The 230686-nt window shown below is 72.1% G+C and carries 171 protein-coding genes and 3 pseudogenes (2 of these 174 running past the window's edge); 93 read left to right on the forward strand and 81 right to left on the reverse strand.

All coding sequences use genetic code 11. From position 1 onward, the window contains the following. Both AB0412_RS05210 and AB0412_RS05215 read left to right on the forward strand, forming a co-directional pair. A protein-coding gene (locus AB0412_RS05210) for a SpoIIE family protein phosphatase (RefSeq protein WP_366401107.1) crosses the window boundary here: on the forward strand, nt 1-1619 show its 3' portion. Its footprint begins 1162 nt before the window's first position; the window shows 1619 of its 2781 coding nt (coding positions 1163-2781); its start codon lies beyond the left edge, outside the window; it ends in the stop codon at nt 1617-1619. A 71-nt stretch (nt 1620-1690) separates the two neighbouring features. After that, nucleotides 1691-2500, forward strand: a complete 810-nt coding sequence (locus tag AB0412_RS05215; RefSeq protein ID WP_366401108.1) for an alpha/beta hydrolase — start codon at nt 1691-1693, stop codon at nt 2498-2500. Nucleotides 2501-2549: 49 nt separating this feature from the next. On the opposite strand, the gene AB0412_RS05220 is transcribed toward AB0412_RS05215, so the two are convergent. The 4 genes from AB0412_RS05220 to AB0412_RS05235 form a co-directional block, all read right to left on the reverse strand. Further along, the gene (locus AB0412_RS05220) at nt 2550-4076 is read right to left on the reverse strand and encodes an FAD-dependent oxidoreductase (RefSeq protein ID WP_366401109.1); all 1527 of its coding nucleotides are present in this window, start codon (nt 4074-4076) and stop codon (nt 2550-2552) included. Nucleotides 4077-4126: 50 nt separating this feature from the next. Further along, the gene (locus AB0412_RS05225; RefSeq protein ID WP_366401110.1) at nt 4127-5041 is read right to left on the reverse strand and encodes a diiron oxygenase; all 915 of its coding nucleotides are present in this window, start codon (nt 5039-5041) and stop codon (nt 4127-4129) included. A 122-nt stretch (nt 5042-5163) separates the two neighbouring features. Beyond that, nucleotides 5164-5991: an ABC transporter permease gene (locus tag AB0412_RS05230; RefSeq protein WP_366401111.1), complete on the reverse strand. Its 828-nt coding sequence runs from the start codon at nt 5989-5991 to the stop codon at nt 5164-5166. Between the two features lie 25 nt (nt 5992-6016). Beyond that, nucleotides 6017-7408 (reverse strand): lysine N(6)-hydroxylase/L-ornithine N(5)-oxygenase family protein, encoded by a 1392-nt coding sequence (locus tag AB0412_RS05235; protein WP_366401496.1) that lies wholly within the window; start codon nt 7406-7408, stop codon nt 6017-6019. A gap of 127 nt (nt 7409-7535) precedes the next feature. Between AB0412_RS05235 and AB0412_RS05240 the strand changes: the two genes are divergently transcribed. Further along, entirely contained in the window at nt 7536-8483 is a 948-nt protein-coding gene (locus AB0412_RS05240) for a methionyl-tRNA formyltransferase (protein WP_366401112.1), read from the forward strand. 73 nt (nt 8484-8556) lie between these two features. Here the strand turns inward: AB0412_RS05240 and AB0412_RS05245 are convergent, their stop codons facing one another. Genes AB0412_RS05245 through AB0412_RS05260 form a run of 4 tightly spaced genes read right to left on the reverse strand, consistent with a single transcriptional unit; the run spans nt 8557 to nt 12032 of the window. Next, nucleotides 8557-9417, reverse strand: coding sequence for an ABC transporter ATP-binding protein (locus AB0412_RS05245; RefSeq protein ID WP_366401113.1), 861 nt, complete (start codon nt 9415-9417; stop codon nt 8557-8559). Nucleotides 9418-9421: 4 nt separating this feature from the next. Beyond that, nucleotides 9422-10522, reverse strand: a complete 1101-nt coding sequence (locus AB0412_RS05250) for an iron ABC transporter permease (RefSeq protein WP_366401114.1) — start codon at nt 10520-10522, stop codon at nt 9422-9424. 4 nt (nt 10523-10526) lie between these two features. After that, a complete protein-coding gene (locus AB0412_RS05255; RefSeq protein WP_366401115.1) occupies nt 10527-10988 on the reverse strand; it encodes a hypothetical protein in 462 nt (153 codons plus the stop codon). 3 nt (nt 10989-10991) lie between these two features. Then, the gene (locus AB0412_RS05260; protein ID WP_366401116.1) at nt 10992-12032 is read right to left on the reverse strand and encodes an iron ABC transporter permease; all 1041 of its coding nucleotides are present in this window, start codon (nt 12030-12032) and stop codon (nt 10992-10994) included. 187 nt (nt 12033-12219) lie between these two features. Between AB0412_RS05260 and AB0412_RS05265 the strand changes: the two genes are divergently transcribed. Together AB0412_RS05265 and AB0412_RS05270 are read left to right on the forward strand one after the other, a co-directional pair. Continuing rightward, complete coding sequence (locus AB0412_RS05265) at nt 12220-31287, forward strand: amino acid adenylation domain-containing protein (protein ID WP_366401117.1); 19068 nt, start codon at nt 12220-12222, stop codon at nt 31285-31287. Nucleotides 31288-31313: 26 nt separating this feature from the next. Further along, entirely contained in the window at nt 31314-31523 is a 210-nt protein-coding gene (locus AB0412_RS05270; protein ID WP_366401118.1) for an MbtH family protein, read from the forward strand. Between the two features lie 50 nt (nt 31524-31573). Here AB0412_RS05270 and AB0412_RS05275 read toward each other — a convergent pair whose 3' ends face one another. Genes AB0412_RS05275 through AB0412_RS05285 form a run of 3 tightly spaced genes read right to left on the reverse strand, consistent with a single transcriptional unit; the run spans nt 31574 to nt 36223 of the window. After that, on the reverse strand, nt 31574-32644 hold the full coding sequence (locus AB0412_RS05275; RefSeq protein ID WP_366401119.1) for an iron-siderophore ABC transporter substrate-binding protein: 1071 nt from the start codon (nt 32642-32644) through the stop codon (nt 31574-31576). A 58-nt stretch (nt 32645-32702) separates the two neighbouring features. Further along, a complete protein-coding gene (locus AB0412_RS05280; protein WP_366401120.1) occupies nt 32703-34520 on the reverse strand; it encodes an ABC transporter ATP-binding protein in 1818 nt (605 codons plus the stop codon). Beyond that, nucleotides 34517-36223, reverse strand: coding sequence for an ABC transporter ATP-binding protein (locus AB0412_RS05285; RefSeq protein WP_366401121.1), 1707 nt, complete (start codon nt 36221-36223; stop codon nt 34517-34519). The genes AB0412_RS05280 and AB0412_RS05285 overlap by 4 nt, the downstream gene beginning before the upstream one ends. 216 nt (nt 36224-36439) lie before the next feature. On the opposite strand from AB0412_RS05285, the gene AB0412_RS05290 reads away from it, so the two are divergent. Both AB0412_RS05290 and AB0412_RS05295 read left to right on the forward strand, forming a co-directional pair. After that, nucleotides 36440-37501, forward strand: a complete 1062-nt coding sequence (locus AB0412_RS05290) for a right-handed parallel beta-helix repeat-containing protein (RefSeq protein ID WP_366401122.1) — start codon at nt 36440-36442, stop codon at nt 37499-37501. A gap of 54 nt (nt 37502-37555) precedes the next feature. Continuing rightward, nucleotides 37556-38584 (forward strand): methyltransferase, encoded by a 1029-nt coding sequence (locus tag AB0412_RS05295; protein ID WP_366401123.1) that lies wholly within the window; start codon nt 37556-37558, stop codon nt 38582-38584. A gap of 83 nt (nt 38585-38667) precedes the next feature. Here AB0412_RS05295 and AB0412_RS05300 read toward each other — a convergent pair whose 3' ends face one another. The 7 genes from AB0412_RS05300 to AB0412_RS05330 all read right to left on the reverse strand — a co-directional run bounded on the left by AB0412_RS05300 (nt 38668) and on the right by AB0412_RS05330 (nt 43975). Further along, nucleotides 38668-39003, reverse strand: a complete 336-nt coding sequence (locus AB0412_RS05300; RefSeq protein ID WP_366401124.1) for a TcmI family type II polyketide cyclase — start codon at nt 39001-39003, stop codon at nt 38668-38670. 29 nt (nt 39004-39032) lie between these two features. Then, nucleotides 39033-39515: an SRPBCC family protein gene (locus tag AB0412_RS05305; RefSeq protein ID WP_366401125.1), complete on the reverse strand. Its 483-nt coding sequence runs from the start codon at nt 39513-39515 to the stop codon at nt 39033-39035. Between the two features lie 2 nt (nt 39516-39517). Then, the gene (locus AB0412_RS05310; RefSeq protein WP_366401126.1) at nt 39518-39778 is read right to left on the reverse strand and encodes an acyl carrier protein; all 261 of its coding nucleotides are present in this window, start codon (nt 39776-39778) and stop codon (nt 39518-39520) included. A 26-nt stretch (nt 39779-39804) separates the two neighbouring features. Further along, nucleotides 39805-41052, reverse strand: a complete 1248-nt coding sequence (locus AB0412_RS05315; protein WP_366401127.1) for a ketosynthase chain-length factor — start codon at nt 41050-41052, stop codon at nt 39805-39807. After that, a complete protein-coding gene (locus tag AB0412_RS05320; protein WP_366401128.1) occupies nt 41049-42317 on the reverse strand; it encodes a beta-ketoacyl-[acyl-carrier-protein] synthase family protein in 1269 nt (422 codons plus the stop codon). The genes AB0412_RS05315 and AB0412_RS05320 overlap by 4 nt, the downstream gene beginning before the upstream one ends. Beyond that, the gene (locus AB0412_RS05325) at nt 42314-42781 is read right to left on the reverse strand and encodes a cupin domain-containing protein (RefSeq protein WP_366401129.1); all 468 of its coding nucleotides are present in this window, start codon (nt 42779-42781) and stop codon (nt 42314-42316) included. Before AB0412_RS05325 ends, AB0412_RS05320 begins: the two co-directional genes overlap by 4 nt. 69 nt (nt 42782-42850) lie before the next feature. Beyond that, the gene (locus AB0412_RS05330) at nt 42851-43975 is read right to left on the reverse strand and encodes a SchA/CurD-like domain-containing protein (RefSeq protein WP_366401130.1); all 1125 of its coding nucleotides are present in this window, start codon (nt 43973-43975) and stop codon (nt 42851-42853) included. Between the two features lie 268 nt (nt 43976-44243). Between AB0412_RS05330 and AB0412_RS05335 the strand changes: the two genes are divergently transcribed. Continuing rightward, complete coding sequence (locus AB0412_RS05335) at nt 44244-45899, forward strand: FAD-dependent monooxygenase (protein WP_366401131.1); 1656 nt, start codon at nt 44244-44246, stop codon at nt 45897-45899. 43 nt (nt 45900-45942) lie between these two features. Here the strand turns inward: AB0412_RS05335 and AB0412_RS05340 are convergent, their stop codons facing one another. Then, nucleotides 45943-46908 (reverse strand): hypothetical protein, encoded by a 966-nt coding sequence (locus tag AB0412_RS05340; protein WP_366401132.1) that lies wholly within the window; start codon nt 46906-46908, stop codon nt 45943-45945. Between the two features lie 88 nt (nt 46909-46996). Further along, on the reverse strand, nt 46997-48442 hold the full coding sequence (locus AB0412_RS05345; protein ID WP_366401133.1) for a glyceraldehyde-3-phosphate dehydrogenase: 1446 nt from the start codon (nt 48440-48442) through the stop codon (nt 46997-46999). A gap of 212 nt (nt 48443-48654) precedes the next feature. Between AB0412_RS05345 and AB0412_RS05350 the strand changes: the two genes are divergently transcribed. After that, nucleotides 48655-49065: an SseB family protein gene (locus AB0412_RS05350; RefSeq protein ID WP_366401134.1), complete on the forward strand. Its 411-nt coding sequence runs from the start codon at nt 48655-48657 to the stop codon at nt 49063-49065. Nucleotides 49066-49078: 13 nt separating this feature from the next. Here the strand turns inward: AB0412_RS05350 and AB0412_RS05355 are convergent, their stop codons facing one another. From AB0412_RS05355 to AB0412_RS05375, 5 genes are all read right to left on the reverse strand, one after another. Beyond that, the gene (locus AB0412_RS05355; protein WP_366401135.1) at nt 49079-49474 is read right to left on the reverse strand and encodes a MarR family transcriptional regulator; all 396 of its coding nucleotides are present in this window, start codon (nt 49472-49474) and stop codon (nt 49079-49081) included. Nucleotides 49475-49546: 72 nt separating this feature from the next. Then, a complete protein-coding gene (locus AB0412_RS05360) occupies nt 49547-50578 on the reverse strand; it encodes a LacI family DNA-binding transcriptional regulator (RefSeq protein ID WP_366401136.1) in 1032 nt (343 codons plus the stop codon). Then, a complete protein-coding gene (locus AB0412_RS05365) occupies nt 50575-51471 on the reverse strand; it encodes a carbohydrate ABC transporter permease (protein WP_366401137.1) in 897 nt (298 codons plus the stop codon). Before AB0412_RS05365 ends, AB0412_RS05360 begins: the two co-directional genes overlap by 4 nt. Continuing rightward, nucleotides 51468-52445, reverse strand: a complete 978-nt coding sequence (locus AB0412_RS05370; protein ID WP_366401138.1) for a sugar ABC transporter permease — start codon at nt 52443-52445, stop codon at nt 51468-51470. The genes AB0412_RS05365 and AB0412_RS05370 overlap by 4 nt, the downstream gene beginning before the upstream one ends. Then, on the reverse strand, nt 52442-53764 hold the full coding sequence (locus AB0412_RS05375; protein WP_366401139.1) for an extracellular solute-binding protein: 1323 nt from the start codon (nt 53762-53764) through the stop codon (nt 52442-52444). The genes AB0412_RS05370 and AB0412_RS05375 overlap by 4 nt, the downstream gene beginning before the upstream one ends. Before the next feature lie 219 nt (nt 53765-53983). Here AB0412_RS05375 and AB0412_RS05380 point away from each other — a divergent pair, with 219 nt between their 5' ends. The 9 genes from AB0412_RS05380 (at nt 53984) to AB0412_RS05420 (ending at nt 62218) form a co-directional block, all read left to right on the forward strand. Then, nucleotides 53984-56005, forward strand: coding sequence for a beta-galactosidase (locus AB0412_RS05380; protein ID WP_366401140.1), 2022 nt, complete (start codon nt 53984-53986; stop codon nt 56003-56005). 39 nt (nt 56006-56044) lie between these two features. Beyond that, the gene (locus tag AB0412_RS05385) at nt 56045-57604 is read left to right on the forward strand and encodes an arabinogalactan endo-1,4-beta-galactosidase (RefSeq protein ID WP_366401141.1); all 1560 of its coding nucleotides are present in this window, start codon (nt 56045-56047) and stop codon (nt 57602-57604) included. A gap of 161 nt (nt 57605-57765) precedes the next feature. Beyond that, nucleotides 57766-58023, forward strand: coding sequence for a helix-turn-helix domain-containing protein (locus AB0412_RS05390; RefSeq protein WP_366401497.1), 258 nt, complete (start codon nt 57766-57768; stop codon nt 58021-58023). 184 nt (nt 58024-58207) lie between these two features. Further along, on the forward strand, nt 58208-58663 hold the full coding sequence (gene crcB / locus AB0412_RS05395; protein WP_366401142.1) for a fluoride efflux transporter CrcB: 456 nt from the start codon (nt 58208-58210) through the stop codon (nt 58661-58663). Continuing rightward, entirely contained in the window at nt 58660-59019 is a 360-nt protein-coding gene (locus AB0412_RS05400; protein ID WP_366401143.1) for a DUF190 domain-containing protein, read from the forward strand. Before crcB (AB0412_RS05395) ends, AB0412_RS05400 begins: the two co-directional genes overlap by 4 nt. After that, entirely contained in the window at nt 59016-59390 is a 375-nt protein-coding gene (gene crcB, locus AB0412_RS05405; RefSeq protein WP_366401144.1) for a fluoride efflux transporter CrcB, read from the forward strand. The genes AB0412_RS05400 and crcB (AB0412_RS05405) overlap by 4 nt, the downstream gene beginning before the upstream one ends. 151 nt (nt 59391-59541) lie before the next feature. Further along, nucleotides 59542-60219 (forward strand): FadR/GntR family transcriptional regulator, encoded by a 678-nt coding sequence (locus AB0412_RS05410; RefSeq protein WP_366401498.1) that lies wholly within the window; start codon nt 59542-59544, stop codon nt 60217-60219. Continuing rightward, nucleotides 60219-61232 carry an asparaginase gene (locus tag AB0412_RS05415; RefSeq protein ID WP_366401145.1) on the forward strand — a complete coding sequence of 338 codons (1014 nt, stop codon included), beginning with the start codon at nt 60219-60221 and terminating at the stop codon, nt 61230-61232. The genes AB0412_RS05410 and AB0412_RS05415 overlap by 1 nt, the downstream gene beginning before the upstream one ends. 53 nt (nt 61233-61285) lie before the next feature. After that, on the forward strand, nt 61286-62218 hold the full coding sequence (locus AB0412_RS05420; RefSeq protein WP_366401146.1) for a glutaminase: 933 nt from the start codon (nt 61286-61288) through the stop codon (nt 62216-62218). A gap of 14 nt (nt 62219-62232) precedes the next feature. Here AB0412_RS05420 and AB0412_RS05425 read toward each other — a convergent pair whose 3' ends face one another. The 3 genes and pseudogenes from AB0412_RS05425 to AB0412_RS05435 all read right to left on the reverse strand — a co-directional run bounded on the left by AB0412_RS05425 (nt 62233) and on the right by AB0412_RS05435 (nt 65493). Next, on the reverse strand, nt 62233-63414 hold the full coding sequence (locus AB0412_RS05425) for a serine hydrolase (protein ID WP_366401147.1): 1182 nt from the start codon (nt 63412-63414) through the stop codon (nt 62233-62235). Nucleotides 63415-63575: 161 nt separating this feature from the next. After that, nucleotides 63576-64876 (reverse strand): annotated as a pseudogene (gene rho / locus AB0412_RS05430) (transcription termination factor Rho). A 218-nt stretch (nt 64877-65094) separates the two neighbouring features. Further along, nucleotides 65095-65493 carry a nuclear transport factor 2 family protein gene (locus tag AB0412_RS05435; RefSeq protein ID WP_366401148.1) on the reverse strand — a complete coding sequence of 133 codons (399 nt, stop codon included), beginning with the start codon at nt 65491-65493 and terminating at the stop codon, nt 65095-65097. Between the two features lie 69 nt (nt 65494-65562). On the opposite strand from AB0412_RS05435, the gene AB0412_RS05440 reads away from it, so the two are divergent. Together AB0412_RS05440 and AB0412_RS05445 are read left to right on the forward strand one after the other, a co-directional pair. Continuing rightward, entirely contained in the window at nt 65563-66126 is a 564-nt protein-coding gene (locus tag AB0412_RS05440; RefSeq protein ID WP_366401149.1) for a PadR family transcriptional regulator, read from the forward strand. Nucleotides 66127-66130: 4 nt separating this feature from the next. Next, nucleotides 66131-66853: a class I SAM-dependent methyltransferase gene (locus tag AB0412_RS05445; RefSeq protein WP_366401150.1), complete on the forward strand. Its 723-nt coding sequence runs from the start codon at nt 66131-66133 to the stop codon at nt 66851-66853. Nucleotides 66854-66861: 8 nt separating this feature from the next. Here AB0412_RS05445 and AB0412_RS05450 read toward each other — a convergent pair whose 3' ends face one another. The 6 genes and pseudogenes from AB0412_RS05450 to AB0412_RS05475 form a co-directional block, all read right to left on the reverse strand. Continuing rightward, nucleotides 66862-67605 carry a GntR family transcriptional regulator gene (locus tag AB0412_RS05450; protein WP_366401151.1) on the reverse strand — a complete coding sequence of 248 codons (744 nt, stop codon included), beginning with the start codon at nt 67603-67605 and terminating at the stop codon, nt 66862-66864. A 174-nt stretch (nt 67606-67779) separates the two neighbouring features. Beyond that, a pseudogene (locus tag AB0412_RS05455) lies at nt 67780-68946 on the reverse strand (serine hydrolase domain-containing protein). A 141-nt stretch (nt 68947-69087) separates the two neighbouring features. After that, a complete protein-coding gene (locus AB0412_RS05460; protein ID WP_366401152.1) occupies nt 69088-70056 on the reverse strand; it encodes an acetylxylan esterase in 969 nt (322 codons plus the stop codon). 189 nt (nt 70057-70245) lie between these two features. Further along, nucleotides 70246-70827 carry a hypothetical protein gene (locus AB0412_RS05465; RefSeq protein WP_366401153.1) on the reverse strand — a complete coding sequence of 194 codons (582 nt, stop codon included), beginning with the start codon at nt 70825-70827 and terminating at the stop codon, nt 70246-70248. A gap of 108 nt (nt 70828-70935) precedes the next feature. Next, a complete protein-coding gene (locus AB0412_RS05470) occupies nt 70936-71679 on the reverse strand; it encodes a ferredoxin reductase (RefSeq protein ID WP_366401499.1) in 744 nt (247 codons plus the stop codon). A gap of 55 nt (nt 71680-71734) precedes the next feature. Further along, complete coding sequence (locus AB0412_RS05475; protein WP_366401154.1) at nt 71735-72340, reverse strand: sulfite oxidase-like oxidoreductase; 606 nt, start codon at nt 72338-72340, stop codon at nt 71735-71737. A gap of 292 nt (nt 72341-72632) precedes the next feature. On the opposite strand from AB0412_RS05475, the gene AB0412_RS05480 reads away from it, so the two are divergent. Beyond that, on the forward strand, nt 72633-73424 hold the full coding sequence (locus AB0412_RS05480) for a putative protein N(5)-glutamine methyltransferase (RefSeq protein ID WP_366401155.1): 792 nt from the start codon (nt 72633-72635) through the stop codon (nt 73422-73424). A gap of 19 nt (nt 73425-73443) precedes the next feature. Here the strand turns inward: AB0412_RS05480 and AB0412_RS05485 are convergent, their stop codons facing one another. Beyond that, complete coding sequence (locus AB0412_RS05485) at nt 73444-75522, reverse strand: SpoIIE family protein phosphatase (RefSeq protein WP_366401156.1); 2079 nt, start codon at nt 75520-75522, stop codon at nt 73444-73446. Nucleotides 75523-75797: 275 nt separating this feature from the next. On the opposite strand from AB0412_RS05485, the gene AB0412_RS05490 reads away from it, so the two are divergent. The 3 genes from AB0412_RS05490 to AB0412_RS05500 all read left to right on the forward strand — a co-directional run bounded on the left by AB0412_RS05490 (nt 75798) and on the right by AB0412_RS05500 (nt 78924). Then, complete coding sequence (locus AB0412_RS05490; protein WP_366401157.1) at nt 75798-76169, forward strand: hypothetical protein; 372 nt, start codon at nt 75798-75800, stop codon at nt 76167-76169. 117 nt (nt 76170-76286) lie between these two features. After that, nucleotides 76287-78302 carry an NADPH-dependent 2,4-dienoyl-CoA reductase gene (locus AB0412_RS05495; RefSeq protein ID WP_366401158.1) on the forward strand — a complete coding sequence of 672 codons (2016 nt, stop codon included), beginning with the start codon at nt 76287-76289 and terminating at the stop codon, nt 78300-78302. Nucleotides 78303-78351: 49 nt separating this feature from the next. After that, nucleotides 78352-78924 (forward strand): PadR family transcriptional regulator, encoded by a 573-nt coding sequence (locus tag AB0412_RS05500; protein ID WP_366401159.1) that lies wholly within the window; start codon nt 78352-78354, stop codon nt 78922-78924. A 51-nt stretch (nt 78925-78975) separates the two neighbouring features. Here the strand turns inward: AB0412_RS05500 and AB0412_RS05505 are convergent, their stop codons facing one another. Both AB0412_RS05505 and AB0412_RS05510 read right to left on the reverse strand, forming a co-directional pair. Next, a complete protein-coding gene (locus AB0412_RS05505; RefSeq protein WP_366401160.1) occupies nt 78976-79503 on the reverse strand; it encodes a hypothetical protein in 528 nt (175 codons plus the stop codon). A gap of 170 nt (nt 79504-79673) precedes the next feature. Continuing rightward, on the reverse strand, nt 79674-80672 hold the full coding sequence (locus tag AB0412_RS05510) for a fibronectin type III domain-containing protein (protein ID WP_366401161.1): 999 nt from the start codon (nt 80670-80672) through the stop codon (nt 79674-79676). A 375-nt stretch (nt 80673-81047) separates the two neighbouring features. On the opposite strand from AB0412_RS05510, the gene AB0412_RS05515 reads away from it, so the two are divergent. Continuing rightward, nucleotides 81048-81746, forward strand: a complete 699-nt coding sequence (locus tag AB0412_RS05515; protein ID WP_366401162.1) for a glycoside hydrolase family 75 protein — start codon at nt 81048-81050, stop codon at nt 81744-81746. Nucleotides 81747-82038: 292 nt separating this feature from the next. Here the strand turns inward: AB0412_RS05515 and AB0412_RS05520 are convergent, their stop codons facing one another. The 3 genes from AB0412_RS05520 to dhaK are packed head-to-tail and all read right to left on the reverse strand — an operon-like array spanning nt 82039 to nt 84102. Further along, nucleotides 82039-82449, reverse strand: coding sequence for a PTS fructose transporter subunit IIA (locus AB0412_RS05520; RefSeq protein ID WP_366401163.1), 411 nt, complete (start codon nt 82447-82449; stop codon nt 82039-82041). Next, nucleotides 82442-83050 (reverse strand): dihydroxyacetone kinase subunit DhaL, encoded by a 609-nt coding sequence (dhaL, locus tag AB0412_RS05525; protein WP_366401164.1) that lies wholly within the window; start codon nt 83048-83050, stop codon nt 82442-82444. The genes AB0412_RS05520 and dhaL overlap by 8 nt, the downstream gene beginning before the upstream one ends. A gap of 59 nt (nt 83051-83109) precedes the next feature. Continuing rightward, complete coding sequence (dhaK, locus tag AB0412_RS05530; protein WP_366401165.1) at nt 83110-84102, reverse strand: dihydroxyacetone kinase subunit DhaK; 993 nt, start codon at nt 84100-84102, stop codon at nt 83110-83112. A gap of 225 nt (nt 84103-84327) precedes the next feature. On the opposite strand from dhaK, the gene AB0412_RS05535 reads away from it, so the two are divergent. The 3 genes from AB0412_RS05535 (at nt 84328) to putP (ending at nt 90532) form a co-directional block, all read left to right on the forward strand. Continuing rightward, nucleotides 84328-85035, forward strand: coding sequence for a TetR family transcriptional regulator (locus tag AB0412_RS05535; RefSeq protein WP_366401500.1), 708 nt, complete (start codon nt 84328-84330; stop codon nt 85033-85035). 116 nt (nt 85036-85151) lie between these two features. Continuing rightward, complete coding sequence (locus AB0412_RS05540; protein ID WP_366401501.1) at nt 85152-86708, forward strand: MDR family MFS transporter; 1557 nt, start codon at nt 85152-85154, stop codon at nt 86706-86708. 215 nt (nt 86709-86923) lie between these two features. Continuing rightward, nucleotides 86924-90532 (forward strand): sodium/proline symporter PutP, encoded by a 3609-nt coding sequence (gene putP, locus AB0412_RS05545; protein WP_366401166.1) that lies wholly within the window; start codon nt 86924-86926, stop codon nt 90530-90532. Between the two features lie 10 nt (nt 90533-90542). Here the strand turns inward: putP and AB0412_RS05550 are convergent, their stop codons facing one another. After that, on the reverse strand, nt 90543-91145 hold the full coding sequence (locus tag AB0412_RS05550) for a TetR/AcrR family transcriptional regulator (protein WP_366401167.1): 603 nt from the start codon (nt 91143-91145) through the stop codon (nt 90543-90545). Nucleotides 91146-91294: 149 nt separating this feature from the next. On the opposite strand from AB0412_RS05550, the gene AB0412_RS05555 reads away from it, so the two are divergent. Together AB0412_RS05555 and AB0412_RS05560 are read left to right on the forward strand one after the other, a co-directional pair. Then, the gene (locus AB0412_RS05555) at nt 91295-92314 is read left to right on the forward strand and encodes an aldo/keto reductase (RefSeq protein ID WP_366401168.1); all 1020 of its coding nucleotides are present in this window, start codon (nt 91295-91297) and stop codon (nt 92312-92314) included. 129 nt (nt 92315-92443) lie between these two features. Further along, a complete protein-coding gene (locus tag AB0412_RS05560) occupies nt 92444-94369 on the forward strand; it encodes an ABC transporter ATP-binding protein (protein ID WP_366401169.1) in 1926 nt (641 codons plus the stop codon). 92 nt (nt 94370-94461) lie between these two features. Here AB0412_RS05560 and AB0412_RS05565 read toward each other — a convergent pair whose 3' ends face one another. Continuing rightward, nucleotides 94462-95661, reverse strand: a complete 1200-nt coding sequence (locus AB0412_RS05565; protein ID WP_366401170.1) for a hypothetical protein — start codon at nt 95659-95661, stop codon at nt 94462-94464. Between the two features lie 88 nt (nt 95662-95749). On the opposite strand from AB0412_RS05565, the gene AB0412_RS05570 reads away from it, so the two are divergent. The 11 genes and pseudogenes from AB0412_RS05570 to AB0412_RS05620 all read left to right on the forward strand — a co-directional run bounded on the left by AB0412_RS05570 (nt 95750) and on the right by AB0412_RS05620 (nt 108694). Next, complete coding sequence (locus AB0412_RS05570) at nt 95750-96727, forward strand: ABC transporter substrate-binding protein (protein ID WP_366401171.1); 978 nt, start codon at nt 95750-95752, stop codon at nt 96725-96727. 104 nt (nt 96728-96831) lie between these two features. Next, nucleotides 96832-97770: pseudogene (locus AB0412_RS05575) on the forward strand (iron ABC transporter permease); the annotation flags it as partial. 386 nt (nt 97771-98156) lie between these two features. Next, nucleotides 98157-99164: an iron ABC transporter permease gene (locus AB0412_RS05580; RefSeq protein ID WP_366401172.1), complete on the forward strand. Its 1008-nt coding sequence runs from the start codon at nt 98157-98159 to the stop codon at nt 99162-99164. A 20-nt stretch (nt 99165-99184) separates the two neighbouring features. Continuing rightward, nucleotides 99185-100006 (forward strand): ABC transporter ATP-binding protein, encoded by an 822-nt coding sequence (locus tag AB0412_RS05585; RefSeq protein ID WP_366401173.1) that lies wholly within the window; start codon nt 99185-99187, stop codon nt 100004-100006. Nucleotides 100007-100062: 56 nt separating this feature from the next. Next, nucleotides 100063-100176: a streptamidine family RiPP gene (gene amiA / locus AB0412_RS05590; RefSeq protein ID WP_240661371.1), complete on the forward strand. Its 114-nt coding sequence runs from the start codon at nt 100063-100065 to the stop codon at nt 100174-100176. 93 nt (nt 100177-100269) lie between these two features. Continuing rightward, a complete protein-coding gene (locus AB0412_RS05595; RefSeq protein ID WP_366401174.1) occupies nt 100270-101130 on the forward strand; it encodes a hypothetical protein in 861 nt (286 codons plus the stop codon). Then, complete coding sequence (locus AB0412_RS05600; RefSeq protein ID WP_366401175.1) at nt 101127-102608, forward strand: CocE/NonD family hydrolase; 1482 nt, start codon at nt 101127-101129, stop codon at nt 102606-102608. Before AB0412_RS05595 ends, AB0412_RS05600 begins: the two co-directional genes overlap by 4 nt. Beyond that, complete coding sequence (locus tag AB0412_RS05605; protein WP_366401176.1) at nt 102605-103984, forward strand: YcaO-like family protein; 1380 nt, start codon at nt 102605-102607, stop codon at nt 103982-103984. The genes AB0412_RS05600 and AB0412_RS05605 overlap by 4 nt, the downstream gene beginning before the upstream one ends. A gap of 8 nt (nt 103985-103992) precedes the next feature. Beyond that, nucleotides 103993-105135, forward strand: coding sequence for a SagB/ThcOx family dehydrogenase (locus AB0412_RS05610; RefSeq protein WP_366401177.1), 1143 nt, complete (start codon nt 103993-103995; stop codon nt 105133-105135). Continuing rightward, the gene (locus tag AB0412_RS05615) at nt 105132-106871 is read left to right on the forward strand and encodes an ATP-binding cassette domain-containing protein (RefSeq protein WP_366401178.1); all 1740 of its coding nucleotides are present in this window, start codon (nt 105132-105134) and stop codon (nt 106869-106871) included. Before AB0412_RS05610 ends, AB0412_RS05615 begins: the two co-directional genes overlap by 4 nt. Beyond that, nucleotides 106868-108694 carry an ABC transporter ATP-binding protein gene (locus AB0412_RS05620; RefSeq protein ID WP_366401179.1) on the forward strand — a complete coding sequence of 609 codons (1827 nt, stop codon included), beginning with the start codon at nt 106868-106870 and terminating at the stop codon, nt 108692-108694. The genes AB0412_RS05615 and AB0412_RS05620 overlap by 4 nt, the downstream gene beginning before the upstream one ends. Before the next feature lie 77 nt (nt 108695-108771). On the opposite strand, the gene AB0412_RS05625 is transcribed toward AB0412_RS05620, so the two are convergent. The 7 genes from AB0412_RS05625 to benA all read right to left on the reverse strand — a co-directional run bounded on the left by AB0412_RS05625 (nt 108772) and on the right by benA (nt 116962). Then, nucleotides 108772-109959, reverse strand: coding sequence for a GTP-binding protein (locus AB0412_RS05625; protein ID WP_366401180.1), 1188 nt, complete (start codon nt 109957-109959; stop codon nt 108772-108774). Nucleotides 109960-109965: 6 nt separating this feature from the next. Continuing rightward, a complete protein-coding gene (rpmF, locus tag AB0412_RS05630) occupies nt 109966-110136 on the reverse strand; it encodes a 50S ribosomal protein L32 (protein WP_027733907.1) in 171 nt (56 codons plus the stop codon). A gap of 83 nt (nt 110137-110219) precedes the next feature. Further along, a complete protein-coding gene (locus AB0412_RS05635; protein WP_366401181.1) occupies nt 110220-113039 on the reverse strand; it encodes an AAA family ATPase in 2820 nt (939 codons plus the stop codon). A gap of 246 nt (nt 113040-113285) precedes the next feature. Next, nucleotides 113286-114071: a benzoate diol dehydrogenase BenD gene (benD, locus tag AB0412_RS05640; RefSeq protein WP_366401182.1), complete on the reverse strand. Its 786-nt coding sequence runs from the start codon at nt 114069-114071 to the stop codon at nt 113286-113288. Beyond that, the gene (benC, locus tag AB0412_RS05645; protein WP_366401183.1) at nt 114068-115099 is read right to left on the reverse strand and encodes a benzoate 1,2-dioxygenase electron transfer component BenC; all 1032 of its coding nucleotides are present in this window, start codon (nt 115097-115099) and stop codon (nt 114068-114070) included. The genes benD and benC overlap by 4 nt, the downstream gene beginning before the upstream one ends. 13 nt (nt 115100-115112) lie before the next feature. Continuing rightward, on the reverse strand, nt 115113-115619 hold the full coding sequence (gene benB, locus AB0412_RS05650; protein ID WP_366401184.1) for a benzoate 1,2-dioxygenase small subunit: 507 nt from the start codon (nt 115617-115619) through the stop codon (nt 115113-115115). Continuing rightward, entirely contained in the window at nt 115616-116962 is a 1347-nt protein-coding gene (gene benA, locus AB0412_RS05655; protein ID WP_366401185.1) for a benzoate 1,2-dioxygenase large subunit, read from the reverse strand. The genes benB and benA overlap by 4 nt, the downstream gene beginning before the upstream one ends. Before the next feature lie 239 nt (nt 116963-117201). On the opposite strand from benA, the gene AB0412_RS05660 reads away from it, so the two are divergent. From AB0412_RS05660 to AB0412_RS05695, 8 genes are read left to right on the forward strand one after another with little or no spacing between them, the layout of a single operon-like run. Continuing rightward, nucleotides 117202-118110, forward strand: a complete 909-nt coding sequence (locus AB0412_RS05660; protein ID WP_366401186.1) for a LysR substrate-binding domain-containing protein — start codon at nt 117202-117204, stop codon at nt 118108-118110. Beyond that, entirely contained in the window at nt 118107-119210 is a 1104-nt protein-coding gene (locus AB0412_RS05665; protein ID WP_366401187.1) for an enolase C-terminal domain-like protein, read from the forward strand. The genes AB0412_RS05660 and AB0412_RS05665 overlap by 4 nt, the downstream gene beginning before the upstream one ends. A 44-nt stretch (nt 119211-119254) precedes the next feature. Then, entirely contained in the window at nt 119255-120109 is an 855-nt protein-coding gene (gene catA, locus AB0412_RS05670; protein WP_366401188.1) for a catechol 1,2-dioxygenase, read from the forward strand. A 6-nt stretch (nt 120110-120115) separates the two neighbouring features. Then, nucleotides 120116-120412 (forward strand): muconolactone Delta-isomerase, encoded by a 297-nt coding sequence (catC, locus tag AB0412_RS05675; protein ID WP_366401189.1) that lies wholly within the window; start codon nt 120116-120118, stop codon nt 120410-120412. Continuing rightward, complete coding sequence (locus AB0412_RS05680; protein ID WP_366401190.1) at nt 120412-121167, forward strand: CoA transferase subunit A; 756 nt, start codon at nt 120412-120414, stop codon at nt 121165-121167. Before catC ends, AB0412_RS05680 begins: the two co-directional genes overlap by 1 nt. Then, complete coding sequence (locus AB0412_RS05685; RefSeq protein ID WP_366401191.1) at nt 121167-121814, forward strand: CoA transferase subunit B; 648 nt, start codon at nt 121167-121169, stop codon at nt 121812-121814. Before AB0412_RS05680 ends, AB0412_RS05685 begins: the two co-directional genes overlap by 1 nt. Nucleotides 121815-121816: 2 nt before the next feature. Further along, complete coding sequence (locus AB0412_RS05690; protein ID WP_366401502.1) at nt 121817-123022, forward strand: thiolase family protein; 1206 nt, start codon at nt 121817-121819, stop codon at nt 123020-123022. 17 nt (nt 123023-123039) lie between these two features. Then, nucleotides 123040-123858: an alpha/beta fold hydrolase gene (locus tag AB0412_RS05695; RefSeq protein WP_366401192.1), complete on the forward strand. Its 819-nt coding sequence runs from the start codon at nt 123040-123042 to the stop codon at nt 123856-123858. Nucleotides 123859-123978: 120 nt separating this feature from the next. Here AB0412_RS05695 and AB0412_RS05700 read toward each other — a convergent pair whose 3' ends face one another. Continuing rightward, a complete protein-coding gene (locus AB0412_RS05700; protein ID WP_366401193.1) occupies nt 123979-125199 on the reverse strand; it encodes a metallophosphoesterase in 1221 nt (406 codons plus the stop codon). A gap of 661 nt (nt 125200-125860) precedes the next feature. Beyond that, on the reverse strand, nt 125861-127846 hold the full coding sequence (locus tag AB0412_RS05705; RefSeq protein ID WP_366401194.1) for an N-6 DNA methylase: 1986 nt from the start codon (nt 127844-127846) through the stop codon (nt 125861-125863). A 141-nt stretch (nt 127847-127987) separates the two neighbouring features. Here AB0412_RS05705 and AB0412_RS05710 point away from each other — a divergent pair, with 141 nt between their 5' ends. The 4 genes from AB0412_RS05710 to AB0412_RS05725 all read left to right on the forward strand — a co-directional run bounded on the left by AB0412_RS05710 (nt 127988) and on the right by AB0412_RS05725 (nt 138066). After that, nucleotides 127988-128929, forward strand: a complete 942-nt coding sequence (locus AB0412_RS05710; RefSeq protein ID WP_366401195.1) for a serine/threonine-protein kinase — start codon at nt 127988-127990, stop codon at nt 128927-128929. Between the two features lie 178 nt (nt 128930-129107). Further along, nucleotides 129108-130370 carry a serine/threonine-protein kinase gene (locus AB0412_RS05715; protein WP_366401196.1) on the forward strand — a complete coding sequence of 421 codons (1263 nt, stop codon included), beginning with the start codon at nt 129108-129110 and terminating at the stop codon, nt 130368-130370. A 137-nt stretch (nt 130371-130507) separates the two neighbouring features. After that, on the forward strand, nt 130508-133750 hold the full coding sequence (gene drmD / locus AB0412_RS05720; protein WP_366401197.1) for a DISARM system SNF2-like helicase DrmD: 3243 nt from the start codon (nt 130508-130510) through the stop codon (nt 133748-133750). Next, entirely contained in the window at nt 133747-138066 is a 4320-nt protein-coding gene (locus AB0412_RS05725; RefSeq protein ID WP_366401198.1) for a DNA methyltransferase, read from the forward strand. The genes drmD and AB0412_RS05725 overlap by 4 nt, the downstream gene beginning before the upstream one ends. 86 nt (nt 138067-138152) lie before the next feature. Here the strand turns inward: AB0412_RS05725 and AB0412_RS05730 are convergent, their stop codons facing one another. Continuing rightward, nucleotides 138153-138359: a DUF397 domain-containing protein gene (locus AB0412_RS05730; protein WP_366401199.1), complete on the reverse strand. Its 207-nt coding sequence runs from the start codon at nt 138357-138359 to the stop codon at nt 138153-138155. Continuing rightward, nucleotides 138356-139177, reverse strand: coding sequence for a helix-turn-helix transcriptional regulator (locus AB0412_RS05735; protein WP_366401200.1), 822 nt, complete (start codon nt 139175-139177; stop codon nt 138356-138358). The genes AB0412_RS05730 and AB0412_RS05735 overlap by 4 nt, the downstream gene beginning before the upstream one ends. A gap of 248 nt (nt 139178-139425) precedes the next feature. Between AB0412_RS05735 and AB0412_RS05740 the strand changes: the two genes are divergently transcribed. Continuing rightward, the gene (locus AB0412_RS05740; RefSeq protein WP_366401201.1) at nt 139426-139896 is read left to right on the forward strand and encodes an ATP-binding protein; all 471 of its coding nucleotides are present in this window, start codon (nt 139426-139428) and stop codon (nt 139894-139896) included. Nucleotides 139897-139905: 9 nt separating this feature from the next. On the opposite strand, the gene AB0412_RS05745 is transcribed toward AB0412_RS05740, so the two are convergent. Continuing rightward, nucleotides 139906-140274 (reverse strand): hypothetical protein, encoded by a 369-nt coding sequence (locus AB0412_RS05745; protein WP_366401202.1) that lies wholly within the window; start codon nt 140272-140274, stop codon nt 139906-139908. 190 nt (nt 140275-140464) lie between these two features. Here AB0412_RS05745 and AB0412_RS05750 point away from each other — a divergent pair, with 190 nt between their 5' ends. Then, entirely contained in the window at nt 140465-142114 is a 1650-nt protein-coding gene (locus AB0412_RS05750) for a hypothetical protein (protein ID WP_366401203.1), read from the forward strand. Between the two features lie 179 nt (nt 142115-142293). Further along, a complete protein-coding gene (locus AB0412_RS05755) occupies nt 142294-143349 on the forward strand; it encodes an EcsC family protein (protein ID WP_366401204.1) in 1056 nt (351 codons plus the stop codon). Between the two features lie 36 nt (nt 143350-143385). Here the strand turns inward: AB0412_RS05755 and AB0412_RS05760 are convergent, their stop codons facing one another. Further along, nucleotides 143386-144075 (reverse strand): hypothetical protein, encoded by a 690-nt coding sequence (locus tag AB0412_RS05760; RefSeq protein WP_366401205.1) that lies wholly within the window; start codon nt 144073-144075, stop codon nt 143386-143388. A 79-nt stretch (nt 144076-144154) separates the two neighbouring features. Here AB0412_RS05760 and AB0412_RS05765 point away from each other — a divergent pair, with 79 nt between their 5' ends. Continuing rightward, nucleotides 144155-144577, forward strand: coding sequence for a hypothetical protein (locus AB0412_RS05765; RefSeq protein ID WP_366401206.1), 423 nt, complete (start codon nt 144155-144157; stop codon nt 144575-144577). Here the strand turns inward: AB0412_RS05765 and AB0412_RS05770 are convergent. From AB0412_RS05770 to AB0412_RS05790, 5 genes are all read right to left on the reverse strand, one after another. Next, a complete protein-coding gene (locus AB0412_RS05770; protein ID WP_366401207.1) occupies nt 144572-147739 on the reverse strand; it encodes a type ISP restriction/modification enzyme in 3168 nt (1055 codons plus the stop codon). The genes AB0412_RS05765 and AB0412_RS05770 overlap by 6 nt on opposite strands. Before the next feature lie 1026 nt (nt 147740-148765). Then, a complete protein-coding gene (locus tag AB0412_RS05775; protein WP_366401208.1) occupies nt 148766-149605 on the reverse strand; it encodes a hypothetical protein in 840 nt (279 codons plus the stop codon). Nucleotides 149606-149619: 14 nt separating this feature from the next. Further along, nucleotides 149620-150228: a hypothetical protein gene (locus AB0412_RS05780; RefSeq protein WP_366401209.1), complete on the reverse strand. Its 609-nt coding sequence runs from the start codon at nt 150226-150228 to the stop codon at nt 149620-149622. A gap of 38 nt (nt 150229-150266) precedes the next feature. Next, entirely contained in the window at nt 150267-152813 is a 2547-nt protein-coding gene (locus tag AB0412_RS05785; protein ID WP_366401210.1) for a DUF262 domain-containing protein, read from the reverse strand. Between the two features lie 45 nt (nt 152814-152858). Further along, complete coding sequence (locus AB0412_RS05790; RefSeq protein ID WP_366401211.1) at nt 152859-153698, reverse strand: hypothetical protein; 840 nt, start codon at nt 153696-153698, stop codon at nt 152859-152861. A 350-nt stretch (nt 153699-154048) separates the two neighbouring features. Between AB0412_RS05790 and AB0412_RS05795 the strand changes: the two genes are divergently transcribed. Then, the gene (locus AB0412_RS05795) at nt 154049-159841 is read left to right on the forward strand and encodes an AAA domain-containing protein (RefSeq protein ID WP_366401212.1); all 5793 of its coding nucleotides are present in this window, start codon (nt 154049-154051) and stop codon (nt 159839-159841) included. A gap of 63 nt (nt 159842-159904) precedes the next feature. Here the strand turns inward: AB0412_RS05795 and AB0412_RS05800 are convergent, their stop codons facing one another. After that, nucleotides 159905-162076, reverse strand: coding sequence for a UvrD-helicase domain-containing protein (locus AB0412_RS05800; RefSeq protein WP_366401213.1), 2172 nt, complete (start codon nt 162074-162076; stop codon nt 159905-159907). A gap of 182 nt (nt 162077-162258) precedes the next feature. On the opposite strand from AB0412_RS05800, the gene drmA reads away from it, so the two are divergent. The 6 genes from drmA (at nt 162259) to AB0412_RS05830 (ending at nt 170576) form a co-directional block, all read left to right on the forward strand. Beyond that, on the forward strand, nt 162259-166083 hold the full coding sequence (drmA, locus tag AB0412_RS05805; protein ID WP_366401214.1) for a DISARM system helicase DrmA: 3825 nt from the start codon (nt 162259-162261) through the stop codon (nt 166081-166083). Then, on the forward strand, nt 166080-167975 hold the full coding sequence (locus AB0412_RS05810) for a DUF1998 domain-containing protein (RefSeq protein ID WP_366401215.1): 1896 nt from the start codon (nt 166080-166082) through the stop codon (nt 167973-167975). Before drmA ends, AB0412_RS05810 begins: the two co-directional genes overlap by 4 nt. Beyond that, the gene (drmC, locus tag AB0412_RS05815) at nt 167972-168763 is read left to right on the forward strand and encodes a DISARM system phospholipase D-like protein DrmC (protein WP_366401216.1); all 792 of its coding nucleotides are present in this window, start codon (nt 167972-167974) and stop codon (nt 168761-168763) included. The genes AB0412_RS05810 and drmC overlap by 4 nt, the downstream gene beginning before the upstream one ends. 315 nt (nt 168764-169078) lie before the next feature. Then, nucleotides 169079-169498, forward strand: coding sequence for an aspartate 1-decarboxylase (panD, locus tag AB0412_RS05820; RefSeq protein ID WP_366401217.1), 420 nt, complete (start codon nt 169079-169081; stop codon nt 169496-169498). Between the two features lie 33 nt (nt 169499-169531). Next, nucleotides 169532-169879 carry a GNAT family N-acetyltransferase gene (locus tag AB0412_RS05825; RefSeq protein WP_366401218.1) on the forward strand — a complete coding sequence of 116 codons (348 nt, stop codon included), beginning with the start codon at nt 169532-169534 and terminating at the stop codon, nt 169877-169879. A gap of 16 nt (nt 169880-169895) precedes the next feature. Further along, the gene (locus AB0412_RS05830; protein ID WP_366401219.1) at nt 169896-170576 is read left to right on the forward strand and encodes an aspartate/glutamate racemase family protein; all 681 of its coding nucleotides are present in this window, start codon (nt 169896-169898) and stop codon (nt 170574-170576) included. 464 nt (nt 170577-171040) lie between these two features. On the opposite strand, the gene gndA is transcribed toward AB0412_RS05830, so the two are convergent. Then, nucleotides 171041-172480 carry an NADP-dependent phosphogluconate dehydrogenase gene (gene gndA / locus AB0412_RS05835; protein ID WP_366401220.1) on the reverse strand — a complete coding sequence of 480 codons (1440 nt, stop codon included), beginning with the start codon at nt 172478-172480 and terminating at the stop codon, nt 171041-171043. 384 nt (nt 172481-172864) lie between these two features. On the opposite strand from gndA, the gene AB0412_RS05840 reads away from it, so the two are divergent. Next, on the forward strand, nt 172865-174130 hold the full coding sequence (locus tag AB0412_RS05840; RefSeq protein ID WP_366401503.1) for a transglycosylase family protein: 1266 nt from the start codon (nt 172865-172867) through the stop codon (nt 174128-174130). Here the strand turns inward: AB0412_RS05840 and AB0412_RS05845 are convergent. After that, a complete protein-coding gene (locus tag AB0412_RS05845; protein WP_366401221.1) occupies nt 174120-175205 on the reverse strand; it encodes a DMT family transporter in 1086 nt (361 codons plus the stop codon). The genes AB0412_RS05840 and AB0412_RS05845 overlap by 11 nt on opposite strands. A gap of 272 nt (nt 175206-175477) precedes the next feature. Here AB0412_RS05845 and glgA point away from each other — a divergent pair, with 272 nt between their 5' ends. From glgA to AB0412_RS05870, 5 genes are all read left to right on the forward strand, one after another. Beyond that, nucleotides 175478-176629 carry a glycogen synthase gene (gene glgA, locus AB0412_RS05850; protein WP_366401222.1) on the forward strand — a complete coding sequence of 384 codons (1152 nt, stop codon included), beginning with the start codon at nt 175478-175480 and terminating at the stop codon, nt 176627-176629. 51 nt (nt 176630-176680) lie between these two features. After that, a complete protein-coding gene (gene glgC, locus AB0412_RS05855) occupies nt 176681-177901 on the forward strand; it encodes a glucose-1-phosphate adenylyltransferase (RefSeq protein ID WP_366401223.1) in 1221 nt (406 codons plus the stop codon). A 198-nt stretch (nt 177902-178099) separates the two neighbouring features. Further along, nucleotides 178100-180715, forward strand: a complete 2616-nt coding sequence (locus AB0412_RS05860; RefSeq protein ID WP_366401224.1) for a PA14 domain-containing protein — start codon at nt 178100-178102, stop codon at nt 180713-180715. Nucleotides 180716-180962: 247 nt separating this feature from the next. Continuing rightward, nucleotides 180963-182393 carry a wax ester/triacylglycerol synthase family O-acyltransferase gene (locus tag AB0412_RS05865; RefSeq protein ID WP_366401225.1) on the forward strand — a complete coding sequence of 477 codons (1431 nt, stop codon included), beginning with the start codon at nt 180963-180965 and terminating at the stop codon, nt 182391-182393. A gap of 413 nt (nt 182394-182806) precedes the next feature. Next, nucleotides 182807-184300, forward strand: a complete 1494-nt coding sequence (locus tag AB0412_RS05870) for an SDR family NAD(P)-dependent oxidoreductase (protein WP_366401226.1) — start codon at nt 182807-182809, stop codon at nt 184298-184300. A gap of 24 nt (nt 184301-184324) precedes the next feature. Here AB0412_RS05870 and AB0412_RS05875 read toward each other — a convergent pair whose 3' ends face one another. Then, the gene (locus AB0412_RS05875) at nt 184325-184774 is read right to left on the reverse strand and encodes a hypothetical protein (RefSeq protein WP_366401227.1); all 450 of its coding nucleotides are present in this window, start codon (nt 184772-184774) and stop codon (nt 184325-184327) included. A 473-nt stretch (nt 184775-185247) separates the two neighbouring features. Between AB0412_RS05875 and AB0412_RS05880 the strand changes: the two genes are divergently transcribed. Together AB0412_RS05880 and AB0412_RS05885 are read left to right on the forward strand one after the other, a co-directional pair. Continuing rightward, nucleotides 185248-185421, forward strand: a complete 174-nt coding sequence (locus AB0412_RS05880) for a hypothetical protein (protein WP_366401228.1) — start codon at nt 185248-185250, stop codon at nt 185419-185421. A gap of 51 nt (nt 185422-185472) precedes the next feature. Then, nucleotides 185473-185955: a GNAT family N-acetyltransferase gene (locus tag AB0412_RS05885; RefSeq protein ID WP_366401229.1), complete on the forward strand. Its 483-nt coding sequence runs from the start codon at nt 185473-185475 to the stop codon at nt 185953-185955. Nucleotides 185956-185971: 16 nt separating this feature from the next. Here the strand turns inward: AB0412_RS05885 and AB0412_RS05890 are convergent, their stop codons facing one another. The 4 genes from AB0412_RS05890 to AB0412_RS05905 form a co-directional block, all read right to left on the reverse strand. Beyond that, nucleotides 185972-186397 carry a VOC family protein gene (locus tag AB0412_RS05890; protein WP_366401230.1) on the reverse strand — a complete coding sequence of 142 codons (426 nt, stop codon included), beginning with the start codon at nt 186395-186397 and terminating at the stop codon, nt 185972-185974. Between the two features lie 209 nt (nt 186398-186606). Next, nucleotides 186607-187971: an amidase gene (locus AB0412_RS05895; RefSeq protein ID WP_366401231.1), complete on the reverse strand. Its 1365-nt coding sequence runs from the start codon at nt 187969-187971 to the stop codon at nt 186607-186609. A 121-nt stretch (nt 187972-188092) separates the two neighbouring features. After that, nucleotides 188093-189118 (reverse strand): alpha/beta fold hydrolase, encoded by a 1026-nt coding sequence (locus AB0412_RS05900; protein ID WP_366401232.1) that lies wholly within the window; start codon nt 189116-189118, stop codon nt 188093-188095. A 48-nt stretch (nt 189119-189166) separates the two neighbouring features. Beyond that, nucleotides 189167-190213: a LacI family DNA-binding transcriptional regulator gene (locus AB0412_RS05905; RefSeq protein ID WP_366401233.1), complete on the reverse strand. Its 1047-nt coding sequence runs from the start codon at nt 190211-190213 to the stop codon at nt 189167-189169. 214 nt (nt 190214-190427) lie between these two features. Here AB0412_RS05905 and AB0412_RS05910 point away from each other — a divergent pair, with 214 nt between their 5' ends. The 6 genes from AB0412_RS05910 to AB0412_RS05935 are packed head-to-tail and all read left to right on the forward strand — an operon-like array spanning nt 190428 to nt 199873. Next, complete coding sequence (locus tag AB0412_RS05910) at nt 190428-191720, forward strand: sugar ABC transporter substrate-binding protein (RefSeq protein ID WP_366401234.1); 1293 nt, start codon at nt 190428-190430, stop codon at nt 191718-191720. 6 nt (nt 191721-191726) lie between these two features. After that, entirely contained in the window at nt 191727-192620 is an 894-nt protein-coding gene (locus tag AB0412_RS05915) for a sugar ABC transporter permease (protein WP_366401235.1), read from the forward strand. After that, nucleotides 192617-193528, forward strand: coding sequence for a carbohydrate ABC transporter permease (locus AB0412_RS05920; protein ID WP_366401236.1), 912 nt, complete (start codon nt 192617-192619; stop codon nt 193526-193528). Before AB0412_RS05915 ends, AB0412_RS05920 begins: the two co-directional genes overlap by 4 nt. A 28-nt stretch (nt 193529-193556) precedes the next feature. Beyond that, nucleotides 193557-194825 (forward strand): glycosyl hydrolase, encoded by a 1269-nt coding sequence (locus AB0412_RS05925; protein WP_366401237.1) that lies wholly within the window; start codon nt 193557-193559, stop codon nt 194823-194825. Continuing rightward, a complete protein-coding gene (locus AB0412_RS05930) occupies nt 194822-196828 on the forward strand; it encodes an endo-beta-N-acetylglucosaminidase (protein ID WP_366401238.1) in 2007 nt (668 codons plus the stop codon). Before AB0412_RS05925 ends, AB0412_RS05930 begins: the two co-directional genes overlap by 4 nt. Before the next feature lie 30 nt (nt 196829-196858). Then, nucleotides 196859-199873, forward strand: coding sequence for a glycoside hydrolase family 38 C-terminal domain-containing protein (locus tag AB0412_RS05935; protein ID WP_366401239.1), 3015 nt, complete (start codon nt 196859-196861; stop codon nt 199871-199873). Nucleotides 199874-199894: 21 nt separating this feature from the next. On the opposite strand, the gene AB0412_RS05940 is transcribed toward AB0412_RS05935, so the two are convergent. Continuing rightward, on the reverse strand, nt 199895-201316 hold the full coding sequence (locus AB0412_RS05940) for a lipase maturation factor family protein (protein ID WP_366401240.1): 1422 nt from the start codon (nt 201314-201316) through the stop codon (nt 199895-199897). A 140-nt stretch (nt 201317-201456) separates the two neighbouring features. Here AB0412_RS05940 and AB0412_RS05945 point away from each other — a divergent pair, with 140 nt between their 5' ends. Together AB0412_RS05945 and AB0412_RS05950 are read left to right on the forward strand one after the other, a co-directional pair. After that, entirely contained in the window at nt 201457-203547 is a 2091-nt protein-coding gene (locus AB0412_RS05945; protein ID WP_366401241.1) for a SpoIIE family protein phosphatase, read from the forward strand. Between the two features lie 31 nt (nt 203548-203578). After that, on the forward strand, nt 203579-204442 hold the full coding sequence (locus AB0412_RS05950) for a DNA-formamidopyrimidine glycosylase family protein (RefSeq protein WP_366401242.1): 864 nt from the start codon (nt 203579-203581) through the stop codon (nt 204440-204442). Between the two features lie 213 nt (nt 204443-204655). Here the strand turns inward: AB0412_RS05950 and AB0412_RS05955 are convergent, their stop codons facing one another. The 3 genes from AB0412_RS05955 to AB0412_RS05965 form a co-directional block, all read right to left on the reverse strand. Further along, nucleotides 204656-205306 (reverse strand): zf-HC2 domain-containing protein, encoded by a 651-nt coding sequence (locus AB0412_RS05955; RefSeq protein ID WP_366401243.1) that lies wholly within the window; start codon nt 205304-205306, stop codon nt 204656-204658. Between the two features lie 182 nt (nt 205307-205488). Further along, nucleotides 205489-206010 (reverse strand): hypothetical protein, encoded by a 522-nt coding sequence (locus AB0412_RS05960; RefSeq protein WP_366401244.1) that lies wholly within the window; start codon nt 206008-206010, stop codon nt 205489-205491. A 136-nt stretch (nt 206011-206146) separates the two neighbouring features. Further along, nucleotides 206147-206692, reverse strand: coding sequence for a sigma-70 family RNA polymerase sigma factor (locus AB0412_RS05965; RefSeq protein ID WP_366401245.1), 546 nt, complete (start codon nt 206690-206692; stop codon nt 206147-206149). Nucleotides 206693-206903: 211 nt separating this feature from the next. On the opposite strand from AB0412_RS05965, the gene AB0412_RS05970 reads away from it, so the two are divergent. Beyond that, nucleotides 206904-208052: a CapA family protein gene (locus AB0412_RS05970; protein ID WP_366401504.1), complete on the forward strand. Its 1149-nt coding sequence runs from the start codon at nt 206904-206906 to the stop codon at nt 208050-208052. A 1-nt stretch (nt 208053) separates the two neighbouring features. Here AB0412_RS05970 and AB0412_RS05975 read toward each other — a convergent pair whose 3' ends face one another. Continuing rightward, entirely contained in the window at nt 208054-208527 is a 474-nt protein-coding gene (locus AB0412_RS05975; protein WP_366401246.1) for a MarR family transcriptional regulator, read from the reverse strand. A gap of 57 nt (nt 208528-208584) precedes the next feature. Here AB0412_RS05975 and AB0412_RS05980 point away from each other — a divergent pair, with 57 nt between their 5' ends. Continuing rightward, the gene (locus tag AB0412_RS05980; RefSeq protein WP_366401247.1) at nt 208585-209400 is read left to right on the forward strand and encodes an alpha/beta hydrolase; all 816 of its coding nucleotides are present in this window, start codon (nt 208585-208587) and stop codon (nt 209398-209400) included. On the opposite strand, the gene AB0412_RS05985 is transcribed toward AB0412_RS05980, so the two are convergent. Both AB0412_RS05985 and AB0412_RS05990 read right to left on the reverse strand, forming a co-directional pair. Further along, nucleotides 209397-210833, reverse strand: coding sequence for an amino acid permease (locus tag AB0412_RS05985; protein WP_366401248.1), 1437 nt, complete (start codon nt 210831-210833; stop codon nt 209397-209399). The genes AB0412_RS05980 and AB0412_RS05985 overlap by 4 nt on opposite strands. A gap of 106 nt (nt 210834-210939) precedes the next feature. Then, entirely contained in the window at nt 210940-211401 is a 462-nt protein-coding gene (locus tag AB0412_RS05990; RefSeq protein ID WP_366401249.1) for a universal stress protein, read from the reverse strand. A gap of 96 nt (nt 211402-211497) precedes the next feature. Between AB0412_RS05990 and lysX the strand changes: the two genes are divergently transcribed. Beyond that, a complete protein-coding gene (gene lysX / locus AB0412_RS05995) occupies nt 211498-214776 on the forward strand; it encodes a bifunctional lysylphosphatidylglycerol synthetase/lysine--tRNA ligase LysX (RefSeq protein WP_366401250.1) in 3279 nt (1092 codons plus the stop codon). Nucleotides 214777-214863: 87 nt separating this feature from the next. After that, complete coding sequence (locus AB0412_RS06000; RefSeq protein ID WP_366401251.1) at nt 214864-215706, forward strand: polysaccharide deacetylase family protein; 843 nt, start codon at nt 214864-214866, stop codon at nt 215704-215706. A 45-nt stretch (nt 215707-215751) separates the two neighbouring features. Here AB0412_RS06000 and AB0412_RS06005 read toward each other — a convergent pair whose 3' ends face one another. Then, nucleotides 215752-216420, reverse strand: coding sequence for a class F sortase (locus AB0412_RS06005; protein ID WP_366401252.1), 669 nt, complete (start codon nt 216418-216420; stop codon nt 215752-215754). 332 nt (nt 216421-216752) lie between these two features. Here AB0412_RS06005 and AB0412_RS06010 point away from each other — a divergent pair, with 332 nt between their 5' ends. Further along, nucleotides 216753-217250: a hypothetical protein gene (locus tag AB0412_RS06010; RefSeq protein ID WP_366401253.1), complete on the forward strand. Its 498-nt coding sequence runs from the start codon at nt 216753-216755 to the stop codon at nt 217248-217250. 85 nt (nt 217251-217335) lie between these two features. On the opposite strand, the gene AB0412_RS06015 is transcribed toward AB0412_RS06010, so the two are convergent. The 3 genes from AB0412_RS06015 to AB0412_RS06025 all read right to left on the reverse strand — a co-directional run bounded on the left by AB0412_RS06015 (nt 217336) and on the right by AB0412_RS06025 (nt 219508). After that, nucleotides 217336-217935 carry a hypothetical protein gene (locus AB0412_RS06015; protein WP_366401254.1) on the reverse strand — a complete coding sequence of 200 codons (600 nt, stop codon included), beginning with the start codon at nt 217933-217935 and terminating at the stop codon, nt 217336-217338. 196 nt (nt 217936-218131) lie between these two features. Next, nucleotides 218132-218890, reverse strand: a complete 759-nt coding sequence (locus tag AB0412_RS06020) for a DUF4239 domain-containing protein (protein ID WP_366401255.1) — start codon at nt 218888-218890, stop codon at nt 218132-218134. A 24-nt stretch (nt 218891-218914) separates the two neighbouring features. Continuing rightward, nucleotides 218915-219508: a hypothetical protein gene (locus AB0412_RS06025; protein ID WP_366401256.1), complete on the reverse strand. Its 594-nt coding sequence runs from the start codon at nt 219506-219508 to the stop codon at nt 218915-218917. 278 nt (nt 219509-219786) lie between these two features. Here AB0412_RS06025 and AB0412_RS06030 point away from each other — a divergent pair, with 278 nt between their 5' ends. From AB0412_RS06030 to AB0412_RS06040, 3 genes are all read left to right on the forward strand, one after another. Continuing rightward, nucleotides 219787-220722: an SCO0930 family lipoprotein gene (locus AB0412_RS06030; protein WP_366401257.1), complete on the forward strand. Its 936-nt coding sequence runs from the start codon at nt 219787-219789 to the stop codon at nt 220720-220722. Between the two features lie 256 nt (nt 220723-220978). Beyond that, a complete protein-coding gene (locus AB0412_RS06035) occupies nt 220979-221791 on the forward strand; it encodes an SAM-dependent methyltransferase (protein ID WP_366401258.1) in 813 nt (270 codons plus the stop codon). After that, nucleotides 221788-223932, forward strand: a complete 2145-nt coding sequence (locus AB0412_RS06040) for an EAL domain-containing protein (RefSeq protein WP_366401259.1) — start codon at nt 221788-221790, stop codon at nt 223930-223932. Before AB0412_RS06035 ends, AB0412_RS06040 begins: the two co-directional genes overlap by 4 nt. An 84-nt stretch (nt 223933-224016) precedes the next feature. Here the strand turns inward: AB0412_RS06040 and AB0412_RS06045 are convergent, their stop codons facing one another. After that, nucleotides 224017-224901 carry a LysR substrate-binding domain-containing protein gene (locus tag AB0412_RS06045; protein WP_366401260.1) on the reverse strand — a complete coding sequence of 295 codons (885 nt, stop codon included), beginning with the start codon at nt 224899-224901 and terminating at the stop codon, nt 224017-224019. Between the two features lie 131 nt (nt 224902-225032). Between AB0412_RS06045 and AB0412_RS06050 the strand changes: the two genes are divergently transcribed. From AB0412_RS06050 to AB0412_RS06070, 5 genes are all read left to right on the forward strand, one after another. After that, nucleotides 225033-225704, forward strand: coding sequence for a succinate dehydrogenase (locus tag AB0412_RS06050; protein WP_366401261.1), 672 nt, complete (start codon nt 225033-225035; stop codon nt 225702-225704). Between the two features lies 1 nt (nt 225705). Continuing rightward, a complete protein-coding gene (locus AB0412_RS06055) occupies nt 225706-227655 on the forward strand; it encodes a fumarate reductase/succinate dehydrogenase flavoprotein subunit (protein WP_366401262.1) in 1950 nt (649 codons plus the stop codon). After that, a complete protein-coding gene (locus AB0412_RS06060) occupies nt 227652-228401 on the forward strand; it encodes a succinate dehydrogenase/fumarate reductase iron-sulfur subunit (RefSeq protein ID WP_366401263.1) in 750 nt (249 codons plus the stop codon). Before AB0412_RS06055 ends, AB0412_RS06060 begins: the two co-directional genes overlap by 4 nt. Before the next feature lie 188 nt (nt 228402-228589). Beyond that, nucleotides 228590-229342 (forward strand): GNAT family N-acyltransferase, encoded by a 753-nt coding sequence (locus AB0412_RS06065; RefSeq protein ID WP_366401264.1) that lies wholly within the window; start codon nt 228590-228592, stop codon nt 229340-229342. Beyond that, nucleotides 229339-230142 carry a lysophospholipid acyltransferase family protein gene (locus tag AB0412_RS06070; protein ID WP_366401265.1) on the forward strand — a complete coding sequence of 268 codons (804 nt, stop codon included), beginning with the start codon at nt 229339-229341 and terminating at the stop codon, nt 230140-230142. The genes AB0412_RS06065 and AB0412_RS06070 overlap by 4 nt, the downstream gene beginning before the upstream one ends. Here AB0412_RS06070 and AB0412_RS06075 read toward each other — a convergent pair. Beyond that, nucleotides 230108-230686, reverse strand: the 3' portion of a protein-coding gene (locus AB0412_RS06075; RefSeq protein ID WP_366401266.1) for an LLM class flavin-dependent oxidoreductase. 441 nt of this gene lie beyond the right edge of the window; 579 of the gene's 1020 nt are visible here — the last part of the coding sequence; the start codon falls outside the window, past its right edge — the gene reads right to left on this strand; the stop codon is at nt 230108-230110. The two genes, AB0412_RS06070 and AB0412_RS06075, sit on opposite strands and share 35 nt — an antisense overlap.

The following is a 230686-nucleotide window of genomic DNA, read 5'->3' on the forward strand; positions in this document are numbered from 1 at the left end:
ACGGCAGGCTGATCCCCGTCCGGCTCTTCATCCAGACCCAGGAGACGGCCGACGGCCGCACCGTCTTCGTCGCGCAGCTCGTGCCCAGGGCCGCCGAACCCCGCTCCTCGTTCGTCCCTCCCGGCCGCAGGCGGTGGGCCGGACCGCAGGAGCCGGGCAGCGCCTCCCCAGCCGTGCGGGAGGGCGAGGGCAGCCCGGAGGATGCCTGGGACGGTGTGCGGACAGGTGCCATGGACGGTGCGTCGGCAGGTGGTCCCGAGGGTGTGGCGGACGGGGCCCCTGACGGGGTGCCGGCAGGTGCAGGTGCCCTGGAAGGCGCTCCGAGGGCGGGCCGGGGCCACGCGGGGCTGTCCGCGCTGGAACGGCTCTCGCTGCTGGCCGACACCGCCGCCGCCCTGAGCAACACCCCCGACCTCGACAAGGGCCTGCGGCGCGCGGGCAGGATCCTGACCGAACGGCTGGCCGACTGGTGCGCCGTGGACCTCTTCACCGAGGACGCCCGGGTGGAACGGATCTGCGTCGTCCACCGCACCCCCGAGGGGCTGTGTCCCGGCGACTACGAGGGCAGGCTCCCGCCCGTGACCGAGTCCTCCCGGGGCCCGCTGGCCCGTGCGCTGCGCGGGGCCGGACCCCTGCTGCTCACCGAGGCTCCGCCGCCCAGCCAGTCGTCGAGTCCCCTGGACGCGCACTACCTCGACCTGTTCGGGCATCTGGGCGCGCACAGCGCGATCGTCGCCCCGCTGCGGGCACGACGGCAGATCATCGGCGCCCTGACCGTGGCCCGCGGCGGCTGGGAACAGCCGTTCACGGAAGAGGACCTGCCCCTGGTCGACGACCTGTGCCGCGGCCTCGCCCTGGGCGTGGACAACGCCCGGCTGTACCAGGAGACCCGGAACATCGCCGAGCGGCTCCAGCGCTCGCTGCTGCCGGTGCTGCCGCAGGTCGAGCCGCTCCAGCTGGCCGCCCGCTACGCCGCCTCCTCCACGACCGCCCAGGTCGGCGGCGACTGGTACGACAGCTTCGTCGTCCCGAGCGGGGACACGGCGCTGGTCATCGGGGACGTCACCGGGCACAACCTGGACGCGGCCGTCGCCATGAGCCAGCTGCGCAGCATGCTGCGCGGTATCGCCGTGGACCGCCAGGAGCCCCCGGACACGGTCCTGCGCCGCCTGGACATGGCGAACCACACCCTGTACCGCGAGGCCACCGCCACCTGCATCTACGGTCTGATCAAGGGCGGCCCGACCGGCCCGTGGGATCTGGTGCACTCCTCCGCCGGGCATCTGCCGCCGCTGCTGACCGCCTCCGACGGCCGGACCCGCTACCTTGAGGAGGGTTCGGGGGTGCTGCTGGGCATGGACCCCGACATGCCGCGCCCCCGGGCGATCGACGCGATCCCGGCCCACTCCACGGTGCTGCTGTACACCGACGGGCTCATCGAACGGCGCGGCGAGTCCCTGGACGACGCGATGGAACGCCTGCGCCGGTACACCTCCGCCCTGGCCCGCGAGCCCCTCGACGTGTTCTGCGACGAGCTGCTCATCGGGCTCGGGGCCGACAGCGACGACGACATCGCCATCCTCGCCGTCCGGCCGGCGCCGCCGTCCCAGGGCGACTGAGCGCGATTGCGGGCCCGAGGGGCACGGCGGAGACTGGCCGGGACGGCGGCAGTCCGAGAAGGGCCTGGGCGATGGGCGACTACGCGGACCTTCCTGGTGTGAGGACGTGGTACGAGACGGACGGCACCGGTGACCCGCTGGTCCTGCTGCACGGCGGCTTCTGCACCAACGACACGTGGGGCGCGATGCGCGCCGACCTCGCTGCCGAGTACCGGGTCCTCCTGCCCGAACGGCGCGCCCACGGACACACCCCTGACGTCGAAGGACCGCTGACGTACCAGGACATGGCCGAGGACACGGTGGCCTTCGTCGAGACGGTCGTGGGGGGAGCGGCGCATCTGGTCGGCTGGAGCGACGGGGGTGTCGTCGCGCTGCTCGTCGCCCTCGCACGGCCCGAGCTGGTCCACAAGCTCGTCGTCATCGGCGCCACCTTCCGGCCCGCTCCCGAGTGTTTCGTCGAGCCCGCCATGCTCGACGCGATGACGCCCGAAGGCGCCGAACTCGCGTTCTTCCGCGAGCTGTACGAGGCCGTCACACCGGACGGCGCGGACCACTGGCCGGTGGTGGCGGCGAAGGTGCTCGACATGTGGCGCACCCAGCCGACGCTCACCCCCGAGGACCTGGCCCGGGTCCGGGCGCCCACCCTCGTCCTCGTCGGGGACGACGACCTGATGACGCTGGAGCACACGACCGCCCTGTACCGCGCGGTCCCGGGCGCCCAGCTGGCCGTGGTCCCCGGAGCTTCCCACGTGGTCCCGCTGGAGAAGCCGGCCCTGGTCGGCCGGCTGATCCTGGACCACCTCGCGCAGGACTCGGTCGACACGATGATGCCCGTCCTGCGGGCGCCGGCCCCCGGGCCCGCCGGAGACACCGCCGCCTGAGCTCCACGGGGCCCGGACCTGAGCCATGCCCTGCGGCCGGCCCACTGCCTCAGCGGCGTCGCCGGCGCACGAGGCGGCGGAAGGCCCTGGCGCTGCCGGCCGGTGCGGGCAGGGCACCCGCGACGGCGTCGGCGAGCAGCGTGCCGACCGTCTCCGCCGCACACGCGCGGTTGGCGCCGATGCCCCCCGACGGGCCGCGCTTGATCCAGCCGACGACGTAGGTGCCGGGCATCCCGGTCACCCTGCCCCGCTCGTGCGGCACGGTCCCCGTGCTCTCGTCGAACGGCAGCCCCGCCTGCGGCACTCCCCGGTAGCCGATCGCCCGCAGCACCGTCCCGGCCGGGATGTCCAGCTCACCGGCGCCGCCGGTGACCCGCACCGCACGGGTGGCGTCGTCGCCGAGGACCTCCAGCGGGGCGGAGTGGAAGCGGAACACGATGCGGCGCCGCCCGTCCGCCGTCTCGGGCGGCACGGACCAGTCGACGGCCTCGCGGGCCACGCCCCGCAGGACCGCCGCCTTGTCCCCGGGCCCGGCGGTGTCGACGGCCGCGGAGATCCGCGGATCGTGGTCGTCGATCAGCAGGTCCACCCCGGACAGATGCTTCAGGGCGAGCAGTTCTGGCCGGGTGTACGCGGCGTGCTCGGGGCCCCGGCGGGCGAGCAGGACCACCTCGCGCACCTTGCTGCGGCGCAGTCCGTCGAGCGCGTGCCCGGCGATCTCGGTGCCGGCCAGCGTCTCCGGGTCCGAGACCAGGATGCGGGCGGCGTCGAGGGCGACGTTGCCGTTGCCGACCACGACGACGCGTTCGGCGGAGAGGTCCACGGCGTCCGCCGCGACCTCGGGATGCCCGTTGTACCAGGCGACGAAGGTGGTCGCGGAGACGCTGCCCGGCCGGTCCTCGCCCGGGATGCCGAGCCGCCGGTCGGTCGCCGCGCCCACGGCGTAGATCACCGCGTCGTGGTGAGCGGCCAGTTCCCCGGGTGTGACATGGGTGCCCACGTCGAGCCCGAGGTGGGTCCGTACGCGCGGGTGGTGGTGCACGTGGGCGAAGGTCTCGCTCACCTTCCTGGTCGCCGGATGGTCCGGCGCCACACCGAACCGTACGAGCCCGCCGGCGACCGGGAGCCGGTCGACGAGCGTCACCTCGGCCGGTGTGTGCAGCAGCAGATCCTTGGCGGCGTACATGCCGGCCGGCCCCGTGCCGACGATCGCGACCCGCAGCGGCCCGAAGTCGGGCGGCAGGACGCGGTCGAACGTCGGCCTGCCCCACGCGTGGAAGATCGGCCCGTGGCCGGCCGCGTCGGGTGCCGGCCGGGCGTCGTCCTGCTCGAAGTACGCGGCGTTGATCTCCGCGTACTCCTGCTGACCACCCGTCAGCCGGTCGACCGGGAGGATCGCGTCCACCGGGCACGCGTCGGCGCAGGCGCCGCAGTCGATGCACGCCTTCGGGTCGATGTACAGCATCTCCGTGCTGCCGAAGGCCCGCTCCTCGGGCGTCGGATGAATGCAGTTGACCGGGCAGACGGACACACATGTGGCGTCGTTGCAGCAGGTCTGAGTGATCGCGAAGGCCATGGTCAGTCAGTCGTCCGCTCGAGAGGGAGGTCGTGAGAGCAGCTGTCTCGTCAGATCAGGTGGGCGCGCTTGTACCAGTAGAGGGCCGGCTTGGTGAGCAGCCCCACCGAGCCCAGGAACTCCATCAGGCCGGCGCAGCTGGAGCGCAGCATCGCCTTGTGGTGCTCGTTGGCGCGGGCCTCGCGCACGGCGCGCTCCTCGTCCAGACCGGCGTTGGCGTACACCTTCGGGTTCACCATGCTGGTGACGATGACGTAGGCCGCGACGGCGATCAGGACGGCGTGGGTCTGGCGGCGCACCCGGCCGGCACGGGCGAGGTGCTTGCGCGTCTCGTCGCGGGCGAACTTCATGTGCCGCGACTCCTCGACGACATGGATGTTGTTGATGGTGCGCACGAAGGGAACGACCCGCTCGTCGCGCATCCAGTCGCGCTGCATGACGTCGAGGACCTCCTCGGCGACCAGGATCGCCGCGTACGCGGCCTCGCCGAAGGCGACGGTCTTGAACAGCCTGCCGAGTTCGACCGCGACCCGGTGCGGGCGGTAGGCGGGGGCGCCGAGCTTCTTCGCACCCCGGGCGAACATGATCGAGTGGCGGCACTCGTCGGCGATCTCGGTGAGCGCCCACTGGAAGGTGTCGTCCGTCGGGTCCTTGGCGTAGATGTCGCGCAGCACCATCTGCTGCAGGATCATCTCGAACCAGATGCCGGTGCTGGCGACGGACGCGGCCTCTTGGCGCGTCAGCGCCTTGCGCTGGTCCTCGGTCATCTCGTTCCAGTACGCCGTCCCGTACAGGGTGCTCCACTCCGGGCTGGCGCCGTGGTAGCCGGTGTCCAGCGGCGTCTCCCAGTCGACCTCGGTGAGCGGGTCGTAGGAGAGCTGCGCGGACGAGTCGAGCAGCCGGCGGGCGACGCCCTCCTCGGCGGGCTGGGTCCGGGTCTCCGGCCGCGAGATGCTCAGTGCCATGTGCGGGGCTCCTCGAGTCGAATCCGTGCGATGCGCTCGTCCTCCGCTGTCCCACCCGTGCCTTACCGGCGGTAACGGCGGCGCGCTTGTTGACGGACTGTATAGCAAGAGGGAGCGGCTGCCTACCCCCCGGTAACGGCCGGTCGGACCTTCGTTCCCCGGCCCCGTGCCGCCTCGCGATGGAGCACGCCGCGGGCCACCAGGTCGACCGTCAGGGCGACCGAGATCGCCTCCACGGCGAGCAGCGCGATGAGCACGAAGACCTGCACGGCGCCGGCCATCAGGGGAGAGGCACCGGCGAGGAGCATGCCGACGAACGCGCCCGGCAGCGTGACCAGGCCGACCGTGCGGGTCTGGTCGAGGGCGGGCAGCAGGGCGTCCGAGGCGGCGCCGCGGGCCACCTCCAGCCGGGCCTCGCGCGGCGTGAACCCCAGGGCGAGGGCGGCCTCCACCTCGCCGTGCCGCTGGGAGACCACGTCCAGCGCGCGGCGCCCCGCCAGCACGGTCGCGGTCAGCGCCCCGCCGATCAGGATTCCGCTGACCGGCACGACGGCGACACCGGGCACGGTCAGCAGCCCGGCCGCGACCAGTGCGGCCACGACCGGCAGCACGGGCGCCGCGATCGGCAGGGCCGCCCACCACCAGGTGCCGTTGGCGGTGATGCGCCGCCCGGCGGTCCGGGTCGCCACGGCCAGCATGAGCAGCAGGAACGCGAGCAGGCCGGCGGTGTGGTGCACCGCCCAGCCGATCACCGCGGACACGGCGGCCAGCTGGGCGGCGGCCCGGACGCCCGCCGTGACGATCTCACGCGCCCGGCGGTGGGAGGCGTCGGGGGAGAGCCGGAACAGCGCGGCCACCCCGGTCGCCACGAGCAGCAGCACGACGAGCGTGACGGCGAGCGCGGTGCCGACGGGGAGCAGCGTCTCGGCCGCGAGGATCGGTGCGCTCATCGCGGCCCGGGGTTGTCCGGTGCGCTCATCGCAGTGCGGGCTGTCCGTGCGCGCAGTCCGCCGTCACCCGGGAGCCGGCTGCCGAGTGCCGCCGGGCCAGCAGGGACGCGCAGATCTCCCCGGAGCGTACGGCCGTGGTGGACAGCAGGGTCGAGGTGAGGCCGTGGGTGTGTTCCGTGCCGCCCTGGAGGTAGAGGTCCGCGGTGACGTTCGCATTGGTCTCCACACGGTGGTCGCGGCCGACGCGCAGCTCGTCCTCCTCGTCGCGCAGGCAGAGCTTGGCGATCTCACCGAGGCTGTCGGCGATCCCCTGCGGCTGGTAACCGGTCGCGTAGACGAGCAGATCGCAGGCGAGCACCTCGCGTTCACCGGTCGGCAGGAACTCCACCGTCACCTCGATGCCGTCCTCGTCGGCGGCGACCTCGCGGATGCGGGAGACGTTCATCATCCGCAGCCGCTGCCTGCCTTGGACCTTCTCCTGGTACATCGTCCGGGACAGCGACTCGATCAGCTCCAGGTCGACCACCGAGTAGTTGGTGCTGCGGTGGTAGTCGTACAGCGACCGTTTCACCTCGGCCGGAGCGCCGTAGTACACGTCCACCGCCTCGGGATCGAAGATCCGGTTGGCGAACGGGCTGTCGTCGGCGGGCGTGTAGCCGTACTTGCCGAACACCGAGCAGATCTCCGCGTCCGGGAAGGTGCGGTGGAGGTAGTCGACGGCCTCGGCGGCGCTCTGGCCGGCCCCGAGGACGACGGCCCGGCGCACGGGGGTGCCGGAGCGCACCAGTCGGTCGACGCGGGTGAGTAATTCGCTGGTGTGCCAGACGCGTTCGGACAGCGCGGCGCCCGGCGGCAGATGCGGCTCCAGACCGGTGGCCACGCACAGCGCGCGGGTACGGCGCACGACGGGCCGCTCGGGCGCGGCGGGATCGCGGCTGACGACGTCGAAGAAGCGCACCTCGCCGTCCTCGGTCACCGGCCGTACGGAGACCACCTCGGCGGAGTACTCGACGAGGTGACCGACCCGGGCGGCGGCCCACTCGAAGTAGTCGTGGAACTCGATGCGCAGCGGGAAGAGCGTCTTCTGGTTCAGGAAGTCGACCAGGCGCCCGCGTTCGCGCAGATAGCACAGGAAGCTGAAGTCGCTGGTCGGGTCACGCATCGTCACCAGGTCCTTCAGGAAGGACACTTGCATGGTGGCGTCGTCGATGAGCATGCCGCGGTGCCAGCCGAACCTCGGCTGCCGTTCGAGGAATCCGACCCGCAGGCCGCTTGCCGCCCCCGCTGCGTCGGAGGTGTCGTCCGAGGCGTCGTGAGAGGTCGCGCCGTGTTCGTGCAGTGCGATCGCGAGGGCGAGGTTGGACGGCCCGAAGCCGATGCCCAGTACGTCATAGATGGAGTCCGGCCCAGTGTGCAGCGTCACCGCGTCATCGCCTCCTGTAGAGGGGGGCACTTGGTGTTCCCCAAGAAGGAACGCGGGCTCCCCCAAGCAGGCACATGCTAGATAAGGTAAGCCTTACCTAGCAATGGCTGAGGAGGCTTATATGCGGGTCGTCATGTTCGGCTACCAGACCTGGGGACACCGGACGCTGCGGGCTCTGCTGGACTCCGAGCACGAAGTGGTGCTGGTCGTCACCCACCCCAAGAGCGACCACGTCTACGAGCGGATCTGGAACGACTCGGTCGCCGACCTCGCCGAACAGCACGGTGTGCCGGTGCTGTTGCGCAACCGGCCGGACGACGACGAACTGCTGCGCACGCTCAAGGAGAGCGAGCCGGACCTCATCGTCGCCAACAACTGGCGTACGTGGCTGCCGCCGGAGATCTTCGGCCTGCCGCCGCACGGCACGCTCAACATCCACGACTCGCTGCTGCCCGCGTACGCCGGTTTCTCGCCGCTGATCTGGGCGCTGATCAACGGTGAGACGCAGGTCGGGGTCACCGCCCACCGCATGGACGCGGAGCTCGACATGGGCGACATCCTGATGCAGCGCGCGGTGCCGGTCGGCCCCTCCGACACCGCGACGGACCTCTTCCACCGCACCGTCGACCTCATCGGCCCCATCGTCCGGGAGTCCCTCGACCTCATCGCCTCCGGCCGGGCCGTGTGGACGCCGCAGGACCGCTCCCGGTCGAGCTTCTTCCACAAGCGGTCCCTGGAGGACAGCCGGATCGACTGGACATGGCCCGCCGAGGACCTCGAACGACTGGTGCGCGCCCAGTCCGACCCGTATCCGAACGCCTTCACGCACCATCGCGGGGAGCGCATCCGGATCGTCTCCGCGGCCGTGTCCGAGGGCCGCTACGGAGGCACACCGGGCCGCATCTTCATCCGCGAGGGGGACGGGGTGGTGATCGTGGCCGGTGCCGAGGCGCGCACCGGACGGCTGCCCGGTCTCGTGGTCAAGCGGGTGCGCACGGAGGACGGCAGGGAACACGCGGCGACGGACTACTTCCGTACGATGGGCGGCTATCTGACGCCCCGTCCGTGAAGCGGGGCCCACACCGCCGGCCCGCTGCGGCCGGCCGGCGATGTGGGCCGAGGGCCGGCGGGCCCGCCCCGCCTCAGCCGGCCTTCTCCGTCACGGCCACCGCCGCCGGTCCCGTCCCCTCGTGGTGGCGGCCCATCGGGACGACCATCGGGGTTCCGCTCACCGGGTCCTCGCCGACGACGCAGCGCAGTCCGAAGACCTCCTCCACCGTCTGTGCCGTGACGACCTTCGCCGGCGCGCCCTCCGCCACGATGCGTCCCGCCTTCATCGCCACGATGTGATCGGCGTACCGGCAGGCCTGGTTGAGGTCGTGCAGCACCATGACGACCGTGCGGCCCTGATGGCGGTTCAGGTCGGTGATCAGGTCCAGGACGTCGATCTGGTGCGCGAGGTCGAGATACGTCGTCGGCTCGTCCAGGAGCATCACCGGGGTGCCCTGCGCGACGGCCATGGCGATCCAGGCCCGCTGCCGCTGCCCGCCGGACAGTTCGTCCACGGACCGGTGCGCGAGGCCGGTCATCGCGGTGGCCCGCAGTGCCTCGTGCACGGCCTGTTCGTCCGCCGACGACCACTGCCGCCACCACGTCTGGTGCGGTGAACGTCCGCGCCCCACCAGGTCGATGACGGTCAGCCCCTCGGGCGCGACCGGCGACTGCGGCAGGATGCCGAGGCGCTGGGCCAGCGCCCGCGTCGGCATCGAGTGCACCGAGCGCCCGTCGAGGTGCACGGCCCCGGCCTTCGGGGTCAGCAGCCGGGCCAGCGCGCGCAGCAGCGTGGACTTGCCGCACGCGTTCGCGCCGACGATCACCGTGACCCGGCCGGCGGGTATCTCCAGATCGAGGTTCTCGACGACGATCCGGTCGTCGTACGCCAGGCGCAGGCCCTCGGCCCGCAAGGTCGGGCCCTCGAGGGGCACTTGGTGCTTGCGTGACACGTTCTCAGCCTCCAGAACCGGCGCGGTTGGCGCGGACGAGCAGCCACAGCAGGACGGGGGCGCCGAGGACGCCCGTGACGATCCCGACCGGAAGCTCGGTGCCGGGAATGAGCTTGCGCGCGGCCAGATCGGCACCGAGCACCATCGCGGCGCCGGTCAGACCCGCGGTGACGGGCGGCGGGGAGGCGGTGCCGGCCAGCCGCTGCGCGACCTGCGGGGCGGCGAGCGCCACGAACGCGACCGGTCCGGCGGTCGCCGTGCCGAAGGCCACCAGCCCCACGGCGGCCAGCAGCACGGCCACCCGTACGGTCTGCACCCGGGTCCCGAGCCCCCGGGCCACGTCGTCGCCGAGCTCCAGGGTGCGCATCTGCCGGCCGAGCAGCACGGCGAGCGGCACGAGCAGGGCCATGACGGCGGCGAGCGGCGTGATCTGGTCCCAGCTACGGCCGTTGAGGTTGCCGACCAGCCAGCCGAGCGCCGCCTGGGCCTGGAAGCGCTGTCCGTGGGCCATCAGGTAGTCGGTGGCACTGGTGCAGATCCAGGCGACGCCGACGCCGACCAGCACGATGCGGTAGCCGGTGGTGCCCCGCTTCCAGGCGAGCACGTACACCGCCAGGGCCGCGGTGAGCGCGCCGAGCAGTCCGAGCGCCTGGGTGCCGAGGCCGCCGTCCCAGCCGAGGACGATGCCGGCGACCACGGCGGTGCCGGCGCCCTGGGTGATGCCGATCATGTCGGGGCTGGCGAGCGGGTTGCGGGTCATGGTCTGCAGCAGGGCGCCGGAGACGCCGAACGCGACGCCGACGAGCAGGCCCGCGAGGGCGCGCGGCAGGCGCAGCTCGTGGACGATGAGTTCGGTCGCCGGGTCGCTCGCGCCCACCAGGGCCCGCAGGACGTCGGTGAGCGGCAGGGCGACGTCCCCCACCGAGGTCTCCACGCAGAACAGCACGAATGCCGTGGCCGCGAGCAGCAGGGACACGGCAAGGAGGCGGGGGCGCAGCACGCCGGAGACGGGCGGCACGGGAAGCCGGAAGGCGAACCGGCCTGCGGCCGTGGGGTGTTCGGCGGGATCCTCGCGGCTGGGGCGTGGCGCGATCTCGGTGGTCATGGGCTCACCGCTCCCGCGGGGTCGGTCGTTGGGCGCGCCGGCTCTGTGGGGCTCCGGTCCGCATCGGGACGGGCTCACGCTCCGCGGGATCGGCGGTGGTCACGGGGCTGGGCGGCACGGGATCGGTGGTCGTGGTGGGGCTGGGCGGCACGGGATCGGTGGTCGTGGTGGGGCTGGGCGGCACGGGATCGGTGGTCGTGGTGGGGCTGGGCGGCGCGGGATCGGTGGTCGTGGTGGGGCTGGGCGGCGCGGGATCGGTGGTCGTGGTGGGGCTGGGCGGCACCGGATCGGTGGTCGTCGTGGCGCTCGGCGGCACCGGATCGGTGAGCGTCGCGGGCGCCGTCGTGACGCGAACGGAGGTTGTCGGGTTCTCCGGCTTCACGGGATGGGTGGCGGTCGCGGTCCCCGGCCCTACAGGACCGCTGGACATCGCGGGCCTCGCCCCCACGGCATCGGTCGTCGTCATCTCTCACAGCTCCGCGAGTCGGCGGCGTCGGACCAGTGCGATGAAGAACGGGCCGCCGATGAAGGCGACCAAGATCCCCGCCTGGATCTCGACCGGACGGGCGAGCAGCCGGCCCGCAATGTCCGCGGCCAGCAGCAGACAGGGGGCGAGGACGGCCGACAGCGGCAGCAGCCAGCGGTGGTCCGGGCCGATCCCGGCCGCCTGGGTGAGCACCCGCGCGATGTGCGGGACGACCAGACCGACGAAGACGACGGGGCCGATCACGGCGACGGCACCGCCGGTGAGCAGGGTGACCGCGACCACCCCCTGCACCCGCACGAGTCCGAGCCTCAGCCCGAGCGACCTCGCCACGTCGTCACCGAGCGCGAGGCTGTTCAGGGCCGGAGCGCAGGCCAGCGCCAGCACGGCCCCGACGGCGAGGAACGGCAGGACACGCACCAGAACCTGCTCGTTCTGGTTGGCCAGGGAGCCCGCCGACCAGAACCGGTACCGGTTGAGGGCGTCCGGGTCGGTGAGGGCGACCGCGCTGGTCAGGGAGAACAGCAGGGAGGTCACGGCGACACCGGCCAGCGCCAGTTTGACCGGCGTGGTGCCCGACCGGCCGAGCCCGCCCAGCAGGTACACCAGGACACTCGCGCCCAGCGCCCCGGCGAACGCGAACCAGATGTAGCCGTAGGCGGAGCCGATGCCGAGGACGCCGACCGACACGACGACGGCGAAGGCGGCGCCCGCGCTGACGCCGAGGATGCCGGGGTCCGCCAGCGGATTGCGGGTCAGCGCCTGCATCAGCGCACCCGACAGGCCGAGCGCGGCGCCGGTGGCGAGGCCGAGGGCGGTGCGGGGGAGGCGCACGGACCAGATCACGTTGTCCACACGGGAGTCCGGCGCCTCGCCGAGCAGCGTGTGCCACACCTGGTCGAGCGGCACGGCGAGCGCGCCGAACGCCATGGACAGCGTGCACAGCACGACCAGCGCGGCGCCCGACAGCGCCAGCAGGAGGAGTGCGCGGGGGCCTTTCGCCGCCCGGACCACCGAGGTCCCCACGGATACGTCCTTCGGTCAGGCTTGCCTCAACTGTGACGGACTGTAGTGGAGTTGGGGCGCCGTCCCCGCCCCTTCGACCAATTCGGCCAATCCGAGCGCGATCTAGGAATTAGGTAACCCTTACCTTACTATGGCGCCGATCCCCAGCCCAGAGCCGGGGACCGACCTACTGGGGAGGCACGCTGCAGTGTGCGGTTCCGAGGAAGCCCTGGCCCATTGGCAGCGGTTGCTCCTGCCACTCCCGCTCGAGATCTCCCTGCCCGCCGACCGGCCGCACCCGCCGGAACCCACGCCCCACCGCGACACCCGCACCCTGCCCGGCGTCCCCGAGGCCCCCGACCTCGTGCTGCTCGCGGCCTTCGCCGCCCTGCTGCACCGCTACAGCGGCGCCACCGACCTCACCGTCGGACACGACGGCCTGCCCGTGCGGGTGTCCCTCGCCCACCAGCCGACGTTCCGTGACCTCACCCGCCGGGCGACCGAGGCGTGGCAGGAGGCCGAGACCCATCGGGTGCCCCTCGACCTGCTCATCGACGAACTCCACCCCCGGGCCATGCGCGGCGGCGGCCTCTTCTTCAACACGGCCCTCGCCACACCCGCCCGCCCCGCCGGTGAACTGCCGGGCCCGCTCGACCTGTTGATCCACGTGGACGGCGACGAGGCCCGCATCACCTACGACCCGGCCCTCTTCGACACCGCCACCGCCGACCGGCTGCTCGCTCACTACCGGACGCTGCTCACCGACGCCCTCGCCCGCCCCGACACCCCCGTCGACCGGCTGGCGCTCATGGGGGAACGGGAACTCCGGCAGGTCGTCCTCGACTGGAACGCCACCGAGCACACGGTCCCCGCCGGCACCTGGCCGGCGATGTTCGCCGAACAGGTCCGCCGGCGCCCCGACTCCGTCGCCCTGGTCCTCGAGGACGAACGCCTCACCTACGCCGAGCTGGACGAGCGGGCCAACCGGCTCGCCCACGCCCTGATCGCCCGCGGCGCCGGACCCGAGCGGATCGTCGCGCTCGCCCTGCCCCGCTCCACCGAACTGATCGTCGCCGAGGTCGCCGTCCTCAAGTCCGGCGCCGCCTATCTGCCGATCGACCACGACTACCCGGCCGACCGCATCGCCTACATGCTCGGTGACGCCGCTCCCGTCTGCATGGTCACCACCCGGGACACCGCACGCGAACTCCCCGACCACGACGGCAGCATGGCGTTACTGGAGCTGGACGCTCCCGCCACCACGGCCGAGCTGGCTGAGCGCCCGGCCCACGACCCGACCGACACCGATCGCGGCGCGCCGCTCACCGTCCACAGCGCCGCCTACGTCATCTACACCTCCGGCTCCACCGGCCGGCCCAAGGGTGTCGTCCTCGCCCACAGCGGCGTGGCCAAGCTGGTCGCCACCCAGAGCGAACGCTTCGGCATCGGACCGCACTCCAGGGTGCTGCAGTTCGCCTCGCCCAGCTTCGACGTCGCCTTCTGGGACCTGTGCCTCGGCCTGCTCTCCGGCGGACGCCTCGTCGTCGTCCCGGCGGAGCGCCGGGTGCCCGCCGCCCCGCTCGCCGACTATGCCCGCGCCCACGGCATCACCTTCATGATCCTCCCGCCCGCGCTGCTCGCCGCCCTGCCGGACGACGTGACGCTGCCGCCGACCGCGACCCTGCTGGCCGGCACCGAGCGGGTCTCCCCGGAGCTGGTGGGCCGCTACGCACGCGGCCGGATGATGTTCAACGCCTACGGCCCCACCGAGGCCACCACCAACTCGACCCTCGGCCTGTGCGACCCCGACATCCCGGCCGGCTCCATCGTCCCGATCGGCGTCCCCGACCCCGGCACGCGCGCCTATGTCCTCGACGCCTACCTCCAGCCGGTCCCGGCAGGTGTCACCGGCGAGCTGTACCTGGGCGGCGCGGGCCTGGCCCGCGGCTATCTCGGACGGCCCGACCTGACCGCCGAACGCTTCGTCGCCGACCCCTTCGGCGCACCCGGTGAGCGGCTGTACCGCACCGGCGACCTCGTCCGCTGGAGGTCCGACGGGCGCCTGGAGTTCCTCGGCCGGGCCGACACCCAGGTCAAGATCCGCGGCTTCCGGATCGAGCCGGGGGAGATCGAGTCCGTGCTGCGCGGCCACCCGGCCGTCGACCAGGTGACGGTGGTCGCCCGCGAGGACCGCCCGGGTGACCGCCGCCTCGCCGCCTATGTCGTACCCGCCCTCGGCACACCGCGCGCCGACGACCCGGCAGCGCAGGTCGATCAGTGGCGGCAGGTGCACGACCTCCTCTACCGGGCCGCCGGATCGGAGGGGACGCACGAGGACGCCCACGGCGTCCGGGAGAACTTCGCCGGCTGGAACAGCATGTACGACGGGCGGCCCATCCCGGTGGCGGAGATGCGCGAATGGCGCGAGGCCACCGTCGACCGGCTGTGCGAACTCGGGCCGCTGCGCAGGGTGCTGGAGATCGGCGTGGGCAGCGGACTGATCCTGTCCCGTATCGCACCCGACTGCGAGACGTATTGGGGCACCGACCTCTCGCACCAGGCGATCGCGGCGCTGCGCGCCCAGGTGGAGACCGACCCGCGGCTCGCCGCCACGGTGCGGTTGAGCGCCTGGCCCGCCCACGACACCGAGGGGCTGCCCACCGGCTTCTTCGACACGATCGTCCTCAACTCCGTCGCCCAGTACTTCCCCAGCGCCGAGTACCTCGGCGACGTCCTGCGCCGGGCGGCGGGACTGCTCGCACCCGGCGGCCGCATCTTCGTCGGCGACGTGCGCAACCTGCGCCTGCTGCGCACCCTGCGCGCGGCCGTCGAGACCCGCCGCGCGGCGGACGGCCTCCAGGAGAGCGGGGGCACGGACAAGAGCGCCCTGCGCGAGGCGGTGGAGCGCTCGGTGCGCTGGGAGGGCGAACTGCTCCTCGACCCCGACTACTTCGCCGCCCTCGCCGGGTTCGACGCCGACATCCGTCTCAAGCGGGCGGCCCACCACAACGAGCTGAGCCGGTACCGCTACGACGTCGTCCTGCGCCCGGCCACCGCCGACGACACCGGCTCCGTGCCGGGCGAGCGGGAGCTGTCCTGGTCCGAGGCGCGGGGCCTGACCGGCCTGCGGGACCTGCTCGCCGACCGGCCGGCGCGGCTGCGGGTCACCGGCGTGCCCAACGCGCGGCTCACCGACGACCTGGCGGACCTGCGCGCCCTGGACGGCAGCAGCCGCGCGCCGGCACCCGGCGCCGACCCCGAGGACCTGCACGCCCTGGCCGCCGAGCACGGCTACCGGGCCGCACTCACCTGGAACGGGGCGGCCGACGACGGGGCCTTCGACGCGCTCCTCGTCCTCGGCGGACCGCCCACCGCGCCCGGTTCCGGGACGTCCGGCGGGCCCGGTTCCGGGGTGTCCTTCGCGCCCCGCTCCCGACCCCTCACCGCGCCCTACCGCCCCACCGGCGCCTTCCCGCACGCCAACCGCCCGGCCCCCTTCCGGGACGTCACCGCGCTGATGCGGGAGCTGCGCGCCCACGCCGCCGAACGGCTGCCGGACTACATGGTCCCCTCGGCGTTCGTGCCGCTGCACGTCCTGCCGGTCACCCCCAGCGGCAAGATCGACGCAAGGGCCCTGCCGGCCCCGGACTACGCGGCCCTGAGTTCCGGCCGGCCACCGCGCACCCCGCGCGAGACGCTGCTGTGCCGCCTGTACGCGCAGGTACTCGGCCTGGACTCGGTGACCGCCGAGGACGACTTCCTCGCCCTCGGCGGCGACAGCATCACCGCCATCCAGCTGCTGATCAAGGCGCGGGAGGCGGGCCTGCGCCTCACCACCCGCGAGGTGTTCCGGCACCGTACCGTCGAGGCCCTCGCCCGGGCCGCCGTGGCCCGCGCGGCCGAGGAGGGCACCCCCGCGGGCACCCCGCTGCTGCACCTCGACGACCGCGAACTCGCCGAGATCCAGGGCACGAATCCGCTCCCCGTCGAGGAACTGCTCCCCCTCAGCCCCCTCCAGCAGGGCTTCTACTTCCACTCCCTGACCGGCACGGACGGCGACACCTACGTCGTGCAGCAGGTGCTCGACCTGGCCGGCCCCGTCGACGGCCCCACGCTGCACCGGGCGGCGCAGCGACTGCTGGACCGGCATGCCCCGCTGCGGGCCGCCTTCCGCCGGCGCGCCGACGGCACACCGGTGCAGATCATCACCCGGCACTGCGAACTGCCGTGGCGGGAGGTCGATCTCTCCGCCCAGGACGGCACGTCGCCGGAGAACCCGGTCGATGCGGTGGCCGCGGACGAGCGGGCCGCCGGCTTCGACCTGGCGGCACCGCCACTGCTGCGCTGCGCCCTCGTCCGGCTCGGCGAGCACCGCAGCCGCCTGCTCCTGACCTTCCATCACATCGTGGCCGACGGCTGGTCCCTGCCCGTCCTGCACCGCGAACTGATGGCGTACTACGGCACCGACGCGCCGCCGCTCGCCGAGGTCACCCCGTATCGCGCCTTCCTGCGCCGTCTCGCCGGCCAGGACCGCGACGCGGCCCGGGAGGCATGGCGCCTCGCCCTCGCCGGGCTCGACGAGCCGACCCGGCTGGTGGACACCCCTCCCACGGGGGCGCCGGTGCGGCCCGCGCACGTGCGGATCGAACTGCCCGAGACGGTCACCGCGCGCCTCGTCGAACGGGCCCGGGAGCGGGGCGTCACGCTCGGCACCCTCGTGCAGGCGGCCTGGGGACTGCTGCTCGGCAGGCTGACCGGCCGCGACGACGTGGTGTTCGGCACGACCGTCTCCGGCCGGGACAGCGAGGTCGACGGCATCGACTCGATGGTGGGCCTGTTCATCAACACCCTCCCGACGCGCCTGCGGTGGAGCCCGGGGGAGGGGCTCGGGGAACTGCTGGTCCGCCTCCAGGAGGAACAGGCCTCGCTGCTCGACCACCAGCACCTCTCCCTGGCGGAGATCCAGCGTGTCGCGGGCCACGCGGGCCGCGGGGAACTCTTCGACACCCTGGTGGTCTTCGAGAACTACCCGGCCGAGGCAGGCACGAGCGACGCGTCCGGCAGCATCCGCATCACCGGCGACACCTTCCACGACGCCGTCCACTATCCGCTCGCCCTCGTGATCAAGCCAGGGGCACGCCTGGACATACGGCTCAAGCACCACGCCGAACGGCTGGACGAGACGACCGTCCGGGCGCTCGGCGACCGGCTGACCCGGATCCTGGCGGCGATCGCCGAGCACCCGGACCGCCCGGTGGCCGCCATCGACCTGCTGTCGCCCGACGAGGGGCTGCGTGCCCACGTCGTCGGCGATCAGCGGTCCGTCCCGGACACCACACTCGCCGCGGCCTTCACGACCCAGGCGGCCCGGACACCCGACGCGACGGCCGTCGTCTTCCAGGACGAGCGGCTCACCTACGCCGAACTCGACGGCCGGGCACGGGCGTTGGCGGCGCGGCTGCGGCGCCGGGGCGCGCGGCCGGGGACCTTCGTCGCGGTCGCCGTGCCCCGCTCGGCGGAGCTGATGGTGGCCCTGCTCGGCGTACTGAAGGCGGGCGCCGCGTATCTGCCGGTGGACCTGGACTACCCGGCGGACCGCGTGGCGCACATGCTGACCGACTCGGGCGCCACGACGGTGATCACCCTGTCCGGTACCGCCGACCGGCTGCCGCAGGGCAGCACTCCGTCTCTCGTGCTGCTCGACCAGGACGAGCCGGAAGGCGAGCGGGAAGGCGAGACGGAAAGGGAGCCGGAAGGCGAGACGGACAGGGAGAGGGAAGGCGGGACGAGCGCGGCGTCACGTACGGCAACCCACGCCCGCCCCGACGACCCCGCCTACCTCATCTACACCTCCGGCTCCACCGGCCGCCCGAAGGGTGTGATCGTCACCCACCGCGCCATCGTCAACCGGCTCGCCTGGATGCAGCACACCTATGGCCTCACCCCGCACGACCGGGTGCTGCAGAAGACGCCGTCCAGCTTCGACGTGTCCGTGTGGGAGTTCTTCTGGCCGCTCCTCGAAGGAGCCGCCGTGGTCCTCGCCCGGCCGGACGGCCACCGCGACCCCGCCTATCTGGCCGCGCTCGTGCGCGAACAGCGCATCACGACCCTGCACTTCGTGCCGTCCATGCTGGAGGCGTTCCTCCAGTCGGAGGAGGTCACCGCCGACCCGTCCTGGGCGGCCTCGCTGCGCCGCGTCCTCAGCAGCGGGGAGGCACTCCCGGTCGCCGCCGCGAGCCGCTGGCACGCCCTGACCGGGGTGCCGCTGCACAACCTGTACGGCCCCACCGAGGCCGCCGTCGACGTCACCCACCACCCGTACGACCCCGGCGAGCGGGGCACGACCGTGCCGATCGGGCGGCCCGTGTGGAACACCGGCCTGCGGGTCCTGGACACCTGCCTGCGGCCGGTCCCCGACGGGGTGCCCGGCGAGCTGTACCTGACCGGTGTGCAGCTGGCCCGCGGCTACCACGCCCGCCCGGCGCTGACCGCCGCACGCTTCCCCGCCGACCCCTACGGCCCGCCCGGCAGCCGCATGTACCGCACCGGTGACCTGGTGCGGCGCCGCGCCGACGGAGTGATCGAGTACCTGGGCCGCACCGACCGCCAGGTCAAGCTGCGCGGCAACCGCATCGAACCCGGCGAGGTCGAGGCCGCGCTGACCGCCCTGCCCGAGGTGGCGCAGGCCGCCGTGACCGTACGGGACGACACCCTCGTCGCCCACGTCGTACCGGCCGCCGGGGCGGACGCCGCACCGGCCGCACTGCGCGAGGCCCTGTCCGCCGGCCTGCCCGCCCCGATGGTCCCCGGCGCCTGGGTCCTGCTCGACGCGCTGCCGCTGACCCCCAGCGGCAAGCTCGACCGGGCCGCACTGCCCGCACCCCGGGCCGTCCACGCCGAGCCGCGCGCCCCGCGCAACCCCCGGGAACAGCTGCTCACCGAGATCTTCGCCGCCGTACTGAGGCTGCCGGAAGCCGGAGTCGACGACGACTTCTTCCTGCTCGGCGGCGACAGCATCAGCTCCATCGCCGTCGCCGGCCGCGCCCGCCGCGCCGGCCTCGCGATCGGCCCCCGGGACGTCTTCGAGCACCGCACCCCCGCCGCCCTCGCCGCGGCGGCCACCGCCACCGGGACGTCCCGGCCCGCCGACGCCACCGGCGCCTTCACCCTCACCGCCGAGGAGCGGGAACGCGTCGAACGCCTGGCCCCCGGCCGCATCGAGGACGTGTGGCCGCTCGCCCCGCTCCAGGAAGGCCTGTTCTTCCACTCCACCTACGACGACAGCGCCCTGGACGTCTACACCGTCCACGAGTCCTTCGACCTCGCCGAACGCGTCGACACCGAACGGCTGCGCGCCGCGGTGCGCACCCTGCTGGCCCGCCACCCGAGTCTGCGCGCCGGGTTCACCAGTGAAGGGCTGCGCAGGCCGGTGCAGTTCATCGTGCGCGAGGCGCAGATCCCGCTCACCGAGACCGACCTGTCCGGACTGCCGCGCGCCGAACAGGACGCGCGCCTGCGGGAACTGATGGACGAGGAGCGCACCCGGCGCTTCGACCTGACCCGCCCGCTGCTGTTCCGGATGCTGCTGGTGCGCCTCGGGGAAGGGCGCGGGGACCGCCTCGTCGTCGGCCGGCATCTGATCCTGTGGGACGGCTGGTCCGCCTGGCTGTTCCTGGACCAGCTGTTCGCACTGTACGAGAACGGCGGCGATCCGGCGCCGCTCGCCCGCCCCGGCTCGTACCGCGACTACCTGACCTGGCTGGGACACCAGGACGACAGCGAGGCCACCCGCGCCTGGCGCGACGCGCTGACCGGTCTGGAGGAGCCCACCCTGCTGGCGCCCACGGCCGCGGACCGGGGCCCGGAGCCGGTGATCCCGGAGCACCTGCACACCACCCTCGCCCCGCACACCGCCGAGCGGCTGCGCGACACCGCACGCCGGCACGGTCTGACCCTCAACACGGTCCTCAACGCCGCCTGGGGACTGACCCTGGCCTCCGCCACCGGCAGGACCGACGTCGTCTTCGGCACCACCGTCGCCGGACGCCCGAGCGAGGTCCCCGACGTCGAGCACATCGTCGGCATGTTCCTCAACACCGTGCCCGCCCGCATCGCCCTCGACCCGCGCGAAGCGGTCCTGGACCTGCTGCGCCGGATCCAGGGTGAGCGGCTGGCGCTGATGCCGTACGAGTACCTGGGCCTCGGCGTCCTCCAGGCGGAGACGGGCCACCGGCGGCTGTTCGACACGCTGTTCGTGCTGCGCAACGCCGACACCGACGAACGCCTCGCCGCGCTGCGCGACCGGCACGGCGCGACGGCGGTCGCCAACGTGGACGCGACGCACTACCCGGCCAACCTCGTCGTCACGCCCGGCGAACGGATCCGGGTCACCCTCGCCTACCGCCCCGACCTGCTGGACGACACCCGCGCACACCGCCTCCTGGACCGGTTCGTGCTGCTGGTGGACCGGCTGGTCGCCGACCCGTCCGCCGCCGTCGGCTCCCTCGACCCGCTGCTGCCCGCCGAGGCGGCCGTACTGGAGCGCGAGGAGGCCGGCGGGCGGCAGCCCGTGCCGCACGAGACGATCGCCGACCTGCTCGCCGCTCAGGCCCGCCGCACCCCCGACGCCACCGCCCTCGTCTTCGGCGCCCGGACGATGACGTACGCCGAACTCGACGCGCGCTGCAACCGCCTGGCGCGCCTGCTGATCGCCCGCGGCGCCGGGCCCGAGAAGGTGATCGCACTCGGCCTGCCCCGGTCGATCGACATGGTGGTGGCGCTGTTCGCCGTGCTGCGCACGGGTGCCGCCTACCTGCCCCTCGAACTGGACCACCCGGCCGAGCGCCTTTCGCTGATGCTGGCCGACGCCCGCCCGCTGCTCCTGCTGTCCACGCGGGCGGTGGCACGGACCCTGACGGCAGACACCCCGCGGGTGCTGCTCGACGACCCGGAGACGGCCGCCGAGCTGGACCGGACCTCCGCCGCCCCGGTCGAGGTCTCCTTCAGCCTCGACCACCCGGCGTACGTGATCTACACGTCCGGCTCCACGGGCCGCCCCAAGGGTGTGGTCACGCCCTATGTGGGCCTGACCAACATGCAGCTCAACCACCAGAAGGAGATCTTCGCCCCGGCGATCGCCTCGGCCGGCGGGCGACGGCTGCGCATCGCGCACACCGTGTCGTTCGCCTTCGACATGTCCTGGGAGGAGCTGCTGTGGCTCGTCGAGGGACACGAGGTGCACATCTGTGACGAGGAGCTGCGGCGGGACGCCACCGCCCTCGTGGCGTACTGCGAGGAGCACCGCGTCGACGTGGTGAACGTGACGCCCACGTACGCCCATCTCCTCGTCGAGGAGGGACTGCTGGACGGTCACCGTCCACCGCTGGTGCTGCTCGGCGGCGAGGCCGTCACCGAGACGCTGTGGAACACCCTGCGGGACACCGAGGGCACCTACGGCTACAACCTGTACGGGCCCACCGAGTACACCATCAACACCCTCGGCGGCGGCACCCACGACAGCGCCACGCCGACCGTCGGCCGCCCCATCCGCGCCACCCGCGCCCGCATCCTCGACACCTGGCTGCGTCCCGTCCCGCAGGGCGTGGCGGGCGAGCTGTACATCGCCGGGGCGGGCCTGGCCCGCGGCTACCTCGACCGGCCGGGGCTGACCGCCGAGCGGTTCGTGGCCGACCCGTACGGCCGGCCCGGCGAGCGCATGTACCGCACCGGCGACCTGGTGCGCCGCCGCCCCGACGGCAACCTCGACTTCCTCGGCCGCACCGACGACCAGGTCAAGATCCGCGGGCACCGGGTGGAGCTCGGCGAGATCGAGACCGTCCTCGCCCAGCACCCCGGCGTCTCCCAGGCCGCCGTGCTCGCCCGCGACGACACGAGCGCCCCGGGCACCAAACGCCTGGTGGGCTATGTCGTCCCGGCCGACCCCGGCGAGGAGGCGCGCGGCCGGGCCGAACGGGAGCAGATCGGCGAGTGGCGGGAGATCTACTCGGCCGAGTACAGCGAGATCGGCACCGCCCTGTTCACCGAGGACTTCGCCGGCTGGGACAGCTCCTACGACGGCCGGCCGATCCCCGTCGAGCACATGCGCGAGTGGCGCGAGGCCACCGTCGAACGCATCCGGGAGCTGCGGCCCCGGCGCGTCCTGGAGATCGGCGTCGGCTCCGGACTGCTGCTGTCGCGGCTCGCCCCGGACGCGGAGGCGTACTGGGCGACGGACTTCGCAGCGCCCGTCATCCGCAAGCTCGGCGAGGACCTGCGGGCCGACCCCGCACTGGCCCGGAAGGTCGAACTGCGGTGCCAGTCCGCCGAGGTGACCGACGGACTGCCGACGGGCTTCTTCGACACGGTGGTCATCAACTCCGTCGTGCAGTACTTCCCCAGCCTGGACCACCTGCGCACGGTCGTCCGCAAGGTGATGGGCCTGCTCGCGCCGGGCGGCGCCCTGTTCCTCGGCGACGTGCGCGACCTGCGGCAGGCCCGGATCTTCCAGACCGGCATCCAGCGGGCCCGCGGCGAGACCGACCCGCACGCCCTGCGCCGGGCCGTGGACCGCGGCCTCGCCCTGGAGAAGGAACTCCTCGTCGACCCCGACTGGTTCACCACCCTCGGCCTCGGCGTCGACCTGCGCACCAAGGCGGGCCGGCACCACAACGAGCTGACGCGGTACCGGTACGACGTCGTCCTCCACGACCCCTCGGCCACCGACCCGCTCCGGCTGGACGAGGCGCCGGAGACCGACTGGCCGGGCCCGGACGCGCTCCGTACCCGCCTCGACGGCACGGACCTGCTCCGCGTCCGCCGCATCCCGGACGCCCGCACGGCCGCCGACCTGGCCGCGACCCACGCCCTGGACGCCGGGCGCCCGCCGGGGGAGACGGCGGCCGGGGGCGAGGAGCCGGAGGACGTCCGCGCACTGGGCGCCGCCCACGGCTACCGGGTCCTCACCACCTGGTCGGACGAACCCGGCTTCTTCGACGCGGTGTTCGTACGGACGTCGCCGCCGAGCACGGCAAGCCGCACGGACGCACCCCGGCGCATCACGGGCCTGTACCGCCCCCGCACCGACCGCGGCACCGCCCCCTACGCCAACACCCCCACCGCGACCCGCGGCAGCGGCGCCCTCGTGCGCCGGCTGCGCGAGGACCTGGGGCAACGGCTGCCCGGCTACATGGTCCCGGCCGCCTTCGTCGTCCTGCCCCGGCTGCCGATGAACGACAACGGCAAACTCGACGTACGGGCGCTGCCCGAGGCCGAGCCGGCGGCCGCCCTGTCGGAAGGGCGCGGGCCCCGCACCCCCGTCGAGGAGGTGCTGTGCCGCCTGTTCGCCGAGGTGCTGGGCCTGGACCGGACGGGCGCGGAGGACAACTTCTTCGACCTGGGCGGCCACTCGCTGCTCGCGACCCGGCTGATCAGCCGGGCCCGCAGCGAACTGGGCGCCGAACTGGCGATCCGTGACCTGTTCGAGGCCCCGACCCCGGAGGCGCTCGCGGAGCGCGCCGGCACCGGACGGCCCGCCCGGCCCGCTCTGCGGCCCGTGCCCGAGGCCGAACGGCCCGCGCGCATGCCCCTGTCGGCCGCCCAGCGGCGGCTGTGGCTGGTGGAGCGCATCACCGGTGGCGGGGCGGCCTACAACTTCCCGCTGGTCTTCCGTCCGCGCGGCTCCCTGGACCTCGACGCGCTGAAGGAGGCCCTCACCGACGTGACGTCACGTCACGAGGCCCTGCGCACCCGGTTCCTGGAGGACGACGGCGAGCCGTACCAGTGGATCGTGCCGCCCGGAGCGGCCGAACCGGACTTCCAGGTGACCGACATCGCCGAGTCGGACCTCGCCGCACGCATCGAGTCCGCCCAGCGCCGCCCCTTCGACCTCGGCCGCGAACTCCCCCTGCGGGCCGAGGTGCTGCGACTGGCACCGGACGACCACGTGGTGGCTCTCGTCCTGCACCACATCACCACCGACGAGTGGTCGGACCGGCCGTTCCTCACCGACCTCACCACCGCCTACGCGGCCCGCCGCGACGGGCGGGCACCCGAGTGGACGCCGCTGCCCGTCCAGTACGCGGACTACACCCTCTGGCAGGACACGCTGCTCGAACAGGTCGGTGCGGCACAGCTCGCCCACTGGACCGAGGCACTGCGCGACCTCCCGGAGGAGCTGCCCCTGCCACTGGACCGGCCCCGGCCGGAGCGGCCCACCGGGCGCGGCGGCAAGGTCCGCGTCGAGCTGCCCACGGACACCGCCCAAGCGCTGCGAGAGCTGTCCGGCACCACCGGCACCAGCATGTTCATGCTCTTCCAGGCCGCCACGGCAGCCCTGCTGCACCGGCTCGGTGCCGGGGAGGACATCCCGCTGGGGGCGCCCATCGCGGGCCGCACGGACGACGCGCTGAACGACCTGGTGGGCTTCTTCGTCAACACGCTCGTGCTGCGCACCGACCTCTCGGGCGACGCCCTGACCTTCCGCGAACTCCTGGCTCGCGTCAGGGAGTCGGCGCTGGAGGCGTTCGAGCACCAGGACCTGCCGTTCGATCACGTCGTGGAGGCGGTCAACCCGCCCCGGGCCGCCGGCCGCAACCCCCTCTTCCAGGTCATGCTCGGCTACCACTACCGGCCCGACGGCGACCCGGACGTGCTGGGCCTGCCGACCGAGTGGTCCGAGATGGACACCGGCACGGCCAAGTTCGACCTGCACTTCACCTTCGTGGACGAGCCGGGCCCGAACCGTCTGGTGCTGCTGCTGGAGTACGCGGTCGACCTGTGCGACACCTCCACGGCCGAGCAACTGGCCGCCCGGCTGGTGCGCCTGCTGGAGCAGGTGTCCGCCGCCCCCGACCTGCCCGTGCGGGACCTGGACGTCACCGACGACGCCGAGCGGCGCGCGGTCCTCGGCCACTGGAACGACACGGCGCACGAGGTACCCGCGGCGACCCTGGGTGAGCTGTTCGCCGCGCAGGCCGCCCGCACCCCCGACGCACCGGCGCTGGTCTTCGGCGAACAGTGCCTGACCTACGCCGAGTTGAACGCCCGGGTCGACCGGACGGCACGTGTCCTCGCCGGGACGGGCGTCGGCCCCGAGCGCACCGTGGCGGTGGCGCTCCCGCGCTCGGCCGACCTCGTGGTCGCCCTGCTGGCCGTCCATCGGGCGGGTGGCGCCTATCTGCCGCTCGACCCCGACCTGCCGCCGGAGCGACGGGCGTTCATGCTGGCCGAGGCCCGCCCGGTGTGTGTCGTCGAGGGCGCCCTGCCCGAGGGCCCGGAGGGCGAGCTGCCCTCCGCGCACCATCCCTCGCACCCGGCCTACGTGATCTACACCTCCGGGTCGACGGGCCGCCCGAAGGGCGTGGTCGTCCCCCACGAGGGCATCGTCAACCGGCTGCTGTGGATGCAGCACACCTACGGCCTCACCCCGCACGACCGGGTGCTGCAGAAGACCCCGGCCGGCTTCGACGTGTCCGTGTGGGAGTTCTTCTGGCCCCTGATCACCGGGGCCACGCTCGTGGTCGCACGCCCCGAGGGGCACCGGGACCCGGCGTATCTGGCCCGGCTGATCCGGGAGCAGAACATCACCACCGTGCACTTCGTGCCGTCGATGCTCCAGATGTTCCTGGAGGAGCCCGCCGCCGGGCGGTGCACCGGACTGCGCCGGGTGCTGTGCAGCGGCGAGGCGCTGCCGCTCGCCGCGGCCGAACGCTGTCATCGGGTCCTGCCGGCCGCCGAGCTGCACAACCTGTACGGGCCGACCGAGGCGTCCGTCGACGTCACGGCCGCCGAGGTGCCCCCGGGCGCCGAACGCGTCGGGATCGGCCGTCCCGTCTGGAACACCCGGGCGTACGTGCTGGACGCCGCGCTGCGGCCGGTGCCGCCCGGTGTCGCGGGGGAGCTGTACCTGGCGGGCGTCCAGCTGGCCCGCGGCTATCTCGACCGCCCGGCACTCACCTCCGAGCGCTTCGTCGCCGACCCCTACGGGCCGCCCGGCGCCCGCATGTACCGCACCGGTGACCTCGCCCGATGGCGGACCGACGGCACCCTCGACTTCCTCGGCCGCACCGACCACCAGGTCAAGATCCGCGGGGTGCGCATCGAACCCGGGGAGATCGAGACCGTCCTCGCCCGGCACGCGTCCGTGGGGCGGGCGGCCGTCGTCCCGCACGACGAGCGGCTCGTCGCCTACGTCGTCCCGGCCGCCGGTGCGGACGCCGACGAGACGGACCTGCGCCGCCACGCCGCCGCCGCGCTGCCCGAGCACATGCTGCCGGCCGTCTTCGTCACCCTGGACGCGCTGCCGCTCACTGACAACGGCAAGCTCGACCGGCGGGCGCTGCCCGCCCCCGACCTCGCCGCGCGCGGCGGCACCGGCGGGGGGGCCCGCGACGCCCGCGAGGAGATCCTGTGCGGCCTGTTCGCGCGGGTGCTGGGCGTGGGACGCGTCGGTGTCGACGACGACTTCTTCGCCCTCGGCGGCCACTCGCTGCTGGCCATGCGGCTGGTCGCCGGCATCCGTGCGGCCCTCGGCGCCGAGGTGTCGGTCCGCACCGTCTTCGACGCGCCCACGGTCGCCCGGCTCGCGGGCCGGCTGGCGCGGACCGGCCCTCCGCAGGGCGTGGCCGCCCGTCCCGCACTCACCGTCAGGGCGCGTCCGAAGCGGCTGCCGCTGTCGTCCGCTCAGCGGCGGCTGTGGGTGCTGTATCAGGTGCAGGGCCCCAGCGCCACCTACAACATCCCGTTGGTCCGGCGGCTGACCGGCGCGCTGGACGCCGAGGCGCTGCGGGCCGCCGTGCACGACCTGGTGGTACGGCACGAGAGCCTGCGCACGGTCTTCCCGGACGAGGCGGGCGTGCCCTTCCAGCGCGTCCTGGACCCATCCGAGGTCCGCGTCCCCTTCGAGGTGGCGGACACCGACGCGGAACGGCTTCCCGGGCGACTGGCCCGCGCGGGGGCGTACGGCTTCGCGCTCGATCGCGAGATCCCCCTGCGCGTCCACGTGTTCCGCACCGGCCCCGAGGAGTGGACGCTGCTGCTCCTGCTGCACCACATCGCCGGTGACGAGTGGTCGGAGGGGCCGCTGAACCGTGACCTCGCGGTGGCCTACGCGGCCCGCGCGCAGGGGCGGGCACCCGAGTGGGAGCCGCTGCCCGTCCAGTACGCGGACTACACACTGTGGCAGCGGGACCTACTCGGCGACGAGAATGACCCGGCGAGCCCGGCCGCACGTCAGCTCGCGTACTGGCAGCAGACGTTGGCCGGGCTGCCCGAGGAGCTGGCGCTGCCGGCCGACCGCCCGCGCCCGCTGGAGGCGACCTACCGGGGCGGCTCGGCCGACCTGTGTCTCGACGCCGGACTCGCCGCTGGGCTGCACCGGTTGGCCCGCGACAACGGCGTCAGCGTGTTCATGGTGCTCCAGGCCGCCGTCGCCGCGCTGCTCAGCAGGCTGGGAGCGGGCCATGACATCCCCATCGGCAGCCCCGTCTCCGGACGCTCCGACGCCGCCCTCGACGGCCTGGTCGGCTTCTTCCTCAACACGCTGGTGCTGCGCACCGACACCTCCGGCGACTCGTCCTTCCGGGACCTGCTGACCCGGGTGCGGGAGACCGACCTGGCCGCCTTCGACCACCAGGACGTGCCGTTCGAACGGCTCGTGGAGGTGCTCAACCCGGCCCGGTCGCTGGCCCGGCATCCGCTGTTCCAGGTGATGGTCGTGTATCTGCCGGCGAGCGGGGGAGAGGCCGGGCTGCCCGGTCTGCGGTCCCAGCGCGACGACATGGCGGTCACCACCGCCAAGTTCGACCTGTCCTTCGACTTCGTGGAGCGCGCCGACGGCGGCGGTGTCGACGGCGTACTGGAATACAGTGCCGACCTGTTCGACCACGTAACCGCGCAGTCCCTCGCCGACCGCCTGCGGCGCCTGCTGCGGGCCGTCACCGCGGACCCGGATGTGCCGGTTCGACGCGTCGACCTGCTCGACGCGCAGGAGCGGCGCGTGCTGACCGGCGGCTGGCACAGCCGGCCACCACTGGCGCCGCCCACCACCGTGCCCGCGCTGTTCGAGGAGCGGGTCCGGCACTGCCCACAGGCGCCCGCTGTCGCGTCCGACGGCGTCGAGCTGACGTTCGCCGAGCTCAACGCACAGGCCAACAGCCTGGCCCGGCTGCTCGTCGAACGCGGCGCAGGCCCCGAGAGGGTGGTGGCCCTGTCGCTCCCGCGCACCGCACACTTCCTGGTGGCCGTCCTCGCGGTGCACAAGGCCGGCGCGGCCTATCTGCCGCTCGACCCCGAGGCCCCGCACGACCGCACCGCCGACGTCCTGGACGACGCGCGGCCGGTGCTGACGCTGACCACCCGGGACCTGGCGCACACGCTGCCCGCGGGCACCGGCCCGCTGATCCTCGACGACCCCGCCACGGCCGTGCGGGTCAGCGCCCGGGACACCTCCGACCTCACCGACACCGAGCGGCGCTCGCCCCTCACCCCCCGGCACCCCGCCTACGTCATCTACACCTCCGGCTCCACGGGCCGCCCCAAGGGCGTCGTGGTCACCCACGAGACCCTCGGCAACCTCTTCCACAGCCACCGCGAGACCCTCTACGCACCCGCGATCGAAGCGGCCGGGCGCCGGCATCTGCGGGCCGGGCACGCCTGGTCCTTCTTCTTCGACGCGTCCTGGCAGCCCCAGTTGTGGCTGCTCGACGGGCACTGCGTGCACATCGTGCCGGACGAGGTGCGCCGGGACCCCGACCTGCTGGCCGCGGCCGTCGTCCGGCACCGCTTCGACTTCCTGGAGGTCACCCCGTCGGTCTTCGCGCAGCTGGCCGACAGCGGGCTGCTGCGCGGCGACGACTGCCCCCTCCGGGTCGTCGGCGTCGGCGGCGAGGCCGTACCCGCCGCCCAGTGGCGGCGCCTCGGCGAGCTGCCCGGCACCGAGGCGTTCAACCTCTACGGCCCCACCGAGTCGACCGTGGACGCCCTGGTGGCCCGGGTGCGCGACAGCGAACGCCCCCTGGTGGGGCGGCCGGTGGCCGGCACCCGGGCGTATGTGCTCGACGGACTGCTCCAGCCGGTGCCGCCCGGTGTCACCGGCGAGCTGTACCTCGCCGGCGGGGGACTCGCCCGGGGCTATCTGGGCGCCCCCGCGCTGACCGCCGAGCGGTTCGTGGCCGACCCGTTCGGCCCGCCCGGCTCGCGGCTGTACCGCACCGGCGACCTCGCCCGCTGGACGGCCGACGGACGCCTGGACTTCCTCGGCCGCGCCGACGACCAGGTCAAGATCCGCGGCTTCCGCATCGAACCGGCCGAGATCGAGTCGGTGCTCGCCTCCCACCCGTCCCTGAGCCAGGCACTGGTGACGGTGGGGCGGCAGGACGCGCGCAGGCTGCTCGTCGCCTACGTCGTCCCCGCGCCCGGCGCCACGCCGGACCCCGCCGACCTGCGCGGCCGGGTCGCCGCCCGGCTGCCGGACCACATGGTCCCGGCGGCCGTGGTCGCCCTGGACCGCTTCCCGCAGCTCGCGAACGGCAAGCTGGACCGGGCCGCGCTCCCGGCCCCCGACTTCTCCGCGCTGTCCTCCGGCCGAGCACCCCGAACGGAGACCGAGAAGGCCCTGTGCGCGGTCTTCGCCGACGTCCTCGGCCTGGAACGGGCCGGCGTCGACGACGACTTCTTCACTCTCGGCGGTGACAGCATCGTCGCCATGCAGCTGGTCGGCCGGGCCCGCGCGGCCGGCATCCGGATCACGCCCCGGCTGGTGTTCCGCCACCGCACGGTCGCCGCCCTGAGCGCCGTCGCCGAGGCCACCGGCGGGGACACCGCCGCCCGCCGCGAGGACGACGGCACCGGCACCGTGCCCCTGACGCCGGTCATGCACTGGTTGCGTGAACTCGGCGGCTCCTTCGCCACCTACCACCAGTCGGCGCTCGTCCGCACTCCCGCGGACCTGGACCTGCCCGGCCTGACCGCCGTGCTCCAGGCCCTCGCCGACCGGCACGACCTGCTGCGGGCCGCCCTGGTCCGTCCGTCCCGCGACGACACGGCCGACTGGTCGCTGCACGTCCCGCCCGCCGGGACGCTCGACGCCGCCGACTGGATCGACCGCGTGGACGTGACCGGCCTCGACGCGACGGCGCTCGCCCGGACCGTCCGGGAACACGCGCACACGGCCCGGGCCCGGCTCGACCCCGATGCGGGCGCCATGGTGCGCGCCGTGTGGTTCGACGCCGGTGCCGCGCCCGGACGGCTGCTGCTCATGGCCCACCACCTCGTCGTGGACGGCGTGTCCTGGCGGGTGCTGCTGCCGGACCTCGCGGCGGCCTGGCAGGACGTGCGAGCCGGACGCCCCGCCCGGCTCGCTCCCGTCGAGACGTCCTTCGCCCGCTGGTCACGGCGGCTGGCCGTCCTGGCCCGGGACCCGGCCCGCGAAGCCGAACTGGCCACCTGGACGGCCGTCCTGGACGGCGGCACCGAGCCACTCGCGCTCACCCGCCGTCCGGATCCGGACCGCGACACGGCCGCCACCCAGCGGGAGGTCGTCCTGCGCCTGCCCGCCGCACACACCGGGCCCCTGCTGTCCACGGTCCCCGCCGCGTTCGGCGCCACGGTCAACGACGTGCTGCTGGCCGGGCTCGCCCTCGCCTTCGCCGACCGCCACCGGCGCCACGGCGGTACCGGCACCTCCGTCCTCGTCGACCTCGAGGGGCACGGCCGTGAGGAGGAGACGGCCGGGGACGACATCGACCTGTCCCGCACGGTCGGCTGGTTCACCAGCGTCTACCCGGTCCGCCTCGACCCGGGCCCGGCCGACCCGGCCGACGCCCTCGCCGGCGGACCGGCGGCCGAGGAGGCCGTCCGCCGGGTGCGCGGCCACCTGGCCTCGCTGCCCGCGAACGGCCTCGGCTACGGCCTGCTGCGGCACCTCAACCCCCGTACGCGAGCGGCCCTGTCGAGCCGTGAACCCGCCCGGATCGAGTTCAACTACCTCGGCCGGTTCGGCATCCCGGAGGAGACGGACTGGTCGTACGCGCCCGAGGAGGACGCCGCCGACATCGGTCCCGAGGGTGCCATGCGGGTGGGGCACGCCCTGACGATCAACGTCGTGACCGAGGACCGGGCGGACGGTCCGGTGCTGGCCGCCCACTGGTCCTACCTGGAAGGACTGCTGCCGCGAGAGACGGTCCGGGACCTCGCCGAGACGTGGTTCAAGGCCCTGGAGGGCCTCGTCGCGCGGGCCCGCGCCCAAAGCGAAGGCGCCCGGGACGAAGGACGGCCGTGAGGAACGACCCCGAGGAGAGGAAGACCATGACCAACCCGTTCGAGGACCCCGACGGCACCTACCTGGTGCTCGTCAACGACGAGAACCAGCACAGCCTGTGGCCGGACTTCGTGGACGTCCCCGCCGGCTGGCGGCAGGTCCACGGACCGGCCGGGCGGCAGTCCTGCCTGGAGTACGTCGAGACCCACTGGACCGACATGCGGCCCCGGAGCCTCGCCGAGGCCATGGACGGCTGAAGCGGAAGGGGCCGGCCGCCCGGCCGGCCCCCTCCTTCGTCCGGGCCGCGTCAGGACGCGGGCTGCTCCACCTTCGTCGCGGGCTTGCCGTCGACGGCCGCCGCCAGCTGCGGCACCAGCCGCTCGATCACATACGGCAGGCTCAGGACCGTGCCCATGGACAGCGCGTTGCCGTAGTCGCTGGTCTCGTCGACGAAGACCTCCCGGCCCTCCTTCACCACCGTCAGATCCTTGTAGGAGGCGTCCTCGTGCAGCTTGGCGGCGTCCTTGGTGACGTCACCGACCTGCCACACGACCGCGTCCTGGTCGAGCAGGTCGGTGCGCTCCTTGCTGATGTTCGCGCCGAACTGGTCACCGATCACCTTGTCCAGGTCCGCGGGCAGGGTGAACCCGAGGTTCGTCAGCAGCCGCGAGCGCGGGTCCTGGCTGCCGAAGACGAACATGCCCTCGTACGGCGTGGCCATCACCGCGCTCGCGCCCTTGAACTCGGGGTGCTCGCCGGCCGCGGCCCTGATCCTGTCCTCGGTCTCCGCGACGGCCTTCTCGGCCTCGTCGGCCTTGCCGAGCGCCTTGCCGATCGTCTCGGTCTGCTCCTGCCACGGCACGCCGTAGTCGTTGTACTGCTTCGGCTGGGCCACCACCGGCGCGAACTTCGACAGGGACGCGTACTGCTCCTTGGTGAGCCCGCCGTACACCGCGAGGATCAGATCCGGCTCGAGCGCGGCGATCTTCTCCACCTGGGGGCCGGTGCCGGTGTCCTTCAGCACGGTCGGCGCCTTCGCCCCGCCCAGCTTGTCCTCGGCCCACGGGCCGACGGCACCCTTGTAGCCGCCCAGCCACTCCGTGGTGCCGACCGGGACCTCGCCGAGCGCCAGGACCGAGTCCTGGTCGGTGAGGCCGACGGTGACGATCCGCCGCGGCTCGGACTTGATGGTCGTACTGCCGTACTTGTGGGCGATGGTGACCGGGAACGCGGAGCCGTCGGAGGCGCCGGCCCGCGCGTCGGCGCCCGCCGCGTCGGATCCCGGGTCGTCGTCACCGCAGGAGGTGGCGGTGGCGAGCAGCATGACGGTGGTGGCGAATGTGGCGGCGAGCCGTGGTGCTCTGCGGGAGCGGAACATCGGTGGTCCTTCGTTTCGGTTTCCGGTGGAGCAGGGCAGTGCGGGGGGGGTGGGGGGGTCAGGCGGTCCGGGAGCCGGTGTCGCGGATGTCCGACCACGCCTCCCAGAGAGCTGCGTAGCGTCCCCCGGCCGCCCGCAGCTCGTCGTGGGTGCCCGTCTCGACGATCCGGCCGGCGTCCATGACGACGATGCGGTCGCCGGCCGCCGCCTGGCTGAGGCGATGGGCCACGATCAGGGCGGTACGGCCGTCCACGGCGCGGGCGACCGCCTTCTCCAGGGCACGCGCGCCGGCGCTGCCGGCCTCGGCGGTGGCCTCGTCGAGGATCACCAGCGGCGGATCGGCGAGGATCAGCCGGGCCAGCGCCAGCGCCTGCGTCTGCGCGCCGCTGAGCCGGTGGCCGCCGTCGCCGACCACGGTGCCGAGCCCGTCGGGCAGCGCCTCGACCCAGTCCAGCGCGTCGACGCGGTCGAGAGCGGCGCGCAGTTCGTCGTCGCCCGCCTCCGGCCGGGCCAGCCGGAGATCGTCGGCGAGCGGGCCGGCGAACACATGGGTCTCCTGGGTGATCAGGGCGAGCGTGCGCCGCGCGGCGGCCGGGTCCAGCTCGGTCGGCGGGACGCCGGCCACCAGGACGGTGCCGGTGGTGGGCGGCTGGATCCCGGCGACCAGCCGGGCCAGGGTCGTCTTCCCGGCCCCGCTCGCGCCGACCAGGGCCACCCGCTCGCCATGACGGATCGTCAGGTCGATGTCGTGCAGCACCGGATGGCCGGGCCGGTAGGCGTGGGTGACCCCGCGGACGGTGACATCGACCCGGCCGGCGGGGCCGGACCGCCCGGTACCGCGCGGTCCGGCGGCCGGCACGGCGGCCGGCGCAAGGTCGGTGACGCCGACCAGCCGGGCGAGGCCGGCCAGGGCCGCCTGGGCGTCGTCGAGCAGCACGAGCGCCGCGTTGACCGGGGTGAACAGACTGTGGAAGTACAGGGCGGCGGCGGTCGCCGTGCCGACGGACGCCGTGCCCTGGCGCACCAGCCAGTAGCCGGTGCCGAGGACCGCGGCAAGCCCGATGTACTCGGCGATGTGCAGCCGGCTGTAGAAGCCCAGCACCAGCCGGACCCCGCGCAGAGTCAGGGCCACCAGCGACCGGGACCGCTCCGTGACCCGCTCGGTGTGTTCCCGCTCCATGCGGAACGCGCGGATGGTGGAGCTGCCCGCCATGGTGTCGAGCAGTTGCTGCTGCTGCGCGCCCGCGGCCACGCGCTGCTCGGCGTAGAGCGGCACGGCACGCGCCACGTACCAGCGGGCCGTGGCCGCCTGCACCGGCACCGCCAGCAGGGCCGCCAGCAGGAAACGCCAGTCGAGCAGCGCCATCGCCCCGAGCGTGAGCACGATGGTCAGCAACGAACGCGCGAGCTCTGGCAGCGCGTTGCGCACGGCCTCCGCGATGAGCGACACATCGGCGGTGACCCGGGCGGTCAGATCGCCGGCGCCCGCCCGCTCCACCCGCTCCAGCGGCAGCCCCAGCGCCCGCTCGACGAACCTCTCCCGCAGCACGGCCAGCGTCGACTCGCCGAGCCGGGAGATCAGCGACAGACCGAACCCGGCGGTGACCCCCTGCGCGACGGCGACGGCCGCGAGCAGCGCCGCCGTGGTGGTGATCGCGTCGACGGACGCCCGGTCGGCGGCCAGGTCCACGATCCGGCCCAGCAGCGGCTGCATGAGCAGACCGACCGCGGTGGAACCGACCATCACCGCGAACGCGCTCAGCGCCAGCGCCCGCCTCGGGCGCACCAGTGCGGCGACGGCCGCCCGGGTCCGGGCGGGGGACGCGACGGGCAGCAGCGGGGACTCGGACCGGGCGCCGGCCGGGGATTCGCTCATGCCAGGACCGCCGTACGGTAGGCGACATTCTCGTGGGCCAGCCGCTCGTGCCGGCCGGTGGCGGTGATCCGGCCCCGGTCGAGGAGGACGACCCGGTCGGTCACCGCGAGCAGCGCGGGGCTGCCGGTGACCAGCACGGTGGTGCGCCCGGCGCGCAGCCGCCCGATGCCCGCCGCCATCCGTGCCTCCGTCACGGCGTCGACCGCCGTGGCCGGTTCGTGCAGCACGAGGACGGGCGCGTCGGCGGCCAACGCCCGGGCCAGCGCGACCCGTTGGCGCTGCCCCCCGGACAGGGAGCGTCCGCGGGCGCTGACGGCGGTGGCCTCGCCCTCGGGCAGGGCGCGCACCACCTCGTCCGTGCCCGACGCGGCGATCGCCGCCGCCACGGGAGCCTCGGCACCGGCGGCGACGGCCGTGACGTTGCCGAGGAGGCTGCCCTCGAACAGGTCGGCGTCGTGCTCGGCGACGAGGAGCGCGGCGCGCAGCGCGGTCAGGTCCAGCGTGGTGAGGCCGGCGCCGTCCAGCTCGACGGCTCCCTCCTCCGGGTCGGCGCGGCGGCCCAGCAGACGCAGCAGCGCGGACGCGTCACCCGGGTCGGTGGTGACCACGCCGACCGTCTCACCCGGGGGCACCTCCAGGTCGACGCCCCGCAGCGTCCCGTACGACACCCCGCGCAGCCGCAGCCGCCCCTCGACCCGCTCCGGCAGGGCGCGGCCCGGCGCCGGTCCCCGTGGCACGGCGGGCGGTGCGTCGAGCACACCGGCGATGCGGGCGGCCGACGCCCGGCCCTGCGCCAGCTCCGCGTTGACCCAGGAGAACTCGGAGAGCGGCCCGATGAGGAACAGCGCGAGCGCCACCGACGACACCAGCTCGCCGAGGCCGATGTCGCCGCGTGCGGCCAGCCGCCCGCCGACCAGCGCCACGAGGGCCAGGAACACGCCCGTCAGCAGGGTCACGACCCCGCTCTGCCAGGCTTCGGCGCGTGCGGCGCGCAGGGTCGCGGTGAGCGAGTCCTGGCTGATGCGCCGGTAGCGGGCGACGGCGGCCGGTTCGGCGCCGATGCCCTTGAGCACCCGCAGTCCCGCCACCAGGTCCGCGGCGACGCCCGACGCCCGCGCCGCGCGCTCCTGCTCCGTCTCGCTGCGCCGTTCGAGCGGCTTGCTCAGCACATGGCCCAGCCCCAGCAGCACGGGAGTGCCGAGCAGCACGAGGAGTCCGAGGGGAAGGGACACGCTCAGCAGGACGACCGCGCTGACGGCGACGCCGGTGGCGGCCGCGATGCCGACGACCAGAGCCATGTTCACGGCGCCGACCCGCTTGGCGTCCTCGGTGGCGATGGTCGCCAGCTCGCCGGGCAACCGGCCGTCGTCCGCGCCGCCTTCGGGCGCCAGCACCCGCTCGGCCAGCGCCGCCCGCAGTTCGTGGGCCGCGGCCACGGAGGCGCGCTCCCCGGCCCGGGCGCCGTGGCGGAAACTGAAGGACAGTCCGACGTAGACGACGGCGAGGACACCCAGCCAGCGCAGCAGGCCCCAGGCGTCGCCGTCCACCACACCGCGTTCCACGGCCAGTCCGATGAGCACCGGCACCAGGGCCTCGCCCGCCTGATGCCCCATGCCCAGTAACGCGCCGAGAGCGACGGCGCGCCGCTGGCCGCCCACCGCGCGGCGCAGAACGGTCCGTCCCGGCAGGTCCGCTCTACTCACCCATCCTCCGGAAGCGGAAGTCACAGCGCCAGCAGTCCCGCACTCGAACTTAGGTAAGGCTAACCACAACCCGCCTGTCGCGGCTACCCCTTTGACGGACCGTCGTCCAGCACCTCTGACGGTCCGTCGCCTCCCACCCGCCGGACGGCCTACGCGGCGCTGCCGCCCGGGTGATCAGCGGTGGCGGGCCGGAACACCCGCTCATAGCTTCGGCACATGACCAAACGACACCTCGCGTATCTCGCCTGCACCGCGGCCGTCGTCGCCGGAGGCCTCGGGGCCACCCCGTCGGCCGCCGACCACCGGACCGTGCACCGCGTCCAGCCCGGCCAGTCCATCCAGAAGGCCGTGAACGCCGCCAAGCCCGGAGACACCGTCCTCGTCGCGCCCGGCACCTACAAGGAGAGCGTCCGCATCACCGTGTCGGACCTGACCCTGCGCGGCTACGGCGCCCACCGCACCGTGCTGGTCCCCGACACCACCGAGAAGGACGCCTGTGCCAAGGCGGGCAGCGGCATCTGCGTCACCGGAACCGACAAGAAGGCCGTCAAGGACGTCGCCGTACGCTCGTTGACGCTGCGCGGCTACAAGAAGAACGGCCTGTGGGCCACCCGCACGGACCGGCTGAAGGTCCAGGGCGTGCTCGCCGAGAAGAACGGCACGTGGGGCGTCGCCCTGGAGCGCTCCGTGCGCAGCGTGCTCAACCACAACGTCGCCCGCAACAACGGCGACGCCGGCCTGTTCGTGTCCAACACCGTCGACACCGAGGAAGGCGCCCGCGACACCCAGGGCACCGTCGTCCGCCACAACCGCATGGTCGGCAACCGTGTCGGCGTCACCGTGCGCCGGCTGCGCAACCTCAGTGTCGACCACAACGAGGCCACCGGGAACTGCGCCGCCGTGTTCGTCGTCGGCGACGAGCGCAAGCCGCGCGCCGGTGACCTGAGCGTCAGTCACAACCACATCCACGGCAACAACAAGTACTGCGCCAAGACCGCGCGGCTGCCCTTCCTGCAGGGCTCGGGCATCGTCCTCACCGGCGCCGAGAAGACCCGCGTGGCCTACAACCGGGTGGAGAACAACAAGGGCACCTCCCCGCTGTCCGGCGGCATCGTGCTGTTCAAGAGCCTCGTCGGCACCCCCAACGAGAACAACGACATCCGCGACAACCTGGTGACCGGCAACAGCCCGGCCGACCTGGCCAACCGGGACACCGCCAAGACCAACACGTTCAGCCGCAACACCTGCACGCTCTCCGAGCCCGCCGGCATGTGCTGACGCCCGCACCACCCCCAACCCCCCACAGACAGCACTGCAGAAGCGAGGCAACGGATGACGACCGTTGATCAGGTTCCCCCGCCGCCCATGCGGCTGAGGGAGCTCGTTTTCGGGGCGGCCTGCGCCGCCGCCGTCCGCGCGGCCGTCCGCCTGGGTGTGGCGGACGCGCTGGACGACACCCCCATGACGGTGGACGACCTGGCGGCGGCGGTGAAGACCCAGCCGCACACCCTGCGCCGGCTGCTGCGGGCGCTGTCCTGCCAGGGCGTCTTCACCGAACACCCCGACGGCACCTTCGCCCACACCGAGATGTCCCGGCTGCTGCGCGAGGACGACCCGCACAGCCTGCGCTACATCGCGCTGTGGTGCACCGAGCCGTGGACCTGGAACGTCTGGCCGCTGCTCGACGAGGCGGTGCGCTCGGGCCGCAACGTCTTCGAGGACGTGTACGACCGGGAGTTCTTCGAGTACCTCAATGAGGCGGCCCCCGAGTCCGCGCACGTGTTCAACCGGGCCATGACCACCTCCAGCGAGCAGTCGGCACGCGACGTCGCCCGGCTGCTCGACCTCGGCGACGTGTCCTCGGTGGTGGACATCGGCGGCGGCCAGGGCCACGTCCTGGCCAGCCTCCTGGAGAAGCACCCCCACCTGCACGGCACCCTGCTCGACCTGCCGGGCGTCGTGGAGAACGCCGACCCGAGGCTGCGCCAGGGCGGCGCGCTCGCCGACCGGGTCCAGGTCGTCGCCGGGGACTGCCGCGAGACCATCCCCGTCACGGCCGATGTGTACATCATCAAGAACGTCCTGGAATGGGACGACGACAGCACCCGCCGGGCCCTGGCCAACGTCCGTGCGGCGGCGCGGCCCGGAGCCCGCGTCGTCGTCATCGAGAACCTCGTCGACGACACCCCGTCGATGCGGTTCACCACGGCGATGGACCTGCTGCTGCTCCTCAACGTCGGCGGTGCCAAGCACACTCGGCAGAGCATGACCGACCGGCTCACCGACGCCGGCCTGGTCATCGGCGACATCAGCCCGGTCAACGCCTATCTGCACGCCTTCGAGTGCACCGTCCCCGGCTGATCCCGGGCGACCCGCACAACCCGAGGCCGCCGGCTCCGCGTCTGACGCGGGACCGGCGGCCTCGGATGTGTCCGCTCACTGGCTCAGGAGCGGGCGGCGCGCTCCCAGTGGTAGAAGCACTGGGCCATGGCGTCCTTGGGGGAGCGCCAGGTCGCCGGGTCGTACGGGCTGACGTACGCCTCCAGCTGCTCGCTGATGCTGCGGAACTCGGGGTGCCCGGCCACCTTCGCGATGGCCGGCGCCGGGTCCTGCTCCGCCTCGATGAGGTGCAGGTACACGTCGTCCCCGAACTGGAAGAGCTTGCGCCGCGTCACCCCGACCAGATGGGGGAGCTCACCCCGGTCGGAGGCGGCGAACACGTCGGCGATCTGCGGCGCCGAACCCGGCTTCATACGGGCGACGATCAGGGCGTGGTGCATGGGCTTCAGTCCTTCCCTGGGGCCCGCGGTCAGCGGGAGGACGCGACGGAGGCGCTCTCGCGCTCCCGGGCGGCCTGCTCGATGCGGTCCCGGATGAGGGCCAGCTGGACCCGGGAGTTGCGGTTGATGTTGTCCGTCATCCAGTCGTCGTCGACCGGCGCGTCGGGCTTCATCGCGAAGTCCTGCGTCCACTTCATCTGGGTGCCGCCGGGCAGCTCCGCGTACTCCCACAGGATGTCCATGTGGGCGAACGGACCCGTCTCCACCCGGCGGGCCCGCACCGTGCGTCCGGCGCGGTCCGGGGTGCGCTCGGAGACCCAGCTCCACACCGTGCCGTTCTCGTCGGGGTGCATGGTGAGCCGGAACCTGGTCGTGTCGCCCTCGCGCGCGAGCACCTCGACCGAGGCGTACTCGCTGAACAGGTTCGGCCAGTTCTCGAGGTCGTTGGTCATCTCCCAGACCAGGTCGAAGGGAGCGTCGATGGTGATGCTGTTCTCGGTGTGTCCTGCCACTTTCAGGCTCCAGCCTTGAGGGTGCTGTTGACGAGGTCGAGGAACTCCTGGGGCGTCTTGCAGCGCTCCGAGTCGGGGGGAAGCGACCGGCCGTAACGGTTCTCCAGCTCGCCGACGATGCCGAGCAGGCCGAGCGAGTCGAGACCGAAGGAGTCGAACGGCGCCGCGGCCGACTGCTTCAGCTCCTGCGGGTCGACGGTGATGCCGGCCGCCTTCTTCATCAGGGCGGCCAGCTCGTCGAAGGTCACTTCGGTGGTGATCATGGGATCTGCTCCTTCCCCGCCCGGTCCTACCGGGCGGAATCGCCACCGCGGCGCACGACCAGCGCCGCGTTGGAGCCCATCAGTCCCCGGCTGAGGACGAGGGCCGTGCGCAGCTCGGCGGGGCGAGCGCGCTCCATCACCAGATCGAGGTCGTGGCAGGTGTCGAACACGTTCGGCGTGGGCGGCACCTGCCCGTGCTCCATGGCGAGCACCGCGGCCACCGTGTCCAGCACGGGCGCCGCGCAGTAGGCGCGGCCGATACCGGTCTTCGGCGCGGTGACGGGCACCCGCCGGCCGTGCGCGCCCAGCGCGTCGCTGATCGCCAGCGCCTCGGCGCGGTCCGCCTCGGGCACGCCCATCGCATCGGCGAACACCACGTCGACCTCTTCGGGGGCGCAGCCCGCCTCGTCGAGGGCGCCGCGGATCGCGCGGGCCAGACCCTCCCGGGACTCCCCCCAGCGGGAGGCGCCGGTGAACGTGGCGGCGTGCCCGGCCAGCGTGGCCCGTACCGAGGCGCCGCGGGCACGGGCGGTGTCCTCGTCCTCCACGACGAGCAGCGCACCGCCCTCCGCGGGCACGAACCCGCAGGCCGACGCCGTGAACGGACGGTAGGCACGGTCGGGTTCGGCGACGGTGCTCAGCTCGGGGTAGCCGAGCTGGCACACCATCGAGTACGGGGCGAGGGGTGCCTCCGCCGCTCCGACGACCATCGCGTCGGTGCCGCGTCGCACCGCCCGGGCCGCGTGGGCGAGGGAGTCCAGACCGCCGGCCTCGTCGCTGGCGACCACCCCGCACGGCCCCTTGAAGCCGCCCCGGATGGATATCTGGCCGGTGCTCGCCGCGTAGAACCAGGCGATCGACTGGTACGGCCCGACGAACTTCGACCCCTGGCCCCACAGCTTCTGCAGCTCCCGCTGCCCGAACTCGCCGCCTCCGGAACCGGCGGCGGTGACCACACCGACGGAGAACGGCTCAGCGGGGTCACCGCTGCCGAGCCCGGCGTCGTCGAGCGCGAGGGCGGCGGCCGCCATCGCGAAGTGGCTGAATCGGTCGGTCTGCACCAGGAACTTGTCCTCGATGAGGGCCGCCGCTTCGAAGGCCCGTACCTCGCCCGCCACTTGAAGCGGCATGTGCTCGCAGCCCTCGCGGCTGATGCGGTCCAGCACGCTGAGACCTTCGCTCACGGACTTCCAGTAGGCGTCCGTGCGCAGTCCGTTGGGCGCGATCACCCCGATACCGGTGACGGCGGCGCGCCCGGGGCGCTGAGTGCTCATGGTGTCCTCCCGCCCGGCCCGCTGAGCAGCACCGCGGACTGGAAGCCGCCGAACCCGCTGCCGACGGAGAGCACGTTCCTGAGCTTCCGCGGGCGGGCGGTGCGCGGCACGTAGTCCAGGTCGCACTCCGGGTCGGGGGTCTCGTAGTTCGCCGTCGGCGGCACCACCTGGTGCTTCAGGGCGAGCACGCACGCGACCACCTCGATCGCGCCGATCGCGCCCAGTGAGTGCCCCACCATGGACTTGATGGAGCTCATGGGCGTGTCGTGGGCGTGCGCGCCCAGCGACCGCTTCACCGCGGCCGTCTCGTGCCGGTCGTTCTGGCGGGTGCCGGAGCCGTGCGCGTTGACGTAGTCGATCAGCGTGGGGTCGATGCGGGCCTGGTCGAGTGTGGTGTCGATCGCCCGGGCCATCTCCAGCCCCTCACTGGTCAGACCGGTCATGTGGTAGGCGTTGCCGTAGGTGGCGTAGCCGCTGAGCTCGCAGTAGATCTCGGCCCCGCGGGCCCGCGCGTGCTCGTACTCCTCGAGGACCAGCACCGCCGCGCCCTCGCCCATCACGAAGCCGTCGCGGTGGGCGTCGAACGGCCGCGAGGCGTGTTCGGGGTCGTCGTTGTTCGGCGACGTCGCCTTGATGGCGTCGAAGCACGCCATGGTGATCGGTGAGATCGGGGAGTCGGAGGCGCCCGCGATGCACACGTCGGCCCGGCCCTCCGTGATGGTGTGGAAGGCGTACCCGACCGCGTCCAGACCCGAGGTGCAGCCGGTGGACACGGTCTGCACCGGGCCCTTGGCGCCGAACTGCTCGGCGACGACCGAGGCCAGGGTGCTCGGCGAGAACGCCAGATGCAGCTTCTCCTCGGCCTTCTCGTGGTCCACGTCCCAGCGCTGCCCCCGCTCGCTGACCAGCACGTAGTCGTGCTCCAGCCGGGTCGTGCCGCCGACCGCGCTGCCCAGCGACACCGCGGTGCGCCACGGGTCCTCGGCGTCGGTGTCGAGACCGGAGTCGCGCACCGCCTCCCGGGCCGCCACCACGGCGAACTGGATGTACCGGTCCGCGTGCTGGCACAGGTCCGCGTCGAGGCCGTGCTCGAAGGGGTCGAAGTCGCACTCGGCGGCTATGCGCGAGCGCAGTCCCGCCGGGTCGAACAGGGTGATGCCGCGGGTGGCGGTGCGTCCCGCCGCGAGCAGGTCCCAGAAGGCCGTGGCCCCGATGCCGCCGGGAGCGACCACACCGACACCGGTGACGGCCACTCGGCGGGTCATTTTATGGCCCCACTGGGCTCGGACGGCCGGCCGTTCTCCGGCCCGCCGACCGTCAACTGCGGTCCCGCCTCGGCGCCTTCGTTCTCCTCCGTGTCCACGTGCCCGAGACTCGGATGCGGGGCGAGCGGACCGAGGTGGAACACCATGCGGGCCTCGGCGTCACCGACGTTGCGGAAGCGGTGCCGCATGTCGACGGGGATCATCAGGCCCTGGTCGGCGCGGAGCGCGAACGGCTCACCGTCCAGGTCGACCTCGAGCGCGCCGCTGACGACGTACACGAACTCCTCGGAGTACGGGTGGTAGTGCTCGGCGATGCGCTCACCGGGCTGGATGATCGCCAGGCCCATGAAGCCACTGGTGGAGCCCACCGTGGCCGGGGTGAGCAGGGTCCTGAGGTCACCTCCGCGCCGTCGGTTGGGTTCCGTCTCGCTCAGGTCCACGATGCGTGGATGCTGCTTGGACATGGTTGATACCTCCGGGTGTGCCGGTGACGTCCGGGCGCTGCGGGCCGCGGACGTCACCGCGGTTGACCGTCAGGAGTCCGCCGAGCTGCGGTCGGTGACGGGCATCATGTCGGCGTGCGACAGGAGCCGGTTGAGGGTGCGCTCCGCGTCGAGGGAGCCCTCGACGCCGATCGCGGCGCCGTCCAGCAGCCGTTCCAGCTCGGCCGCCTTGCCGGGGCCCTTGATGCCGAGGGCGGCCGGGATGTCGAGGTCGAGGTCGCGGGTGACGTCGATCAGGCGGACGACGATGTCGTCGCGCTGGAAGACGGTGCTCGCGTACACCGGGCTGTCCGGGTCGTCGGCCGCCGCCTCGTCCTGGTGGGCGAGGAACCGGGCCAGATCCATGCCGCGGCCGGTCACGGCCGGGTAGTACAGCATGTGCCGGCGCAGACCGGCGGGCTCCGGGCCGCCCTGCACCACGTGGTGCACGGCCGGGAGCGCGGCACGGGTGAAGAACACCCGCGCGGAGTCCGGGTCGGTCAGGTCCCGGTCCTGTTCCAGATAGGGGTTGATGGCCTCCTCGACGGCCCGCACCTCCGGCTGACGGGCGACGTGGCGCAGTGCCGCGAGCAGGTCGCCCTCCACCTCCACGGCCCGCACGACGCGGTTGCCGTGCATGAACAGGGAGGTGCGGCGCAGCCGGGTGGTGTCGTCGACCTGTGCCTTGGGGGACCGGTAGCCGGCCAGCAGCTCGGCGACCTTGGACTCGGAGCCGGGCTTGACGGTGAAGGTGAGCGCGTGGCGCGCCACTCCGTCGCCGACCCGGACCGCCGCCTGCAGGCCCGCCTGCGCCCGCTCGGGGGTCAGGGGCCGCTCGGGGAGGGTCTCGCGCAGGATGCTGTACCGCATGGAGCGGGTGTCCCGGACGCAGTTGTGCATCGGCCGGACGGTCTCCACGTGCTCCTCGCTGTTCACCCAGGCGAGGAACGGCGGGGCGCTCTCCCATTCGCTGGTGATCAGCCACTGCGAGGGGTTCTCGATCGACTGGCAGAGCTGGTCACTGATGTGACCGGGGACGGACGCGACCTTGTTGCGCATGTGCTCGTACGCGTCGAGGAACTGCTCCTGGGCTCCCTCGTACAGGTCGAGCAGCAGGATCACCCGCAGCCTGGAACCGTCGAAGGCCGACTGCGCTATGCGTCCCGACATGGTCATCCGGCGCACCTCTCCTCTTCTCACAGAAGTCCGTGCGGAAGTCCTTGCGGATGTTCGTCACGGAAGGTCAGGAACGACCGCGGTGTCCGAAGGGCCGGGGTCGCCATGAGTCGATGGTCGGCGGGCCCCGCGGGCTGCGCGAGCGCCACGGGGCAGGTGGGTGAACCGTGCGTCAACCGGGTGCCGCCAGGACGCGAACGGGCCCGCACCGGGGATGCAATGTGAGTCCCTTCCCAAGCCCGTCGCACGCGACGCTGGAGGCGTTTCAATGAACCGAGTGGAAGAGGCCGGCGAGAACGGTCACCGTACGCCCGTGCTCATCGTCGGCGGCTCACTGGTGGGCCTGTCCATGTCCCTTTTCCTGGGGCGTCTGGGGGTGCCGCACACCCTCGTGGAACGGCACGCCGGCACCTCGATCCATCCCCGCGGACGCGGCAACAACGTGCGCACCATGGAGGTGTTCCGGACGGCCGGCGTCGAGGGGCGCATCCGGCAGGCCGCGTCCGTGCTGGCGGACAACCACGGCATCCTGCAGACGCCGACCCTGGTGGGCGACGCCGGAGAGTGGCTGTTCCGCGAGATCGACCCCGGTGGCGGGCTCGCCCGGTTCAGCCCCAGCAGCTGGTGCCTGTGCAGCCAGAACGACCTCGAACCGGTGCTGCTGGACAGCGCCCGGGAACTCGGCGGCGACCTGCGGTTCGCCACCGAGATGATGTCGTTCGACCAGGACCCCGACGGGGTGACGGCCCTGGTCAAGAGCCGGGAGACGGGCGAGCACACCACCATCAGGGCCGACTACCTGGTGGCCGCGGACGGCCCGCGCAGCCCCGTCCGGGAACGGCTCGGCATCGGTCAGAGCGGCCCCGGCGACCTGTTCCACAACGTGAGCGTCACCTTCACCTCCCGCGACCTGGCCGCTGTCGTCGGCGACCGGCGGTTCATCGTCTGCTACCTGACCAGCCCGGACGCCGACGGCGCGCTGCTGCCGGTGGACAACGAGGAGCACTGGGTGTTCCACGCGCCCTGGCATCCCGAACGCGGCGAGCTGCTCGAGGAGTTCACCGACGAGCGGTGCGCCGAGCACATCCGGCGGGCCGTCGGGGTGCCCGATCTGGACGTCACGATCACCGGCCGGGCCGCCTGGCACGCCGCCGAGCGGGTCGCCGAACGCTACGCCGACGGCAGGGTCTTCCTGGCCGGCGACTCGGCCCACGAGATGTCACCCACGGGGGCGTTCGGCTCCAACACCGGCATCCAGGACGCGCACAACCTCGCCTGGAAGCTGTCCGCCGTGCTGGGCGGCTGGGCCGGGCCCGGCCTGCTCGCCTCCTACGACGCCGAACGCCGGCCGGTCGCCGAGGCCACCAGCGCCCGTGCCTCGACCCGCTCGGTCGAGCACAGCCACCCCGGCTACACCCCGGCCGAGGGAGCGGGCGGACCGGGCAAGCGGGGCGGCATCCTCAACGTGGCCCTCGGGTACCGCTACCCGCGCGGCGCGGTGCTGGGCGCCGACCCGGCGACCCCCGTCGTCCCGGACGCGCTGGCCCTGAAGGGTGAGCCGGGCAGCCGGGCGCCGCACCTGTGGCTGGACCGCGCCGGCACCCGGATCTCCACCCTCGACCTGTACGAACGGCACCTGGTGCTGCTCAGCTCCGCGGACGCGGGCTTCGCCTGGCACACCGCGGCCAAGCAGGTCGCCAAGGAGCTGGGCGCGCCGCTGGACTCCTATCGCATCGGGCGCGGCCCGGAGGCGGAACTGGCCCCCGAGGGCGACCAGGACTGGGCGCAGGCGCACGGCGTGGGCGCGGACGGCGCGGTCCTGGTGCGCCCCGACGGCTTTGTCGCCTGGCGTTGCGAGCACCGCACACCGGACACGCTGCGCACCCTGCGCGAGGCCGTGCAGACGATCCTGTCCCGCGCCTGACCCGGACCGCGGCGACCGGCGGGACCCGGCAGGGCGGTGTCGCTCACATCCCGACCCCGCCCTGCCGTCCGCGTTCCGCCTTGGCGCGGTACTGCTCGAACACCTGGACGGCGTCCCCCTCGGTGTGCCACGGCCACGGCGTCACCGTGCCCTGGAGCACCTGGAACACGGGGTGCGCGTCGGCGGCGCGCCCGGCCGCGCACAGGGCGTACGCCAGCATGTTGAGGTCGGCCTGGATCGCCGCGTGCTGGAAGAAGCCCGGCTTCGGCCACAGCGCGGCGGCCTGTTCCAGCGCGGTGGCGAGCTGCCCGCCGTCCCACAGCTGGCCCGCCGTCATGGCCCGCACCCCGCCCTGCGCCAGCAGCCCCTGGTACTGCCGCACGGCGGCCGTCAGTTCGACGGCCGCGCAGGGCGCGTTGGCCGGTATGTACGCGCGCACCACGTCGAGGAAGTCGAGGACGGCCGCGCTCGATCCGCCCTCCTCGGGCGAGAGATAGGCGAGCATCTGCAGATACGCCTCGCGGTGCCAGCGGTCGCGGGCGGTGGCCTCCCGCCAGATCGCGTTGACGTCGTTCTGCCCGTACCGCTCGATCCGCGCCACGCCGAGCAGCGTCACCCAGGGCAGCGGATCCGCCGGGCTCAGCTCGCTCGCCCGGCGGCAGTCCTGCACCACCTGCCGCACGTCCCTCAGACGCCGCTCGTGCAGCCCCCGCGCCAGGGCGACCCGGCCGTGGAACACCAGCGCGTCCGCGCTGTCCGGCTCCCGGTCCACCCAGGCCGAGGAGATCCCCGTGCCGGCGGTCGCCTCGGCCAGGACGGACACCCGGTGGTTGCGGCGGTCCCAGTCGTCCCCGGTCTCCTCCAGCACCGAGGACAACAGCGCGATGTCCAGCGCCCTGCTCTCCCCTCCGCGCTTGCTCAACTGCCGCAGGACGCGTGCCAGGACGGCGTCGTCGAGCGCGGGGGCGATACGGGGACGTCTGGTCGTGCGACTGCTGAAGAGGGGCATGCCCGCAGACTAGGAACCCTTCGGCACCGGGCAACCCGGAGCGGACGATCGTTACCGATCTGCCCCTCTCAGCTTCTTCCGGGGTGCGTCAGACCGCCGGCGCCGGGTAGGTCGGGTACTCCACCCCGGAGACGTACTGCACGACCCGGACGACCTGGCAGGAGTAGCCGAACTCGTTGTCGTACCACAGGTAGAGGATCGCGTTGTCGCCGTCGACCTTCAGCGCGCCGGCGTCGACGATCGAGGCGTGGCGCGAGCCGATGAAGTCGCTGGAGACCGCGTCGGGGGCGCTGATGAAGTCGATCTGGCGGCGCAGCGGCGAGGTCAGCGACACGTCGCGCAGGTAGTCGAGGACCTCCTGGCGGTCGGTCTCGCGGGCGAGCTGGAGGTTGAGGATGGCGATCGAGACGTCCGGCACCGGCACGCGGATCGAGCTGCCCGTGATCTTCGCCTTGAGGTCGGGCAGCGCCTTGGCGACGGCCGAGGCGGCACCGGTCTCGGTGATGACCATGTTCAGCGGCGCGCTGCGGCCGCGGCGCTCGGACTTGTGGTAGTTGTCCAGCAGGTTCTGGTCGTTGGTGAACGAGTGGACGGTCTCCACGTGGCCGCGCAGCACACCGAACTCGTCGTCCATCGCCTTCAGCGGCGGGACGATGGCGTTGGTGGTGCACGACGCGCAGGACAGGATCTGCTCGTCCGGCTTGATCGTGTCGTGGTTGACGCCGTGCACGATGTTGGGGACGTCGCCCTTGCCCGGCGCGGTCAGCACGACCTTGTCGATGCCGGGGCGCAGGTGCTTGGACAGGCCCTCGCGGTCGCGCCACTTGCCGGTGTTGTCGATGAGGATGGCGTTCTTGATGCCGTACGCCGTGTAGTCGACCTTCGTCGGGTCGTCGGCGTAGATCACCTTGATCTCGTTGCCGTTGGCGACGATGGTGCTGTTCGCCTCGTCGACGGTGATGGTGCCCTGGAACTGGCCGTGGATCGAGTCCCGGCGCAGCAGCGAGGCACGCTTGACGATGTCCTGATCGCCACCGCCCCGGACGACGATGGCGCGCAGCCGCAGCCCGTTGCCGGAGCCGGACTTCTCGATCAGCAGCCGGGCCACGAGCCGGCCGATGCGGCCGAAGCCGTAGAGGACGACGTCACGGCCCTCGCCGCGCTCGATCTTGTTGGCGCCGGTGGCACCGGCGACGGCCTCGGCGGTGAACGCCTCCACGGACAGCCCGCGGTCGTCGGCCTTGTAGGTCGCGGCCAGCATGCCGATGTCGATCTGGGACGGACCGAGGTCGAGCGTGGTGAGCGCCTGGAGGAACGGCAGCGTCTCGGTGACCGAGAGCTCCTTTCCGGCGATCTGCCGGGCGAAGCGGTGGGCCTTGAGGATGCTGACCACCGACTTGTTCACCAAGGAGCGGCTGTGCAGCAGGACGGTGACGTCCCGCTCGCGGTGCAGCTTCCCGATGATCGGGATCATCGACTCCGCGATCTCCTCGCGGTGCTTCCAGTTGGTGAACGAGTCTTCGTTGACAGTCACAGGATCATCTTTCGAGCTAGACGGCGCTCATATGATAGCCATGCGCGCGCACGGCTTCTGAGGGGGTCCCTCTCCGGCCGCGGGGGAGACGGGGGCTGCTCGGTGAACCCGCATGATTGCGCGCGGGGCGATCGGGTACGCGTGCAGCACTGCGCCCGGGGCGGATCTTGTCCCGGGTGGGCCGCACGACCGCCGCTACCTGGGAAAACGCCATGGAAACTCCCGCGCACGAGAACAATGCCCCGACGCCCGCCCAGCAGGCTCTGGACGCCCTCGCCGAGAACACCGAGAACGCGGCGGCGCTGGACGCCCTGGCCAACAGCGACGTCCTGATCCCCGTGCCCGACGACGCGGCCGACGAGGAGGCCGCCGACCCCGGCGCGGTGGCGCTGCCGGTGCTGGAGCAGCCCGGCGGCACCCATGTGGTGCCCGTGTTCACCTCGGAGCTGGAGATGGCCGGGCTGCTGCCCTTCGTCTCCCGCTACCGTCTGGTGCCGCTCGGCGCACTGGCCGCACAGTGGCCGGCCGAGGACCTGTTCCTCACCATCGACGGCAGTTCCGAGCACCGGCTGACTCTCACCTCGGAGGGGGTGCGCACGCTGCTGGCCCGGCCGCAGGGCTGACGGACCGACGCCGCTACGCCCACTCGCCCAGCGCGCGGGCCAGGGCCGCGCGCTGCAGGGGGAGCACCTCCGCGTGCAGCGCGCGGCCCTTCGGTGTGAGCGCCACATACACCCCGCGCCGGTCCTCCGCGCAGATGCTGCGCGTGACCAGGCCGTCCTTCTCCAGCCGGGCGATGAGCCGGGACAGCGCGCTCTGGCTGAGATGCACGCGGCCCACCAGGTTCTGCACCCGGCACTGCTCGCCCTCCCCGGGCGTGGCGGCCACGAGCAGATCGAGCACCTCGAAGTCCGAGGCGCCGAGCCCGTGCGGATGCAGCGCGCGGTCGATCTCGCCCAGGGTGCGGGCATGGACCGCGAGGATCTCCCGCCACCGTTCCTCGAGCCGTGTGCCGGTGGTGTGCGCTGCCATACTCGAACGGTAACACTTGTTCGACATTGAATGAACGCGCATCGAATCGGGCTCCGGGTCTGTCCCCGGGCCCTACGTCGACTCCCGCCGTACCAGCTCCGTCGGCAGGATCACCGCCGCAGGATCCTCGCCGCCGATCTGGGCCAGCAGCACGCGCACCATCTCGCTGCTGATGCGGTCCCACGGCTGACGGATCGTGGTCAGCTCGGGACGGGCGGCGACGGCGGCGGGGGAGTCGTCGAAGCCGCCGACCGCGACGTCCTCCGGCACGCGCCGCCCCGCCCGGTGCAGGGCCGTCAGCACACCCTGCGCCATCAGGTCGGAGGCGACGAACACCGCGTCCATGTCCGGGGCCTGCGCCAGCAGCCGCTCGGCGCCCGACTCACCGCTGGCGCGGCTGTAGTCCCCGGAGACGATCAGCCGCTGGTCGATCTCCACCCCGGCCTCGCTCAGCACCTCCTTGTAGCCGGCCAGGCGCTCGACACCGCCCGGGGTGTCCAGCGGGCCGGTCACCACACCGATCCGCCGCCGGCCCAGCGCCAGCAGATGGCGCACCATGTCCCGCGCACCGTCCCGGTCGTCCGCGGCCACGTAACTCACCTTCGAGCCCAGCCCGATCGGCTTGCCGCAGGCGACCAGCGGCACCCCCGCCGCGCGCAGCTCCTCGGCCACCGGGTCGCCCGAGTGGCTGGAGACCAGCAGCACCCCGTCGACGTGCCCGGCGGTGATGTACCGGGTGATGCGCCGCCGCTCGTCCTGCGTGCCGGCCAGCATCAGCAGCAGCGGAATGTCGTGCGCCGCGAGCGCCTGCGTGCAGCCGCGGAGCAGGACGTTGAAGTTGGGGTCCTCGAAGAACCGCTCCTGAGGCTCCGTCAGCAGGAAGCCCACCGAGTCCGACCGGCCGGTGATCAGCGAACGGGCGTGCCGGTTGACGACGTAACCGGTCTTGCGGATCGCGGCGTTGACCGCCTCCGCCGCGGCCGGACTGACGTAGTGGCCGCCGTTGAGCACGCGCGAGACCGTGCCGCGCGAGACCCCTGCCTCGCGCGCCACGTCGTGGATCGTCGGCGGCCTGCGCCTGCCCCCCGTGTTGCTCATGGTCATGACTTTACGGCCCCGGACAGCAGATCCAGGCTCCAGAAGCGCTGCACGACCAGGAACAGCGCCACCAGCGGGAGCACCGCGAGCAGTGCGCCCGTGATCACCAGCGTGTACAGCGCGGGGGTGTTGGCACCCTGTTCGAGCAGCGTGTGCAGACCGAGCGTGATCGGGAACTTCTCGTCGTCGCTGAGCATGATGTACGGCAGCAGGAAGTTGTTCCAGATCGCCACGAACTGGAACAGGAACACCGTCACCAGCCCGGGGACCATCATCGGCAGCGCGACCCGGGTGAAGATCCGCCACTCGCCCGCCCCGTCCATCCGCCCGGCCTCCACCACGTCCGACGGCACAGCCGCGGCGGCGTAGATCCGCGCGAGGTAGACGCCGTACGGGGAGAGGATCTGCGGCAGCAGCACCGACAGGTACGAGTCGGTCAGATCGGCCTCCGCGAGCAGCAGGTACTGCGGGATCGCGAGGATCACCGGCGGCATCAGCACGCCCGCGAGCAGCACGTTGAACAGCGTCTCGCGGCCCCGGAAGCGGTAGACCGCCAGCGCGTAGCCGCTGACCGCCGACACGCACGTCGACAGCAGCGCGCCGAGCCCGGCGTAGAGGGCGGAGTTGCCCATCCACTGCCAGTAGACGCCGTCGCGGTAGGCGCTGAGGTCGGAGAGGTTGCCGGCGAAGCCGGTGCCCGGCCAGAACGTGAAGGTGGAGAACAGCTCGCTGCCGGACTTGGTGGACGCGATGATCACCCAGGCGACCGGCAGCAGACAGTACAGCGCGCCGAGCAGCAGGGTGAGGGTGGGGACCAGGGCGATCCGGCGGCGCCGCCGCGGTCCCTGGGCGGTCTGCGTGGCGCGGGCCTCCGGCCCGGCCAGGGCAACGGTGCTCATCGGGTCGCCTCCTGCCGGTTGCGTCGGTTGGCGGCCCGCAGGAAGCCGAAGGACAGCAGCAGCGTGGCGAGCGCGATGAGCGTCGCCTGCGCGGCGGCCGCGTGGATGTCGCCGTTGCCGAAGGCGTCCTGGTAGACCTTCATCAGCGGACTCCAGGTGGTGGACACGGAGTTGGTGAGCGGCTTGAGGGTCGTCGGCTCGCTGAACACCTGCAATGTCGCGATGATCGAGAAGAAGAAGGTGAGCACCAGTGACGGCGCCACCATCGGGATCTTGATGCGCAGGGCGATCTGCAGCGGGGTGGCGCCGTCCAGCTTCGCCGCCTCGTACACCTCGGCCGGAATGGCCCGCAGCGCGGTGTAGATGACGATCATGTTGAAGCCGGTGCCGCCCCACACCGCGATGTTCGACAGGGCCAGATACAGCGGGCCGCCGTCCAGCAGGTCGGGCTGCGGCAGGCCGAGCCGGTCGAGGACGAAGTAGAAGGGGCTGACGTCCGGAAGATACAGAAAGCCCCACAGCAGTGCCGCCACCACGCCCGGGATGGCGTACGGCAGGAAGATCGCGAGCCGGGTGAAGGGCGCCAGACGCACCTTCTCGGAGTCCAGCATCAGCGCGAACAGCAGGGCCAGACCCAGCATCACCGGCACCACGATGCAGCCGTAGCCGAGCACGCGCAGCGCACCGTCCAGCAGCTCGCTGTCGGAGAGGGCGTCGGTGTAGTTCTGCATTCCGGCCCACACCTCGGTACGGGCGCCCGCCCCCAGCCCGAGCCCGGAGACCTCCACCTTGCGGAAGCTGAGCCAGACCGCGTACCCGATGGGCAGCGCGAAGAACAGGAGGAACAGGACCGTCGCGGGGAGGAGGAAGAAGTAGGGGGCGCGAAGCGCTCGTTCCAGGGTGGTGGTGGGAGACGGGTGGGCGTACGGGGCCTTCCCGGCCCCGTGCGACCCCCGGCGTGCCGCGGATTTCACTGCGCGACCCCGAAGCCCTGCTTCTTGAGGTCCGCCACCGTCGCCTCCTGCACGGTGTTCAGCGCGGCGACGAAGTCCGACTTGTTCTTCGCGGCCTTGCCGAAGGCGTCCTTGTACGCGGTGTAGGCGACGTTGACGTTCGGCCCCCAGGCGGACGGGGCCGTGGTCGCGGCGATCTCGGCCGCCTTCTCGTAGAAGTCGGGCTGGTTGGAGAAGTAGGCCGGCGGCTCGCTGAAGGCACCGGAGGTCTGCGCCGCCGTGGAGGCGGGGTAGATGCCGCTCTCCTTGGCCAGCGCGGTCAGCGCGTCGCCGTCGGTGTTCAGCCAGGCGGCGAACTTCGCGGCGGCGTCCTGGTGCTCGGAATCGGTGGTGACGGCCGTGGAGGAGCCGCCCCAGCTGCCGGTGCGCTGCTCGCCCGCCGTCCACTGGGGGAGCGGGGCCATCGCCCACTTGCCCTTGGTGTCGGGGGCGGCCGTGGTCAGCGTGCCCGGCGCCCACACCGCGCTGACCCAGGCGATCTGCTGGCCGGTGTTGAGCGCCTTGTTCCAGGCCGGGGTGTACATCGGCTGGTCGTCGATCGCGCCCTCCTTCACCAGCCCGCCCCAGAAGCCGGCGACCTTCTTGGTGGCGTCGTCGTCGATCGCGACCTTCCACTTGTCGCCGGAGGCGGTCCACCACTGTGCGCCGGCCTGCTGGGCGAGGCCCGCGAACTGCCCGGCCTCGCTGGCGGCGAAGGTGGTCAGATCCTTGTCGGGGGCGGCCTTCTTCAGCTTCCGCGCGGTCTCGGCGAAGTCCTCCCAGGTCTTGGGGACGGTCAGGCCGTACTTCTTGAACAGGTCCTCGCGGTAGTAGAACATCATCGGCCCGATGTCCTGCGGGACCGCGTAGACCGCGTCCGTGCCGAGCGTGGTCTGCTGCCAGACGCCCCCGGCGAACTTGCTCTTCGCGTCCCCCACCTCGCCGGATATGTCGGCCAGGGCGTCATTGCTGACGAGGGTGGGCAGCGCCTGGTACTCCGCCTGCACCAGGTCGGGCGCCTTGCCGGCCTTGTGCGCGGTGAGGATCTTGGTGACCAGAGTGTCGCCGGAGGCCTGCTTCTTCACCGTGACGGTGATCTGCTGCTCCTTGCCCGGCCCCTTGTTCCACAGGTCGACGACCTTGTCCATGCCGGGCGCCCACGTCCAGTACGTCAACGAGACCGGGCCGGACCGTGCCCCGCCGTCGTCGTCCGACGACGAGCCGCAGGCGGCGAGTGCGGAGGCGCCGAGCGCGACGGCGACGGCGGAACTCACGAGGCGACGACGCTTCGTGTACGGCATGGATGACTCCCCTGACCTGGGGTCCCCGCCTGCTGCGGAGACCTGCTGCCCTGCTGTGCGCGGCTCGCCTCCGGGGCGCTCGCGCTGCTTCTGTGAGCGTTCACAGTAGAGAAACATCCCGGACACTTGTCAATGGTTGTTGCTGTGCGGTTATGTTGGGCTCACAGCACCGCAGCGGTGTGTGTACGTTCACAATCGATCGACTAAGCGGGAGCATCCATGCCGGAGACCACCCCCAGGGGCCTCACCGGGCTCGCCTTCGGTGGGGACTACAACCCCGAGCAGTGGCCGGAGGCCGTCTGGCACGAGGACGTCCGGCTGATGCGGGAGGCCGGGGTGACGATGGTCAGCGTCGGCATCTTCTCCTGGGCCCTGCTGGAGCCCGCACCCGGCGTATACGACTTCGGCTGGCTCGACCGCGTCCTGGACCTGCTGCACGAGCACGGCATCCGCGTCGACCTCGGCACGCCCACCGTGGCACCGCCGGCCTGGTTCTACCGCGCCCACCCCGAGGCGCTGCCCGTCACCGCGCAGGGCGTGCGCCTCGCGTTCGGCTCCCGCGGCGCGATCTGCCACAGCAACGCCGACTACCGCGCCGCCGCCGCGACCATCACCACCAGGCTCGCCGAACGCTACGGCGACCACCCCGCGCTGGCGATGTGGCACGTCCACAACGAGTACGGCGTCCCCGTCTCGGCCTGCTACTGCGACTCCTGCGCCGCCCACTTCCGCCGCTGGCTCCAGGACACCTACGGCACGGTCGACGCCGTCAACGAGGCCTGGGGCACGGCCTTCTGGGGCCAGCGCTACGCCTCCCTGGAGGAGATCGACCCGCCGCGCGTCACCCCGACCGCCGGCAACCCCGCCCAGGCGCTGGACTACAAGCGGTTCGCCGACGCCACCATGCGCGAGAACTTCCGTGCCGAGCGGGACATCCTGCACCGCCTGTCACCCGGCGTCCCGGTCACCACCAACTTCATGACCGCCCTCAGCCAGTGCGACTCCGTCGACTACTGGGCCTGGGGCCGCGAGGTCGACCTCGTCACCAACGACCACTACCTGATCACCGACGGCCGCCGTACCCACGTCAATCTCGCCATGGCCGCCGACCTCACCCGCTCCGTCGCGGGCGGCGCGCCCTGGCTGCTGCTCGAACACTCCACCTCGGGCGTCAACTGGCAGCCCCGCAACCCCGCCAAGGCCCCGGGCCAGATGGCCCGCAACTCCCTCGCGCACGTGGCCCGCGGGTCCGACGGCGCGATGTTCTTCCAGTGGCGCCAGTCCCGGCGCGGCGCCGAGAAGTTCCACTCCGCGATGCTGCCGCACGGCGGCACCGGGACCCGCGTCTGGCGTGAGGTCGTCGAACTCGGCGCCGCCGTCGATGCGTTGGCCCCTCTGCGCGGCACCCGCACCCAGGCCGACGTGGCCGTGCTGTGGGACTGGCAGTCCTGGTGGGCGCAGAACCTCGACTGGCGGCCCAGCCGGGACCACGACGCGCGCGAACGCGCCGACGCCTTCTACGAGGCCCTCTACGACCGCCACCTCACCGTCGACTTCGCCCACCCGGAAGCCGACCTGTCGCCCTATCCCCTGGTCGTCGTGCCCGCGCTGTACCTGATGACCGAGGCGGCCGGGGACAACCTCCGCCGTTACGTCGACAACGGCGGCACGCTCGTCGTGTCGTACTTCTCCGGCATCGTCGACGAGCACGACGCCGTGCACGAGGGCCCCTACCCGGGCGCCCTGCGCGAGGTCCTCGGCCTGACCGTCGAGGAGTTCTCCCCGCTCCTCGCGGGCGAGCGGGTCCGGCTGACCGGTCCCGACGGCTCCGAGCTGGACGCCGACGTGTGGACGGAGTTCGTCGTCCCGCGCGGTGCCGAGACCGTCTGGACGTACGCCGACGGGCTCACCGCCGGCCGTCCGGCCGTCACCCGGCACCGCCTCGGCGACGGCACCGCCTGGTACGTCTCCACCCGCCTCGGCGCCGAGGGCCTGGGCACCCTCCTCGGCTGGGCGATCGAGGACTCCCGGACCGCCCCGCGCGCCGACCTGCCCCGCGACGTCGAGGTGGTCCGCCGCACCGGCGAGTCGGGCACCTTCCTGTTCGCGATCAACCACACCGCCACCGACGCCAAGGTGCCGCTGGACACCCCCGGCACCGAGCTGCTGACCGGTGAAAGCGTCGCGGGCCGCCTCGCGGTCCCCGCCGGAGCCGTCCGGGTCGTCCGGCTCGACGGCTGAGCATCCCCCTCCACCACGTCGAAGGGACGACGGACGACGATGTTCCATCCCAGACGCACCATCACGGCCCTGCTCCCGCCGCTCCTCGCGGGCCTCGCCCTCACCGCCCTGCCCGCACAGAACGCGGCCGCCGCGAGCACGCTGACCAACGGCGGCTTCGAGGCGGACGGGTCGGGCGCCGCGACCCCGAGCGGTTGGTCCGAGGACGGCGACACCGGCGCCTCGTACACGGAGGCGGGCGGACGCAGCGGCAGTCACAGGCTGTCCCATTGGGCGTCCGCTGCCTACAAGGTGGAGACGTACCAGTACCTGTCCGGACTGGCCAACGGCGACTACCGGCTCACAGCCTGGGTCCGCTCGGGCGGCGGCCAGAAGGCCGCCTACATCGCGCTCAGGAACTGCGGCGGTCCCGAACAGCGCACCGATCTGCCCGTGTCCGCCAGCGGGTGGATCCGTGTCGTCGTGCCGGTCCAGGTCGCGAAGAACGAGTGCACCATCAGCGTCAACAGCGACGCGAACGCCGGCAACTGGATCAATGTCGACGATCTGACCCTGACGCGCGGTACGTCCGGTCTGCCGGTCAAGGGCGCCGACATCTCCTCCCTGCCCAAGAGCGAGGCCATGGGCGGCGTGTACCGGACCGCCTCGGGCGGCAGGGGCGACGCGGTGGCCGTCCTGAGGTCCGCCGGCATGAACTACGCCCGCCTGAAGGTCTGGGTGAACCCGGCCGACGGCTACAACGACAAGGCCCGCGTCCTGGCGATGGCCGAGCGGATCAAGGCGCAGGGCATGAAGCTGCTGGTCGACTTCCACTACTCCGACTCCTGGGCCGACCCCGGCAAGCAGACCAAGCCCGCCGCCTGGTCGGGCCACGGCTACGAGCAGCTGAAGAAGGACGTCCACCGCCACACCCACGACGTCCTCGCCGCCCTCGAGGCGCAGGGCACCACCGCCGACATGGTCCAGATCGGCAACGAGATCAACGGCGGCATGCTGTGGGACGAGGGCCGCACCGAGAACTGGGCGCAACTCGCCGGTCTGCTCAACTCCGGCTACGACGCGGTCAAGGCGGTCGACCCGTCCACCGTCGTCGCGCTGCACCTCGCCGAGGGGGGCGACCTCGACGGCACCCGCTGGTGGTTCGACAACGCGGTGGCCCACGGTGTGCGGTTCGACGCCATCGGCCTGTCGTACTACGGCTACTGGCACGGCACCCTCGCCGACTTCCAGACCACGCTGGACGACGCGGCCGGCCGCTACGGCAGGCCCGTCTTCGTCGCAGAGACGGCCTACCCGTTCCGTCTGGACAGCGAGGACGGGCTCGAGAACATCATCGACGTCACCGGGGAGCTGGTGCCGGGCTACCCGGCGACCCCGGCCGGGCAGGCCCGCTGGATGAACGACGTGGCGAGCATCGTCGAGGCGGTGCCGAACGGGCGCGGGCTCGGCGTCTTCTACTGGGAGGCCACCTGGACGGCCCGCACCGGCAACGGCTGGGACCCGGCCGACCCCTCCTCCGGCAACGGCTGGGAGAACCAGGCGCTGTTCGGCTACGACGATCGGGCGCTCGCCGCGATGGCGTGGTTCCGGCACCGGTGAGCTGAGCGGTTCGCGGCCTCAACCTCCTTCACCGCCAGGGAGGTCGAGGCCACGGATGCTTCCGTCCCGGACAAGCTGCCCGACTTACGGGACGCGGAGGGCGAGGGTGCGGGACAGTGGAGGGGCCCGGAGGCAAGGACGCCCGGGCGGAGGTGGACGACATGCTCAGGACACCCGTCGACGGAACCCGCATGCACATCCTGACGTGGCTCAAGGAGCCCTGCCGCGCCCAGGCCGGCGCCACCGCGGAGGCCGTCGCCACCCGGTTCGGCCTGCCCCACCCGGTCGCCCTCACCCACCTCCGGCTCCTCACGGCGATCGGCCTGCTGCACACCACCCGGATCGGCGACCGCCTGCACTACCGCCGGGACGAGGTCCGCGTCGCCGAGGTGGCCCGCCGCTTCGAGAAGGGCTGGTAGGCAGCCCGGCGGTACTCCGGTCCGGCGCGTTACCCTGGTCGCGGCCGCGGGCACGTTCCCGCGGCGCGGCGGTGGGGCCCGCCGTACCCGAACCGCGGCAGCACGCCGCCGACGGTCCCTGCTTGTGACGACGCGCGCCCGCAGCCCGGGACGCCCGGCGAGTACGAGTAGGAGACGTACGCCCATGACAGCCCCGCCCACCGCACCCCACCGCACCCGCCCCGCACGCGGTGCCCGGGCACCGGTCGTCGCCGCGGTCGCCGCCGGCGGGGGAGCGGGGGCCGCCGCACGCTACGCCGCCGCCCTGTGGTGGCCCACCGAGGCCACGGGATTCCCCTGGACCACCCTGGGGGTCAATGTCACCGGCTGCGCCGTGATCGGTGTGTTCATGGTGCTCATCACCGAGCTCCGCGCGGCGCATCCCCTGCTGCGGCCCTTCTTCGGCACCGGCGTGCTCGGCGGCTTCACCACGTTCTCGACCTACGCCGTGGACGTCCAGCGCCTGCTGGACGCCGGGCAGGTCCGCCCCGCCGTGCTGTATCTCGCAGCGACCCCGCTCGCCGCGCTCGCCGCGGTGGCGTCGGCCGCCGCGGCCACCCGGCGCGCGCTCGGCAGGGCCGTCGCAAGGAGCACGTCATGACGCGACTCACCGGGCGCGCACTGCGCCTGACCGTCCTCGTCGGCGAGAACGACACCTGGCACCACCGGCCGCTGTACTCCGAGATCGTCCACCGGGCGCATGCGGCGGGCCTCGCCGGAGCCAGCGTGTTCCGCGGGATCGAGGGCTTCGGCGCCTCCTCCCTCGTCCACACGGCCCGGCTGCTGTCCCTGAGCGAGGACCTTCCCGTCGCGATCGTGGTCGTCGACACCGAGGAGCGGGTGCGCGCCTTCCTGCCGCAGCTCGACCCGCTCGTCACCGAGGGCCTGGTGCTCCTCGACGAGTGCGAGGTCGTCCGGTACCTCGGCCGGGACGCCGCGGGGGAGGAGTCCCCGTGAACTGGGTGCTGGTCGTGGCGGGCGCCGTGATCGGCGCTCCGCTGCGCTATCTCACCGACCGGGCCGTGCAGTCCCGGCACGACTCGGTGTTCCCGTGGGGGACCTTCACCGTCAACGTCGCCGGCAGCGCGGTCCTCGGCCTGCTCACCGGCGCCGTGGCCGCGGGAGCCGCCGGGCCCGGTCTCCAGCTGCTGATCGGCACGGGCCTGTGCGGGGCACTGACGACGTACTCCACCTTCTCCTACGAGACCCTCCGCCTGGCCGAGACCGGCGCCCGGCTCTACGCCGCCGCCAACGTCGCCGGGAGCGTCGCGGCCGGCCTGGGCGCCGCCTTCGCCGGCGTGGCGCTCGGCCGCGCGATCTGGGGCTGAGGCGCCCCCGGGTGCGAGGTCCCGGTCCCGGCGGCCGGCGCCTGCCGACAGTCCGTCTTGACAGCTCCCGCCCGTCGCCCGCACCATCGCTCCCGTGAACCTGTCAGACAGCCAGACAGGTGGGATGCCGGGCCCGCGCCGCGTCAGTGCGATGGAGGCCGTGCTCGCCCACCTGCGCGGCGCCATCGAGCGCGGCGACTACGCGATCGGCGACAAGCTCCCCTCCGAGGCGGAGCTGTGCCGCACCCTCGAGGTCTCCCGGCCCGTGCTGCGCGAGGCGCTGCGGGCGCTGCAGACCATGGGCCTGACCGTGTCCCGGACCGGCAAGGGCACCTTCGTCGTCGCGCACACCGCAGGGGAGCCCACCTTCGGCGACTACACGGCCGGCGACCTGCTGGAGGTGCGCCGCCACGTGGAGATCCCGGTCGCCGGATACGCCGCCCTGCGCCGCACGCCGGAGAACCTGGAGAGTCTGACCCTCCTGCTGGACCGCATGGAGCGGGAGACCGACACCACCGCGTGGGTCGCGATGGACACCTTGTTCCACCTGACCGTGGCCGAGGCCGCCCAGAACCCGGTGTTCCGCCGGGTCATCGAGGAGCTCAGGGACGCGCTGGCCCGCCAGTCCGCCTTCCTCGACGAACTGGGCGGCCGGCGCGCACAGTCCGACCGCGAGCACCGCGCGATCGTCGAGGCCCTGATCGCCGGCTCGGAACACGACGCCACCGAGGCCATGACCCACCACCTCGACCGCGTCGAGAGCACCCTCACCGACATCGTCCGCGCCGCGCGCCCGGCGCGGCCCCGACCCACGACCAGCAGGCAGTGATGTACAGCACCCTCCCCGCGGACGCACCCCCGATCCGCGAGCCCCTCCACGCCCCCGTCGCCCACCTCGTCCGCGGCGGGGTGGTGGAAGGCGTCCACTACGGTTCCGTCGTCGTCCTCGGCCCCGACGGCGACGCCGAACTCACGCTGGGCGATGCCGAGGCCGCCTTCCACCCGCGGTCCGCGGTCAAGCCGCTCCAGGCCGTGGCGATGGTGCGGGCCGGACTCCCGCTGGACGGGGAGCTGCTGTCCCTCGCCGCGGCCAGCCACTCCGGCGAGGAGCGCCACCTGGCGGGCACCCGGAGCATCCTCGCGGCCGCCGGGCTCACCGAGGAGCGCCTGCGCAACGTCCCGGACCTGCCGTTCGGCGCGGCCGTCCGGGACACCTGGGTGCGCGAGGGCCGGCCGCCGTCCCGGCTCGCCCAGAACTGCTCCGGCAAGCACGCCGCCATGCTGTACACCTGCGCGCTGAACGGCTGGTCCCTGGACGACTACCTCGACCCCGCGCACCCCCTCCAGCAGGCGATCGCCGAGATCGTCGAGGACCTCACCGGGCAGCGCATCGCCCAGGTGACGGTCGACGGCTGCGGAGCGCCCCTGTTCTCCGTCTCCCTGCACGGCCTCGCCCGCGCCGCCGCACGGATCGTCACCGCCGCGCCCGGCACGCCCGAGGCCCGGGTCGCCGACGCGATGCGGCAGCACCCCGAGATGGCCTCCGGCTCCGGCCGGGACGTCTCCGCGCTGATGCGGGCCGTGCCGGGGCTGCTCGCCAAGGACGGCTTCGAGGGCGTCCAGGTCGCCGCCCTGCCCGACGGCCGGGCCGTCGCCGTGAAGATAGCCGACGGCGCCGACCGTGCCCGCGTCCCGGTCGCCGCAGCGGCCCTGGCCCGTGCGGGTGTGGACCCGGCCGCGCTCGCCGCGTTCGCGGGGCGGCCGCTGCTCGGTGGCGGCCGGCCGGTGGGCGCGATACGTCCGGTGCCCGCGCTCGCCCCGCCCGCCGCCGTTCACGTCTGAGGGCGCCGGCTCCTGGCCCGCCGGTACCCGGGCCCGGCCGGGCCCGGGGGACAATGGCGATCATGACGTCGTCGATGACCTTCCAGCCGGTACTGGAGCGCATCGCCGAGGAGATCGCGCGGACCCCCGGCCGTGGCCGTCCCGCCGACTACATCCCGGCGCTCGCGGCCCGCGATCCCCGAAGTTTCGGCATGGCCGTCGCCGAGCTGGACGGCACCGTCTACGGGGTGGGGGACTGGCGGCAGCCGTTCTCGGCGCAGTCCGTCACCAAGGTGTTCACCCTCGCCCTGGACCTGGCCCGCGAGGGCGACGCCCTGTGGGAGCACGTGGGCCGCGAGCCCTCCGGCAACCCGTTCAACTCCCTGGTGCAGCTGGAGTACGAGGACGGCATCCCGCGCAACCCGTTCATCAACGCGGGCGCCCTCGTCGTCACCGACCGGCTGCACACCCGCAGCGGCGACGCGGCCGGCGAACTGCTGGCCTTCCTGCGCGCCGAGAGCGGCAACCCGGACCTCGCCTTCGACGAGGAGGTCGCCGCCTCCGAGTCCGCCCACGGCGCCCGCAACGCCGCCCTCGCCCACTTCATGGCGTCCTACGGCAACATCGACAACCCGGTGCCGGTCCTGCTCGACCAGTACTTCCGGCAGTGCTCCGTCGCCGCGTCCTGCGCCGACCTGGCGCTTGCCACCTCCTTCCTCGCCCGGCACGGCATCCGCGCCGACGGCACCCGGCTGCTCACCCGCAGCCAGGCCAAGCAGGTCAACGCCGTGATGCTGACCTGCGGGACCTACGACGCGGCCGGGGACTTCGCCTACCGGGTGGGCCTGCCCGGCAAGAGCGGGGTGGGCGGCGGGATCATCGCCGTCGTCCCCGGACGCTGCACGCTGTGCGTGTGGAGCCCGGGCCTGGACGAGCGAGGCAACTCCGTGGCGGGGGTGACGGCACTGGACCGCTTCACGACCCTGACAGGGCTGTCGGTGTTCTGAGCGCCGGTGAGTGGTCAGCGCGGCGGCACGGGACCCCACGCGAGCCGCAGGAAGACTCCCACGCCCGCGCCGCCCAGCAGCGCCGCACCCGCGATCGCCCATGCCGCCCTGTTGCCCCGGCCGTCGCCGCGGTCGCGAACCGTCGTCGGGCCGGCCCCCGCCTCGGGTCCCGTCAGCGGCCTGGCCCGCAGGGCGTCCAGCGAGCCCACCGGATCGACCCGGCCGGCCGCCGCGAAGCCCCAGTCCAGCAACTCCCTCGCCTCCTCGTACACGGCGTGCCCGCCGCCCTCCCGGGGATTCATCACGCTCACCACGAGGGTGCGCCCCTCCCGGCGTGCCGCCGCCACGAGCGTGTGACCGGCGTGGCTGGTGTAGCCGTTCTTGACGCCGATCAGGCCCCGGTAGGGCTCCACGTCGTCCGCGCCGGTGAGCAGCCGGTTGGTGTTGCGGATGGGGTACGTGCCGCCGTCGCGGGCCGGGAAGCGCGCGGAGAGCCTGGCGCAGTACCGGGCGAAGTCGGGGCTTCGCAGCCCGGCCCGGCCGAACACCGCGAGGTCGAAGGCCGAGGACACCTGGCCGGGCGCGTCGTAGCCGTCCGGCGACTTCACGCGGGTGTCGCGGGCGCCCAGTGCGCGGGCCTTTGCCTGCATCCGCTCGGCGGTGGCGCGCCATCCGCCGTTGAGCGCGGCCAGGACGTGCACGGCGTCGTTGCCGGAGTTGAGGAAGACCCCGTTCCACAGGTCGGCCACCCGGTAGGTGCGGTCCTCGGCGACACCGACCAGGCTGCTGCCGGGGCCGACGCCGCGCAGTTCCTTCTCGCTGACGGTGTGCCGGATGCCGGCCGGCAGGGAGGGCAGCACGGTGAGGGCGAACAGGGTCTTGAGCGTGCTGGCGGGCGGCAGTCTGCGGTGGGCGTTGTGCGCCGCGAGCACATCGCCGCTGCGGGCGTCGGCCACCAGCCAGGACCTGGCCGACAGATCGGGTACGTCGGGCGCCTTGCCGCGCGGGCGCACATGGGTCCCGGCGCGGTACAGCAGGGACGCGGGCGCGGCCGCAGCCCGTGGGCCGGAGCCGGGCGACGGCCCGGGTTCCGCGCCCGGTCCGGTGGTCGCCGCGGCCGGCGCCAGCACCAGCAGGCCCGCCGCGCACACGACACAGGTGGACACGGCAGCCCGCGAAGCAAATCCGATCGTCATACCGCAAACGTAGGAACGGCCCGCCGGGACGGCGCGCTGCCCGGGCCGAATGCCGCCCGCGAGCACCCGGATGCCGCACGCGCCGCGCGGGCGGCCACCTCGCGCGGCCGCACCGCCGGCTGCGAGCCGAGGCGGCGTCAGGCCACCGCCCACGGCTCGTGTCAGGCGCCCGGCAGCGTGGGCTGGATCCGCCGCAGGAACGTCGCGTTGTCCGGGGTCTCCCGCATCCGCTCCAGCAGGGTCTCCAGAGCGGCGTGTCCGTCGCGCGACTGCAGCACCCGCCGCAGACCGCGTACGGCGGTCAACTCGGCCGGGGTCAGGAGGAGTTCCTCGCGGCGGGTGCCGGAACCGGTGATGTCCACCGCGGGGAACAGCCGCCGGGCCGCGGTCTCCCGGCTCAGCCGGAGCTCCATGTTGCCGGTGCTCTTGAGCTCCTCGAAGTAGAACTCGTCGGCACGCGAACCGGTCTCCACCAGCGCCGAGGCGAGGACGGTGAGCGAGCCGCCCTCCTCGGCCTGCCGGGCGGCGCCGAAGAACCGCTTCGGACCGGTCAGCGCGGACGCGTCGACCCCGCCGCTCAGCGTCCGGCCGCCGGAGGACGCCGCGGTGTTGTACGCCCGGCACAGACGGGTGAGCGAGTCGAGCAGGACGACGACGTCCTCGCCGTCCTCGACCAGCCGCTTGGCCCGCTCGATCACCAGCTCGGCCAGGGCGATGTGCTGCCGCGCCGGCCGGTCGAAGGTCGAGGCGTACACCTCGCCGCGCACGGAGCGCCGCATGTCGGTGACCTCCTCGGGCCGCTCGTCGAGCAGGACCACCATCAGCCGGCACTCGGGGTGGTTGCCGGCCACGGCCGCCGCGAGCTGCTGCAGCAGGACGGTCTTGCCGGTCTTGGGCGGGGCCACGAGCAGCCCGCGCTGGCCCTTGCCGACGGGCGCGAGCAGATCGACGACCCGTCCGGCCGTCCCGGCCGCGGGGTGTTCCAGGCGCAGCCGCTCGTGCGGGTGAAGGGGCGTCAGCTCGCGGAAGTGCCGCCGGCCGTCCGGCGCCCCGGGCGTACGGCCGTTGATCCGGGCGATGCCGGTCAGGCCGCGCCGGTCGCCGAGGACGCCCTCGACGTGGTCGCCCCTGCGCAGGCCGTACCGGCGCAGCAGGGCGGGGGAGACGGCGGGGTCGGACGGTGTGGGCAGGCAGCTGACGGGACGCAGATGCCCCTTCCCGGCCGCGTCGATGTCGAGGACACCGGTGACGAGCTGCGGCTGCTGCCGTACGGGAGGGTGGTCGAGCGTGGTGGTGGTCATGGAGGTCGGTCCTTTCTCGGACGACGGTCACCGGGACATGCGGTGGGAAAGGGGGAGGGGGATGAACCGCTGGGGAGGGCGGATACGCGCCTCCGGGCGGCGAGGAACACCACCTCGGGCCGTGGGGCGAAGGCCCCGGGGGCGGAGAAGCCCCTGCTCACGAGGTTGATGTACAAGAGCCGACGGCCCCGGTCGAAGACGACGGGCGGATCGGCGAACCGAAGAGGAACTGGCACCTGTGGCGCCCGGGAAAGGGCGCGCGAAAATAGAGTGCTGCATGCACTGTAGCACCGGGTGCGGCGGCGCGGAGAGCATCGAGGGCCCGCCGGTGGAGACCGGCGGGCCCTGGACGGTGCGGGCGGGAGCGGTGCGCGCGAGGTCAGGCCGAGCGTTCCCGTGCTTCGCTCGCGATGCGCTCGAACTGCGCACCCATGGCCGCCGCGAGCGCCTGCGCACCCGACAACGGGCGCACCATCACGGTGAATTGGTCGATACGGCCGCTGTCGTCGGCGTGGATGAAGTCGCAGCCCTCGACCGTCCGGTCGCCTACCCGTGCGGTGAAGACGAGCGCGTGATCACGGCCTGACACGTCGTTGATCTCGCGCACGTAGCGGAAGTCCTCGAACACCCCGGCCACCGCGCGCAGGATCGCCGCGGTGATCGGCTTGCCGGTGTACGGCTTGAACACGACGGGGCTGGTGAAGACGACGTCCTCGGCCAGCAGCGCCTCGGCGGCGTCGAGGTCGCCCGCCTCGATGGCCTCACGGAATGCCCGCATCGCGGCTCCTATAGTCAACTAATTGAATAGGTGCGGATGAGATTAGTCGCCCGCTGTTACCGTGTCCACATGTCCCTCAAGTACGCCGTCCTCGCCGCCCTTCTGGAGGGCGAGGCCTCGGGCTACGAGCTGTCCAAGATCTTCGACGTGTCGTTCGCCAACTTCTGGGCCTCCACCCCGCAGCAGCTCTACCGCGAGCTGGAGCGGCTCGCGCGGGACGGGCTCGTCGAGGCCCGCGTCGTCCGGCAGGAACGCCGGCCGGACAAGCGGATGTTCTCGCTCACCGAGGCGGGCCGCAGGGACCTGGACGGCTTCGCCGCCGAGCCGCCGAGGAGGCCCACCGCCATCCGCGACGAACTCCTGATCAAGATCCAGGCCATGGACGGCGTCGACCCCGAGGCGACCCGGGCCCTCGTCGAGGAGCGCATGACCTGGGCGCGCGGCAAACTCGACCGCTACGCCCGCGTACGCGACCGCCTGCTGGACGGGCGCACCGAGGAGGAGTACCTGCGCGAGGCCGACCGGATCGGGCCCTATCTCACGCTGATGGGCGGCATCGCCTTCGAGGAGCAGAATCTGCGCTGGTGCGAGCGGGTCCTCACGGTGCTGCGCCGACGCACCCCTCTAAGCTGAGCCGATGTTCAGCCCCGAAGGCCCCAGCCTGCGTGAACTCGCCGTCCAGGCGCTGTCCTCCGTCGAGCGCGGCTACGACCTCCTCGCCCCGAAGTTCGACGTCACCCCCTTCCGCACGCCCGACTCCGTGCTGGAGGCGACCGCCTCCGCGCTGCACCGGATGGGCCCCGTCGAGGCCGGCCTCGACCTGTGCTGCGGCACCGGTGCGGGCATCGGGGTGCTGACGCGGGTGTGCCGGGAGCGGGTCACCGGGGTCGACTTCAGCGCGGGCATGCTCGACGTCGCGCGGCGGCGCACCTGGCCCGAGGGGCCGCCGGTCGGCTGGGTGCGGGCGGACGCGCGGGCGCTGCCGTTCGGCCCGGTCTTCGATCTCGTGGTCAGCTTCGGGGCGTTCGGCCACTTCCTGCCGCGTGAGCGGCCGGAGCTGTTCGCCCAGGTCCGCTCGGTGCTGCGGCCCGGCGGCCGGTTCGTCTTCCCCGTGGTCGCCCCGGCCCGGCCGGGCTCGCTGGAGTACTGGATGCTGCTGGGCTTCGACACGGCGATGCGGGTCCGCAACGCCGTCCGGCGCCCGCCGTTCGTCATGTACTACCGAGCGCTCCGCTTCAGCGCCCTGGGCCGGGAACTGACCGCGGCCGGCTTCCGCGTCGAGCTCCAGCCACTCCCGGAGTTCGGCCACCGCGAGGACGGCAGCCCAAGGGTCCGCCTGGTCGTGGCTGTCCGGACCTAGCTGCGGGCTCAGACCGCCGCCGGCAACGTGAACTCATAGACCAACGCGTCCTGCTGTGCATCGACGATCAGCTCGGTGATCTCCAACGGCCGCTCGTACTGATCGTGCACGCGCCGAGTGACCCGCACCGAAGGCGTCTCCGCGATGCGCGTGATCGTGTCACGGTGATGCAGCGTCAGCCCCGCCCGCCGCATCCAGTCGTAGGCACGCCGCAGCTCCGCCGCGGACGTACCGTCGGCCCGGTCACGGTAGCGTGCCAGCTCCTCCACCTCCGCGAGGGCCACGGCGGAGAACGACGACACGGCTGTGCGCACCTCGCGTCCGTCGGCCGACGCCGACCAGTAGCGGTGCACGAGCGTCGGCCGGCCCGGTGCCAGTCTCAGCCGTTCGGCGTGACCGGGCGGCGGGGGCTCCCACGCGACGGTCGTCCGTGCCGTCGCGCCCCGGTCGGCGCTGCGGGCGCCGACCGGGAACGTGAGCGAGACCGGCGTCTCCACGGGCAGACCGGGCAGGGTGGCGTGGCTGCCCCGCCGGTCCGTGGCGACCAGCCCGTCGCGGCGCAGCACCTCCAGGGCCTGCCGGACCGTCTCCCGGCTGACCCCGAAGTGCTCGGCCAACTGCCGTTCGCCCGGCAGCCGTTCACCGGGCGGAATCGTGCCGTCGCGCAGTTCGCCGAGCAACTTGGTCGCGATTCCCCGGTAGAGGGGCTCTCCTTCGGTGAGCGGATGGGCGTGCGGGGTGGAGCGGGCCATGCCGCGCCTCCTGTTGGTGACGTACCGTAGCCGTGCGGGCTCATTGCGCCACCACATCTACCAGTGGTCTAAACCAGCAGGGAAGGGTGGTCCGGCAGTTCGGCCGAAACAGATCCGGCGGCCCTCGGCGTCACAGGAGCCCGGCAGGGCGGCACGAGCGCGACGGGACTGCTCTCACAGAGCGCTGTACAGAGCGTCGATCAGCGCCATCTTGCGCGGGTCGTCGGCGATATGAGGCCCCATCCGGTTCATCGTGTACCCCAGTGACACCCCCGCCTCCGGGTCGGCGAGACCGCAGGAACCGCCGAAGCCGTCGTGACCGAAAGCCCGCGGGTTCGGGCCGTACGACCCGTTCTCACCGCTCAGCCAGAGGCCGAGCCCGACCTCCGTCTCGTGCGGGAAACCGACCCCCAGCACCAGGTCCCGGCAGCTGCCCTGCCCCTCGCGCACCCGCTCGGCCGCCTCCGGGGACAGGAAACGGTGCCCGTCGTACGTGCCGCGCCCGGCGAAGATCCCGTACAGCGCGGCGACGGCCCGCGCCGTGCCGTGCCCGTTGGCCGCCGGTATCTCGGCCGCCCGTCACTCCGGGGTGTTGGCCCCCGCCGCCCCCACGCCCGGATTCGTCAGCGCCGCGACCGCGGCGGGCGCCAACTGGGCGAACACGCGGGCCTGTTCGTCGCTGCTGCGGACGGGCGGCTGGTCCAGCTCGGCCACCCGGCCGGCCTCCTGCTCCGGCAGGCCGATCGCGAAGTCGACCCCCAGCGGGCCGGTCACCTCCCGCTTCAGGAACTCCCCGGGCAGCAGTCCCGACACCCGGCGCACCACCTCGCCGACCAGGTGGCCGTAGGTCAGCGCGTGATACCCGGACTGCGTACCCGGCTCCCACCACGGCTCCGTCGCCGCGAGCCGCTGCGTGGTCAACTCCCAGTCGCAGAGCTGTGCGAGAGAGTGCGGCTCGCGCAGCCCGGCCAGACCGGCGCGGTGCGACAGCAGATGGCGCACCAGCACCTTCTCCTTGCCCGCGGCGGCGAACTCCGGCCAGTACGCGGCCACCGGCGCGTCGAGGTCGAGCAGCCCCCGGTCGGCGAGCATGTGCGCGCACAGCGCCACCGGGCCCTTGGTCGTCGACCACACGTTGACCAGGGTGTCGCGCTCCCAGCGCCGGGTGCGGGCCCGGTCGGCCCAGCCGCCCCACAGATCGACCACGGTCGTGCCGTCCACGGTGACCGCCACCGCGGCACCCAGTTCGTCCCGCTCCCGGAAATTCTCCTCGAACGCCACCCGCACCGCGGCGAAGCGCGGGTCGCAGTGACCGTGGACGTCTGTCTCGTGCTGGGACATGGGGGCCCTCCGTCGGCCGTCGGAAAGCCCGGGCCGCGCCGCCGCGGCCCGGGCAGCCAAGAACGTACCGACTGGTCGGACAGGGCGGAAGCCCGCGGATGCGCGCCCGGCCTCCGTGGCCGGAAGGACGCCACCGCCCGCTCAGGCGTACGCGCGCATCCAGCGCAGCTTGGCCGCCTCCTGGAACGGGCCGCCCCCCTCGTGGTCGTTGAAGTCGTACACCTCGATCGACTTGTCGTCGTGCGCCCAGGCGTTGAAGGCCGCGAAGACCGTCGACGGCGGGCAGGTCTGGTCCTCCAGGGCGGCCGAGAACAGGGCGGGTGCCCGGCCGCGGGCGGCGAAGTGCACGCCGTCGAAGTAGGACAGCGTGCGCAGGGCCTCCTCGGTGCGGCCGCGGTGCGTCTTGAGATAGAGGCCGATCTCCCGGTACGGGTGACGGTCCGTCACAGTCGCGGCGCGCGGGAAGTCGCACAGGAACGGCACGTCCGGCGCGATACCCGCCAGGTCGGGGACGAGTCCGCCCACCGCCAGCGTGATGCCGCCGCCCTGGCTGCCGCCGATGGCCACGGTGCGCGACGCGTCGGCCAGCGGATGCGAACGCGCCGCCTCCACCGCCCGCACCGCGTCCGTGAACACCCGGCGGTAGTAGTAGTTCTCCGGGGCGTCGATGCCGCGCGTCATGAAGCCCGGGTACGCGGGTGCCCCGCCCACCGGGTCCGCGGTGCCGCCGCCCGCGCCCCAGGCGCTGCCCTGCCCACGGGTGTCCATCACGAAGTGCGCCCGGCCCGTGGAAGCCCACAGCAGATGCTCGTGGGGCAGCCCGCGGCCACCGCCGTAGCCGATGAACTCCACCACCAGCGGCAGTGGGGCGTCCGCCCCGGCGGGCAGCGTCAGCCAGCCCTTGACGGGGTGACCGCCGAACCCGGCGAACGTCGCGTCGAAGACCTCCACCGTGGACAGGCCGGTGTCGACCGGCTCGAAACGGGCGTCCAGGTCGTGCTCGCGTGCCTCCGTCAGCGTCTTGGACCAGAACGCGTCGAAGTCCTCCGGCGCCGTGGACGCGCTGCGGTACTCGCGCAGTTCGTCGAGGGGCAGGTCGAACAGGGCCATACGGGACCGCCTTGGTGAGGAGACAGAGGAGACAGTGTTCGGCGCCCTCACCGTACGTGAGTCCTCGGCGGAATCGCCAGAGTTCGCGCGTTCTTCGCTTCATGAGCGAGAGGGGAGTTCTCACAGGTGAGAGTCACAGAAAGCACTTCCTCTCAGGGGGGCGGGTGGCGGCCGGGGGACGGCGTCCGTTCAGACCCCGCGATGCGTCCACTGCGGTTCCGTACGGGCCCATGCCCGCTCCCACTCCGCGAGCCGGCGACGCAGCGCGACGCCGCGCACGCCCCGGTGCACGAGGAGGACGACGGCCGCCGTGCCGCCCGCCGCCCAGATGCCGATGCCGACGCTGTGCTGCCACACGGAGGCGCTGTCGGCCGGGGGCGGCACGGTACGCCCCCGGGAGTCCACCCACACGTGGATCGTGTCGCCCTGCCGTACGTCGACCGGGAGCCGGGCGACGGCGGTGCGCTGCGCCTGCTGCCCCGGCTCCGTCCAGCGCACCGTGGCCCGGAGCGCCTGCTGTCCGCCGGCCTGAGGCCGGGCCGCCGCGGGCAGGCCCACGACCTCGGCGCGGACACGGTGCCGCTCGGCGCGCTGCTGCGACACGGTCGTCCGCGCCTCGTCATGGGCCCACCATGCCGCGGCCAGTCCCACCAGGGGCGCGCCCACACTGAGCAGGACGGTCACGATCAGCACCGTCCACGCCTCCACGACATCCGACCGGCGCCGCAATGGACTGTGCCGCCACGGCCGGCCGCACACCGGGGTTCGCATGTCGCCCTCCCTCACCGTCACGGTCCCCCGTCCGGGGTGCCCGGAGTCGCAGGGGCGAAACGGAGGGGTCGCGCGGGGGCGTTGTGGTCGCGCGGTTCGGCGCGCGGGTCAGCCGAAACGCTCGATGCGGATGCGGTCCACGGGCTGTCCGGCCGCCACGAGCAGCCTGGAGGCATGCTCGGCGAAGGAGTTGGACCCGCACACATAGGCCTCCCACCCACCAGGAGGCTGTTCGGCCAGGAGCGGCGCCACATGTGCGGCCGCCATACGGCCGACCGGCACACCCTGTGGTGCGCTCCGGGTGAAGACGGGCACCGTCTCCTCGCCCAACTCCTGGGCGTAGATGAGGTCCTCGGGACTGCGCGCCGACACCAGCATCCGCAGCGGGTGGGACAGGCCACGGGCCCGGTGGTGCCGCACCATCGACATCAGCGGGACCACTCCGGAGCCCGCGCCGAGCAGCAGGGCGGGCCGGTCGCCCGGCCAGGCGAAGAAGCCGCTGAGCGGGCCCCGCACCTCGATCCGGTCACCGACCCGGGCCACCGTGTGGAACCAGCCCGAGACCTCACCGCCCGCCACATGGTCCAGGGTCAGTTCGATGTGCCCCGACTCGTCCGGCGCGGAGGCGATCGAATAGTGGCGCTGGGCCACATAGCCGTCCGCGGCGGTCAGCCGCAGCATCAGATGCTGGCCGGGTACATGCCCCGGCCAGCCGGGCACCGCGAACCGGAACGTCGCCACGCGCGGCGTCTCACGCCGGATCTCGGTCAGGGTGGCCGTCCGCCAGACCGAGGCGGCCTGTTCGCTCACCCCGATCCGCCCGGGCACGGCGAACCGCACGGGCGGCGGCACGAAACCCCCCTGCCGCGGCGCCCCCGCCGTCTCGCTCACCGTTTCCGTCAGGCTCTCAGTCACCGGAGTACCGCTGCTCCTCCCAGGGGTTGCCGCGCTCGTGGTAGCCGTTGCCCTCCCAGAAGCCCGGCTCGTCGTGGTCCAGGAGGCGCAGACCCGCGATCCACTTGGCGCTCTTCCAGAAGTACAGATGCGGCACCAGCAGCCGCGCCGGCCCGCCGTGCTCCGGGGGCAGCGGCTCGCCGTCGTACTCCCAGGCGATCCAGGCCCGCCCGCCGGTGACGTCCGCGAGCGGGAGATTCGTGGTGTAGCCGGTGTGCGAGTAGGCGACGACATGGGTGGCCGAGCCATGGGGCCGGACCACATCCAGGAAGGCGTCCAGGGAGACCCCGCCGAACCGCACGCCGAACTTCGACCAGCTCGTCACACAGTGGATCGCGCCCTCGTAGTGCGAGGCCGGCAGCCGGTGTGCCTGCTCCCAGTCCCAGGTGCGCGGCTCGGCCACCAGTCCGTCGATGCGGAAGGTCCAGTCGGCGGGCGCGATGTCGGGGGTGACCTCGGCGGACAGCACCGGCCATGCGTCGCCGGCGTCGTACTGGCCGGGCGGCAGGCCGGGATTCTCCACGCGGGGGCGGCCGGTGAAGCCTCGGGTGGTGTTCACGTGATCGGTGTTCCGTTACGACGACGACTGGAGCAGGAGTGATTCCGCGTTCAACCGTACGGGGTGACCGCCCGTACCCGCCAATGATCATGCTCGACCCCGCGGGAGATCGTCGGGTAGTGTGCCGTCCGGCTGCGGACGGACCCAGCCGTGGACCTTCAAAGGAGGTGAGACCCATTACCGCTGTACCGCTGTGTCAGCTCGGGTGCTCCCTCCTCGACAGCGACGCGGATCGCCGGCCGTAGGCGACCGCGGGGAGCGCCCCTCGGCTCCCGAAAGGCTTCCGCCGCACATGCCGTCTCCCTCACCCTCACCCGCCCTCCGCGATTCCGTCGTGGCCGCGCTGCGCGCCGCCGGCTGCGTCTTCGCCGAGGACGAGGCCGAGTTGATCCTCACCGCCGCCTCCGACCCGCATCACGTGGCCTCGATGGTGGAGCGCCGGGTGACCGGCCTGCCCCTCGAACTCGTCGTCGGCTGGGCGGAGTTCCGCGGCCTGCGCATCGCCGTGGCACCCGGCGTCTTCGTCCCCCGGCGCCGCACCGAGTTCCTGGTGGCGCAGGCGCTCGCCCAGGCCCCGGACGCGGCCGTGGTGGTCGACCTGTGCTGCGGTTCGGGAGCCGTGGGCGCCGCCCTGGCCGCCGGACTCGGCCCGGTCGAACTGCACGCCGCCGACATCGACCCCGCCGCCGTGCGCTGCGCCCGCCGCAATGTCGCCGGCCTCGGCGGACTGGTGCACCGAGGCGACCTCTTCGAGGCGCTGCCCGGCGCGCTGCGCGGCCGGGTCGACATCCTGGCCGCGAACGTCCCGTACGTGCCCAGCGGCGAGATCGGCCTGCTGCCCCCGGAGGCCCGCGACCACGAACCCCTGGTCGCCCTCGACGGCGGCGCCGACGGCCTCGACGTGCTCCGCAGGGTGGCCGAGGGCGCCCCCGACTGGCTCGCCCCCGGCGGCTGCCTCCTGACGGAGACCGGCCACCACCAGGCCCCCGCAGCGGTCGCCGCGTTCACCTCCGCCGGCCTGCGCACCCGGCTCGCCGTCTCGGAGGAGCAGCACGCGCACGTGGTGATCGGCGTCCGGCCGTGACGCCGTTGCGCCGGGTGGCTCAGCCGTCTGTCCTCGCGCGGGCGATCAGGAGGGCCACGTCGTCGAAGTTGTCGGGCTCGTGCAGGGTGCGCAGGAGGAGGTCGCAGACCTCCTCCAGGGGGCGGTCGGGGCCGTCCAGCAGGGTGAGGAGGCGGTCGAGACGTTCGTCGAGCGTGTGGCGCCTGGTCTCCACCAGACCGTCGGTGTAGAGGACCAGACGGTCGCCCGGTTCGAGGTCCACGGTGGTCGTGGAGAAGCCGACGCCGCCCACACCGAGTGGCACCCCGGTCGGCAGGTCCAGCAGCTCGGGGTCGCGGCCGGCCCGCACCCGCACCGGCGGCAGATGGCCGGCGTTGGCGATCAGGCAGCAGCCCTCACGGGGGTCGTGGACGACGTACACACAGGTGGCGATGGCCTGGTCGAGCCCGCCGGTGATGCGGTCGAGGTGCTCCAGCAGCACGGCCGGATCCAGGTCCAGGGCGGCCAGCGTGTTCGTCGCCGTGCGCAGCCGCCCCATCGTGGCCGCCGCCGTGATGCCGCTGCCCATGACGTCCCCCACCACCAGGGCCGTCTTGCCGTCGTCCAGCGGGATGACGTCGAACCAGTCCCCGCCGACCTCGCTGGTGGCGCCCGCCGGCTGGTAGCGGGAGGCGACCTCGAGACCGCCGGTGACCGGCGGATGGCTGGGCAGCAGGCTGCGCTGCAGGGTCAGCGCGGCGTCACGGGCGTTCTGGTACCAGCGGGCGTTGTCGATCTGTACGGCCGCCCGGGACGCCAGCTCCCGGGCCAGCAGCAGATCGTCCTCGTCGAACGGCAGCGGATTGCGGGTGCGCTTGAGATCGAGGGCGCCCAGCACCTCACCGCGCGCGATCAGCGGTACGGCCAGATACGAGTGCACCCCGGCCCGCCCCAGCAGTTCGGCCGCCTCCGGTGAGCGGGCGATCCGGGGCAGGTCCTCGTCCTTGACCTGCGGCACCATCACCGGCCGGGCGGTGCGCACGCACTCGGTGACCAGCCGGTCCGGGCCGTACCGGGCCACCTGACCGGGCGGGTCGGCCGCCCGCAGCGCGTCCGGCGCCTCGTCGGCCTGCACCGCCAGCGCCCGGATCACCGCCGACTCGGCGGGGCCCAGCGTGCTGCGCCGGCCCCGGACCACCGCGTCCAGCAGATCCACCGCCGCCACGTCGGCCAGCTCGGGCACCGCCACGTCGGCGAGCTCACGGGCCGTACGGTCCAGGTCGAGCGTGGTGCCGATCCGGGCGGTGGCGTCGGCGATCAGGCCGAGGCGGCGCCGCGCGGCCTCTGCCTCGATGCCCGCCCGGTACTGCTCGGTGACGTCGACCACCGACACGGCCACGCCCAGGACCGTGCCGAGCGCGTTCTCCAGCCGGTACAGCGACACCGACCAGGCGTGGTCCTCGTCCGGGTCGGCCGGCGTACGGCCGATCGCGGGCTGGTCGACGACCGGCTTCCCGGAGTCCAGGACCCGGCGCGCGGCGGTCTCGATGGCGTCGGCGTCCAGCAGCGGCAGCACCTCACGGACCGTACGGCCCAGATGCTCCTCCGCCGGGACCCCGTTGATCTGCTCCAGAGCCGGGTTGACCGAGGCGTAGCGCAGATTCGTGTCCAGCACGGCGAGCCCGATCGGGGACTGGGCGACGATCCGGGTGGACAGCGCCACGTCCCGCTCCAGTCGGCGCACGGTCGACTGGTCGACGGCGAGACCGAGTGCGTACACGTCCCCCCGGTCGTCCAGCAGCCGCATGTTGCGGAACTCCACCAGCCGGGTGGTGCCGTCCTTGCGCCGTATGGGGAAGGCCCCGGCCCAGCTCTGGCCGGTGCGCATCACGTCCGCGAACAGCTTCACGACGAGGTCCAGGTGCTGCTCGTGCACCATGATCCGGGCGGCGTACTGGCCCAGCGCCTCCTGGGCGCTGTACCCGAACAGCTCCTCGGCCTGCGGGCTCCACAGGACGACCCGTCCCTCGGTGTCCAGGACCACCGAGGCCACGCCCAGCACGTCGAGCAGCCCGCTGGGGCGCACCGGCCCGCGCGCCGGTCCGTCGCCCTCGACCAGGGGTGACCCGGCTGCACTCATCCCACGCCCCGCCTTCGCCGATCCTCACGGCCCGCTGTCACGGTGCCGACTCCCCTTGTTCTACCGCGCGCGGGGGCGAATTTCCGCCGCTCCTGCCGTCTGTTTCCACCTTCTCCCAACATGGCGGCGGGCGCCCCGCCGAAGCGGCACCGACCTCGGCACCCGCACGGTCCCACGCCCTCTCGTGCCCGGGGAAGGACCTGCCCGCGGGTAGTGCCGTCCGGCCGGTGGTGCTTTGCTGGGGGAGGGGCGGGGACACGAGAGGAGCGGTCACGATGGGCAGCGAGCAGACGCACCCGGAGACGGTCTCGGTCGAGATCAGCGGATGCAGCAAGCACGACGCTCGGATCGTGTTCGACACGCTGTGCGCGTGCTTCACGTCCGACCGGTGCGCCGACGACATCCCCGAGGAGTTCCACGAGACCCGGCCCACGGTGTGGCTGGGAACGTTCGACGTGGCCGACGCCCTCGAGGGCACCGCGCGGCCCGTCAAGCTGTCGGCCACGGTCGACGCCGATGTGCAGGGCGGCTACTGGGCGATCGACCGGTTCCGCACGACCCTGGACTCCCTGTTCACCGTGCACGACCTGAGCAAGGTCCCCGGTGACCAGGAGGAGGAGCTGCATCTGAGGCTCGAGAGCCGCTGACGGGCACCGCTGGAGGCATCTGTCCCTGTGCCCTCCGTCACCCTTTATGCAACTCGTTGCATAAAGGCGGGGGAGTCCTCTACAACAGAGGCACCACACCCGCGCACGGAGGGCCCGATGACCCGATACCCGCACCTGCTGTCGCCCCTCGACCTGGGCTTCACCACCCTGCCCAACCGGGTCCTCATGGGCTCCATGCACGTGGGTCTGGAGGAGGCCGAGGGCGGCTTCTCCCGCATGGCCGAGTTCTACGCGGCCCGCGCCCGCGGCGGCGTGGGCCTCATCGTCACCGGCGGCATCGCCCCCAACGACGAGGGCCGGCCCTACGAGGGCGGCGCCAGGCTCACCACCGAGGCGGAGGCCGAGCAGCACCGGGTCGTCACCGCCGCCGTCCACCGCGAGGGCGGACGCATCGCCCTGCAGATCCTGCACTTCGGCCGGTACGCCTACCACCGCGACCTGGTCGCCCCCAGCCCCCTCCAGGCGCCCATCAGCCCCTTCGAGCCCCGCGAGCTGACCGACGCCGAGGTCGAGCGCACCATCGACGACTACGCCCGCACCGCCCGCCTCGCCCGCGCGGCCGGCTACGACGGCGTGGAGATCATGGGCTCCGAGGGCTATCTGATCAACGAGTTCATCGCCCGGCAGACCAACCACCGCACCGACCGCTGGGGCGGCTCCTACGAGAACCGGATGCGCTTCCCCGTCGAGATCGTCCGCCGGGTGCGCGAGGCGGTCGGCGAGGACTTCATCGTCGTCTACCGGCTGTCCATGCTGGACCTCGTGCCCGGCGGCTCCACCCTCGACGAGGTGATCACGCTCGCCAAGGCCGTCGAGACCGCCGGCGCCACCATCATCAACACCGGCATCGGCTGGCACGAGGCCCGGATCCCCACGATCGCCACCTCCGTGCCGCGCGGCGCCTACACCTGGGTGACCAAGCGCCTCATGGGCGAGGTGTCGGTCCCGCTCGTCACCACCAACCGCATCAACACCCCCGAACTGGCCGAGCAGCTGCTCGCCGAGGGCTGCGCGGACATGGTGTCGATGGCCCGCCCGATGCTCGCCGACCCCGACTTCGTGGCCAAGGCCGCCGACGGCCGGCCCGAGGCGATCAACACCTGCATCGGCTGCAACCAGGCCTGCCTCGACCACACCTTCAGCGGGCAGATCACCTCCTGCCTGGTCAACCCGCGCGCCTGTCACGAGACCGAGCTGGTGCTCGCCCCGACCCGCCGCCGCAAGCGCGTCGCGGTCGTCGGCGCCGGACCGGCCGGGCTCGCCTGCGCGGTGAGCGCCGCCGAACGCGGCCACGACGTCACGCTGTTCGACGCGGCGAGCGAGATCGGCGGCCAGCTCAACGTCGCCCGCAAGGTCCCTGGCAAGCAGGAGTTCGACGAGACCCTGCGCTACTTCCGCACCCGGCTCGCCGAACTCGCCGTCGACGTACGCCTCGACACCCGCGTCACGCCCGCCGACGTCGCCGAGCACGACGAGATCGTCGTCGCCACCGGCGTCACCCCGCGGGTCCCCGACATCCCCGGCGTCGACCACCCGAGCGTCCTCGGTTACCTCGACGTGCTGCGGGACGGCGCCCCCGTCGGCGACCGCGTCGCGATCCTCGGCGCGGGCGGCATCGGCTTCGACGTCGCCGAGTTCCTCACCGACTCCGGCGACAAGGCCCACGAGAACCCCGAGACGTACTTCCGCCAGTGGGGCGTCGACCTCGACTACCGCGGCCCCGGCGGTCTCGCCGCACCCGAGCGGCCCGCCCCGCCGCGCACCGTGCACCTGCTCCAGCGCAAGACCTCCAAGGTCGGCGCCGGACTCGGCAAGACCACCGGCTGGATCCACCGCACCGAGCTCAAGCACCGCGGCGTCACCATGGTCCCGGGCGTGCGCTACGACCGGATCGACGACGCCGGACTGCACATCACCCTTGACGGCGAGAGCACCGTCCTGGAGGTCGACACCGTCGTCCTGTGCACCGGCCAGGAGCCGCGCCGCGACCTGTACGAGGAGCTGGTCGCCGCCGGCCGCCCGGTCCATCTGATCGGCGGGGCCGACGTCGCCGCCGAACTGGACGCCAAGCGCGCCATCAAGCAGGGCACCGAACTGGCGGCGGCGCTGTAGGGACCGGCGGCGGGAGGGGGCTGCGCGGCCCGTCCCTAGGATGAGCCTCATGTCACTCCCGCACGCGATCCTCACCGCCCTGCTCGAGAAGCCGTCGTCGGGGCTGGAGCTGACCCGCCGGTTCGACAAGTCGATCGGCTACTTCTGGTCGGCGACGCACCAGCAGATCTATCGCGAGCTGGGAAAACTGGAGGCCGAGGGCCTGATCCGGGCGCTGCCCGCCGAGCAGCCGGCCCGTGGGCAGAAGAAGTCCTACGAGGTGCTGCCGGCGGGCCGGGCCGAACTGGCCCGCTGGACCGCCGCGTCCCAGCCGCCGAGGCCGCACCGCGACCCGCTGCTGCTCCGGCTCAGGGCCGCGGCCGTGGTCGGCACGGACGGCCTCGCGGCCGATCTGCGCCGCCACCGCGAACTGCACGCACGGCAGTTGGCGGAATACCGGGAGATCGAGCAGCGCGACTTCCCGCCCGGCAGGGACGAGGCCGAGGACCGGCTGCGGCACCTGGTGCTCCGGGCCGGCATCGACCTGGAGACCTTCTGGACCCGGTGGCTCGACCACGCGCTCGCGGAGTTCGAGCGGCTGCCGGGCAGGACCACCGACGCTCACGCTGCCGAGGCGGAATGACGACGCCGGCCGCCCGACTGGAGCGCGTCGGAGCGGGCGGCCGGCGCCGGGTCACAGGCGGTGCGGCCGGCTGCGCCGGCGCAGGTACCAGGCCGTGCCGACGACTCCGGTGGCGACCAGCGCGCCGCCCGCCACGAGCGTCACCGTGCCGTAGTCGGTGGAGCTGCCGCCCACGCCGCCCATCACCCCGAGGGACGGTGAGGCGGTCGGGGTGGGGCTGGGCGCGGAGGAGACGACGACCGACTGGGTGCCCGCCGTGTTGCCGTTGGAGCACATGACGATCACCGTGTACGTGCCCGGGCTGACGTTGGACCAGGCCGCGGACTGTCCCGCGGAGGTCCCCGACAGCGCGACCTGGCGGCCCTGCGAGAAGGTCGCCTGACTGCTGGTGAGCAGCGAGGCGGTGCCCCAACTGCCGCCGACCTGGGTGCACGCCGTCGTGGTGACCGAGACGGTCGACCCGGCCGTGCTGACGGAGACGCCCGGACCCGCGGCGGCGGGCGGGGCGAGGGCGAGGGCCAGCGCGGCGGCGGCTGCCGCGGTCGGACCGGAGCGGATCACAGGCTTCGCGTAGCGCATGTCGACTGCCTTCCGGCGGCACGGCTGGCGGTACATCCCTTGCGCCGCCGAGGATCGGGGAACGCCCGTGCTGCCACGGGGCCAGCCAATGCGCACCCCGCGCGGCATGCACTCCGGCCGCCGCCGGGAAGGTGACACTGTCCGTCCTCCGGCCGATGCCCGGGCCGACGTCAGCGCGGCGTGCCGGTCCGCACGGTGCGCTCCGCCGAGAAGCCGCCCCAGGTGCCGTCCGGCAGCATCGCCCGGATCCGCACCCGGTGGCTCGCCCCCGGCTCCCGCCCCACGTAGAAGCTGTACCTCGCCCGGTCGCGCGGAGCCTCGCCGCCGAAGACGAGCGAGGTCACGGTGCGGCCGTCCAGCTGGATCTCGTACTCGGTGATCATCCCGTCCACCCGCGGCGGCACCCAGCTCAGATCGATGTAGTACGCCCCGTCCGAACGGTGCGTCCCGGCGCGGAACCCGGTGGGCGCGCTCGAGGTGCCGTCGTCGCGGCCCGGCGTGGTGACCCGGACCGCGGGGCCGGCGGGGGAGAGGTTGTCGGCGGCGTCCCGGGCCCGGACGGTGAAGGCGTAGCGGGTGCCCGGCCGCAGCCCCGTGACGACGGCGGCCGTCTGGCTCCCGCCGACGCTGTGGATCTTCGTGCCGCCCTGGTAGACGTCGTACGACACCACGCCGCGGTCGTCGGTCGCGGCGGACCAGGACAGCTGGACGGCTCGGCCGCCGGCCGGTTCGCCGCGCAGCCGTGCGGGCCGGGTGGGGGCGGAGCGGTCGGCCGCCGCGGCCGCGGGCGTCGTCGCCCGGACCTCGCGGCTGCGCGGGCCGAGCCGCCCGTCGGCGTCGCGCGCCCGCACGGTGAAGACATACGTGGTGGACGGCCGGAGCCTGGTGACATCAACCATGTGCTCGGAACCGGGGACCTCCTTGACCTTTGTGGTGCCCCGATACACCTCGTACCGGCTCACCTCGGCGTCAGCGGCGGCGATCGCGTTCCACATCACATGCACGCTGGTGGCGCTGCCGGCCTCGGCGGTGACGCCCGTCGGCGCAGCGGGCGGGCGACCGCCGTCCCCGCTCCCGGACCCGCCCCAGCCGCAGGAGGCGACCAGCAGGAGCAGGCCGCAGAGCGCGAGCCGACGGCACCGGGGCAGGGCAGGGGGAACGCCTCGCACGATTCAGCCTCCCGGGGCAGCACACGGGAACGGTCCGAGCAATGGTCCGGACCAATATGACGTGGGTGACGCGATCACATCAAGAGGCGGGTCGTGGGGGGCTGCGCCGCGATTACGTATGCTGGCGTCGTCACGGCTGAACTGCTCCTGTGCGCTGGGGAGTTCATGCCCGCGGCGCGGACACCGCTGTCGTCGCAGATCCCGCGCCGACGGGGTGGCCGGGCGGCCGGATCCGGCACGGACTCCAGGCCCCCGGCCGCCATCCGCGCCCGGTTCTCGCTGCCTCGTCCGGCCGTGTTGCGGTGGCCCCGGCCCGACTCCGGGATGAGATTGGCCCTGAAGTGCCGTCCTGTCCCCCAGTGAGAGGCCCCCTACGTGTCCCGTGTCCAGTCGATCGCTCTGGCCGTGGCCGGCGTCGCCCTGCTCGCCCCCACCGCACTGCACACCACCGCGTCCGGCCCGCACATCGAGCCCGTCGCGCTGTCCGAGGACGCGGTGACCGCCGCCGACCTGCTGGCCGAGGTGCGTGACTGCACCCGCGTCTCCGACGGCCGGTACCGCACCGACCAGGGCAAGCCCGCCACCGTCCCCGTGTGCGGAACCTCCGAGGCGGTCTTCTGGAAGGCCGACATGGACATCGACTGCGACGGGCGCCCCGGTACCCACTGCAACGCCCGCACCGATCCGTACTTCTCCGCCTCCACCGCCTTCGCGCAGTCCGACGGCCGCCCGCTGAGCTCGGAGAAGCTGCCCTTCGTCGTGGTGCCCGCGCCCAGCGCCCTGTGGGACTACCGGGCGCACGGCGTACGCGGCGGCTCCGTCGCGGCGGTCGTGTACGGCGACCGCGTGCAGTACGCGGTCGTCGGTGACACCGGCCCCACCGGCATCATCGGCGAGGCGTCCTACGCGACGGCGAAGGCACTCGGCATCGACCCGGACCCCCAGGGCGGCGGCACACCCGCAGGAGTCACCTACATCGTGTTCAAGAACAGCCGGGTGACCCCCATCGAGGACCGCGGTGCCGCGGAGGCGACCGGCGAGCGCCTGGCCCGCGCCTTCGTGAACGCCGACTGAGCCGAACGCCCACACCGCGACTCCCCGCACCTGTGGCCGTCCGGCACTCGACGCCGCACACCGTTCGGCACCCGGCCGCCGCGCAGGGTCTCGGTGCAGCGCGGGTCTGGGCGTGACGCCGGCCCAGACCGTCGGCGCCCGGCCGCCCAGCAGGTCTCCGGGCTGCCCGGGTCTCGGCATGACGCCTGCGGCGGCCCTCGGCGCCCGGCCGCCGCGCACGGTCCGGCGCGCTGTCGCCCCAGAGCCCCTGCCCGGCGCTCCTCGCCGCCCCTCACACCACCGATCGCCGCCCCTACACCTTCCGATACGAGTACGCCTCCGCAGCAGCCGCCTCCACCGCCGCCAGGTCCGCTCCCGTCGCCGCCGTCACCACCGCGGCGACCGCGCCCTCCACGAAGGGCGCGTCCACCAGGCGGGTGCGGTCGGGGAGTTCGTCGCCCTCGGCGAGCAGGGCCTTCACGGTGAGGACCGCGCTGCCCAGATCGGTCAGTACGGCCACTCCCGCCCCGCGGTCGACGGACGCGGCCGCCGCGGCGATCAGCTCGGCGCTCGTGCCCAGTTCACCGGCCTCGGTGCCGCCCGCCGGTGCCACCGGCACGGCCGTACCGGCACCCGAGAGCCCCTTCGCGAGCTCCGCCACCGACGCGGCCACCTGTGCGCTGTGCGACACCAGTACGATCCCCACCAGCTTCTCGTCACTCACCGCCGGCCTCCGACGCGTCGACCAGGGCGGCGATCAGCAGCGCCGCCGAGGTGGCCCCGGGATCCTGATGTCCGATGCTGCGCTCGCCCAGATAACTCGCCCTGCCCTTGCGCGCCTGCAACGGCGTCGTGCCGACGGCACCCTCCTCCGCGGCCTCGCGCGCCGCCGTGAAGGAGTCGCCGAGCGCGTCCACCGCGGGCACCAGCGCGTCGATCATCGTCTTGTCCCCCGGCGCCGCACCCCCGAGCTGCATCACCGCGTCCACCCCGGCGCGCAGCGCCTCGGCCAGCTGCTCCTCGCCGACCTCTCCGGCGTCCCCGAGCGCCTTGCCGGTACGGCGCAGCAGCGTCCCGTACAGCGGGCCGGACGCGCCGCCCACGGTCGAGATCAGCAGCCGCCCGGCCTGGGTCAGCACCGCACCGGGCGTGGCGGGCGGCTCCTTCTCCAGCGCCTGACGGACCGCGCTGAACCCGCGCTGGAGATTGGTGCCGTGATCGGCGTCGCCGATGGGCGAGTCGAGGGCGGTGAGCCGTTCCGCCTCGCGGTCCACGGATGCGGCGGTGATCGCCATCCAGCGGCGGAAGAAATGGACGTCGAGCACGGGAACTCCTCGCGTGGTAGATGGGCCGGCTACGTGTGATCCGATGATCCCGGCCCCGTTCACATGCCCCAGCGCAGCCCCGGCGTGCGCACCGGCGCGTCCCACAGCCGCAGCAGCTCCTCGTCGATCTCGCACAGGGTGACCGACGCCCCCGCCATGTCCAGGGACGTGACGTAGTTGCCGACCAGGACCCGCGCGACCGGGACGCCCCGCTCGGAGAGCACCCGCTGCACCTCGGCGTTGAAGCCGTACAGCTCCAGCAGTGGCGTCGCGCCCATGCCGTTGACGAGGACCAGCACCGGGTTGCGCGGGGTGACATCGTCCAGGATGGCCGCGACGGCCACGTCGGCGATCTCGCCCGACGTCATCATCGGCCGCCGTTCCCGGCCGGGCTCACCGTGGATGCCGATGCCCAACTCCAGCTCGCCGGCAGGCAGATCGAAGGTGGGGGTGCCCTTGGCGGGGGTGGTGCAGGCGCTGAGCGCCACACCGAAGCTGCGGGAGCTCTCGTTCACCTGCCGGGCGATCGCCTCCACCCGCTCCAGCGACTGCCCCTCCTCCGCCGCGGCACCCGCGATCTTCTCCACGAACAGCGTCGCGCCGGTGCCGCGCCGGCCCGCCGTGTACAGGCTGTCGGTCACCGCCACGTCGTCGTTGACCAGTACCTTCGCCACCTGGATGCCCTCGTCCTCGGCGAGCTCGGCGGCCATGTCGAAGTTCAGCACGTCACCGGTGTAGTTCTTCACGATGAACAGCACCCCGGCCCCGCTGTTCACGGCCGCCGCCGCCCGCACCATCTGGTCGGGCACGGGGGAGGTGAACACCTCGCCGGGACAGGCAGCCGAGAGCATCCCCGGCCCGACGAAGCCGCCGTGCAGCGGTTCGTGCCCGGAGCCTCCGCCGGAGACCAGGCCCACCTTCCCGGCCACGGGCGCGTCGCGTCGTACGACCACCCGGTTCTCCACGTCGACCGCCAGCTCCGGGTGGGCCGCCGCCATCCCGCGCAGCGCGTCCGCGACCACGGTCTCCGGGACGTTGATGAGCATCCTCATGGGTACCTCCGAGTTACGTCAGCAGGCAGTGCCCTGGCCTGTGTCTTCTTCGCCGGACTGGTTGACGGGTCATCAGGCGGGCGGGAGCTGCGGCAGCCCGTCCCACGCCAAGTATCGGTGGGCGGCCCGCGTCGGGCACCCCTTGGGGAGCGCGAGTCCGGGGCGCGGGTACACGGTCGGCCGTGCGGGACCGGCAAGATTGCAGACTCTGCATTTTTGCGTACTATGCAATACGTGAAGGAGAGGGTGGCCGCGGAAGGCGGCTGGCGAGAGCGCAAGAAGCGCGCCACGCGTGCGGCGCTCGTCGAGGCGGCGGTGCGGATGGCCGCACAGCACGGGGTCGAGCACGTCACCGTCGACGCGATCAGCGAGGCGGCGGGTGTCTCGGCACGCACCTTCTTCAACTACTTCGACTCCCGCGACGACGTCTTCGTGATGGTCGGCGCGGAGTCGAGTGCCCGGGTCCGCGGCGCCGTGCTCGACGCGCCGGGCGAGCTGTCGCCGCTCGAGGCGCTGCGCGACGCCATCGCGCTGGAGCTGCAGGAGATCGAGCAGCAACACGAGCTGTGGCGCCTGCACGCCGAGGTGCTGCGCCGGTCCCCGGACCTCCTGGCGCGCAGCATCGGCGCCCACATGGCGGACGAGCTCCATCTGGCCGAGGCGGTCGCCGAGCGGATCGGCGCCGGCTCGCCCCTGTTCTCCGGCGATCGTGCCGAGTGCACGGCGGCCGAGGCCGAGCAGCGACGGCGGGCGCTCGGGCTGTACCCGCGGCTGGTCGCCGCCGTCGCCGTCTCGGCCGTCCGGGTCGCGGTCGAGCACTGGTGCGTCCGCCAGGACGAGGCCGCCTTCGACGACGTGTTCCGAGAGGTGTTCGACCACCTGGCGGCCGGACTGTCCGAGCCGCCGCGGCCCGCCGACTCCGGGCGCCGCTGACCGACTCCCCAGCCGCCCGTACCCCTTCCCACCGGTACGCCGGGTCGTGCCCCGTGCCGCATTTCGAAAGAGACGATGTGACTCCACCCGTGGCGCAAGAGGCGCCCCCGACCTCCATGTCCAACCGGCAGATACTCCAGGCCATGTCCGGGCTGATGGCGGGCATGTTCGTCGCCATCCTCGCCGGGACCGTGGTCTCCAACGCACTGCCCCGGATCATCGCCGACCTCGAGGCCAGTCAGTCCTCCTACACCTGGGTCGTCACCGCCGAACTGCTGGCCATGACGGCCACCGTGCCCCTGTGGGGCAAGCTCGCCGACCTCTACAACCAGAAGCTGCTGCTCCAGCTCTCCCTCGGCATGTTCGTGGTCGGCTCACTGCTCGCGGGCTTCTCCCACGACGTGGGTCTGCTGATCTTCAGCCGGGTCGCCCAGGGCATCGGCGCGGGCGGCCTCACGGCCCTGGCGCAGGTGGTGATGGCGGCCATCATCCCGCCGCGCAGGCTCGGCAAGTACGCCGGGATCTTCGGCGCCGTCTTCGCCGTCGGCACCGTGGCCGGGCCGCTCATCGGCGGGGTCCTGGTGGACACCTCCTGGCTGGGCTGGCGCTGGTGCTTCTTCATCGGCGTACCGTTCGCGCTGCTGGCCATCGTGCTGCTGCAGCGCACGCTGAAGCTGCCCACGGTCCGCCGCGAAGCGAAGATCGACTTCCTGGGCGCCTTCCTCATCGTCGCGGGCGTCTGCGCGCTGCTCATCTGGGTCTCCCTGGCCGGCAACCAGTTCGACTGGGCGTCCTGGCAGACCGCCGTCCTGGTCGCCGGCGGCGTGCTGCTCCTGGCGGCCGCGGTCTACGTCGAGTCGCGGGTCGCCGAGCCGATCATTCCGCTGGGCATCTTCCGCAACCGCACCGTGTCGCTGACCACGCTCGCCAGCCTGCTGGTCGGTGTGGCCATGTTCGGCGGCACCGTGTTCCTCTCCCAGTACTTCCAGGTGTCCCTGGGCAAGTCCCCCACGGTCGCGGGCCTGATGAGCCTGCCCATGATCCTGGGCCTGCTCGTCTCCTCCACGATCGCCGGCCAGCTCATCAGCGTCACCGGCCGCTGGAAGATCTACCTCGGCATCGGCGCCGTCGCCATGACGGTCGGCCTCGGCCTGCTCTCCACCATCGGCGCCGACACGCACTTCGGCCTGCTCAGCCTCTACATGGCGGTCATGGGGATCGGCGTCGGCATGCTGATGCAGAACCTGGTGCTCGCCGCGCAGAACGACGTGCCGGCCTCCGAACTCGGCGCCGCGACCTCGGTGTTGTCCTTCTTCCGCAGTATGGGCGGCACCATCGGCACCAGCGTGCTCGGCGCGATCCTGGCCAATCGGGTCGCCACCGAGATGGCCGAGGGGCTGCGGCAGGCAGGTGTGCCCGCCGGTTCCGGCCAGGCCGCGGGTCACGGCGTGCCGGACATGACCACGCTGCCGGCACCGATGCGGGACGTCGTGGAGCACGCGTACGGCGTCGCCACCGCGGAGCTGTTCCTGGTCGCCACGCCGTTCGCGCTGCTCGCCCTCGTCGCGGTCCTGTTCATCAAGGAGAAGCCGCTGAAGGACACGAGCGGCATGGAGCGCCTGGCCCAGGAGTCCGACGCCGCCGCACAGGCGCCGGCGGCGCCGGTCGGCTGATCCGAGGCGCACCTCCCGGGGGACGGCCGGCCTCCGTCCCCCGGGAGCCGACCGGCCCGCCCGTCCGTCGTCCGCCGCGGCCGGGACACCCGGCCCGGTGCCCGCGAGCCCCGCCGCGGACCGGGCCCCTCTCGGTGCCTGAGCCGTCAGGCCGGGAAACACCTGCCCGTAATCTGTACATTTGTCGCCAAGGCGGGAAGCTGTCGGCCGGGCCGATGGCCACCACGCTGAACGCGAACCTCGCGGGCGAGGACCATATGTTCGACTTGAGCGCGCCGATCGTGACCACGTTCGTCCTGTACGCGGTCGCCATGGTCGCAACAGGCGTCTGGGCCTACACCCGCACGCGTCGCTTCACCGACTTCGCGCTCGGCGGGCGCAGGCTCCGCCCGCTCGTCGCCGGTCTGTCCGCCGGGGCCAGCGACATGTCCGGCTGGCTGTTCCTGGCTCTTCCCGGGGCGGTCTACGCGGCAGGCACGGGCTACGTCTGGATCGCCGTCGGCCTGGCGGTCGGCACCTATCTGAACTGGCTGTTCGTCGCGCCGAGGCTGCGCACCTACACCGAGCACGCCGAGAACGCCGTGAGCCTGTCGGCGTATCTGGAGGAGCGGTTCGAGGACCGCACCCGGATGCTCAGGCTGGTCTCGGCGGCGGTCACCCTGGTCTTCTTCACCGTCTACGTCGGCAGTGGCCTGGTGGCGGGCGGGGTGCTGTTCGAGACGATCTTCGACCTGCCCTTCGAGGTGGGCGCCACCCTGACCGCCCTGCTGATCGTCGTCTACTCGGGCCTGGGCGGCTTCCTCGCGGTCAGCATGACCCACGTCATGCAGGCCTCGCTCATGCTCCTCGCGCTCGTCGTGCTCCCCGCGACGGCCATCGCCTCCCTCGGCGGCTTCGGCCCCATGGGCGACGCCCTCGACCGCAGGGAGCCGGGCCTGCGCGAGCCGGGCAGCCGGGTGATCTACGGGGGCGGGGAGTGGACGGCCGGCGGGAGTCTCGGCGCCGTGGCGATCGTCTCGCTGCTCGCCTGGGGCCTCGGCTACTTCGGCCAGCCGCACATCCTGGCCCGCTTCATGGGCATCCGCAGCAGCCAGGACGTACCCGCCGCCCGCCGTATCGGGACCGGCTGGGTCGTCGTCGTCCTCACCGGCGCCACGCTCGTGGGCCTCGCGGGCATCGGGGAGCTCGGTGCACCGCTCACCGACCCCGAGACGGTGTTCATCGCACTGTGCCGGACCCTGCTCGACCCCTGGGTGGCCGGGGTGCTGCTGGTCGCCGTACTGGCCGCCGTCATCTCCACCGCGGACAGCCAGCTGCTGGTGTCGTCCATCGCCCTGACGGAGGACTTCTACCGCGCATTCCTCAACCGGCGCGCCTCCGACGCCGCCCTGGTGTGGATCGGGCGCGCCGCCGTCGTCGCGGTGATCCTGGTGGCCCTGGTGATCGCGCTGCGCGGCGACGGAGTGCTGAGCATCGTCGCCTACGCCTGGGCGGGCTTCGGTGCCGCCTTCGGACCGGTCGTCGTGCTGTCCCTCTACTGGCCGCGCATGACCTGGGCGGGCGCGATGGCCGGGATCGTGTCGGGGGCCGGCACCGTACTGGCGTGGGAGTGGATCAACCCGCTGCTCGGACCGCTCGAGTCCGGCATCTACGAGATGGTGCCGGGCGTGCTCGTGGCCACGGCCGCCGCCCTGCTGTTCGGCCGGTACGTGGGACGGCCGCCGAAGCGGGCGTTCTGGCGGATGCCGGGAGGCGGCCAGCTGATGGTCGCCCCCTTCCTCACGCACGCCCCGGTCGGCATGGCCGTCCTCGACACCGACCTGCGGTACGTCTGGGTGAACGAGCCGCTGGACCGCATGATCCCCCGTGAGGAGCGGCTCGGCCGGCTGGTGAGGGAGGTGCTGCCGCCGGAGGAGTCCGAGCCCTTCGAGGACAGGATGCGCGCGGTCCTGCGCACCGGCGAACCCGTGATGGACTTCGAGTTCCGCGGCACCGAGACCAGCCCCGCCCCCGGGCGTGCGCTCTCCGTCTCCTTCTTCGGGATGAAGGACCGCCACGACCGCAACGTCGGCATCCTCTACATGGTCCTCGACGTCACCGAGCGCCGCCGCGCCCAGGAACGCCTGGCCCTGCTCAACGACGCCGGCGCGCGTATCGGCAGCACGCTGAACGTGACCCGGACCGCGCAGGAACTGGCCGAGGTCGCCGTGCCGTCCATCGCCGACTTCGTCGCCGTCGACCTGCTGGAGTCCGTCATGCGGGGCGAGGAACCGGCCCCCGGACCGGTCGGCCTGGCTCCGGTCATCCGCCGGGCGGGCCAGCACTCGGCGCGTGAGGGCTGCCCGGAGGCCAGCCTGGCCGTGGGGGAGGCGGTCCGGCGGGCCCCCTCCTCACCGGTGACCCGGTGCCTGCTCGACAGCAAGACGCTCGTGGAGCGCACCCTGGACCGTGCCGCCAGCCCCTGGGTGACCGAGGACGAGACACTCGGGGCGTCCATCCTGCGGTCCGACTTCCGCTCGTTGATGGTGGTCCCCGTGCGAGCGCGCGGCGTCACCCTGGGCGTGGCGACCTTCGCCCGGTCGAGGCGCCTGGGTCCCTTCGAGGAGGACGACGTGCGGCTCGCCGAGGAGATCGTCTCCCGCGCGGCGCTGTGCGTCGACAACGCCCGCCGCTTCACCCGCGAGCGCACCGCCGCCCGCGCCATGCAGCGCGCCCTGCTGCCGCAGGCGCTGGCGGGCGGGTCAGCCCTGGAGGTGGCGTCCTGGTACCAGCCGGCCGACGCGCCCAGCGGGGTGGGCGGCGACTGGTTCGACGTGATCCCGCTGTCCGGGGCCCGGGTCGCCCTGGTCGTCGGGGACGTCGTCGGACACGGCATGAACGCGGCGGCGACGATGGGACGACTGCGCACCGCGGTGCGCACCCTCGCCAACCTGGACCTCTCCCCGGACGAACTCCTCGCCCACCTCGACGACCTCGTCATCGGCCTCATGGACCCGCACGGCGACCGGGAGCCGACCTCCGCCGAGGACATCGCCACGGGCACCGCCTTCCTCGGCGCCACCTGTCTGTACGCCGTGTACGACCCGGTCAGCGGGCGGTGCACGCTGGCGCGGGCCGGCCACCTGCCGCCGGTGGTCGTCGACGCGGGCGGCATCCCCGAGGTCCTGGACCTGCCCGCCGGCCCGCCCCTCGGCCTCGGCTACCTCCCCTTCGAGTCCGCCGAGGTGGAGCTGGGCGAGGGCAGCCTCATCGCCTTCTACACCGACGGGCTCGTCGAGACGTTCGACCGCGACATCGACGCGGGGATCGCCCGGCTCGGGGCGGCACTCGCCGTGCCCGGGCCCTCCCTGGAGGAGATCGGCCGGGGGGTGGTCGACGCGCTGCTCACGGGCCCGCCGCCGGACGACGCCGCCCTGCTCCTTGCCCGCACCCGGATCCTGACCCCGGACCAGGTGGTCTCCTGGGACCTGCCCAGCGACCCGGCCGCGGTCGCCGACGCCCGCAACGCCGCCGGCCGGCACCTGGCGGACTGGGGCCTGGACCATCTGGCCTTCACCACGGAGCTCATCGTCAGCGAACTGGTCACCAACGCCATCCGCCATGCCGCGGGACCGGTCTCCCTGCGCCTGATCCGCGACCGCAGCCTCATCGTCGAGGTCTCCGACGCCAGCAGCACCTCGCCCCGCCTGCGCCACGCCCGTACCACCGACGAGGGTGGCCGCGGCCTGCTGATCGTCGCCCAGCTGGCCCGCCGCTGGGGCACCCGTTACACCCCGACCGGCAAGATCATCTGGGCGGAGCAGGGGCTGACGGCCGAGGTGTAGCGCGGTGCGGTCACGCAGGTCCGTCGTGCGGCCGGCGCAGCCCTGCGATCAGCAGGTCCACGAGGCGGCGTGCGTCGTAGCGGGGGTCGCTGTCCGCCCCGACGCAGAGGTTGCCGACGCCGCGCAGAAGCTCGTACGCGTCGATGCCGGGGCGGATCTCGCCGGCGGCGGATGCGGCGTCGAGCAGCTCGGCGCACACGGGCACGAGGCGGTCGAGGAAGTAGGAGTGCAGCGTCTCGAAGCCCGTGCTGTCGGCCTGGAGCACGGCGGCGAGGCCGTGCTTGGTGACCAGGAAGTCCACGAAGAGGTCGATCCACCGCCCCAGTGCGGCGTGCGGGGAAGGGCTGGTGGCCAGCAGGTCCGGCCCGGCCTCGGCGCAGGCGTCGACCTGGTGCCGGTAGACGGCGATGATGAGGTCCGCTCGCGTCGGGAAGTGACGGTAGATCGTGCCCAGCCCGACGCCGGCCTCGGCCGCGATGTCGCGCACCGGCGCGTGGACACCTGAGGTGACGAAGACCGCGGCGGCCGCGTCGAGCAGCGCCTCCTTGTTGCGGCGGGCGTCCTTCCTCCTGGACGGGGCCGACTTCCCCGGACTCTCGTCGCTGTCCTTCACCGTGCTCCCTTCACACGTCCCTTGCCAAAGCGGAACAGTGTTCCGTATTGTTCCGGAACACGGTTCCGTTTGCTCATGATGTCAGAGCCGGGACCCGGTACCAAGCCATGCCGTGCACCACGCTTCGCTCGCCATGAGGAGACGCAGCCATGCAGTACCGCACCCTGGGCCGCACCGGCGTACAGGTCAGCACCCTCGCGCTCGGCGCGATGAACTTCGGGAGGATCGGCCGCACCACGCAGGAGGAGGCCACCGCCATCGTCGACGCCGCCCTGGAGGCGGGGATCAACCTGATCGACACCGCCGACATGTACGGCGAGGGCGAGTCGGAGGAGATGGTCGGCAAGGCCGTCGCGGGCCGCCGCGACGACCTCGTCCTGGCCACGAAGGCGACCATGCCGATGGGCGAGGAGCGCAATCACCGGGGCAGCTCGCGCCGCTGGCTGGTCACCGCGCTGGACGACAGCCTGCGCCGGCTCGGCGTCGACCACGTCGACCTCTACCAGATCCACCGCTGGGACCCGGACACCAGCGACGAGGAGACCCTGTCGGCCCTGACGGACCTTCAGCGCGCCGGAAAGATCCGCTACTTCGGCTCCTCCACCTTCCCGGCCTACCGCATCGTGCAGGCCCAGTGGGCCGCCCGCGAGCATCACCTGAGCCGTTACGTCACCGAACAGCCCAGCTATTCCATACTGCAGCGCGGCATCGAGGCCCATGTCCTGCCCGTGGCCGAGGAGTACGGGCTCGGAGTGCTGGCGTGGAGCCCGCTGGCGTCGGGCTGGCTGTCGGGCGCCGTCCGCAAGGGCCGGGAGATCAGCACCAACCGCTCGACGTTCATGCCGGAACGCTTCGACACCACCATCCCCGCCAACCGGGCCCGGCTGGAGGCCGTCGAGCAACTGGCCACGGTCGCCGATGAGTCCGGCCTGACCATGGTCCAGCTCGCACTCGGCTTCGTGACCGCGCACCCCGGCGTGACCAGCGCGCTCATCGGCCCGCGCACCCTGGACCACCTGCACGCGCAGCTCGCCGCCGCGGACCTCACGCTGTCCGCGGACGTCCTCGACGCGATCGACGCCGTCGTCACGCCCGGCACCGACCTAGCGGCGCACGAGAAGTACGACACCCCGCCCGCGCTCCTCGACCCCTCACTGCGCCGCCGCTGACCGTCCGTGTGGCGGGGGTCGCGGCGGGCGCACACCACCGATGTCCGGTTATCGCCGGTCCACGGTAAATGCCTGGACTGTGGGTATCCAGTGACGGGACACTTCCGGTTTCCGACCTCCGGGAGTGTGATGGGGACTTCAGACACGCGAGAGCCGGCGCCGGCCAGGGGCGCGGTCGTCCTGGCGCTGCGCCGCTACGGCCGGGAGCTGCTGCGCCTGCGGCGCTGGGCCCTGCCCGCGCTGCTGCTGCCGGCCGTGGGCAACATCGGCATCCGTTACGTCGCCCCCCTGCTGATCGCCAAACTCGCAGGCCAGGCCGCCGGCGACGGTGGTCTCACCCTCGCCTCGGCACTGCCGTACGTCCTGGGCTTCGGCGCGACGCTGCTCCTCGCCGAGGGCGTGTGGCGGATCGGGCAGCACTGCCTGAATCGCGTGGACGCCCTCGGCATGGAGCACCTGTACGTCAACGGCATGGACGAACTGCTCGCCAAGGACGCGGCGTTCTTCCACGACAACTTCGCCGGATCGCTGACCAAACGGGTCCTCAGCTTCGGCAGGCGCTTCGAGGACTTCGTCGACACGATGACCTACCGGATCGTGGGCAGCCTCGTCCCTCTGGTGTTCGGTGCCGTGGTGCTGTGGCGCTACGAACCGATGCTCGTCGTCGGCCTGCTGGTGATGATCGCGCTGACCGTGGTGGCCGCGACCCCTGTGATCCGCCGCCGTCAGCGGCTCGTCAACGAGCGCGAGGCGGCGATCGCCCGGGTCTCCGGGCACGTCGCCGACAGCCTCATGAACATGGAGACCATCCGGGCGTTCGCGGCCGAGCGGCGGGAGGCCGACGAGCACCGCCGCCGCGTCGCGGACTCCCGGCGCCTGACGCTGAGGTCGTGGGACTACGGCAACCTGCGCGTCGACACCCTGATCGCCCCCATGTCCGTGCTGACCAATGTGCTGGGCCTGATGGTCGCCATCGCCTTCGGCGGTCCGGGTCAGGGAGTGGAGCAGATCGTGGTCGCCTTCACCTACTACTCCAACGCGACCCAGATCATGTTCGAGTTCAACCAGATCTACCGGCGGCTGGAGAGCTCGATGACCGAGGCCGCGCAGTTCACGGAGCTGCTGCTGGACCCGCCCACCGTGCTCGACCCGGCGGAACCCGAACCGCTCGCCCCACGGGACACCGGCGTCCGCTTCGAGGCGGTGACCTTCGCCCACGCGGGCGCGAAGCCGATCTTCCAGGGGCTCGACCTGGACGTGCCCGCAGGCGCACGGGTCGGCCTGGTCGGCAGGTCCGGCGGCGGCAAGACCACCCTCACCCGGCTCCTGCTGCGGATGTCGGACATCGACGCCGGACGCATCCTGATCGGCGGTCAGGACATCAGCAGGCTGCGCCAGAGGGACCTGCGCTCACTGATCGCCTACGTCCCGCAGGAACCCGCGATGTTCCACCGCAGCCTGCGGGACAACATCGCCTTCGCCCGGCCCGGCGCCACCGACGAGGAGATCCGCGCGGCGGCAGCCGCCGCGCACGTCACGGAGTTCGCCGAACAACTCCCCGACGGCTTCGCCACCCTGGTGGGGGAGCGGGGCGTGAAACTGTCCGGCGGCCAGCGCCAACGCGTCGCCCTCGCCCGGGCGGTGCTGCGTGACGCCCCGATCCTGCTGCTCGACGAGGCGACCAGCGCGCTGGACTCGGAGAGCGAGATCCTCGTCCAGGACGCCCTGTGGCGGCTGATGGACGGACGTACGGCCCTCGTCGTCGCCCACCGGCTGAGCACCGTCGCCGGCATGGACCAGCTCGTCGTCCTGGACCGCGGAAACGTCGTCGAACAGGGCACGCACGGCGAACTGCTCGCCGCGGACGGTGCCTACGCCCGGCTGTGGCAGCACCAGTCCGGCGGCTTCCTCGGCGAGAACCCCGAGCCGGCTCCCGCACCCGCCCCGCCGGCAGCCGGGCTCACCGGGCTGCCCGAACCGGCTGAACGAGTACCGGACGGGGCGGCGCATCCGTCGTCGCCCCACACTCCGACGCGCACCGGGTCCACGCCATGACCTCCGGCTGCGGCCGCATCGGGGCGGCGGCTGTTTCCTGAGGCCCGGAGCCGGCCGGCCCGCACGCGCCGCGGCGGCGGTCCGGCCGGGGCTCACCGCCCCACCGGATCACCGTCGGCACCGTCGCCGCGGACGCGCAGGGTCAGGTGGCCGCCGTGATGCAGCGGCGTGCTCAGCCGGGGACGCGCCGCCTCGTGGCCGGTCTCCGCGTCGACGATGTGCACCTCGCCGTGGCCGCCCCGGGTGACGGCTACCCAGTCCGAGCCCGGTGAGGCGGCCACCGCCCGGCGTTGGACGCCCTCCCACGGGGTGCCGCCGCGACGCGGAGCGCCGTCCATGGCGGGCAGGGGGAAGCGGCGGACGACGCCGTCCGCGCCCAGCAGGATCAGCTCGTCGCCGTCGGGATGGACACGGGTGAAGGCGGTGTGGCGCCGGGCGAGGGCCAGCCGGAAGACGAGTCCGGGACCGAGGTCGGTGAGCAGCGTGCGGCCTGTTCCCAGATCGTGGTGCCACGCCTGGTTGGTCCACTCCGGCCAGCGCAGCGGGTCGGGGTCACCGCCGCGCAGCGTGCTCCACAGCGCCTGCCGCCGGGGGTCGAGCCGGAGGTACCAGCCCCGGGCGGGCGATCCCCACGGTACGACCGCCTCGGCGGCGAGTGCGTCGCCCTTCCGCCGGGCCCGGTGCACTCCCTCGCCCGTGGCCGCGAACACGTGGCCGATGCCGGGTGCCTGTGCGTCCCCGTGTCCGTCGTCGGGCAGCGGCAGGACCGCGTGAGGGGTGACCGGAGGGCAGCCGGGCGGAGCCGCGAGGAGGTCCGCGAACCGGTGGACGGCCAGCGCACCGGGCTCCCGGTGCCGCAGCACGACCAGCGGGTCACCGCCGCCCAGCACGGTCACCCCCGGTTCGCCGACGCGGGTGCGGACCCGCGCGGCCTCCCCGGTGGCCAGGTCGACGACCGTCAGCAGGTCCGACCACGGTTCGCCGTTCTTGCCGAGGCCGGTGGTCACGGCCAGTCGGCGGCCGGACGGGTCGCAGGCGAGATGCTCGGCCGGCACGGCGACCGGGATCGCACGTTCCACGAGCTTCTCCGCGAAGGGATCGAGCACCAGCAGTTCCCCGCGACGGTCGTCGACACAGGCCACCCGCCCTCCCGGCAGCGCCAGGGACCCTGCGTGCTCGGAGAGATGACGCCCGGTGAGGCGTCCCACGACGGCGCCGTCCGGCACGGCCAGCACGTGTACGGATCCGGCCACGTGGTCGGAGACGAGCAGAACGGGGGTGGCAGCGGGCATGGGTTCCTCCGGCAGGGGTCAACTGAAAACGATTATCATGTATCTTCAGGGCGTTCCCGTACCTGAGAAGAGAAGAAGCGAGGGCATCGTGCTGCGCTCACCGTCGAGACTCGCCCGCATTTGGATCACCGCAGCGGCGGTCGGCTCCGTCCTGGTCGGCTGCGGCTCGTCCTCCGAGGAACCCGCGAGCGACAAGGCCAGGCCCGCGGCGAAGACGGACGTGACCGTCGAACCCATCAAGGCGTCCACCGAGTTGACCGACACGAACGGCGTCAAGGTCTCCCTGAAGAAGCAACCCGAGCGGATCGTCTGCCTGTTCGCCCTGTGCGACGACATCCTCACGGAACTGGGCATCGCGCCGACGGCCACCAACAGCGCGCTGCTGGCCCACCCCGACTTCCTGGGGGAGAAGAAGGCCGAGGAGGTCGACGTGATCCCCGGTGGCTTCATCGCCCCGGAAGTGGAGGCGATCCTCTCCCACAAGCCCGATCTCGTCATCGGCCTGGGGGACACCCACGGCAAGCTCGCCCCGGCGCTCAAGGGCGCCACCACGTTCTGGGCCATGCAGCCCGAGACGTGGGAGGACAGCGTGGGCTACCTGCGCGACGTCGCCGCGCTCACCGGGCGCACCGCCGAGGGGGAGAAGGCCGAGAGGGCCTTCCGGACGAAGCTCGCCGCGGCCGAGAAGTCCCGCAGCGAGAAGACCGCGCTCATCATCTACGGCAGTGACGAGAACTTCGGCGTCGCGACGCCGGAGGGCGACGTGGCCGCCAGCCTGTTCCCCAAGATCGCCGACTATCCGTGGAAGTCCCGTGGCGTGGAAGGCAGTTACAGCCTCGAAGAGATCCTCGCCCAGGACGTCGACGTGCTGTTCGTCGAGACCATGAGCTTCGGCGACGCGGACGGCAAGCTGTCGGAGAAGCTGGCCGAGAACCCCCTGTGGGGCAAGATCCCGGCGGTGAAGAACGGTGACGTCCACGAGGTGAACTCAGAGGTGTGGGCCAAGGGGCGCGGCACTCGTTCGCTGGGCCTCGTCCTCGACGAGGCCACGGCCGCGCTGCGGTGAGGACGTCCCTCTCGGGGCCCGCCGCGGCCGATCGCGCCGCGGCGGGCGGACAGCGGCCGTCGCGCGGTCCGCGGAGGGGGCAACCGCTCCTGGTGGTCGTCCTGCTGGCGGCCTCCGCGGTCTGCACCCTCAGTCTCGGCACCCCCTACGTCCCCCCGCACCGGCTGGTCGCGGCGGTGCTGGACGGGGACACCACACTCGCCGGGATCGTCGTGACCGAACTCCGCGTGCCCCGCCTGCTGCTGGCGCTGGTCGCCGGCGCCTGTCTGGGCGCGGCCGGACTGGTGCTCCAGGAGGCGCTGCGCAATCCCCTGGCGGTGCCGGAGATGCTGGGGGTGTCGTCCGGGGCCGCGCTCGGGGTGGCCACGCCGCTGGTGCTGACCCTCGCCCTGCCGGCCGCCGTGCAGCCGCTGCTGGCCATCGGCGGCGCCGCGCTCGGCGGTGGGCTCACGCTGCTCGTCGCCGGGCTCGGCCGCAGTCCCTCCGCGGTGCTGCTGACCGGCGCGGCGGTGGCTGCGGCGTTGCAGGCCGCGCTGCTCGTGCTGATGGTCATGGCCGATCAGCTCGACCTCCAGCTGATCTACCGCTACCTGCTCGGCTCACTCTCCGCCCGCACCTGGGACGACGTGACGGGCCTGTGGCCGTGGCTGTTGGTCGCGGTGCCCGCCCTCGTGCTGTGCGCGCCGGTGCTGTCGGTGCTGCGGCTGGGCGACGAGGACGCCGAGGCGCTGGGCGTGCGCGCCCAGCGGGCACGGCTGGCGGCGCTGGCCATCGCCGTGGTGCTGATCGCCCCGGTGACGGCGGTGTGCGGGCCCGTGGCGTGGGTGGGTTTCCTCGCCCCGCACCTCGCCCGGTGGTTCGATCCCGCGGCGGGGGCGGTGCGCTGGCTCCCGTGGTCCGCGGCCTGGGGCGCCGTCGTCGTGCTGGTGGCCGATGTCCCGGCCAGGCTGGCGCTGGCGCCTGTGGAGACGCCCGCCGGTGCCTGGACGGCCCTGCTGGGGGTGCCGGCCGGTGTCGCGCTGATGCGCTCGGGCGGCCGCCGCCGGACGCCCCGGCGCGGGACGGCTGCTTCGGTCGTGCCGGGTGAGCGGGTGTCCGAGTCGGCTGCTTCGGTCGTGTCGGGTGAGCGGGTGTCCGAGTCGGCTGCTTCGGTTGCGTCGGGTGAGCGGGTGTCCGAGTCGGCTGCTTCGGTCGCGTCGGGCGAGCAGGTGCCCGGATCTGCCGCTTCCGCCACGCGGGCCGATCAGGTGCCCGGACCGGCTGCTTCGGCCGCGCCGCGCGGGCCGTTGCCCGGACCGCGGAGGGCGGCTTCCGGTGCGACGGACGAAGCCCCTCGGACCGGGGCGTCGGACCACGCTCACCGTGGCGACCCCGGGCGCGACGGTACCCCCTCGCCCCCTCTCAGGACGATCAGAGCGGAGGACGCACGGTGACCCGGCGTTTCACGGCGCTCGCGGCACTGGCCGTGGTGTGCGCCGGGGTGGAAGTGGTGGCCGGGCGCGGCATGTCCCCGGCCGTGGTCTGGGACGTCGTCAACGGGGGCGGTGACGCGGCGGAACGCCACATCCTGTTTCAACTGCGCCTGCCCAGACTGCTGGTGGCCCTGTGCGCGGGAGCCTGCCTGGCCGTGGCGGGGCTGGTCCTGCAGTCCGCCCTGCGCAACCCCCTGGCCGGGCCGGAGGTGACGGGCGTGACCCCGGGGGCGGTGCTCGGCGCCGTCACCGCGACCGCCCTGGGACTCGCCGGGTGGGATTCGCCCCTGGCCGTGGTCCTCGCCGCGTGCGCGGGCGGGTGCGCCGGAGCGGCGCTGCTGTGGCTGCTCGCCGGACGCGGGCGCGGTGACCCCGCGCAGACCGCCGTGCACGGGGTGCTGGTGTCGGCGGTGCTCGGCGGGCTCACCGCCATGGTGCTGCTGGTGGAGCCGGGCGAACTCGGCAGCGTCGTGCAGTGGTTGGTGGGCACCACGGAGGGCCGCGTGTGGGAGCACTGGCACCTGCTGTGGCCCTGGGCGCTCGTCTGCGGAGCCGTGGCCTGGCTGCTGGCCGGGCCGTTGACGCTGCTGCGCTGCGGGGACGACATCGCCCTCGCCGCCGGCCTCTCCGCCCGGCGGGCCCGGACCCTGGCCCTGCTGTGCGCGGTGGCCCTGACCGCGGGCGCCGTGGCCGCCGTGGGTGCGCTGGGCTTCGTGGGGCTGCTCGTTCCGCACCTGGCCGTGGCCGTCTTCGGGGCGGATCTGCGCAGGACCCTTCCCGGTGCCGCCCTGACGGGCGCGGTGGTGGTGTGCGGGGCGGACGCGGCCGCGCAGCTGTCCTCACGGCTGCTGGCGGCGGCGTTCGACTCCGGGCGGCTCACGTTGCCGGTCGGCGCGCTCACCGCCTGCCTCGGTGCCGCGTTGCTGCTGGTCGTCGTGCGCCGCTCGCCGAGCCGCACGTTCTGAAGTCGATCTAAGGACAGAGCATGACCGTATCCGTGGGGATCCACGTCGAGAAGGTCCACTTCGGCTACCCCGGACGGCCTGTGCTGCGGGGCGTCGACCTGACCGTCCGGCCGGGCGAACTGACCGCCCTCATCGGCCTGAACGGCTGCGGCAAGTCGACCCTGCTGCGGCTGGCCGCCGGGCTGCTGCAGCCCGACGAAGGGCGCGTGCTGCTCGGCGGGGACGACCTCGCCCGGCTCTCCAGACGCGCCACGGCACGGAAGGTGGCGCTGCTGCACCAGTCCGCACCGGCGGTGCCGGGCATGACGGTGCGTCACCTCGTCCGTCAGGGACGGTACGCGGCGCGGGGCCCGCTGGGCATGCTGCGCGAGGGCGACGACCCCGTCGTGCACCGGGCGCTGCGGGACGTCGGAGTGGAGGACTGGGCCGATCGTGACGTCGACGCGCTGTCCGGGGGCGAGCGGCAGCGGGTGCGGCTCGCGATGGCGCTCGCCCAGGACACCCGGGTCCTGCTGCTCGACGAACCGACCACCTACCTGGACCTGCACCACCAGCTCGACGTGCTGCAGACCGTGGTGCGCCTGCGCGAGGAACGCGGACTCACCGTGGTGATGGTGCTGCACGACCTGGCCCATGCGGCGCGGTTCGCCGAACGCGTCGTCGCCCTGCGCGACGGCCGGGTGGTGGCCGACGGCACACCGAAGGAGGTCGTGACACCGCAGTTGCTGGCGGACGTGCTGAAGGTGGCCGGCCGGGTCGGTCAGGACCCCGAGGGCGGCTGGCCGGTGTGTTACCCAGATCACCCCCTCCCCGCTCTAGAATATGAAAATCATATTCATTAGATTGGGGCGCGGCGCTCATCCGAACGCCGTAACTCCCCGCTGATGAAGGAGAGTCCATGGACAACGAGCAGGTCTTCGCACCGATCGCCGACCCGGGCCAGCTGGCTCACGACTCGGCCTCCCACTCCAACGCGCTCGTCGAGAACCCCTTCGACGACACCGAGGAGTAAGCGAGGGCCCAGCCACCCTCGACCGTGGGCCCGCCCGATGCCTTCCGGGCGGGCCCACACCCGTCCCAGGTCCCGTCCCCAGGAGGAACCCCCGTGTCCAGCAGCCGACTAGTCCCCGGTGCCGAGGTCGTCGCCGTGCCCGGGCGAGGGCTCGCCGTCCGTACCCCGGAAGGGGAGTTCCTCAGCGTCAGGACACAGGACGCGGACGAGGAAGCCCTGCTCTCCCTGCTCACGGGAGGCACCCCGGCCCCGGTGGACGAGCGACTGGAGCGCGTGGTGCGGGCGTTCGAGGAGGCCGGCTATCTGGCCGAAGGGCCGCGGAACGTGCCGTGGCCCGCCGCTCGCCGTGACGTCCGGATCCTCGGCGACCCCGTACTCACCGAACCACTCGCCGACCACCTGCTCGCCCTGGGCGCACGGCCCCGCACGACCTCGGCCGTGACCGACACCGACACCGGCAGATCGACGGTGGGCATCGAGGACCTGCTCGACGGGAACCCCGCCGCGGTCGTGTGGTGCCTGGACGGACCCGTGCCGCACGGACTGTGGGACGCCGCGGACCGGTTGCCCGAGCACGGCGTCGCATGGCTGCGCTGCCACCGCGAGGGCTGGCAGGCGTACGTCGAGCCGGTGGCCGCCGCTCCGGGAGACGTCACCTCGGCACACATCCGGTCCCGCCGGCTCGCCGCCACCCCCGCCCACCGCGAACTGGCTGCGTACTGGAGCGGACCCCGTACCTCCGGCGCACCGGTCAGGCTCACCCTGCCCGCCGCCACCCTGCTCGCGGCCCTGCTCGCGGACGATCTCAACCGGTGGGCCACCGACGCCCCCGCTCCGGCCGGCCTCCCGGCGCGGCGCCGCCTGCGACGGGTGGACCTGCGCACGCTGACCGTCACCGAGCACCCCGCCCTCCCGGTGCCCCCCGTCGCACCGATGCCGGAGGAGCACCGATGACGGCGTTCAGCACGGCCGTCGGGGACCTCGCCACCGATGTCCGGCTCCCGGCCGGCGACGGCCCCTTCCCGGCCGTCCTGGTGCGCACCCCCTACGACCGGACCCGGCACCGGGCCGAGGCGCACGCCTGGGCCCGCCGCGGGTTCGCCGCCGTCGTCCAGGACGTGCGGGGCCGGTTCGCGTCACCGGGGCAGTGGCACCCGTACCAGAACGAGGCCGCCGACGGAGCGGCGACCGTCCGCTGGATCCGGCGGCAGACGTGGAGCGACGGCCGGCTGGTGGCCGCCGGCGCCTCCTACGCGGCCCACTGCGCCCTCGTCCTCGCCGTCGACGTGCCCGAGGACGCCCGGCCCGACGCCGTCATCGCCGCCGTACCCGCCCTCGGCCCCGCGGAGACGGCGCGTGAGGCGTCCGGCGTGGAACGGCTGCTGTCCCGCGCCGGATGGTGGGCCGCCCACGGCGACCGGCGGGACTCCGACGAGAGCACCCTGGACAAGGCCCTCGCCGCCGACCCCGGACTGCTCACCCACCTGCCGCTCGCCACCCTCCCCGAACGGCTCGGCCGCACCATGCCCTCCTGGGCGGACCTGTGGCGGCACCGCGACCGCGGCCGCCTGGTGGCGAAGGCGGCACACGCCGGTACGCCCCTGCTCGCGGTGGGCGGCCACCACGACCACTTCACCGAGGACACGGTCGCCCTGTGGCGCGCCTGGGGCGGACCCTCGGCCCGGCTGCTGCTGGGCCCCTGGGGACACTCCCTCGTCACCGCGCCCGGCCCCGACGCCGGCCCCGCCCACCGGCTGAACCTCGGCGAGCTGTACGTGCGTTGGGCCCGCCGGGCCCTCGCCGGTGAACTCGCCCCCGGCCGGCAGGGCGCCCAAGGGCTGGGCGGAGCCGGCCTGTGGCTGCCCGCCGGCACCGAGGGCGAACCGCGCACACCCCGCATGCGACTGCTGCACGGCTCCGCCTTCACCGCCGACCCCGGCCGGCCCGTCCGCTCCGACGACCTCACCGTCCCCACCGACGGCCCGCCCGACCGCTGCCTCCTGGTCACGCCGCCGCTGCCGCGCCCGCTCGACGTGGTCGGCCCCGTGCGCGTGCACCTGCGGGCCACCGCCGGCACCCCGTCCGCGGACTGGGCCGCCCGGCTCGTCGCGCTCACACCGGCGGGGACCGCCGAGCGGCTCGCCGTCGGCGTCGTCCGGTGCGCCGAACCGCCCGGTCGCCAGGCCGCGTTCACCCTCGGCCTCGGCCGGCTCGCACGCCGGCTGCCGGCCGGCACCCGGCTGCGCCTGGAGATCGCCGGCCACCACTTCCCGGCCCACGCCCGCAACCCCCACACCGGAGAGGACCCCGTGACGGCCGACCGGCTGCTCGTCTCCCGGCGGGAGGTCGACCCGGACGGCGTGGTGCTCACCCTGCCCGTGCTCCCGTCCCGCCCCACCCCCGCCGACCCCGCCGAGGAGATCCTGCGATGACGACGCTGCCGCTGGAAGCACTCGTCGACCCCGTCTGCGGCATCGTCCGCAAGGTCAAGCCCGTCGAACACCCCGCGGGCGCCCCACCCCGCTACACCGCGCTCACGGCCGAGATCTCCGACGCCCGCAGACATGGCCTGTGGCCCGCGGACCGTGTCTCCCTCGGCACCACCTTCGGCGACCCCGAGCAAGCCCGCGTCGCCGCCATAGCCGAGGGGATAGAACGGTACTGCGGCAACCGCGTACCGCCCCCCGGCCATCCCGACGCCCCCGTCCGCGCCACCGCCGCCGAACTGGCCGAGAAGGGCCTGCGGCTGTACGGCCCGGGCGACCTGCCCACGTACGCCGACTGGCAGTACGCCCGGGAGAGGTTCCCCTACCGCCCCCTCCTGCCCGACACCCCGGCCCTGTGGACGCGCGGCACCGAGTCGCTGCCCGGCGGGCGGACGACGGAGGTCTGGGCGCCCGTCGCCCTCACCCACCTCAACTGGCGCCAAGGCGCACTGCGCGCGCTGCCCCGCACCCACCACCTCAACTACGCGGGCATCGCCACCGGACAGGGCCTCGACGACGCCGCCGAACGCGGCCTGCTGGAGATCGTCGAACGCGACGCCCTGGAACTGTGGTGGCATCTGGACGGCCCGGCCCGGGGCATCGACCCGGCGAGCGTGCCCGGCCTCGCCGACGACCTCGCCGGTTGCGCCCTCGACGTCCACATCGTCGAGATGCACTCGGAGTTCGCCCCCTGCATGGCCGCGCTCGTCCACGACCCGCGCCTCGGCCTGTACGCCGCCGGGTTCGCCTGCAAGTACGACCCGGCCGAGGCCGCCCGCAAGGCCGTCCTCGAAGCCGTCCACACCTGGGTCTTCACCCAGGGCCTGACCGACCCCGGCGGCTGGGTGTTCCAGGCCGTCGAGGCCGGGCTGCTCGCCCGCGGGCTCTATCTGGAGCACCGCGCCGACGGCCGCTATCTCGACGTGTGCGGCGAACAGTTCGAGCACGTGCGGGACCTGGGGGCGCACGTACAGGTGTGGCTGGACGAGCGCATGGCGGCCGAGGCCCGGCGGTTCACCGAGCCCGCGCTCGGCACCGTGCCCGTCGACGCGGTCGAGCCCGGCAGCCGGCAGCGGCTGGAGAGCGCGCTGCGCGCGGGCGGCCACCGGGTCATGACCTTCGACCTCACCACCGAGGACGTGGCCGAGACCTCGCTGCGCGTCGCCCGGGTCCTCGTCTCCGGGCTCCTGCCCAACGCCCCGGCCGCCTTCGGGTACTTCGGCTGCCCGCGCCTCGCCGAGGCCGCCGTCGCCCGCGGCTGGCGCGCCACCCCGCCGAGCGCGCCGGAGGACTTCACGCTGGCGCCTCCGCCGCACATGTGAGGGCCGCCGTGGAAGATCTCCGCGACGTCCGTCAGGTGGACCTCGCCGCCGCCCTCGCCCGCGCCCGCTCCGCGGAGCGTCCCGGCCCCGACACGCCCGCCGGGACGGCCGTTCGGACCTGGCCGGGCCCGCCGCTCCCGATTCCGCAGGCCGGCCCGGCGGACCTCGACCTGTGTGCCCTGCTGCGTCTGTCCCTGGCGGCCTCGGACGCCTCCGGACGACTCAGGCCCGCGCCCTCCGCGGGCGCGCTGCACCCCGTGGACGCCGAACTGGTCGTGGGCGCCGGCTGCTCCCTGCCGCCCGGCCGTTACGGGTACGACCCGCTGCGCCACCGCGTCCACCACGTCGGCCTGCCCGCCGACGGCACACCGCCGGGCGTGACGGCCGAACTCTCCGTCACCGCACGGCGCACGCTGTCCCACTACGGCCACCGAGCCTGGCCCCTTCTGCTGCTGGACACCGGGCACGCCGCCGCGGCACTGTTCCTCGCGGCCCGCGCCCTGGGCACGGGCGAGCCCGAGGCACGGCTGGACGGACTCACCGAGAGCCCCTCGGCCGTCGTGCGCATCCCGCCGCCCGCGCCGCACCCGGCTGAGAGCCTCCGCCTCGTGGAACCGTCCGGAGGGACGCCCACCCCGGCGGAAATACTCGCGCGCCGCAGTACCCCGCCGCCGTTGCCGGGCGCCCCTTCCCACGACGCACTGCGGGCCGTCCTCGCCACCGCCGAACGGGCCGGCACCGGCGGCCCGTTGCGCTGGTGCGCCGCGGTCGGCCCGCCACGACCCGGCCTCCTGCACCTGGCGCCCGACGGCACAACCCTGCGGCGGTACGCGGCGGGGGAGGCCCGCCCGACGCTCGCGGCCTGGGCCGCCGGCCAGGGGTGGATCGCGGACGCGGGCGCCGTCCTGCTCGCGGTCGGCTGCCCCGCCGACGCCGACGCACAGCACATCCGCCGCACCCACCTGCGGGCCGGCTTCGCCGTCCACCTGGCCCATGTCACCGCCCGGCGCCACGGGCTGGCGGCCCGGCCCGTCGGCTCCTGGCAGCAGGCGGACCTCGGCGCCGCCCTCGGAGCCACACCGGGCCGGGACTGGGTCGTCCACGCACTGGCCCTCGGCACCCGCCCCGCCGACGAGGAGAACCCCACGTGATCGTCCACCCCGAGCTGCGCCGCGCCGCAGGACGCGCCCGGCGCCCCCTGCTGGCGGCCACCCTCCTGCAGGGCGCCGTCACCCTCACCCACCTGGCACAGGCCGCACTGCTGGCCCTAGCCCTCGCCGGCGTGGCCCGCGGCGACACCGGCCGGCTCCCGTGGCTGCTGGCCGCGGTGCTCGCCGTCGTCGGCGTCCGCGCCGGGCTCGCCGTCCGGCAGCGGCGCACCGCCACCCGTGCCGGGGCCCGGGTCAGGGTGGCCCTGCGGGACGAACTCCTCGCCCACCTGGGCCGGCTGGGGCCCGCACACCTGACCACCGCGCGGGCCGGCGCGGTCCGCACCACTCTCGTCGACGGAGTGGAGGGCGTCGACGCGTACGTCTCCCGCTACCTGCCCCAGCTCCTGATCACCCTCACCGTGCCGCCCCTGGTCCTGGCGGCCCTGGCCGCGGTCGAACCGTGGGCCCTCCTCGGCCTCGTCCCCGCCCTGCTCCTCGCCCTGGCCGGGCCGCGCGCCTGGGACCGGCTCCTCGCAGCCCGCGGCAAGGAGCACTGGGACACCTACGAAGGGCTGGGCGCCGACTACCTCGAGGCCCTCCAGGGCATGCCGGCCCTGCGCGCGGCCGGCGCGGTCGGACGCACCCGCGCACGTCTGGAGGAGCGGTCCGCGGCGCTGCACCGGGCCACCGTCGCCAAGCTGCGGGTGTCCCTCGTGGACACCGGCATCACCGACCTCGCCATCCAGGGCGGCACCGCCGCCGCCGCGCTCCTGGCCTGCTGGTCCGCCGTCACCGGATCCACCACGGCGACCGGCACCTATCTCGTGCTGCTGCTGGCCTCCGAGTCCTTCCGGCCGGTCCGCGACCTGGCCCGTGAGTGGCACGCCGGGTACCTGGGGGTGTCGGCCGCCGACGGTCTCGCGGCCCTGCGCACCGCCCAGCCCGCCGTCCCCGACACCGGAACGGCACCCGCGCACTGGCAGGAACCCCCCGAACTGCGCTTCCACGACGTCCGGTTCACCTACGACGGCGCCCCGGCGCCCGCTCTGGACGGCGTGTCCTTCACCGCGCAGCCCGGACGGACGACAGCGATCGTCGGCCCGTCCGGTGCGGGCAAGTCCACACTGCTGGCCCTGCTCCTGCGCCACCACGACCCGCAGGAGGGCGGCATCACCCTCGACGGGCGGCCCACGACCGAGTACGCGCTCGACTCGCTGCGGCAGGGCATCGCCGTCGTCTCGCAGGAGACGTACCTCTTCCACGCCACCATCGCCGACAACCTGCGTCTGGCCCGGCCGGACGCCACGGACGACGACCTGACCCGGGCGGCGCGCGTCGCCGGTGTCCACGACGAGATCGCGGCCCTGCCCGACGGCTACGCCACCGTCCTCGGTGAACGCGGTGCCACCCTCTCCGGCGGCCAGCGTCAGAGGCTCGCCCTCGCGCGGGCTCTGCTGGCCGACGCCCCGGTCCTCGTCCTCGACGAGGCCACGAGCGCGGTCGACGAACGCCGCGAGGCGGACATCGTCAGGGAACTGCTGGACGCCGCGAGCGGCCGGACCGTGCTGGTGGTCGCCCACCGGCTGGCCGCCGTCCGGCACGCCGACCGCATCGTCGTCCTCGACCGGGGACGGGTCGACGCCGTGGGCGAACACGCCGGTCTGGTCGAGGCCGGCGGCGTCTACACACGGCTCGTCGAGGCCGGCCACGCCCACCGAGGAGAACACGCCGCATGAGCACCACCGCCACCACCGACACGGCCACCACCGACACCACCGACACCACCGGCACCGGTACGACCGGCATCACCGGCACCGCCACCACGGACACCGGCGCGGACATACCCGCGCGAGGCGCGCTGCGTGCCCTCCTCCCCGCCCTCGCTGCGCAACGCGTCATGACGGCCCGCACCTGCGCCGCCGCGCTGCTCGAACAGGCCTCCCTCGTCGCGCTGCTGACCCTCGCCGCACACACCGTGGGCACCGCCGTCATCGAGGGGCGGGCCCCTTCGGCCGCCACCGTCACCGCGCTCGTCGCCCTCGTCCTCGTACGCGCCCTGATGACCTGGCGGGAGATGGACCTCTCGCACGATCTGGCCTACCGGGTGCTGGCCGCACTGCGGGTACGGGTCTTCGACGGACTCGCCCGCAGCGCGCCCGCCCGGGTCGCCGGCCGGCGCAGCGGCGACCTCGCCGCCACCGCCATGGCCGACGTGGAGGCGCTGGAGTTCTTCTACGCCCACACCACCGCCCAACTCCTGGCGTCCGGCACGGTCCTCACCGGCGGTTCCGTCGTCCTCGCCACGGTCGAGCCGTGGCTGCTGGCGGCCGTGCTGCCGGTCGCGGCCCTGCTCGCCGTGGCGCCCTTCGCCGAGGCACGCGCCCGCGCAGCGCGCGGCTCCCGCACCCGCACGGCCATGGCGGCGCTGTCGGCCGACACGGTGGAGGCCGTCGACGGGCTGCGCGAACTGCTCGCCTTCGGCGCTCTGCGGGAGCAGCGCCGCAAGCTCGCCGAGCGGGGACGCCAGGTGGGCGACGCCCAACGCGCCGAGGCCACCTGGGAGGCCGTCGCGGCCGCGGCCCGCGACCTCCTCATCGTGGCGGCGGTCCTCGGCGTGGTCGCGGCGGCGGCACAGTCGGTGACCTCCGGGCGGCTGCACGGCGCGTGGGCCCCGGCGGCGATGGCCCTGGCCCTGTCCGTCCTCGGCCCCGTCGCGGAATCGGCCCGCGCCGTGAGTCAGGCCGTGGCGCTGCGCGCCGCCGCCTCCCGCGTCGGCGCGGCCGTCAAGGCCCCCGCTCTCGCCCCGCCGCCCGCCGCACCCCGCGCGCTGCCGCCCGGACCGCTGGGCGTCCGGCTGCACCGGCTGCGCTTCGACTACGGAGGACGGCCCGTGCTGGACGGCGTCGAGCTGACCGTCCCTCCGGGCCGGACACTCGCCCTGGTCGGTGCCTCAGGCGCCGGCAAATCGACCTGCGCCCACCTGCTGGCCCGGTTCTGGGACCCTTCCGCGGGCGCGGTGCAACTGATACCCGCCCATGGCGAACCCGTGGACGTGCGGGAGGTGAGCGACGCGGAACTGCGGCGCGCGGTGGTGCTGGTGGGACAGGACACGCCGCTCTTCCACGGCACCCTCGCCGAGAACCTGCGGCTTGCCGCACCCGAGGCCGACGACCAGGCGCTGGCCGAGGCGGCACGGCGGTGCGGCGTCGACCGGACAGCCCCGATGGACACCCTCGTCGGAGAACGCGGCGCCACGCTCTCCGGTGGTCAGAGGGCACGTATCGCCCTGGCCCGGGCGTTGCTGGTCCGGCCGCGAGTCCTGGTACTCGACGAGTCGACCGCCCACCTGGACAACACCGGCGACGCCGAACTCGCCGCCGCGCTGCAGGAGGAGGGGCGCACGACGATCGTCATCGCACACCGCCCGGCCACCATCCGCCGCGCCGACCGCATCGCCGTCCTCGAGAACGGCCGCATCACGGAAGAGGGAACCTGGGAGGAACTCACGAGCAGCCCCGGCAGTGCACTCAACCGCGTCCTCGCCACCACCCCGTCCTGAGGTCCGGAAAGGGAAATGCACCCCTTCTGGAAGGGGTGCATTTCCTTGCGTGCGGTAAGCAGCGGAGCTGTGCTGGATCACGGCCCCGTCGTGGCGGTGAGGGGCTCGTGCTCGTGCGCGCAGACCTCGTCGAAGCCGTAGGTGTCCCAGGCGGGGAAGGGGTCGGAGCGGGGAAGCCGCTCGTCCTCCCGCATGAGGCAGTCGGCCAGGGCCGCTCCCAAGGACACGGCGTTCAGCTGGGTGCCGATGAACACGAGTTCCTGGGCGTACGGACTGTCGGCGTCACGCGCGAAAGACGGCTCGAAGCGTGCTACCGAGCCGGCCTGGGACCACAGCCCCGTCACCCGAGGGCGACTGGCGAGCGTGAAGAAGCCCTTGGACCTGAGCACCTGTCCGTGGGCACCGCTGTCGAGCGACTCCGTCACGAACGTCCACAGCCGCCCCGGGTGGAAGGGCGTTGCGGACCGGAAGACGGTCGAGGAGATGCCGTACTCCTCGGTCTCGGGGACGTGGTCGCCGTTGAGTTCCCTGACCCAGCCAGGAGCCTGCTGCGCCCGCTCCAGATCGAAGAGGCCGGTACCGAGGACCTCGCCGACCGGGACGCGGCCCCGTACCGCCGGAACCACGCGGGCGGCGGGGTTGAGCCGGGAGAGGGTGGCCCGCAGCCGGTCGGCGGACGCGGCGTCGACGAGGTCGAGCTTGTTGAGGACGATGACATCGGCGAACTCGATCTGGTCCATCAGCAGGTCGCTGACCGTGCGTTCGTCGTCCTCGTACTGATCCAGACCCCGTTCGACCAGTTCGTCACCGCCGGCCAGCTCGGGCAGGAAGTCGGCGGCGTCCACGACCGTGACCATCGTGTCCAGGCGCGCCAGTTCGCCGAGGGCGGCGCCGTCGTCGCGGGTGAAGGCGAACGTGGCGGCCACCGGCATGGGCTCCGAGATCCCGGAGGACTCGATGAGGAGGTAGTCGAAACGTCCCTCGCGCGCCAGCCGGTCCACCTCCACCAGCAGATCGTCGCGCAGGGTGCAGCAGATGCACCCGTTGGTCATCTCGACCAGGCGTTCCTCGGTGCGCGACAGGGCTGCCTCGCCGCCGCGCACCAGGGCGGCGTCGATGTTGATCTCGCTCATGTCGTTGACGATGACGGCGACGCGCAAGCCCTCACGGTTTCGGAGGACATGGTTGAGCAGAGTGGTCTTGCCGGCTCCGAGGAACCCCGACAGAACGGTGACGGGCAGGCGCGCAGAGGGGGCGTGGGTCATGCGGGGTCAGCCCTCGGGCCGGAGCAGGCCACGCTCGTACGCCTTGGCCAGCCGCTGGGGGACGCGGTACGGCACCCCGTCCACCGTGACGGTGACCAACTGCGGCGTGACCGCCTTCCACTGCGCGCGACGGTGACGGGTGTTGCTGCGCGACATCTTGCGCTTGGGCACGGCCATGGGGACCTCCGGTGTGAAGCGTGCGGGAACCGGAGCCAGACTGTACATGAAAATGGATGTCATTACGATCGCGGCCGAGCCCCTCAGCCTTGTGTCGCTGTCTCCCGGAAACGGGCCGCCAGTTCGCTGCGTGAGCGGATGCCGAGCTTGGAGTAGATGTTGGTGAGGTGGTACTGGACGGTCTTGACGGAGATGAACAGCTCCACGGCTGCCTGCTGGTTGGTCGCGCCGTCCGCCACCAGGCGGGCGACGGCTTGTTCCTGCGGGGTGAGCCGGGAGATCCCAGGGGTGAGGCGGGCGGCGTGCAGGCCGCCCGCCTTGAGTTCGCGGTCGCAGCGCTCGACGTAGGTGCGGGCGCCCAGCGCGGCGTAGGTGTCGCGCGCGTTCCTCAGGACGGTGTCGGCGTCGCGGCGCTTGCCGGCGCGGCGCAAGGTCTGTCCGTAGGCGAAGTTGACCCCCGCGCGGTCGTAGGCGAGGGGCAGGCGTTCGAGGTGGGTGAGGGCCTGCTCGAATACCCGGCGTGCGCCGTCGATGTCGCCCTGGGCGGCGGTGAGCCGGCCGCGGGCGATGCCGAGGCGGGCCATGGCGGAACGGCGGGCGCGACGGGCGGCCAGGTCCTCGTGCGGGGCGAGGAAGGCGTCGGCCTCGTCGAGGCGGCCGGTCATTACGAGGGCGTTGGCGTACACGTCGGGCCAGGGCCAGTAACCGGGTTCGTCGATCGACCGCCGCTGCGGCAGGTGGACGACCGGTGACAGGGCTTCCACCACGCGTTCGTAGTCGCCCCGGGCCTCGGCGACCTGGGCGCGGGCCAGGCAGGACGGGATCAGCATGACCTCGTAGTGGTGCGGGGCGGCGACGGCCTGGCTCACATGGTCCTCGGCCGCGTCCCAGTCGCCCCGCAGGGCGTGGAGCTGGGCGCCGGTCCAGTGCACCAGCGGGCGCACCAGCTCGATGCGGACCTCCGTGAGGCGGACGGCGGCTCGCTGCACGGTCTCCAGAGCGTCCGGCCAGGACCCGAGCGCGAACTGGGTACGCGCCAGCCACGCCTGGGCCCACAGGGAGATACGCGTCGAGCCCATCCGGTAGACGGCCGGTACGGCCGCCTCCAGTCTCCGGCGGGCGGCTTCCGGCGCGTCGTGCGCGAGGTCGACCCAGCCGCGGCCCAGCTGGAAGCGCTGGGGCTGGGCGCCGCCGGGAAGCTTGGACGCGGCAGCCTCGTAGGCGACCAGGGCTTCGTCGGGTCGGCCCGTCATGGCCAGGCCGAGGCCGAGTACGGCTTCCGACTCGACGGCCGAGGGGTGGTCCGGGTCCGCCAGCTCGATGGCACGGCGCGCCCAGTGGACGAGGTCGTGTCCGTCGAACCGGCCGAGCGCGTGCAGGACGCGCCGCTGGCAGATCCGGGCCATCAGGTCGGCGTGGCGCTCCGGGTCGCAGCGCTCCCATGCCTGGGCCAGGAAGGTGTCGGCCTCGGCCGGACGGCCGCGCATGATGGCCAGATAACCGAGGACCACGTCCCGCAGGATGTCCGCGGGGAAGCTCTCCAGTTCCGGCGCGAACGCGGTGGCCTGCGGCACGTCGCCGGCACCGATCATCGCGTCGACGGCACGAAGCAGCCGGTCCTCGCGTGTGGCTCGTCCGGTGCTCAGACGGCCGGCCCGCACCAGGACATCGGCCACGGCGGACCACTCACCGGCCGAGGCCCGTTCGGCGGCGTACGCCTCGAGTTCGTCGGCGAGCGCGTCGTCCCCCGTCCCGGCGGCGGCCACCCGGTGGGCCAGCCGGCTGCCGCGGTCCGTGGTGACCTCGGCGGCGCGGTGGTGCAACTCGGCGCGGCGGGCGAGCGGGACACCGGTGAGGACGGCGGCCCGGACCAGGGGATGGGTGAACGACAGTTTGGTGCGTCCTGGGTCGACGGTTGCGGTGAGCAGCCCCGCTCTCCGTGCCTCGTCGACCGCGGGCAGCGATTCGCCGACGCCGGCCAGTTCCGAGGCTTCAGCGAGTGAGGCGTCGTCGCCCAGGACGGAGCACGCCTCCACCAGACGGCGGGCGGCATCACCGCACCGGTCGAGCCGGTGGCGGACGGCCGCCGCATAGCGGGCCGGCGCGGGCAGTTCGGGCCGCCAGTCGTGCCAGGTCTCGCGGGGCAGCTCACGGAGAAGCTGCGTGACGTGCCCGGGGTTGCCCAGCGTGTGGCGGCACAGATGGCGGGCCGCCGGCAGATCCAGGGTGAGGCCGTGGACCTCGCGCGCGATGGTCCGGACATCCTCGGCGGTGAGGGGCCCGGGACTCACGGAGACGTCCCGGCAGGCGTCGAGGAACTCCAGGGTGCGGAGCGCCGGCAGTGGCAGCTCCTCGGACGTGCCGCGCGTGTCGTACAGCTCGTACGGTTCGTCCCGCGCCACCAACAGGACCAGCACCCGCTCGTCCGACATCCGGCGCACCGCCGACCGGATGGCACGCAGGCTCTCCGCGTCGGCCCACTGGGCGTCCTCGACGATCACGGCCAGCGGTGCGGCCGCCTGCGCCGCCGCCCACTGGCGGTGCAGGATCCGGGAGGTGTCGAGCACGGCGTCCGGTGCGGTCGGCTCGGGCAGGGCGGCGCCGGGGGCGTTTCCGCCGCCGTGGGCGCCGAGGCGGACGAGTTGGTCGGCCACGCCGAGCGGCAGGTCCGACTCCCACGAGACGCCGGTGACCCGCAGCACGTGGAGCGCGGGCTCCTCGGAGCGGAGACGCTGCGCCTCCAGGGCCGTATCCACCAGGGCCGTCTTGCCGATGCCGGCCGGTCCCTCGACCAGCACCAGCGCGGGATGCCCCGCGCACGCGGAACCGATCGAGCGGGACAGCGCGGCGATCTCACCGGCCCGCCCGATCAGGCTTCGCTGCAGCTCAGGACGGTCACTCATGTGCCAGCACGCTAGCACCGCCGACGGTCGGGGCCCCGGGGGCGAAGGCCGGCAGAACGCCGAGCGACAGGCCGAGCGGGAGCAGGCACAGGGTGGCCGCGTCGGGGACGCCGGATCGGTCTGAGCGGACGGGGGTTGCTCCGCTGCCCGGCCGTGGAGTGGCGTGAAGGGGGGAGGCCGGGCGGCGCTGTGTGAGGAGATCTGCATCGACAAGGCGGGGACAGCAGGCGGGGACGGGAGCGGAGGTCAGCCGAGGTCGCCTCCGGCCACGGGGAGCACCGTGCCGGTGATGTAGGACGCCTCGTCTGAGGCGAGGAAACAGATCGCCGCCGCCTGCTCCTCGAGCGTGCCGTACCGCTTGAGCAGGGAGGAGGCGAGCGTCTGGTCGATGTGGGCCTGGAACCATTCCTTCTCCCGCGCCGTCCGCGGTGCCGGGGTGCCCCGGGAGATCCGGCGCGGGGGTGCCTCGGTGCCGCCTGGAGCCGTCGCGACCACGCGGATCCCGGCGTCCGCGCACTCGAAGGCGAGGGACGCGGTGAGGGCGTTGATGCCGCCCTTGGCCGCCGAGTACGGGATGCGGTGGATGCCGCGGGTCGCGCACGAGGACACGTTGACGATCACCCCGTGCTCCTGCCGCGTCATCGACGGCAGCACCGCGCGGCAGGACCACAGCGTCGTCAGCAGCGAGCGGGTGATCTCCGCCTGGATCTCCTCGGCGGTGAACTCGGTGAACGGCTTGAAGTTGATCGCCCCGCCGACGTTGTTGACCAGGACGTCGATCCGGCCGTGGTGCTCCAGGGCGGACGCCGTGGCCGCCTCCGCCTCCGTGTAGGACTCGAGGTCGGCGGTGACGGAGTGCGCGCCCAGTCCCGCGGCGGCCTCGTGCACCAGCTCGGACCGGTCGACGAGGGTCAGCTCGGCAGACTCGGCGGACAGGCGGCGGGCGACCGCGAGGCCGATGCCCTGGGCAGCGCCGGTGACCACCACCTTCTTCCCGGCGAAGCGGTCCGCGTGGACGATGGTCGCGCTCATGCCGCCTCCGCCGTCGCCCGCGCTGCGGCCGGGGTGAACTTCTCGTAGTGGAAGCTCGCCGGGGTCACGCCGAGGGAGGTGATGTGGCCGCGTACGGCCTCGACCATGGCGGGCGGGCCGCACAGGTAGACGTCCACGTCGCCCTCGTGGAGGGTGCCGGCGTCCATGAGCCCGGTCACGAACCCCTTGTTGCGGGCGGTGCTGGACGGGTCGGCGACGCAGTGGTCGAAGGTGAGGCCGGGGACGACCTCCGCGTAGTCCTCCAGGGTGTCCAGGTGGACGAGGTCCTGGTCGGTGGTGACGCCGTAGAGCAGGTGGACCGGATGGGCGGGCGGCTGCTGGGTCATCCGCTCCAGCATCGACAGCAGGGGCGCCAGACCGGTTCCGCCGGCCAGCAGCAGGCTGGGGCGGGTGAGTTCGCGCAGGTAGAAGCTGCCCATCGGGCCGGTGAACTCCAGGCGGTCGCCGGTCCGGGCGCGCTCGGTGAGGTAGCCGGACATCGCCCCGCCCGGCACGATCCGCACCAGGAAGGAGACCTGCCGCTGGTTCGGGCCGGAGCTGAAGGAGTACGAGCGGGACTGATCGGTGCCCGGCACGGCGATGTTGACGTACTGGCCCGGAAGGAAGTCCAGTGCCTCCCGGTCGTCGACGTCGAGGGTGAACTCGACGGTGGTCGCGGAGTCGTGCTTGATGTCGACGACCGTGGCGGTGTGGGTCGCGGCTCCCGTCTTCGCGGCGAGGGAGGAGGACGGGATGCGCAGCACGAGGTCGCTCTGCGGGGTCATCTGGCAGGGCAGGCAGTAGCCGGCCGCGGCCTCGTCGTCGGACAGCGCCTCCTCGATGTAGTCGCCGCCGTCGTAACTGCCGGACTCGCACAGCGACTTGCAGGTCCCGCAGGCGCCGTCGCGGCAGTCGAGGGGGATGTTGATGCGGGCCTTGTAGGAGGCTTCGGCGACGGTCTCGTCCGGGCGGCACTCGACGAAGCGGGTGATGCCGTCCTCGAAGTTCAGGGCAACGTGGAAGGACATACGGGAGCTCATTTCAGACGTGGTAGACGTCGACCACGTGGTGCACGTAGTCGTTCTTCAGGACGACCTTCTTGCTCGTGATCAGCGGCTGCGGGCCGGAGAGGTCGAGCCGGTAGAAGGAGGTGCCGAAGTACGTGTCGGTCGTCTGGTAGCGGTAGTAGAGCGTGAACCAGTTGAACCGCACGTCAACCAGGTCGCCGTCGCGGCCGGTGATCTCGACGTCGGTGATGTTGTGACCGGTGCGCGGCTCGGGCAGGCTCGTCGCGCTGGAGCGGTCGGTGCGGATGCGGAAGACGCGGTCCTCGAGGCCGGCCCGGGTCGGGTAGTAGACGAGTGAGATCTCGCTCTGCGGGTCGCGGGTGAGTTCGTCGTCGTCCGCCCAGGCGGGCATCCAGAACTCGGCGTCCGGGTGGTAGCACTCCAGCCACTTCTCGAACTCGCGGTCGTCGAGGTACCGGGCCTCGCGGTAGAGGAACTGGCGGATCCCCTCCAGGGTGATCTCTTCGGATGCCGTGGTCACTTGGCCACCTCCAGGGCCTTGCGCAGGGTGTCGAGCCAGTAGGCGTGCTGGATGGGGTACAGCCCCTCGTCCTCGGTGCGCACACCGCTGGCGATCGGGTTGATGCCGATCTTCTTGGCGTCCTCGTCCGGGCCGTCGATCCGGTGCACGGCGCCGCGGCTGAGGTCGTTCCACGGCATGGACTCGGCCAGGTAGGTCTTCTGGCAGGAGCGGAACTCCTCCAGGTCGTCCGGGGTGGCCATGCCGGTGGCGTTGAAGAAGTCCTCGTACTGCCGGATGCGGCGGGCACGGTCCTCGGCCGGCTCGCCCTTGGGGGCGACGCAGTAGATGGTGACCTCGGTCCGGTCGACGGAGACGGGCCGGAAGTGGCGGATCTGCGAGCTGAACTGGTCCATCAGGTAGACGTTCGGGTACAGGCACAGATTGCGCGAGACACCGATCATCCAGTCGGCCTTCTCCGCCCCGACCCGCTCGGCCAGCTCGTCGCGCTTGCCGTACAGCGGGCGGTTGGCGGGGTCGAGCCACTTGGTCCACAGCAGCAGGTGGCCGTGGTCGAAGGAGTAGAAGCCGCCCTGCTGCTTGGACCAGCCGCCCGCGTCCATCGTCTTCGTGTCGTTCTTGGACTCGCCGGAGGTGCGGCGGGACTGGGTGGCGGCGTAGTTCCAGTGGGTGGCAGAGACGTGATAGCCGTCGGCGCCGTTCTCCGCCTGGAGCTTCCAGTTGCCGTCGTAGTAGTACGTCGAGGAGCCCCGCAGCACCTCCAGGCCGTCCGGGGACTGGTCGACGATCATGTCGATCACGACCGCGGCGTCGCCGAGGTGCTCGCGCAGCGGCTTGACGTCCGGATTGAGGCTGCCGAAGAGGAAGCCGCGGTAGCTCTCGAAGCGGGCGACCTTCTTCAGGTCGTGGGAGCCGTCGGTGTCGAACTGCTCCGGGTAGCCGGCTTCGCGCGGGTCCTTCACCTTCAGGAGCCTGCCGCTGTTGCTGAACGTCCATCCGTGGAACGGGCACGTGAAGGTGGTGCGGTTGTCGGTCTTCCTGCGGCACACCATCGCGCCGCGGTGGCTGCACGCGTTGATCAGGCAGTGCAGCTCACCCTGCTTGTCGCGGGAGATCACCACGGGCTGGCGGCCGATGTACGTCGTGAAATAGTCGCCCACCTCGGGGATCTGGCTCTCGTGGGCGAGATAGACCCAGTTCCCCTCGAAGATGTGCTTCATCTCCAGTTCGAAGATTTCCTCGTCGGTGAAGATGTTCCGCCGTACCCGGTACACACCGTTCTCGGGGTCTTCCACGAGGGCGTCTTCGAGGATGGTCCGCGCCCGGCTGAAGTCCTCCGCCATGATCCCGTCCCTTCGCCTCGACGCAGGCCGCACGCGGCGGCCTCGTTGCCATTGCTTTTCAGCACCATGACAGCGCGGTGAAGAGTCGGCCCCGGACATTCCCCCAGGTTTGACCCAGGGGGGTATTGATATCGCCACCGTCTCAATAAGCTGCGACCAGGTATTTGTGCGGTATGGGATCCGCTCTCTACGCTGGGCTCTGTTCGAGGGCCCCGAAACACGAAAAGGGGCAGCCCGGCATGGAACTCAGGCACCTTCGGTATTTCGTCGCCGTCGCCGAGACACGTCATTTCGGAAAGGCCGCGGAAAACCTGCACATGGCCCAGCCGCCGCTTTCCCAGGCGATTCGCCGCCTGGAATCGGAACTGGGCGTGGAACTGTTCACCCGCACCACCCGCCAGGTCGCCCTCACCGGCGCCGGCGAGGTGTTCCGCACCGACGCGGAGCGCATCCTCACGGCCGTCGACGAGGCGGTCGCCCGGGTCGCACGCTTCGCCGCGGGGGCGGAAGGGGTGCTCAGGATCGGCCTGACGGGCGCGGCCTCGTACCGCCAACTGCCCGCACTCGCGCGGCTGATGAAGCGCGCGATGCCCCAAGTGATGCTGGAGGTGCACACCGAGATGCTCACGCCCGCCCAGGAAACGGGGCTGATCGAGCGCCGCCTCGACGTCGGCCTGCTGCGCCCGCCCGTCCGCCAGGACGGCATCGCCCACCGCACCGTCGCCACCGAGCCCCTGGTCGTCGCCGTGCCCGAGCGGCACCGGCTCGCCGAGGCGGACGTGGTCCGCGTCGAGCAGCTGCGGCACGAGGACTTCGTCCTGTACGGCGCCACGTCGGGCTCCGTCGTGTACGACGCCGTGGTCCGCAGCTGCCTGGCCTCCGGCTTCTACCCGCACCGCGCCTACGAGGTCACCGAGACCTCCGCCGCACTCGCGCTGGTCGCCGCCGGACTCGGCGTCGCGGTCCTCCCGGACTCGATCCGTGCCGCGCCGCGCGAGGGCGTGGTGTGCAAGGACATCGAGGACGCGCTGACCGTACGCCTCGACCTGGCCTGGCGCGAGGACGACACATCGCCGCTGCTGCGGAGCCTGCTCACGGTGCTGGAGCAGAACCACATGTTCACCGACGAGCCCGAGGGAGCGGCATGAAGATCGTCAAGGTGGAGGCCATCCCCTTCGCCATTCCGTACGCCAAGCCGCTGAGGTTCGCGAGCGGCGAGGTGCACACCGCCGACCACGTCCTGGTCCGGATCCACACCGACGAGGGCCTGACCGGCACCGCCGAGGCGCCCCCGCGGCCGTACACCTACGGCGAGACCCAGGAGTCCATCGTCGCGGTGATCGACAAGATCTTCGCGCCCCAGCTCCTGGGGCTGACCGCTCTGGAGCGGGAAGCCGTCCACGAGCGGCTGGACCGCACCGTCGGCAACCCGACCGCCAAGGCGGCGATCGACATGGCGCTGTGGGACATCCTCGGCCAGGCCGCCGGCATGCCGGTCTCCGGCCTCCTCGGCGGCTACACGGACCGCATGCGGGTCAGCCACATGGTCGGGTTCGCGCCCACCGAGGCGATGGTCGCCGAGGCGCAGCGCATCCGGGACACGTACGGCATCACCACCTTCAAGGTGAAGGTCGGCCGCCGCCCCTGCACACAGGACGTCGAGGCATGCCGGGCGCTGCGCGAGGCCCTGGGCCCGGACGTCGAGCTGTACATCGACGGCAACCGGGGGTGGACCGCCGCCGAGTCCGCCCGCGTCCTGCGGGAGACGGCCGACCTCGGCCTGACGTTCGCCGAGGAGCTCTGCCCCGCCGACGACGTGCTGGGCCGGCGCTGGCTGGTCGCGCAGAGCCCCATTCCCTTCATCGCCGACGAGAGCGCGACCAGGGCCGCCGACGTCACCCGTGAGCTGCTGGGCGGTTCCGCCACCGCCATCAGCATCAAGACCGCCCGCACCGGCTTCACCGCCTCCCAGCGGGTGCTGCACGAGTGCGAGGGGCTGGGCGTCGAGGTGGTGATGGGCAATCAGATCGACGGCCAGATCGGCACCTTGTGCTCGGTCGCCTTCGGCGCCGCCCACCGCACGTCCGCACGGTACGCGGGCGAGCTGTCCAACTTCCTCGACATGACCGACGACCTTCTCACCGAGCCGCTGACCATCGAGAACGGCACCCTGCGCATCCGCGAGGGCGCCGGCCTCGGCATCGACATCGACCCGGAGAAGCTGGCGCGTTACCGCCAGGACCGCTGACCCACCTGACCGCAGGCACATCCGATTCAAGGGACGGGATCATCATGACCGACACCACGCTCGAACAGGCCACCGCGGCCGCCTCCGGAGCCGCCGCCACCGAGCAGTTCCGCAGCAAGCAGCGCTCGGCGGGGATCGACGCCGACACCAAGCGCGTCGACACCCTCGTCACCGAACTCCTCACCGCCGCCCACGACATCATCCGCCGCCACAAGGTGACGTACGCCGAGTACGACGTCCTGAAGTCCTGGCTCATCCAGGTCGGCGAGGACGGTGAGTGGCCGCTCTTCCTCGACGTGTGGCTGGAGCACGTGGTCGAGGAGGTCGCGAACGAGAACCGCGAGGGCAGCAAGGGCACCATCGAGGGGCCCTACTACGTTCCGGGCTCCCCGGTCCTGCCCGCCGAGGCGACCCTCCCCATGCGCGAGGACGAGAAGGGCACGCCCCTGCTGTTCCAGGGGCAGGTGACCAGCGTCGACGGCACCCCGCTGGCCGGTACGAAGGTCGAGATGTGGCACGCCGACAGCGACGGCCTCTACTCGCAGTTCGCACCGAACCTGCCGGAGTGGAACCTGAGGGGCACGGTCGTCGCCGACGACACCGGACACTTCTGGATCCACACCATCGAGCCGGCCCCGTACCAGATCCCCACCGACGGCTCGTGCGGCAAGCTGATCGCCGCGGCCGGCTGGCACGCCTGGCGCCCGGCCCACCTGCACCTGAAGGTGTCGGCACCCGGCCACCGGCTCATCACCACCCAGCTGTACTTCAAGGGCGGCAGCCATGTCTCCGACGACATCGCCTCCGCCGTGAAGCCCGAGCTGATCCTCGACCCCGGTCCCGCCGCGAGCGGCGACGGCCGTGAGGTCACGTACGACTTCGTCCTCGACAAGGCGTGATGCACGGTGCTCTTCGCGGTGCGCATGGATGTCGACCTTCCGCGGGACCTCGACCCCGGGGTCCGCGCGGATCTGCTGGCCCGGGAGAAGGCCTACTGCCAGGAGCTGCAGAAGTCCGGTGAGTGGGTGCACATCTGGCGCTGTGTCGGCCAGTACGCCAACATCAGCGTCTTCGACGTCGCCGACAACGAGGCGCTGCACCGGATCCTGTGGCAGCTGCCGCTGTTCCCCTACATGACGATCGAGGTCACCCCGCTGGCCCAGCACCCGTCCGACCTGGCGGCCCGTGAGGTCCAGGCGTGATGGACAAGGTGATCGCGACAGCCGCCGAGGCGGTGGCCGACGTGCCCGAGGGTGCGTCGCTCGCCGTCGGCGGCTTCGGACTCAGCGGTGTGCCGAACGTGCTGATCCAGGCCCTGTACGAGCGGGGTGTGGGCGGCCTGTCGGTGGTGTCGAACAACTGCGGGGCGATGGACTCCGGCCTCGCGGTGCTGCTGGCGGCCGGCCGGATCGCCCGGGTGACCGGCTCGTACATCGGCGCCAACAAGGAGTTCGCCCGGCAGTACCTGGCCGGGGAGCTGGAAGTCGAGCTGATCCCGCAGGGCACGCTCGCCGAGCGGCTGCGTGCCGGGGGCGCGGGCATCCCGGCCTTCTTCACCCCGGCCGGTGTGGGTACGCAGGTCGCCGAGGGCGGGCTGCCGTGGCGTTACGACGGCACCGGTGGCGTTGCGCTCGCATCGCCCCCGAAGGAGGTCCGGGAGTTCGACGGCACCGAGTACGTGCTGGAGCGCGGCATCCGCACCGATTTCGCGCTGGTGCGGGCCCGGCGGGGCGACCGGCACGGGAATCTCGTGTTCAACAAGTCCTCCCGGAACTTCAACCCGCTTGCCGCCATGGCCGGCCGGATCACGATCGCCGAGGTCGAGGAGCTCGTGGAACCCGGCGAGATCGAGCCGGACGCCGTGCACCTGCCGGGGATCTTCGTGCAGCGCGTGGTCGCCCTCACCGCCGAGCAGGCGGCGGACAAGAAGATCGAGCAGCGGACGGTGAGCGGCTGATGGCCTGGACACGCGAGCAGATGGCCGCCCGTGCCGCCCGCGAGCTGGAGGACGGGCAGTACGTCAACCTCGGCATCGGGCTTCCCACGCTGATCCCGAACCACCTCCCGCCCGGCGTCGAAGTGGTCCTGGAGTCGGAGAACGGCATCCTCGGCACCGGTCCGTACCCGACCGAGGACCAGGTCGACCCGGACCTGATCAACGCCGGCAAGGAGACCGTCACCGTCCTGCCCGGTGCCTCCTTCTTCGACTCGGCGCTGTCGTTCTCGATGATCCGGGGCGGGCACATCGACGTCGCCGTCCTGGGCGCCATGCAGGTGTCGGCCACCGGCGACCTGGCGAACTGGGCTGTCCCGGGAAAGCTGGTCACCGGGATCGGCGGTGCGATGGACCTGGTCCACGGGGCACGCACGGTCATCGTGGTGATGACCCACACCGCCAAGGACGGCTCGCCCAAGATCCTCACCGAGTGCACGCTGCCGCTGACCGGCCGGGCGTGCGTGAACCGGATCATCACCGACCTCGGTGTCCTCGACGTCACCGACAACGGGCTCGTCCTCGTCGAGACCGCGCCCGGCGTGAGCGCCGACGACATCCTGGCCAGGACCGACGCGAAGGTCCGCATCACCGAGGAGATCTCGTCATGACACTGCGGGACGTCTACATCGTCGACGCGGTCCGCACGCCGTTCGGCCGCTACGACGGAAGCCTCGCCGGCGTGCGCCCGGACGACCTGGCCGCCCACGTGATCCGCGAACTCCTCGGCCGTACCCCGGAGCTGGACCCGGCGCGGATCGACGACGTGTACTTCGGCAACGCCAACGGCGCGGGTGAGGAGAACCGTGATGTCGCCCGGATGGCCGTCCTGCTGGCGGGCCTGCCCACCACCGTGCCCGGCGTGACCGTCAACCGGCTGTGCGCCTCCGGCCTGGAGGCGGTGATCCAGGCGGCCCGCGCCGTCGCGGCCGGGGACGCCTCCGTCGCCGTGGCCGGCGGCGTCGAGTCGATGACCCGCGCCCCGTACGTGCTGCCCAAGAGCGACCGGGCCTTCCCTGCCGGGCACACCGAGCTGTACTCGACCACCCTGGGCTGGCGCATGGTCAACCCGAGGATGGACCCGCAGTGGACCGTGCCGCTGGGCGAGTCGGCCGAGCTGATCGCCGAGAAGCACAAGATCAGCCGGGAGCAGCAGGACGAGTTCGCGCTCGCCTCGCACCAGAAGGCGGCGAAGGCGCAGCAGGCCGGGCTCTTCGACGCCGAACTGACGCCGGTGACCATTCCGCGGCGCAAGGGCGATCCGGTCGTCTTCGGCGCGGACGAGTGTGTGCGTCCGGACGCCTCACTGGCCGCCATGGCCGAGCTGAAGCCGTCCTTCCGCAAGGAGAACGGCACGGTCACCGCGGGCAACGCGTCCCCGCTGAACGACGGGGCCGCGGCGTTGCTGCTGGTCGACGAGGAGGGCCTGAAGGCCACCGGCCGCGCGCCCCTCGCCCGCGTCCGCGCATCCGGGGTCTCGGCGATCGACCCGCACTACTTCGGGCTCGGGCCCGTGGAGGCGGTCAACCGCGCGCTCGCCAAAGCGGGCAAGGGATTCGACGACCTGTCGGTGCTGGAGCTGAACGAGGCGTTCGCCGCCCAGGTGCTGGGCTGTGTGGCCGAGTGGCCCGAGTTCGACCCGGCGATCCTCAACCCCCAGGGCGGCGCCATCGCCCTCGGACACCCGCTCGGCGCCTCCGGCGCGCGTCTGGCCGGCACCGTCGCGCACCAGCTGGCCCGCAAGGGCTCCGGCGTCGGCGTCGCGACCCTCTGCGTCGGCGTCGGACAGGGCCTCGCCCTCGTCCTGGAACGCCAGTGAACCCTTCAGGAGCCGCCGTGCCCGCACCCCCTCTGCTGCACCACCACGTCACCGGACCTGCGGACGCGCCGCCCGTGGTGCTCGGCCCGTCCCTGGGCACCTCCACGGCGGTCTGGGAACCGCAGCTGCCCTCCCTGACCCGCCGCTTCCGGGTCCTGCGCTTCGACCTGCCCGGACACGGCGGTTCCCCCTCCGCCGTCCTGCCCGACCCCGCCCCCGGCCGGACGACGGTCGCACACCTCGCGTCGCTGGTGCTCGCCCTCGCCGACCACCATGGCTGGGACCGGTTCCACTACGCGGGCATCTCCCTGGGCGGAGCCATCGGGGCCCACCTCGCCGCCCGCAGCCCGGACCGGGTCGCCTCCCTGGCCCTGGTCTGCTCCTCGGCGCACTTCGGTCCCGCGGACCCCTGGCACGAGCGGGCCGGCCTGGTGCGGAGCGAGGGCACGGCTCCGCTGCTGGAGACCAGCCCGGGCCGGTGGTTCGCCACGGCCGACATGGCCGGTACCGCCCTCGGGCGCAGACTGCTCGGCGACCTCGCCGGCACCGACCCCGCCGGATACGCGGCCTGCTGCGACGCCCTGGCCGGCTACGACCTGCGCCCCGAACTCTCGGCGATCAGCGCCCCCGCTCTCGTCGTCGGCGGCACCCTCGACACAGCCACACCTCTGGAGCACGCGCGGGAACTGGCCGACGGCATCCCGCACGCCGTACTCAGCACCATGGCCTGCGGCCACCTCGCCGCCGAGCGCCCCGCAACCCTGCGGGACACCCTCACGGCACACCTGTCCGCGGCCCAGGAGAAACAACGTCCGAGGGTCCCCCGGACCGGTTGACCCCGGCCTGGTCTCCGTACCCGTGGCGTTCCTCCTCGGACGGCTCGGCAGCAGGACCCCTGGCCGGCGTCCGGCTCCCGCCAGCAGACGGGTGGATGCGGATGTGCGGGGCGGCCGGGGTTACGACGAGGCGGGCAGGTGCGGGCTGCGGAGCACGAGCAGGGTGATCTCGCTGGGGGCGAAGACGCGGAACGGCGGGCCCCAGAAGCCGGTGCCGCGGCTGGTGTAGAGGAGGGTGCGGGTGCCGTGGCGGCTGAGGCCGGCGAGGGCGGGCTGGTCGAGGCGGACCAGGTGGTGGAAGGGCCAGATCTGGCCGCCGTGGGTGTGGCCGGAGAGCTGGAGGTCGATACCCTCGGCTGCCGCCCGGTCGACGAACTTGGGCTGGTGCGCCAGGAGCAGGACGGGCAGGTCGGGGTCGGCGCCCTTCAGGGCGCCGGCGAGGTGGGCGCGGTGGCCTGTCAGGCCGGAGGACTCGGCGGTGACGTCGTCCACGCCGGCGACCACGAGGGTGTCGCCGCCGCGTTCGAGCAGCAGATGGCGGTTGCGCAGCGGCTCCCAGCCCAGCTCGTCCATCAGGTCGACCCAGCCCTGGGCCTCGCTGTAGTACTCGTGGTTGCCGGTGACGTAGACACGGGCCCGGGTGGCCCGCACGGTCGCGAGCGGGGCGGCCTGGGCGCGGCGGCGTTCGGCCGTGCCGTCCGCGATGTCCCCGGTGTGGCACACCAGGTCGGCTTCCAGGGTGTTCACGGTCTCGCACACTCGCGCCGACCAGCGGGCGCGATCGAGCGGGCCGTAGTGGGTGTCGGTGATGAGAACGACACGCAGGCCGTCCAACCCGGCGCCCAGCCGCGGCAGTTGCACGTCGAGTCGGCGCACGCGTGGCACGCGGCGAGCCTCGGCGTATCCCCAGCCGAGCAGTACGGCGGTGACACCGAGGACGGCCCAGGTGACGATCCGGGCCCGGTCCTGGCTCTCGCCGACGCCGGCCACGGTCAGGGCGAGCCGCAGGAACACGCCGAGCAGAACGGACCAGGTGAACAGGACCCAGCTGGTGCCCAGCAGGGTGTCACCGACGATCGCCGCCCGGTCCTGCTGGCGCCGACCGTGGCCGCGCACCATCGCGAGCGGCATACCGGCGAGGCCGAGGGCGAACAGCGCGGTGCAGGTCAGCGTGACGGGCAGCGGCCAGTGCTGGCCCGTGTACAGGAGCACCCAGCACGGCACGGCCCACAGCAGGACGGGGGCGATCAGAGGGATGTAGCGCATCAGGCGGTGCAGTCGGCTCGGCCGCGGCGCTTGCGCTTCACCCTCGGCGGGCCGGGTGCTGCTGGTGTCGGTCACGCTTCCCCTCCCTGACCGGGCTGCCGTCTCGCGCACTGTATCCGGTGGACTTGGGGCCGGCCGGACCGGCGTTCCAGGCTCCTGGCAGCCGTCACACAAGTCAGCGTTGCGTCAGCGTCGCTCCGCAGCGAAGCGACGTTCCTCACACTCTTCGGGCCAGGCGCGTGCCGGTTGTACAGTGATACCGCCCTTGACCTGCCCAAAGCAGGCAGGGAGCCGTCCTCCAGGAGTTCGACATGCTGCGCACCATGTTCAAGTCCGAGATCTAGCGTTTGGGTGATTCCCCAGGTCAGATCCCTGATCATCGGACTTGGGCCAGCAATGCGTCAGCATGGGGCCGCACGGTCTCCGGCTTGCTGACCTGCACCCATGGCAGAACCAGCGCCGCCCGGCGTCCTGCTCGGAAGGTTTGACACTCGGCTCGACAGCTCGCCTGTGGAGGGTCGCCCCGCCGACGCCGAGGACCGCGCGGGCGGCGATCGGATCGCCCAAGTGCGGGGGGCTGCCTGCGGAACGGCGCGGAACTGATCAGACTCATCAGGGTGTGTGCTGACCCTTGCATGGGAAGAGGGGCATGGCGGCCCGGACCTCGGGAGGTGGAACACAAAGCAAGTCTGGGATGCGCTGCAGCATTGTTCGGCGGCTGGACACCGCGGGCACGTCAGGTGGTCAGCCCTCCTGCTGCCACATGGTCGTTCATGTCGCCCGCCAGCCCCTTACCCAGACCGTCAGCCATGGTGAGCAGTGTCTCGAAGGCTTTGAGGCGGCGGAACGTCTCGGCATACGCCACCTGCTTCTCCAGGGGAAGCTGGAGCACCTGGAGACGCCGGATGTCGACCCGGGACGAGCTGGAGGCGTGGGTGCCTGCCTGGCGCCCGTTGGCCGGCGCGCGCAGACAACCAGCGAGGAAGTGGGCGTCCAGCTTCTCGGAGTCCACCCGCAGGACGTAGAGCTGCGGACCGACGGCCATCGGCGGCCCTTGGTGGACCCAGGCTTGGAAGGCCCGGATCACTCCGGCGACCACGACGTCACCCTCCTCGGCGATGGCGTGCGCCGAGTCGGTGGACAGGACCTGGCCCGGCCTGCCGTCGTGCAGGAGGTCGGCGATGGTGAGGAGCGGCACGGTGGCCCCACGGGTCGGTGCCGTCGCTTCCGGGGGCTGTTGGCCGGCGCGCAGCGTCAGGGCGCCCGCCTTGACCAGGTCTCCGAGGGTCGTCATGGCCTGCTGGTTGCCGGCCTCGACCTCGAGAACGGACAGATGCCGCGCCTGATCGGCCAGATCGGTCAGCAGCGACCCGAACTCACCCCACCTCGCGGCGAGTTCCTTCGGGCGGGGCTCCGACATGGAGGCGGTATAGCGGCCCGGGGTGACATCCACCTCGTCGTCCAGGAGGTCGAGAAGGGGTACGCGAACGGCTCCTCCCGGTGATTCCTTGTCGGGATGGTCGAGGGTCGCCAGCGCGGTGAGGACGAACGAGCCGAGAGCATCCCAGTCCGGGCTCGGCTCGCGCGTTCCCGGCCGTGCGAAGCGTGTGGCGTCCACCAGAAGGGCATCCTGGCTCGGGGGAGCGGCGGTCGGGCTGTCCGCCGCCGCTCTGAGGATCCACAACTGCAGGGACACGCTGTGCGGCTGCGCGCTGCCCGGGGGCAGGGACACGACCGCCCGAAGCGCCCCGGTTCGCAGCAGGGAGCCACGAATGCGGCGGCCCGCCTTGCGTGACGCGACCGCCGGGGGAAGAACGACCACGGCGGCACCGCCGGGCTTGAGGTGGGCGAGGAGGTGCTGCACCCAGGCCAGCTCGGGCTCGGTCCGCGGCGGCAGCCCATGGGTCCAGCGCTGGTCGGTGGCGAGCTCCTCGTATCCCCAATCCCGTTCGTTGAAGGGCGGGTTGCACACCGCGATGTCGACTCGCGTGCCGCCGAAGGGGTCCTCCCGCAATGCGTCGGCCACGGTGATCCGCGTACGGATGTCACGGTCCTCCGCGACGAAGTCGAGCCGGGCGGACGCCAACGCGGCCAGCGCCTTGTCCCGCTCGCACGCGAGCAGTTCGAGCCCCGTACCGTCGTACTCCTGCGCGGCTGCAGCGGCCAGGTGCCCCGTGCCACAGGCCGGATCGAGGAATGTCAGTCCTCCGTCCTGGGAGCCGAGACGGACTGCGAGAGCGATCCGGATCATCAGTGCGGCGAGTGGCGGTGGCGTGGTACTGAGCTGCCGGACATGGGTTTCCAGCCATCGTTGCAGCAAGAACTCGAAGGTCTCGCGCGGTCCCTCCTCCCGCCCCAGCCTCGCCGCCTCGGCCACCAGGTCACGAGCCTGCGCGGACAGTTCGGGATGCGCGACCCGGGCCCTGGGGGAACGCATCCGGCGGGCGGCCTCGGCCACGGCCAGACCCGACTCGTTCCGGCTGCCGAGTACCTCGAAACGTGGCCAGAGGAGCTCCTTGCGCCCGATGTCGTTGAGCTTGCCGTTGTCTCGCAACCACTGTTCGACCTCTGCGAGCGAGAACTGCGGGCTGACGTCGGTGCCCCCGATCCGGGTGGGGAAGGAGTCGTGGCGGCGCCGCCAGTTGCTCACCGCGGCTCGCCCGACGCCGGCGATCCGGGCGATCTCGGCAAGGCTGACGGGTACGACGTCCGGGCTACTCATCGATCAGTCTCCGAGGTACTTGGCGGCTGGGCTGGTCGGCGTCCCAGCTGCCGTAGTGCTGAGAGGCTACTACGCTTATTGACTTTGTTCACAGAGTCCTCGTTCCACCATGATGTGCAGAGAATGTGGAGGTCAAGGAATATGCCGAGTCCGGTGCCGGGGATGGTGCTCTGTGACCGCTATCGGCTGGAATCGGTCCTTGGTCGCGGCGTGATGGGCCAGGTGTGGCGGGGGCGCGACCTGCCCCTCGACCGGCCCGTCGCGGTGAAGACCGTCGCCACGGACCTGCTGGCCGTGGCGAGCGGCCGCGATGCGACCCTGGCGCGGTTCAACCGCGAGACGAAGGCGGCCGCGCGCCTGAACCACGCCAACGTCGCCACCGTTTTCGACGCGTCGCTCACGGACGACACCTGTTGCCTCGTGATGGAACTGATCGAGGGCACTACCCTCGAGTACCTCTTCGACCAGCACGACAGCGGGCGGTTCGACGTCCCTTCCGCAGCCGCCGTCGGCGCACAGATCTGCGCGGGACTGTCCGCGGTCCATGCGGCCGGCCTCGTCCACCGTGATCTGAAGACGCAGAACATCATGATCCGGCGCGACGGGATCGTGAAGATCCTGGACTTCGGGCTCGTCAAGCTGCTCAGTGACGTGGATCCGCGGCTGACGACGACCGGCGAGGGCGTCGGCAACCTCGTCTGCGCCTCTCCCGAGCTCCTGGCCGGCCGGGACCGGCTCGACGGCCGCAGCGACCTGTACGCCGTGGGCTGCCTGCTGCACCACATGCTCACGGGTGCGCCCCCCTTCCCGACCCACCAGCCGGCGCTCCTCGCTTCCCACCATCTCGCCACACCCCCGCCCCTCGTCGCCGACGCGGGGGTCGACGTGCCCGGCGACCTCCAGGACCTGATCACGGCCCTGCTCGCCAAGCGGCCGGACGACCGTCCCTCCTCGGCGGCAGAGGTGTACGCGGCCCTCGCACCCCACCTGCCGGATCCGCGCCCTGAGCTGGCCGTCCGGCGTACCGTGCCCGAGGACCCCCGACGTCCCTTCCTCCTCCCGCAGGGCCCACTGCCCCTGTGAACTTCTCCCGCGCGACCTGGCGGAGACGGAGGTGGTTGCAACGCCCACCTTTTTGGTCACATGGGGCGCAGGCGTGCCGTGACCAGTGACAGAATGGTCTCGTCGGCTGGGTGCCGTGCGTTCCCGGCCGTCGGGAGGTGGCGGGCGCGGCAGGCGCCGGAACTGGGGACGGGGCGCGATGCGGCGAAGCCTTGGACGGTACCAGCTCACGCACGAACTGGGCCGGGGCGGCATGGGGGTCGTCTGGGCGGCCCACGACCGCGACCACCATCGCGACGTGGCCGTCAAGGTGCTCGCGATCCGCGGTCGCGGTGCCGAACTCACCACACTGGAACGCCGTTTCCTGCGCGAGACGCGCCTGACCAGCCGCCTGCGACACCCCGGTGTCCCCGCCGTCCACGACCACGGCAACCACGAGGGCGAGCTGTACCTGGTCATGGACCTCGTCCCGGGCCGCGCACTGGACGCCGTCCTCAAGAACGACGGACCGCTCGCCATCGAGCAGGCCGCGGACGTCGCCCGCCGGACGGCCGAGGTGCTGTCCTACGCCCACGCTCAGGGCGTGGTGCACCGCGACCTCAAGCCGTCCAACCTGATGATCACCCCGGACGGTGAGATCAAGGTCCTCGACTTCGGGGTCGCCGCCGCGCTCGAGCCCCAGCCCGGCGAAACCCGCTTCACCGCCTCCAACGCCACTCCCGGCACCGTCGTCTACATGGCGCCTGAACAGGCCGTCGGCCAGACCGTGCCCGCCAGCGACCTCTACTCGCTGGGCTGCGTCCTGTACGAACTGCTCACCGGAGCACCGCCCTTCACTGACGGCAGCCCCTTCATGCTGTACCACCGGCACGCCACCGAACCCGTCCCGCCGCTTGCCGACCGCCGCCCCGATGTACCGGACGGCCTGCGGACGCTGGTCGAGCGGCTGCTGGAGAAGAAGCCCGAGGACCGGCCCGCCTCCGCCGCGGAGGTCGCCGCCCTGCTCGCCGCATGGGCGCCCAGGCCCGCTCCCGTCACCGAGGAGATGCCCGCTCATCCCCGCCTGGCCGAGATCGAGGCCCTGCGTCGAGCGGGCCGTCCAGCCCGCGCCCTGGAGGAGTATCAGGAGCTGATGGCCGTCGGCGGCCTCGACCGCGCGAGTGCCCTCACCGCCAGGGCCGGAGCCGCCCTGTGTATCGCCGCGCTCGGGCGCACCCGTGAGGCCCTGGACGAACTGAGGTCGGTCCTCGCCGAACAGCGCAGCCTGCTCGGGCCGGGTCACCCAGCCGTGCTGGACACCCGCTACGAGATCGCCGTCCTGCTGATCCGCACCGGCGAGCGGCATGCTGCCGAGGAGCTGTTGCGTCGCCTCGCCGACGAAGAGGACCGCATCCTGCCCATGAGGGACGCCGGGCTAGGGCGCAGCCGGGCACTGCTGGAGCGGCTGCGCCGGATGGGCTGAGGCAGCGCCCTCAGCTAAGTTTTGTAATCTCTGTTCACAGTCAATGGGTCGTGCTAGCCTGCGATCACGTCGTTTCGGAGGGGAGACAGGGAACTGTCTACGGACGGCGGCAGAGAACAGCGAGGGGAACAGCGCCCATGACGCCAGCAGCTCAGCGCGAGACCGAGCGGACCGGGGCGGAGGCGCTCCCCGAAGAGGGCAACCTGGTCGAGGTACGCGGCCAGTCCTGGGTGGTCGCCCGTGTAGAGCCGACTCCGCCGTCCCCCAACGGCCACGAGAACCGCCGCCCGGCCACCCTGGTCCACCTGCAGTCGGTCGCCGACGGCCGCTTCGGCGACACCCTCTCCGTGATCTGGGAGGTCGAGCCCGGCCGCCGTGTGCTGCCCGCCGGCTCCCTCCCCGACGCCTCCACCGGCACCTACGACTCCCCGAACCGCCTCGCCGCGTTCCTCGACGCCGTCCGCTGGTCCGCCGTCGCCTCCGCCGACGCCAAGACCCTCCAGGCCCCCTTCCGCTCCGGCGTCGCCGTCGAGCCGTACCAGCTGGAGCCGGTGTCCCGCGCCGTCGGCGCGCCCCGCGTCAACCTGCTCCTCGCCGACGACGTCGGCCTCGGCAAGACCATCGAGGCCGGTCTCGTGGTGCAGGAACTGCTGCTGCGCGGCCGGGCCCGCCGCACCATGGTGGTCTGCCCGGCCGGTCTCACCCTCAAGTGGCGCGACGAGATGGCCGAGAAGTTCGGCCTGGAGTTCACCATCGTCGACTCCGAGCACTGCGCCCGCCTGCGCCGCACCCACGGCACGGCGGCGAACCCCTTCCGCGTCCACCCGCTCACGATCGTCTCCCTGCCCTGGCTGCGCGGCCAGAAGGCCCAGCGCCTCCTCGACGAGGTCATCGGCGCCCCCGAGGAGAGCCCCGACGGCGAGCACAAGCGCTTCTTCGACCTGCTCGTCCTCGACGAGGCCCACCACGTGGCGCCCGCCGCGCCCAAGCAGGTGTACGCCGTCGACTCCCAGCAGACCAAGCTGATCCGGCGCCTCGTCCCGCACTTCGAGCACCGGCTCTTCCTCTCCGCCACCCCGCACAACGGCTACCCGGAGTCGTACACGGCGCTCCTGGAACTCATCGACGACCAGCGTTTCGCGCGCGGAGTCGACCCCGACAAGGAAGCGCTCAAGGACACCGTCGTACGGCGCCTGAAGTCGACGGTGACCAACGCGGACGGCACACCCCGCTTCCGTACCCGCAAGACCCTCGAACTCCCCGTCGACTACACCCCGCAGGAGCGCGAGATCCACGGTCTGCTCGGTGAGTTCGCCGAGCTGCGCCGCAAGAAGCTGACGCCGAAGGCCCGGGGCGGACGCCGCGCCGCCGACCTGGTGACCCTGCTGCTGAAGAAGCGCCTGTTCTCCTCCCCGGCGGCCTTCCTGCACACCGTCCAGGTCTACCTGTCCCACCTGGAGGACACCGGCCCCGCACGGGGTCGCTCCGCGGCCGCCGAAGTCCCCGAGTGGCTGGAAGAGTTCGCCGACCTGGTCGCCGACCTCGACGACACCGGGCTGGTCGACGCCGAGGACGACGCGCTGACCCGCTCCACCTCGCTCACCCCGGCGGAGGACGGCAGGGAACTGGACCTCCTCCAGGAGATGGAGCGCTGGGCCCTCACGCACGAGGCGGCACCGGACTCCAAGGCGGAGGCGCTGATCCGCACTCTCAAAGCCATCTGCCGCCCCGACGGCAAGAAGTGGACCAACGAACGGGTCGTGGTGTTCACCGAGTACCGCGACACACAGGAGTGGCTGTACGACCTCCTCCAGCAGGAGGAACTCACCGACGGCGGCCGCGTCGAGCGCCTGCACGGGGGCCTGTCGGCGGAGGAGCGCGAGCGCATCCGCCTCGGCTTCCAGACCGACCCGTCCCGCGAGGAGGGCAAGGTCCGCATTCTCCTGGCCACCGACGCCGCCGGCGAGGGCATCGACCTCCAGAACCACTGCCACCGCCTGATCAACTACGACATCCCCTTCAACCCCAACAAGCTCGAACAGCGCATCGGCCGCATCGACCGCTGGGGCCAGAAGCACGACCCCGAGATCACCCACTTCATCGGTGCCGGCTGGCAGCAGGCCCAGGCCGGCTCCTACGAGGCCGACCTGGAGTTCCTCTCCCGTGTGGCCAAGAAGGTCGCGCGCATGGAGCACGACCTCGGCTCCGTCAACGCCGTCCTCGCCGACGCCGTACAGCGCCGCATGACGGGCGACACCGCACCGGTCGACATCGAGAACGCCAGGCCCAAGCCGATCAAGGGCCGCCGCACCGGTGGCGAGGTGGCGCCGGAGCAGAACGTCACCGCGCAGACGAAGCGGCTCGCCGACCAGTACGACGAGACGGTGACCGCGCTGGGTCTGACGCCGGCGAACGTCAAGCGGGTCGTCGACACGGCCCTGGCACTGGACAACCAGCCGCCGCTCCTGCCGTCGACGTTCATGGCCGAGGACTTCGAGCCGGGCGACCTGTTCGAGGTCCAGCCCCTGTCCGGGAGCTGGGAGCGCGCGACCCGAGGCCTCGCGCACAAGCTCCGCGAGGGCGAGCAGCGCCCGCTCACGTTCTCCCCGGTGGTGGCGGCACAGGCCAAGGACGACGTGGTCCTCGCCCACCTGAAGCATCCGCTGGTGGCGTTGTCGACGCGTCTGCTGACGGCGGCCGTCTGGAACGCGGACTCGATCGGCCTGAGCCGCGTCACGGCGGTCGTCTCCGACGACCCGGCGGTGACGACGACCCTGGTCTCCGCGTACGCGCGCTACGTCCTCGTCGGCACCGACGGCACCCGCCTGCACGAGGAAGTCCTGTACGCGGGCGGCTGGTTCGGCGACACGGGCCGCTTCCGCCGCTGGGAGTCGGTGGGTGAACAGGGCAGGGTCCTCTCCCAGGCGCTCACCGAGGGCATCGAGGCGGCCCCGCACCTCCGCAAGGAGCTGACGGAGGCCTGGCCGAGGCTCCGAGACTCTCTCTACCGCTCCCTGGAGGCCCGGGCCGGTGAACTCGGCCGCCAGCTGGAGAGCAGGCTCGCCGACCGCCGGGCGGAGGAGGAGCGCCGGATCACGGCCACCCTGGACCGCTTCGAGGCCACCCTGCGCGCCAAGCTCAAGGAAGAGGGTGAGGGGGAGGGCGAGCAGCTGGCCCTGCTGTCGACCCACGAGCTGACCGGCCACGAGCGCCGCCAGTTCGAGGACGACCGCCGCCGCTGGCAGGAGCGCCTCGACGGCCTCCCCGCCGAACGCGAGCGCGAACTCGCCGCCATCGCCGCCCGCTATCGCGAGCCCCGCTCCCACCTCTTCCCCGCCGCCGTCGTCTTCGTGATCCCCGCAAAGGAAGCCCGCCGATGAGCCCCCGCCGCACCATGAGCCGTGGAGCAGCCGCCGCCAAGGCCCAGGCCACCGACGGCCGCCGGCAGCACCAGGAGTGGCTGGACCTGACCGAGGTCTCGGGCCCGTTCCTGACCATGCCGGTCCTGCTGCGCGCTTGGCCCCAGCTGGACGCCCTGGAGAAGGAGGAGCGGCCGAGGCTGCGCGCCCGCCATGCCGACTGGCAGACGGACACGACGGCGGGCCGCGACGAGTGGGTGGCGTATGTGCTGGGCCGCCTGCTGGAGTGGGGCGACGCACTGGCATTCCGCCACGGCGAGTCGGAGCACGACGGCCTGGACCGCCTGACCCTGCGGGTCGCGGAGCACAACACCGAGGTGCGCCCCGACTTCGCGCTGGTTGAGCCGGGTGCGGATGTTGCGGCCGAGCCGGACGTGGAGTCGGCGGCGAAGCGGGTACGGCTGCTGGGCATGACGATCCCGGCCGGTACGGCGCCCACGGCTCGTGTCGGCGGTGGCGGCGACTGGTCCGCGGCCCCCGCTGACCGCCTCGCCCGCCTCTTGCGCCACCACGGCGTACCGCTCGGCCTGGTGACCGACGGCCGCTGGTGGTGCCTGGTCTGGGCGCCTGTGGGCGGTGTCACGACCACGGCCGTCTTCGATGCGATCGGTTGGAACGAGGCGGCGGAGCGGAACGTCGTGCGCGCGTTCGTCTCGCTGCTGCGTCGCCGCCGGTTCTTCGAGTACGACGACGCCGAGACGCTGGTCGGTCTGCTGAAGGCCAGCCTGGCGGCGGGCGAGGACGTCACCGAGGCGCTGGGCATCCAGGTCCGACAGGCGGTCGAGCTGCTGGTGGACGCCATAGGGCGGGCGGACGTGCGTGCGGTCGAGCACGGGGCGCCGGGGCTGCACGCGTCGGGCGTGAGCGCGGGCGAGGTCTACCGGGGCGCCGTGGCGGTGATGATGCGCGTCGTCTTCCTGCTGTTCGCGGAGGAACGGGGCCTGCTGCCGGCGGACAACGAGGTGTATGCGCGCTCGTACTCGGCCCGCTTCCTCCGTGACGAGCTTAAGGCGCGGGCGGACGAGGAGGGCGAGACGTCGCTGGAGCACACGACGTCGGCGTGGCACCGCCTGATCGCCCTGTTCCACGCGGTGCACGGGGGAGTGGACCACCCGGGTTCGGGCTTCCACCTCCCGGCGTACGACGGTTCGATCTTCGACCCGGACAAGTACCCGTGGCTGGAGCGCACCACCCCGCTCCTCCCGATCGACGACCGCACGGTCCTGCACATGCTCCAGGCGGTGCAGGAGGTCCGGGTCGGCAAGGGCAAGGACCGAGAGGTCCGCACGCTCAGCTTCCGGGCGCTGGATGTTGAGCAGATCGGTTACGTGTACGAGGGCCTGCTGTCGTACGACGGGCGCCGCGCGACTGAGCACATGGTGGGGTTGATCGGCCCCGAGGGCCTGGAACATGAGGTCCCGCTGCGGGAGTTGGAGTCGCTGGCGGCGAAGTCGGGCGCGTCGGTGAAGACGCTGGCGAAGTCGATCCACGACAAGTGGAGGGACCCGAAGCCCCCGGCGACGGCGGGGCAGCTGGAGAAGAAGTTGGCTCCGCTGGGTGCGGAGGACGCGGCCGAGGCACGGCGCCGACTGAACGCGGTGACGAAGGACCCGGGGCTCACGGAGCGGCTGCTGCCGTTCGTCGGCATCCTGCGTGATGACTTGCGTGGCCTGCCGACGGTCATCCCGAACGGTGCGCTGTACGTGACCGAGTCGTCCCTGAGGAAGAACACGGGCACGCACTACACGCCCCGCTTCCTGGCGGAGGAGGTCGTGTTGCATGCGCTGGAGCCGCTGGTGTACGAGCCGGGCCCGTTGCAGACGGCGGACACGGGGGAGTGGCGGCTGAAGTCCTCCGAGCAGATCCTCAACCTGAAGGTCGCGGACATCGCCATGGGTTCGGCGGCGTTCCTGGTGGCGGCGTGCCGTTACCTGGCGGACCGCCTGATCGAGGCGTGGGAGTCCGAGGGCCGTGCCGATGCCATGACCTATCGCGCGGGGCGGGCTGTGGACGCGGTGACTGCGGCGGACGCGGAGCAGGACCCGGTGGTGGTCGAGGCGCGGCGCCAGGTGATTGAGCATTGTTTGTATGGGGTCGACATCAACCCCATGGCCGTGGAGATGGCGAAGCTGTCGCTGTGGCTGGTGTCGATGGACCCGGGGCGGCCGTTCACGTTCCTGGACGACCGGTTGGTGTGTGGGGACTCGCTGCTGGGTGTACACAGCATGGAGCAGATTCAGTCCGTCCACATGAAGCCGAGCGGGCAGACCGATGTCCTGGCTGAGCAGGCGCGGGAGTTGGTGGACCAGCTTACGCGCGAGCGGTTGGCGATCACTGCGATCAAGGGTGTGGATCTGCGGGCGCTGCAGGAGAAACGGAAGCGTCTGGGGGAGGTCAACCGGCATTCGGGGCGGCTGCGGTTGGTGGGGGACCTGATCGCGGGGGCGGCGCTTGCCAGTTGTGCCTCGGGGCGGATGCCGTGGTATGCGGAAGACGGCGGAGAGCGGGTTCGGGAGCTGCACCCGCAGGCGGCGTGGATGGTCCAACGGATCATGGAGGAAGGCGTCGAGGACGACTCGGAAATCGTGCATGAGGCGCGCGGGAGGGCGAAAGCGTGGCTAGCGGCGGAGTTGCCGGAAGGCGCGCTGGAGCGGCGGCCGGTGCATTGGCCGTTGGTTTTTCCGGAGGTCTTTGCGCTGAGAGGCGGGTTCGACGCGGTGGTGGGAAACCCTCCGTTCCTGGGCGGAAAAAAGATCACGGGTGCGACTGGTGAAGCGTACCGGGAGTACTTGGTGAGTTTTCTGGCCGACGAGTGCCGCGGCAGCGCGGACCTCGTCGCCTACTTCGAGCTGCGTGCTCACGCCGTCCTCAACCGGGCTGGGCAGACCGGCCTAGTCGCCACAAACACGCTGGCCCAGGGCGACACCCGTGAAGTGGCACTGGATCGACTCGTGAACAGGGGCGCAACTATCCGACGGGCTGTCAAGAGCGAGCCCTGGCCTTCCAAGTCTGCCACCCTGGAATACTGTGCGGTCTGGACCTCTCAGACCCAGCCCGCCGAGTCTGTGCCCTTCGTGTTGGACGGCAAGGAGATTCGAAGTGGGATCTCCGCAGGTCTTGCGCCGGCAACGCGTGTCGCGCCCTGGGCTGAGCCTCTGGCGCGGAACATCGGACTGTCGCACATTGGCTCGCTGGTTCTCGGTACAGGCTTCACGCTCCCGGAGCCCATGGCGCAAGAGTGGATCGCCCAGGACGAGAGCTACCGGGAGGTGCTCTTTCCATACGTAAACGGGCGAGACGTCAATCAGAGCCCGAGTCACGGGGCTAGCCGCTGGATCATCAACTTCAGAGATCTCCCCCGCTCGGCCTGTGAGCGATGGCCTTACGCCTACGAGAAGGTGGTGCGTGAGGTGAAGCCGGAGCGGGACCAGAACAAGCGGAAGGTGTATCGCGAGCGCTGGTGGCAGTACGCAGAGAAGCAGAGTTCGATGGTGCGCGCGATCGAGAACCTCGATCGATGCATTGTGATGGCACGTATCAGCAAGTCCGTCATGCCGGTCATGGTGCCGACGGGCCCGGTATTCAACGAAAAGGTGGTCGTCTTCGCATCCGAAGACCCAGCTCTTCTCGCCTTCCTCAGCAGCGCTCCCCACTATTGGTGGGCGCTGGCGCGGAGTTCAACGATGAAAGCAGACCTCAACTACGCGCCCACCGATGTCGTCGAGAGCCTTGTCCGCCCCGTGCTTACCGAGCGGCTCCGCGCCCTCGGAACCCACCTCGACAGCTACCGCCGAAATCTGATGGAGGCCCGCAGCATGGGGCTAACCACCACCTACAACCTGGTCCATGCAGCCGACTGCCACGATGAGGACATCATTGAACTCCGGCGTATCCATGAGGAGATCGACAGAGCCACCATCGATGCATACGGCTGGCGAGACCTCCTGGACGATTCCGGAAAGACCCGAGCCGACGAGCCGACGCACGAGACATATTCATTGGACCACGGCTTTCAGGACACCGACCAAGGCACCCGCTACACCATCGGCATCCACGCCCGAACCGAGATCATTGACCGCCTTCGCCAGCTGAATCACCAGGCCTACGCAGATGAGGTTCACCTTGGGCTGCACAAGGGTGTGACCGAAGAGAAGGCGAGGGAGAAGCACCCGGACCTTCCCCCGCCGTCTCCCGAAGCCATCCGGAAGCGCAAGGAGCAGCATGCCGCGCGAGGTGGGTCGGATTTCGGGGAGGGCGCTGAGGGCGCCCTGTTCTGAGCCGACGGCATGACGACGGGCTCGCTCGCGTCACTCAAAGGTGCCGCGAGCGAGCCCACTGTTTCCCCAAGAAGCTCCCCTCGGCCCTACCCCACCGTGAGCGCCACGAACGCCGCCCACTCGCGCTGGCCAATCCGCAGCACAGGCCCGCCGCCTACGACCTTCGAGTCACGCACGTACATGGCGTCCAAGCCGGCAGCCACCTCCACGCAGTTGCCGCCGTCCGATCCGCTGTAGCTGCTCTTGAACCAGCGCAGCCCGTCCACGTGCTCGGCCATCCGCTCCACGCTCATGTTTCTCCCACCATCCGTTCGAGGAGTCGCGCAGACTCCTCGACGTTCAAGGCCTGCGATCGCAGCTTGCCATACCGCAAGGCGAACGTACTGACCTCGGAGGGCTCTGTGACGACGCACCCGACACCTTGGGACTCGAAGTATCCGAGGTGCTTGTGCTCGTGTGTCTCCACCACTACGAACGGACCATTCTTGCCCGGATGGAACCCCCTCCGGGCAGGCATGACCTGGATCTCCACGTTGCGCAGCGAGCCGATCTCGAGAAGTCGTTCCCACTGCTCGCGCATGACCTCAGATCCGCCGACCGGATCGCGCAGCGCCTCCTCACTCACGATGAACGACAATTCGGCGAGCGGCACCCGCGTAAGCAACTTCTGTCGGCTCAGCCGCGCTTCCGTGTGCTGGTCGATGATCTCCTCGCTGAACGGCGGACAGTGTCCAGCGAACACCGCCCGCGCGTACGCCTCCGTCTGCAACAGCCCCGGCACAAGCAGCGGCTCGTAGTCGAACCGGCTGACCACCTGCGCCTCGATCAGCGCGAAGTTACGGAAGAACCTCGGCAACTTCGCCCGGTCCACCTCATCCTGGAGCACCTGCAGCACCCCACCCGCCCCCAGTACCCGGTCCGCCGCCACTGTGAACGCCGCCTTCGCCGGCCGCCGCCCCTGCTCGACCGAGGCGACCTGCTCCAGCGAGTAGCCGATGGCGTCCCCGAGCTGCTGCTGGTTCAACCCGGCCCGCTTCCGCAGATGCTGGAGGAGGACGCCGTACGCCGACCACACGCCAGGCAGATCCGGCGCCTCCTCCTTGGCCTTCAACGCCCGCCCGCTCCGCCCGTCCCATACCGCCTTCACACGCCCATACCCTTCCGTCCCCGAAGCGCACCCCGCTCCACGTCAACCCACTGGGCCATGTTCAACGCGGCCCGTCGCAAAGGGGACACGAGCAGAACCCGTACAAGGCCCGTACAACGGAGCCGACCGCCAGCCACCCACCCCGTACGACGACACCGACGTACGGCCGTCGTACCTGGTCAGCGGACCACTCGCGGCCTCAGCCTGGCACCGTGACACAGCATCAGCTCACCGACGAGGCGCAGCCGCCCCACACTCCCACCCCCGACCCCACCCACCACCTGACCCTGCGCTTCAGCAGCACAAGACGCGGCGCCCGCCTGGCCCGCCAACTTGCCGTCCAGCAGTTCACCGAGTGGACGGGCCTCCCGCACGACTCGGACCCCGCCCGAACTGTCGCCCTCGTCACCGCCGAACTCGCGGCCAACGCCATCCGCCACGGCAGCCTCCCCGGCCGAGACTTCCGACTCGCGCTGCTCCTGCTGCCGCACACCCTCCGCATCGAGGTAACCGACACCCGCCCCGAGCGCCTGCCATCGCGCACGACACCACAGCCCGCCGACGAAACGTCGGGCCGCGGACTGCTTCTCGTCGAGGCCTACGCCGACCGCTGGGGATGCACGGTCCGCGACGCGTACACGAAGACCGTCTGGGCGGAGGTGCGGCACCACACCACCGGCTGAAGGAGACGGTCAACGAGTGGCGTAGTGCTCCGCCAGCTTCTCGATCTCCCGGGTCCACAGCAGTACGTCGTCGCCCGGCCGTTTGTAGGGTGCGCGCCGGGCGAGTTTGAAGAACCCGCTGGACGGCCAGCCGGTGTCCTTCAGCACCACGAGGGCCGACAGCAGGGGGAGCGATCCGTCTGGGCTTTCCCGAACCGAGGCGTCCTCCAGGAGGTAGGGCATGGGGCCCTCGTGGGCCGGGACGTGATGACCGCGGCGCGCGAGTTCGCTGCTGAGGTCGCCGTACGAAATTGGCGCCGCGCCTTTGAGCGCTCGTGAACGCAGGATCTCGATCACGGCCGCCAGAGCCTCTTCGTACTCCAGTGTGCCCTTCTGCATGTGACCTCCCGTTCCCGGACACCGACGACCGCTGAACCTATGCCACCGGCGGCGCGGCTGTGGCCGAAATTCCGGAGATGACCTCAACCTCTTGTGAACTCAGCGCACGGACAACATACTGGGCCAATCAATCGCCGCCCGCCCGCTCTTCGGCAGGCAGGCACACGTGGCCCGGGGGCGGGGGGAATTCGTGAACGGTTCAGACGGCCGTCTCGTGCAGACGGCGGTGATAGGGGGCCCGAACTCCGGACGCGCGATCATCCTGCCGACGGACGCGGACGAATTGACCCGCTGGCGCCGGCGTCACCCCGCCTACACCTACTGGTGCGGCACCCAGCTCGGTGGTTGCGGCAATGAGCTGTCGGACCGTCTGTACCGCGACAAGGTCTGCCACTTCGCTCACCGGCCCCACACCTCCTGCCACCGCACGGCCAACGGTGCGGCCAGCGCGGACCACCTCTTCATCAAGGATGACCTCGCCGCATGGGCGGGACGCAACAGGCTGAAGGGGCGGGCCACTGCACGCAACCTCGGATCCGGCCCCGGCGACGCCGTCGACTTCAGGGTCGGCACCGCCAGACAGCAGCACGTGCGTTTCCAGTTCAGCAGGCTCGCGCATGCCGAGTGGCAGCAGGCCCGCCGGCGGCTCTTCAGTGAATCGGCCACCCTCGACTGGGTCTTCGGGCCCGGCACGGCCCAACCGGAGACCATGGAGGAGCTGTACGACGAGTACGGATACCTGCTCCGCTTCCGCTTCGAGACGCACGGCGCGGTACGGCGCATCCGACTCAGGGCGGAGGACCCCCGGCACAGCACCGACTGGGTGCCCCTGGACGCCTGTGCGATGACCCCCGCGGGGCTCCGGGTCCCGGGAGTGGAGCCGCGCCGCCGTTCGGGTAGCGGCCCGGCCGCCGAGGCGGGAGCCGGACGCAGGGCGGTGCCGGTGCGGCGGTCCCGAGAGGAGCAGGTGCTCGCGCTGAGGGAGGCGCTGGTGAGCGCCGCGAGGTTCCGGACCCGGCCCACCTGGGAGGCGCTGGCCCGGACCGCCGGAAGCGACCTGCTCGGGCTGTCCGTCCCGGACCGTGTCGGTCTGCTGGTCGCCGTGGAGCGTGCCGGGGGCGGTGAGGGGAGTCCGCTGCTGTCGGCGCTGATCAAGACCGGGGAGAGTGACCCGCCAGCCTACGTGGGGAACGTGGTCACCGCTGTCGGTTGCGGGGTTCCTGCGACGTCGGCGGTACTCAAGCGGTGGTGCCAGCGTGAGGCGGACCGGGCGTTCGCCGCGTACGGGGTGCCGTCCCGCACGGCTCCGCCGCGGCTGCCGCTCACCGCGGACGGTCAGCTCGCCCCACAGCACAGTGCCGAGCCCGCTCAGCACCAGACCATCGTGCATGTCCAGGGCGGCCCGGTCCGACAGTCCACGGCCCGGCCGAAGCCGAAGTCGAAAGGGCACGTCGGTGTCCCCCTCCTCCGTGACACGGAGATTCGGCACGCACTGCGCAGCGCACGGCAGCGACGTGGCCCCAGGCCCAGGTATGCCGCGGCTCTCATGGCACGGGCGGAGGAGGCGCTGACGAGACTGCCGGAACCGCAACGCACCGAGCTGGTCGCCGAGATGGCCACCACCCGCCGCTGGCTGGACAGCCGACCGGACACACCGGCGCGGAAGCCGAGGAAGAGCCGACGCGCCAAGGAGGCGGGCGACGGGAAGAGGACCGCGGCCGCGAAGAAGTCGGAGCGGGCGAAGAAGACGCAGCGGGGGAAGAAGGCGAAGAACCCTTTGCAGGGTGCACGTCCCCTCCCCGGATTCGGCGACGCCCGACCGAAGACGAGGCCGAAGTGAGCGCCGTGCCCACCGCGAACTGCCGCCCTCGGAGCCTCTTCCGGAGCCGTGCAGGCCTGGGCGAATCCGGCTGAGGTCACGGCGGGAAGCTGCAACAACTTCCTCGTCCAGCGGCGCGGACTCATGGCCGCGATCATGCGGGACTGCTGACAAACACTTCGATACCGGGGGGCGATGACATGACTCTCTCTGCTTACGAACAACAGGAGTGGGACAAACTCCAGAAGCGAAAGGCGGCTTCCCTCAGCAAGGAGGCGAAGAAGATCCTTCCGCAGTCGGCCCGGGACCGACTCGCTTCGCTCGGCCAGAAGGTGAAGAGCGCCCCGGGCGCCGACAAAGTGGCTGCCGCCTACGGCGGAGCCGCAAGGGGCCTCGGGAAGGCTGTGGGAGACACCGCAAGCCGGACCGTGAGCAAGAAACGTGTCGTCGAACAGTATCGACGTGCCGGACACGACGTCGCCGGGTTGGACGAGATCCGTGAGCTCGACCTGCGTGTCGTCGATGAGGTCACCAGGCACAACCTGCTTCGGTACGGCCACGCGCTCTCGGCAGCTGCGTCCGGCCTTGGCTCCGCCGCGGCCGTGACAGGCGGCGAGGTGCTCGCCGGCGCCGGAACGATCGCCGGGGCGGGCGCGGGTGCCGCACCCGGATTCGGAACCGTGGCCGGGGCGATGGCCGCCGACACCGCGATGATGCTAGCCCTCTCCACCCGAACGGTCGCCGCCACAGCTCTCTACTACGGCTACGACCCAAGCGATCCCGAAGAGGAAATCTTCGTGATGTCCGTGATCGCTCTCGGAATGTCCACGGGCACATCGGCGAAGACGGCCGCTTACGCCGAACTGTCTCAACTCACCCAGTTGCTGGTGAGGAACGCTCCTTGGGCCAAGTTGAACGAGAAGGTTCTCACGAAGATCGCCCAGGCCTTCGCGGCGAAGTTCACGCAGCAGCTACCGAAGAAGAAGCTCGGGCAGTTCGTGCCCATCGCCGGCATGGCTGTCGGCGCGGGGCTGAGCTACCTGCTCATCGATCGGATCGCTGTTTCGGCGCGCGACGCGTATCGCGAACGTTTCCTGATCGAGAAATCTTGCGGCGACCTGACCGGTGACCTTGACTACGGCGACGCCGACCTCGCGCAGGACGATGACACGATCGGCGTGGTCGAACTGCTCCGGGAGGAGGATGCGCTGCCGAGGTCCACCCCGTCCGACTCCGTGGACCAGCCCGACAACTGAGCTCGGAGCACTACCGCAGGGGGCACTTCCTGGAGATCACGCAAGTTGCTTGCCGCGGGCGAACAACGCGGCTTCGATCTGGTCCGGGAGGACACCCGCTTTCTGCGCGTGCTCGTGCGCGAGGAGCAAGTACCGGCGGTACCACGGCGTCGTCCAACCGCTTGTGGGCCACATCTCTCCGGTGCCGGCGGCCCGCAGCGCCAGGGCGACGAAACGGTCGAGGATCAGCGGACGCCACGCTCCTTCGCACTGCTCGTGACCGGCGAAGTAGAGCACCTTCGTGAAGAACGCCGGGCCCAGGTACTTGATGTGCTGGTCGTTGTTGAAGGCGTAGTACGCCGCGACGGGGCCCTCCTCCCGGAGCGTGCCCAGTCCTGCCTCCAGGCGCGTGTCGATGTCCCCGGCGGAGGCGGCCGCGAAGATGTCTGCGCGACGTGTGACCGAAAGGGCTTTGGTTCCCGTGCCCCACACGAGCGCGGCGGTCAGCAAGTGCCGACGGCCTTCGACGGTGTCCGATCGGCGGGCGACACCGAAGACCGTCTCGCGGTCGACTCTCCGCCGACCGGCCACCGTCGGGCAGTCGTCGAGCTCCGGCGGCCACCAGTCGGCGCTGGGCAGAAGAGGCAGCCAACGGGCCCGGTCGAACGGAATCGCTTGCCCGAGTACTTCGCCACGGTCAGGGACCGTAGTCCCGGTGAGCATCAAGTCCACCTTGGTCGCCGTCATGCTCTGAGTGTTTCGCATCGCCGTATCAACTCCTCTGTGTCGGGGCGCCGGGACGCCCGCGGCGCGCAATACTGGAGGCATGCTCGTTCCCAGCGGTCAGCTGTCGCCGCTCCAGCAACAGTTGTTGCGGGAAATGGACCTGTGTGACCTCCCGGCACCCGAGACGGCGCCGGAGTCCTACGCGGCCCGGGACCTCGACACGGACGAGGTCCGGGACGCCCTGCCGACCTTGCTGTGGTCCGGGCTGGTCGAACAGCGCGGTGGCGACCGGGGCACCCTCCGCCTCACCCCGCTCGGCGCGGCAGTCCTGCGCGCGGCGGAGTGCGACGAGCTGACGGCCCGCCTGAGCGCGGTGGCTTCCTTCGCCGACACCGTGTCCAGGGGCGCGCCGCCCCGTTCCGCCGGGCACGCGCTGAAACGGCTCGCGGAAGGGACGTGGACCCTGGAGCAGGCGGAGTCCTACGTCCGCACGGGGGAGGCGGGTGGCGCCGACCTCTCATGACTCGTCCGACTGGCCGAAGTCCAGGACGACAAGGCGCCGCGCACGCGTTGCCCCGGGCTGCGGAGGGAGAACGCCCGCCGACGTGAGGTCTGCGACGGTGATGACCGGCGAACTCACGATCTTCGCCGTGAGCGCCTGCTGCGTGGGTGCGAGGTCGACCAGCCGCCGGAGGACGGACAACAGGTTGATCAGCTCCTCCGTCCACTCGCGCGGCCATGACGTGACGTGGATGTCGTCGAGCGGGCTGGTCTTCCTGCTGGTGGGGGAGGCTTTCCGGTAGCCGAACCACTTCTTCACGATGCGCATGCCGCCGACTTCGTAGTTCCACACGGCCGGCGGCACCCACGAGAAGGCGCCCCGGCCCACGTGCAGAGTGGTGTTCTCCTCGTCGTACGCCAGGGTGTCGGGCACATCGGTGCCTATCCCGGTCACGTAGCGCACCTGCCGAGGATCGCCCTGGGGAAAACGGACGCCGTCCTCTTCAGGAGTGGATGCTCCGTCGGGCAGGCCGTGCTCTCCGTAGGTCGCCGCCCACAGGAACTCGTGCCCGATGCGGACTGCCTCCTTCCAGAGGTCCGGGTCGCGTGTGAGAGGCAACCGGACTCCCGGGGTGAGCAGGTCCTCGGCGAAGTGCTCCGTGAAGGCGCTGTGCCCGGCGATGGCCACCGCGTAGGCCGCTAGGTCATGCACGGGCACCTCGGACAGACCCAGAACACCGGCCAGATGTCGGAGCAGCCCGCTGGGCACATTCCCAGAGCCGTCCGGATGGAGAACGGGATGCACTCTGCCGCCACGGCCGTTGAAGTGATGCGTGTCGGGCAACAACGCGGTCGCGACCAGCGCGGGACCGCCGCTGATCTCGTGGCTGCTCTGCTGGTTGAGAAACAACTGCCGGGGTTGCAGGGCCTCCCACAGGTCGGGCCGCGGGAAGTCGAGTACACGGTTGTCGGCGACGAGCCAGTGGCGGTCGAAACTGCGCAGCGCGATCCGCAGCAGCCGCGGCTGAGGGTCGGCCTCGTCACGCATGGTCCGGTCAGGGTGTGGGAAGCCCGGTAAGCAGGCAGGGCGGCTGCCGAGTTGACGGTCTCGTGTCTCCTTGAAGAGCAGTGCCTTCATCTCTGGATCGATTTCACCGACCAGCCGCGCCCACCGCCGCCGCAGAACGCCCCCGGACGGAGAAGTCACCCACGACCGGTTGGTCTTGTTGCCGGGGCTTCCCCACGGAAACAAGTCCTCCAGTGCCGGACACTCATCCCAGCCCGACAAGGTCGCCGGTGTAAAAGGCCGCATCCCCTGCGCGTGCGCATCGCGCCAGCCCCCGTCATCCAGCCGCACCCCCCGAAGCTGCTCGAACTTCTCCGCCCGCCTCCCATGCAGCGCCCTGTAATGGATGCGCGCAGGCTCGTCGGAGTCGTGATCCGCACGCCGTACGAACACGCAGATCGACAGCGGCTGGGCGACGTGCGGGAACACCCGTGTGGCCACGTCCGACCGCTGCCCCTCCGGCGACAGGTTGATGACCCATCCCTCGTCGCACGTCCGGCGCAGGTAATCGCGCATGCCCCGCCCGGCGGGCCCGGTGGCGAACGCGGACGGGGTGATGAAGCAGACGACGCCGTGCCGGTCGTCCGCATGGGCGTCGAATACCTTCCAGGTGGCCCAGCGCCAGAAGTAGACGTACATGTTCTTCAGCGCGTGCTCGTAACGGCCGTTGCCCGGATGCCGGAAGTCGTCCAGGGGAGGACGCCCCTGGCCCTTCACCCGCTTCTCGATCCACCCTCCCCGGCTCTCGGCCTTGTCGTCGTACGGCGGGTTCGAAATGACCACGGTGACGGGGACGTTGGCCTTGACGTGGTTGGCGCGGGCGCGTGACACCGACAGGGCCGCGTACGTCGAGGCGAGCTGCTCCTCCTGGACGTACGGGTCGTCGAGCGTGTCCGTGACGTGGAGGTTGAGGCCGCCGGGCGGGAGCTGTGCCCCGTGCTTCTTCAGCAGGTCGGCCGCGCGGAGTTCGGCGACGGCGAACGGGCCCATCTGGAGCTCGAAGCCGTACAGGCGCTCGGCGAGCCGGCCGATCGCGTCCGCTGCCATGGCCTCGCCGTGCCGCTCGGCCGCCTGCCGCGCCACCCGCTCGATGACGGTGTGCAGGTAGGTGCCGGTGCCCATCGCGGGGTCGACGATGTGTACGCTCTCGTCTCCGTAGCCGCGCGCCTTGCCCAGACGGCTGCGCAGCACCTCCTCGGCGAGGCGCACCATCTCCTCCACTACCTGGTGCGGGGTGTAGTACGAACCGCTGCGCTGGCGGAGGTTGTCGTCGTAGACGGAGAGGAACGACTCGTACAGGTGGAGGTAGGCGTCCCGGTTGCCCCGGCGGATGGTGTCCCACTCGACGGCTGCGACCGTACGGGCGAGAAGGTTCAAGGTCACCTCGAACCGCTCGTTGACGTTGTCGGTGAGGAGTTGGAGCGCTTTGCCCATCAGAGCGTGGCCGGCGTTGAGGCAACGGCGCCCGATCTCGTGGAAGCTCGTACCGGTGACCGGAATGCCCTCCGTCTGGGCCAGGAGCAGCGCGAAGGTGACCGTTTGGGCGTAACCGTCGGCGAAAGTCGAGTCGTCCGCTGTCGGGAACAGGAGTCGGCGCCAGTCGCTCCTGAGACCGGTGAAGGGGCGGTCGGCCGTCGAGTCGGTCGCGTCCAGCCCGGCCTCGGCTCGTAGTTGCTCCCGTACGGCCTCCCGCAGCAGGCGGCACAGCGGTGCGATGTGCTGGACCAGCACCGAAACGCGCCGGATCTCCGGCGGTTTCCAGCAGAGCACTGCCTGGGCCAGCGCGTCGAAGGCAGCGAGGTTGCCCGCTGTCAGCTTCTCCCCGGCGCTTCTCAGGGCGCCCGACAGGACGACCTCCTCACCGATCTGTGCGCCGTACTGGAAGAGCCGCCAGTGAGTGCCGTTGGTGTAAAGCAGGTTGGGGAGGTCGCGCAGCCGTTCCCACTGCCTCTTGTCGTGGCCTGTGAAGGAGTCGGGGTCGATGCCCTTTCCGGGCCGCTTCACCTCGATGTAGCCGGTCACGTCAGCCTTGACGCGTACGGCGTAGTCGGGTCGTACCCCCAGGTGGGGGATGCGGGTCTCCGGGTGCCAGCTGACCTCGTCCATCGCGTGGTTCACGGCTATGGTCCGGAACAATTGTTCCAGAGGGCCGCGGATCGCTGCCTCGCGGTCACCGGGGCCCGCCAGGTTCCGCTTGCATTCTGCACCGAAAGCGGAAACGGCTTCCTGAAGCCACTGAAGACGTGCGTCAGCCATCCTCGATCCCCCGTTCCCCGGGCCCCGAACGCGTCGGGACCAATCCCCTCTTCGCGCAGTATGAGACAGGACATGCCAAGAGGGGGAGGCGCATGCCTGAGTTCTGCCTGTGCAGCAGTGCGCCCCCCCAGCGCCGCCGTAGCAAAGTGCGTGCCTCAGGCAGGGCAGTCCGCCAGCCTGGTTGCCGTGCCCCAACGGATCATCAGGTAGCCGGAACCGCCTATCTCCGCCACGGCGTAGCGAGAGTACGGCCATGCGTCGCCCGCGATCTTCCGCATCCTGCGTAGTGTCGTCGCAGTCCCGCCCGGTGCCGTCGTCAGCGGCCGACTGGCACTGGGTGTTGGTGACGAAGTCGTCCTGCCACGTCACCTGGGGTTCTCGGCCCTTCTCCTCCTTCACCATCACGTACCTGCGGTACGGAAGATCGGGGTGCAGGCGGAGCACGACATCCCGGGCCGTCAGACACGTGCTTCTGGCGATCTCCGTCTCGGCGCACATCGTCTCCTGCTCGTCGGAGGCCGGCGTGTACGAGAGGTAGACCTCCCGGCGCGACTCATGGAACCGCACGGTCTCCGGAAAGAAGTCGGCGCCGTCGCTCAGGTCCTGGGCGAGGAGACCTTCGCCGTGCAGGACCGCGCGCGCCACGTCGTGCTCGCCCGCCCCCTGAGCCGCTCGCGCCTGGCCCCAGCTCTCCGCAGTCGCCGAAACGGCGCTGGCGGTCTGCTGTCTCGCCACCGTGTCGTCCCTCGCAGTGCTCGCGGAGGGCTGCCCGGAACCGGCCGAGGAGGAGAACGAGGCAGACGCTTTGGACGACGCCGCGTGCCCGCCGTTCCCGGCGTCCCCGGGCCGCAGCGCTGCCACGGCCGGCGCTGCTGCTGCACCGACCGGTCAGATGCCGGGGAACCCGGGGGCCCAGGTGAGTCGCAGGCCGACACTGCCCGCAAGTGCGGCCCAGCGGGCATCCGAGGGGCGTCTCTCCAACACCAGAATCGGACGTATGACGGTGCCGGGGAACGCGGTCCGCAGTTGATGGGCGTAGTCGAGGACCTGTCCGATGCCCAAGCGGATCTGCTGGTCCTCACGTGCCCCGGTCAGGCTCTTGATCTCGGCCACGAACACCTCATCACCGCGTGACCAACCGGCGTCGAACTCCGGAGCGCCGGGAGCGTACGTACATGCCTCGACGTCCTGGTGTGACAGGTACGCGATGAGCGCGCCGATTGTCGCCTCGTGCGCGGTCGTCGCCTTGTCGAGACGACCGAGGTCCAGCGTGAGATCACCGGACAGTCGTCGGCCCGTCCTTCTCACTCGGAGGGGACCGCCGAGAATGCGACCCTCGGTCGTAGCGGCTGCGACGGGACGAACACGTCTGGTGCCTGCCCTTCTCAACTCCAGGCACGGCGCGGGACGCCCCTTGAGCAGCTTCGAGAAGCCGTCTGCGTCCACGACGCAGATGTGCCGCCCCCGGCTGCGCTCGGCCTCGGCGTCCACGAGCGTACTGCTGTAGGCGCGACGGTCGTCGGTCACGACCTTGCTGGCCAGATCGCCGTAAACAACCAGGGTGACTTTCCGTGAGAAATCCGTCTTGGGGATGGCTCCGTGTTGTCCTGCTCTCTTGGCGCAGTCCGTTCTGACCGTCCACGCGCCGTCGACGAGAACACGACCCGTGAAGCAGATCGTCTGGCCCTTGAGCCCGCGAACTGTTCCTGTGCAGGGTCGGCGTGGCAAAGCTGCCCCCTCCCTCAGTCGTCGTCCGGAGACAGCCAGCCGATGTGCCGCAGCACGGGCACGATCCGGAAGCAGACGAAGGCGACCACCGGTGTCTCTTCATCCGCGGCGGGAAAGAACACAGCGTGCTGGAGGGACTTTTCGTTCTGTGGGTCGTCCAGGTCCACCGGAGGTAGATCGGGTCGGTCGAACGCGGCATCCAACCTGACCCCCTCTCGGGCAGTCAGCTCACGGAGATGGCGCAGCCCTACTTGGTCCGCGAGGTCCGCTGTCGTGAGCGCCTTCTTGATCCGTGGCCTGCCCTGCGTGTCGACGTACGTGGGGAACACCATGATGCGCAGTTCTCCATGCTTCGCAGTGGCGGAGATCCCCGAGCGCAGCCTGTTGTGCAGGTTGGAGAGGGCTGCGGGCATTTCCGGGACAACCGTGGGCTTGTAGAGCACCAGATCCCGCTCGCCGTTCACCCTATGGTTGTCGTGCACCGTCAGCGTGGGTTGCCCGGGGAGCCGTAGCTCCCACTCGATGGCGCTCGCTCGGGACATCACGCCGGAACAAGTCGTGCCTGTCTTGTCTCTGCACGTCCCGTCGTTGCGAACCAGCACAAGGTCGGTCAAAAGCTGCACGACTCATCTCCCCCCTTTTTCGACATGGCCAACCGCATTCAGTCCCGCCGCGCCAGATCCAGCGCCGCCACCCCCACGAACCAGTCCAGCACCTCGCAGATCTCGTCGCCGTGCTGGGCGAAGACACTGACAGGGAAAGAAGGACGCAGCTCCAACTTCGCCTCAGGCAGGTCGATGCCGTCGATCTTGTTCAGACGGTTCAGCAGCTCCCGGCGCTGTTCGGTGTCGTCGAAGGGGGTACGTGACTTCAGATACTGGAAGACCACCTCGACCGTGCCGCTCACCGGGTAGATCGCCACTGGCCAGAGCAGGTGCGGGCCACGGCTCGTCCCGGTGTCCAGTACCGGGAAGCAGCTGGTCTCCTCGTAGCGGCCGTAGTTGACGTAACCCCCCTGCCGGCGCCAGAAGTCGAGGGCCGCAATGACTCCCGGGTACGCGTCCGGCCAGTGCTCCTGCAACTGCGATCGGAAGCGCTCGGCCGCCGCCGAGTCCTCCCCCTCGGGGAGCGGGTCGTGCGACACCTGCTGTGCGACGTCCTTGCCCAGCAGCGTCGCCAGCTCAGCGGCGGACAGGCGCTGCGAGCGATGCGCCCGGCCCCAGGAGTCGAAGTGCACTCCTTCGCTCGACAGCAGGTCCTGCGGCGGTGGCCGGTCGTCGCCGTCAGCCCAGCGGAAGGCAGGCGAGATTTTGCCCTCCGCGGTGAGGACCCGGTACGCGCCGATCACCGTCGGGTTGGCGCCCAGGTAGGCGCCGACGGCCACCGGGTGGCTGCCGATCAGTTCGGCGACATCGCCGTAAGTGGTCCACGTCCCGCTCGGCATCGCCACGAGTGCGGCGCGCAGCTCGGCCCAGCCCGGAGACTCCTCACCGGCCGGTTTGACCCCGCCGATGGGACCCGGCCACAGCTCGACCGCTCGCTCGGCCAGACGGTCGGCCCGCTGCAGGATCTCCGCCTTGCCCCAGCGCTGTGCCGAGGAGATCTCGAGGTTCATGCGCAGGGCGCTGGAGTCGAGGATCTGCTGCTTGCGCTCGAAGGGGTGATTGGACAGTTTGGCGTTGTCACCGGTCAGCGTCAGATTGCCGAGTGTGTGCACCAGGAGGTCGTGGAGTTCCTGCGGCGTCTGGTTCGGCTCCGTCTCCTCGGCGAGGAGGTCGAACCACGCCGGAGCGGGGCGCTGCGGCAGGACGTGCTCCACACTGAGGGACGCCCTGGCGAAGTCCACGGGCTCGGATGCGCGGTAACTCTCCTCCAGGCGGCGCAGGATGTAGCTCCGCTGCGGAGGACGGCCGCTCCAGTAGAAGGGCTTGGTGCGGATCGCCTCGCGCAGTTCCTCGTCGCTCGGCCACCGACGGCGCCGACCGGAAAGGAACCGCCGTACCGCCTCGGCGGTAGGCCGGTCGGTCTCCAGCTCCTTCGGAGCCTCCATGAAGATCCGGTTCAGGCCGGTCGTCGGAGTCTGGCAGATCAGGCGCCGCACGAGATAGGACTCGACGTAGCCCAGCGCCTGCGCCGCGTCCTCGGGAGTGGTCCTGCCGGCAGCGAGAAGGTCGAGCAGGTGCAGCGCGAGCGGATAGTGCGTCTGGCCACCCCAGGAGGCAAGGCGCTCCAGGACCGCGCGAAGGGCAGGGGACTGCTCACGGGCTGGGTCGACGATGCGCAGGAACCTCCCGGCCCGCTCGGCCAACTGCTCGATCTCGCGCTGCAGCGCGTCCTCGTCACCGGCCAGCGGTTGCAGCCGTTTCTGCTGCTCGCGGTAGATCTCGCTCTGCTTGGTCTTGTAGTGGCCGCGTACCACCAGGTCCAGCCAGACCAGCAGCTCGAGGTTCTTCGGACCGAGGCTCTGCTGCATGGGCAGCCACAGTTCCTGGTAGATCCGCTCGCCTCGCTTGGGCAGCAGCATGAACACGTAGTTGCGCAAGAGGTCGCTCTGGCTGAGCCCGACCCCGGTGTTGTTGATGGACTCGAAGATCCGGTAGACGTTGTCGCCGGACTCGGCCGTGATCTCCACGATGGACAGCAGATCCTTGAGGACCGTTTCGACCGTGGCCGTCCAGCGCTCGTCGCCCGCCTCGTGGCCCTCGGCGAGTGCACCGCGGAAGAACCGGTAGGCAGCACCGATGTTGTCGCCTCCGCCGGCGTCGGCGCGGGACTGGACACAGGCGGTGAACGCCTCACGGTCCGCCTGTGTGGGCAGCAACCGGTAGTGGTCCGCACCCTCGTGGAACTCATTGACCAGTATCTGGCGGTGCACCCGATCCACACCGCGCGCGTCACCGGTCTCTTTCAGATGGTCACGAAGCGCCGTGAAGGCCAGCATCAGCGTGGTCAGCCGCTGCTGTCCGTCGACCACCAGCCATCGCTGTACCCCGCCCGCCTGGATCTGGCCCGGTGCGAGCACCACGGAACCGAGGAAGTGCGGCGCCGCAGTCTCACCTGCCAAGTGCTGCTCGACGAGTTCCCCGACGTCCTCCCACAGCCGCTGGAGCTGTTCCCTGCCCCAGCTGTAGGTGCGCTGGTAGAGCGGCACCTGAAACTGCTTGTCCCCCTGGACCAGCTTGAGGAAGGTGATTTCCTGGGCGCGCATGCGCCTCCTCTCCTAGGAGCGGCCGTCCGTTGAATCTATGCCTTTTCAGGCAGTGTTGTCCGCCGATGTCAGGGCTGAGCGGCTGGAGATGCGCGGCATCGTCTCGTTGGGGGAGCGGCGTAGCAGCTTGATGCTGCGGCCCTCGATCCAGGCGTTCCACGCCTTGAGGTAGTAGAGGAGATGCTCGCGCGAGTCGTCGCGGCGCCGGTGCGCGTTGCCGAGGGCCAGGTTGAGCATGGTGTTGCGCAGCGTGAGACGGGGGTCGCCCGGCTCCAGGCGCGCGCCGGTGACGACTCCTTCCTCCCACGCGGACTGGTCGACGTCGGGCCGGGCCTCGGTGGTGACGTACCAGCCGATCGTCGCCGCCGTGACGGTGATGCGGCACCCTCGATTCAGTGCGATGCCGTGGTGCAGGGCGTCGCGGATGCCGGGGTGCTTGGCGAGCAGATCCAGGAGCTGGTCGTTGCTGGTGACCGAGGATCCACCGCTCCACGAGGAGTTGGGGGCGTTCCGGTAGAGGTGCAGTCCTCGAAGAGCTGCCGCCAGGTGGGTCGCGTTGGTCTCACCCGCGAGGGCGAGCGCGTCGCGGCCGGTGCGCTTGCGGCCCGTGTCCATCACGGTGAACGCCGTGCGCGGCACACCGTGCGTGACGGTCAGCTGCACGGTGACGCCCGCCTTGACGACGGCCGCCAGGCGGTGCTGCCCGTCGATGAGAACACCGTCCTCGTCGAAGGCGATGCCTTGGTGGGTCAACTGCCATTCCCCACGCTGGATCTGGCCAGCCAGATACTGCACCGTGCTCTTGCTGAGCGGCCGGTTGTTGGTGTTGCGGGTGAGCCACTCTGCCGCCAACTGGGGCGAGACGTCGACCACTTGCATGTGCATGGCGCGAGTACCTTCCTCCGGGAGCGGCGTCACGAGATGCACGGTGACGCGTTGAGTATCCTGCCGTGCGACTGTGAACTTAGTCAACGTGCTTCTCGTGGCAGCGGCTTCATGATGACGTCCGCGGCGGATTGGAGGCGCTTCTGAATCACTCATCAGAGGCGATATGTGTCGGCGGGGTCTCCCGAGCCGGGTGAAGGTGTCGGCTTTGCTGATACGCTCGCCGCGTGTGCTCAGTTCACACTCAAGTTCACGCGCCGGGGGGCGCCTTGTGTCCGGCTTGAGGTGGCCGGGCGCGATGTCACTGAAACGGGCCACCAGATGGTCCTCAGCAGCAGTGGGGGTGGCGTGTGAGTCAGCATGAGAGCGGGCCGGGCGACGGTCTGCGGCCTGTCGGTTCTGTCTACCAGTACGACGACGGCCTGTACGTGCGCGTGGACGACGTCCTGCCGTACGAACTGGCCGACGCCGACGACAGCCACGGTTACCGGCCCGGCGACGACTTGGTGCGCTGCACCCTGCACCTGAGCAACGGCACCGGACGGCCCGTCGACCTCGACGGCATCACCCTGCTGGTGCGCGGCGGACCGTACGGCAAGACGGGCCGTCAGGTGCAGGACTACCGCAGTGACGTGCTCGACGAGGAGCTGGAGGGCACCCTGGGCGCGGGACGCAGGGTCTCCGCCACGTGGGCCTACAGCATACCGGCCGGCACCGCCGGCGATCTCGACATCGAGGTCCGTTTCCGGCACGCGCACGACCGGGAGAGTGTCACCTTCACCACGGCCCTGGCCGCCGCGTCCGCCGCACTCGGCACGAGCAGCGGCACCGGCACCCGCGTCGCGTCCTTGTCCGTGGCCGGGGGCTCGGAAGCCGAGCCTGTGAGCGACCTCGGCGGCACCGCCGGCGGAGCGCTCGACGCCGTCCCCGCCCAGCCGGCCGGTCCCTGGCGGCAGGGCACGCCGAAACCCCTGCCGCAGCTCTCCGCGGACGAGCTCGACGCCGCACGCGTGCGGCAGATCTTCCGCTTCCTCGCCGAGGCGGAGGAGTCCAAGACCCGCCCCGTGCGCACGCTCGACGGCGCGGCCGGCACCGTGTGGTTCGACGAACTGCCGGACGACGACGGCGTAGACGTGATGATCGACGGCGTACTCGCCACCGACGAGCCGGCCTGGCTGACCGTCGCCCGCCCCGAACGCGAGGACGCGCCGCACCCCGAGCCCCTGCTCGCCCCCTGGGTGGACGACACCCGCATCCGCGACTTCAAGCAGACCCGCGCCCCGCACCTGCGCCGGCGCATCGAACCCGAGTTTCCCGACTGGTCGCAGGGCATCCCGCTCGACAAGACCTACCACGAGCTGGACGAGCACCCCCAGCGCGAGAAGATCGAGAAGCTGTACGCCGCCTGGGAACAGGAATGGCTCGCCTGGGCGGAGCGGCGCCGCGCGATCGACCCCGTCGTCAGGCTGTACGACCGGCTGCACAAGATGCACGAGGACGCCGCCAACCTCGGCGAATCCTACGAACTCGTCCTCGGCCTGGGCCGGCTGACCTGGCAGACGACCTCGGGTCAGCGGGTGGAACGGCACCTGGTCACCCACCGGGCCACCCTCCGGCTCGACCCGTCCACCGGCACGCTCACCGCCGCCCCGGACCCGACCGGCGCGGGCCTGGAACTCGAAGAGGGCATGCTCGAAGGGGCCCAGCACGTGCCGGGCCCCGTTCGGGAGGAGATCGTCGAGGTACTGGAAGGCGCCTCGGACGCGACGGACCCCGAACACCTCGACGCCGTCCACACCGCCCTGCGCAGCTGGGTGAACGCCGCACACAGCGCGGGGAGTTACGCGCCATCCGTGGACCGCGCCAAGCCTCGCACCCTCGACGTTCCGCAGGTGGGGCTCACGCCCGCACTCGTGCTGCGTGAGCGCAGCCGCCGCTCGACCATGGACGCCCTCAAGGCCATCGCCCGGCAGATCGACGCGGGCACCCCGCCCACCGAACTGCTCCGCTACATCGCGGGCCGGGACGGCGCGCTCACCGCGGCCGACCTCGCGGCGGCGGAGGACGACGGCACGGCGCACGACAGCGGCGAGATGTACTTCGCGCTGCCCGCCAACGAGGAACAGCGCACCATCGCCGAACGCCTGCGCGCGAACCGGCTCGTCGTCGTCCAGGGGCCGCCCGGCACCGGCAAGACGCACACCATCGCCAACCTGGTCACGGACCTGCTCGCGCAGGGCAAGCGGGTCCTCATCACCAGCCACACCCCGCGCGCCCTGCGCGTGCTGCGGGACAAGCTGCCGGAGTCCATCCGTGACCTTTGCGTGAGTCGCACCGAGGACGGCGCCGCCGCCCAGCGGGAGCTCGAGGCGTCCGTGCACAGGATCCTCAGCGAGTACGCCGGCTATGACGATAAGGCCTCCCGGAAGCAGATCAAGACGCTCCAGTCCCGCCTCGCCAAGGCACGCGCCGCCCAGCAGACCATGCTGCGCGACCTCGCCGTACTGCGGGAGCAGGAGACCCACCGCTTCGACGCGGAAATCGGCGACTACAGTGGCAGCCTCCAGGAGATCGCCGAGCGCCTTACCGCGGAGGCGGCACGACACGACTGGCTCGGCCCGGTCCCGCAGGAACAGCCCGGCCTGAGTGCCGACGAGGCCCTGCGCCTGCTGCACACCACCCGTGCCTACACCCCGCACCACCGGGCCCTGGCCGCCGAGGTGCCCGGACCCGCCGAACTGCCGGGCCCCGGCGACTTCGAGGAGGCCGTGCGGGTCGTACGGTCGGCCGAGGAAGCGCACGCCGCCGCGCGCCGGGATCCCCTGTGCGAAGAGTACGACACGGCCGTGCGGAGCCTCAGCGAGGTCGAACAGCGCCGGCTGTCCTCGGCGCTGGACGCGTTCTCCGCTGCCCGCGCCCGTGCCGCATCCCTCGCCGCCCCGGCCGGTGCCTGGGCCGCGGCACTCCTGAAGGAGGTGACCGAGGGGCAGGACTGGCAGGCACGCAGCCGCCGGGCCGCCGTCACCGAGACCCTGGCAGCCGTCGACGCCTCACTCGCCACGCTGGGCACGGCCATGGTCAGCGGCCTGGAGCAGTACGACCCTGCCGCGGCGCTCGCCCAGGCCACCGCCCTGCACGACGGACTCGGCCAGGGCCAGAAGCTGCGCGGCCCCCTCGGCATGCGCTCGAAGCTGGCGAAGACGGTCGGCGCGTTCGTGGAGACCGTACGGGTCGACGGACGGGCACCGGAGGACACCGCGACGGCGGCCGTCGTCCTCGCCCGCGTCCAGCTCGAACTGCGCCTGGCACAGGTGGAGTCCGAGTGGGGCACCCCCGTCGCAGCCTGGCACGGACACGGACCGCGCCTCGCCCGGCTGCGTCAGGACGCCGAAGTGCTCGACGCGCTGCTCGCCGTCGCCGCCACGTGTACCGACGTCCTGACCGCCGCGGCCACCTCGCCGGCACTCGCCGTCGCCACCTGGCACGACCCGTCCGTCGAGAACGCCGTACGCACCCTGCTGCGCGCGGCGACCACGCTGCGCGCGGCCGAACAGTCCCGCAAGGCCATCGCGGACACCGAGGAACTGCTGCGGGCCTGGAGCGACCGGCCAGGTGTCGCGCCCGCGGTTCTGCGTGCCCTGGACGCTGTACGGAAACGGGACCCCGACGGCTACCGCTCGTTCGGCGACGAGATGGCCGAGGTGCGCGAGGCCGCCCGGCTGCGGGCCGAACAGGACGCGGCACTCACCTGTGTCCGCGAGGCCTTCCCGGATCTCGCCGAGCGCATCATCGGCACGCACGAGGACACCGCCTGGGACACCAGGCTGCCCTCGCTCGCCGAGGCCTGGGCCTGGTCCGCGTGGCGCGAGCGCATGGAGCGGCTGACCGACCCAGAGGCCGAGCGCACCCTGCGCAAGCGGCTGACGGAGGCCGACGACGAAGCCCGCATCATGCTCGCGCGGCTCGCCGCCGCCCGCGCCTGGCACCGCTGCCTCGGTCTGCTCACCGGCGACCAGTCCCGGGCGCTCAGCGCCTACCAGCAGGCCGCCCGGCGCATCAAGGGCAAGTACCAGCACCGTTATCGGCGCGACGCACAGGCCGCCCTGCGCAAGGCGCAGACCGCGGTGCCGGCCTGGATCATGCCGCTGCACCAGGTCGCCGAAACGGTGCCCATGGACCGGTCCGGCATGTTCGATGTCGTCATCGTCGACGAGGCCAGCCAGTCCGGTCTGGAGGCCATGTTGCTCAGCTGGCTCGCCGACCGGATGGTCGTCGTCGGCGACAGCAAGCAGGTCAGCCCGTCCAACGTCGGCCTCAAACAGGACGAGTACTTCCACCTCAGAGACCGGCTGCTCACCGCGCTGGAACCGGACGTGCGCAGCCTGTTCGGCCCCGACTCGAGCTTCTTCGACCTCACCGAAGCGCTCTCGGCGGGCCGTGGCACGCTCATGCTCAAGGAGCACTTCCGGTGCATGCCGGAGATCATCTCCTTCTCCAACGACCTCTGCTACAACCGTGATCTGCTGCCCCTACGGCAGTACGGCGCCGACCGGCTGCCCCCGGTCCGCACCGTCCACGTCGAGCACGGCGAAGCTCTCGGCGCGAACTCCCGGCTGACCAACACCGCCGAGGCCGAGGCCCTCGTCGACGCGATCGTGCGCTGCTGCGCCGACCCCGCCTACGACGGGAAGACCATGGGCGTCATCAGCCTCCGCGCCAGCAAGGGACATCTGACGGAGTTGGAGAACCTGCTCGCCGAGCGTCTCGACTACGAGCAGCGCGAGGAGCGGCGCATCCGGGTCGGTGACGCCGAGGACTTCCAGGGCGACGAGAGGCACGTCATGTTCGTCTCCTGCGTCAACTCGCCGTCCACCGCTGCCGGATCCGTTCCGGGCGGCTTCAACGGCAAGACGTACGAGCAGCGGATCAACGTGGCGGCCTCCCGCGCCCAGGACCAGGTGTGGGTGTTCCACAGCGCGCGCGCCGAGCAATTCCATGAGAACGATCTGCGCCGACGGTGGCTCGACCACCTCACCAGGCCCGTGGAGGAGGACACCGCCGCAGTCGAGGGCGAGGTTCTGCCCGACGTCAGGCACGAAGCGTTCGACAGTCTGTTCCAGCAGAAGGTGTACCTGGAACTGACGGCGCGGGGCTATCGGGTCCGTCCGGGATACAAGGTGGGGCGCCACACCCTCGACCTGGTCGTGGAAGGTGGGACGCGCCGGCTCGCGGTCGCCTGCGACGGTGACGCCTTCGCCGAGGGCGAGGACGCCGCCACCGCGGCGGCCAGACAGCGCGACCTGGAACGGGTCGACTGGACGTTCGTCCGGATCCGGGGCAGCCGGTTCCACCTCGACCGTGAGCAGGCGCTGGCGCCGCTCTGGGCCGAGCTGGATCGCCTGGGCATCGAGCCGGTGAGGGAGGAGGCCGAGCCGCGCAGTGAACACAGGGAGGTAGCGGGCGACCCAGAAGCGGCGACCGACGCTGCCGCCGTTCCTGAAGCGGTGACCGTGCCGCCGCCCTCGGATCCGCGCGAGTCGCTGCGCGGTCCGGCCCGGGAGGCGACGCCCGCCGCGGCTAAACCGCCCTCGGTTCCTCCAAAGCACCGGGCCGTCACCGGAGCATGTGCGGGCACCACACGGTCGTCGGAGCCCGAGGCGGCGCCGGCCTCGGTCGCCCGGGGCTCACTGCCGGTTCGGGAGATCCCTGCCGCCGCCTTCCAGCGGCTGGTCCGCGAGGTGCAGCAACTGCAGGCAGCCCTGGACACTCCCCACGAGATCCCCGACGGGGCGGATGCGGCGCAGCTCGTGTTCCTCAGAAAGACCCATGCCGACCAGCGCGACCGGCGCACGAAGCGCCTCGCCTTCCTGCGGACGTTCCTCGACGCCGTCAGCGTAGGGCGGGAACCGGTCGTGCCGGACGTCGTCGTCCCGGGCGCGTTGCTGGTCCTGGAGTTCGACGGCGAGCTCGAAGAGGACACGCTGTACACCGTCGCCGAACTGCCCACTGAGGAGGCGGACATCGTCTCCCCGTCGTCTCCCCTCGGCCATGCGCTGATGTGGCAGCCCGCCGGACGGGAGATCTCGTACGACGCGTCGCAGGGCAAGGCGCGCTCGGTCGTCGTGCGGGAGATCCGGGTCTGAGCACTCCGGCAGCCGGCCCTGTCACCCCGTACGGCGAGATCCGGGTGACAGGGCCTGTGCGTCTCAGTCGGCCACCGGGTCCAGCAGGCGGCTCCGCTCACCGCTCCAGGAGATCGCCAGTGCGTCACGCGCCCGCGTGCACGCCACGAAGAGCAGACAGTGCTCGGCCAGCAGATCCGATCGGTGCTGCACGGCGTCCTCGTCCGCCGGCGTCACCTGCGGAGCGAAGGGAAGCACGCTCGACGTCACGCCCACGACGGCGACGCAGCGGAACTCCAGACCCTTCATCCCGTGCATCGTCGCCACACGCACACCCGACACCTCCGGCCCCGGGTCGTCCTTGACCGCGACCGCCGGGACGCCCTCCCGGCGCAGACGCGCGATGACGGCGTCGACCAGTGTGTTGAACCGGGCGCACACCGCCACTTCGGACGGCTTGACTCCGTCCTGGTCCACCCAGACCCGGATCTGTTCCACGAGCGCGCGCAGTTCGTCGTCCTGACTGGCGTGGCCCCGGGCCACCGGCACGCGGCCGTGCAGCTCGGACCGGTAGCCCCGCAGCGAGTCCCGGCCGCCGTCATCGTCGTCGTCCTCGCCGAGCCGGCCCACCGGCTGACCGTCCAAAAGCGACGCCGACCAGCGCAGGATCTCCTCCGTGCTCCGGTAGTTGACGCGCAGCCGGGACGTGCGCCCCCGCACGTTGACACCCAGCGAGCGCAGCGAGACCCGGGAGTCGTAGATGCGCTGGTGGGGGTCGCCGACGAGGAACAGGTCGTCGGACTGCTCGGCGACGCAGGCGCGCAGCACCCGCCACTGGGCCGGGTGCAGGTCCTGCGCCTCGTCCACCACGACGTGACGGTAACGCGGCCCCTGCTCCCCAAGGATCCCGGCGGCCTGGTCGCAGAGCATGGTGTACGTCGCCGAGTCGCGCGAGGCCAGATCCGCGGTGAACCGTTCCATGACCCGCCACAGCCGCGCCCGTTGCACTCGCCCGACCTGCGTGCCGCGCCCCCTGCGCACACACCGCAGGTACTCCTCGGGCGTCCGCAGCCCCTGGGCGAGGACGACGCCCCGGAACTCCTGCGAGAGGAAGCGCTCCGACCAGGGCAGGTCCTCGCGTGCGGCGGCACGGGTCCAGGCGCTTTTCTCGGCTGCCGCCGACAACGGCTTCGGTGAGCTGCCCCGCGCCTCCCGTATGACCCGGGCGGCGAGCGAGTCCACCGTCGTGACGTCCACCCGGTCGATCAGGTGGGCGTCGGCGTCGCCGAGCAGGAGGGCCAGGTTGTCGCGCAGGGCGGCCGCCATGGAGTTGGTGAAGGTGGTGAGCAGGATCCGGTCGCCCTCGCGTCCGGTACGCAGCAGATGCCGCACCCGGTGCAGCGCGACGACGGTCTTGCCGGTGCCAGGACCGCCCGTCACCTGGGCCGGCCCGTTGAAGCCCGGGTGGTAGGCGTACCGCCGCTGGGCGGGGTGCAGGAAGACGCGCCAGCGGGTGAAGTCCTCGGTGAGGATCCGCTCCAGCTCACCGGGGCCGGTGACCTCCACGATGCGGTCGGGCGTGTTGAGGATCGCCTCGCTGAGCGTGACGGCCGGCCGGTCCTCAGCCGTGCGCACCGTCTGCCCGCGCGGGGCGATCAGCTGCTCCCAGACATCCTCGGGCGAGTAGTCGGCCGCCAGGTACTCCAGCACCTCGTACTGGTCGGCGGGCATCATGGGCGGCGCCATGACCGTCAGGTCGTCGGTCGTGACGCACACCCGTGCCAGCCGCAGGACCTGCTCGTCGATACCCAGATCCCGCAGCACGGTGTCGGAGTGCCTGGCGAAGAGGCGCGCCGGGGTCTCGACCGCCTTGGTCTCGAAGTAGGTCTCCATCTGCTCGAGCGCCTCGACGTTGCGGACCTCCAGGCCGCCGGTGGCACCGTTGACCGAGTAGGCGCGCTTGCAGGCCCAGTTGATCGCCTCGTCGTGCGGAGCGACCCGCAGCAGTGTGTACAGCTCGCTCCCGTCGTCCGGGGCGAGGAGAACCCCCCGGTAGAACCTGGTGATCCGGATCGTACGGATCCGGGAGTCGCGCGCCCCTTCGAGCTTCTCCAGGTGCATTCCCTTGCTGGCATGCAGCTGAGGCACGGTCAGCCTGCGGAACATCTGGATGGCGTCGTTGACCTCCTTCTGGACCGGTCTCTGCAGGGAGATCAGATCCTCGACGAAGTCGTCGGAGAGGGCGAGACGGGGCATGGGCGTCCTCGGGTCGTGGGCGGGCGGTGGGCGAGCAACAGCCTAGAGTCTGATCGGGACGCCGAGTGACGGATCTCGCCCTAATCATTGTGTGAACTGAGTCAACGATCTATATTTCTGTTGCTCTCACCCCATCGGCGCACGACCGTGCTCCAACGGATCTGTCCGAAAGGACCCACCGCATGCCGGCCCAGCCTGCCCAGGCCGCTGTCCCGCACCCGCTCGACGAGGTTCCCCAGACCTTCCGTGCGGGGGACTCCTACGCGGTCCGGGACGCACTCGTCACCTACATCCGCCGGGATCTGCTGGGTCCCTGGGACGGTGAGACGGAAACCCTGCCGAGCGCCTCCTCCGGGCCACGCGACCGCTACCTCGTCGGGATGCTCGGTCCGCGCCCCGAGGCCGTCACCACGGACCGGATCGCCCGCGCGGCTGCCCAGAGCGCGGACGGTGAGTCGGGTGACGAGCAGGAAGGTGACGACAGCGACCTGCAGGACCGGCTCAGCCCGCAGGCCGCCGGGCACATCTGGGCGTCCTCGATGGGACTGGCCTTCACCGTCCCGGCCTCCGTGGGCACACTCAGCGCCACCGTGCGCTGGGGGCGCTACACGCAGTCGGAGGAAGCCACCGACCGGGGGACGACCCGCAGGGTCTGGTCGCGGGAGCCCGTCGAGCACCTGGTGGACATCGACGTGACCGGCGGGACCGACCGGGCCGTCGACCTCGACGGCGAAGCCGTGGTTCTGGACATACAGGTACGCAGGCACACTGGCCGCGCGGGCACCGAGGACCTCCGCATAGTCGAGCTGGCCCTGGTGAACCGGCAGCCGGACAGCCGGGACGCACGGGACGCCCACTGGCTCTTCCAGACCGAGATCGACGTCACCGCCTTTCCTGACGACCAGGCCGCCGTCTTCCTGCCCGTCGACGATCCTCTCGACGCGGCAAGCCGCGGCAACGCGCCCGAGGACGCCGAGGAGCGGCGGCTGCGCCTGCTCTACCGGGACAGCCTCAGCCATGCCAAGGGACGTAATGTCGCCGTTCACGCACACGTCCGCGACGGCGAACGCAACGCCCACCGCCTGACCACCGTCTGGCTCCCCGAGTACGACGTGCGGGCCACCACCGCGCCGGCGCTCGAGGAGCAGGAGCTGCTCCAGGGCCTGGAGCTGGGTATGGACGACCTGGCAGCACTCGCCGTGCCCGACCGTCGCGCCGAACTCAGCGCCGCCCTGGCTCCGCTGGCCGACGGGTACGGCACCTGGCTGGAACGGCAGCGCAGGGCCGCCCGCTCGCTCCCCGACGACCTGCGCGAATCGGCCGAGGTCGCGATCGAGCAGGCGCTCGAGGTCTGCGACCGCATCACGCTGGGCATCGACCGGCTCGTGGCCGACGACACGGCCCTCACGGCCTTCCGGTTCGCCAACCGGGCCATGGCCCTGCAGCGGCGCAACACCGCCATCGCCGCCGCCCGCGCCGGTCGTGAGAACGACCCCCTCTCCTACCGGGAAGCCAAGGAAGAGGTCCACGGGAAGGGTAAGGCCGGGGCCAGCTGGCGCCCGTTCCAGCTCGCCTTCGTCCTGCTCAACATCGCCTCTCTCACCCAGCCCGGCCACCCGCACCGCGGCACCGGCCGCCAAGCCCTCGTCGACCTGCTGTTCTTCCCGACCGGCGGTGGCAAAACCGAGGCGTACCTGGGCCTTGCCGCCTACACCTTCGCGCTCAGGCGCCTGCAGGGGACGATCGGCTCGGGAACCGAGGCCCGCAGCGGTGAGGCCGGGGTGGGCGTGCTCATGCGCTACACCCTGCGACTGCTGACCGCCCAGCAGTTCCAGCGAGCCGCTGCCCTGGTGAGCGCCTGTGAGGTGCTGCGCCGTGAGGAGTTCGCGCGGGACCGGCGCTGGGGCTCCACTCCGTTCCGCATCGGGCTCTGGGTGGGCACGTCCGTCTCGCCGAACTGGTTCGACGAGGCGAAGGAGCAGATCGCCGAGGCCAAGGAGAGCGCCAGCGACAAGCACGCCCGCGTCCTGCAGGTCCTCACCTGCCCGTGGTGCGGCAGCGGACTGACCGCCCGCTCGAACATGGAGTACGACGAAGGACGACGGCGGATCCTGCTGTACTGCCCGCGTGGGGAGGGGGAGGACCGCTGCCCCTTCTCCCGCCGCGAAGCGCTCGGCGAGGGCATCCCGGTACTCACCGTCGACGAGGAGATCTACCGGCTGGCGCCCTCACTGCTGATCGCCACGGTCGACAAGTTCGCCCAGCTCCCGTGGAACGGCTACGCGGGCCTGCTGTTCGGCAGGGTCACCGAGCTGTGCCCCCGCCACGGCTACCGCCATGATGACCTGGACGCCAAGACCGGCTGCGGGGGACGGCACAACGCCAGAGGCGACCTGCCCGGCGTCACCGCCCAGCCCGTCACCCGCCTGCGGCCCCCGGACCTGATCATCCAGGACGAGCTGCACCTGATCTCCGGAGCGCTCGGCACCACCGTGGGCCTCTTCGAAGCCGCCGTCGACCAGTTGTGCACGTGGAGCTTCACCGACGCCCACGGACGGCGCCAGGAAACCGGCCCCAAGATCGTCGCGTCCACCGCGACCACCAAGCGGGCCGCCGACCAGGTGCGCGGTGTCTTCGGCCGCGAGGTCGCCGTCTTCCCACCCCAGGTGCTGGACGTCGGCGACACCTTCTTCTCCCGACAGGTGGAGCTCAGCCGGGAGAACCCCGGCCGCCGCTACCTGGGCGTGTGCGCGCACGGCACACGGCTGAAGGCCGCGGAGATCCGCGTCGCGGAGATTCTTCTGCTCGCGGGACAGCAGCTCTTCGACGACTACGGCAGGCCTGCGGACCCGTACATGACACTCGTGGGCTACTTCAACGCCACCCGCGAACTCGCCGGTATGCGGCGATACATGGACGACGACATCACCACCCGCGTGCGGGCCAACGGCAGCCGCAAGGGCCAGGACACGCTCTCGGACCGTATCGTGAGCAAGGCGGGGATGCTCAGTATCCAGGAGCTGACCTCCCGTATCTCCTCGGCCGACATCGGCGCGGCCCTGAAACGGCTGGAGATCGAGTTCGACCCCGAGCGCGACACCTCGGTACGACGGCGAGCCCTCCTGCGCGAGTACGCGGCCGCGGTGAAGGAGAAGCGCGAACCCCGCGCCTCCATGACGCCGACCATCCGGCAGGCCGTGGACGTCGTCCTCGCCACCTCCATGCTTCAGGTCGGTGTCGACGTCTCCCGCTTCGGCCTGATGCTGGTCGTCGGTCAGCCCAAGAACACCGCCGAATACATCCAGGCGTCCTCCCGGGTCGGCCGTGACGCCAGGCGTCCCGGTCTGGTGGTGACCCTCTACAACTGGTCGCGCCCCCGCGACCTCGCGCACTACGAGGACTTCGAGCACTATCACGCGACGTTCTACCGCCAGGTGGAGGCCCTCTCCGTCACCCCGTACACCCGCCGCGCACTCGACCGGGGTGTCGCCGCCACCTACGTCGCCGCGCTGCGGCACGCAAGGTACGACACTTCCCGCAACCTCGACGCCCACCACGTCGACCTCGACGGCCCGCTCGCGCAGGACGTCGAACGGCGGTTGCTGGAAAGGGCGGAACGAGTGGGAGGTGACCGGCCCCGCCAGTACCTGAGTGAACGCCTGGACCGGCTGAAGGACGAATGGCGCCGGAAGCGGGACGAGAGCACATCGGCACTCGGTTACCGCAAGGAGAAGCACAAGACGACCGTCGTGAACGGACTGCTCAGGCGGGCGGACGGATCCCGGTGGACCGAGCTCACCGTCGGCATGTCGATGCGTGAGACGGAGAACGAGATCAATCTGCTCCTGCCCGGCGGCGGCGTGTTCCTGGAAGAGCCCTCGGGCAGCGGTCCCGACTGGCACTTCGGCACGCCCGCGACCGACTCCGACCCCGATACGGCGACCACCGTGGACAGTGACGAGTACGGGCCCGTTACGGCCGACACGGTCAGGAAGGCACAGCGATGAGCACCCATGGCAGCAACCGCAGGGTCGGTGCCGTACGGCCGAGCCACCTCATGTTCACCGCCGGTGTCGGTGCCCTTGTCGACCTGCCGAACTTTTCGGTGCTCATCCGGGGCATCGACTCCTGGAGCCACTCCGGTGTCACCGACTACGACATCGACGAGCCCCGCCTTCGCGCCGCCGTCAACCGCTCACTCCAGCGCTATGGACGCGGACAGGTCGAACAACTGCGAGCCGCTCCGTGGCTCGAGGGCGCCGACGCCGACCCGAAGGGCTGGGCAGCCCAGGGAGTCGGTGTGCCCGTCACGCCCTTCCCCCAATGGCTGCGCTGCACCGCCTGCAACGTGCTGGCCGCCATCGACTCCGATGAGTTTGCCTTCGTCAACTCCAACCCCCGGACACCGCACGAGGCGAAATTCGTCCACGACTGCAAGCGGGGCAAGCCGCTCGCCGTGGCCGCCCGCTTCACCCTGGTCTGCACCGCCGGTCATCTCGACGAATTCCCGTACACCGCTTACGTCCACCACGGGCAGAACTGCGCCAAGACGCCACGCCCCAAGCTGCGCATGAAGGACCACGGCGGCAACCAGGCCGCCAACGTCACCATCGAGTGTGTCGCCTGCGGCGTGAAGCGAAACATCCGGGAAGCCATGGGCGAACGGGGCCGCCGGAACCTGCCCGCGTGCCGCGGACGACACCCGCACCTCGGCACCTACGAGGCGAACGGCTGTGCACAGGAGCCGGTCCTGATGGTGGCGGGCGCCTCCAACCAGTGGTTCCCGCTCACCCTCAGCGCCCTGGCCCTGCCGAAGGCGCAGGACGGAGACATCGACAAGCTCCTCGACGACCACTGGCCCGACCTCGAACTCATCGAGGATCGAGGGCAGTTCGACTTCATGGCGCGCATGCCCAAGTTCGCCTTCCTGAAAGAGTTCAACGCCGACGCGGTGGTTGCGGCGATCACAGCGCGCAAGCAGGGGGCGGCCGGCCCGGCTCCCTCCGCGCCTGACGTCCAGGCGGACCTGTTCGGACCGGAATGGGACGCGCTTTCCGGGCCCGTCCCCACCCCCAGCGACGACTTCGCGCTGCGGCAGGTCCCGGTGCCGGCCCGTCTCAGCGAGTTCTTCGGCGACATCAGGCAGGTCGAGCGGCTGCGCGAGGCCCGGGCGCTGATCGGCTTCACCCGGCTCGACGCGCCGGACCCGGAATCGCCGGAGATCGCCACGCGCGTCGAACTGTCCCGCGGGGCCCGCAACTGGGTGCCCGCGAGTGAGGTGCGCGGCGAGGGCGTCTTCCTCCGGGTGCGGGACGGCCTGATGGCCGAGTGGGTCGCCCGTATGGAGAAGTCCGCGCAGATGGAGGCGCACAGAGAGGCGTACGCGCGGTTCCGCGCCAACCGGAAGTCGGACCGCAAGACGAGCGACTTCGACCCCTTTTCCGGCTGGCCCGGAGCCCGCTACATCGCCCTGCACACCCTCTCCCACCTGCTGATCCGCACCATCGCCCTGGAATGCGGCTACAACTCCGCCTCGCTCGCCGAGCGGATCTACGCGGGAGACGAGCAGAACCCGAGGACGGGCATCCTCATCTACACCGCGGTCCCGGACTCGGAGGGCACCCTGGGCGGTCTGGTCTCCCTCGCCGAGGAGCGCGACTTCGACCGGATCGTGCGCCGTGCCCTGGCCGACGCCGGTCACTGCTCGGCCGACCCGCTGTGTGCTGAGCGCCTGCCGCACGACCCGGCCGACTTCCTCCACGGAGCCGCGTGCCATGTCTGCCTGTTCGTGTCCGAGACGACCTGCGAACGCGGCAACCGCTTCCTGGACCGTCGATTCCTCGTCCCGCTGGCCGGGGACAAGGAACCGGTGCTGACACCGGTCGGTCTGCTGCCGTGAGCCGCCCCGCGTTCGAGGCCGCTGTCGGGCCCGCGGTCGCGGCTCTCGGACTCTCCCGAAGCAAGGACCTCGCCGGCCTGCTGGCCCAGGCACGCTCCAGGGAACGGATACTGACCGAACTGGCGACCCCGGGAGTCGGCGAGGCCGTCGCGCGACTCTGCGACGCGATGCAGTCGGAGTCGGTGGCGCCCGCCGAGGCGGCTGCCTATGTGCGCGGCTATGTCGCCGCCCAGCGACAGGCCCGGGACACGGTCCGGGTCCGCACGGTGTGGAGCGGCCCCTCGACACCGGCCGTACCGGTGCGCGCCACAGCCCAGGTGCTCGTCGAGGTCATCGACGGGGCGCAGCACGAACTGCTGGCCATGACGTACGCGGCCCGACCGTATCCGGCGCTGAGCCGAGCGCTGAGGAAGGCCGCGGACAGGGGCGTGGAGATGCACGTCGTGGTGGAGACACTGGCAGGCTCGGGGGGACTTCTCTCGGGCAAGGAGCCCGCCGACGCGTTCGCCTCCGTGCCCGGGCTGCTGCTGTGGGTATGGGCCCGGAACCCGGCCGAACACCCCGGCTCGCGCCAGCACGCCAAGCTGGCGGTCGCCGACCGCCGCACCCTCTTCCTCGGCAGCGCCAACCTGACCGAGTCCGCGGTTCGGCGCAACATCGAGGCCGGTGTGCTGGTGACAGGCGGGGAAGCACCGCGGCGCGTGGCAGAGCACATCGTGGAGCTGCAACGTCTCGGCATACTGAGGCCTTTCCGGCCTGAACGAGCGGCTGAGCCTTCTCGTCGGTGAGGCAGCTGCCCGTCTCAGGTCGTCGAGACGACGGCCTGGGGACAGGCGGGGTCGTTGATCGCCTTCCGGCAGCGCGACCTTTCGCCGCCGCGGTCGACGTCGCTCGGCAACCACCGCCGTCAGCGGCGGCAGGATGTGCGGTAGGCCGCTGGGCCATGTCGATCTGTTGGTGCGCTGGGAAAGTCAGCAATCGTCAGTGTGAGCCCTGAAACACCGGGGGACAGCTGACCGGAGACGGGAGTGGTTGTAGTCTCCGGAGACAGCCCTTGACCTGCACAAAGTGGGCAGGGAGCAGACAAGATCGGGAGTTTGTCCGTGTTTCGTACCATGTTCAAGTCCAAGATCCACCGCGCCACCGTCACCCAGGCCGACCTGCACTACGTGGGATCCGTGACGATCGACGCCGATCTGCTCGACGCCGCCGATCTGCTGCCGGGCGAGCTCGTGCACATCGTGGACATCACCAACGGCGCCCGGCTGGAGACGTACGTCATCGAGGGCGAGCGGGGTTCCGGGGTCATCGGGATCAACGGTGCCGCCGCCCATCTCGTCCACCCCGGTGATCTGGTGATCATCATCAGCTACGCTCAGGTCACCGACGCCGAGGCGCGGGCGATGGAACCCCGGGTCGTGCACGTGGACGGCGACAACCGGATCGTGGCGCTCGGGGCGGACCCGTCCGAGCCGGTGCCCGGTTCGGACCAGCAGCGCAGCCCCCAGGCCGTGACCGCCTGACCGGGGCGGACCAGGCAGGAGCGTGACGCGCCCATGAGCGACATCGAGATCCGCGACGACCGTGCGGCGGGCCGGCTGGAAGCGGTCGTGGCGGGCGGTGAAGTCGTCGGCCACATCCAGTACTTCACCCTCGACGCCCCCGAGCGCGCGCTCGTGCCGGTCCACACCGTCGTCGAGCCCGCACACGAGGGGCAGGGCATCGCGGGCTCGCTGGCCCGCGAGTTCTACGCCATCGCCGCCCGCGAGGACAGCGCCGTCGCCCCGCTCTGCCCGTACGTCACCAAGTGGGCCGCCCGCCACCCCGACGAGGCCCCGGCGGCGACGCCGGAACTGATGCGGGCGGCGAAGGACTGGCTGACGGCCCACCCCGAGGGCTTCTGACGAGCCGGCCCGCCCCGTGCTCGCCCTCCTGCACACCTCACCCGTCCACGTCCCCGTCTTCGACGCCCTGCGTGACGAGGCGCACCCCGGCCTTGAACTGCGGCACGTGATCGACGAGGAGCTGCTGCGGCGGGCCCGGCTCGACGGCCCCGACTCGGTCGCCGGTGACGTGCGCGCGCGGGTGCGGGACGCCGTCGGCTCCGGCGCCCGAGCGGTGCTGTGCACCTGCTCCACCATCGGCGGCGTCGCCGAGGCCGCGAGCGCCGGCATGGACGTGCCCGTGCTGCGCGTCGACCGGCCGATGGCCGCTGTGGCCGTCGGCACCGGGCGGCGGATCGTCGTCCTCGCCGCACTGGAGAGCACCCTCCGGCCGACGGCCGCGCTGATCGACGAGGAGGCCGGCCGCGCCGGACGCCCAGCCGAGGTGCGCACGCTGCTGGTCGACGAGGCCTGGGACCTCTTCGCGGTGGGCGACAACGCCGGGTACGTCCGCCGGATCGCGGACGCGGCCGACGCCGTCACCGGAGCCGACGTGATCGTCCTCGCCCAGGCATCCATGGCCCCCGCCGAGCACCTCACCACGACCGGGATCCGGATACTGTCCAGCCCGCGCCAGGGTCTCGCGGCGGGAGTGTCGGCGGTGTGCAGCGGCGTAGCGCCACCCGGACCCCTCCCCGTCACGCGGGGGAGTGACTGAGGACGCGGGCGTCGGGTAAGCGGGGGATGAGTCCAGAGCCGATGTCGAGCGACTGGCCGGAGGACATCCGTCATGACCGACCCGTACCCGGACCCCGTTCCTCCGGGACCCACCCCGGGCCCCGACCCCTCGCACCCCCAGCCCCACCCGGTCCCGCCCCCGGAGCCGCCCCCCGGCCCGGACCCGGGCCCGGCCCCCACCCCGCCCCCACCGGGGCCTCCGCCGCCCCACCCGGGACCGCCCGAGCCCCCGCCGTCACCGATCCCCCCGGGCCCCGAGCCCGTACCGAACCCGGAGCCGGGCCCCCCGCTCACCTGAGCTCCCCGGCCCGCCACAACACCCTCGAGGGGCGCGGGGAACTGCGCGACCAGCCCCAGCGGACCCGCACCCGCCGACGCACCATCACCCACCACGGCGAGAGGCGGTGGATCAAGCCACGATCCACCGCCCGTGAGGCACAACCGTTACGCCGAGACCTCCGACCGATCCCCACCCCACAGCGTGTGGAACGACCCCTCCTGGTCCGTACGCCGATACGTGTGCGCCCCGAAGTAGTCCCGCTGCCCCTGCGTGAGCGCCGCAGGCAACCGCTCCGCACGCAACGCGTCGTAGTAGGCGAGCGCCGCGGCGAAACCGGGCGTCGGCACACCCTGGCGCGTCGCGGCGATCAGCACCTCGCGCCAGTCGTCCTGCGCCTCGGCGATCTCCCGCGCGAACGTCTCGTCGGAGAGCAGGCTCGGCAGGTCCGGCCGGGCGTCGTACGCGGCGCGGATCCGGTCCAGGAAGGCCGCGCGGATGATGCAGCCGCCGCGCCAGATCGAGGCCACCGCGCCGAGGTCGATGTCCCAGCCGTACTCCTCACTGCCGGCGGCGATCTCGTGGAAGCCCTGCGTGTACGACACGATCTTCGACGCGTACAGCGCCTGCTCCACCCGGTCCGCGAACGCGGCCGCCTCCGACTCGCCGAGCGGCTTCGCCTTCGGGCCCGCCAGATCCCGCGAGGCCTCGCGCAGCGCCGCGTGGCCCGACAGCGAGCGGGCGAAGACCGCCTCAGCGATTCCAGACACCGGCACACCGAGGTCCAGGGCGATCTGCACCGTCCAGCGGCCGGTGCCCTTCTGCTCCGCCTGGTCCACCACCACGTCCACGAACGGCTTGCCCGTCGCCGCGTCCACGTGCGACAGCACCTCGGCGGTGATCTCGATCAGGTACGAGTCGAGACGGCCCGTGTTCCAGGTCCGGAAGATCTCCGCGATCTGCGCGGGGGAGTACCCGGCGACGTCACGCAGCAGCTGGTACGCCTCACCGATCAGCTGCATGTCGGCGTACTCGATGCCGTTGTGCACCATCTTCACGAAGTGCCCGGCACCGTCCGGACCCACGTGCGTGACACAGGGCGCCCCGTCGGCCGCCTTGGCGGAGATCTTCTCCAGCATCGGGCCGAGGGAGTCGTAGGACTCCTTCGAGCCGCCCGGCATGATGCTCGGGCCGTTGAGCGCGCCCTCCTCACCGCCGGAGATGCCCGTACCGACGAAGTGGATGCCCTGCTCGCGCAGCTCCCGCTCACGGCGCCGGGTGTCCGCGAAGTGCGCGTTGCCGCCGTCGATGATCATGTCGCCGGGCTCCAGGAGCGGGGCGAACTCCTCGATCACCGCGTCCGTCGGCTCACCGGCCTTCACCATGATCACCAGTCGTCGCGGGCGTTCCAGCGCCGCCACGAACTCCTTGGCCGTCTCGGCCGCCACGAACTCGCCCTCGTGGCCGAACTCCTCCACCAGCGCATGCGTCCGGGCCGCCGTCCGGTTGTGCACCGCGACCGTGTAGCCGTTGCGGGCGAAATTGCGCGCGAGGTTGCGGCCCATGACCGCGAGACCCGTGACGCCGATCTGCGCTGAACTGCTCATAGGGTTGGCTCCTAGTGCCCTCGGTATCGGTGCTGCCGGTCGGTGCCCGCCAGTCCTGCCGTCGACCATCCTGACGTGCCGTGCTTGCGTGCGCACGCGCGGGTCGGGGGACATGGTGCGGGCAGGGCCGTGCGACTTCCGCGGGTGCGCTTGCGCAGGTACGTACGGGCGACAGGGCCCGTGCACTCAGCGGGCGCACGCCTGCGTACGCCCGGGGTCCCGTCGCACCCGCCCGCGCAGGCGGCGCGCGGCGGCGGCAGGCGGGCGCAACGGGCGAAAAATCCCGGCCACTTGGCGCGTCCGGGCGGCCGACAGTCGTCTTGTGGCGGCCGGTTCGCAGCGCTTACTTTTGCCCCTCCTGACGCATTGTCGATGGGGGGAACCATGGCCGTGCGCGGCCGGCACCGCCGGTATCAGCCGAAGAGGATCAACCGCGCCTCGCTCACCGTCACCGCGGGCGGTGCCGGGATGGCACTGCCGCTGATGGGGACCGGCACCGCCCAGGCTGCCGACGTGGAGACCTGGGACAAGGTGGCCGCGTGCGAGTCCAGCAACGACTGGGACATCAACACCGGCAACGGCTTCTACGGCGGGCTGCAGTTCACCCAGTCCACGTGGGAGGCGTTCGGCGGCACGCGCTACGCACCGCGCGCCGACCTCGCCACCAAGGACGAGCAGATCGCCGTCGCCGAGAAGGTCCTCGACGGTCAGGGCCCCGGCGCCTGGCCGGTCTGCTCGGTACGGGCCGGTCTCACCCGCGGCGGTGACACGCCCGACATCCGTGTCAAGGGCGGCGACGGCAAGAGCGACCGGAACGAGCGGACCGACCGGAAGAAGAGCGCCCGGACCTCCGTCGAGGACGTGAAGCCGCAGAAGACGCCGCAGTCCCGCGCCGGCCGCACCGAGATGTACACCGTCGTCACCGGCGACACGCTCTCCGGCATCGCCACCGACGAGGGGGTACGGGGCGGCTGGCGAGGTCTGTACGAGGCCAACCGCTCGGCCATCGGCGCCGACCCCGACCTAATCCTCCCCGGCCAGCGGCTCGCCCTGCCCGGCGGGACGGCCACGCCCACGCGTCCGGCGCCCGAGCGGCCGGCCGAGCCCGCTCAGTCGGCCAAGAAGCCGGAGTCGTCGAAGAAGGCCGAGAGGAAGCCTGAGAGAAAGCCGGAGAGGAAGGCCGAGAAGAAGACCTCGCCGCAGCGCACGGAGGACCGCGCCGACCGCGGCACCGGCACCGCCGCCGGCTCCCTCGTCGCCCCGGTCAGCGCCCCCCTCGGCACGCCGTACCACAAGGCCGGTTCCGCCTGGTCGAAGGGCTATCACACCGGCATCGACTTCCCCGTGCCCACCGGTACCTCCGTGAAGTCGGTCGCGGCGGGCAGCGTCGTCAGCGCGGGCTGGGAGGGCTCCTTCGGCTACCAGGTGGTGATCCGGCACGCCGACGGCCGTTACAGCCAGTACGCCCACCTCTCGGCGATCTCCGTGAAGAGCGGCCAGTCGGTCGGCGCGGGACAGCGCATCGGCCGCTCCGGGTCCACGGGCAACAGTTCGGGCCCGCATCTGCACTTCGAAGTGCGGACGGGGCCCGGATTCGGCTCGGACATCGACCCGGTCGCCTACCTGAGGGCGGGCGGCGTCAGGATTTGACGCGCATGCGGTGCCGGTCGGCCGCGGGCACCGGGACGTACGGGCCGCCGTAGAACGGCGCGTACGACACCAGGGGGTAGGCGGGCTCCGCCTCCACCGCCGCGGCGGCGGCCGGTGCGGGCACCGGGACCGGGGCCGTCATGCGCACGTCCTCGGGCACCTCGAGCTCCGCCAGCAGCCGCTCCGCGGGGTCGCCGACCGGCTCGGCGGGCCGCTCGGCCGCGGCCACCGCGGCCTCCTGCTGCTCGCGCGCCAGCCGCTCGGTCGTCAGCAGGATCAGACCGCCGGCCGCCACCACACCGCAGCTCAGCGCGAGCGCCGTGCCCGTGGTGCCGTAGCGGAAGGTCTCGCCGAACATCGTGATGCCGACCGCCGCCGCCACCACCGGGTTCACCACCGTCAAGGTGGCCAGCGGAGCGGCGAGACCGGCGCCCCGGTAGGACGCCTGGGACAGCAGCAGACCGGCCGTGGCCAGCACCCCTATCACCGCCAGGGAGGGCAGGTCGCCCGCCGAGACCCCGTCGGTCCAGTCGACCGCGACGGTCTTGGTGAAGACGGAGGACATACCGAAGGCGACACCGGAGGCGACGGCCAGGAGGATGCTGCGCACCGCCGGATGCCGGTGTACGGCCCGCGCGGCGATCATGAGGGCCGTGACCGCACCGGCCGTGGTCAGTGCCGCCGTGACCCGCTGGGTGGTGTCCAGCGACTGCGCGGAGGAGGCGCCGACCAGGGAGAGCAGACCGGCGAGGCCCACCGTCGCCATGATGGCGCCGCGCCACGCGGTCGCCCCCGCCTTGCGGCCGACGAACAGGGCCGCCATGGGCAGCGCGAAGACGATGGTCAGCGCGCCCAGCGGCTGGACGATGCTGAGGGGACCGTAGGCGAGCGCCACGACGTGCAGCAGTCCGCCGAGGCCGTTGAGCGCGACCGCCGCCCACCAGGCCGGCCGGCGCAGTGGTGCGTACTGCTCGCCGGGCGAGGACACCGCGACCCGCTCCTGCACGATCGCTCCGCCGGCGTAGGCGACAGCGGACACGAACGACAGCAGCACGGACAACGCGAGGGCGCTCATCGGCTGCTCCTCTGCGAGTGGCCGGGGCGCTCTGCCCGGCGCGGCGAAGGGTCGGCTTCCATAACCAACACGATGCCGTCTCAGCTTGTTCCCGTCGTCGTCCCTGAGCACTCAATGAGTCCTACTGCCGATGGAGTACGGCGACGCCCCGGTCATCCCCAGGGTGGGTACCCGCGGACGCAGGGACCCTGAGAGGACCCCCTAGGGGCTTCCCCAGGCGCCCCGTGTGAGTGACCATGAAGGGAACGTCCGCTCAGACAGGGGGTTCGCGGGTGCGAGTGGGACTGCTGACCCGGGAGTACCCCCCGGACGTGTACGGCGGCGCGGGAGTCCATGTCGAGTTCCTCGCCCGGGAGCTGCGGCCCCTGGTGGACCTCGAGGTGCACTGCTGGGGCGAGGGCCGGACCGACGGCGTGCTGCGCCACCGCCCGTGGTCCGCGCTCGACGGGGCCAACGACGCGCTGCGCACCTTCTCGGTGGACCTCGCCATGGCCGCCGCCCTCCAGGACCGTGACCTCGTCCACTCCCACACCTGGTACGCCAACCTCGGCGGCCATCTCGCCAAGATGCTGTACGGCGTCCCGCACGTGGTGACCGCCCACTCCCTGGAGCCGCTGCGCCCCTGGAAGGCCGAGCAGCTCGGCGGCGGCTACGCCCTGTCCGGCTGGGCCGAACGCACCGCCGTGGAGGCCGCCGACGCGGTGATCGCCGTCTCCGGGGCCATGCGTCAGGACATCCTCGACTGCTACCCCGCCCTGGACCCCGCTCGCGTGCACATCGTGCACAACGGCATCGACACGAGCCTGTACCGCCCCGACCCCGGCACCGAGGCCCTGGACCGGATCGGCCTGGACCGCTCCCGCCCGTACGTGTTGTTCGTCGGCCGGATCACCCGCCAGAAGGGCGTGCCGCATCTGCTGCGCGCGGTGCGCGGCATCGACCCGGCCGCGCAGGTCGTCCTGTGCGCGGGCGCGCCGGACACTCCCGAGATCGACCGCGAGTTCCGCGAGTTGTACGAGGAGCTGAGCCGGGTGCGGGAGGGCGTGCACTGGATCCCGCAGATGCTGCCCCGGCCCGAGGTGATCCAGCTGCTCACCCATGCCGCCGTCTTCGTGTGCCCCTCCGTGTACGAGCCGCTCGGCATCGTCAACCTGGAGGCGATGGCCTGCGGCACGCCCGTGGTCGCCTCCCGGGTGGGCGGCATCCCCGAGGTCGTGACGGACGGGGAGACCGGGGTACTGGTGGGGGCGGACGACGACTTCGAGGCGGGTCTGGCACGGGCGCTCGACTCGGTCCTCGGCGACCCGGACGCCGCCCGGCGGATGGGTGAGGCAGGGCGGGAGCGCGCGGTGGGCGAGTTCGGCTGGGACGCGGTGGCCCGCCGTACCGTCCGGCTCTACGAGGAGATCCTCAAACAGGCTTAGTCGGCCCTGCCCGGGGCAGGGATGGGAAAACTCGGCGTGAGGGGAGCGGCCATGCGTCGTGGTGGTCCTTCGGTCCTGGGAATCGTGCTGGCGGGCGGCGAGGGCAAGCGCCTGATGCCCCTCACGGCGGACCGTGCCAAACCTGCGGTCACCTTCGGCGGCACCTACCGCCTGGTGGACTTCGTCCTGTCCAACCTCGTCAACGGCGACATCCTGCGCATCTGCGTGCTCACCCAGTACAAGTCGCACTCGCTGGACCGGCACATCACCACCACCTGGCGCATGTCCAGCCTGCTCGGCAACTACGTCACCCCGGTCCCCGCCCAGCAGCGCCTCGGCCCGCGCTGGTACCTGGGCAGCGCCGACGCCATCCTGCAGTCGCTCAACCTGATCTACGACGAACAGCCGGAGTACGTGGCCGTGTTCGGCGCCGACCACGTCTACCGCATGGACCCGCGCCAGATGCTCGCCCAGCACATCGAGAGCGGCGCCGGAGTCACGGTGGCCGGGATCCGGGTGCCGCGCTCGGAGTCCTCCGCGTTCGGTGTGATCACCCCGGGCTCGGACGGGCAGACGGTGGAGCGGTTCCTGGAGAAGCCCGCCGACCCGCCCGGCCTCGCCGACGACCCGGAGTGCGTGTTCGCCTCCATGGGCAACTACCTCTTCACGACGAAGGCGCTGATCGAGGCGCTCCAGCGGGACGCCGAGGACGAGAACTCGGTGCACGACATGGGCGGTTCGATCCTGCCCCAGCTCACCGACCGCGGCGAGGCGGCGCTGTACGACTTCAGCGCCAATCACGTTCCCGGCGAGACCAGCCGCGACCAGGGCTACTGGCGGGACGTGGGCACCCTGGACGCGTACTACGAGGCGCACATGGACCTGATCGCCGAGCGCCCCGCGTTCAACCTCTACAACCGCCAGTGGCCCATCTACACCCACTCCGGGCAGCTCTCGCCGGCCCGTTTCAACGCGGGTGGCATCGCCAGCGAGTCGATCATCAGTGCCGGCTGCCTGATCCGCGGCCAGGTCACCCGGTCGGTGCTCTCGCCGGGGGTGGTGGTCGACCCGGGGGCCGTCGTGCAGGGCTCGGTGCTGCACGACAACGTGCACATCGGGCGGGGCGCGGTGGTGCGCGGCGCCGTCCTGGACAAGAACGTCGAGGTGCCGCCGGGCGCGACGATCGGCGTCAATCCCGAACGGGACGCGGAGCTGTACACGGTGTCCAAGGGCGGTGTGATCGCCCTCGGGAAGGGGCAGCGGGTGCCGTAGCGGCACCAAGTGCGGGGCCCCGGGCGGTCGTTGGGACCACCGGGGCCTTTGTCATGTCCCTGGACGGGCGACGGAATCCGTGCTGTTATGCCAAGTGTTGTGCATGACAACGTTGTACGAGCATGTGCACCGCACAGAACAGAACACGGAACGAACGTCAGCAGCGAGAGCCGTCACTTCCTCACCCACGGAGGACATGTGCGCACCAGACGACTCAGAGACCGTTTCGCGCTTCTCCTCGCCGCCGCCCTCGGAGTCGCGGGACTCACCGCGACCGGCCCGGCCGCCACAGCGGCGGAGGACGACCCGGCGGACATCCACGGCCTGAAGGGGGAGTACTACACCCAGTCCGCCCCCGGAGCCTTCGACTTCCACGAGCTCAAGGCCACCGCCTTCGACCCGCACCTCGACTTCGACAACCTCGAACCCCGCCTGAACTTCACCACCGGCCGCTCGGACGACGTCAGCGTCCGCTGGACCGGCAAGATCGTGCCGGAGAGGACCGGCCCCCACACCTTCTCGATCATCGGCGACAACGGCTTCCGCCTGTGGATCGACGGCCGGCTCGCCATCGACCACTGGGTCGACGACTGGGACCGCGAACAGACCGCCGACCCGATCGAACTGACCGCGGGCCGCGCCCACGACATCAAGGTCGAGTACTTCGAGCACTACGGCGGCTCCAACCTCCACCTGCGCTGGACCGAGCCCGGCGGCGCCAAGGAACCGGTGCCCCAGTCGGCGTTCCGCCTCCCCGACGGCTTCGACTACGACGGCGCCCTCGCCGCCACCGTCCTCGCCTCCGGCCGCACCCTCAAGCTCGACTTCCCCCAGGCCCTCGCCGCTCCGCCGGCCGGTTTCACCGAGCACCTGCGCGCGGTGATCGGCGGCGCCGAGTGGCCGCTGAAGTCCGCGAAGCCGGACCCCGCCGACCCCAGGGCCCTGCTCGTCACGCTCGCCGAGCCCGTCGTCGGCAACAGGACGGGCACCGCCCGCGGGACCGTCGACATCCGCTACGACGGCGAGGGCGGCCTGACCGCCGCCGGCGGCGACCCGGTGGACGCCTTCCTCAGCAGCGGCCCCAACCGCTCCACCTACGAACTGCGCACCAAGTGGGCGGACGAGGTGGGCCCGGACAACGCGCTCCCCGAGTACCCGCGCCCCCAGCTCACCCGCGACGCGTGGCGGAACCTCAACGGCCGCTGGGAGTTCGCCGCAGCCGAGGAGGGCGAGCAGCCGCCCGTCGGAAAGTCGCTGAAGGAGCGCATCCTCGTGCCGTACCCGGTGGAGTCCCAGCTCTCCGGCATCCAGCGGCACGAGGACCGCATGTGGTACCGCCGCACCTTCACCGTCCCGCGTGACTGGCACATCGGCTCGGGTAAGCGGCTGCGGCTGAACTTCGGTGCCGTGGACTGGCGGGCCGATGTGTACGTCAACGGCACGAAGGTCGCCGCGCACGAGGGCGGCTACGACAAGTTCAGCGCCGACATCACCGACGCGCTGAGGCCCGGCCGCACCCAGGAACTGATCGTCGGCGTCTACGACCCCACCGACGCGGCGAACGGCGAGAACCCGCCGATCGGCAAGCAGCGCCTCGACCCGAGCGGCATCTGGTACACGCCCAGCTCCGGCATCTGGCAGACGGTCTGGATGGAGCCCGTCGCCCGCGACCACATCGACTCGCTCGAGCTGATCCCGGACGTGCCCGGCGAGCGGCTCACCGTGGAGGCGAAGGGCGTCCGCGACGGCCTGCCGATCACGGCGACCGCGTACGCGGGAGACCGCGAGGTCGCCACGGCCTCCGGCCGGACCGGTGAGCCGCTGACCCTCCGTATCGCCGACCCCCGCCTGTGGTCGCCGGACGATCCGTTCCTGTACCGGCTGAAGGTGACCGCCGGCGCCGACCGTGTCGGCAGCTACTTCGGGATGCGCTCCGTCGCCGTCGAACAGATCGACGGCGTACCGCGCACGGTCCTCAACGGCGAACCCGTCTTCCTCATGGCCACCCTCGACCAGGGCTTCTGGCCCGACGGCCTGCACACCGCACCCACCGACGAAGCCCTCGCGTACGACCTGCGCAAGCACAAGGAGCTCGGCTTCAACTCCGTGCGCAAGCACATCAAGGTCGAGCCGGACCGCTGGTTCTACTGGGCCGACCGGCTGGGCCTGCTGGTGTGGCAGGACATGCCGTCCATGACCGCCGGAGTGAACCCGAGCGCCGAGGCCCGCGCCCGCTACGAGCGCGAGATGAAGCAGATGATCGACGAGCACATCAGCAGCCCCTCGATCGTCATGTGGGTCACCTTCAACGAGGGCTGGGGCCAGTACGACGTCGGCCGGGTCGCCGAGCAGGCCAAGGCCTGGGACCCGTCGCGCCTGGTCAACAACCAGTCGGGGCTCAACCTCGGCGCCGACGGCAACGCCGGCGACATCATGGACGAGCACGGCTATCCCAGCCCCGCCCTGCCGCCCCGCCCGGACGGCCGGCGCGCCCTGGTCAGCGGCGAGTACGGCGGCCTCGGCCTCGCGGTGCCCGGACACGCCTGGTCGGTGCAGCAGTCGTACGTGGACGTCGACCCGGCGACCTACACCGACGACTACCTGGCCAAGCTCGACGAGGTCCGCGCTCTGGTCTGCCGGGGCAGCAACGGTGCCGTGTACACCCAGATCACCGATGTGGAGGGCGAGCTCAACGGTCTGCTCACCTACGACCGCCGGGTGATGAAGCCGGACGTCGCACGGGTGAAGGCCGCCCACGAGTCGCTGATCCGGGACGCGTCCCAGGCTCGGCCCGCGGGCTGCCCGGCCGGGTGAGGAGCCCCGCGACGACGGGTCCCCTGGCGGCTGGCGCCCGTCCGAGTGGCGTTGGTCACCGGGAAGGGCGCCCGGCCGCGACCCACTGACCACATCCAGCACATACGTCCCGCCCCTTCCGCCTCGCCGGTGGAGGGGGCGAAGACGTAATGTGCTGTTAACTATGCGTAGCGAGATCGTACTTGACCGTAATCGGCCGGGGGCGATTGACTGCTGATCCATCCCGACGTCGATGCGAGGCAAGCCCTTGAACGCAGACCTGCTCGCTCCACTCGACCTGGCGTTCTGGAACATCGAGTCCGCCGACCATCCCATGCACCTGGCCGCACTCGGCGTCTTCTCCGCCCACTCACCGGCCGCGGGCGCCCACGCGGCCGATCTGCTCGCCTCCCGCGCCGCCGCCGTACCCGGGCTGCGCATGCGCATCCGTGACGTGTGGCAGCCGCTGTCGCTGCGGGAATCGCTCCCGGCTCTGCGGCGCCCCTGGTCCGCCCTCGGCGAGCCGCTCACCTCGGCGCTGCGCCGTCCCCTCACCGCGACCCTGCGCCGTCCGCTCGCCTTCGGCGGCGCCGCGCGGGAGACCGACCCCGGCTTCGACCCCCTCAACCACGTCCGGCTGCACGCCCCGGCCGCCGACTTCCACGCGGCGGCGGGCCGGCTCATGGAACGCCCGCTGGACCGCACCCGGCCGCCGTGGGAGGCCCACGTCCTGCCGGGCGAGGACGGCGTCTCCTTCGCCGTGCTGTTCAAGTTCCACCACGCCCTCGCCGACGGGCTGCGCGCGCTCACCCTCGCCGCCGCGCTGATGGACCCGATGGACCTGCCCACGCCCCGGCCGCGCCCCGCCGACGCCCCGCGCGGGCTGCTGCCGGACGTGCGCAAGGTGCCCGAACTGGTCCGCGGCGCCCTGTCCGACGCCGGCCGGGCCCTGGACATCGGAGCCTCCGTCGCCCGCTCCACCCTCGACGTGCGCACTTCGCCCGCGCTCGCCTGCGAGCCCAGCGGCACCCGCCGCACCGCCGGCGTGGTGATCGACCTCGACGACGTGCACCGGATCCGCAAGAGCGTCGGCGGGACCGTCAACGACGTGCTGATCGCGGTCGTCGCGGGCGCCCTGCGCCGCTGGCTCGACGCACGCGGCGACGGCAGCGAGGGTGTCGCGCCGCGCGCCCTCATCCCCGTCTCCCGGCGCCGGCCGCGCACCGCCCACCCGCAGGGCAACCGGCTCTCCGGCTACCTGATACGGCTTCCCGTCGACCAGCACGACCCGGTCGCCCGCCTCAAGCTGGTGCGCGCCGCCATGGACCGCAACAAGGACGCCGGTCCGGAGCGGGGCGCGGGCGCGGTCGCCCTGCTGGCCGACCATGTGCCACCGCTCGGGCACCGGCTCGGCGGACCGATCGTGGGACAGGCCGCCCGGCTCTGGTTCGACGTGCTGGTCACCAGCGTCCCGCTGCCCGGCTTCGGCCTGAAGCTCGGCGGCAACGCGCTCGGCGCGGTCTTCCCGCTGGCCCCGCTGGCGCCGGGCCACTCGCTCGCGGTCGCGGTCTCCACGTACCGGGGGCGCGTGCACTACGGGCTGGTCGCCGACGGGGAGGCCGTTCCTGACCTCGGTGTCCTGGCCGACGCGGTGTCTGAGGAAGTGGGTGCACTGATCACCGCGTGTGAGCCACGCTGACCGGCGTCTGTGCCGGCCGGGGGTGGGTGCCGCCTGCCCGCGCCGGCGGGGCGCCGCTGCGCCCACCCTCCCCCACTCTCGGCTTCGCTCGAGCGGGGGGACCCCCATCGCCCTGGGGGCACCTCCCAGCCCCTCAAGGCACTGGGGGAGGCACGACTGCCCGCAGCTGCGCAGGTATCCGGGCGGCCCGCAGCCACGCGGGTGCCGGCCGCCCGCGGCGACGCAGGTATCGGCGGTCCGCAGGGCGCAGGTACGTTGCGTAGCTGTCCCGATGCCCGGAGCTGCGTGGCTCCCGCTGTCCGCAGCCAGGCGGGGTCCGGGTTTGGTGCTGTGGCCCGGCGCTCCGTACACTTCCCCGTTCGAAAGCGGGCGCGAACGGAGCGCCGCCAGGGCAGAGCGGGACGGCAGCGGCGATGACGGTGACACAGGACGGCCCCGGGGCCACGGACGACGTGGTGTACGGGCCCGGCATCGACCCGGAGCGGCTCGCCGTCTGCCTCAGCGTGCTCGAGGAACTCGACAAGCTCGATGTCGACCACCCGGACGCCGTCAAGGTCCGCCGGGCCACCTCGCACATCTACCGCACGGTCAAGCAGCGCCGCCGTCAGGAGCGCCGGGCCGCCAAGACCGCCCACGACAGGGCGGTCACCGAGGCCACCGCCACCGGCTCCGCCGAGCGCATCGACGACGAGACGGAAGGCATCCTGCCGTCCTCCCGCGTCGAGCCCGGCAAGATCGCGGGGATACTCCAGCGTCCCCGCTCGTGCTACGTCTGCAAGACCCGCTACGTCGAGGTCGACTACTTCTACCACCAGCTCTGCCAGAAGTGCGCCGCCGAGAACCGCGCACGGCGGGACGCCCGCACCGACCTCACCGGCAAGCGCGCCCTGCTCACCGGCGGCCGGGCCAAGATCGGCATGTACATCGCGCTCAGGCTGCTGCGCGACGGCGCGCACACCACGATCACGACCCGCTTCCCCAAGGACGCCATCCGCCGCTTCAAGGCCATGGACGACTCCGCGGACTGGATCCACCGCCTCGAGGTCGTCGGCATCGACCTGCGCGACCCGGCGCAGGCCGTCGCCCTGGCCGACCAGGTCGCCGAGCAGGGACCGCTCGACATCCTGATCAACAACGCCACCCAGACCGTGCGCCGGCTGCCGTCCGCGTACGCCGCGCTGGTCGAGGGGGAGAGCGCCCCGCTGCCGGCCGGTGAGCTGCCCGCCCACCACGTCATCGGCGCCTTCAACTCCGGCGCGGTCGACGGGCTGACCGCACTGCCCGTCGGCGTCAGCGGACTGGACGCGCAGAAGGTGGCCGACCTCGCCCTGGTCGCCGGCAACGCCAGCGTCGCCCGACACATCGACGGCACCGCCATCGACGCGGGCGGCCTGGTGCCCGACGTGGTCGACAGCAACACCTGGGTGCAGACCATCGAGCAGATCTCCCCGGTGGAGCTGCTGGAGACCCAGCTGTGCAACTACACGGCGCCGTTCATCCTGATCAGCAAGCTGCGCCCGGCGATGGCCGAGGCCGCCCGCAGGGCGTCCGCAGGGCGTGCCTACGTCGTCAACGTCTCCGCGATGGAGGGCGTCTTCGCCCGCGGTTACAAGGGCGCGGGCCACCCCAACACCAACGCGGCCAAGGCGGCCATGAACATGGTGACGCGGACCAGCGCGCAGGAGATGTTCGACACCGACCGCATCCTGATGACCTCGGTCGACACCGGCTGGATCACCGACGAGCGCCCCCACTTCGACAAGCTGCGCCTCGCCGAGGCGGGCTTCCACGCCCCCCTCGACCTGGTCGACGGCGCCGCCCGCGTCTACGACCCGATCGTGCGCGGCGAGGCCGGCGAGGACCTGTACGGCGTCTTCCTGAAGGACTACGCGCCCGGCAAGTGGTGACGGACCCGGTCGGCTGACGTGCCGTCAGTCGACCGCGCCCAGCCGGGAATTGCGGGCCGCCAGCAGCTCCAGCACGGTGCGCCAGTCCTCCAGCACCCCGGCGTCGAAGCAGGCGGTGCGGGCCTCCTCCTCCGCCGTGCGCAGGGTGAGCAGATCGTCGTCGTCGGGAAGCTCGTGCCGGGGATGCCTGCGCACCAGGCCGGCGACGCGCTCGCCGAGCAGCGGCCGTACCGCGTCCGCCGCGCGGTCGGCGCGCTCCGCGGCCTCACCCGGTCCCAGAAGCCGGCCGACGGGCCGCACCAGCCCCGCCACCTGGAGCTCCTTGTCCGCCGGACGGCCGCGACGCAGCAGCGCGGCGGTCCGCAGGGCATAGTCGTGCGCGTCGACCGGGGCGGCGCCGGGGCCCGGATCGTCCCGGGTGCCGCGGCAGGCGTACAACAGGTCCATCAGCTCCTCGACGCTGCGCAGTTCCATGCGCCGGTCCTCCCGCGAGACGGCCGTTGCCTTACGGCAGCAGATCATGACGAGCTTGCGTGTCGGCCAACGGGACTTGAACTACGCCATGACCAGGTGACCTTCTCGAAAGCGTCGACGCCCCTGTCGTCCGATCGAGTGACGAGACATGGAAGCATCAATCAGGAAATAGGAGCATATGGGGGCGGCCCATGTGCGGTCCGACGCGCGATTGTTACCCAGCGTTTTCAGCCCCATCGAGCGGGGGGCCGCTCATTTGGTTAATCTGGAGGCCGACGGACAGCAGCAAAGGGTTCTACCCACACCCACGGTCCGTCATGGGACAAGCCGGTTCACAACGGCCTGCTCTCCCTCGAGTTACCGGCGCCACCGCGTCCGAACGGCTATCGACTCAGGCCCGAGCGGACGGGCGCAGGCGCAGCAGGACCGGCGCAGTCACGTCCCGAGGGTGACCGACACATAAGGAGTGCGCGGTGACACCGGAGAAGACGAATCGCGAACAGCGCCCCAAGGAACGCCCGGAGCGCGCGGGCCGCCGGCCCGGGGAACTCGGCAGCCTCGACGTGTGGGCCCGCTCGGCCCCCATCCGCCTCGCGGGCTACGAGGACGACCTCGCCGAGCCGCACATCCTGCCCAGCATCGACTGACCACGCCCCCTTCGCGATCGCCTTCAGGATGGGCGTGCCAGACTCACGACCATGCTGATCAGGGAAGCCACCCCCGACGACTGGCCGCGCATCTGGCCCTTCTGGCACCGCATCGTCGCCGCGGGCGAGACCTACGCCTGGGACCCGGGCACCTCCGAGGAGGATGCCCGGGCCCTGTGGATGAGCCCCGCGAAGCAGGTCTACGTCGTCGAGGACGACGCCGGAGCGATCGTCGCCTCCGCCTACCTCACCCCCAACTACGGCGGCCCCGCCGCCCGCATCGCCAACGCCGGTTTCATGGTCGACCCCGCCCACGCGGGCCGCGGCTACGGCCGCGCCCTCGCCGAGCACCTGCTGACCGAGGCCGGGGCGGCCGGCTACCGGGGCATGGTGTTCAACGCCGTCGTCGAGACCAACCCGGCCGTGAAGCTGTGGACGTCCCTCGGCTTCGACATCCTCGGCACGGTGCCCGAGGCGTACGAGCACCCCCGGCACGGACTCGTCGGGCTGCACATCATGTACCGGGCACTGTGAGGGCCGGCGTTCCGGCTCAGGGACGGGCGTAGGGCCGGGTCATGATCTCCATGTTGTGGCCGTCCGGGTCGTCGAAGTAGGCACCGCGACCCCCGAAGAGATCGTTGACCCGGCCCGGTTCGGTGTGACCCGGATCGGCGTAGTAGGTGACCCCGGCCGCCTCCAGCCGCGCGATCATCGCGTCGAACTGTTCCTCCGGCACGAGGAACGCGTAGTGCTGGGACTGGATCGGCTCGTCGCGCTTCTCGTAGTAGTCGAGGGTCACGCCGTTGCCCAGGTCCACGGGCAGGAACGGCCCGAACGGGGCGCCGACCTCCAGCCCCAGGACCGTGGCGAGGAAGGCCGCGGAGCGCCGCCGGTCACGGGCGTAGACGGCGGTGTGGTTCAAGTGGGCGACGGCGGTGGGGAGTCCGGGGGCGGGCGGGTGCTGTGCTTCGGGCATGGCTGAGTCCTTCTCCGGTGTGATCGTCGGGGAACGCCGCGTCGAGGCGGCGGGGTGAGGAACGCGGAGAGGAAAGGGCGGGGCGCGTCCCCGCCTCGGGCTCACGCCGGGGCCGGGACCGCTCTCTGTGCGTGGCCCGCATGGGCCGACCCGGCAGTCACGGTCCCGACCCTAGTCCTGCCCCGACGATCACGGCAACGCCGTTTCCGTCACGCGCCGGCGGCCTCGCTCTCCTCCAGCGGCGCGATCCGCTGCCACGGGCGGCGCTGCTCCAGCTGCTCCGCCAGGTCCAGCAGAGCGCCCTCCGACCCCGGCCGGCCCACCAGCTGCACGGCGCACGGTGCGCCGGACGGCAGAGTGCCGAAGGGCACGGACATCGCCGGCCAGCCGGTCAGATTCCACGGCGGGGTGAGCGGCGAGTACGCCGAGTTGGCGACCACGTTGCGCAGCCAGCCCCGCTCGTGCCAGGGCGCGGCCTTGGGGGAGCGGCGGGCCAGTGCCGGGGTGAGCAGGACGTCGTACTCGGCGAAGAACGGCTCCAGCCGGCTGCGCAGCCGGTCCCGCGCGGCACCGGTGACCACGGAGTGCTCCCAGCGCCGGCCGATCGCGGCGTGCACGCGCGTGCGGCGGGTGAGCGAGCGGCGGTCCAGCCCCCGGGCGTCCACGGCCGTCCCCGCCGTCCAGTGGGCCAGCGCGGTCACGCCCAGCGACGCCGGGTACGGCGGATCGGCGCGCCGCACCCGGTGGCCCGCCCTCATCAGCACCCCGGCGGCGTCCCGCGCGGCCGCCGCGTACGGCCGGGCGACGGTGACGCCGGCCAGCGGGCTGCGCAGGGACACCGCGATCCGGCGAGTGGTGGGTCCCTCGCGGCCCGCCGGCTCGCTGCCCGCGAGGACCGTGAACATCAGACGGGCGTCCGCGACCGTGGTGGCCAGCGGCCCGTTCTCCGACATGCCGAACCAGTCGCCGTCGCTCACCCCGGCCGGGATCACACCGTGCCCCGGCTTGATCGTCACCAGACCGCAGTTGGCCGCGGGGATCCGCAGCGAGCCCATGCCGTCGTTGCCGAGGGCGATCGGCACCATCCCCGCGGCCACCGCGGCCGCGCTGCCGCCCGAGGAGCCGCCCGCGGTGCGCGTCGGGTCCCACGGGTTGCGGGCGGTGCCGTGCACCCCCTCCGTGGTGCCGAAGACACACAGCTCCGGCACGTTCGTCAGACCCACGACCACCGCGCCCGCCGCCCGCAGCCGGGCCACCGTCTCGTGGTCCCGCTCGGCGGGCGTGTCCGGGGTCGCGGCCGAGCCGACGCGGGTGCTCTCACCGCGCACGGCGAGGTTGTCCTTCACGGCCACCGGCACGCCGGCCAGCGGCAGTTCGCCGAGGTCGTCACGCGCGGCCACCTCGTCCGCCTCGGCGAGCGCCGCCTCGGCCCGGACCGTGCGGAACGCCCCGACGCGCCCGTCCAGGCGCTCGATGCGCGCGAGATGACCGGCGACCACCTCGCGTGGCGTGACCCGCTTCTCCCGCACGGCGGCGGCGATCTCGACGGCGGTCCGGCCGACCCAACTGGTCAACTTCGGCTCCTCGGAGGGGGAGTGCGGAGGCGGGCAGTGCGTACTGGCGAGTACGTAGGGAGAACTGTGCCCCGGAGGGCGGTCCCGCGTCGAGACCGGTGCGGCCGATATGGCGCGCCGGTCAGCGCAGATGCCGGTCGAAGTGGTCCATCGTGAGCTCCATCGACTCCCGCCAGCGCGGCCCGAAGGTGTGACCCTCGCCCGCGTAGGTGCGCAGTTCGACGTCCGCGCCCGCCGCCTCGAACGCCGCGGCGGCCGCGCGGGACCACCTCAGCGGGCAGGTGTCGTCCGCGGTGCCGTGGTGGATCAGCAGCGGCTCGGTGGCCCGGTCGGCGTAGGTGAGCGGGGAGACCTGGCGCCAGAACTCCGGGTTGTCCTCGGGAGTGCCGTGCTCGGCCTCGATCCGGGCCACCACCGGATCGCCCTCGGGGCGCTGGAACTGGTCGATGTTCTCCTCCGGACGCCCGCTGACCGGGGCGTAGGCGACGGCGGCGTCGAACAGTCCGGGCGCCACCACCAGCGTGTTGTAGACGACCCCGCCGCCCATCGAGCGGCCGAGCAGCCCGATCCGGTCCGTGTCGATCTCCGGGCGGCCGGAGGAGCGCAGCGCCTTGGCCGCGCCGATCACGTCCTCGGTGTAGCCGAGGCGCAGATTCACGTCGTTGTCCGGGTCGTCGTCGGAGCGGGCGTGGTTGCGGTAGTCGACGTGCAGGACCACGTAGCCGCGGCGGGCCAGCAGGTCGTGCTCACGGGGCATGCCCTGGCCGGTGACGTACACGTCCGGGTCGATGTAGCCGTGGGCGAGGACCAGCGCGGGGAAGGGACCCTTGCCCTCGGGGACGTTCATGACCCCGGAGATCGTCAGCCCGTTCGCCTCGTAGGTCACGGCGTACCGCGTATAGGCGGAGGTGCGGGCGAGGACGGTGCCCAGGCGCAGGCCGGAGCCGGTGTGCTCGCGCCGCATGAGGGCGGGCAGGGACACCGGGTCGGCCGGGGTGGGGGCCGGGGAGGAGCGCGGGGTTCGCGTGGTCGTGGGTGCGGAGGCCGGGGTGCGTTCCGGGGCGGCACCGTCCGCGCCGCCGGTGCAGCCGGCCGTCAGGGCCAGCAGCACTCCGGCGGCGGCACAGGCCGTACGAGGAGGCCGCATGGCGCCCATTATCCCGCCGGAGCCGCCGCAGGGCAGTCCGCGTCGGCGTCAGGTCTCCCGGGCCGGGCCCGTGCTGTCCCGTTCGATCAGGCGGGGCACCGGCACCCGGACGGTGCGGGCCGGGCCGCCGTCCAGCAGGGCGGTCAACTCCCGGGCCGCCGTGCGCCCGAACTCCACGCTGTCACGGGACAGCGCCGACAGCCACGGCTTGACCATGCGGCACAGCGCCGAGTCCTCCCAGGCGACCACCGACACGTCCGCCGGTACCGCGAAGCCGAGTTCGGCCGCGGCGGCGACCCCGGCGACGGCCATCACGTCGTTGTCGTAGATCAGGGCGGTCGGGGGAGTGGCGGCTTCCAGGACACGGCGGGTGACCGCCACGGCCGCCGAGTCCGAGTAGTCGGTGGTCACCGACAGCACCTCGGTCAGCCCCCGCCGCTCCGCCTCGGCCCGCAGGGTGCGGATCCGCCGCTCGGTGTGGGCGAGCCCCGACAGGCCCGCGATGTGCACGATCCGGCGGTGCCCGAGCTGGTACAGCCCGCCCACCACCGAGGCCATGGCGCCCGCGTCGTCCGCCCACACGGTCGACATCCCGGGGTGGCGTTCGTCCGGGGCTCCGCCGATCACCACGGCGGGCAGCCCGAGTTCGTCCAGCAGGTGCGGCCGGGGGTCCTCGGTGCGCGGGTCGACCACCAGCACGCCGTCCACCCGGTGCTCGGCCCACCAGCGCCGGTACACCGCGCACTCGTCCTCGACGTCCTCCACCACCTGGAACAGCAGCCCCAGATGACGCTCCGCCAGCACCTCCTGGATGCCCGACACGAGCTGCAGGAAGAAGGAGTCCACACCGAGGGTGTGCGCGGGCCGCGCGAGCACGAAGCCGACCGTCGCCGAGCCCTCCCCGGACAGGGCGCGCGCCGCCGTGCTGGGCCGCCAGCCCAGTTGCTCGGCGACCCGGCGGACCCGGTCCCGCGTCACCTCGGACACGCCCGGTCTGCCGTTGAGCGCGAAGGACACCGCGCTCTCGGAGACCCCGGCCCGCCGGGCGATGTCCTTCATCGTCGGCCGACGCGCGGCCGGCCGCTTGGCAGGCATGATCGCCCCTTTCTCGGGGTGCACTAATGCGCTTGAGCACCAGGAGCCTAAAGCGCATTAGTCAATCCCGTCAACATCCCCGACTGATGCCCTTCGACCTGCACTAATGCTCGGCAGACCACTTTAGTGACGGTGAATCCATTGACTTTCCCGCAATACGCCCGGCATGGTCGGCGGCGTCCATCCCCGACGCTGCCCAGGGAGACGTGTCACCGTGCCCACCTCGCGCAGAACCTTCGCCGCCGTAGCCGTCGCCGCCCTTCTGATGCCGCTCAGTGCCTGCGGTTCCGGGGGTGACGGCGGCGGCTCGACCGACGCCTCCGGCAAGGTCGAGGGCGAGATCACCTTCCAGACCTGGAACCTGAGGGCCAACTTCAAGGACTACTTCGAGGACGTGATCGCCGCCTTCGAGGAGAAGTACCCGGACACCCACGTGAAGTGGGTCGACCAGCCCGCCGAGGGCTACGCCGACAAGATCAGCGCCGACGCGGCCGGCGGCACGCTCCCGGACGTCGTCAACGTCTCCCCGGACCTGGTGGCCCCGCTCGCGAAGGCGGGCCTCGCGCTCGACCTCGACAAGGCCGCGGCGAAGTACGAGAAGGAGTACCTGCCCGGCGCCTGGGCCAGCCACCGGATACCGGGCATGGACGGCACGTACGCCTTCCCCTGGTACCTCAACACCGGACCGCTGTTCTACAACAAGTCCCTCTTCGAGAAGGCCGGGCTCGACCCGGAGAAGCCGCCGAAGACCTACGGCGAACTCTTCGACCAGGCCCTGCGGATGGCCGAGCAGACCGACGGCAAGGTCGCCACCCTCGCCAACGTGCCCACCATCGAGGACTTCGGCCGCTACGGCGTGCCCCTGATGAACAAGGAGGGCACCGCCTTCACCTTCAACGACGCCAAGGGAGTCGAACTCCTCGCCAAGTACAAGGAGCTGTACGACGCCAAGGCGCTCGACCCGCAGGCGCTCACCGCCACCCCGGAGTCCTCCGGGAAGAAGTTCCTCACCGGCGCCGTCGCCATGAACCCCGGCAGCGCGCTCGACCTGGCCAACTTCAAGAAGCAGGCGCCCAGCCTCTACAAGAACATCGGCATCACCGACCAGATCACCAGCACCGGCCACGTCAACATGTACGTGATGGGCGTGATGGTCAACGCGCAGACCAAGCGCACCCCGGCCGCGGTCGCCTTCGCGCACTTCGTCACCGACTCCGCCCGCCAGATGTCGTTCGCCCAGCGGGTCGCCATCTTCCCGTCCACCGCCGGTTCGCTGGACAAGCCGTACTTCACCCGGGAGGACGGCACCGACGAGACCCGGGTCCGGGTGGCCGCCGCCAAGTCGCTGAAGACGGCCGTCAACTACACGCCCGTGCTGTTCAGCGAGCAGATGAAGACCGCGCTGCGCAACGAGGTCGCCAAGGCGCTGCAGGGCAAGCAGAGCCCGAAGGAAGCTCTCGACAACGCTGTCAACGCCTGCAACCGGCTTCTCCAGCAGCAGGGGTAACGGACCATGGCCACCTCCACCGGCTCCCGGGTGCGACGCCAACTGCCCAGCAGCCCCTGGCTGTTCGCCGCACCCGGACTGCTGATCACCGGCGCGTTCATCCTCTACCCGTTCGTCTCCACGCTGATCAACTCCCTCACCGACCGGCGCACCCTGGTCCCCGGCGAGTTCGTGGGCCTCGCCAACTTCCGCGAGCTGCTCCACGACGACATGTTCTGGATCGGGCTGCGCAACAGCACCCTGTACGTCCTCGGCGTGGTGCCCGCGCTGATCGTGCTGCCGCTGCTGCTCGCGCTGCTGGTGCAGAAGAACATCCCCGGCATCACCTTCTTCCGGTCCGCCTTCTACACCCCGGTCGTCGCCTCGATCGTCGTGGTCGGGCTGATCTGGGTGTGGCTGCTGGACGACCGCGGGCTGGTCAACGCAGTGCTGGAGACGGTCGGGGCGGGCCGGATCGGCTTCCTCAGCGACCAGTGGCTGCTCCTGCTGAGCGCCATGGCCGTCACGGTGTGGAAGGGCCTCGGCTACTACATGATCATCTACTTGGCGGCGCTCGGGAACGTGCCGCGCGAACTGCACGAGGCCGCCGCCGTGGACGGAGCGGGCGCGGTCCGCCGCTTCCTCAGTGTCACCGTGCCCGCCGTGCGTTCCACCATGGTGCTGGTCGGCGCGCTCTCCTCGGTCGCCGCGTTCAAGGTGTTCTCCGAGGTGTATCTGCTCGCCGGACCGAGCGGCGGTCCCGCCGGTGAGGACACCACCCTCGTGATGCTGGTGCAGCGCACCGGCACCGGCCTCACCGGGCGGGTCGGCTACGCGTCGGCGATCTCCGTCGTCGTCTTCGTGGTCACCGTCGCCCTGATGCTGCTGGTGCTGCGCGCCGACCGCAGGGAGGAGACATGAGCGTCATCGAGAAGGTGCCCCGGCCGGTCACCGAGACGCCGGCGGCTCCCCGCCGTCCCCGGATCGCCGACGAGCACGGCCGCCGCGTACGGATCTGGGAACTCGCCCTGCGCTACGTCCTGCTGCTCGCCGTCCTCGCCCTGACCATCGGCCCGTTCCTGTGGCAGCTGTCCACGTCCCTCAAGGGACCGACGGAGGACATCTACAGCTCGCCGCCGAGGTTCCTGCCCGGCGACCCCACCCTGCACAACTACGAACGGGTCGCCGACACCATCCCCGTCTGGGACTACGCCCTCAACTCCCTGAAGGTCGCCGTCGCCAACGTCGTCACCAACTGCGTCGGCGCCGCGCTCGCCGGCTACGCGCTCGCCCGGCTGCGCTACCGGGGCCGGCGCGTCGCCACCCTGGTGTTCATCCTGGCGATGCTCGTCCCCGTCGAGGGCATCATCATCGCCCAGTTCACCACCATGCGGGAGCTCGGCCTCAACAACAGCCTGATCGGCGTCGTCCTGCCCGGCTGCGTCAGCGCCCTCAACGTGCTGCTGATGCGCAACGCCTTCCTCAACCTGCCCTACGAGATCGAGGAGGCCGCGTTCGTCGACGGCGCCAACGTCTGGCAGCGCTTCCTGCGCATCGCCCTGCCGTCGGTCAAGGGCACCCTCGCCGTCGTCGCGATCTTCGCCTTCATGGGCGCCTGGGACGACTTCCTGTGGCCGCTCATCGTGCTCAGCGACCCGTCCAAGTTCACGCTCACCATCGGCCTCAACTATCTGCACGGCACCTTCGCCAACGACGAACGCCTCGTCGCCGCGGGCACGATCATCGCCGTCGCCCCGCTGATCGCCCTCTTCGCCTGCCTCCAGCGGTACTTCTTCCGCGGGGTCGGCGAGGGCGCCGTGAAGGGCTGAACCACCACTCGGAACGCAAGGACACCGCATGCCTCCTGCCGTGCGCTTCGGCGTCAACTACACCCCCAGCGAAGGGTGGTTCCACCACTGGCTCGACTTCGACCCGGACTCCGTGCGCGCCGACCTCGACTCCATCGCCGCACTCGGCCTGGACCACATCCGGGTCTTCCCGCTGTGGCCGTACTTCCAGCCCAACCGCACGCTGATCCGGCCCCGGGCCGTCGAACAGCTCCTCGTCCTGGTCGACGCCGCCGCCGAACGCGGGCTCGACGTCAACGTCGACGGGCTGCAAGGGCACCTGAGCAGCTTCGACTTCCTGCCCGCCTGGACCCGCACCTGGCACCGGCGCAACCTCTTCACCGACCCCGACGTCCTCGCCGGCCAGGCCGCCTACCTGCGCACTCTCGCCGCGGCCCTCGCCGACCGGCCCAACTTCCTCGGCATGACCCTCGGCAACGAGGTCAACCAGTTCTCCGCGGGACCGCACCCCGACCCGGACCGGGCGACGCCCGCGCAGATCGACGCCTGGCTGGAACGGATGCTCGCCGCCTGCGAGGAGGGCGCACCCGGCCGGCTGCACCTGCACGCCGAGTACGACGCCACCTGGTACCAGGACGACCAGCCCTTCACCCCGGCCCAGGCCGCCCGCCTGGGTGCCGTGACCGCCGTGCACTCCTGGGTGTTCAACGGCACCGCCCAGCGGCACGGCCGCACGTCCGTCCCCACCGAGCACCACGCCGCCTATCTCATCGAGCTGAGCAAGGCGTGGGCCGATGAACCGCACCGCCCGGTCTGGCTCCAGGAGGTCGGCGCCCCCGCCCCCCTGATCCCGCCCGGCCACGCCGCCCGCTTCACCGAGGCGACCGTCACCAACGCCCTGGACTGCCCCGACCTGTGGGGCATCACCTGGTGGTGCTCCCACGACGTCTCCCGCGACCTCGCCGACTTCCCGCAACTGGAGTACGGGCTCGGTCTGCTGACCAACGACCGCAAGCCCAAGGACCTGGCCCGGGTGCTCGCCGACGCCGCACGGGAACGCGGGCACACCGCACCCCCGCCCCGCACCACGGCACTCGTCGTCCCCGCCGACCCGTCCACCCGCTCCCGCTGCGCCCCCGGCGGCCCCGTCTTCGACGCCTTCTTCCGGCTGGTCGCCGACGGCGCCCGCCCCACCACCGTCCTCGACACCCGCGCCGACGACCGCGACCACCTCGCCGCGCGCTCCATCACCACCGTGCTCACCCCCGACCAGGTACTCCCTCTCCCACAAGGACCCCACGGAGGCACCCGCTCGTGAACCCCACCAGACGCACCGTGCTGCTCGCCGCGACCACGGCCGCCCTGTCACCCGCCCTGCCCGCCGTCGCGGCCCCGGAGAAACAGGCCGCGCCGCTCCAGCCGTACGCCGCCTACTGGTACCCCGACTCCCTGCCCTCCGGCACGCCCGGCGAGGGCATCACCTGGCGCAGCCTGAAGTCCTGGCGCGCCGACCGGGACCCCGACCTCGCCTTCAACGCGGCGTCCGTGCCGCTCGCCCGCCGCTTCACCCCCACACCGGCGAATCCGACGGCCCGCGCCGGCCAGGCCCGCATCCAGTCCCTGGTGTCCTTCGGCACGACCGCGGGCAACCCCTCGCAGGGCTCGCCCACGGCCGACTACTACGCCCTCACCCACTGGGCGTACATCGACGAACTGGTCTTCTGGGGCGGCTCGTCCGGCGAGGGGCTGATCCTCGCCCCCAACGCGCCGATCGTGGACGCCGCCCACCGGCACGGCGTGCCCGTCCTCGGCAACATCTTCCTGCCGCCGGCCGCCTACGGCGGACAGCTCCAGTGGACGCGGGACCTGGTGCAGCGGGACTCCGCCGGACGCCATCCGCTCGCCGAACGGCTCGTGGCCGTGGCGCAGGCGTACGGCTTCGACGGCTGGTTCGTCAACGCCGAGACCGGCGGCGGGGACCCCGCCCTCGGCGCCGCCATGCTCTCCTTCCTGCGCGAGCTGAAGACACGCGCCGCCGCCGAGGGGCAGCGGATCACCTGGTACGACTCGATGACCGTCGACGGGGCGGTCAGCTGGCAGGGCGCCCTCAACGACCGCAACCGGGCGTTCTTCGAGACGGCCGACGACATGTTCGTCGACTTCCGCTGGACCCCCGACCGCCTCGCCTCCTCGGGCGACGAGGCCGAGCGGCTCGGTCGCAGCCGGTACGAGCTGTGGGCGGGCGTGGACGTGGAGGCGAACGGCTGGAACACCGCCGAGAACTGGGACGCGATCGTCCCCGCCGACCGTCCGCACGTCACCTCGGTCGGCCTGTACCGGCCGGAGTGGACCCGCAACCACCTGCCCGCCGACCGGCGGACACCGGCCGATTTCCACGCCGCCGACGACCGGTTCTGGACCGGCGCCTCGCTGGACCCCTCCCGGCCGGACGCCTCCGACCCCTGGCGGGCGCCCGCCGTCTCGGTCGCCGACCGCTCGACGGTCACCTCCGTGCCGTTCGCGACCGTGTTCAACACCGGGCACGGGCTGCGCTGGTACGAGAAGGGCGCCGTGACCTCACCGGCGCCCTGGAACCACCTCGGGCTCCAGGACCGGCTGCCGTCGCGACGGTGGGTGGTGCGCACCGAGGGACGGCGGCCCGCCGTCGGCTTCGACTTCGCCGACGCCTGGCACGGCGGGAGCAGCATCCTCGTCGACGGGGACCTCGACGCGCCGGTGACCGTGGACCTGTACACGACGCGGCTGCCGATCACCGCCGGGACGGTTGTCGAGTTCACGCATCGGACGGATGCTGGGCGCGTGGACGTGGAGCTGGCCGTGGCCACCGCCGACCCCGAGGAGCCGGGGACGGCACCGCCGTACACGTACCTCCCGGTGAGCGGGACCGACAGCTGGCGGACGGCGACCGTCCCGCTCACCGGCCTGTCCGGCACCGTGCACGCGATCGGTGTGCGGCTCACCGCGGCCGGGGGACCGGTGCGCTGGCGGCTCGGGCAGCTCGCCGTCCGTGCCGCCGAAACCGCGCCGCCCGCCGCCCCCACCGCCCTGCGGATCACCGGCGTGCGCGGCGGCGACCTGCGGTTCGCCTGGCGGCCCGCTCGCGGCGCGGTGCGGCACTACACCCTGCACCGCGTCCTGCCCGACGGCACCCGCCGCTTCCTCGGCGGCACCTGCCAGCGCGCGTACTTCGCCGGCGGCCTGCGACCCGAGCAGGGCGAGCGGGCCGCGCGGTTCGAACTGCGTGCGGTGGGGGAGCTGTACTCCTCGTCGGCCCCCGTCACCGTGACCCACCCCTGGTAACCACCCGCACCCACCCACGGAGCATCCCGCATGCATGACGACCGCACCCTGGTCGAAGCCCGCCTCAAGCGCGTCCTCGACGAGCGCATCCGCCCCGCCGTGTACCCCGAGTCCGTCCCGCTCGACGTCGCGGTGTGGCACGCACCCGGAGAACCCGTCCCGGTCGCCGAGGGCCTCGCCGCGCAACCGGAGCCCATCGCGGTGGGCGCCCGCTGGGGCGCTCCGTGGGGGACCAGCTGGTTCCGGGTCACCGGAACCGTCCCCGAGGCGTGGGCCGGCCGGACCGTCGAGGCGATCCTCGACCTCGGCTTCGACGAGAACATGCCCGGCTTCCAGTGCGAGGGCCTGGTCTACCGGCCCGACGGCACCCCGGTGAAGGGACTCAACCCGCGCAACCAGTGGGTGCGCATCGGCGCGCCCGTCGAGGGCGGGGAGGAGGTGCGTCTGCACATCGAGGCCGCCTCCAACCCCGTCATCCTCGACTACCACCCCTTCGTGCCCACGCACCTCGGCGACAAGGACACCGCGGGCAGCGAGCCGCAGTACACCCTCGCCCGCATGGACCTCGCCGTCCTCGACGAGACGGTGTGGCAGCTGGTGATCGACCTGGAGGTGCTCGGCGAGCTGATGGCCGAGCTGCCGGTGGAGTCGCCGCGCCGCTGGGAGATCCTGCGGGCGGTCGACCGCGCCCTGGACGCGATCGACCTCCAGGACGTGGGCGGCACCGCCGGACAGGCGCGTTCCCATCTCACCGACGTGCTGTCCGCGCCCGCCGTGCCCTCCGCGCACCGCATCAGCGCCGTCGGCCACGCGCACATCGACTCGGCGTGGCTGTGGCCGCTGCGCGAGACGGTGCGCAAGGTCGCCCGTACGACGTCCAACATGACGGCGCTGCTCGACGACGAGCCGGAGTTCGTCTTCGCCATGTCCCAGGCCCAGCAGTGGGCGTGGGTGAAGGAGCACCGGCCCGAGGTGTGGGCCCGGGTGAAGAAGGCGGTGGCGGACGGGCGGTTCGTGCCGGCCGGCGGGATGTGGGTGGAATCGGACACCAACATGCCCGGCTCGGAGGCCATGGCCCGTCAGTTCGTGCACGGCAAGCGGTTCTTCCTCGACGAGTTCGGCATCGAGAACGACGAGGCGTGGCTGCCGGACACCTTCGGCTTCGCCGCCGGGCTCCCGCAGATCATCAAGGCGGCCGGATCCAAGTACCTGCTGACGCAGAAGATCTCCTGGTCGCAGACGAACAAGTTCCCCCACCACACGTTCCAGTGGGAGGGCGTCGACGGCACCCGCATCTTCACCCACTTCCCGCCCGTCGACACCTACAACTGCTCCATGAAGGGCAGCGAGATCGCCCACGCCGCCCGCAACTTCAAGGACAAGGGCGTCGCCCGGCACTCCCTCGCACCCACCGGCTGGGGCGACGGAGGCGGCGGCACCACCCGCGAGATGGTCGCGAAGGCGGCCCGGCTCAGGAACCTGGAGGGCTCGGCGACCGTCACCTGGGAGACACCGGCGGAGTTCTTCGCCAAGGCCGCCGCCGAGTACCCCGAGCCGCCCGTCTGGGTCGGCGAGCTGTACCTCGAACTGCACCGCGCCACCCTCACCAGCCAGGCCAGGACCAAGCAGGGCAACCGGCGCAGCGAGCACCTGCTGCGCGAGGCCGAGCTGTGGGCGGCCACGGCCGCCGTCCGCACCGGATTCCCGTACCCGTACGAGGAACTGGACCGGATCTGGAAGACCGTGCTGCTGCACCAGTTCCACGACATCCTGCCCGGCTCGTCCATCGCCTGGGTGCACCGCGAGGCCCGCGCGACCTACGACCGGATCGCCGCCGAACTGAACGGCATCGTCGACGCCGCCCAGCGCGCCCTGGCGGGTGAGGGCGATACCCCGCTCGTCTTCAACGCCGCACCGCACCCCCGCGCGGGCGTCCCGGCGGGCGGCGCCGGCACCGCGGCAGGGCAGGGCGGAACCGAGCCGTCCGCGCGCCCCGGCGGCGGGTACGTCCTGGACAACGGGCTGGTACGGATCGAGATCGACGAGCGCGGGCTGGTCGTCTCCGCCCACGACATCGAGGCCGACCGCGAGACCATCGCCCCCGGAGCGGCCGGCAACCTCCTCCAGCTGCACCCGGACTTCCCGAACATGTGGGACGCCTGGGACGTCGACGAGTTCTACCGCAACACCGTCACCGATCTGACCGATGCCGACGAGGTCACCGCCACCGCGGACGGTGTCCGGGTCGTGCGGTCCTTCGGGGACTCCCGCGTCACCCAGGTGCTGTCCCTGCCGGCGGGGGAGCGCCGGCTGGAGATGGACACGGAGGTCGACTGGCACGAGACGGAGAAGTTCCTCAAGCTGGCCTTCCCGCTCGACCTGCACGCCGAACGGTACGCGTCCGAGACGCAGTTCGGGCACTTCCACCGGCCCACCCACACCAACACCTCGTGGGAGGCGGCCAAGTTCGAGGCGTGCAACCACCGCTTCGTGCACCTGGAGGAACCCGGCTGGGGCGTCGCCGTCGTCAACGACTCGACGTACGGCCACGACGTGACCCGTACCGTCCGCACCGACGGCGACCGCGGCACGACCACCACCGTGCGCGTCTCTCTGCTGCGCGCCCCGCGCTTCCCCGACCCCGAGACCGATCAGGGCGTGCACCGCTTCCGGCACGCGCTGGTCGTGGGCGCCGGGATCGGCGACGCGGTGCGCGAGGGCTGGCGGATCAACCTGCCCGAGCGGCGCCTCACCGGCGCCGGAGAGGTCGCCCCGCTGGTCACGGTCGACCGGGAGGCGGTCGTGGTCACCGCGGTCAAGCTGGCCGACGACGGGAGCGGCGACGTGATCGTCCGTTTCCACGAGGCCCACGGCGGCCGTGTACGCGCGACCCTCACCACCGGCTTCCCCGCCACCGGCGTGCAGGTCACCGACCTGCTGGAGCGGCCGCTGGCCGACGCCGAGCCGCCGGCCCTCGACGGCGACCGGATCTCCGTGCGGCTGCGCCCGTTCGAGCTGATGACCCTGCGTCTGAAGCGGGCCTGAGTCACGGCGGGCGATTGCCCGTCACGGCGTGCGTGCCGCCCCCGCCAACCGCGTGGGCGGCAGGTACTCCCGCACATACGTCCGCTCCCAGCACGCGCCCGTCTCCCGCAGCTCCCGCCATGTGGTGTAGCGGTAGCGGAAGAGACGGGCGCGGATGTACCTCGGCGGGGCGTCCGCCGGGAACGGGGAACGGCGCAGCAGCTTCAGCGTGTCCCGGTCGTTCTCCAGGAGTCGCTCCACGAACGCGCCGAACCACGACCCGGCGTACGCGGGGGAGAGGGCGGCGAACCACATCAGCCAGTCGAGCCGCAGATGGTACGGCGCGAACTGGCGCGGCCAGTACCGCGGATCGCCCGGCTTGCCCTTGAACTCGTACTCCCGCCAGTCGGAGTCCTCCCGGGGCGTGTCGGCCGCGGTGCCCTCGACGACCACCTCGTAGCGGACCCGGCTGACGCTGCCGAACGCGCCGTAGGTGTTGACCAGGTGGAGCGGGTCGAAGGAGCGGTTCATCACCTGGCGCCGGGAGATCATGTTGAGAACCGGGTGATAGCTGAGCCCGACGATCAGCGCCGACACGGCGAGGACGACGACCACGTACCACAGCGGAGCGTCGGCGGTCTCCGGCGGATCGGCCGGGAACCTGACCGCCGACAGCGCCAGCACGATCGTGATCCAGTTCAGCCAGGAGAAGTTGCCCGACAGCACCAGCCACAGCTGGGTGACGATCATCAGCGAGGCGGCCGCCGTGGCGATCGGGTGCGGGGTGAACAGCAGGAACGGCACGACGAGTTGGGTCACGTGGTTCGCGGCCACCTCGACCCGGTGCAGCGGCCGGGGCAGATGGTGGAAGAACCAGCTCAGCGGGCCGGGCATCGGCTGGGTCTCGTGATGGTGGTCCAGACAGGTCAGCTTCCGCCAGCACTCGTCACCGCGCATCTTGATCAGCCCCGCGCCGAACTCGACCCGGAACAGGATCCACCACAGCAGGAACAGCACCACGATCGGCGGGGCCACCTCGTCGTTGCCGAGGAACACCGCGAGGAAACCGACCTCCAGCAGCAGCGACTCCCAGCCGAACGAGTACCAGGTCTGCCCCACGTTGACGATCGACAGGTACAGCGCCCACGGCACCAGCCACAGCAGCATCCCGCCCCACAGCGGAAGCAGCGAGTCCAGCCCCGCCAGCAGCGCCGCCGACACCGCGCAGCCCGACCACGCCACCAGCGCGAAGAACCGGTCGGAGTAGTGCGCGTGGAACAGACTCGGCGCCCTGCGGAACGGCACCAGCTCCAGATGGCGCGGTACCGGCAGCATTCCGCGCTCGCCGATCAGCGCGCGGAACTGGAGCGCCGCGGTGAGGAAGGCGACCAGGTAGACCCCGGCCAGCGCGCGCTGGAAGACCAGCCGGCTCAGCCAGTAGTCCGGTGCGGTGAACCACTCCACGGCCGTCGCGCTCCCTCCTGCCTCGTCCCGCCGAGCCCTGTGTGACTCTCCGTATACCCCTACCACCGTGGGACACAGGTGCAGCCCGCGTACCCGGCGCACCGGTCGAAGAATCGGGTGAATCCTGGCAAGGTGGGCGCATGGCTGATCGGGGAGCGAGCGCTCTGTCACTCCCGGACGACTGGCCGGACCACCCGGATCCGATCCTGGCGCTCAACCGCATGGGCAGCTTCGACTGGGACCTGGACACCGGCCTGATGCAGATGGACGCCCAGGCCCACGAGATCTTCGACGTGCGCCCCGAGGAGTACGACGACCACCCGGAGACCCTGGCGATGCGGGTCCCGCCCGGCGAGTCCAGCCGCCTGGACTCCGCCGTCTCGCAGGCGCTGAAGGACGGCAGCGAGAACTATGGCGCCTACTTCCGCATCCGCCGCCGCGACGGCACCCTGCGCTGGACCCACACCCAGGGCTACATCCGCCGGGACGAGAACGGACTGCCCCGCCGCATCATCGGCATCGTCCGCGACGCCACCGAGGAACTCAGGGACCACGAGGCCCACCGCGAGCAGGCGGCTCAGGAGGACGCCCGCCGCCAGCAGACCAACGTCGTGCAGCTCACCACGGCCGCCCTCGCCCACGCGCGGACCGTGCAGGAGGTCATGGACGCCGTCAAGGACACCCACGGTCTCACCCATCTGGGCGCCACCAGTCTGGTGCTGGGGCTGATCGAGGCGGGCCGCATCCGGCTGATCGCCGAGGGGCCCGCCGGCAGCTTCGTGGAGGGGACCCGGATCACCCGGATCGACGAGCCGTACCCGATGAGCGAGGCCGTACGGACCCTCAGCCCCTGCTACATCGAGTCGCCCGAGGAGTTCGCCGAGCGCTACCCGCTGCTGTGGCCGCACCTCACGGACCTCCACATCACCTCGGCGGCCTACCTCCCGCTCATCGTCCAGGCCCGCCCGATCGGCGCGATGGGCCTGCTCTACAGCGACCGCCACGGCTTCTCCCCGGAGGAGCGCAACATCCTCGTCGCCCTGGGCAGCAGCATCGCCCAGAGCCTGCAGCGCGCCATGTTCTACGAGCAGGAGATGGACCTGGCGCAGGGACTCCAGCAGGCCATGCTGCCGCGCACCATCCCCAGCGTGCGCGGCGCCGAGGTCGCCGTGCGCTATCGCGCGGCCAGCATCGGCGGCTCGTTCGGCCGGGACATCGGCGGCGACTGGTACGACCTGATCCCGCTGCCCGGCGGACGCGTCGGCGCGGTCATCGGCGACGTGCAGGGCCACGACACCCACGCCGCCGCCGTGATGGGCCAGTTGCGGATCGTGCTGCGCGCCTACGCCGCCGAGGGGCATCCGCCGGCCACCGTGATGGCCCGCGCCTCCGGGTTCCTGCACGAGCTCGACACCGACCGCTCGGCGACCTGCCTCTACGCCGAGGCCGATCTGTCCACCGGGGTGCTCCAGATGGTCCGGGCCGGGCACATCGACCCGCTGGTGCGGCGCACCGACGGCACCTGCCGGCGCATCTGCGTCCCCGGTGGGCTGCCGCTCGGCCTGTCCGCCGAGTTCGGGCAGCTGGATTACCCGGTCGGCACCATGGAACTCGACCCCGGCGACACACTGCTGCTGTGCACCGACGGCCTGGTCGAGCAGCCGGGGGCGGACCTCGACGACGGCATGGAGGCCCTCGCCGAGCTGGTGGCGACGGGCCCCGACGACGTCCGGGAGCTCGCCGACCGGCTCAGCGACGTGGCGGCGGATCGCGGCGGCGGTGACGACGTGGCCCTGCTCGTGCTGCGCCGCCGCAGCCTGGACAGCCCGCGGGCGGGCGGCCGGCTCCAGCAGCACGTGGCCCCCGGCGATCCGGAGGCGCTGTCCGAGGCCCGGCGCATGATCCGCGCCGCGGTCGCCGCGTGGGGGGCACGGGACCGCGCCGACGAGATCGAACTCGTGGCCGACGAGCTGATCACCAACGCCCTGATGCACACGGAGGGAGCGGCGGTGGTCACCCTGAGGGTCCTCACCGGGACCGAGCGGCGGCTGCGCGTGGAGGTCGAGGACTCCTCCAGCGCCCTGCCACGCCGCCGGGAGGCCGGGGACTCGGGGGTCTCGGGGCGCGGGCTGCTGCTGGTCGAGATGCTGTCGGACGTGTGGGGCGTCGAGGCGCGCGGCGGCGGCAAGTGCGTGTGGTGCGAGTTCGTGGTGGCAGCCGAGCCGGCCTGACCGCACCGGCACCCGGTGGCACTCTGGACGTATGCCGGAACTCCCCGAGGTCGAGGCGCTCAAGGACTTCCTCACCGAGCACCTCGTCGGCCACGAGATCGTACGGGTGCTGCCCGTGGCGATCAGCGTCCTGAAGACCTACGACCCGCCGCTGAGGGCACTCGAGGGCCACGAGGTCACCGTCGTGCACCGCTACGGCAAGTTCCTGGACCTCGCCACGGGCGGCGGCCCGCATCTGGTCACCCATCTGGCCCGCGCGGGCTGGCTCCAGTGGAAGGACCCCCTGCCGAGCGGTCCGCCCCGCCCCGGCAAGGGGCCGCTCGCCCTGCGCGTGGCCCTGGAGACCGGCGCGGGCTTCGACCTGACGGAGGCGGGAACCCAGAAGCGGCTCGCGGTGTATGTGGTGACGGACCCGCAGCAGGTGCCCGGCGTGGCCCGGCTGGGCCCGGACCCGCTGGCCGCCGACTTCGACGAACGACGCCTGGCCGCACTGCTGTCCGGTGAACGGCGGCAGCTCAAGGGCGCGCTGCGGGACCAGAGCCTGATCGCGGGCGTCGGCAACGCCTACAGCGACGAGATCCTGCACGCGGCCCGCATGTCCCCCTACAAACTGGCGGCGTCCCTGACCCCGGAGGAGACCACCCGGCTCTACGAGGCGCTGCGCGGCACGCTCAGCGAGGCGGTGGAACGCTCCCGCGGGGTCGCGGCGGGCCGGCTGAAGGCCGAGAAGAAGAGCGGTCTCAGGGTCCACGGCCGTACCGGCGAGGCGTGCCCGGTGTGCGGCGACACCATCCGCGAGGTCTCCTTCAGCGACTCGTCCCTGCAGTACTGCCCGACGTGCCAGACGGGAGGCAGACCCTTGGCCGACCGAAGGCTCTCGCGCCTGCTCAAGTGACCTCGGCCGCCGCCCACCGCCTCGAGTCTCGGCCGCCCGGCTCCCGGGCGCGGCCCGCCCGTCGGATCGCCCCGCCTCCGCCCCGGCCGGGCTCCCGGATCACATGACACGCGGCCGCGCCGGGCCGGAGCCTGCCCGAGCCCATGAGACGGCCCGGCCGCGTCTTTCTGCGCATCGGCTGTCGCAGCGCCTTGGCTGTCGTGGACGTACGGGTCAGCTCGGGTTCAGGGTCACCAGGTGTTCGCCGTCCGCCGTGCGGACCTCGTAGCGGGCGATCTCGTCGGGGTGCATGGCCGAGCCGGTCATCATGGTGTTGGGGCGGGCGTCGTGGTGGCGGACGCTCCAGCTGGTGACGGTCTCCTCGGAGCCGTCGTGGCCGACCACGACCAGATGGCAGTCGCGGGGACCCGCACCGTCCTTGACCTTCAGCTCGACCTGGCTGCCCCAGTCCTGGTCCTCCGTCGTGATCTCCGCCCACACCCCGGACCGCTCGTCGGTCGCCGCGATGCTCACGGGCTCGTCACCCCCGCCGGCCATGATCGCGACGGCCGGCGCGGACACCGCGAGCACCACCGAGGCGGCCAGCGTGAACAGCAGCCTGCGCCGTCCCGCCCGGCGCCGGGCGGCCACCTCGGACATCAGCCGGTCCAGCATCCGCGGTCCCGGCTTGGCGAGCGGGTGCACCAGACGCGGCGTCGAGCGCCGGTAGAGCATCAACTGCCGCGTCGTCGGGCCGAATTCGGTCACCTCCGCAGCGCAGCTGGGGCACTCCATGAGGTGGTCCTCGAAGCGGAACGCCTCCGCCTCGTCCAGCACGCCGAGCGCGTAGGCGCCGACGTCGCGATGCCTCTCCAGGGACCTCATGCCGAATCCTCGTGCCGTTGGGTGCGGGTGGGGTTACTCCTTGCTCCCACCGGTACGCACCAGGCAGCCGAATCACTCAAGCCACGCCCCGAATCGTGACCAAAGGATTCGGAGCCGCCCGCCCCGCGGATTGGTCGGATTCCGGGAAACCTGAAAAATCCGGGATCCCGGGCGGCCGGGACCTAGAAGAGGTGGATGGCGAGGTGGCTGAGGGGGAGGCCGAGCTGCCAGGCCGGGGTCCACACCTTCGGCCCCTCGTCCTCGCCGGCGAGCGTGCCCCCGCCCGGCACGGCGTTGAGATCGGGTGCCAGCAGCTCGGTCTCCTGGAGCCAGCGCCACGCCGCCCGGGCCAGGTCCAGATCCGGGTCCCGTCCCGTCCGGCCGGACGCCACCGCGTCCGCGGTCAGATCCGCCAGGCGTTCCTCGACCCACTCCTGCCACGGCTGGTCGTAGGCCGTCAGCGACAGCCAGGTCTCCAGCTGGGTGACCACCCGGATGCCGGAGAGCTCGCCGTCGGTGTCGGACAGGAAGACGGTCAGCGCCAGCGCGTCCCGGCCGGCCCGGAACTCGAAGGACGTCGGCGGCATGAGATCGCCGCTGCGCAGCAGTTCGTCGGCGATGTACTCGGCGTACAACCAGGCCATGGGGACGGTCAGTTCACCGCCGCCGGAACCGTCCGTGCTCTCTTGACCTCTGTGCAGCATCCCTTCCTGCCTTCCTCCGGTGCGTGCGCGTCGCCCGAACCCGGGCCCTCGGTCCGGAACACGGATGAGGACAGCCGATTACTCAACCGGGGTCGTCGGCAAGGCGCTTTACGGAGGTTTGACTCGACCGTCGGTTTCACCGCAGGTCGGCGGCGTATCCCGGAAGCACCCTGCGCAAGGCGCGCAGCGCGTAGTACGCGCGGGACTTCACGGTACCGGGCGGGATCCCCAGGGCCTGCGCCGCTTCCGCCACACTCGCCCCCTGGAAGTACACGAGCACCAGGACTTCACGGTGTTCCGGAGTGAGTGTCTTCACAGCCTCGCGGACATCGAGCGTCGCCGCCGCCCGCTCCGCGTGATCGGAGATCACCCGCGCGTTCTCCAGCACCGCGTCGCCCACCTCGGCGGGCCGGGCCTGCCGGGCGCGCCGCGCGTCGATGGCGAGCCGCCGCGCCACGGTGAGCAGCCACGGGCGTACGGAGTCGAAGGCGTCGGCGCGCAGTGCCTCGGGATGCTGCCAGGCGCGCAGCAGCGTCTCCTGCACCAGATCCTCCGCCCGCTGCCGGTCTCCGTCGCAGAGCCGGAGCAGCAGCGCGAAGAGAGGCCGGCCGTGCTCGCGCTGCAGTGCGGCGAGCTCGTGCTCGGCGGTCGTCTCGTTCGTGAGGGTGATTCCGGCCGTCATGGCCGTATGGCAACGCACGGCGCCCCTCGGGGACAGGGCACGCACAGGGGCGTGCGGCGAACGGCCGATCGAGTCGACGAACGGTTCGACGAACGGTCGTGGCGGCCGTTCGCGCACGCCGGACGGCCTAAAGGGCGTGTCGGAGCCACGGCGAGCCGCAAACGGCTTCTTACCTGTTTATCCGTAAATGTGACTACAGCGGGGTGAGATGATGATCGCACGCAGTAGACAGGTGGCGCTGGCCCTGACCGTCGTCCTCGCCGCGGGCGCCGCCTGCCAGGCGAGGGAGCACCGGCCGCCCGCCACCGGGCATCCCGCGCCGTCCGCCGCCCGCGGCCTCACCCTCGTCGCCTCCGGGGACGTCCTGCCGCACACCTCGATCATCGACCGTGCCCGCTTCGACGCCGGTGGCACCGGTCACGACTTCCGTCCGATGCTCTCCGGCATCCGCTCCGTCGTCGCCCCCGCCGACGTGGCGCTGTGCCACATGGAGACCGTCTACGGCGCGAACGGCGTCTACACCGGCTACCCCGCCTTCCAGTCGCCGCCCGAGATCGCCGCCGGCCTCGCCGCCACCGGCTACGACGGCTGCTCCACCGCCTCCAACCACAGCCTGGACGCGGGCGCCGAGGGCATCCGCCGCACCCTGGACGCCCTCGACCGCGCGGGCGTACGGCACGCCGGCTCCGCCCGCACCGAGCAGGAGGCCCGCACCGTGACCGTGCTGCGTGCGGGCCAGGCGCAGGTCGCCCATCTCGCCTACACCTACGGCACCAACGTCTCCCCGTTCCCGCCCGACCAGTCCTGGTCCGTGAACCTCATCGACGAGACGAGGATCGTCGCCGACGCGCGGGCCGCCCGGACGGCGGGCGCCGACATCGTCGTGGTCTCGCTGCACTGGGGCACCGAGTGGCAGGAGAACCCGGACGGGCAGCAGGTCGCCCTGGCCCGCTCCCTCACCGCCTCCCGCACCGGCGGCCGGCCCGACATCGATCTGATCCTGGGCACCCACGCCCATGTCCCGCAGGCGTACGAGAAGGTCAACGGCACCTGGGTGATCTACGGGATGGGCGACCAGATCGCCGGCGAGATGTTCAACCACGACGGCGCCCGGGACCCGCGTGGCAACCAGTCCACGGTCGGCCGCTTCACGTTCACCCCGCCCGCGCGCCAGGGCGGGCGCTGGGAGGTGACCCGCGCGGAGTTCGTTCCGCAGCTGTTCGACGTGGACGCCGGCCGGGTCGTCAACCTCAACCGGGCGCTCGCCCAGGGCGCCGGACTGCACGCCGTGCGCGACCGCATCCGCGACGTGGTGCTGAGCCGGGGCGCGGCCCAGGACGGGCTGGTGATGGGGGAGTAGATCAGTCGACGTCCACCTGGTCGAGCGCGGTCAGCATGGCGCCGAGCACCCGCAGGCACGCCGTCACATCGCTGCCCGTCAGACCCCCGCCCACCTCCCGGAGCAGCGCGTGCTCCCGCTCGAGAACGGAGGTGATCACCGAGGAGCCGTCCGGGGTGAGCCGGATCAGCGAGGACCGCCGGTGCGCGGGGTTGGGCACGCTCTCCACCAGTCCCCGCGCCGCGGCGTCGTTGACCATGCGCTGCACGAACTGACGGCTGATCGACTGTGCGCGGCCCATCTGCGGCACGGTCATCGGCCCGCCGCGGTGCAGCAGCGTCAGCACGGCCCGCACGCCGACGGAGAGGCCCTCGGCGGCCAGACCCTGCTCCACGCTGCGCTGGGCGCGCCGGTAGAGGGGGCCGACCAGGTCGTACACGTCGGTGAGGCGGCGGGCGAGATCGTCCGGCGGCAGGGGCTGGTCCACGTCGTTCACCCCCTCATCATGACACCTGAGTTGCCAAACTTCCGCCAGGATGACACCTTGGTTGTCATGACGGCTGCTTCCGAACTCCGCTACTTCCCCTCCTCCGACGGCGACCTGGCCTACGTCGACACCGGAGCGGGCGATCCCGTCGTGCTGCTCCACTCCGGATACGTCGACCACCGCCTCTTCGAGGCGCAGATCCCGGTGCTCGCCGAGCACCACCGCGTCATCGCCCCCGACGTACGCGGCCACGGCTTCTCCGCCAACGCCACCGCGCCCTTTCGCTGGGCCGACGATCTCGCCGCCCTGCTGCGTCACCTCGACGCCGGTCCCGCGGTCCTGGTCGGTGTGTCGATGGGCGGCGCCATCGCCACCGACACCGTGCTCGAACACCCGGATCTGGTCCGCGCGGTGGTCCCCTGCGGCGCGTCGACCAGCGAGTTCCAGTACACCGACCCCTGGTACCGGGAGATCCAGGACGAGTACGCCCGCACCCTGGGCGCCGGGGACCTCGACGGCTGGCTGACGGCCTTCCTGCGGGTCGTACCCGGACCGCACCGCACGCCCGACGACATCGACCCGGACATCCTGCGCCGGCTGCGGGAGATGGCGCTGCACACGATGTCCAAGCACCACGCGGGCGAGAAGGACTGGCACGTGCCCGTCACCGGCACCTGGGAGCGCGTGCCGAAGATCGACGTGCCGGTGCTCACCGTCAACGGCTCACTCGAACCCGCGGACCTGACGGGGGAGGCGGAGCGGCTCGCGCGGGCCGTCCGCGACGGCCGCTCCGTGACGATCGAGGGCGCCGGACACTACACCTGCCTGGAACAGCCCGAGACCTTCAACCGCGTCCTCCTGGACTTCCTCGCGGGACTCTAGGGCTGCTTGCCGGTCGGTTCCTCGCGCCGCGCCAGCTCCGAGCGCCGGTAGGAGTACGCGAAGTAGATGACCAGGCCGAGCGCGAACCACACGGCGAACCGCGCCCACGTCTGCCACTGAAGGAACGTGATCAGCCAGATCGAGAACACCACGCCCACCGCCGGCACCACCGGCATCCACGGCGTGCGGAAGCTGCGCGGCAGCTCCGGCTGCCGGTAGCGCAGCACGATCACCGCGGTGCACACCACCACGAAGGCCAGCAGGATGCCGATGTTGGTCAGCTCGGCCGCCTCGCCGATCGGCAGGAACCCGGCGATGGCGGCCGACGCCACCCCCACGATCCACGTCACCCGCGTCGGCACGTGCCGCGTCGGGTGGGTCTTGGCGAACCAGCGGGGCAGCAGCCCGTCCCGCGACATCGCGAACCACACGCGCGTCACACCCAGCATGAACGTGAACATCACCGTGAGGATGCCGATGATGGCGCCCACCGCGATCACGTCCGCGAGCCCGGTCAGCCCCACCGACTTGAACGCGGTCGAGAAGCCGCTCTCCGGATCGATCTCGGTGTAGTTCTGCATGCCGGTCAGCACCAGACAGGCCGCCACGTACAGCACCATCGAGATCACCAGCGAGTAGATGATCGCCTTCGGCATGTGCCGCTGCGCGTCCTTGGACTCCTCGGCCGCCGTCGACATCGCGTCGTAGCCGAACACGGCGAAGAAGACGGTCGCCGCACCCGTGAACGCGCCGCCCACCCCGTACGGGAAGAACGGGTTGTAGTTGGCCGTGTCGATGTGGAAGACCCCGACCGCGATCACCAGCAGCACGACCAGGACCTTCAGGATCACCACCACCGTCTCGAACCGGGCCGCGTTCTTGATGCCCAGGTTCAGCAGGAAGGCGATGAGCAGACACAGCAGCGCCGCGAACAGGTCCACCTTGTGACCGTCACCGGTGCCGGGCGCGCCCAGCATCCAGTTCGGCAGGTCCGCGCCCATCTCGTTGACCAGGAAGCTGAAGTAGCCGGAGATACCGATCGCGACCACCGCCACGATCGCGGTGTACTCCAGCAGCAGGTCCCAGCCGATGAACCAGCCCGCCAGCTCCCCGAGCACCGCGTACCCGTACGTGTACGCCGAGCCCGCCTTCGGGATCAGCCCCGCGAACTCCGCGTACGACAGCGCGGCCGCGGCACTGGCGACACCGGCGATGAGGAAGGAGATCAGCACCGCCGGCCCGGCCGTGCCGTTGGCCACGGTGCCCGCGAGAGTGAAGATGCCCGCGCCGATGATGCCGCCCACGCCGATCGCGGTGAGCTGCCCCAGGCCGAGGGTGCGCTCCAGCCGCGTGCCCTCCCCGACTTCCGTCTCCTCGATGTGTTCGATGGGTTTGCGGCGGAGAATGCCCTCACCCATACGGAGCCCGGCCATGCGCCTCACCTCTTCGCGATCGGCAAACGGCTGACGGCGGATCATGATGCCCTCGTCCCGGCCGAGACGGAAGACGCCACGCACACCTCCGGGCGCCCCCGGTCCCTCAGGGAACCACCGTCACCGGCCAGCGCCCCGCCTTCACCAGCCGGACCGCCACCGATCCGACGAAGCGGTGGCCCGCCTGCTCGGAGGCGCCGACCACCACGGCGTCCGCCTTGAGGTCGTCCGCGGCCCTCACCAGGCCGTTGTAGGGGTCGCCGCGGAAGGTGTGGAACTCCCAGCGCACGTCGAAGATCCCCCGCACCCGCTCGGACGCCTCCCGGATCTGCGCCATCAGATCCTCGGCGATCTCGTCGGTGACCGCGGCCACCGGCGCCCCCAGCGCCGCGCCCGCCGCCAGCACCGGCTGCACGTACACCAGGGCGAGCAGCGCACCCTGGCGCCGGGCCAGCCCGGAGGCGTAGGCCGCCGCCCGCATCGAGGAGTCGGAGCCGTCCACCCCGACCACGATCACCTTGGGCCCGTCGGTGCCCCGCTCGAACTGCTGGGAGTCCTGTTCCCTCACGTCGCGAGGCTATCGAACACCTCCCCCCGTCCCCAGTCCCCGCCCGCACTCCCGCTCGGCGCGCGAGTCCGCGCCGGTGTTCCTACAGTCGGAATCATGAGTGCCACCGTGGACGCGGGCAGAGTCCAGGACACCTCGGGGCCGGTACGACGGCGCGAGCGGGCCGTCCTCGGCCGGGTGCCCCAAGGGTTCGCGGTGTTCTTCGCCCTCCTCGGCGCACTGTCCGCACTGCTCGCACTCGTCCCGTCGCTGCGCACCCTGCTGCGGCCCGTCGTCGACGTGCTGGAGCTGCTGCTCGTCCCGGTCAGCGCCAACCTGGCCTACGCCGTCTTCCTCTTCCTGCTCGCCGCCGCGACCGGCGCCCGCAAGAAGGTCGCCTGGTGGCTGGTCGTCGTCTACCTCGCCCTGCTGCTGCTCGCCGACGTCCTCGGCATGGCCGCCGGCCTGTACGCCGACTCGATCCCGTCGTTCGTCGTGTGCGCCCTCGCCCTCGGCCTGCTCGTCCTCGCCCGGCGCGAGTTCTACGCCGCCTCCCGCCCCGCCGCCGTTCGGCGGGCCCTCGCCGTGCTCGCCGCCGGGCTCGCCCTGGCGGTGCTCGTCGGCTGGGGTCTCGTCGCGCTGTTCCCCGGCAGCCTGCCGGCCGGCCAGCGCCTGCCCTGGGCCGCCAACCGGGTCTTCGGCGGCCTCATATCCGGCGGCACCTTCGACGGCAGCCCGCCCCGCTCACTGTCCTTCCTCCTCGGCCTGTTCGGCGCGCTGGCCCTGCTGAACGCCGCCGCCACCTTGTTCCGCTCCCAGCGCCTCGAGGCCGCCCTGCACGGTGACGAGGAGGCCCGTATCCGCGCCCTGCTGCGGGCCTACGGCGAGCAGGACTCCCTCGGCTACTTCGCGACCCGCCGCGACAAGGCCGTCGTCTTCTCGCCCAGCGGCAAGGCCGCCGTCACCTACCGCGTCGAGGCCGGGGTGTGCCTGGCGAGCGGCGACCCCGTCGGAGACCGGGAGGCCTGGCCGCACGCCGTCGCCGCCTGGCTGGACGTGGCCCGGCGGCACGCCTGGACGCCCGCCGTGATGGGCGCCTCCGAGGAGGGCGCCCGCGCCTTCGTCCGCGCCGGGCTCGGCGCCCTGCAACTCGGCGACGAGGCGGTGCTGCACGTGCCCGACTTCGACCTCGACGGCCGCGACATGCGCGTCACCCGGCAGGCGGTCAACCGGGTGCGGCGCACCGGTGCCCGCTGCCGGGTGCGCCGGCACGCCACCCTCACCGAGGACGAGATGCGGCAGATCGTCGACAAGGCCGACGCGTGGCGCGACACCGAGACCGAACGCGGCTTCTCCATGGCCCTCGACCGGCTCGGCGACCCCGCCGACGGCGACTGCCTCCTCGTCGAGGCGCTCGCCGCCGACGGCCGGCTCCTCGCGCTGCTCTCCTTCGTCCCCTGGGGCCGGGACGGCATCTCCCTGGACCTGATGCGCCGGGACCGCGAGGCCCCCAACGGTGTCACCGAGTTCATGGTCGCCGAACTGTGCGCCGCCGCCCCCAAGCTGGGCGTGCGCCGGATCTCCCTCAACTTCGCCGTGTTCCGCTCGGCGTTCGAGGAGGGCGCCCGCATCGGGGCGGGACCGGTGCTCAGACTGTGGCGGCGCATGCTGCTGTTCTTCTCCCGGTGGTGGCAACTGGAGGCCCTGTACCGCTCCAACGCCAAGTACCGCCCCGACTGGTGTCCGCGCTTCCTGTGCTACGCCGACGCCGCCTCCCTCGCCCGCGTCGGCCTCGCCTCCGCCGTCGCCGAGGGCTTCGTGTCCGTACCGTCCCTGCGCAAACTCCTCGGAAAGGGGCACCCGAAGGGCGGACCGCGGCCCACCGGCACGGAGGGCCTGCCGTCCTCGGCGGCGCCCGGTCTCGCCGGAGGGGACGAGACCGACGCCGCCGACCCCCTCGCCCACCTGCCCGACCAGGTCCGCGTCCGGCACCGCAAGCTGGACCGGCTGCGCGCGGACGGCACCGACCCCTACCCCGTCGGCGTGCCGGCCCGCACCCACACCCTCGCCGAGGTCCGCCCGGGCCAGGACGTCACCGTCGCCGGACGGATCATGCTGGTGCGCGACTTCGGCGGCATCGTCTTCGCCGTCCTGCGCGACTGGTCCGGCGACCACCAACTCGCCCTCACCCGCGCCGAGTCCGGCCCAGCGCTCGCCCGCTTCAGAGCCCACACCGACATCGGCGACCACATCACCGCCACCGGCCGCGCGGGCCTCAGCGACAAGGGCGAGCCCACCGTCTTCGTCAGCTCCTGGCAGCTCACCGGCAAATGCCTGCGCCCCCTGCCCGACAAACGCCGCGGCCTCGCCGACCCGGAGGCGAAGGTCCGCCGCCGCTACCTCGACCTGGTGGCGAGCCCCGAGGCCCGCGAGGTGATCCGGCACCGCTCCACCGCCGTCCAGGCCCTGCGCCAGGGCCTGCTGGAGCGCGGCTTCCTCGAGGTCGAGACGCCGATGCTGCAGCAGATCCACGGCGGCGCCAACGCCCGCCCCTTCACCACCCACATCAACGCCTACGACCTCGACCTGTATCTGCGCATCGCCCCCGAGCTGTATCTGAAAAGGCTGTGTGTGGGCGGCCTGGAGAAGGTCTTCGAGCTGGGCCGCACCTTCCGCAACGAGGGCGTCTCCTACAAGCACAACCCCGAGTTCACCATGCTGGAGGCCTACCAGGCGCACGCCGACTACGACGTGATGCTGCACCTCGTGCGCGAACTGATCCAGGGCGCCGCCACCGCCGCCTTCGGCGCACCCGTCGCCCACAAGGACGGCAAGGAGTACGACATCTCCGGCCCCTGGCCGGTCAAGACGGTCCACGCCGCCATCGGCGAAGCCCTCGGCGAGGAGATCGGCCCCGGCACCGAACTGCCCGAACTGCTCCGCCTGTGCGACCGCGCGGGCGTGCCGTACGTCGAGGACGACGGGCCCGGCGACGTGGTCCTGGAGATGTACGAGCGGCTCGTCGAGGAGAGGACGGAACTGCCCACCTTCTACAAGGACTTCCCGACCGACGTCTCCCCGCTCACCCGGCAGCACCGCACCGACCCCCGGCTCGCCGAACGCTGGGACCTCGTCGCCTTCGGCACCGAACTCGGCACCGCCTACTCGGAACTGACCGACCCGGTGGAACAGCGCCGCCGCCTCACCGCCCAGTCCCTGCTCGCCGCCGGGGGAGACCCCGAGGCGATGGAACTCGACGAGAACTTCCTCGACGCCCTCGAATACGCCATGCCGCCCACCGGTGGCCTCGGCATCGGCGTCGACCGGCTCGTCATGTTCCTCACCGGGCTCACCATCCGCGAGACCCTGCCCTTCCCCCTCGTACGCCGCCGTTGACGGACCGCTGCGCCGAGCGGGTGGATTCGTGCCGCCACACCGGTGTCGCTGAGGTGCGTCGGCCTTCCGCTGGGCGACTGATGTCTCATGCAGAAGGATCACTTCCTCACGCGGCGCCGGGCGTTGCTGGCCGGCGCCGCCGCCATGGGGGCCGCCGGGCTGGCCGGCGCGCTCGCCACCGGTACCGGCAGGGAGGCGGCACGCCCGGCGCCGGCGCCCGCCGCCGGCGCCCAGGCCGCACGCCGCCCGCTCCAGCCGTCCGCGTACCGCCTCCAGCCGCTCACCGGCTACGGCCCGCCGCGTACCGTGCCCGGCCGGACGCCCGTGCGCAGCACACCGCTGCTGCGCATGTCCGGACGCGGCAACACCATGGTGCTGACCTTCGACGACGGCCCCGACCCCCGCTACACCCCGGACATCCTGGACACCCTGGCCGCGTACGACGTGCGCGCGATGTTCTTCGTGTGCGGGGAGATGGCCGTCGAGAACAGGGACCTGCTGGCGCGGATGGCCGACGAGGGCCATGTCGTCGGCAACCACACCTGGTCCCACCCGCTGCTCACCGGTCTGCGCCGCAGCCGCATCCGCTCCGAGATGGAACGCACCTGCGACGTCATCGAGAAGGCCTACGGCGAGCGCCCCGAGTGGTTCCGCGCCCCCTACGGCGCCTGGAACCGCGCCGCCTTCCAGCTCGGCGCGGAACTGGGCATGGAACCCCTCGCCTGGACCGTCGACACCCTCGACTGGACCAGCCCCGGCACCCGCACCATCGTCGAACGGGTCGAGGACGGCGCCGCCCCCGGCGTCGTGGTGCTCTCGCACGACGCCGGGGGCGAACGCTCCCAGAGTGTCCGGGCCCTGCGCGACTACCTGCCTCAACTGCTCGACTCCGGCTACCACATCAGCGTGCCCCGCCGGCAGTACGTCTGATCCCGTCGGACGGGACCGGACCCGCCCGCCCGGGACGAGGCCGCTTCAGCGGACCTCGACCAGGCGGGCGAAGACGACGACGTTGCCGTCGTAACCCTCCTGCGGCGAGAACCCGCCGCCACAGGTGATCACCCGCACCTCCGCGGCCCCCTTGGAGGCGTACACCCGCTCACCGGGGAAGCTGTTCTTCGCGAAGACCTCGACTCCGTAGATCTCGAACACCGCCGTCTTGCCGTCCCGGCGCGCGATCTCGACGCGCTGGCCCTTCTTCAGCGCGCCCAGGCCGTAGAACACGGCCGGGCCCTGCTGATTGTCCACATGGCCGACGACGACCGCCGTGCCCTTCTCGCCGGGGGAGACCGCGCCGCTGAACCAGCCCGCCAGGTTGGGGTCCTCGGGCGGCGGTGCGTCCACCCAGCCCTCGGCGTCCAGACCCACCGGCATCATCGGCGCGTCCACCTGGATCGCCGGGATCCGCACCCGGTCCGGCACGCCGAACGGCAGGGGCGCGGCCGTCCCGGTCGTCAGCCCTGCGGGCGTCCGGCTGTCGGCGGCGGCCGCGCTGGCGGGCTGCGGCGGGCCCACGTCGAACTCCCCGGAGCCGTTGCGGACGAGCGCGAGCCCGGTGAGCAGAACCAGCGCTATCACGCCCCACGGCGCGCGCTTCTTCGGCCGCTGCTCCTCTTCGAGTTCGGCCGCCTCGAAAGCAGACATTCGCCTTCCCCTCTCGACACGGCCGTCGCCGTGTCACTCGCGCATGGCAGAACGCTAAGTGCCGCGTGCGCAACCGGCGACGGGGCAGCGGCGAACGGGTGGCCCGGGCGTTCACCGGTGCGCCATCCGGGGCGACCCGCCGATAAGATTTTCTGACGGTCCGTGACCTGCGGCGATATCCGATCATGCGGTGGGTGCGCGGGGCACGGCCTCACCGGGACGGACCATTCCCGACATGCGGGTCGCGGCACTGCCACCGAATGTCTTTCCGGGAGGCGCTTCTCGCCGATCGACCGGGGACGGGACCCGGGGCGCCTTCCGCGGAGGATCACATGCGCAATCCACGTGCCCTGGCGGCCGCCGGTGCCGCCGTCGCCGTCCTCGGCCTCGCCGCCCCGGCGGCCGTCGCCGACCAAGGCCGGCTCCCCGGCCCGTCGAACATCGTCGCCCTGCCCAGCGTCATCGCCGCCGGCGGCCAGCTGACCATCACCGTCGACGGCTGCCCCAACGGCGGTCACGCGACCTCCCATGCCTTCCCGCGGACGGAGCTCCGGCCGATCAGCGGCGGCAGCAGCACCGCGAAGGGCACCGCCACCGTCAACTCCGACGCGCGGCCCGGCCCGTACGACATCACCGTCCACTGCTCCGGTCGCAGCCTGACCCGTCCGGCCGCCTTCAGCGTCATCGGCGGTGTCCGCGGCGGCATCGGCGGCAGCAGCACCAGCGGGGCGACGCCGACCGACGTCGCCATCGGCGGTGCGCTGGTCGCCGCGGCAGTGGTCGGCGGCGGTGTGTTCTGGATGCGCCGCCGGGCCGAGAAGCGCATCTGAGCCCGCCGCGCCGCTCGGGGCCGTGCCGCGCACGTGGGCCTCGCGCCTCGGAATCCCGTACCGGTTCCGGGGCGCAGTCCTGCGGTCACCCGTCCCGCGGCCGCTCGCGCCGGGACAGCCGGTACGCCACCCCCAGAGCGCCGGCGACGAACACGGCGCCCAGTCCCGTCCTGCCGGGGTCGAGCCCGGTGAGGCTGCCGCCCGCGCCAGCGTGCACGCCCTCGGGGTGACGGCCCGGCTCCGCCTCGGCGGGGGAGGGCAGCGGGACCGGGCTGCCGCCGACCACGGTCACCGTCGTGGTACCGGTGATCCCGTCACAGGTGAACGCCACTCGGTGCTCCGTGCCGGTGCGCGCGTCCCAGTCGACCACGGCCGTCGCCGTCGCGCGTGTCGGCGGGACGACGACCGTGTCGAAGACCGGCGAGGAGATCCTTGCCGGGCCCCTGCAGCGCTCGTCGTCGCGCTCGACGCGCAGGGTCACCGCGTCACCCGGCTCGACGATCGCAGGCTCCACGCCGAAGCCGAACGGCGTGATGTCGCCGTCCCCGGCCGAGACCCCCGAAACGGCCGAGACGGCCGCCGGCGGGGCACCGGCGGCCGTCTCGGCACCGGCGGCCGGTGCGGCGGCGAGGGTGAGGGCGCCGACGCCCAGCAGCGCGGCGGAAGCGGCGCGTATCGCGTGCATGGTGAGTCCTCCGGGTTCCGGGGCACGGCTGCGGTCCTGTTCCGCTCGCGCCGTGAAGGCACCTCGATGACCGAAACGCTAGGAAGGTCCACACGGCCGCGCGATCGCAGTCGCGCGAACGGGTCACTGCCGTGGGCCGGCCGGGGGACGCACACGGCGCGGCGCGCGTCCCCCGGGCCGCTGTCGTGCCCGGCGCTCAGACGTGCGGGAAGAGATACCGGAACGGATCCGCCGACGCGGTGATGCCCCTGCTGTACGGGGCGTCGAAGTCCCAGATGAGGAAGAGCAGGAAGGCGATCAGCGCCGAGAACAGCCCGGCCAGGACCAGTTCGCGCCCGGTGCGCCGGATCTGCAGCGCGAAGATCATGCCGATGGTGACCACCGCGCCGGCAACCAGCCCGAACCACACCACCCCCGGCATCGTCTGACCGGTGGACTCCGCCCGCGCCGAACGCGCCTGGTCGGCGGCGGTCACCTGGTCCACGAGCGGCTGATAGGCCTGCGCCTCGAAGTCCGTGCGCGGCCGGTAGTCGGTGACGTCCCGGCGCACCCGGTCCAGCAACTCGGTGCCGCGCTCGGTGACCTCCCCCTTCTCGGCCATGGTGCGCCACTCCGTGGTGACCACATGTCCGACATAGGCGTTGACATCGTCGCGGATGCGGTCGCGGACCTCGGGCGGGTAGACCCGTACCCGCTCGGTGATCTCGTGCAGCGCGGCCGCCTCCGCACGCACATGTTCCTGCGCGGCGCTGCGCCCTTCCCAGACACCGGCGATGGCCAGGCCCAGGACGATGGCGTAGACCACCCCGATCCACATCGTCATGTACTCGATGACGTCAGGGGTCTCGCTGGTGTCCTCGTCGTCGGCCGCCCTGCGGTGCCGTACGACGGTGATGACGACCACCACGAGACCGGCGGCCAGCATCGCGAGGGTGAGAACAAGCCATTCCGGCAAGGGTTCCTCCAGAGTGAACGGGCATCAGCGCGGACGCAGCGCGGCCACGGCGACCACCGCGGGCGTGGTGATGAGCAGGACGAAGGTCAGCGGCGAGGTGGTACCGCGCGAGGGCCGCGAGGCCCTGGCCGGCCGGTACGGCGGGTAGTGCACGGGCGTCGCGGACGGGCGGGGTGCGGGCTCGGCCGACGGGGTGGGGGCCGGTTCCGGTGCCGGGCGCGGCACCGGGGCGGGACCTGGTGGAGGCGGTGTCGGGCGGGCGGCGGGAGGCGGCGGCTTGGGTGCGGGTGTCGGGCTCGGCTTCGGCGGCGGGGGCGGGGTGGGCTTCGGCGGCGGCGTGGGTTCGGGTGGCGGCGGAGGAGGGGGAGGCGGCGTGGGCGTGGGTGGGGGCGTCGGTGACGGGGTGGGGGTGGGCGACGGCGGCGGGGAGCACGGCGGGACCGGCCAGGTGAGGCTGCCCGCGACCGCCACCGCCTCCGTGCCGTCCGGCCCCGTCGAGGCGTACGCGCAGGCGTCGGCCACCGCAGCGCCCGGCGCGCCGACGAGCGCCCAGGTCAGGGTCGCCGCGGCCAACGCGCGGGCCGCCAGGGCGGATCGGGTCGGTACGAGTCCTTGCACGACGAAGATCATGAGTCGCGAGCGGCCCGACCACGCCCGGGCGCCTGCTCTTTGCCCCGAAGGAGGGAAAACCGGGTGACCTGCGGTTCGATCCGCGGCTGCCGGGCCGCCCGGAGACGAGGACGGGTGTGCGAGGCGTCCCCCCGGAGGCTCTGCGCCCCGGAAAGAAAAGTGCGCACCTGTTGAACACAACAGGTGCTCCCGTGCGTACCCATCGTCGAGCGGCGGCACAGCAGGGCGCTGCAACACAACACCCTTGCGATGATGTGGAGTTGACGATGAAGACCTCCTGGCGGACCGCCTCGCTCGTGGCGAGCGCCGCGGCGGTGCTGGCCCTGACGACGGCCTGCGGTCAGGACGCTCCGCCGGCAAGCAGCCAGAACGTGGGCGCCACGGCCGGAGCCGGGGACTACGCCGGTGCCGGCAGCGGGGCCGGCAAGGCGCCCGGTGGCGACGCCCAGGCCTCGACCGGCCCGGCCGATTCCGGCGGCAAGCTGGCCGTCTCGACCAACGCCGAGCTCGGCAAGGTGGTGACCGACGGCCTCGGCCGCACCCTCTACCGCTTCGACCAGGACGCCGCCGAGCCGCCCAAGTCCAACTGCGACGGCGACTGCGCCACGACCTGGCCGCCGGTGCCCGCCGACGACGCCTCGGCCGGTGAGGGCATCGACGAGTCGCTGCTCGGTGAGGTCACCCGGGCCGACGGCACCAAGCAGCTCACCATCGGCGGCTGGCCCGCCTACCGTTACGTCAAGGACATCAACGCCGGTGACGTCAAGGGCCAGGGCGTGGGCGGCAAGTGGTACGCGCTGAACCCCGAGGGCAAGAAGGCCCAGGCGGCCGAGCAGGCCGGCCTGTCCACCCGCAAGGACCCGAAGCTCGGTGAGATCGTCGTCGACAAGAACGGCATGACCGTCTACCGCTTCATGAAGGACGAGGCCTGGCCGGAGCCCGTCTCCGCCTGCACGGGCGAGTGCCTGCAGAAGTGGCCGGTGGTGGCGCCGGTCGACTTCGAGGACACCAAGGGCATCCAGAAGAAGGGCTACATGACCTTCACCCGCCCGGACGGCGCCGACCAGCAGACGATCAACTGCTGGCCCATCTACACCTTCGCCGGCGACAAGGCGCCCGGCGACACCAACGGTCAGGGCGTCGGCGGCACCTGGTACGCCGTACGGCCCGACGGAAAGCCGGTCGGAGCGCCGGAGAAGTAGCAACCTCCCCAGGGTGTCGTCCACTCCGGCGCCCCGACCCCGGTCCGCCCCTCCGCCTTGCGCGCAGGGGCGGACCGTTTTGCTGTGAACAGCCGGAAGAGCCGGGAATCTTCCTGCTGATCCGAGGTTCAGTACGCGCACGTGCCGCTGGCAGTGACCGGGAACGGATGGTCAATTTCCGTTTCGGGTCGCCGCTTTGGCGGGCGATCAGTAGCCTCTGCTCGAACACCGGATCGCCTGAGCCTCGGAGAGATACATGGAGCGTCCCGCCTGGGCCCCGCGGAGCATCGACATCACGGTGCCCAGCGTCTCCCGGATGTACGACTACTACCTGGGCGGTTCGCACAACTTCGAGGTCGACCGGGAAGCGGCCCGCAGGGCCATGGAGTTCATGCCGGGACTGCCCAAGATCATGCAGGCGAACCGGGCGTTCATGCGGCGGGCGGTGCGGTACGCGGTCGGCGAGGGGATCGGCCAGTTCCTGGACATCGGCTCCGGAATCCCCACCTTCGGAAACGTGCACGAGGTGGCGCAGGAGGCCGACCCCGCGGCGCGGGTGATGTACGTCGACCACGATCCGGTCGCCGTGGCCCACAGCCAGGCGGTTCTGGAGGGTGACGACAACACGGGCATCCTCGCCGCGGATCTCCGCAAGCCCCGGGAGATCCTGGACAGCCCCGAGGTGCACCGACTGATCGACCTGAATCGGCCAGTCGCGCTGCTTCTCGTTGCCATACTTCACTTCGTGGAAGACGCGGACGACCCGTATGCGGCGGTGGCCGAACTGCGCGAGGCCCTCGCGCCCGGCAGCATGCTCGTGCTCACCCATGCCTCCTACGAGGGCATACCGCTGCCGCCGGAGCGGGCCGGGGGAGCGGTGGACGTCTACCGGAACATCCGCAACCCGCTGATCATGCGCTCGCGCGACGAGATCGCGCGGTTCTTCGAGGGGTACGACATGGTGGAACCCGGACTGGTGTCGCCGCCGCGCTGGCGGCCGGACACCGCACCGGAGGACGAGGATCCCTACGCGTTCTCCGGTTTCGCGGGCGTGGGGCGCAAGGCGTGAGCGCACAGCCGGACGGGCCGGAGGACAGACTGCGCCGGTTCGCGACGATCTGGAGCCGGGCGGTCTTCCCGGTGACGTCGACGTCGTCGACCCGGCCCGAGCTGGAGGAGCAACTGCTTCCTGCGGCCCGGCGGTTGAGCGAGGCGCTGCACGCACGGGTCTTCGACGCCGAGGCGGGCCGGGCGGCCGGCGCCGCCCTGGTGGAGGCGCACTGCACCGACCCGGACGCCCTGAGCCGCACCCTCGACTGCGTGGACGCCTACCTGGTGCTGTACTGCGGCGGCGACGGCGACCGCGAGGACCTCCGGGCACGCTGCGCCCGGCTGCAGCACGCCATGGCCGCCGGGTTCGCCGAGGCGCTGCGCCGGCGGACCCTGGCCGAGCAGGAGTCCATCGCCGAGGCCGCGCTCCGCGCCCAGGGCGTCGTGGCGCAGGCCCTGCACGCCACCGAGGCCCGGTTCCGCGCGGTGTTCGAAGGCGCGGCCATAGGGATCGGCATCGCCGACCTCGAGGGCAACGTCCTGCAGGTCAACGGCGCCCTGCGGCGCATGTTCGGGCTGTCCGAGCAGACCCTGCGCGGCCGCAACGTCATCCAGTGGACCCACCCCGACGACGCCCCGCAGGTCTGGAAGCTGTACGAGGAGCTGGTGCGCGGCGAGCGCGAGCACTACCACGTGGAGAAGGCGTTCTACCGGCCTGACGGAACGGTCCTGTGGACCAACCTGACGGTCTCCCTGCTGCGGGACGCCGACGGCAACCCGCAGTACCAGCTGGCCCTCATGGAGGACACCACCGAGCGGCGCCTGCTCAACCTCCGCCTGCGCTACGAGGCCACCCACGACGCGCTGACCGGCCTGCCCAACCGGACGTTCTTCTTCGAGCGCCTGGAGAAGGCGCTGAGCGCCGGCGAGGGCCAGCGGTTCGGCCTGTGCTACCTCGACCTGGACGGCTTCAAGACCGTCAACGACAGCCTCGGCCACGCGGCCGGTGACCGCCTCCTCGTCGAGGTGGCCGACCGGCTCCAGTCCTGCGCCACCGCGCCCGGCGAGATGGTCGCCCGGCTCGGCGGCGACGAGTTCGTGGCCCTGACCACCGGCCCCGACACCCGGCGCACGGTCGACGAGCTCGCCGCCCGCATCATGAACGCGCTGCTCGCCCCCATCAGCATCGACGGCCGCGAACTGACCGTGCGCGGCAGCATCGGCATCGTCGAGGGCCCGGCCGGTGAGCGCAGCGCGGCGGAGGTGCTGCGCAGCGCCGACATCACCATGTACCGGGCCAAGTCGGCGGGCGGCAACCGCTTCGAGCTCGCCGACCCGGAGGCGGACGCCCGCGCCATCACCCGGCACGGGCTGACCACCGCGCTGCCGACGGCCCTGGAACGCGGCGAGTTCTTCATCGAGTACCAGCCGCTGGTGCACCTCGGCGACGGCAGCGTCCGCGGCGCCGAGGCCCTGGTCCGCTGGCTGCACCCGCAGCACGGTGTCCTGTCCCCCGACCGCTTCATCCCGCTCGCCGAGCACACCGGGCTGATCGTCCCCCTCGGCCGGTGGGTCCTGGAGCAGTCGGTACGTCAGGCCCGCGAGTGGCGGGAACGCAACGGCGGCGCCGACGCCCTCGGCCCGCTCCGCATCAACGTGAACCTCTCGCCCTGCCAGCTCACCCACCCCGGACTCGTCCAGGACACCGTCGAGATCCTCGAACGCACCGGCGTCGAACCGAACGCGCTCTGCCTGGAGGTCACCGAGTCCGCACTGATCGGCGCCGACGACGACCTCCTCAAACCCCTGCGCCGCCTCGCCGAGATGGGCGTCGACATCGCCCTGGACGACTTCGGCACCGGCTACTCCAACCTCGCCAACCTGCGCCGCCTGCCGGTGAGCGTGCTCAAACTGGACCGCTCCTTCACCCAGAGCATGCAGCAGTTCCCGGCGGACCCGGTCGACCTCAAGATCGTGGAGGGCATCGTCGCCCTGGCCCACAGCCTCGACCTCGCGGTCACGGTCGAGGGCGTCGAGACAGGCGCCCAGGCCGAACAGCTCCGCATACTCGGCTGCGACACGGCCCAGGGCTGGTACTACGCCCGCCCGGGCCCCCCGGAAAGGCTCCATGATCTGACCCTGGCGGATGCAACCCCCTGAAGGGGCGCGGGCAACCGCGCGATCAACCACCATGCACCCGCACACCCGAACGACACTCAACCCCTACGGCACTCCCGGGAACCGTCACCTCTCCAACAGCATCCTCTGAAGCTCCCGCGCAGCCCGAGGTGGAGCCACATCGCTTCGGTGAGCCAGGGCGATGGTGCGGTGCAAGCCCGGCCGCGCCAGCGGAGTGACCCGTAGCCCGCGCCCCGCCCGTGACGCCACCATCCGCGGCACCACGGCGATCCCCAGCCCTGCCCGCACAAACCCCAGCACCGCATCCATCTCACCCCCCTCCACCGCGAAATCCGGCTCGAATCCAGCGGAGCGACACGCCGCGACGGTCAGCTCCCGCAGGTCATAGCCGTGCCGGAACATCACCAGCCGCTCGCCCTCCAGCTCGGCGATCCCGACCGTACGCCGCCCGCGCCCCGGCTTGGGCGCGTCCGGGGAGGACACCACGACCAGGTCCTCTCGCAGCAGTTCCACCGTCGTCAGCGCCGGCGACGGCGTCGGCAGCGGCAGCACCACCAGCGCCAGGTCCAGCGCACCGCGCGCCAGCTCCCGCACCAGGTCGTGAGAACCGCCCTCCTCGATCAGCAGCCGGATGCCCGGATAGCGGTCGTGGAAGGCCCGCAGCACATCCGGCAGCAGACCCGTGCACAGACTCGGCGTCGCGCCCAGCCGCACCCGCCCGCTGCGCAGCTGCACCAGCTCCTGCACCTCGTGCCGGGCCGTGTCCGCGTCGGCCAGGATCCGCCGGGCCAGCGGCAGCAGCGCCTCGCCCGCGTCGGTCAGCGTGATGTTGCCCCGCGCCCTCAGGAACAGATCCGCGCCCAGCTCCCGCTCCAGCGCCTTGATCTGCTGCGACAGCGACGGCTGCGCCACATGCACCGCCTCGGCGGCCCGGGTGAAGTGCCGGGCCTCGGCGACCGCCACGAAGTACTGGAGCTGCTGGAACTGCATGCAGCCATCGTAGACCCGCGATAGAGAATCTCTATCGAAACGAGCTGCACCATGTCTTGGACCGATGGGCCCCCAGCCCCCTAGCGTCTTGTGCCATGGCTCTGGCAACGCGGACGGACCGACGGCCGTCCATGGCACGCACCGTGTGGGACTCGACCGTCGGCAAGAAGACCGTGATGGCGGTCAGCGGGCTGATCATGCTGCTGTACCTGGTCGTCCACATGATCGGGAATCTGAAGATCTTCTTCGGGGCCGGTGAGTTCAACCACTACGCGCACTGGCTGCGCACCGTCGGCGAGCCCTTCATGCACTACGAGTGGACCCTGTGGCTGGTCCGGATCGTCCTCGTCGTCGCCGTCGTCGCGCACGCCGTCTCCGCGTACCAGCTCAGCCGCCGCGACATCAAGGCACGCCCCCGCAAGTACGTGCACTCCAAGCCCCGGGCGAGCTATGCGACGCGCACCATGCGCTGGGGCGGGATCATCCTCGGCCTCTTCATCGTCTGGCACATCCTCGATCTGACCACCGGGCACGTGCACTCCGGAGGCTTCCAGTCCGGGCGGCCGTACGAGAATGTCGTGGACACGTTCTCCACCTGGTACGGCAACGTCATCTACATCGTCGCGATGCTCGCCGTCGGCCTGCACATCCGGCACGGCTTCTGGAGTGCCGCCCAGACCCTCGGCGCCGGCAGCCGCACCCGCGACCGGGCCCTCAAGGCCACTGCCAACGCCCTCGCGCTGCTGCTCACGGCCGGCTTCCTCGCCGTACCCGTGGCCGTCATGACCGGAGTGGTGAGCTGACATGACCGACTACGTGACCTACACGACGGGCGACCCGGTCGCCGACACCAAGGCCCCCGCCGGCCCGATCCACGAGCGCTGGGACCGGCGCCGCTTCGAGGCCAAGCTCGTCAACCCCGCCAACCGGCGCAAGCACACGGTGATCGTGGTGGGGACGGGCCTCGCGGGCGGCTCGGCCGGCGCGACCCTCGCCGAACAGGGCTACCGCGTCGTCCAGTTCTGCTACCAGGACTCCCCGCGTCGCGCCCACTCCATCGCCGCGCAGGGCGGCATCAACGCCGCCAAGAACTACCGCAACGACGGCGACTCGATCCACCGCCTGTTCTACGACACCGTCAAGGGCGGCGACTTCCGGGCCCGCGAATCGAACGTCCACCGCCTCGCGCAGATCTCCGTCGAGATCATCGACCAGTGCGTGGCGCAGGGCGTGCCCTTCGCCCGTGAGTACGGCGGTCTGCTCGACACCCGCTCCTTCGGCGGCGTGCAGGTGTCGCGGACCTTCTACGCCCGCGGCCAGACCGGGCAGCAGCTCCTCCTCGGTGCCTATCAGGCGCTCAGCCGGCAGATCGCGGCCGGCAACGTCGAGATGCACCCGCGGACCGAGATGCTCGACCTGATCGTCGTCGACGGGCGGGCGCGCGGCATCGTCGCGCGGGACCTGATCACCGGGAAGATCGACACGTACTTCGCCGACGCCGTCGTCCTGGCGAGCGGCGGCTACGGCAACGTCTTCTACCTGTCCACCAACGCCATGAACTCCAACGCGACCGCGATCTGGCGGGCGCACCGGCGCGGCGCGTACTTCGCCAACCCCTGCTTCACGCAGATCCACCCCACCTGCATCCCGCGCACCGGCGACCACCAGTCCAAGCTGACGCTGATGAGCGAGTCGCTGCGCAACGACGGCCGGATCTGGGTGCCGAAGGCGAAGGGCGACACCAGGCCGCCGCACCAGATCCCGGAGGACGAGCGCGACTACTACCTGGAGCGCATCTACCCGTCCTTCGGCAACCTCGTGCCGCGCGACATCGCCTCCCGCGCCGCCAAGAACGTCTGCGACGAGGGCAGTGGAGTGGGCCCCGGCGGCCAGGGCGTGTACCTGGACTTCGCGGACGCCATCAAGCGGATGGGCCGGGGGGCCGTCGAGGCCAAGTACGGCAATCTCTTCGACATGTACCAGCGGATCACCGACGAGGATCCGTACGAGGTGCCGATGCGGATCTACCCCGCCGTGCACTACACGATGGGCGGACTGTGGGTCGACTACGACCTGCAGACCAGCATCCCCGGCCTGTTCGCGATCGGCGAGGCCAACTTCTCCGACCACGGCGCGAACCGGCTCGGCGCCTCCGCCCTCATGCAGGGGCTGGCCGACGGCTACTTCGTGCTGCCGGCCACGATCAACGACTACCTGGCCCGCAACCCGCACCAGGACGAGGTGGACGCCGGCCACCCGGTGGTCCAGGAGGTGCTGGCCGAGACGGAGGACCGGCTGCACCTGCTGCTGTCCGTCGACGGCGACCGCACCCCCGACTCCTTCCACCGCGAACTCGGCGAGCTGATGTGGGAGTTCTGCGGTATGGCCCGCAGCGACTCCGGGCTGCGCAAGGCGCTGGAGCGCATCCCGCAGATCCGCGAGGAGTTCTGGCGGCGCATCAAGGTCCCGGGCACGGGCGAGGAGTTCAACCAGTCGCTGGAGAAGGCCAACCGCATCGTCGACTACCTGGAGCTCGCCGAGCTGATGTGCCTCGACGCGCTGCACCGCACGGAGTCCTGCGGCGGTCACTTCCGGGAGGAGTCCCAGACACCGGACGGGGAGGCGGCCCGCAAGGACGAGGAGTTCTCGTACGCGGCGGCCTGGGAGTTCACCGGCACGGGCTCCGCCCCCGTCCTGCACAAGGAAGACCTGGTCTTCGAGTACGTCCACCCCACCCAGCGGAGCTACGCATGAAGCTCACCCTGCGCGTCTGGCGGCAGAAGAACGCCGACGCCGACGGCGCCATGTCCACGTACGAGGTGGACGGCATCTCGCCCGACATGTCGTTCCTGGAGATGCTCGACACGCTCAACGAGGACCTCATCCTGCGCGGTGAGGAGCCGGTCGCCTTCGACCACGACTGCCGCGAGGGCATCTGCGGCGCGTGCTCCCTCGTCATCAACGGCGACGCGCACGGGCCCGAGCGGACCACCACGTGCCAGCTGCACATGCGGTCCTTCAAGGACGGCGACACGATCGACATCGAGCCGTGGAGGGCGTCGGCCTTCCCGGTGATCAAGGACCTGGTGGTGGACCGGTCCGCCTTCGACCGGATCATCCAGGCCGGCGGGTACATCACGGCACCGACCGGATCCGCGCCGGAGGCGCATGCCACGCCGGTGCCCAAGCCGGACGCCGACTTCGCGTTCGAGCACGCGGAGTGCATCGGGTGCGGGGCGTGTGTGGCGGCCTGTCCCAACGGGGCGGCGATGCTGTTCACGTCGGCGAAGGTCAATCACCTGAACGTGCTGCCGCAAGGTGCGCCCGAGCGGGAGACCCGGGTGCTGGACATGGTGGCGCAGATGGACGAGGAGGGGTTCGGGGGGTGCACGCTCACGGGTGAGTGTGCGACCGCTTGTCCCAAGGGGATTCCGCTCATGTCCATCACCAGCATGAACAAGGAGTGGCTGCGGGCTACACGGAAGGTTTCGAAGCGGTAGCGCCGTAGGAGACGTTCGCCGAGACGTGCGGACGGGCGGGGCCGGGAGTGGTGCTCCTCCCGGCCCCGTCTGGTATTCAGCAAGCCCACACCCGCGCTCCCCGCGCAGGTCACGTACGCGCCAACCGGTGTCGGAAGAAACAGGGGTGTCCCCAGCTCCCCGTTCCGGCGCGTGACCAGGAGAGTGCCATGACCGGCGTACTGACTGCCGCCCCCACCCGCTATACCGTCGGCCTCGCTCGTGACGAAGAGGACGTGCGGGCCGCGCAGCGGCTGCGGCACGACGTGTTCGCCGGGGAGATGGGCGCCCTGCTGTCCGGCCCGCAGCCCGGACTCGACGTCGACCCCTTCGACGCGTACTGCGACCACCTGCTCGTGCGCGAGGAGGCCGGCGGGCAGGTCGTCGGAACCTACCGGCTGCTGCCGCCGGAGCGTGCCGCGGTCGCCGGACGGCTGTACGCGGAGGGCGAGTTCGACCTCGCGTCGCTCGACCGCGTCCGCCCCGGCCTGGTCGAGGTCGGCCGGTCCTGCGTGCATCCCGACCACCGTGACGGCGCCGTCATCGGGCTGATCTGGGCGGGCATAGCCCGGTACATGACCGACCGCGGCCACGAGTGGCTGGCCGGCTGCTGCTCGATCCCGCTCGCCGACGGCGGTGCCCTCGCCGCCGCCACCTGGGACCGGGTGCGGGACAAGCACCTCGCGCCCGAGGAGTACCGCGTCCGCCCGCTGCTGCCGTGGATCCCGCCCGCCACGGCGCCGGCCGGCCACACCGACCTCCCGGCGCTCCTGCGCGGCTACCTCCGCCTCGGCGCCTGGGTGTGCGGAGAGCCCGCGCACGACGTGGACTTCGGGGTCGCCGACCTCTATGTGCTGCTGCCGATGAGCCGGGTCAACCCGCGCTATCTGCGGCACTTCCTCTCCCTCGTGCCCGCCCGATGAGCGTCTGGCTGCCCGGTGCGCCCTGCACGCCGCGGGGCTGTGTGGAGCACACCGCCGCGGCGGTGGCCGTGCCGCGGGCGGTGCTGCGGCTCGCGGGGGTCGCCGCGCTGGTGCTCGCCGCGGTCGTGCTGGTGCCGTTCGGGCGGTGGGTCCCGGCCGGCGCGGTGCGGCGGTGGTGCCGGTGGGTCGTGCGGGCCGCCGGGGTCCGGGTCCGTGTCACCGGTGCCGCCGCGCCCACGGGTGGGCTGCTGCTCGTCGCCAACCACATCTCCTGGCTCGACGTACCGCTGCTCGCCGCGGTCCGTCCGGCCCGCATGCTGGCCAAGGCGGAGATACGGCGCTGGCCCGTGGCGGGGCCGCTGGCAGCCGGCGGCGGTGCGCTGTTCATCGACCGGGACCGGCTGCGCGCCCTGCCGGACACGGTCGCCCGGGTCGCCCGAGCGCTCGAACAGGGCGCGGCGGTCGGCGTGTTCCCCGAGGGCAGCACTTGGTGCGGACGAGCCCAGGGGACCTTCCGGCGGGCCGTCTTCCAGGCCGCCCTGGACGCGGGTGTCCCGGTCCAGCCGGTCCGCATCCGCTACCGCACCGACCGCGGGGCCCCGGCCACCGCCCCCGCCTTCGTCGGCGACGACACCCTGCTCGCCTCCCTGTGGCGGGTGGCCTCGGCCCGCCGGCTGTCCGCGGACGTGGAGGTGCTGCCCCCGATCCCGCCGGGCCGCCACACCGACCGCCGCGCCCTGGCCGCGGCCGCACAGCCGCAGGAGTTCACGGGCGGGCCGCGGCACCCTCGAGGCCGGTGATCCGGGCCAGCCGCCGGTAGGAGTCGAGCAGGGCCTCGCGGTCGTAGGTGCTGGTGGTGACCAGGACCTCCTGGGCCGCCGTCTCCTTCAGCAGCGTCTCCAGCTCGTGAGCCACCTGCTCCTCGGTGCCGGCGATGTGACCGTCGAGCCCGGACACGTAGAAGCCGCGCTCCTTCTCGGACATCGGCAGCCCCTCCACCCGCTCGGCGGGCGGCAGCGGCGGGAACGTGCCGTGGGTGCGGGAGTACGCCATCGACCAGGCCTCCGGGACCAGCAGCCGCCGCGCCTCCTCGGCGGTGGCGGCCACGGCGATCGTGCCGGAGATCACGACGTACGGCTCGCTCGCCCAGAACGAGGGGCGGAAGTGGGTGCGGTAGTGGTCGATGCCGCGCAGCATCCGGTCCCGGCCGCGCAGATCGCCGATGACCATCGGCAGCCCGGCGCGGGCGGCGATCGTGGCGCCCTCGCCCATGGCCAGCACGAACGGCGGGACGGTCAGGCCCTCGGCCGGGCGGGCGTGCACCCCGGTGGGGGAGGTGCCGCG

This window comes from Streptomyces sp. NPDC052012, assembly GCF_040689265.1.
Taxonomy (GTDB): domain Bacteria; phylum Actinomycetota; class Actinomycetes; order Streptomycetales; family Streptomycetaceae; genus Streptomyces.

Coding starts and splice junctions, on each gene's coding strand:
- AB0412_RS05885 (WP_366401229.1), top strand. CDS start 185,473: ATGCTGATCAGGGAAGCCACCCCCGACGACTGGCCGCGCATCTGGCCC.
- AB0412_RS05810 (WP_366401215.1), top strand. CDS start 166,080: ATGAGCACCCATGGCAGCAACCGCAGGGTCGGTGCCGTACGGCCGAGC.
- AB0412_RS05540 (WP_366401501.1), top strand. CDS start 85,152: ATGTCCAACCGGCAGATACTCCAGGCCATGTCCGGGCTGATGGCGGGC.
- AB0412_RS05665 (WP_366401187.1), top strand. CDS start 118,107: ATGAAGATCGTCAAGGTGGAGGCCATCCCCTTCGCCATTCCGTACGCC.
- AB0412_RS05420 (WP_366401146.1), top strand. CDS start 61,286: ATGGCGATCATGACGTCGTCGATGACCTTCCAGCCGGTACTGGAGCGC.
- crcB (WP_366401142.1), top strand. CDS start 58,208: ATGACAGCCCCGCCCACCGCACCCCACCGCACCCGCCCCGCACGCGGT.
- AB0412_RS05705 (WP_366401194.1), bottom strand. CDS start 127,846: ATGAGTAGCCCGGACGTCGTACCCGTCAGCCTTGCCGAGATCGCCCGG.
- AB0412_RS05480 (WP_366401155.1), top strand. CDS start 72,633: ATGCCGTCTCCCTCACCCTCACCCGCCCTCCGCGATTCCGTCGTGGCC.
- AB0412_RS06050 (WP_366401261.1), top strand. CDS start 225,033: ATGGCACGCACCGTGTGGGACTCGACCGTCGGCAAGAAGACCGTGATG.
- AB0412_RS05765 (WP_366401206.1), top strand. CDS start 144,155: ATGCTCGTTCCCAGCGGTCAGCTGTCGCCGCTCCAGCAACAGTTGTTG.
- AB0412_RS05415 (WP_366401145.1), top strand. CDS start 60,219: ATGTACAGCACCCTCCCCGCGGACGCACCCCCGATCCGCGAGCCCCTC.
- AB0412_RS05435 (WP_366401148.1), bottom strand. CDS start 65,493: ATGCGGGCATTCCGTGAGGCCATCGAGGCGGGCGACCTCGACGCCGCC.
- AB0412_RS06055 (WP_366401262.1), top strand. CDS start 225,706: ATGACCGACTACGTGACCTACACGACGGGCGACCCGGTCGCCGACACC.
- AB0412_RS05275 (WP_366401119.1), bottom strand. CDS start 32,644: ATGTTCCGCTCCCGCAGAGCACCACGGCTCGCCGCCACATTCGCCACC.
- AB0412_RS05270 (WP_366401118.1), top strand. CDS start 31,314: ATGACCAACCCGTTCGAGGACCCCGACGGCACCTACCTGGTGCTCGTC.
- AB0412_RS06000 (WP_366401251.1), top strand. CDS start 214,864: ATGCAGAAGGATCACTTCCTCACGCGGCGCCGGGCGTTGCTGGCCGGC.
- AB0412_RS05505 (WP_366401160.1), bottom strand. CDS start 79,503: ATGCGCTACGCGAAGCCTGTGATCCGCTCCGGTCCGACCGCGGCAGCC.
- AB0412_RS05845 (WP_366401221.1), bottom strand. CDS start 175,205: ATGAGCGCCCTCGCGTTGTCCGTGCTGCTGTCGTTCGTGTCCGCTGTC.
- AB0412_RS05715 (WP_366401196.1), top strand. CDS start 129,108: ATGCGGCGAAGCCTTGGACGGTACCAGCTCACGCACGAACTGGGCCGG.
- AB0412_RS05785 (WP_366401210.1), bottom strand. CDS start 152,813: ATGCGCGCCCAGGAAATCACCTTCCTCAAGCTGGTCCAGGGGGACAAG.
- AB0412_RS05600 (WP_366401175.1), top strand. CDS start 101,127: ATGACGGCGTTCAGCACGGCCGTCGGGGACCTCGCCACCGATGTCCGG.
- AB0412_RS05375 (WP_366401139.1), bottom strand. CDS start 53,764: ATGCCGTACACGAAGCGTCGTCGCCTCGTGAGTTCCGCCGTCGCCGTC.
- drmD (WP_366401197.1), top strand. CDS start 130,508: ATGACGCCAGCAGCTCAGCGCGAGACCGAGCGGACCGGGGCGGAGGCG.
- AB0412_RS05755 (WP_366401204.1), top strand. CDS start 142,294: ATGACTCTCTCTGCTTACGAACAACAGGAGTGGGACAAACTCCAGAAG.
- AB0412_RS05240 (WP_366401112.1), top strand. CDS start 7,536: ATGCGGGTCGTCATGTTCGGCTACCAGACCTGGGGACACCGGACGCTG.
- AB0412_RS05310 (WP_366401126.1), bottom strand. CDS start 39,778: ATGATCACCACCGAAGTGACCTTCGACGAGCTGGCCGCCCTGATGAAG.
- benC (WP_366401183.1), bottom strand. CDS start 115,099: ATGTCCTTCCACGTTGCCCTGAACTTCGAGGACGGCATCACCCGCTTC.
- amiA (WP_240661371.1), top strand. CDS start 100,063: ATGGACAACGAGCAGGTCTTCGCACCGATCGCCGACCCGGGCCAGCTG.
- AB0412_RS05660 (WP_366401186.1), top strand. CDS start 117,202: ATGGAACTCAGGCACCTTCGGTATTTCGTCGCCGTCGCCGAGACACGT.
- rpmF (WP_027733907.1), bottom strand. CDS start 110,136: ATGGCCGTGCCCAAGCGCAAGATGTCGCGCAGCAACACCCGTCACCGT.
- AB0412_RS05935 (WP_366401239.1), top strand. CDS start 196,859: ATGCATGACGACCGCACCCTGGTCGAAGCCCGCCTCAAGCGCGTCCTC.
- AB0412_RS05625 (WP_366401180.1), bottom strand. CDS start 109,959: ATGACCCACGCCCCCTCTGCGCGCCTGCCCGTCACCGTTCTGTCGGGG.
- AB0412_RS05790 (WP_366401211.1), bottom strand. CDS start 153,698: ATGCACATGCAAGTGGTCGACGTCTCGCCCCAGTTGGCGGCAGAGTGG.
- AB0412_RS05355 (WP_366401135.1), bottom strand. CDS start 49,474: ATGGCAGCGCACACCACCGGCACACGGCTCGAGGAACGGTGGCGGGAG.
- AB0412_RS05390 (WP_366401497.1), top strand. CDS start 57,766: ATGCTCAGGACACCCGTCGACGGAACCCGCATGCACATCCTGACGTGG.
- AB0412_RS05225 (WP_366401110.1), bottom strand. CDS start 5,041: ATGGCACTGAGCATCTCGCGGCCGGAGACCCGGACCCAGCCCGCCGAG.
- AB0412_RS05875 (WP_366401227.1), bottom strand. CDS start 184,774: ATGGAACTGCGCAGCGTCGAGGAGCTGATGGACCTGTTGTACGCCTGC.
- AB0412_RS05955 (WP_366401243.1), bottom strand. CDS start 205,306: ATGAGGTCCCTGGAGAGGCATCGCGACGTCGGCGCCTACGCGCTCGGC.
- AB0412_RS05360 (WP_366401136.1), bottom strand. CDS start 50,578: ATGACCATGAGCAACACGGGGGGCAGGCGCAGGCCGCCGACGATCCAC.
- AB0412_RS05620 (WP_366401179.1), top strand. CDS start 106,868: ATGAGCACCACCGCCACCACCGACACGGCCACCACCGACACCACCGAC.
- AB0412_RS05380 (WP_366401140.1), top strand. CDS start 53,984: ATGCCGGAGACCACCCCCAGGGGCCTCACCGGGCTCGCCTTCGGTGGG.
- AB0412_RS05425 (WP_366401147.1), bottom strand. CDS start 63,414: ATGACGATCGGATTTGCTTCGCGGGCTGCCGTGTCCACCTGTGTCGTG.
- AB0412_RS05745 (WP_366401202.1), bottom strand. CDS start 140,274: ATGCAGAAGGGCACACTGGAGTACGAAGAGGCTCTGGCGGCCGTGATC.
- AB0412_RS05980 (WP_366401247.1), top strand. CDS start 208,585: ATGACGGCTGCTTCCGAACTCCGCTACTTCCCCTCCTCCGACGGCGAC.
- AB0412_RS05920 (WP_366401236.1), top strand. CDS start 192,617: ATGAGCGTCATCGAGAAGGTGCCCCGGCCGGTCACCGAGACGCCGGCG.
- AB0412_RS05680 (WP_366401190.1), top strand. CDS start 120,412: ATGGACAAGGTGATCGCGACAGCCGCCGAGGCGGTGGCCGACGTGCCC.
- benA (WP_366401185.1), bottom strand. CDS start 116,962: ATGGCGGAGGACTTCAGCCGGGCGCGGACCATCCTCGAAGACGCCCTC.
- AB0412_RS05985 (WP_366401248.1), bottom strand. CDS start 210,833: ATGGCCGGGCTCCGTATGGGTGAGGGCATTCTCCGCCGCAAACCCATC.
- AB0412_RS05605 (WP_366401176.1), top strand. CDS start 102,605: ATGACGACGCTGCCGCTGGAAGCACTCGTCGACCCCGTCTGCGGCATC.
- AB0412_RS05250 (WP_366401114.1), bottom strand. CDS start 10,522: ATGACCACCGAGATCGCGCCACGCCCCAGCCGCGAGGATCCCGCCGAA.
- AB0412_RS05965 (WP_366401245.1), bottom strand. CDS start 206,692: ATGACGGCCGGAATCACCCTCACGAACGAGACGACCGCCGAGCACGAG.
- AB0412_RS05350 (WP_366401134.1), top strand. CDS start 48,655: ATGGAAACTCCCGCGCACGAGAACAATGCCCCGACGCCCGCCCAGCAG.
- AB0412_RS05500 (WP_366401159.1), top strand. CDS start 78,352: ATGTCACTCCCGCACGCGATCCTCACCGCCCTGCTCGAGAAGCCGTCG.
- AB0412_RS05565 (WP_366401170.1), bottom strand. CDS start 95,661: ATGCCCGCTGCCACCCCCGTTCTGCTCGTCTCCGACCACGTGGCCGGA.
- AB0412_RS05300 (WP_366401124.1), bottom strand. CDS start 39,003: ATGCACCACGCCCTGATCGTCGCCCGTATGAAGCCGGGTTCGGCGCCG.
- AB0412_RS06070 (WP_366401265.1), top strand. CDS start 229,339: ATGAGCGTCTGGCTGCCCGGTGCGCCCTGCACGCCGCGGGGCTGTGTG.
- lysX (WP_366401250.1), top strand. CDS start 211,498: ATGAGTGCCACCGTGGACGCGGGCAGAGTCCAGGACACCTCGGGGCCG.
- AB0412_RS06045 (WP_366401260.1), bottom strand. CDS start 224,901: ATGCAGTTCCAGCAGCTCCAGTACTTCGTGGCGGTCGCCGAGGCCCGG.
- AB0412_RS05760 (WP_366401205.1), bottom strand. CDS start 144,075: ATGACGGCGACCAAGGTGGACTTGATGCTCACCGGGACTACGGTCCCT.
- AB0412_RS05840 (WP_366401503.1), top strand. CDS start 172,865: ATGGCCGTGCGCGGCCGGCACCGCCGGTATCAGCCGAAGAGGATCAAC.
- AB0412_RS05385 (WP_366401141.1), top strand. CDS start 56,045: ATGTTCCATCCCAGACGCACCATCACGGCCCTGCTCCCGCCGCTCCTC.
- AB0412_RS06015 (WP_366401254.1), bottom strand. CDS start 217,935: ATGCACGCGATACGCGCCGCTTCCGCCGCGCTGCTGGGCGTCGGCGCC.
- AB0412_RS05800 (WP_366401213.1), bottom strand. CDS start 162,076: ATGCCCCGTCTCGCCCTCTCCGACGACTTCGTCGAGGATCTGATCTCC.
- AB0412_RS05410 (WP_366401498.1), top strand. CDS start 59,542: ATGGAGGCCGTGCTCGCCCACCTGCGCGGCGCCATCGAGCGCGGCGAC.
- AB0412_RS05330 (WP_366401130.1), bottom strand. CDS start 43,975: ATGACCATGTCGGGACGCATAGCGCAGTCGGCCTTCGACGGTTCCAGG.
- catA (WP_366401188.1), top strand. CDS start 119,255: ATGACCGACACCACGCTCGAACAGGCCACCGCGGCCGCCTCCGGAGCC.
- AB0412_RS05445 (WP_366401150.1), top strand. CDS start 66,131: ATGTTCAGCCCCGAAGGCCCCAGCCTGCGTGAACTCGCCGTCCAGGCG.
- AB0412_RS05635 (WP_366401181.1), bottom strand. CDS start 113,039: ATGAGTGACCGTCCTGAGCTGCAGCGAAGCCTGATCGGGCGGGCCGGT.
- AB0412_RS05725 (WP_366401198.1), top strand. CDS start 133,747: ATGAGCCCCCGCCGCACCATGAGCCGTGGAGCAGCCGCCGCCAAGGCC.
- glgC (WP_366401223.1), top strand. CDS start 176,681: ATGCGTCGTGGTGGTCCTTCGGTCCTGGGAATCGTGCTGGCGGGCGGC.
- AB0412_RS05440 (WP_366401149.1), top strand. CDS start 65,563: ATGTCCCTCAAGTACGCCGTCCTCGCCGCCCTTCTGGAGGGCGAGGCC.
- AB0412_RS05450 (WP_366401151.1), bottom strand. CDS start 67,605: ATGGCCCGCTCCACCCCGCACGCCCATCCGCTCACCGAAGGAGAGCCC.
- benD (WP_366401182.1), bottom strand. CDS start 114,071: ATGAGCGCGACCATCGTCCACGCGGACCGCTTCGCCGGGAAGAAGGTG.
- AB0412_RS05280 (WP_366401120.1), bottom strand. CDS start 34,520: ATGAGCGAATCCCCGGCCGGCGCCCGGTCCGAGTCCCCGCTGCTGCCC.
- AB0412_RS05290 (WP_366401122.1), top strand. CDS start 36,440: ATGACCAAACGACACCTCGCGTATCTCGCCTGCACCGCGGCCGTCGTC.
- AB0412_RS05230 (WP_366401111.1), bottom strand. CDS start 5,991: ATGAGCGCACCGATCCTCGCGGCCGAGACGCTGCTCCCCGTCGGCACC.
- AB0412_RS05730 (WP_366401199.1), bottom strand. CDS start 138,359: ATGAGCGTGGAGCGGATGGCCGAGCACGTGGACGGGCTGCGCTGGTTC.
- AB0412_RS05825 (WP_366401218.1), top strand. CDS start 169,532: ATGAGCGACATCGAGATCCGCGACGACCGTGCGGCGGGCCGGCTGGAA.
- AB0412_RS06035 (WP_366401258.1), top strand. CDS start 220,979: ATGGAGCGTCCCGCCTGGGCCCCGCGGAGCATCGACATCACGGTGCCC.
- AB0412_RS06005 (WP_366401252.1), bottom strand. CDS start 216,420: ATGTCTGCTTTCGAGGCGGCCGAACTCGAAGAGGAGCAGCGGCCGAAG.
- AB0412_RS05710 (WP_366401195.1), top strand. CDS start 127,988: ATGCCGAGTCCGGTGCCGGGGATGGTGCTCTGTGACCGCTATCGGCTG.
- putP (WP_366401166.1), top strand. CDS start 86,924: ATGGCCACCACGCTGAACGCGAACCTCGCGGGCGAGGACCATATGTTC.
- AB0412_RS05900 (WP_366401232.1), bottom strand. CDS start 189,118: ATGCGGCCTCCTCGTACGGCCTGTGCCGCCGCCGGAGTGCTGCTGGCC.
- AB0412_RS05960 (WP_366401244.1), bottom strand. CDS start 206,010: ATGCTGCACAGAGGTCAAGAGAGCACGGACGGTTCCGGCGGCGGTGAA.
- AB0412_RS05215 (WP_366401108.1), top strand. CDS start 1,691: ATGGGCGACTACGCGGACCTTCCTGGTGTGAGGACGTGGTACGAGACG.
- AB0412_RS05335 (WP_366401131.1), top strand. CDS start 44,244: ATGAACCGAGTGGAAGAGGCCGGCGAGAACGGTCACCGTACGCCCGTG.
- AB0412_RS06030 (WP_366401257.1), top strand. CDS start 219,787: ATGAAGACCTCCTGGCGGACCGCCTCGCTCGTGGCGAGCGCCGCGGCG.
- AB0412_RS05890 (WP_366401230.1), bottom strand. CDS start 186,397: ATGCCCGAAGCACAGCACCCGCCCGCCCCCGGACTCCCCACCGCCGTC.
- AB0412_RS05970 (WP_366401504.1), top strand. CDS start 206,904: ATGATCGCACGCAGTAGACAGGTGGCGCTGGCCCTGACCGTCGTCCTC.
- AB0412_RS05555 (WP_366401168.1), top strand. CDS start 91,295: ATGCAGTACCGCACCCTGGGCCGCACCGGCGTACAGGTCAGCACCCTC.
- AB0412_RS05220 (WP_366401109.1), bottom strand. CDS start 4,076: ATGGCCTTCGCGATCACTCAGACCTGCTGCAACGACGCCACATGTGTG.
- AB0412_RS05340 (WP_366401132.1), bottom strand. CDS start 46,908: ATGCCCCTCTTCAGCAGTCGCACGACCAGACGTCCCCGTATCGCCCCC.
- AB0412_RS05945 (WP_366401241.1), top strand. CDS start 201,457: ATGGCTGATCGGGGAGCGAGCGCTCTGTCACTCCCGGACGACTGGCCG.
- gndA (WP_366401220.1), bottom strand. CDS start 172,480: ATGAGCAGTTCAGCGCAGATCGGCGTCACGGGTCTCGCGGTCATGGGC.
- AB0412_RS05295 (WP_366401123.1), top strand. CDS start 37,556: ATGACGACCGTTGATCAGGTTCCCCCGCCGCCCATGCGGCTGAGGGAG.
- AB0412_RS05495 (WP_366401158.1), top strand. CDS start 76,287: ATGACCCGATACCCGCACCTGCTGTCGCCCCTCGACCTGGGCTTCACC.
- AB0412_RS05465 (WP_366401153.1), bottom strand. CDS start 70,827: ATGCGAACCCCGGTGTGCGGCCGGCCGTGGCGGCACAGTCCATTGCGG.
- AB0412_RS06010 (WP_366401253.1), top strand. CDS start 216,753: ATGCGCAATCCACGTGCCCTGGCGGCCGCCGGTGCCGCCGTCGCCGTC.
- AB0412_RS05485 (WP_366401156.1), bottom strand. CDS start 75,522: ATGAGTGCAGCCGGGTCACCCCTGGTCGAGGGCGACGGACCGGCGCGC.
- AB0412_RS06060 (WP_366401263.1), top strand. CDS start 227,652: ATGAAGCTCACCCTGCGCGTCTGGCGGCAGAAGAACGCCGACGCCGAC.
- AB0412_RS05255 (WP_366401115.1), bottom strand. CDS start 10,988: ATGACGACGACCGATGCCGTGGGGGCGAGGCCCGCGATGTCCAGCGGT.
- AB0412_RS05870 (WP_366401226.1), top strand. CDS start 182,807: ATGACGGTGACACAGGACGGCCCCGGGGCCACGGACGACGTGGTGTAC.
- AB0412_RS05460 (WP_366401152.1), bottom strand. CDS start 70,056: ATGGCCCTGTTCGACCTGCCCCTCGACGAACTGCGCGAGTACCGCAGC.
- AB0412_RS05950 (WP_366401242.1), top strand. CDS start 203,579: ATGCCGGAACTCCCCGAGGTCGAGGCGCTCAAGGACTTCCTCACCGAG.
- drmA (WP_366401214.1), top strand. CDS start 162,259: ATGCCGGCCCAGCCTGCCCAGGCCGCTGTCCCGCACCCGCTCGACGAG.
- AB0412_RS05585 (WP_366401173.1), top strand. CDS start 99,185: ATGACCGTATCCGTGGGGATCCACGTCGAGAAGGTCCACTTCGGCTAC.
- AB0412_RS06065 (WP_366401264.1), top strand. CDS start 228,590: ATGACCGGCGTACTGACTGCCGCCCCCACCCGCTATACCGTCGGCCTC.
- AB0412_RS05915 (WP_366401235.1), top strand. CDS start 191,727: ATGGCCACCTCCACCGGCTCCCGGGTGCGACGCCAACTGCCCAGCAGC.
- AB0412_RS05400 (WP_366401143.1), top strand. CDS start 58,660: ATGACGCGACTCACCGGGCGCGCACTGCGCCTGACCGTCCTCGTCGGC.
- AB0412_RS05315 (WP_366401127.1), bottom strand. CDS start 41,052: ATGAGCACTCAGCGCCCCGGGCGCGCCGCCGTCACCGGTATCGGGGTG.
- AB0412_RS05365 (WP_366401137.1), bottom strand. CDS start 51,471: ATGAGCACCGTTGCCCTGGCCGGGCCGGAGGCCCGCGCCACGCAGACC.
- dhaK (WP_366401165.1), bottom strand. CDS start 84,102: ATGAGGATGCTCATCAACGTCCCGGAGACCGTGGTCGCGGACGCGCTG.
- AB0412_RS05320 (WP_366401128.1), bottom strand. CDS start 42,317: ATGACCCGCCGAGTGGCCGTCACCGGTGTCGGTGTGGTCGCTCCCGGC.
- AB0412_RS05535 (WP_366401500.1), top strand. CDS start 84,328: ATGCAATACGTGAAGGAGAGGGTGGCCGCGGAAGGCGGCTGGCGAGAG.
- AB0412_RS05925 (WP_366401237.1), top strand. CDS start 193,557: ATGCCTCCTGCCGTGCGCTTCGGCGTCAACTACACCCCCAGCGAAGGG.
- AB0412_RS05685 (WP_366401191.1), top strand. CDS start 121,167: ATGGCCTGGACACGCGAGCAGATGGCCGCCCGTGCCGCCCGCGAGCTG.
- AB0412_RS05905 (WP_366401233.1), bottom strand. CDS start 190,213: ATGCCTGCCAAGCGGCCGGCCGCGCGTCGGCCGACGATGAAGGACATC.
- AB0412_RS05490 (WP_366401157.1), top strand. CDS start 75,798: ATGGGCAGCGAGCAGACGCACCCGGAGACGGTCTCGGTCGAGATCAGC.
- AB0412_RS05560 (WP_366401169.1), top strand. CDS start 92,444: ATGGGGACTTCAGACACGCGAGAGCCGGCGCCGGCCAGGGGCGCGGTC.
- AB0412_RS05325 (WP_366401129.1), bottom strand. CDS start 42,781: ATGTCCAAGCAGCATCCACGCATCGTGGACCTGAGCGAGACGGAACCC.